Below are 224,756 nucleotides of genomic sequence, written 5' to 3'. Positions count from 1 at the left end.
TCATTGAGGGCTTATCCCCGTATACGGGGTCGTCGTACAGCGACCATGCCGGGGCGCAATCTGCCAAGAACTACCGCGAAAGCGAACCAAACGCTCACTAAGAGGTTGTCTCACGTGGCCGCTTTCGCCAGTTTCTTGTAGCAGGTGAGGGCGGCGGCGAGGCCGAGGAAGGCGAGGAAGTGATCACCCTTGCGTTCGTATCGGACGGTGAGGCGGCGGTAGCCGAAGAGCCAGCTGATCGTTCGCTCGATCCGCCAGCGGTGACGGCCGAGTCGTTCGCCGGACTCGATGCCGGGCCTGGCGATGCGCGGGGCGATGCCCCGCTCGCGGAGCCATCTGCGGTGCCCAGTGGAGTGATATGCCTTGTCGGCCGGAGCTTGACCGGCCGACGGCGGCGCGGTCCGCGCCGGGAGCGCACCGCCGGTATCCCCCGCACCAGCGGCCGCAGGGCGTGGGTGTCGTGAACGTTCGCGCCGGAGGCGCCAACGACGAGAGGAAGCCCCTGGGCGTCGGACAATACGTGCGGCTTGCTGCCCTTCTTGCCTCGGCCGACCGGGTTTGGCCCGGTCAGTGAACCCCCTTTTTCGCCCGCACGTTGGCGGCGTCCACGATGGCCGAGGTCCAGTCGATCTCACCGCGGGCCCCGAGCTCGTCCAGAACCGCCCGGTGCGGCTTTCGCCGGACTCCTGCCTTCGTCCAGGCGGTGAACCGCCGGTGCGCGGTCGCCGGCGAGACGCCGAACGTACCGGGTAGCAACCGCCATGCACACCCACTGACCAGCACGTACACCACCGCAGCGAACACCTGCCGCTCATCGACCGGGCCCGTGCCCCCGCCCTGCTTCCGAGGCGCGAACTTCGGCAGCAAGGGCTCCGTCAGAGCCCACAGACTGTCAGGACAAGACGAGAAGAAAGATCACCAGCCACGAGCAGCATCATGCCCCACACCGCTCAGGCCACGTGAGACAACCTCTTAATGGTATGCCATCAGGACTCCCTGATATTTGGAATAACCGGCTATTTCGTATGGCGGACCCGCCCGCCGGGGTGCTCCCTTCTTATGCCGCCGCCCTCGACGCGGACGCGAAGATGGGATCGAAGCTGATGGGGTGCGGATCGTCAGTGGAATCATGGGCAGCTCATGATCTTGAGTCGTTCTTCTTGATACGCGTGAAGGGCGATCGGATTGTGTTCGTAATAATCCTCCCAAAATCCGGGCCTGCTCCAAGGTTCCGGGCACAGGGACAATCCCCCTGTGTCGAACTGAAAGTAGCGCCAATTGGGCGGAATGAGAGAGGAGGTTACCGCGAAGGCCCTGCTGTCGAAAAGTCCGGAATCCTCTTTATTGCTGTACTCTAGGCGATAGAGTGCACTTTTGCCGAGGGGGACGAAAACTTCCAGTACTACATATTCCTGCCCTGCGTGAAGCGCGGTAGTGCCTTGCAGGATCTGGCGATCCGCGGACTCTGGAGGTGTTGGAGGTGTAAATCGTACGCGCAATTCAAGTCACCTTCTGTTTAGGACTGCTTTGTAGTCGTACTGTAGTATCATGCCTGTGGACGGGTTGTAATAGTAGTGAACCTGGAAGTCTCCGTAAGGGGACTGGTGGGTGCGCGTTGAATACTTCCCCCAGTCGCTCAGTTCGCTCCCGTCCGCCGTCATGAGGTTACGAACTATTGGGTTATTGATTCTATCGCCGGGGATTACGAGCACGGAATCTGCTTTTGCCTGCGGGGTGAGCCAGCCGTTCTCGTCGAAGATTGAGCTTGCCGACTCCATGCGTAGCTGGTCGGCGAGACGTTGTCCGGCAAGGGATCCGGGAATGAAATTTTCATCGGTTCCCTTGCCTTCCTTGCCTGTTATGTTCAAGCATCGGGGCGCCAACCCGTGTGGGTCGGCCCAAGTGTGAGGGTTGGTGACATAAGTCGTCGGGTTGGGCGCGGGTTCGAGTCCCAGGGGATCATGGGTGAGGTATCGAGCGGTTTCGGGATCGTAGTGCCGGAAGTAGTTGTAGTGCAGGCCGGTTTCGGGGTCATAGTATTGGCCGGGAAAGCGAAGCGGGGTGTAAGCCGTGCTGGTTGTCGACCAGGCTGTCGTGCCCCATAGGGCGGTGCGGGCGCGCCAGGCGATTGCTCCCTGTTCGTCGATCAGTTCGCTGGGAGTGCCGACCAGGTCCGTGACGATGGCGAAGAATCGGCAGTCGATCTCCTGCTGGGACGACGCAGCGGTCAGTACACGTTCGGTTTGAGTAACTGGATGCAAACCCTCGTGATCCCAGGTGAGGCTCACCAGGTGCGGCAGAGCCACAGAGGTCGTGGTCTGTTCGGCGAGGGTGGTGCCGTCCCAGGTGAAGTCGGTCTGTTCGGTGACCGTCGTGCCGTCCTCGGAGAGGCGTTGTTTCGCGATGCGGCGGCCCAGCGGGTCGTAGCGGTAGCGCCACCTCGTGCCGTCGGGGGTGGTGACGGAGGTGAGGCGGTCCTCGGCGTCCCAGGTGTAGCGCCAGGTGTCCGGTCTGCGGGACAGGCGGGTCTTCTGGCGGAGGGTGATGCGGCCGGCCTCGTCGTGTTCGTAGCGGACGGTGCCCGCGCGGGTGATGCGGGTGCCGGTGTAGGCGCGGGGGCCGGTCGCTTCCTGGCCGGGGAGGGAGGCCGGCCAGGCGGCGTGGGTCTGGTTGCCGGCCGTGTCGTAGGCGTAGGACTCCGTCCAGTTCGCGGCGTGGACGGCGGTGACGCGGCCGGTGGCGTCCAGGTCGAAGCGGCGGGTGCCGGAGAGGTGGTCGTCGACCGAGGTCAGGTTGCCGTCGGCGCGGTAGGTGTAGGCGCGGTGCTGGAGGAGCCGGTCGGCCGGGCCCGTGAGGTGCTGGGCGGTGAGGCGGCCCAGCGGGTCGAAGGTCTGGGAGAGGGTCAGGGTGTCGTCGATCCGGCGGGTCAGCTCGCGGCCCGTGGGGTCGTGGGTGAAGGCGAGGGTGTGGGCGCCGGTGGTCAGGGCGGTGCGGTTGCCGGCCGCGTCGTAGGTCCAGGTGCTGGTCGCGCCGGTGGGGGTGGTGCGGCCGGTGCGGCGGCCCAGGACGTCGTAGGTGTGGGTGAGGGTGCGGCCGTTGAGGGTCTCGGCCGTCACGCGGCCCGCCGCGTCGTACTCCCGGGTCAGGGTCGCGTCCGGGTTGCTGGCACGGGTCAGGGCGCCGGTGGCGTCGTACGCGTACGTCGTGACCGTGCCGGCGGCGTCCTTGGTGGTGACGCGGCCCAGCACGTCCCGTTCGAAGCGGATGGTCCGGCCGGCGGCGGTGGTCGTCGCGGCCAGTTGGCCGGCGGCGTCGTGCGCGTACGTCAGGGTGCGGTCGTCGAAGTCCGTCTCCGCGACCAGGCGTCCGGCGGGGTCGTAGGCGTAGGTCCAGGTCAGGCCCTGCGGGTTGGTGACCTTGGTCAGGCGCAGTTCCGTGTCGTGGTCGAACTCGTAGCGGACGCCGTCGGGGCCGGTGCGGGCGGTGAGCAGGTCGAAGTGGGTGTACTCGAAGCGGGACACGGCGCCCAGGGCGTCGGTGTGGGTGGTGCAGTTGCCCTCGCCGTCGTAGGTCCAGGACTCCGTGGTGCCGTCGGCGGCGGTACGGCGGGACAGGCGGCCCTCGACGGTCCACTCCAGGCGGGTGGTGGCGCCCAGGGGGTCGGTGACGGCGATCGGGCGGCCGAAGGCGTCGCGGGTGTAGTGGGTCACGGCGCCCAGCGGGTCGGTGATCCGCAGGGGCAGGCCCGCCGGGTCGCAGTGGACGGTGGTCGTCGCGCCCGTCGCGTCGGTGATCGACGCCAGGTTGCCGAGGCTGTCGTAGGTGAAGCGGGTCGTGGTCCCGGCGGCGTCCGTCACCGCGGTGCGGTTGCCCCACTCGTCGAAGCGCTGGGTGAGGTGGGTGCCGTCGGGGCCGGATATGGAGACCGGCAGGCCCCGGTCGTCGTAGCCGACGCTGGTGTAGCGGCCGTCGGGGCGGACGGCCATCAGGAGGCGGCCCGCCTCGTCGTAGGCGTGGCTGCGGGTGCGGCCCAGCGGGTCGGTGACGGTGGTCGGGCGGTCCTCGCGGTCGTACGTCGTACGGGTCGTCGCGCCGTCGGGGGCGGTCTCGGCCACCACCTGGAGGTCGCTGTTGACGTGGTAGCGGGTGCTGTGGCCCAGGGAGTCGGTGGCGGTGATGGTGCGCAGGCCGGTGGCCGGGTCGGGGCCGGCGTAGGTGAAGGTGTTGCGCAGGTGGCCGGCGTCGCCCGACTGGGAGGTGCAGCGGCCCTGGTCGTCGTAGACGTAGTGGTACGACGAGCCGTTCGTGTCGGTCCAGGTGGTGATGCGGCCCAGCTCGTCGTTGGTGAAGCGCAGCGGTCGGCCGGAGGAGTTCGTCACCGTCGCCAGGTGGCCGGCCGCGTCGTAACCGAAGCGGACCAGTTCGACCCGGCCGCCGTCCGCGGTGGGGTCGGCCAGGTGCAGGGCGGTGACGCGGCCGTCGGCCGTGGTGAGGGTGAGGCGGTAGCCGGCCGAGTGGGTGATCGCGGTGGGGGCGCCCTCGTCGTCGTACTCGAAGGCGGTCCACTGGCCGCAGCGGTCGCTGATCTGTTCCAGCAGGGCGATGCCGTCGCCGTCGCCGCCCGGGGACGCGAAGTACCAGGTGCGGCCGGCGGCGGGGTCGGTGACGGTGTAGTCGCCGTGGGCGTCGACGGTCAGGGGGTGGCGGACGCCCTCCAGGGGCAGGGTGGGGACGCCGGGGGCGGGGTGCGGGTAGGCCAGCAGCGCGCCGTTGTCACGGACGAGTACGACACCCTCGGCGTCGATCTCCAGCCGCTGGTCGGCGGTGGAGGCCCAGCTCGGGCCGAACCAGCGGCCCGCCCGGTAGGACGACTCGAACTGGCGGGAGAAGACCAGGGGGAACTTGGCGGGCAGGGTCACGTCGGTCGCCGGCAGTGCCATGCGGCCGGTGGCCATGTCGACCGGGTCGCCGAACCACTTGCACTTGTACTCCCGGGCGACGTCCTTGAGAGCCTGGCCGACGCTCCTGCGCGCCGCCCCCGTCGCCGCGCCCTTCGCGGCCCCGCGCGCCGCCCCGCGCACCGCCCCGCGGGCGGCTCCCCGGGCCACGCCGCCCGCGCCCTTGCCGCCGATCAGGTTCGAGACGAGATAGCCCGCCGCCTCGCCCGGGTCGCTGCGCCAGCCGCTGCCGAGGACGGCCGCGGGCAGGCGTTCGGGATGCGCGGCCGTGCCCACCAGGCCGGCCAGCAGCATGTTCGAGTTCTTCAGCCAGTCGCCGGGGTGGGTGAGGTTGTAGGAGTCCAACGGGTTGACCGTGCGGACCAGTTTCACCACGTCAGCGCCGCCCTTGAGGAGACCGCCGATGACGTGGGCCTGGTTCAGCTGCGTACCCACGAAGAGGTCCGCGGCGTTCGCGCCCAGCCGGTCGGTGAACTCCGGCTTCGGCGGGGCCGTCTCCAGGGCGGCGGCCACCCGGCGCTGCGCGTCGCGGGCGGCGTCGGTGCGCTGGCGACGCGCCTCGGCCAGGATCTCCTCGGCCTCCCGCCGGCCCGCCGCCCCCGGGTCGGTGAAGGCGCCCGGCTCGGTCGGTACCGCACCCGGGTCATGTCCCGCCGCGACGGCCGCGTTGTACCGCTCGGCGGCCTGGTTGTACGCCGTCACCCGGGCGTTGTGCGCCTCCACCGCCCGCCGGCTGGTCTCCTGCGCGGCCCGGTGGGCGTCGATCGCCGCCTGGGCCTGCCGCTGCGCCCAGCGGACCGTGTCGGCGTACGCCTCCAGGGCGCCCGCCGCGCTCTCGCAGGCGTCGGCGGCGGTCAGCCACTGCTTCGGATGCATGTCGAACTTCTGCCGGAAGACGTCCGCGGCCTCGCCCTGCCATCCGTCGGTGCCCAGCGAGCGCATCCCCTGACCGACGGTCTCGAACGCCCGTGAGAAGTCGCGCAGATGCCGGGCGCGCGCCTCCAGCGCCCCGGCGCTGCCGTGGACCAGTTCCCGGGGGTCCTCGCTCTCGCCCAGTTCCCGCTCGGCGACATCGCCGCCGAGCCGGTTGTTCACGGACTCGCCGACGTCGCGTACGCCCTCGGCCAGTCCGTCCGCGCCGACGGCGGCCAGACCGTCCGCGGCCCGGTCCGCGCCCCAGCCGACGGCGCCGCCGACGCCCTCCTTGACGCCCTCGACGGCACTCTCCAGCCCGTCCCCGAGGCCGTTCACGACGTCCCCGATGCCCATCAGTGCTCAGCCTCCCCGGACGACGCCCGGCCCGGCCCGCCCCACTGCCATTCCGTCCTCGGATCGAACAGCGCGTCGGAGGTCACCGTCGAGGTCTCCACGTCCTGCCTGGCCTGCGCCCACGCCTGCCGGGCCGCCTCCTCCCCCTCCAGGACGGACTCCGCGCTGTAGTCCGGGTTCCTGAAGTGGGAGACGGGGTTGTCCTCCAGCGTCTGCGACCAGGACCGCTGCTCGACCTGCTCCTCGGTCAGGTACGGGTTGCCGGCGGCCGCCGTCCACAGCCCCTTGAGGGTGTCCGAGGCGTACTGCTCCTGCTCGTGGTAGAGCCCGGCGTTCAGGTCCAGCCGCCGCGCGAACTCGTTGGCGTCCCCCACCAGCGAGCGCACCCCCCAGCCCCACCGCTCGCAGAAGTCGGCGAACACCTGGCGCAGCGCGGCGTCGCCCACCTCCAGGTCCGTGAGCTCCAGGTCGTCGAAGCCGCGCCCCAGACCCGCCTCGATGTCGAAGCCCAGCTCCTTCAGCTCGGCCATCGCCAGATCGATGCCCCGGGTGATCCGCTCCAGCGCCTCGGGATCGACCCGGTAACCGCCGCCGCTCACGCGTCCCGCCCTTCCGCGTCCGTTCCTTCCACGTTCGGTCCTTCCGCGCCTGGTCTTTCGGCGTCCGGTTCTCCGGCGTCCGGTGCCGCCGTGTCAGGTTCTCCGGCATCCGGTGCCGCCGTGTCAGGTTCTCCGGCGTCCGGTGCCGCCGTGTCAGGTTCTTCGGCGTCCGGTGCCGTCGCGTCCGGTTCCTCCGCGTCCAGCGCCACCGCGTCCGGGACGACGCCCCGCACCGGGGGCAGCACCATGCCCGCCGGGCTGCCCGCGTCCAGGGCGATGCCCACCGGGCCGCCCGGCTCCGCCACCCGGGGGACCACGTGGTCCAGCAACCGGGCCCCGTGGACCGGCACTTCCTCGATCCGGGACTCGCCCCGCGCCCGGGCGAAGCGGTCCAGCGCCGCCGCGTCGGTGAAGGCGAACAGCCAGCGGACACCGCCCGCCTCGGCCGACAGCACCGAGCCGTCCACCACCGGCACCAGCACCTCGGTACGCCGGAACTCGCCCACCAGCGCGCGGAGATCACCCTGTCCGGTCGCCGCCAGGTCGGCCAGCCCTGACCGCAGCCGCGAGGCGTCGGTGCTCATGTCGGCCCCTTCGTAGTGCACTTGATCGGTCATCGTCCGTGTGCACGAGCAAGGTAGCCGGTCCGCCTGAGAACGCGGAGGCGGCGCTCGCCCTCCGCGTTTCGGCCGGTGGTGACATCCGGATGCCGTGGGCCGCCGAGCCGGGCGACTCGCGTCCGGCCCCGCGGCGGATGCGGTATAACCGGATGAACGGAAGAAGAGCCGTACACGCGACCGGGAACGGGAACGGGCGGGGGAGGGGACACGGATGGGTCGTACCGGCGTGCGTCTCCGGCCCGTCGCCGTGCTGCTCGTCGCCGTGCTGTTCGTCGCGGTGCTGGCGCAGTTCGCCGTGGCCGATGCCGGGGGGTTCTCCGTCACCGTCGCGCTGGCCGCCACCGCCGCGGTCGGTTCCGCGCTCAGCCTCTGCGCCCTCGCCGCCGCGCGCCCGCCGTGCCGCCCACCCGGGTCCGTACGGCCATCCGCGACCGCGACCGGCGTACGGCCTTCCTGCCGCAACGCGACCCCGACGCCGCCGGCCGCCGCAGGCCACGAGCGCCCGGCCGCGCCCTCCCGGCGACCGCCGCGTAGGGCACACTTCCACCCTCCCTGCTCACAGGCCGCTCATCCGAGCACCCCATGAGCACCCGGTGCGCTTCTGCTCACCGTTTTCCGTGCCCCCACCCGGTCCGCCGGTCCCGCCGTACCCCTCACCCGGCACGACGAGACCCCCGGAGGGCTCCTCACCATGTCCGTTCTCGCCGATCTGGTCGACGGCCTCGCCGACCTGCTCCAGCCGCTGTTCGGCACCGGCGCCGCTGCCGCCGCCGTCGTCCTGTGCACCGCGCTCGTACGGCTCCTGCTCCATCCGCTGTCCCGGGCCGCTGCCCGCGGGCAGAAGGCGCGCACCGCGTTGCGGCCGAGGATCGCCGAACTGCGCCGCACGTACGCGGGGCGCCCCGAGAAGTTCCAGCGGGCCGTGACCGAACTGCACGCCGAGGCGAAGGTGTCACCGCTGGCGGGCTGCCTGCCCGGCCTCCTGCAGCTGCCCGCCTTCTTCCTCCTCTACCGCCTCTTCTCCAGCGCCTCCCTCGGCGGACAGGCCAACACCCTGCTCGACCACCGGCTCCTCGCCGCCCCGCTGGGCGGGAACTGGGGCGACGCGCTCGCGGGCGGCGGACCGGCCGGCGGCGCCGGACTCGTCTACGCGGCACTGTTCGCGCTCGTCACCGCCGTGGCCGTGGCCGGCTACCGGCTCACCAGGCGCACGACGGCCGACCGGCCGGTGCCGCCGGCCGCCGCGGGAGAGCAGCAGCCGGGGGCGGGGGCCGTCACCGCGCTCACCAAGGTCCTGCCGTTCACGTCCTTCCTCACCCTCGTCACCGTGGCCGTCGTCCCGCTCGCCGCCGCGCTCTACGTCGTCACCAGCGCCGCCTGGAGCGTCGTCGAACGGGCCGTGCTGTACCGGTGAGCGGCGGCGGCGCCCCGCGCGACCTGCCGGGCGGGGCGCCGGACGGCGACGGGACGCCGCCCGCCGCCCAGGGCTCCGGCCCCGGCGGCGGGGCGCGGTGACGATCGCTCGGCCGCCGCGTGCCCGCCGCGCCGTACCGGAGCCGGCCCCCGGCGGGCGGCCGGGCGGTGACCGTCATGACCGGTGACCGTCATGACCGGTGACCGCCCTGACCGGTCACCGCGCGAGGAACCGCTCCAGCGCCTCCACCACCAGCCGGTGGTCCTGGAGCTGCGGCAGCCCGGAGACCGTCACCGCGCCGACCACGCCGACGCCCTCCACGGTGACCGGGAAGGAGCCGCCGTGCGCCGCGTAGGTGTCCGGGTCCAGCCGCGAGGACTCCTCGAACGTGGTGCCCTTGGCCCGGAACCGGGCGCCGACCAGGTACGAGGCGTGGCCGTACCGTTCCACCACCCGGCGCTTGCGGGCGATCCAGGCGTCGTTGTCGGGCGTGGAGCCGGGCAGCGCGGCGTGGAAGAGCTGCTGTCCGCACCGGTGGATGTCGATGGCGACGGGCGCCTGGCGCTCGCGGGCCAGCTCCACCAGGAGCGAACCCAGCGCCCACGCGTCGTCGTGGGTGAAGGAACGGAAGACCAGCCGGCGTTCCTGCGCCGTCAGCTCCTCCAGGCTCGGCGTCAGCTCGGGCTTGGTCGTCACAGCGTCACCACCGATCCGTCGTGGGCCGAACGCCGGGCCGCCTCCAGTACGTCCAGGGCGGCCGCCGCCTCCAGGGCGCCCACCGGGTTGGGCCCGCCCTCCAGCAGGGCCTCGGCCACCGCCGCGTAGTAGGCGGGGTAGTCACCGGGCAGGGACGGCACGGCCCGGCCGCCGCCGGTCAGCGGGGACTCCCCGGAACCCACCCGGCCCCACAGCGACTCGTCCTCCTCGCCCCAGCCGCGCCCCGGCCGCTCGCCCGCGCGCAGCGCCGCCTCCTGCGGGTCCAGGCCGTACTTGACGTACCCGGCCTTCGAGCCCAGCACCCGGAAGCGGGGGCCGAGCTGGGCGGCGGTGGAGGAGACGTGGAGGTGGGAGCGGACCCCGCCGGCGTGCGTGAGCGCGAGGAACGTGTCGTCATCGGCCTCCGCGCCCGCGCGCCGCACCAGCGACTCGGCGTACACCTGGGTGACCGGGCCGAACAGCACCAGCGCCTGGTCGACGACGTGGCTGCCGAGGTCGTACAGCAGGCCCCCGATCTCCGCCGGGTCGCCGGACTCGCGCCAGCCGCCCTTGGGCCGGGGGCGCCAGCGTTCGAAACGGGACTCGAACCGCCATACGTCGCCCAGGGCGTCGTCGGCGAGGAGCCCGCGCAGGGTGAGGAAGTCGTTGTCCCAGCGCCGGTTCTGGAAGACCGACAGCAGCAGGCCGCGCTCCTCGGCCAGTGCCGCGAGCGCGCGCGCCTCGGCGGCCGTGCCCGCGAGGGGCTTGTCCACCACGACCGGCAGCCCGGCCTCGAGCGCCCGGGTGGCGAGCGGCACGTGCGTCTTGTTGGGGGAGGCGAGGACGACCAGGTCGAGTCCGTCGGCGCGCGCGAACAGTTCGTCCGGGGTGTCGACGAGCCGCACGCCGGGGTGCTCGGCGCGGGCCTGCCGCTGCCGCTCCGGGCTGGACGTGACCACCGTGTCCAGGGCGAGTCCCCCGGTGGCGGCGATCAGCGGGGCGTGGAAGACGGAGCCCGCGAGGCCGTAGCCGACGAGGCCGACGCGGAGGGGAGGAGTGCCAGTCATGCGTCCACTTTGGCAACCGTGTTGCCAAAGTGCAAGCAACGGCGACAATGGCGGGGTGAACAGGACCAACGGCCCCGGATCCGGGCCCGGACCCGAACCCGGCCCGCCGGCCTCGCGCAGCGGCGGCACCGCCCGGGTGCTGGACCTGCTGCGGGCGGCCGGGGCGGCGGGCATCAGCAGGCTGGAGCTGGCCGAGCGGACCGGGCTCACCCCACAGGCGATCAGCAAGATCACCGCACGGCTGCGGGCGGACGGCCTCGCCGCCGAGGCCGGACACCGGGCGTCCACGGGCGGCAAGCCGCGCACGGTCCTGCGGTTGCTGCCGGAGGCCGGCCACGCGGTCGGCGTCCATCTGGACCGCGACGAACTGCGGGCCGTCCTGGTCGACCTGGCGGGCACGGTGGCCGGGGAGCGGCGGGCACCGCTCGACCTGGGCGCGGGCTCCGGCGCCGTGCTGACGGAGGCGGCCCGCGTGGTGAGGGACCTGGTCACGGACGTCCTCCGGGCGCCCGTTCCCCCCACCCTCCTCGGCGTCGGCGTCGTCCTCCCCGGCCCCCTCGACCACGCCCGGGGGGTGCTGCACCGGGTCACCGGATTCCCCGAGTGGGACGGCTTCCCGCTGCGGGACGCGCTGGCCGGGCGGCTCGGCGTGCCGGTCGTCGTCGACAAGGACACCAACGCGGCGGCGCTCGGCCTCGCGGTCGGCGGCGAGCGCGGCTCCTTCGCCTACCTGCACCTGGGGACCGGGCTCGGCGCGGGGCTGGTGTTCGACGGGAGCGTGTACCGGGGGGCGCGGACCGGGGCGGGGGAGTTCGGGCACCAGGTGATCCAGCTCGACGGGCCGCCCTGCCCGTGCGGCGCCCGCGGCTGCGTCGAGGCACTCTGCCTGGCCGCCGTGGCGCGCGGCGACCTCGCCGAGGCGGCCCGGGTGCTGGGGGCGGGCGCCGCCAACCTGGCCGGGCTGCTCGACATCGACCTGGTGCTGCTCGGCGGCCGTACGGTGGCCGGCGCTCCGGACGCGTTCGTCGGCGGGGTCGGCACCGTGCTGGACGCCCGCGCCCGGCGCGAGGGCGGCCGGGGGACCGGCGTACCGGTAAGGGTCGCCCCCGGCGGACCTCGCGCGATCGCGGAGGGTGCCGCCCAGCTTGTGCTGTCCCCGTTGTTCGGCCGGGGGGACGGGTGAGGGCCGACGACGGGGTGGGGCCGGGCGTGGCCGGCGCGAGGGTGGTCGGGGGACCGGCGTACCGGTAGGGGTCGCTCCCGGCGGGCCTCGTGCGATCGCGGAGGGTGCCGCCCAGCTTGTGCTGTCCCCGTTGTTCGGCCGGGGGACGGGTGAGGGCCGGGGGTGGGGCCGGGCACGCGACGTGGGGCCCCGGGCGGTCCGCGCCGCGCCGCGGGCGACCGACCGTCGCGCGTGGCCGCCGGGTCCCGGCGCGTGACGCGTGGCGTCGGGCGCGTGACATCGGGCGTGCGGCGCCGGGCGCGTGACGCGTGGTGTCGGCGCGGGACTCCGGGCGGCCGACGCCTCACCGCTGACGCGGGACGCCGCGCGTCACACGCCCCACCGCCGGACGGCCCCCGCTGCGCCGGTCGGCGGCGCGCGGTACGCCCGTTCGGGGTGGGCGACGGAGTGGCACCCCCCGCCCGTACGTCCGCGGAACGCTCATGTGGTCATGCGACTGTGTGCACCCGTGTCAGCCTGCCTGGTGGCGGCAGCCGCCCTCCTCACCGCACCGGCGTCCGCCGCCCCGGCCCCGGGACCCGCCCCGCTCCCCGCCTGCGCCGCCCCCGACGACCACACCTTCCCGCTGACCACCCGCGTCCACGGCGGCCCCGGCGTCTACGGGGCCGGCGGCGGCCACGGCACCTGGTACCTGGACCTGACCAACACCACCGGCCGCGCCTGCGCGGGCGTCCACCCCGTCGTCGTCCTCGTCGACGAACACCGCGTACTGGAGCCCGCCCAGCCCCGGATGGAGTTCCACGACGGCGACGGCCGCCCGCACACCGTCCGGTTCGAGGCGACCGACGCGGACGAACTGGTCGGCGTCCTCGCCGCCGACGGCGACGGCTTCACCGTCGCAGCCGGGCACACGCTCACCGTGCGGCTCCGGCTCGCGTTCGCCCCCGGCACCGCGCCCGGCCGGATCACCGCCAACGCCGCCGTCGTCCAGCGCCGCGAGGGCGACGGCGACTGGATCGGCCAGTCGAACGACTACCGCTTCCACGTCGTGGCCGGGGACCGCACCGGTACCGGTACGGGTGAGGCCGGTACGGCGAGCCCGGCCCCCGCCGGCCGCCTGCCGTTCGCCGACGAACTCGCCGGTACGGGACTGGCCCGGACCTGCGCCGCGGTGGCGGTCGCCGCGCTGCTGGCCGCCGCCGGCGGCACGGCCGTCGCGCTGGTCCGCCGACGCCGCTGACGTTGCCGACGCCGCTGGGGCCGCCGGCGCCGGGAGGGACGTACCCCCGCGTCCGGGCCGGCCGGGCCCGCCCGGCGGACCCTCAGACGAGGTCCACCAGGTCCGCGATCGAGTCCACGATCTTCGTGGGCCGGTACGGGTACTGGTGGACGTCGGCCGTGGTCGTCAGCCCCGTCAGCACCAGGAAGGTCTCCATCCCGGCCTCCAGACCGGCCAGCACGTCGGTGTCCATCCGGTCACCGATCATGGCGCTGGACTCGGAGTGCGCGCCGATGACGTTCAGTCCGGTCCGCATCATCAGCGGGTTCGGCTTGCCGATGAAGTACGGGTCCTTCCCCGTGGCCTTGGTGATCAGCGCGGCGACCGAACCGGTCGCGGGCAGCGCGCCCTCCGGGGACGGGCCGGTGTTGTCGGGGTTGGTCGCGATGAACCGGGAACCGGCGTTGATCAGGCGGATCGCCTTGGTCAGCGCCTCGAAGGAGTACGTCCGCGTCTCGCCGAGCACCACGAAGTCGGGGTCGGCGTCCGTCATGACGTAGCCCGCCTCGTGCAGGGCCGTGGTCAGGCCGGCCTCGCCGATGACGTAGGCGGTGCCGCCGGGGTGCTGGGCGTCCAGGAACTTCGCCGTGGCCAGCGCGGAGGTCCAGATGTTCTCGACCGGCACCTCCAGGCCGATCCGGTTCAGCCGGGCGTGCAGGTCACGGGCGGTGTAGATCGAGTTGTTGGTGAGGACCAGGAACGGCCGCCCGGAGTCCCGCAGCTTCTTGATGAAGGCGTCGGCGCCGGGCACCGGCACGCCCTCGTGCATCAGCACCCCGTCCATGTCGGTGAGCCACGATTCGATGGGCTTGCGCTCTGTCATGCGGGCGGACTCCTGCCGTGCGTGAACCGGGACGGACCTGGGAACGGACCGGGGACAGGCCTGGGAACGGGCCTGTGGACGACCATGCTAAGCACCAAACCCGTCGGGGGCCGCCGTCCCCCGTTCGGAGCAGTACCGCGCCCGCAGCGGATGCGGCCGACCGGTGCCCGGGGGAGTCTCCGAGGTGACTGGAGGTACACGATGGGCGCACTGAAAGCCACCCTCTGCGCCGGGACCGCGCTGCTCGCCGCGCTCGCCCCGGCGACGGTGTACGCGGGGGACACCGGCCGGGTATCGGTGACCCCGGCGGCCCCCGCCCCCGGCACCGACGTCACCCTCCGCGTGCCCGGCTGCGCCGAGAGATCCGCGGTGGCCGTCTCGGCGGCCTTCGAGTCCGCCGCCCGGCTCTCCCTGACCAGCAGCGACGGCGCGCTGGTCGGCGCCGGCCGGATCCGCGCCTCGGCCGCGCCCGGCGCCTACCCGGTCAGGGTCCGCTGCGGCTCCGAACGGAGCGAGGGCCGCCTCACCGTCACCGGCCACGCCCGGCAGCCGGGGAGCGGACGCTCCGCGTCCCCGACGGCCACCGTCCACGCCTCGCCCGTCGCCCCTGTCGACGCGGGCGGCGGCGGCGCCGCGCACCTGATCGCCACCGGCGCCGGGAACGCCCGCGCCCCCCAGGACGGGAGCCGCCCGGCCGGACCCGGAGCGGCCCACGCCGTCACCGGTCTGGTGCTGGCCGGCGTCGCCGCGGTGGCCGTCGCGCTGCGCAGCGCCCGCCGGAGCCGCGGAACGGACTGACCGCCATGCCCGACCAGAACCCCGACCGGCATTCCGGCCGAACCCCCGACCGGTACTCCGGCCGAACCCACGACCAGAACCCCGACCGGCACTCTGACCGCAATCGCGGCAGCGACCGGCACTCTGACCGCAATCGCGGCAGCGACTGGCACTCCGACCGCAATCGCGGCAGTGACCGAACCCCCGACCGGAACCGCCGCAGCGACCAGCACCCCGACCGGAATCACGGCAGTGACCGGCCCCCCGACCGGAACCACCGCAGCGACCGGCCCCCCACCAGGAACCGCCGCAGCGACCAGCACCCCGACCGGAATCACGGCAGTGACCGGCCCCCCGACCGGAACCACCGCAGCGACCGGCCCCCCACCAGGAACCGCCGCAGCGACCGCCCCCCCGGCCAGGCGCACTCCACCGCCCCCGGCCGCCTGGTGACCGGCATCGCCTGGACGGTGCTGCTCCTCGGGCTGTGGCTGTGGGGCCGCGACACCACCGACGGCATGTCCGGGCCGGCCACCGGCGACATGGCGGCGGCCGGCCGGCCCCCCTACCCCTCCCTCCCGCCCGCCCGCCCCCCGCTGGGCGGCGACGCCGAGCCGCGGCGCCTGGACATACCCCGCCTCGGTGTCCGCGCCCCGGTGACCGCCCGCGGCCTCGACGCCAAGGGCGCCCTGCGACCGCCGCCGTCGGCCAGCCCCGGCACCGTCGGCTGGTGGGCCTCCGGCACCACCCCGGGCGCGGTCGGCACCGCCCTGATGGTGGGCCACGTCGACACCGAGACCCGCCCCGCCGTCTTCTACCGGCTCAGCACCCTCGAACCCGGGGACACGATCCGGGTGCTCCGCGACGGCACCGGGGCCGGCCGGGTCGCCCGGTTCACCGTGGACGACGTCCAGGTCCTCACCCGCGACGGCTTCGACGCCCGGCAGGCATACGGCCCCCGCCGCTCCGGACGGGCCGAACTGCGGCTGATCACCTGCGGCGGCACCTACGACCGGGTCAGCGGCACCTACACGGCGAACGTGGTCGTCTCGGCCTACCTCACCGGTACCGGCGGCACCTGACGGACACCTCGTGGGCGTCACCCCCGTATGTCAGGATTGGCCCCTGGAACAGTGCACCCAGGGGGGTTGGATGTACGGCAGCAGGGGGGCCGGCGGTCTCGCCGGGACTTTTGCGGCGACGCGCGTGTCCGCGGCGGTGCTGGGGGCGGCACTGCTGATCGCGGGATGTTCGTCGGGTGACGACGGAAAGGACGCAGACCGGGACAAGAACAAGGACGCCGGCGCCGGCATCACGCAGCAGCCCAAGGAGGCCGACCCGTTCTGGGTCAACCCGGACAGCACCGCGGCCCGGCAGCTCGCCGCCCTGGAGAAGGCCGGCAAGGACGCGGAGGCCGCCCGGATCCGGAAGATCGCCGAACAGCCCGTCGGCGAGTGGATCAGCCCGGAGAACCCCGAGGAACAGGCCCGCGGCTTCACCGAGGCCGCCGACGAGGCCGGCCGCACCGCCCTGCTCGTCCTCTACGACATCCCGCACCGCGACTGCGGCCAGTACTCCCAGGGCGGCGCCGCCGACGGCGACGCCTACCGCGCCTTCGTCGACGCCGTGGCCAAGGGCATCGGCGACCGCTCCGCCACGGTGATACTCGAACCGGACGCGGTCCTGCACCTGGTCGACGGCTGCACCCCCGAGGAGTTCCACGAGGAGCGCTACGACCTGCTGGCCGGCGCCGTCGACCAGCTCAAGGCGCTGAAGAACACCAAGGTCTACCTGGACGCGGGCAACGCGGGCTGGGGCGACCCCGACCAGATCCACGACCCCCTGAAGCGGGCGGGCGTCGACCGGGCGGACGGCTTCGCGGTCAACGTCTCCAACTTCTACTCCACCGAGGACTCCATCGCCTACGGCAAGCAGCTCTCCGCCAAGGTCGGCGGCAAGCACTTCGTCATCGACACCAGCCGCAACGGCAACGGCCCCTACACCGGCGGCGACGAGGCCGAACGCTGGTGCAACCCGCCGGGCCGCGCCCTCGGCGAGACCCCGACGACCCGCACGGACGACCCGCTGGTCGACGCCTACCTGTGGGTCAAGCGGCCGGGGGAGTCGGACGGCGAGTGCAAGGGCGGCCCGAAGGCCGGTCAGTGGTGGGCGGAGTACGCCCTGGAGCTGACCCGGGGCACGGACGGCTGACGCGCCGCACGTCCGCACCGGGCACCGGGTCGCCGGGCGGGTGGTGCGGGGACACCCGGAAGGCTGGTCCGGCCCGCCGCGGCGTTTGTCCTCCTCCCCAGGCCGTCATACCTGTCGATGACCCGTGTCGGAGGCTGGTGGACGGAAGAGAGTCCTGGTGCGTATCGGAGAAGTGGTGGGCAGGCGCAGGGCGGTGGTGACGGCGGCGCTGCTGCTGATCGGGGTGGCGGGCGGACAGCCCGCCGGGGCGCGGACCGCCGCCCCGTCACCGGAGGCCGGCCCGTCGGCGTCGGTGATCACGGAGTGGGCGGAGCGGGTGTCGGGGATCGTGGACCCGCAGGAAGGGCTGATCCCCCCCGAGGAGGCGGTGTGGCACGCGAGCGTCTCACTGGCCATGTACAACGCGGTGGTGGGCATCGAGGGACGCTACGAGCCGTACCGCTGGCAGGGGCAGCGTCCCGCGCCCGGCGCGTCGGCCGAAGCGGCTGCCGCGACGGCGGCGTACCGGGTGCTGCTGGCCGGGTTCCCGCAGGCCGGGCCCGCCCTGGAGGAGGCGTGGAAGGCGTCCTTGGCGAAGGTCGAGGACGGCCCCGGCGAACGGGCGGGAGTGGCGTTCGGGAAGCGGGCGGCGCAGCACGTCATGGAGTTGCGCGCCCATGACGGGCGCAACGCCTCCGTGCCGTTCGCACCGTCCCCCGCGCCCGGCGTGTGGCGGCCGACGCCCCCCGGCCACCAGGGCTTCACGACGGCGTGGATCGGCCGGCTGCGCCCGTTCCTCCTGCGCAAACCCGCCCAGTTCCGCCCCGGACCGCCGCCCGCGCTGACCTCGGCCCGGTACGCGCGGGACCTGGCGGAGGTGAAGGCCTACGGCGCGAAGACCGGCTCGCGCCGCAGCGCCCGGCAGACGGAGACGGCGCTGTTCATCGCCCGGGTGGAGGTCCAGGACGCCCTGGGCGACCACGCCGCGCGGCACGGGTTCGACATCGCCGAGACGGCCCGGCTGTACGCGGCCGTGAACACCGTCCTGACGGACGCCTCGATCACCGCCTGGGACGCCAAGCTCCACTACGGCACCTGGCGGCCGGTCACCGCCGTCCGCGAGGCGGACACCGACGGCAACCCCGCGACACAGGCCGACCCGACGTGGGAACCGCTGCTCGTCACGCCCGCGCACCCCGACTACCTCAGCGGCCACGCCACCTGGGCGGGGGCCTGGATGCGCACGCTGGAGAAGCTGTTCGGCACCTCCCGCGTCGACCTCAACATCCGCTCGGAGGACACCGGCATCGTCCGGCACTACGAACACGCCGAGGACTACGTCCGCGACGTCGTCGACGCGCGGGTGTGGTCCGGCATCCACACCAGGACCGCGGACGTCGTCGGCAGCGTCACGGGCGAGCGGATGGCGGAATGGGCCATGGAACGGAACTTCAGGGACTCCTAGGAGGGCGGGGGCGCCGTGCGCGGCGCCCCCGGGCGGCCCCCCGCGTCCCGCTCAGGGAACCTGGACCCACTGCGCCTTGCTCGGCACCCCGTCCCCGTCGGTCACGAACATCATGTACCACCCCGACTGCACGAGGTTCTTGTTCTTCGGGACGGTCACCGTGATCTCGTCCCCGTCGACCTCGTAGTCCAGCGCGATCGACCGCTGGTCGACATCCGTGACGTGCGTCGACGCGCTCGGCCGGATCAGCCGCACCTTCTCGACCGAAGCCGCCGCCTCCGAGGTGAACGTCCCCGACTCGCCCCGCGCGATGGTCTGCGGCCCGCCCGCGAGGTCGGGCCGCTCCCCGCCGTACAGGTACGGCGGCGTGTAGATCTCGATGCGCTGCTCGAACTTGCCCGGCTTGGTGTTGGCCTTGTCGCCGTAGAGCGAGTCCGACCCGAAGAACATCACCCGCCCGTCGGGCAGCAGGATCGAACCGGAGTGGTAGTTGCGCCCCACCAGCGGATCGGCGACCCGCTCGAAGGTGTTGCTCTCGGTGTCGTAGAGCCGCGCCTGCAGGATGTTGGAGTCACCGCGCCCCCGGTAGTCCTGCGAACCGCCCGACACCAGCACGCTGTCGTCGGGCAGCACCGACGCCTGCGGGTAGCGCGTCCCCTTCTCCAGCGAGGGGCCGTCCACGAACTTCGGACGGTCGGCCTTCAGGTCGACGATCCGCGTCTTCTCGCTCGACAGCCTGGACTCGCCGACCCCGCCCCCGCCGATCACCATGTACTTCTCGTCCTGCGCGGGCGGCAGCAGCACCGTGCCGGACGTCTCCATCATGTTCGGGTCGCTCAGCCCCGGGACCTCGGTGAACTCGTTGGTCTCCACGTCCCACACGCCCGGCTCCCGCCCGACGTCGTCGGGCCCGTACCCGGCGTTGGAACCCGAGTAGAAGACCTTGCCGTTCTGCATCAGGAACAGCGCCGGGTAGGTCGGGAACTGGCGGGTCTTGTCGGTGTAGGTCCACTTCTTGGTGTCCGGGTCGTAGATCTCGTTCTTGCCCGGGACGAGCTGGCCGATGTCGTCGAGGCCGGAGACGCTGAGGATCGAGCCGTCGCTCAGCGTGGTGAGCGTCGGGTACCAGCGGGCCTCGTGCATCGGGTCGACCTTGATGTACTTCTCGGCGACCGGGTCGAACTCGTAGGCGTCCCGGATGCCCTGGAAGTCCTTCTTGTCGAGGGCGAGCTTCTCCGCGATGCCGTACGTGTTGCGCGCGTCCGCCCCGGTCAGGCCCCGCACCGTGTAGTTGTCCTGGGTGCCGGTCTCGTACGCCGAGCCGCTCTTCTGCGCCTCGACGTAGATCCGGCCGAGCCCGGGGTCGTTGCGCAGGAACTCGCCGGTCTCCTCGTCGAAGACCTTCTCGGCGCGCGGCACCAGCACCGGGTCCTTGGAGACGAAGGTCTTGCCGTTCTCCTTGCCGGTGAACTTCGTGCCGGCGGGCAGGGTGATCGGCTTGTCCGGGTTCTCGTTGTGCACCACCATCAGGCCGCCGGCCTTGGTGACGTCGCCCTTCAGCTTCTCGTACCGCTTGGTGCCGCCCGCGATCAGCAGGTTGCCGTTGGCGAGCTGGGTGTGGCCGGTGCAGAACAGGTCGGTCGGGGTCGGCACCTTCTTGACCGTGCCCTTGACGGGGTCCCAGATGCGGGTGTCGAACTTCTTCGCGTCGAAGTTGTCCTGGTTGTTGCCCGACCCCGCGACCAGCAGCACCTTGCCGGTGCGCAGCAGCGCCGCGTGAATGGTGTTCTGCTTGTACTCGTCCGGGAAGTCGACGATCTCCCAGCGGCCGTTCGCGGCCTTGTACTCCGGCTGGTTGATCTTGTACTGGTGGTATTTCTCGGTGCCGAAGCGGTACAGCCACGGCCCGTTCATCCCGGCCAGCGCGAGTACCACCACCGTCCCTATGGCGAGTCGACGGGCACGACGGCGGCCGGCCTGGTGCTTCATTCCTTACGTCCCCCAAGTCCGCCCAGGGCGATCTGCATGGTCTGGTCGTCGCCGCCGCCGGAGGCGGCCCACGTGGGGCGCTGCTGCGGGGCGTGCGGCCCCGGGTGCTGGGCCGGTGTCTGCGGCTCGGGCGCCTGCGGCTCGCGCGCCTGAGCCGGTACCGGTGCCGGCACGGGCGGCTGGGGTTCGGGCGCGGCGGCGTGCCTCGCCTTCCGCATCTGGTAGCGCCACGCGAACATCGGCGACGCGGTGATCAGCAGCGCGAACGTCGCCCAGGTGATCATCGCGGGGTGCGCGTGGCCGTACCCGAACCCGGCGGCCATCGAGGCGGCGAAGACCAGGATGAAGTACCAGTGGTACCGGAAGGTGCCGAACCAGGTGTCCGGGCTGGCCGAGTCGCCCTTCGGGGTCACCACGAACTTGCTCTTGCGGCGCAGCACCGAGTCGATCAGCGCCTTGGCGTACAGCGGCGCCGACAGCGCCGACATCACCATGCCCGCGACACCGCCGGAGCCCTCGGGCTCGTGCGGGGAGATGTTGTGGCGGCGGTTCCAGACGTACAGGCCGATCTGGAGCGCGGAGGCGTTGCCGTAGAGCATCAGCCAGACCGCCGGGTCGATGTTGACGCCCGAGGCGCCCAGGCCCAGGAACAGGGCGCAGCTGAGCGCGGCCAGGATCCAGTTCATGGCCGACATCGGATAGAAGATGATCATCATCGTGTAGTTGAAGAGCTTGCTCGGCGGCAGCGAGTACCAGCCCTTCCAGTACTGTTTGAGGATCGTCTCGTACGTCCCGCGCGACCAGCGCATCTGCTGGGTGAAGAAGTCCGTCCAGGCGTTCGGGCCCTCGCCGACGGCGAGCACGTCCGGGGTGTAGACCGAGCGCCACTTCCTCCCCGTCGCGGGGTTCTTGTGGCGGTGGATCTCGAACCCGGTCGCCATGTCCTCGGTGATCGAGTCGTACAGGCCGCCGATCTGCTTGAGCGCCTTGATGCGCACCGCGTTGGAGGTGCCCACGAACATGGGGGAGCCGTAGCGGTTGCCGGCCCGCTGGATCAGCGCGTGGAAGAGGAACTGCTGCGACTCGGCGGCCTTGGTGACCGGATTGTCGTAGTTGCCGTAGACCTGCGGGCCGATGACGAAGCCGACGTCCGGGTCGCGGAAGTAACCGAGCATCCGCTCCAGGTAGTTGGGCAGCGGTACGTGGTCGGTGTCGACGGAGGCGAAGTAGTCGTAGTCGTCGCCGTGCGCGTCCAGCCAGGCGTTGTAGTTGCCGTGCTTGGTCTTGGCGCGGTGCGGGCCCTTGGCCTGGTTCCACTTGGCGACGCCTTTGCGGGAGAAGTGGCGCACGCCCAGGCGCGCGCAGACCTCCTTCACCTCCGGGTCGTCGCCCTCGTCGAGCAGCCAGACGTGCAGCACGCCCCGGTGGCGGATCCTGACGGCCGCCTCCAGGGTCTTGGTCACCATCTCCAGCGGCTCCTTGCCGGGCACGAAGGAGGTGAGGAAGGCGACCCGGGTGCCGGACTCGGGCACCACCGGGACCGGGTCGCGGGCGACCAGGGTGGCGTGCGCGTTGGACAGCACGTTCAGGCAGCGGAACAGCTCGATCAGGCCGATCGAGACGAGCATCACGACGTCGAGCGCGGGCAGCCAGTCGAACGCCGGGTAGTCCCGCTCGGTCCAGTGTCCGGGCTGGAGCAGCCAGACCAGCAGCACCACGGACAGCAGCGGCGCCGCGGCCAGCATCAGCGCGACGCGGACGCGGTGCGGCTCCTGCGACAGCAGCGAGCGGTAGCGGACCTTGTACGGCCCGTCCGCGTCGTCGGGCTGGGTGAGGGGGCCGGCCAGCCGGCTGTAGTGCTCGTAGTCGTACCTCGGCAGCGTCTTCTTTATCCGGCGGAACGTACCGGTGGTGGACATCCGGAGTGAGTCCACTCTCAGCTGGGTGGTCTCGGACGGATCGAAGTCCGGTCCGGCGCCCGGCGGCGTCGACGTCATGAGTCATCCCCCCACACGCAGGTCACGCGTGTTTCGTCGCGTACAGCGCCTGGTGCCGGTTCCCCTGGACCGTCACAGGCGTAACAGTGGTGGATCGCCGTCACCACGTGGTCCACACCTTATAGACATGGAACGGCGTCCTTCCGGTTGCATGATGCCCCTTCGGCATCCGGCCTCCTGCGGGCCCCTCACCCCGCAGTACCGCCAACCGGCTCCGTGCCCCCTCGACCGACCAGGGTTCTACGCCGTTCAGCATGATCGCAAGGCGGGAAACGAGGTGTTTACCGGCCATACGCGCCGATTGCGGCGTCTGTGGAGATCGCGCGGAGAGACCGGAAACACCGAAGGCCCCTCGCTCGCGCGAGGGGCCTTCGGTCGTCGGTGCGCCGCCAGGGACTCGAACCCCGGACCCGCTGATTAAGAGTCAGCTGCTCTAACCAACTGAGCTAGCGGCGCCTGCTGACGTCATCAACTCTACCCGACCCCGCGGGGTGCTCCCGACCACCGGGCGGCGCCCGGGGGGCGCGCGGGGGCGCCCGTACATCATTCGGACCGTCAACATGCGCACCCCGCCGACCGTTGCGAGACTGACGCACGTGTACCGCAGCGGACACGTCCGGCCGGAGTGTGAGGGAGATCGCATGGAGACGCCGGTATTCGAGGAGACCGACCCGGCGGACGACTGCGACTGCCCCGGCTGCCGTCACCGGAGCCGGGTCCTGCCGCCCTCCGCCGCGGCCCCCGCCCACCCGGCCGGCCGGCGGGCCCTCGTGGTGGCGGCCACCGCCTCCGCCGCGTTCGCCGCGGGCGCGGCGGCGGCCCTCCCGGCGTCCGCCCACGCCCCGCAGCGCCCCGGCGCCCCCGCGGACGACACCCCCGGCACCCCGGATGGTCAGGTCGCTCCGGCCCGGACTCCCGGTGCTTCGGATGGTCAGGTCGCTCCGGCCCGGACTCCCGGTGCTTCGGATGGTCAGGTCGCTCCGGCCCGGACCCCCGGTGCTCCGGATGGTCAGGTCGCTCCGGCCCGGACTCCCGGTGCTCCGGATGGTCAGGTCGCTCCGGCCCGGACTCCCGGTGCCTCGGACGGTCAGGCCACCCCCACCCGGACCCCCGGTGCTCCGGACGGTCAGGCCACCCCCACCCGGACCCCCGGCGCCCCGGACGCCCGGGACGGTCAGGACACCCCCCAAGGCGGCCGGGCCCCGCTGCACGGGCCCGGCGGCGCGCCGGTCGGCCCGGTGGCCGGCGCCCCCCTCCCCAAGACCACCCGCGCCCAGATCATCGCCCGGGCCCAGAAGTGGGTCGACGCGAAAGTGCCGTACAGCATGAGCGCCTACTGGTCCGACGGCTACCGGCAGGACTGCTCGGGCTACGTCTCGATGGCCTGGGGGCTGCCCGCCAACGAGTGGACCGGCAGCCTGGGGAAGTTCGCCGACCGCATCACCAAGGCCGAACTCCAGCCCGGCGACATCCTGCTGTTCCACAACGAGGCCGACCCCCAGAAGGGGTCCCACGTGGTGATCTTCGGCGGCTGGACCGATGCCGCGCGCACCCGGTACGTCGCCTACGAGCAGACGCCCCCGCACACCCGCCGGCAGACCACGCCGTACGCCTACTGGAACAACTCCGCCCGCTACCTGCCCTACCGCTACCAGGGCGTGGAGGCCGGCCTGACCGGCGGAGCGCCGGCCGCCGCCGGGACGGACACCCCGGCGGACGCCTACCCGGGGGCGGCGGCCTTCGGACCCGGCGCGGACAACGCCTCCGTCGCCCGGCTCGGCGAACTGCTCGCCCGGCGCGGCGGCGCCCGCTTCTACGCCGCCGGCCCCGGGCCGCGCTGGTCGGAGGCGGACCGCGGGGCCACCCGGGCGTTCCAGCTGGCCCAGGGCTGGCGGGGCGCCGACGCCGACGGACTGCCGGGCCGGCGCACCTGGGAGCTGCTGGTGTCCGGCGCGGGGCGGGACATCCCCGCCGGGGGCCGGAACCCGGCCGTGCCGCCGGCCCCGCACGCGGTGCCCGGCTACCCGGGCCGGGCCGCGTTCCGCCCGGGCGCCCACGGCGACCACGTCACCCGGCTCGGGGAGCGGCTGGTGCAGAAGGGGTACGGCCGGTTCTACCCGTCCGGCCCCGGTCCGCGCTGGGGCGCCGCGGACCGCAGGGCCGTCGAGGCGTTCCAGCGGGCCCAGGGCTGGCGCGGCGGCGCGGCGGACGGCTTCCCGGGGCCGGAGACCTGGCGGCGACTGTTCGCCTGAGCACGTCAAGTCAGCGCCCGCACGACGCGTCTGGCGCGGAGGCTGGAGCACGCATGAGTACGACCTCTTCGACCACCACCCCGCCCGGTCCCGACCCGGCCGGTCCGCCCGAGGACGCGGCCCGGCCGGTGCGGCTCATCCAGAACGAGGCCACCACCGAGATCCCCGTCCACCTGCTCTTCCGGGACGACCCCGAACCGGTGCCGGTGCCGCTGCGGCCCGCGGTCGTCGGCCGCCGGCAGGGCACCGGGGAGCAGCCGCGGGTGCGCCGCCCGGTCGCCAAGCCCCGGCCCGCGCCGCAGGTCGACCCGGCGCTGGCGGAACGCCCGGCCAGGGTGCTGCCCGGCGCCGCGGGCGTGCTGGCCGGTGTCTGCGGCGCGGCCGGCTGCGCGGTCACCTCCTGGTGGACGGGGCTCCTGCCGCCGCCGGCGCTGGAGGCGCTGCGGCTGCCGGCGTACGGCGGGGCCGGGCTCGGGCCCGCGCAGTGGGCGGCGTACGCGGGCGCCGGGGCGCTGGGGCTGTTCGGCTTCGGCGGGCTGGCCCGGGGCCGGACCGGGCGGGCCTGGGTGCTGGGCCTGTTCGGCCGCTACCGGGGGACGGTGCGGCGCACCGGCCTGATGTGGGTCAACCCGCTGCTGCTGCGCCGCCGGGTCGACGTGCGGCTGCGACACTGGCGCAGCGAGCCGATGCCCGCGGCCGACGGCAACGGGGTCGCGCTGCGGGCGGTGACGCTGGTGGTGTGGCGGGTGCGGGACACCGCGCGGGCCGTGCTCGGCGTCGAGGACCACGAGACGTATCTGCGCGAGTGCGTGGAGGCGGCGCTCGCCCGGGTGCCGGTGGAGCCGCCGGGCACCTCGCGGGCCTCGGCGGACACGGCGGGCGAGGCGCTGACCCGGCTGGTGGCGGCGGACGCGGCGGCGGTCGGCGTCGAGGTGTTCGCGGTGCGGCCGGTGCGGGTGGAGTACGCGCCGGAGGTGGCCGCCGCGATGCACCGGCGCCGGATCGCCGCGCTCGACGCGGTCCAGCGGGCGAGCCTGCTCACCTCGGTGGTGGACTCGGTGGAGGACACGGTGACCCGGCTCACCACGCGCGGGCTGGTGGACCTCGACGACTACGAGCGCAAGGCCCTGGTGAAGGACCTCACGGTGGCGTTCTGCGCGGGGCGCGGTGAGACGGGACCCTGACCGGTCCCGTTTTCGGCAGGGCATGTTTTTGGTATGGACATGTTCAATCCGCGACCATAATCTGGGACTTGGTCTAGACCTGCACGGCTCACTGAACTTCCCCCCACGTCCTCCAGGGAGCGGCAGCATGCGCAAGAAGACCAAGCGGAGCAGGATCGCGGCCTGCGCCGGGGCGGTGGGCCTGGCGACCACCGGTGCCCTCGTGCTCACCTCCGGCGGCGTCGCCAGCGGCCACGGCTACACCGACCTGCCGGTCAGCCGGCAGAAGCTCTGCCAGAACGGTTCCGTCAGCAACTGCGGCTCGATCCAGTACGAGCCGCAGAGCGTCGAGGGCCCCAAGGGCTTCCCCTCCTCCGGGCCGGCGGACGGGCAGATATGTTCCGCGAACAACACGCGGTTCGCCCAACTCGACGCCCCCAGGACGCCCGGCGGCGGCGCGTGGCCCACCACGAAGGTGACCGGCGGACAGAACTACACCTTCCGCTGGCAGTTCACGGTCGGACACCGCACCACCGACTTCCGGTACTACGTCACCAAGCAGGGCTGGAACCAGGACCACAACCTGGCCCGCTCCGACCTCAACCTCACCCCGTTCCTGACGGTGCCGTACAACAACGCCCAGCCGCCGGCCACGCTCTCGCACAGCGGGGCGCTGCCGACCGGGCTGAGCGGGCACCACGTCATCGTCGCGGTGTGGACGATCGCGGACACGGCCAACGCGTTCTACGCCTGCTCGGACGTCACGTTCTGAGGAACGCGGAAGGGTCCCCCGCCGAAGCGGGGGACCCTTCCGTCCGGTGCGCCGCCAGGGACTCGAACCCCGGACCCGCTGATTAAGAGTCAGCTGCTCTAACCAACTGAGCTAGCGGCGCATGGGTCAATAGTACCTGGTCCGAGGGGGTGCTCCGGCCCGCCTCCCGGAGTGGTGCGGGGCGCGGGCCGGAGCGGTGCGGGGCGCGGGCCGGAGTGGTGCGGGCCCTAGATGGCCAAGGACAACAGGACCGGCGCCGCCTCCCGGTTCAGCGCGTCCGCGGCCCGGCGCAGCCGGTGCGCGTGCTCCACCGGCAGCGACAGCGCCAGGCACCCCGCCGTCGCCCCGGCCGTGATCGGCACCGCCGCGCACACCGTCCCCACCGCGTACTCCTGGAGGTCGAGCACCGGAACGGTCGGCGGCTGGGCCGCCAGCCGGGACAGCAGCAGCCGGTCGCTGGTGATGGTGCGCGAGGTGAGGCGGGCCATCCGGTGCCGGGCGAGGTGGTCGCGGCGCCCGGCGTGGTCCAGCTGGGTCAGCAGGCTCTTGCCGATCGCGGTGGCGTGCGCCGAGCGGCGGAAGTCCACCCACTCGTTGACCCTGGGCGTGCCGGGACCGTCGGCGTACTGGGTGACGCTGACCTCGCCGTCGACGTACCGGCTGATGTAGACGGCGGCGCCGACCGAGTCGCGCAGCCGGTCCAGCGTCCGCTGGAGCTTCTCGCGCAGCGCCTCCTCGTGGCCGTGCGCCGAACTCAGACGGGTGAGGGCCTGCCCGGTGGTGTACGTCCCCTCGGCGGTCCGCTCGACGTACCCCTCGCGGCGCAGCATCCGCAGGAGCGGGGCCAGCCGCTCCTGCCCCAGGCCCGCGCGCCGGGCGAGCTCGGTGTCGGTGACCGGGGCGGTCAGCCGCGCCACCGTCTCCAGCACGCGCAGGGCGTCCTGGACCGAGTGGTGCGGGACGGTCGGCTCGTGTTGCAGCGCCACGGTGGTCTCCCCATGCGCTCGCTCCTGTGGCCGTGGCCCGGACGGCGGATTCCCCTCCACGATAGCGGCCGGGCGGCCGGGCGGGAGCGGTTGTCGGCCGGATCCGCCGCTCCCAACTGGGCGGCTGACCGGCGGCATATGTCAGGGGAAGGCCCCGACGCCGCGGTCCTCGGGCGTCGGGGCAGGTGACGGCGGGTGGTCACAGGACCGCGCTGAGGAACTCCCGGGTGCGGTCGTGCTCCGGCTCGCTGAAGATCTTCTCCGGGGGGCCGGCCTCGATGACCCGCCCGGAGTCGAACATCAGTACCTGGTCGGAGATGTCCCGGGCGAAGTTCATCTCGTGGGTCACGCAGAGCATCGTGATGTCCGTGGAGCGCGCGATGTCCCGCAGCACGTCCAGGACGCCCGCGACCAGCTCCGGGTCGAGCGCGGAGGTCACCTCGTCCAGCAGCAGGACCCGTGGGCGCATCGCCAGCGCGCGGGCGATCGCGACGCGCTGCTGCTGGCCGCCGGAGAGCCGGGCCGGCCGGGCGTCGCACTTGTCGGCGAGCCCCACCAGGTCCAGCAGGTCCCGGGCGCGCGCCTCGGCCTCGTCCTTGGACAGGCCGAGCACGGTGACCGGGGCCTCGGTGATGTTGCGCAGTACCGACATGTTCGGGAACAGGTTGAACTGCTGGAACACCATCCCGATCTTCTTGCGGACCTCGCGGACCTGCTTCTCGGGCGCCGGGAAGAGCCGCTGCCCGTCCACGGTGATGGTGCCCTCGTCGGGCTTGAGCAGCGTCATCAGCAGCCTGAGGATCGTGGTCTTGCCCGACCCGGACGGCCCGATCAGGGTGACGTGCCGGCCGGCGTCGACGGAGAAGTCCAGGTGGTCCAGGACGGTGGTGGTCCCGAACCGCTTGGTGACCTTCTCCAGGCGGATCAGTTCTCCCGTCGGTTTCCGGGGGTTCTTCCCGGGCTGGGGGAGGGGGTCAGTGGGCAAGGCGTCGCTCCAGGGCTCGCAGGGCAAGGGAGGCCAGGTAGGAGAGGGCGATGAAGGCGATGCCGATCACCGTCAGGGGCTCGGTGAACCGGAACGTCTCCTGGGAGAACAGCCGTGCCTCGCCGAGCATCTCCAGCACGGTGATCGCCATCAGCATCGGGGTGTCCTTCAGCATGGAGATCACGTAGTTGCCGAGGGCGGGCACCACCCGGCGCACCGCCTGCGGCAGGATCACCGCGGTCCAGGTCCGGTACGGCGGCAGGTTCAGCGCCGTCGCGGCCTCCCACTGGCCGACGGGCACCGCCTCGATGCCGGCCCGGTAGACCTGCATCGTGTACGTCGAGTAGTGCAGGCCGATGCCGATGACACCGGTGGTCATCGCCGAGGCGGTGATCCCCCACTCGGGCAGCACGTAGAAGAGGAAGAACAGCTGCACCAGCAGCGGGGTGTTGCGGACGAACTCCGTCACCACCCCCACCGGCCAGGTCACCCAGCGCGTGGGCGCCCGCGTCAGCAGCGCCCACACCAGGCCCAGGACGAACGAGATCACCGAGCCGAGGACCAGGATCCGCAGGGTGACCAGCAGACCGTCCCAGAAGTGCGGCATGAAGTCGCAGACGGCGCTCCAGTCCCAGTTCATCGAAGACCCGCCCCCGCCCCGGCCGGCCCGGGCACGGCCGTCCTCCTCCGCGGCGCCTTGCCGACACCCGCCTTCAGCTTCTTCTCCAGCCCGCGCATCCCCCGCGTCAGCAGGAACGCGATCACGAAGTAGATGAGGAGGACGTACGTGTAGATCTCCGCGCTCTCCTGGAGCGCGAGCCGCACCAGGTTGCCGCTGAACGCCAGGTCGCCCATGCCCATGACCGACACCAGGGCCGTGCCCTTGAGCAGTTCGACCAGCAGGTTGGAGAAGGGCGGGATCATCTCCGGCACCGCCTGCGGCAGCAGGATCAGCCGCATCCGCTGCCAGGGCGTGAAGCCGAGCGCGATGCCGCCCTCCCGCTGCGCCGGGTCGACGGCGCCGAGCCCGCCGCGCACGATCTCCGCCCCGTACGCCCCGTAGGTCAGGCCGAGCGCCAGCGTGCCCGCCCACAGCGGCACCAGCTGCCAGCCGAAGGCCGGGGGCAGCACGAAGAACACCCAGAAGATCATCACCAGGGCCGAGGTCCCCCGGAAGACCTCCGTGTAGAAGCCCGCCAGGAAGCGGACGATCCACAGCCGGTGGGTGCGCGCGACGCCGACCACGAAGGAGACGGCCGTCGCCAGCAGCGCCGAGCAGACGAGCAGCTGGACCGTGACCCAGACGCCCTGGAGCACCAGTTCCCACAGTCCCGTGGTCATCCGCCGCACAGCTCCTTCGCGGTCAGATCCGTCATCTCGTCCTCGGTGAACCCGAACGGCCTGAGGATGCGGAGCAGTTCGCCGCTCTCCTTGAGCCGGTGGAGCTCCTCGTTGAAGGCGTCCCGCAGGGCGGTCTCGGTGGGCCGGAAGCAGAACCCGCCGCCGTCGACGTGCGGTTCGCCGTCCACGATCGGTTTGAACGCCTCGGTCACCTCGGCCTTGCTGGACTTCTTCACCACCTCGCGGGTGGTCAGCGCGGTCCCCGCGAACACGTCCACGCGCCCGGCCTCGACGGCGTTCAGGCCGGCCACCTGGTCGGGGACGATGAGGATGTCGCTCTCCCGGTACCCGGCCTCCACCGCGTAGGCGATCTCGGCGTACCCGGTGCCGGTGGCGAACCTGGCCTTCTTCGCGACGACGTCCTGGTAGTTCCCGATCCCCAGGGGATTGCCCTTGCGCACGATGAAGGAGTCGAGCATCTGGTAGTCGGGGTCGGAGAAGATGACCTGTTCGCAGCGCTCGGGATTGATGTACATCCCGGCCGCCACGACGTCGAACTGCTGCGACGCCAGCCCCGGGATGAGCGAGCCGAACTCCGTCGGCACCGGCTGCACCCGGTCCACGCCGAGCCGCCGGAAGATGACCTTCGCCACCTCCGGCGCCTCGCCGGTCAGCTCACCGTCCTTGTCGATGTACCCGAAGGGGATCTCGCCGGCGATACCGAGCCGCGCCACGCCCTGCGCCCGGAGCCGCTCGAGGAGGTCACCGCCCTCGGCGTCCGAGGCGGTCGCCACCCGCGAGCATCCGGCCGCGCCCAGCGCGCCGAGCGCCGCGACCCCCGCGAGCAGCGTTCGGCGACTGGGCCCGGGTATCCCGGACTTGTGGTCCGTTCGTCCCCTTGACGGGGTTCTGTGTGGTGGAGCCATGGGCGCGCGCCTTCCCAACTCCGGGAAAGTCATGCCGGTCTTTTCCGGCCCTCTCGTGCCGCCGGGTCCCCTCGGCCCGGGCGGCGCCGGGCACGGCCGTGGGGCACGGCCGGTCGCGCCGGCGGGAACTCGCTGGTCGAGCGCGGGAGCCGGTGCGGCGCCCGCCTGCTCGACGACCGGGCCCCGCTCACCCGCGCGGCCGTCCGGACGTGCTTGCACTGCCCGGCGGCGCCTGCCGCACCGGACACGCCCGTAACGGGACCCATGCCGCCTTCCCGTCACTCGCGGCATCCGGGCCGTCGCCGGAGGATCCGGGGGAGACGTCCGGCTTCCGGCGGTCCTGGCCGACGTCACGGAGAAGCCCTCACCGCCGTACGACGACCTTCGCCGCCGTACGACGACCTTCGCCGCCGTACGACGACCTTCACCGCCGTACGACGACTCGTACTCGGCCTCGATGACGAGCCGCCGGCCGGTCAGGTGCCAGGGTTCCTGGAGCCGGTCGGCGTCGTCCCCGTCCGGGCTCACCAGGAACGTCTCCTGCCCGGCGAGCACGACGGAACCCGCCCGCGGGGAGTACGTCCTCGGCCACCTGCCGGGGGGCGAAGAGGATCTCCCCGACCTCCCGGTTCCCCTCCCCGGCCACCACGCCGCCCAGCAGCACCGTGCGGCGGGTGACGTGGACGGCAGCCGCGCGGCGGGCCCGGCCCCGTCCACGTACTCGACGCCCGCGCGCCCGGCCGGCCGGCCGGGGCCGGGCCGGGGCGTCGAGGACGAGCGCGGCGGGGCGGGCCGTCGGCAGCGTGCCTCCGGGACCGGGGACCGACCGGCTGCCGGCCGGGCGGTGACGCGGGTGACCCGGCGGTGACACGGGCGGTGACACGGACGGAACGATCACGCCCGCACCGGAGCCCGCCTTCGTCAACACGACCGTGCTCCCGGCCTGTTGCCCTCTTCCCGCCCGGCGCGAGACCCCTGCGGTGCGCGGCGGGCGCACCTGTCCGCCCACGACGTGACCCCGCGGCCGGAGGCCGGACCGCGCCCCCCGGCGGTCTCGGCCAACCAAGTGACGGTGTGGGCGGCGCCGCGCCGGCTGGGTACCCGTGCCGTGGGGCCGCGTCGGGCGCTGACCGATCCGGGCGCGCTCCGGCCCCGTCGAGGAGCGACAGCAGGAAGGGTGGACATGACAGCACTGGGGTTCCTGTACCCGGGCCACGCCGGCGAGGACGACTACCCACGCATCGAGCAGCTCCTGGGCAGCGACATCCGGGTCGACCTGGTGCGCACCGACGTCGGCGAGGAGGCGCACCGCGTGGACGCTCCGCTGGGGATGGGCTCGCCCGCGCGGGTCGCGGCGTGCCTGGAGGAACTGCGGCACGCCGGTGCCGAGGCCGTGGTGTGGGCCTCCACCAGCGGCAGCTTCGCGCCGGGCTGGGACGGTGCCCACGAACAGGTCCGCACCCTGGCGGCGACGGCCGGCATGCCGGCCTCCTCCACGTCCTTCGCCTTCGCCCACGCGGCACGTGAGCTGCGGGCACGCCGGGTGGCGATCGGCGCGACGTACCCGCAGGACGTGGCGGGCCGCTTCGCGGACTTCCTGCGCGCGGCCGGCCTGGAGGCCGTCGGCGTCCACGGCGCGGGCGTCACCACCGCGGCCGAGGCCGGCACGTGGGGTGAGGCCGAGGTGCTGGCGCTGGCCCGCTCGGCCGACCGTCCGGACGCGGAGGCACTGCTCCTGCCCGGTACGGCCCTGCACACGGCCGCGTACATCCCGTCGCTGGAGAAAGAGGTGGGCAAGCCGGTCCTCACCGCCAACCAGGTCACCGTCTGGGAGGCCCTGCGCCTGGCGGACCGCCGGGTGAACGCGCCGGAACTGGGAACGCTGTTCACGCGGGAGCCGCTGGTCCAGGCATGAGGACGGGCGAGACCCCTGCGGCACGACGGAACCCCGGCCCGCCGAAGCGGGGCCGGGGTTCCGTCGCCTTGCTCTGGAGCGCCGGGCAGGCCTTGCACCTGCATCTCCCCGCAGGAAGCGGGACGTCTTTCCTTGGACCACCAACGCAGTGCCGGTTGTTCGGATCCGCTCCGTCGACCAGCGCATGATGATCGTATCGCATGAACGCCGGATGCGCACACCGTGCACCCCTGAGCGAACCGTGGCGGAACCCGCGGCGAGCGCGCAGCGGCTGGTCACCCTGGAGTCCGCGGCGGCCAGGAAGGGCATGCCGTCGCTGGAGGAACTCGCGCGGATGTCCGAGGAGGAGGCCGAGGAGGCGACGATCGACTCCCTCGACATCACCAAGACGACGACCTCCCTGTGCTCCTACGACGCCGACGGCGCGGAACGGGCCCTCGCCGCGATCCGCGAGGCCGGCGAGACGTGCGCCGAGGGCTTCGCCCTGACGGACGACGGCGAGCGGGAGCAGGTCACCGGGATCGTCACCGGCGAGATCGGCGCGGGCGAGGACGCCGTCGCCTGGACGGTCCGGGAGGAGGTGGCCGGCGAGCGGACCGAGACCAGGTCGCCGTCTTCCGCCAGGGCACCACCCTCGCGGGCTTCTCGTCCTTCGGCATCGCGGCCGCCACCCGGGGCGACGCCTTCGACCAGCCGACGGCGGTCATCGAGGCGCAGGCCGCGAAGCTCGGCTGACACGACGGAACCCCGGCCCGCCGAAGCGGGGCCGGGGTTCCGTCGCCTTGCTCTGGAGCGCCGGGCAGGCCTTGCACCTGCATCTCCCCGCAGGAAGCGGGACGTCTTTCCTTGGACCACCAACGCAGTGCCGGTTGTTCGGATCCGCTCCGTCGACCAGCTCATGATGATCGTACCGGACCCTCGGCCGATCCGCACATCGGGCTGTGGCCGCCGGAGCCGGTGGGGAATAGCCGGCCACCCCCTCCCGTTGAACCCCGGGCGAGTGAACGACCCGAAAGCAGGAGGCACCCCACCATGTCCATGTCCACAGACGCCGCGGGGGAGATCCGGGGCACCACGCACGGCACCGCCCCCGTCCCCCTCTCCGTCCTGGACCTGGTCACCGTCGGCGCCGGCCGCACCGCCTCCGACGCCCTGCGCACCAGCGTGGACATCGCCCGCCTCGCGGAGGCCCGCGGTTACCACCGGTACTGGGTCGCCGAGCACCACTCCATGCCCGGCGTCGCCTCCTCCTCGCCCGCCGTGATCCTCGCCCACCTCGCCGCGCACACCGACCGCATACGGCTCGGTTCGGGCGGCGTCATGCTGCCCAACCACGCCCCGCTCGTCATCGCCGAGCAGTTCGGCACGCTGGAGGCCATGGCCCCGGGCCGGATCGACCTCGGCCTCGGCCGGGCCCCCGGCACCGACGGCGCCACCGCCGCCGCCCTGCGCCGCAGCGACCGGCTGCACGAAGGCGCCGACGACTTCCCCCAGCAGCTGATCGAGCTGACCCGGTTCCTCGACGACGACTTCCCCGACGGGCACCCCTACGGCCGTATCCACGCCGTACCCGGTCCCGTGCAGGCGACCTCACCGGGCGGGGTGCAGTCCCCGCACCGCCCCCCGGTCTGGCTCCTCGGCTCCTCCGGCTTCAGCGCCCGCCTCGCCGCCACCCTCGGCCTGCCGTTCGCCTTCGCCCACCACTTCTCCGCGCAGAACACCCTCCCCGCCCTGGACCTCTACCGGGAGAACTTCCGCCCGTCCGAGGTCCTCGACGAGCCCTACGCCCTGATCGGCGTCTCCGCCCTCGCCACCGACGACGAGCAGGAGGCCCGGCGCCAGGTGCTCGCCGCCGCGCTGAACATGGTGCGGCTGCGCACCGGCCGGCCGGGACTCGTCCCGACGCCCGAGGAGGCCGAGGCGTACGACTTCAGCCCGATGGAGGAGGAGTTCGTCACCTCCTGGAACAGCAACGTCATCCACGGCACCCCGGACGCCGTCCGCGCCGGCCTCGACGACCTGCGGAAGCGGACCGGCGCCGACGAGCTGATGATCACCGCCAACGCGCACGGCGGCGACGTACGCCTGCGCAGCTACGAGCTGATCGCCGACGCCTACGGCTTGCCCGCGACCGCCTGAACCAGCAGCTCGGAGATGCGGTCCGGTGACACGGGACGGGAGTACAGCCAGCCCTGTCCCGTGTCGCAGCCGATCCGGCGCAGCCGGGTGGCCTGGTCGGAGGTCTCCACGCACTCCGCGGTGACCGTCAGGCCGAGCCGGTGGGCGAGCTGGACCATCGCCTCGACGATGACCTCGTCCGCCGGACTCGCACCGTCCCGCTCCGGGTCCCCGTCCCGCTCGGCGCCGCGCGCGTCGTACTGGAAGCCGCGGACGAAGGAACCGTCCAGTTTCAGGACGGAGACCGGCAGGCGGCTGAGGTACGCCAGGTTGGAGTACCCCGTGCCGAAGTCGTCGATGGCGATCTGCACGCCCATGTCGCTGAGGGCCTTCAGGGTCTGCAGCGGCCGGCCGGCCGAGCCCATCACCGCCGACTCGGTCAGCTCCAGTTGCAGCAGTTCGGGGGGGAGGCCCGTGTCCGCCAGGGTGCGTGCCACGTCCGCCACCAGGTCGGAGTCCCAGACCTGGCGGACGGCCACGTTGACGCTGACGAAGATCGGCGGCTCGCCCGGGTGGTCGAGCTGCCAGCGCCGCGCCTGCTCGCACGCCGTGCGCAGCACCCAGCGGCCCAGCGGGACGATCGAGCCGTCCTCCTCCGCCAGTGCGATGAACCGATTCGGCGCCAGTACGCCGAACTGAGGATGCTTCCAGCGGATGAGCGCCTCGACGCCCCGCAGCCGTCCGTCCTCCATGCCGACCAGCGGCTGGTACTCCAGCGCGAACTCGCCGCGCTCGATCGCCGGGCGCAGCGTGGCGGCCAGGGCCTGGCGGGTCATGCGGTGGGCGTTGCGCTCGGGGTCGAAGAGGGTCCAGCGGGCCTTGCCGTCGGCCTTGGCCCAGTACAGCGTGGTGTCGGCGGCCTGCATCAGGGCGGTGGGGCTGGTGCCGGCCGCGTGGCGTTCCACGACACCGACCGACGCGGTGACCGAGACGGGACGGCCGAAGAGGTCGACGGGCTCGCGCAGCGCGGTCAGCGCCGACTCGGCGAGGTCGGCGAGCTGGTCGGTGCCCGTGGAGCCCTCCACCAGCAGCGCGAACTCGTCGCCGCCGAGCCGGGCCACCAGCGGCGCGCCGGCACCGGTCCGGGGCTGCGCGGCCTCCTCGGCGCAGCGCGTCAGGCGTTCGGCGACGGCCGCCAGCAGCCGGTCCCCGGCGCGGTGGCCGAGGGTGTCGTTGACGGCCTTGAAGCCGTCCAGGTCGAGGTAGCACAGGCCGATCCGGCCGGTGCCGCCCTCGTAGGACTCCGGTTCCAGCGCGGCGGTGAGCCGCTCGAAGAACAGGGTCCGGTTGGGCAGCCGGGTCACCGGGTCGTGCATCTGCAAGTGCCGCAGCCGGGCCTGGAGTTCGTGCCGGGCGCTGATGTCGGCGACCGACAGCAGCAGCCCGGGGGTCTCCCCGGCCAGGGGTTCCACCGTGACCTGCGCCCACAGGAACTCGCCGTCGGGGCGCTTGAGCCGTCGCGTGCAGCGCAGCCGGGGCCGGCGCCCGCACAGCACCTCGCGGTAGGCCCGCCAGGCCCGGGTGTCGCCGGCGAGGTCCACCAGGTCCGCCGCCGACCGCCCGGCCAGCGCCTGGGGCGTGGTGCCGAAGAGGGTGCCGAGGGTGTCGTTGGCGCTGACGACGATCCCCTCGGAGTCGACGACGGCCATGGCGAGCGGCGCCGCCGTGAACGCCGAGCGGTAGGCCGGGGGTTCGGCGCGGGCCGGGGACTGCGCACGGGCCGGGGGCTCCGTACGACCCGTGTGCGCAGCACGGGTCGCCACCTCGATGTCACTCTCTGTGGCGGCCGACCCGTCGAGGTCTGCCACGGGCGCCGGCCCTTCGGACGTTCCGCTCACCGCTAGCTCCCGCAGTGCCTCGATCTCTGTCCGTGCAGGAAAGTGTGCCGATCATAGAGGGTGGTTCCCGGCCCTTCCAGCCGCACGGCGGTCGCCGGCTCTCCCGCACCCTCCTGACAGATCGTTTCTGCTCGCCCCTGGCCGGGTTCTAAACACCCCCGACCAGTTGTGACGTTCCGTGAGTGGGGGGAAGCGGCCACTTTCGGCAATCCGGTGACGGCTCACCCGTCCGGCCCACACCAACAGGGCGCAGTACGACAAATACGCACAAGCTGGGTGCGGTGTTCCGAGAACCGCACCCGGAGGTCCACGTGCCGCGCCAGCTCCCCCTGAGGCGACTTCCCCGTGAGACCCTCAAGGGCCTCGGCGCGGGCGGCCGGCCGGGCGGCGGAGCCTGGCCGAGACTGCGCAGCACCGCGGCCGTGGCCACCACCCTGTCGGCGCTGGCCGCGACCTCCCTGATCACCGCCCCCTCGGTGGCCGAGCCCTTCTCGCCCGCGCCCTGCGCCCTGGAACGCACCCAGGCGCACCACTCCGAGGGCGTGGCCACCTGGAACGCCGGCTACCCGCGGCCGGTCCGCGCGCTGGACGCGGTGATGGTGTTCCTGTCCTTCCCCGACTCCCGCCCCCTGGCCGCGCCCCGGGAGCTGGCCGCCGACCACTTCCCGGCCACCACCCGGTTCTTCCAGCGCGCCTCCTACGGCAAGTTCACGCTGCGCCCGCACCCCCTGCGGAACTGGATCCGGATGCCGCGCCCGTCGACGGCGTACGCCATACAGCGCGACTGGAGCGCCGAGCACCGCGCCGCCTACCTGCGCGACGCGCTCGCCGCGGCCGACGCCCGGGTCGACTTCTCCCGCTACGACATCGTGTACTTCGTCGCCGACCCGTACGCGCCCGGCGTGGACTCCGACGCCACGAAGGTCGTCAACCTGCGGACCCCGCTGCGCGCGGACGGCACCGACATCCGGCGGGTGGTCACGGTGTTCGAGGACCATCCGCCGGACCGGCTGGTCCTCGCCCATGAGACCGGACACGTCTTCGACCTGCCGGACCTGTACAACCGGCCCGTCGACGGCAGGGGCGACTGGGACACCCACGTCGGCGACTGGGACCTGATGGGCAGCCAGTTCGGGCTGGCGCCGGACCTGTTCGGCTGGCACAAGTGGAAACTGGGATGGCTCCAGCCGAGGCAGGTGGCGTGCGTGCGGGGCGCCGGCCCGGTCCGGCTCACCCTGGAGCCGCTGGGCGCGGGGCCCGGGGTGCCGGTGACCGGGGCGGCGGGGGCCCCGGCCTTCGGTCTCGGCCGGGGCACCAAGCTCGCGGTCGTGCGCACCGGCGCCGACGAGGTCCTCGCCCTGGAGGCGCGCGGCCCGGTCGGCAACGATGTCGCCGCCTGCCGGGCGGGGGTGCTGGTGTACCGGGTGCGCAGCGGGGCGGAGTCCGGCGGGGGGCCGGTCGAGGTCGTCGACGCCCACCCGCGCACCGGGGCGTGCTGGACGGACTCGGTCTATCCGCCGCTCGCCGACGCGCCAGTCGCCCTCGGCGAGAGCTTCACGGTGCCGGGGGAGGGCGTGCGGGTGGAGGTGGAGGGGCGGACGGTGTCGGGGGCCTGGACGGTGAAGATCGCGACGGGTCGCTTCGCGGAGGCGGGCGGATGACCGGCGGAGGCGGATGACCGGCGGAGGAGGGCGGCGGGTGGAGGAGGGCGGCGGGTGGCGCCCCCGCCACGCACGGCGAGGCCGGTTCGCGTTTCCGCGAACCGGCCTCGCCGTCGATGTCGTGCGCCGCCAGGGACTCGAACCCCGGACCCGCTGATTAAGAGTCAGCTGCTCTAACCAACTGAGCTAGCGGCGCCTGCTGACGTCGTAGACATTAGCACCCACCTCGGCGGGAGGAAAAATCGATATCCGCACGGCCGCGCGGGCCGCCCGCACCGCCGCCCACAGCAGGACCTCCGGGCCGGGCAGCCAGGGCCGGCGGGTGTCCGGGGCGACCAGCCAGCGGGCGGACGACCGGGCGGAGCCGGCCGGCGCGGGGACGGTCACGGTGTCCCCGGTGCCGTGGCAGAACAGGGGCGGCACGGCACCGGTACGGCCGTCGCCGTCGGACCGGCCGCGCGTCCCCCACTCCTCCCACGCCAGCAGCGAGGGCAGCCGCTGCGCGGTGCCCGGCGCGGCGAAGAGCAGTATCCGGCCGCGGCACTCCGCCACCGGGCCGGAGCCCGGACCCTCGGTCCACATCCGGTCCAGTATCCGGCGCCCGAACAGCACCGGGGCGCTCACCACGTCGAACGCCGAGCCGCACGGCAGGACCAGCGGGGTCTGGGGCCGCTCCTTCCAGAAGTCGAGCGTGTCGTGCGGACACGCGGTGGCGGAGGCCAGCCAGGCGGCACCGGACGGGGTGACGTGGGAGACGTGCGGAGGACTGCTCATGGGGGACTTGTCTACCGTCTGTGAAGAACCTGTATCCCTGAGTCGCCGGAACGCGGGACAAGGGCCGAGCCGGACCGGTATCGTGCCCGCTTCTTTGGCATATGCCCGTCGTTCTTCGTCTCGTCAGCCGCCGGTCAGACCGACTCGGCGTGCCCGGGGCCGCTCTCCCCGCCCCGCATCAGGTCCCGGCCGAACTCCACCATCTTCTTGGCGTAGTCCTCGGTCCACTCGGCCCGCTCCGCGATGTCCGCGGTGGTCAGCCGGTCGAACCGCCGCGGGTCCGCGAGCTGCGCCGCCGCCATCGCCTGGAACTCCACCGCCCGGTCCGTCGCCGCGCGGAACGCCTGGGTCAGCTCCGTGGCCCGGTCCAGCAGGGTCCGTGGATCGTCGATCGACTCCAGATCGAAGAAGTGCTCCGGGTCGGCGGCCGCGGCCGCGGGCTCGAAGAGCAGGGGCGCGGGGCGTAGCCGCGGTTCGTGGTGACGCGGCGTGGGCTCCGCCATGTCTCTCCTCCTCGTACGTCGCACATGACCCGGTGGGAACGGGCCACCGTCCATTGTCCCGCGCCCACGCAAGAGGGCCTTCCGCCGCGGCCCGGGCGCGGGGCCGGGGGCCGTGGACCGGTGCGCCGGCCGCCTGGGCCGGCCGCCTGCGGCGGCGTGCCGGGCGGCGTCCGGCGGGTGGGGCGGTGCTGTTCTGGGTGTCTGCGGGGCGGGTGGTGGTGGGGGTTGGTCAGGGTTGCCAGGTCACCCGGTGCCTGCGCCAGTGCTCCCAGGTGGACATCACCGCCTCCCAGCCGTCCGGGCTGTATTCGTTGGCCGCCTGCGGCGGCGTGCCGGACTCCGTCCGGCGGATGGGGCGGTGCTGTTCTGAGTGTCTGCGGGGCGGGTGGTGGTGGGGGGCTGGTCAGGGCTGCCAGGTCACCCGGTGCCTGCGCCAGTGCTCCCAGGTGGACATCACCGCCTCCCAGCCGTCCGGGAACTTCACGGTCGTGCCCAGTTGGACCGGTTCCGTGGACGGATAGGCGTCCAGGAGTTCGTCGACGCCCGCCCGGGAGACGACCACGCACGCGTGCCGGTGCCGGGAGGCCAGGACGCACAGGCGGCCGGTCTCCAGGTGGAACGCCGTGGCGTCGGGGCGGCCGGAGAGGGGGTGCAGGACCACCGTCACGTCGTACTCCCGTCCCTGGAGCCGGTTGGCCGTGTCGACGGTGACGCCGGTGACGCCGAGGGCGGCCAGCGCGGCGCGCACCGCCGCCGCCTGGTCGCGGTGGGCGGTGCCGACCGCGATCCGGCCCGAGGTGAGCGGCGCCGGGTCCGGTGAGCGCTCGGAGACCGCCGCCCCCTCCCGCTCCAGGAGCCGCCCGACGACCGCCGCCACCGCCCCCACCGCCTCCGGGTCCGTGCGCGGGGTGTGCCGCGCGGGCAGCTCCAGCAGGCCCCAGCCGGAGGCGGCGGCCTCGTCGATCACCCGGTCGGGGCCGGAACCGTCCGAGGGCACGGCGAAGGCGAGCCGCCGGTCGTCGGGGCCGGTGCCGCTGCGGAACGGCGTGAAGGGGTAGAACGCGTCCGAGACCAGGGGCGCCGCCGACGCCGGGAGGCGCCAGGAGACGGGGAGGCGGTGCTGGGGGAGGTCCGGGTTGTGCGCGAGCAGCGTGCTGACGGCGGAGGCCGACGGATCGTAGGACAGGCCCGCCCACTGCTCGCCGCCCACGATCGAGAACGGGTCCAGCTGCCCGGGATCACCCACGAACAGCGCCCGTTCGAACAGGCCGGCGACGGCGAGCAGTGAGTCCGAGCGCATCTGGTACGCCTCGTCGACGATCGCGTGCCGCCACGGCTCGTCCACCTTCACGTGCGCCCACTTCGCGGCCGTCGACAGCACCACCGCCAGCCCGGTCAGGTCGGCGGCCTTCGCTGACGTCCGTACGTTGTCCAGCGCGTCCAGCGCCTTGTCGTAGGGGTCGGTGTCGCTGCTGTGCAGCCGGCCCACCGGCAGCTCGGGGTTCTTCTCGGCGAGGCGCAGGACGAGGTCGTCGACCTGGGCGTTGGTCTGCGCGACCACCATCAGCGGGCGGCCCGCCTCGGCCAGCTCCAGCGCCGCCCGCACGACCAGCGTCGACTTGCCGGCGCCCGGCGGGGAGTCGACGACCACGCCGCGGTGCGTGCCGTGCAGGGTGTCGGCGAGGATCGCGTCGGTGGCACGGGCGGCCGCGGCGCCCGGATCGAAGGGAGCGGTGGCCGGACTTCCGGTGGCCGGTCCGCCGGTGGCCGGACTTCCGGTGGTCGGTCCGCCGGTGGTCGGCAGGGCCTCGGTGGTCACAGGAGGTCCTCCTCGGTCAGCGGGTCGGGGGCTTCCGGTACGGCGGCCGTCTCGCCCGGCGGCCCGCCGTGGGTCCACGGCGTCGCCTCCGGATCGGGCAGCTTCGCGCCGCCGCGCTGCTCGTGCTCGAAGAGGGTGAAGCAGATCCGGTCGCCCTTCTCGGGCACGGACCCGGCCTCCGGTTCCTTGCCGCGGCCCATCTTGTCGACGATCCGCAGGACGAAGACGCCCTCCCCGGCCTGCTCGACGTACTCGGCCGACTGCGGTTTCCCGCCCAGCGACCGGTACACCCGCACCCGCTCGCCGAGCTGCGGCCGGTCGTCGGTGCGGACGGTGACCAGCGGGCGCGGACTCGGCCGCCTGCCCTCGCTGTACGTCATGACCACGTCTACGACCTCCCCGGTGAACGCCTCCCCGGCGAGCCGTCGGCCCGCCATCACCAGCGGGTCGTCCAGGGCCTCCTGGGCGTCCAGGCGGGCCTGCTCGCGCTCCCGGGTGGCCAGCTTGTTCGCGGCCGTCACCGCGTCGTCGCGGCGCGGCTGCGGGGGCTCGCCGGAGACGATCCGGTCGCGGTGCCCGGTGAACGACCAGCGGTCGCGGGTCCACCGCTCCTCGACGTGCGCCCCGGCGGGCAGTCGCCGCAGCAGGTCCAGGCCGTGCCACACCGCGTCCCAGGTGGGCCGCGTACGGCTGAGCACCAGGTCGCGGATCTCCCGCTCGGCGGTGCTCACCGCGCCGTACCGCTCGTCGGCCTCCAGGCCGTCCTCGGCGGCGGCCAGCGCGGTGCGGGCGCGGTCGTAGCGCTCGATGGCGGGGGCGAGCAGCTTGTTGTCGAACGCCGGGTCGGTGGCCGGACCGGCGGGCGGGCACAGCAGCTGGCCGTCCGCGTCCCGGGCCAGCTCCGCCCGCAGCGCGGCCTCGGCCCCGGTGGTGCCCTCCGGCGGGTCGATCCAGGCCAGCAGGGCGCCGAGGTGCTGGTCCTCCAGCGTGGACTGCCCCGTCGCCCAGTGCCGGCCCAGCAGATCGGTCATGGCGAGCAGGAGGGAGGAGCCGGGGACGCGGGCCCGCTCGCCGTAGTGGGTCAGCCAGCGGCCGAGCAGCGGCACCCGCGGCGGCGCGGGGTGCGGGGCCTGCGGGTCCTGGTCGGCCGTGCGCCGGAACCGCATGGAGCGGCCCAGCAGCCGCACCAGGCCGATGCCCGCACGGCTCGGCACCACCAGTTGCGCGGCGTCCGCGCAGAGCTCGACCTCCACCTTGACCCGCTTGCCGGTCTCCGGGTCGGTCTCGGTGCGCTCGGCGGCCTCGACGGCGTCGGCGTACGCCTCGATGTGCGGCAGGACGACGTCGGCCAGCTCGGCCAGGAACCCGAACCGCAGGTCGCGGTCGCGGGGCTGGGGGACGACCAGCAGGCGCGGGGCGTCGCGGTCGGTACCGACCAGGGCGCCGAGCGGGGCGCCGACCTCGCCGGCCGTGACGAGCGGGACGAGGACCAGGGGCCGGTCGGACAGGTGCCGGTGCCGGACGGTGGCGGCCGGCTGCGCACGGCCGGTGCGTACGGCCTCCAGCCGGGCGAGCGTGCCGATCAGCGCCATGCCGCCTCCACCGCCCGCGCCTCGGCGGTCTCCGCCGTCTCAGTGGTTCCGGCGGCCCTGGGGGTTTCAGGAGGCTCGGAGGTCCCGCGGGTTTCGGGGATTCCGGCAATCCCAGTGGTCCCGGCGGTCCCGAGGGTCCCGGCAGCCTCGGCAGTCCCAGTGGTCCCGGCAGTCACAGTGGTCCCGGCGGTCCCGACAGCCCCAGTGGTTCCGGCGGTCCCCGGGGTCCCGGCAGCCTCGGCAGTCCCAGTGGTCCCGGCAGTCACAGTGGTCCCGGCGGTCCCGACAGCCCCAGTGGTCCCGGCGGTCCCCGCGGTCCCGGCAGCCTCGGCAGTCCCAGTGGTCCCGGCAGTTTCGGCGGCCTCCAGAGGCTCGGCGGTTTCCGGCGGCCGCGCCGCCTCCAGTGCCTCGGCCCGCAGTTCCGCCGCCCGGCGCAGCGCCGCCACCGCCGGATCGTCCGGGTCACCGGCCGTGCCGTCGGCCGCCGCCAGCACGTCCTCGACCGTCGCCAGCCCGCCCAGCTCGGCCCGCGCCTGACGGCCGAGAGTGGTCACCGCGCCCGCCGCCCGGGACCGGGCACGGCAGTGGAAGGCCAGCTCGCAGGCGGACAGGCACTCGGGCGCGTACGCCGCCGGGACCGCCTCGACCGCCGCCGCCAGCTCCTCGGCCGGCCGGTCCGGGGCGAAACACGTGCCCTCGGGCAGGGCGTCGGCGATCTCCTCGATCCGGGTGAGCCGGGCCAGCTGCCGGCCGGTCACCGCGCGCTGCTTGCGCACGTCGACGGCGGCGGCGGTGGGCAGGTTGGAGAAGTCCTTGGGGCAGACGAGCAGGACCCGGTGGCGTACGCGCGGGACGGGCCGCAGCCGCGCGGCCAGCTCCTCCAGCGCCAGCACGTACACCGCGGCCTGCCGGGCCGCGGCACCGACCTTCGCCGGGTCCGCCGAGCCGTCCAGCACCGGGAACGACTTGATCTCCACGACCGTCCAGCTGCCGTCCGGGTGCACCACCACTGCGTCCGGCTCCAGGTAGGCGGGGGAACCGGCCACGTCCAGGGCGAGCATCGGATGGTCGAGGAGGGTCCACGCGGCGGCCCCGGTCGCCTCCCGCAGCACCAGCTCCGTGCGCGCCGTGCGCCCCCGGGGACCGTCCGCGGTCAGATCGGGCGTCTCGGCCTCGCGCGGCGGCTCGGCGCCCCGGTCCAGCTTCTCGTGCACCAGCCGCAGCAGCTCCGCGCCGCCGTCCGCCTTGACCCGGCTCTCGAACGCGTTGCCCCGTACGAAGGCGAACTGGGACTGGCCGAAGACCGACGGCGCGCCCAGCGCGCTCGCCAGGCTCGTCTTGTCCACCCCGGCGCCGTCCAGGATCGCGCGCCGTCTGCACCCGGGGTTGGCCGCGAGGGCGGCCAGGGCGCGGGCGTCCAGGGCCTTCGGGGGGACGTCGGGGCCGCGCAGCTCAGCGAGCCGGTGCCGGAGCGCCGTCTCCCGTGTCCGCGGGGGAGGCGTCCGGCCCGGCTGTGGGCCGGGGCCGCTCGTCGCGCTGGCGTGGAAATCGCTCACCCGCGGAAGTCTCGCACCCCCCACTGACAACAGGGGACTCCGAACTGACAACGGGGGGATCCGAACTGACGGCGGAGGAGTCCGGACTGGCAACGGGGAAGTCCGAGACCGCGGAGCGCCGCGCGAGGCGGACGCCCGCCGGGGCGGACCAGGCGGTGACCGCGCCCCGCGCCCGCTCCGCGCCGCGCAGCACGTACGGCGTCAGCACCAGCCCCGCGCCCATCACCACCGCGCCCGCGACCGCGTCGAGGAAGTAGTGGTTGGCGGTGCCCATCACCACGACCGTGGTCACCAGCGGGTAGACCACGCCGGCCGCCCGCTTCACGCGCGTGCCGCCGAACCGCCACAGCATCACCCCGCACCACAGCGCCCAGCCCACGTGCAGGCTCGGCATCGCGGCGTACTGGTTGGTCATCCCGCCCAGGCCGCGCGGCGCGCTCGCCTCCCCGCCCCACCAGCCGTACGAGCTGTAGTGGGCCATCGTGTCCACGAAACCGTGGGCCGGGGCGAGCAGCCGGGGCGGACAGGTCGGCAGCAGGGTGAAGCCGATCAGACCGATGAACGTGGACGTCAGCAGCCAGGTCCGGGCGGCGCGGTAGCGCACCGCCCGGGAGCGGAAGATCCACACCAGCACCAGGGGCGTCACCAGGTAGTGCAGGGACGCGTACCAGAAGTCGGCGGGCACGCCGAGCCAGGGCTCACGGGTGAAGAGACGGTTCAGCGGGTGCTCGGCGTTGAGGTGGAGCACCTTCTCGACGCGCAGGACGGCCAGGCCGTGCTCGACGGCGTCGGAGACGTCGCCCCGCACCAGCAGCCGGCCGGCCGAGTAGCAGGCGTAGACGAGGAGGATCAGCGGCAGCTCCGTCCACCAGCGCGGACGGTCCCCGGGGGCCGCCTCGGTGCCTGGTGCGTCGGCGCGCGGCATCCGATCGACCTCCCCTTCTTCCTCTTCTTCTTCCTCGCGTCCTGCCCTGGACACCCGCCGGTTCCGGGCGTGTCACTCTACGGCGGCGGAGGCCCGCGGGGCGCCTCCGGCCCTGATAGACGTCACGGCCGCCCCCCGGGTTGCCCGTACCGGGTGTACGCGATGATGGAAGGGCTGCACCCCGCATTTACCCGTCATTCACCCTGAAAGGCCGTTTTCATGGCACCGCGCATCCTGCTCGCCCGGCACGGACAGACGGAGTGGTCGCTGTCCGGCAGACACACGGGCAGGACCGACGTGCCCCTCCTGGAGGAGGGCCGGCGCGGCGCCGAACTGCTCGGCGAGCGGCTGCACCGGGCGCCCCTCGACGGCCTGCCCGCCGCCGAGGTGCGCACCAGCCCGCTGGTACGCGCGCGTGAGACGTGCGAACTGGCCGGCTTCGGCGACCGGGCGCAGACCTGGGACGCGCTCATGGAGTGGGACTACGGGGCCTACGAGGGGATGACGCCGGCCGGGATCCAGGCGGTCCGGCCGGGCTGGCTGATCTGGCGGGACGGTGTCCCCGAGGGGGAGAGCACGGCGGACGTCACCGCGCGCGCGGACGAGGTCGTCGCCTGGGCCCGGGAGGCCGACCGCGACGTCCTGGTCTTCGCCCACGGCCACATCCTGCGGTCGATCGGCGCCCGCTGGCTCGGTCTGCCGCTGGAATTCGGGGCCCGCATACGCCTGAACCCGACCTCCCTGTCGGTGCTCGGCTGGGCCTACGGCGAACCGGCCGTCGAGAACTGGAACGACATCGGTCACCTGGTGGGGTGACGGGATCTGTCGGGTCCGGTCGCCTGGTCATTTGGTGGGGTGGCGGGGTCTGTCGGGTCCGGTCGCCTGGTCACTTGGTGGGACGACGGGGGCTGTCGGCCCCCGCCACCCGGTCACCTGGTGGCGTGACGGGACCCGCCGGCCCCGTCACGCCGTACGCGGCAGCGCCCCGTGGCGCTCCAGGAACGTCGACACCCCGCGCGTTTGGCGATGCGGCGTCAGCACCCGGGCCGTGCCCGCCAGCATCGTCTGGACCCGGGTGGACTGGACCTCCCCGAGCAGGTCCAGTACCCGCAGACCGGCCGCGGCCGCCGCGTCCGGCCGGCCGCCGCGGGCGTGGTCGTCGGCGAGTTCCGCCGTGTACAGGGCGATGTTGCGGGTGAAGTGCGGGTCCTGGAGCTCGACCGCGCGGCGCGCGTGCCGGGCCGCCCGCGGCCAGTCGCCCAGCGCGGACCAGCACTGAGCCTCCAGCCCCTCCAGTTCGGCCTCGCCGTAGAAGCTCATCCAGTCGGGGTCGGCGTCGGACGGGCCCCGGCCGAACAGGGCCTGCGCCCGGGCCAGCGCCTGCTCGCAGCCGGCCCGGTCGGCCAGCCCCGCCCAGCCGCCCGCCTCCCGCAGGACCAGCAGCGACATCAGCCGGTCGGAGCCCAGTGGCCGGGCGGCGCGCTGCGCGGCCTGGGCGGCCCGGACCGCCTCCCGGGGCCGGCCCGCGTCGCGCGCGAGGAACGCCGTGTTGCAGAAGGCGTGCGCCTCCAGGGCCGCGTCCCCGGTCATCCGGGCGGTCGCCAGCGCCTCCGCGTAGTGGGAGCGCGCGTCGTCGAAACGCCCGGAGTCATGGGCCAGCCAGCCCACGGAGAGCGCCAGTTCGCCGGCGCCCGCGTAGAGCCGGTCCGCCGTCGCCTGGCGCATCGCACCGGCGTCCAGCAGCGCGTACGCGGCGCGCAGCGGGGCCGCCGCGCGCCGGTAGAGTCCGTCGGCGCCGTGCCGGTCGTCGAGCAGCCGGATCTGGCGGACGGCTTCCTCCAGGGCGCCGGCGTCGCTCGCCCCGCAGCGGCGCACCGGACGTTCGGCCGCCGGGGCGTCCAGGGCGAGTCCCAGCGGGCCCAGCGAGGCGGCGGCCATCGTGACGGTCCCGCCCCTCATGAATGCGCGACGCAGCACGTCGCTCTCCTCGTGGTCGTCGTGCGTGTACGGGTTCCCCGGGCCGTCCGGGGAGACGGGTGCCGCCGTCCCCCCGCCCGCCTCCGCCCGGTCCGCCGGGGCCTGGTCCTGGTCCGCCGCAGCCGCAGCGGTGCGCGCGTGCCGGCCGCGGACCGACGAACGGGGCGCGAACCCCAGGTCGGTGAGGGTGCGGCCGGGGAACATGTGCAGGAACACCCGCTCGTACGCGTAGTTGGGACAGCGGATCTCGCCCGTCTCCACCCGGCCGACGTACCGCGCGTCGCAGCTGACCCGCTCGCCGATCTCGCGCGCGGCCCGCCGGACCGCCGCCGCGAACTCGGCCGGCGAGCGCCGGCCGCGCAACTGGCGGAAGACCAGGTTCGGCCGCGGTGGCCGGTCGGGCTGGGGTGGGGTCACCGTCGACGACGCCATGGCCGGTCCTCCCGTACGAACCGTGGAACCCTGCCGGACCCGGGGCGACCCGTCAGGGGAGTTCCCCTTGCCCGCCCGGCGTCCGGCGAGCACGAACGTACCGTCTGTGACGGAGCCGCGACGCGCTGTTTGAGCACAAAAGCGGATAAGCCCTCCACGATCCGCCATGAAGTGCCATTCTTTGTGGCGGAATCACGCCGTAGCCGTGGCCGGGCCGACGCGTTGAACCCTGTGGATCGGGGTCTGTCCCCGGCCCGTTCGTCCGAGGAACGTCTCCGTGTCGTCCGAGGAGTGTGAGGAGTGTTTCCGTGTCGTCCGAGGAGTGTTCCGTGGCGGAGACCGGGGTGGGGGCCGGGGTGGAGACCGGCCGGGTCAGCGGCCCCCGGGGCGCGCGCGAACCCTGTGACGTCGTGACGGTGCCGACCCGGCAAGGGCTGGAGGCCGTCGACATCCTCATACGGGGAGCCGCGGAGGCGGTGGGTCCGGTCCTGCACGACGACGGCCGCGACACCCTCGGCTTCCTGGTGCCGCCGGGCACCGCCGCCGCCTGGGACGTACCGGGGAGCACGTGTACGGGGACGGGGGAGCGGGACGCGCCACCGGTCCCGCGGTCCCCGGTGCGGGGCCCCGGCTGGCTGCTGCCGCCCGAGGAGACGGATCCCGCCACCGACCCGGCCGTCCTGCGCGCCGCGCTCGACGAGGCGGCCCGGCTGATCGAGGCGGCGGACAACTGCCGTTGAGCCGCGGCGCGCGCCCGCCGGCCCCGGCACGCGGCGGCACGGGCCGGACGGCCCCCGGCACGCGGCGGCACGGGCCGGACGGCCCCCGGCGATAATGGCCCCATGGGAAAGTCCAGGAACCCCCGTCGCGGACGGGCCGGCACGGAAGCCGTCGTCGAGGAGGTCGACGGCGGACGCGCCGAACTGGTCCCCGACCGTGAGCGGCCCCGTGCCTGGACCCTGCTGATCGACGGCGCCCCGCAGTCCCACGTCGACCTGGACGACCCGGCCCGCCTCTCCTTCGAGTACCAGCGCCGCTTCGGGCACGTCATCGACCTCGCCGCACCGCCGGGACGGCCCCTGACCGCCGTGCACCTCGGCGGCGGGGCCCTCACCCTCGCCCGTTACGTCGCCGCCACCCGCCCCCGTTCCACCCAGCAGGTCGTCGAGCGGGACGCGGCCCTCGTCCAGCTGGTCCGCCGGGAACTGCCCCTGGACCCGGGCGCGCGCGTCCGCGTCCGGTCCGCCGACGCCCGCGCCGGACTGGCCAGGATGCCGCACGGCAAGGCCGACCTGGTCATCGCCGACGTCTTCAGCGGCGCCCGCACCCCCGCCCACCTGACCTCGGCCGAGTTCCTGGACGAGGTCCGCCTCGCCCTCGCGCCCGGCGGGATCTACACCGCCAACCTCGCCGACGGCCCGCCCCTGGCCCACCTGCGCGGCCAGATCGCCACCGCCGCCACCCGCTTCGCCGAACTCGCCCTCATCGCCGACCCGGCCGTCCTGCGCGGCAAGCGCTTCGGCAACGCCGTCCTCGTCGCCTCCGACCGGCCGCTGCCGCTCGCCGAGCTGACCCGCCGCGCCGCCTGTGACCCCCAGCCCGCCCGGGTCGAACACGGCCGGGCGCTCACCGACTTCGCAGGCGGCGCCGCCCCCGTCACGGACGCCGCGGCGATGCCCTCCCCGGCGCCGCCGCCCTCGGTCTTCCGCTGACCCCGGCCCGTCCGGCCGCCGTTCGGCAGGCCCGCCGAGCGGCGGCGCCAGCCGGTTCGTCGCCCGGGAGTCCTGCCGCTCAGCCGGTTCGTCGCCCGGGAGTTCCGCCGGTCGGCCGCTCGGGGGCCTGCCGCCCAGTGGTCCCGCCGTTCAGTAGTTCCCGATCTCCACCCGTGGCGGCCCGTCGTGCCAGGTGCAGAACACCGACACCCGGTCGGCGCCCGAGGAGAACTCCACCCGGATCCACGACTCCGTCTTCCACACCTGCATCGACCAGCCCGCGCCCGGTGTCGCCGACACCAGCGACGCCGAGGCCGGCCCCAGGTCGAAGACCGCCCGGCCGCCCTCGGTGTCGTAGCTCTTGACCTGCCCGGAGGCGGTGTCGGCGGACGCGGGGGGCGGGGTGGGGGACTTCGGGGCGGCGGAGGCCGGCGTCCGGGAGGGCGCCGCGCTCGGTTCCCGGGAGGCGGGGGCGGTCTCGGAGGGCGCCGGGGACGGCGACGGGCTGTCCGACGGCGCGGGCCGGCGGGTGGAGGACGCCGACGACCGCGACGCCTGCGTCTCCTCGGCCACCGTGATGGGCAGGGCGCGGGGCGGGTCGTACGCCGTGCCCGCCATGACCGTGTGCACGCCCCACCACGACAGGGTGACCGCCGCGCCCGTGGCGAGCAGCCAGGCCAGTACGTGTACGAGTCCTCTGCGCATCGCGGCCATACTGCCCCACCCGCCCCATGAGTGTCGCGCACGGAAAGTTATCCACAGGCCTGAACTCGCCCCGCCCGTATGGCGTACGGTGCCGCCCATGGCAAGTGTGCTCGTGGTCGAGGACGACCAGTTCGTACGCTCGGCGCTCATCCGGCATCTGACCGACGCCGCCCACACGGTGCGCAGCGTGGGCACCGCGCTGGAAGCGCTGCGCGAGGTCGCCCAACTCCCGTTCGACGTCGTGATACTGGACCTCGGGCTCCCCGACCTGGACGGGTCGGAGGCCCTGAAGATGCTGCGCGGCATCACGGACGTCCCGGTGATCGTCGCCACCGCCCGGGACGACGAGACGGAGATCGTCCGGCTGCTCAACGCCGGGGCGGACGACTACCTCACCAAGCCGTTCTCCGTGGAGCACCTGTCGGCCCGGATGGCCGCCGTGCTGCGCCGCGCCCGGACCGGCGCCGGGGAGGCGCCGGCGTCCACCGTGCTCCGGGTCGGCGGCCTCACCGTCGACCCGCTGCGCCGCCAGGCCGAGCTGGACGGAGTGCGGCTCGACCTGACCCGGCGCGAGTTCGACCTGCTCGCCTTCCTCGCCGCACGGCCCGGCGTGGTCGTCCCCCGCAAGGAACTCCTCGCGGAGGTCTGGCAGCAGTCCTACGGCGACGACCAGACCATCGACGTCCACCTGTCCTGGCTGCGCCGCAAGCTGGGGGAGACCGCCGCCCGGCCGCGCTACCTGCACACCCTGCGCGGGGTCGGCGTCAAGCTGGAACCGCCCGGCGGGGAGCCGCCGCGATGAGGTGGGCGCTGGTCAAGGTGTCGCTGGCGGTGACCGCGATGGTCGTGGTCGCCTTCGCCGTCCCGCTCGGACTGGTCATCCGGGAGATGGCCCGCGACCGGGCGTTCTCCAACGCCGAACGGGAGGCCGCGGCGGTCGCCCCCGCGCTGTCCATCACCACCGACCGCGAGCAACTGGAGCGCGTCGTCGCCTCCGCCGGGTCGGACGACGCGCAGATCGCCGTGCACATACCGCCGGCCGGCGACGGCACGGCCACCGAGGACGGCACGGCCACCGAGGACGGCACGGCCACCGAGGACGGCACGGGGGTGGACGGGACCGACGGGGCGACGGGCGGGGCGACGGACGGGGCGACCGGGGACGGGGCCGGAGACGACGCTGACGCTGAGGCCGGGAGCGGAACCGCAGACGCGGCTGGCGGTACGGCGGAGGCCGGGACCGGAGACGCGGCTGGCGGTACGGCCGGGGACGCGGCCGGCGGGTTCGACATCGGTCCTGAGCGGGCCGCCGCCGAGGACATCGCCGCGGTACGGAGACTGGGGCGGGCCTCCACCACCCAGGTGCCCGACGGCTCCGTGCTGCTCCAGCCGGTCGCGCTCAGCTCGGGGCAGATCGCCGTCGTCGAGGTGCACGTCCCCGAGTCCGAGGTCAGCAACGGCGTGGGCACGGCCTGGGCGGTGCTCGCCGCCGTCGGCGCCGCGCTGATCGTCGGCTCGGTCGCCGTCGCCGACCGGCTCGGCGTGCGCATGGTGCAGCCCGCGCAGCGCCTGGCCGAAGGGGCCCAGGAACTGGGCGAGGGCAAGCTCGGCGCCCGGGTGCCGGAAGAGGGCCCGCCCGAACTGCGTTCCGCCGCCGTCGCGTTCAACTCCATGGCCGACCAGGTCGTCCAGCTCCTCGCCAACGAGCGGGAGCTGGCCGCCGACCTCTCCCACCGGCTGCGCACCCCGCTGACCGTGCTCCGCCTCAACGCGGCCTCGCTCGGCGAGGGACCGGCCGCCGAGCAGACCCGGGCCGCCGTCGAGCAGTTGGAGCGCGAGGTCGACACCATCATCCGCACCGCCCGCGACGCCAGACCGCAGACGGCGGCGGCCGGGCCCGGCGCGGGGTGCGACGCCGCCGAGGTGGTGCGCGAGCGGATGGGGTTCTGGTCGGCGCTGGCCGAGGACGAGGGCCGCAAGTGGCGGGTGGCCGGCGCCGACCGGCCGGTGCGGATACCCGTGGCCCGCGCCGACCTGGCCGCCGCCCTGGACGCGCTGCTCGGCAACGTCTTCCGGCACACCCCGGAGGGCACCGCCTTCGCGGTCGACGTGCACAACGCCGAGGACGCGGTGATCGTGCTCGTCTCGGACGCGGGCCCCGGCATACCCGACCCCGACGCGGCGATGGCGCGCGGCCGGGGGTCGGGCAGCGACGGGTCGACCGGCCTGGGGCTGGACATCGTGCGCCGGCTCGCGGAGTCCACGGGCGGGGACGTACGGATCGGCTCCTCCGTGCTCGGCGGGACCGAGGTGCGGATCTGGCTCCAGCTGGACGGCCGGGCGGCGCCCGTGCGGCGCGGGCACCGGGGAGCCGTGCGCAGGCGCCGGCCGCGTGTCGGCGCCCGTACCTTTAACCGGTCCCGATCCCTTCCTTAAGCGCGCCCTAAGGTCGCCGGCTGCCGTCCGGATCAGGGCCTTTGTCCGTTCCGGCGTCGCTAGCGTGCTGCCGCACCCCACCCCCACGTGAACCACGTGAACAGTGAAGGCAGGCACGCGATGAGTACCCACCGGCGCAGGATCAGCGGCAGGAACAAGGCGATCGGCGCGGTCGTGGCAGCGGCCGTCGCGGGCGGCGGCGCGCTGCTGTTCACCAGCTCCGCCCAGGCGGCGCCGGTCGGCGCCGCGTACACCAGGACCAGCACCTGGGAGACGGGGTACACCGCCCAGTACGTCGTCACCAACGACAGCACGGAGCGGAAGACCGACTGGACGCTCGAGTTCGACCTCCCCTCGGGGACGAAGCTCGGCTCCCTGTGGAACGGCACGTCCCAGGTGAGCGGGGAGCACGTGACCGTGACCGCGCCGAAGTGGGACACCGACGGGCTCGCGGCCGGGGAGTCGGTCACCGTCGGCTTCGTCGTCCAGGGCACCGGCGACCCGCTCGGCTGCCGCGCCGACGGCGCCGCCTGTTCCACGGACACGGGCGCCACCCCCGAGCCCAGCGGCCGGCCCACCGACACCCCGACCACCGGCCCGACCGCCACGCCCACCCCCACCCCGACGGTCACCGCGACCGAGGACACCGGCAGCGGGACCACCGACAGCGCCGGGTTCGCCCCGTACGTCGACACCTCGCTCTACCCGGCCTACGACCTGCTGGCCAACGCCGAGGCGACGGGCGTCAAGGAGTACAACCTCGCCTTCGTCACCGACGGCGGGAGCTGCACCCCCAAGTGGGGCGGCGTCACCGACCTGGCGAGCGACGCCGTGGCCGCGCAGATAGGCGACCTGCGCGCGGCGGGCGGCGACGTGCGGGTCTCCTTCGGCGGCGCGGCCGGCTCCGAGCTGGCCACCACCTGCTCCTCGGCCGACGCGCTGGCGGCGGCGTACGAGAAGGTCGTGGACGCCTACGACCTCACCAAGGTCGACTTCGACGTGGAGGGCGGCGCGCTGCCCGACACGGCCGCGAACACGCGCCGCGCCCAGGCCATCGCCCGGCTCCAGGCGGACCACCCCGACCTGGACGTCTCCTTCACCCTCCCGGTGATGCCCGAGGGCCTGACCCAGTCCGGCGTCGACCTGCTCGCCGACGCCAAGGAGAACGGCGTCACGGTCGACACCGTCAACATCATGGCGATGGACTACGGCGCCTCCTACAGCGGGGACATGGGCACCTACGCCGAACAGGCCGCCACCGCCACCCAGGCCCAGCTCAAGGGCGTCCTCGGTCTCGACGACAGCGCGGCGTGGAAGGCGGTCGGGATCACGCCGATGATCGGCGTCAACGACGTCGTCACCGAGGTGTTCACCGTGGCCGACGCCACCCAGCTGGTCGAGTTCGCCGAGGCCAAGGGGGTCGGGAGCCTCTCCATGTGGTCCGCGACCCGCGACAAGGCCTGCCCCGGCGGCCCCAAGCAGCAGGCCGACGCCACGTGCAGCTCCATCGAGCAGGCCGACGGCGCCTTCGCCGAGGCGTTCGCGGCCTACCGGCGGTAGGACACCGGTGGGGCGCGGCACCCCCGTCGGACGCCGCGCCCCGTTTCCCCGCTCCCTTGGACAGGTGGTCTACCGGGCCGCCCCCACCGGCGGGAGCGTGCCCGTGCGGGCGGCCTCGCCGTACCACAGGGCGCTCGACTTCGGGATGCGCTCCAGGGTCACGTAGTCGACGTAGACCCCGCCGAACCGCTTCTCGTAGCCGTACGCCCACTCGAAGTTGTCCAGCAGGGACCACAGGTAGTAGCCGCGCACGTCGGCGCCGTCGGCGATGGCCCGGCGGACCGCCGACAGATGGCCGTTGAGGTAGGCGACGCGCTCGGGGTCGTGGATCCTGCCGTCGGAGTCGGGCTTGTCGTCGTAGGCGGCGCCGTTCTCCGTGACGAACAGCTGCAGGCCCGGCGCCTCCCGGGAGTAGCGCATGATCAGGTCGTACAGACCGGTCGGGTCGACGGTCCAGCCCATCTCCGTGCGCTCGCCCGGCGACTGGTGGAAGGCCACGTCGTCGGCGCCCGGCCACGGTGAGAAGTCGCTCTCCCCGTGCCCGTCGGAACGCGGCACGCGGGCGTCCGCGTCGGCCGCCGACACCAGGGTCGGCGTGTAGTAGTTGAGGCCCAGCGCGTCCAGCGGCTGGTGGATCAGGGCGAGGTCGCCGTCCTGGACGTGGGACCAGTCGGTCACCGACGCCGTCGCCTCGAAGAGGTGCTCGGGGTAGGCGCCGTGCAGCACCGGGCCGTGGAAGATCCCGCCGGACAGGTCGTCGATCTTCCGGGCCGCCAGCAGGTCCTCCGGGCGCTGGGAGAGCGGCCGGACGACGGAGGTGTTCAGGCTCAGCGCGATCGAGTTGCGGGCCGGCATCACCGACCGCAGGGCGGTGGTGGCCAGGCCGTGCGCCAGGTTGAGGTGGTGGGCCGCGCGCAGCGCCGCCGCCGGGTCGGTGCGGCCCGGGGCGTGCACCCCGGAGGCGTAGCCGAGGAAGGCGCTGCACCAGGGTTCGTTGAGCGTCATCCACTGCTCCACGCGGTCCCCGAGCGCCTCGCCGACGATCTGCGCGTACTCGGCGAACCGGTGGGCCGTCTCCCGCTCGGGCCAGCCGCCGGCGTCCTCCAGCTCCTGCGGCAGGTCCCAGTGGTAGAGGGTGAGGGCCGGCTTGATGCCCTTGTCCAGCAGCTCGTCGACCAGGCGCCGGTAGAAGTCCAGGCCGCGCTGGACGGCCGGGCCGCGGCCGGTGGGCTGCACGCGCGACCAGGAGACGGAGAAGCGGTAGGAGTTCAGGCCCAGGTCCGCCATCAGCGCCACGTCGTCGCGGTAGCGGTGGTAGTGGTCGACCGCGACGTCACCGGTGTCGCCGCCGGCGGTCTTGCCGGGGGTGTGGCTGAAGGTGTCCCAGATCGACGGGGTGCGGCCGTCCTCCCGCACCGCGCCCTCGATCTGGTACGCGGAGGTCGCGGCGCCCCAGATGAAGGAGGGCGGGAAGGTCACCGGGGTCTCCGGTGTGGCGGACTCAGGCATGGAAGCGCTCCCATAGAAGGTCGTGACGACCGACGGGTCGACAAAGGAGGAGGTGGAGGGACCGGAGCGGCGGTGACCCGGTCCCTCGGTGAGTGGGTGTCAGCCCTTGACCGCACCCTGCATGATGCCGCCCACGATCTGCTTGCCGAAGATCGCGAAGACGACCAGCAGCGGCAGCGTACCCAGCAGCGCGCCCGCCATGATCAGGGACTGGTCGGGGGTGAAGCCGCGGCCCAGGCCCGCCACCGCGACCTGCACGGTCGGGTTGCCGTTCTGGGTGAGCACCAGGAACGGCCACAGGAAGTCGTTCCAGGTCTGTACGAACATCAGCATGCCCAGCACGGCCATCGCGGGCCGCGCCGCCGGGAACACCACGTGCCACACCACCCGCCAGCTGCTCGCGCCGTCCACGCGGGCGGCCTCGATGATCTCGTCGGGCAGCGCCTGGAGCAGGTACTGCCGCATGAAGAACACACCGAAGGCGCTCACCAGGGACGGGAAGACGACCGCCTGGAGCTGGTCGGTCCAGTCCAGCTTCGCGACCATCATGTACAGCGGGATGATGCTGAGCTGCGGCGGCACCATCATCGTGCCGATCACGATCAGCATCATGGCGTTGCGGCCCTTGAACCTCAGCTTGGCGAAGGCGAACCCGGCGACCGTCGACAGGAACACGATGGTCGCCGCCGAGACACCCGCCACGATGGTGGTGTTGACGAACGCCTCGCCCAGATTGGCGTCGGTCCAGGCCATCTCCAGCTTGTCGAACAGGTTCGCGCCGAACCAGAACGGCGGCGGGGTCTGCGCGAGCCGCTGGTTGTCGCGGGAGGCGGCGATCGCCGTCCACACCAGAGGGGCCAGGGAGCCGAAGGTGAACAGCGCCAGGACGATGTACGCGATCGGTCCGGCGTGCATGTGCCCGCCCGCGCGGGAGGCCTTGGAGCCGCGGCCCCGCTTCGGCGGCGGGGGAGGAGCCGGCTCGGCCGGGGGTTTGGTCAGGGTCGTCGTCACGGCCGGTTCTCCTTAACTACTGGCGCGCAGCCGGCGCGAGATGACGGAGTTGACGATCCCGATCACGATCAGGATCAGGAACATCGTCCAGGCGATCGCGGAGGCGCGGCCCAGGTGCTGGTTGATCCAGCCCTGCTCGTACAGGTAGAGCCCGAGCGTCTGGAACTGGTGCTGGGAGCCGCCGGAGGCGCCCTTGTTGGCGTCGAACAGCAGCGGCTCGCCGAACAGCTGCGAGGCGCCGATGGTCGAGACGATCACCGTGAACAGGATCGTCGGCCGCAGCGCGGGCAGCGTGACGTGGATGAACTGCCGCCACCGGCTGGCCCCGTCCAGGGCCGCCGACTCGTACAGGTCCTGCGGGATCGCCTGCATCGCGGCCAGGTAGATCAGCGCGTTGTAGCCGGTCCAGCGCCAGATGACGATGGAGGAGACGGCGAGCTGGGACGCCCAGTGCTCGTTCTGCCAGTCGATGTTGTCGACGCCGACCAGACCCAGCACCCAGTTGATCATGCCGTAGTCACGGCCGAACAGCAGGACGAAGACCAGTGACGCGGCGGCGATCGACGTCGCGTACGGGGCGAGCATGGCGACCCGCCAGAACGTGGAGCCCCGCAGCTTGTAGTTGAGGAGGTGTGCCAGCCCCATCGCCATCAGCAGCTGCGGCACCGTGGAGATGACGCCGATGGTCAGCGTGTTCCGCGCCGCGTTCCAGAAGAACTCGTCGTCGAAGATGCGGGTGTAGTTCCGCAGGCCGACCCAGCTCATGTCGGTCGGCGCGGTCAGCTCCACCTGGTGCAGCGAGGCCCAGCCCGTGTAGATCAGCGGGAACAGGCCGAACGCCAGGAAGAGCAGGAAGAACGGCGAGACGAAGGCGTACGGGCTCCAGCGCATGTCCCGCTGCCAGCGGCGGGAGAGCCGCGATCGCTTCCTCTCCGCCTCGGCGGCGGACCCGGCCGGCTCACGGCCCGGGGCCGCGCCCCCCTCGACGGGGGGCGCGGCGGTTTCGTGCTCGGTCGTCATTCCGGTCACTGGTCCAGGTTGTTGTCGATGGTCTTGGTGGCGTTCTCCCACGCCTCGTCGACCGACTTGCCCTGGGTCACCAGGACGACGCCGTTGTCCGTCAGACCCTGCTGGATGATCTGGTCCTTCGGGCCGATGACCTGCGCCGGGATGTCCTTGGCGGCCTTGGCGAAGATCTCGCCGATCGGGGTGTCACCGGTCATGTCGTTCTTCGCGCCCGTCACCTGGGGCAGGTCGTAGGCGCTGGGAGCGCTCGGGAAGCTGCCCTGCACGGCGAAGAGCTTGGCCTGCTGCTCCGGTGCGGTCAGCCACGCGACCAGCTTCTGGGCCTCCTCCACGTTCTTGCCGTTCTTCGGCACGCCCAGGAAGGTGCCGCCCCAGTTGCCGGACTTCGGGGCCGCGGCCACGTCCCACTTGCCGGCCGCGTCGGCCTGGGACTTGCCCTTGATGTAGCCGAGCATCCACGGCGGGCAGACGATGGAGGCGAACTTGCTGTTGGCGATGGTGGTGTCCCAGGCCGGCTGGAACTGGGTCTGCGACTGCACCAGACCCTCCTCGGCGGCCTTCGCGGTCAGCTCGAAGGCGGACTTGACGGCCGGGCTGTCCTTGTAGATCACCTTGCCGGAGGAGTCGTAGAACTTCTCCGACTCACTGCTGAGGACGGCGTTGAGCAGACCGCCGGGGGAGTCCATGAAGGTGGTGCCCTCGGGGGCCTTCTTCTTGTAGTCCGCGCCGACGTCGACCAGCTTCTTCCAGTCGCCCGCCCACAGCTTGCCGACCTCCTCGCGGTCGGTCGGCAGGCCCGCCTTCTCGAAGAGGTCCTTGCGGTAACAGATGGCCATCGGACCGATGTCGGTGCCCAGGCCGACCGTCTGCCCGTCCTTGGTGGTGGCCTGCTTCCACTTCCAGTCCAGCCAGTTGCTGCTCTTGACCCCCTCCACCTTCGACATGTCCACGAACTTGTCCGCCTGGGTGTTCACCACCTCGGCGATGTTGCCGACTTCGATGGCCTGCACGTCCTGCAGACCGCTGTTGGTGGTGAGGTGGTTGACGAGCGCCGGGTAGTAGTTCTCGCTGCGCTCGGTGACGTTCTCCTCGATGTTGATATCGGGGTTGAGCTTCTCGTACTCCTCGTAGAGGCCGGCTTCCTTGAAGCCCTGGGTGCCGAACAGGCCGAGGGTGATCGTCGTCTTGCCGCTGCCGCCACCCGACGACGAGCTCTCCTCGTCGCCGCCGTCATCGGCACAGCCGGCCAGCAGCCCGGCGCCCAGCGCGGTCACGGCCGCGACGGCCAGCGCCCGGCGGGCGGTTGTCGTGCGTGCTGCTCGCATTGCTCCTCCTGTTGCCCTGACGTGCCGACCCCCCGGCCAACTGCATTGTTGGGCCCGTTAGTTCATCATCGTTCTACGCTGCGGCTCGGGCGGGGAACGTGCGGGATGTGTAAGTGCCAGGTACTGTGGGAGCGCTCCCACAAGTGATGAGTTGAAGAGTCGTCGGTCCGGGCGGGGGTGTCAAGGGAGCGGACACGGAGAAGTGCGTTCAGTTATCGGCCTGTTAACTGGACGGTGACCCGGAAGGTGACCGGGACGTGCGAAGGGGCCGGCGCCCCGGGCCGGTCACCGGACCGGACCGGCCTGTTAAATTCCAGGCCAGCCGCAGAGTGCGGGGTGTCGACGGGAGGCAGTGCCGATGGCGAGCCACGGAACACGTGGGCGAAGCGGTGGCCGGCCCACCCTCGAAGAGGTGGCCGCGCGCGCCGGGGTCGGCCGCGGCACCGTCTCCCGGGTGATCAACGGCTCCCCCCGGGTGAGCGACGCGACCCGCGCGGCCGTCGAGGCGGCGGTCGCCGAACTCGGCTACGTCCCGAACACGGCCGCCCGCGCCCTGGCCGCCAACCGCACCGACGCCATCGCCCTGGTCGTCCCCGAGCCGGAGACCCGGTTCTTCTCGGAACCGTACTTCTCCGCCATCCTGCGCGGCGTCGGCGCCGAGCTGTCCGACACCGAGATGCAGCTGCTGCTGATCTTCGCGGGCAGCGACCGGGAGCGGCGGCGGCTCGCCCAGTACCTCGCCGCCCACCGGGTGGACGGCGTCCTGCTGGTCTCCGTGCACGCCGACGACCCGCTGCCCGACCTGCTCGCCCAGCTGGAGATCCCCGCGGTGATCAGCGGCCCGCGCTCCGCCACCGAGTCACTGGCCTCCGTCGACTCCGACAACTACGGCGGCGCCCGCTCGGCCGTCGAGCACCTGCTCTCCCGGGGCCGGCGCCGGATCGCCCACATCACCGGCCGCCTGGACGTCTACGGCGCCCAGCGCCGCGTCGACGGCTACCGCGACGCCCTGCGCGGGGCGGGCCTGGAGGCCGACGAGCGGCTCGTCGAGCCGGGCGACTTCACCGAGGAGGGCGGGCGCCGCGCCATGGCCGAGCTGCTGCGCCGCCGCCCCGACCTGGACGCGGTGTTCTGCGGCTCCGACGTGACGGCGGCCGGCGCCCGCCAGGTCCTGCGCGAGGCCGGGCTGCGCATCCCGGAGGACGTGGCGCTGGTCGGCTACGACGACTCGGCCATCGCCCGCCACATGGACCCGCCGCTGACCAGCGTCCGCCAGCCCATCGTGGAGATGGGCCGCGCGATGATCGACCTGCTGCTGGCCGAGATCGCCGACCGCCGCCCGGCCGCGTCCCGGGGGCTGGAGCGGCAGCGGACGGTGCTGGCCACACAGCTGGTGGAGCGACGGTCGTCCTGACCCCGGCGGGGCACCCACCGCGCCGCGCCGGGGGCGTATGCCGTGGGAGGGCGGGGCGGGGCGGGGCGGAGGCCAGGGGCCGGGGAGCGGAGGCCGGGGGCCAGGGGGCGGAGGCCGGGGCTCGGGGGACGGAGGGCAGGGGGGTCAGGGAGCAGGGGCCGGGGTCACGAGAAGACCCAGCGCTGCGCGGTGTACTCGTTCTCCCCGCAGGTCATCACCTGGAGCCGGGCGTCGTCACCGGCGCTCTGACCGCCGTTCACGCCCAGGCACAGGTTGCTCACGAGGTTGCGCAGCGCGTACGTGCCGCCCGCCCTGGGTTCCAGGTACCAGAGCTGGTTGTCCGCCCGGGTGGTGTCGCAGTGGTACTCGGTGAGCTGGGTCCCCTTCCCGACGCTGCCGTAGTTGGGCAGGTCGAAGCAGAGCCCGTCCTTGACGTTCTTGACGACGAACAGGCTCGCCCCGCCGGGCCCGCCCGCCGCCGAGGTGACGATCATGTTCCACTGCTGGTTGTCGGAGTCGCCGTCCCGGCAGATGTACTGCGTCACCGGACCGTCGACGGAGCCCTTCCCGTAGGCGGGCAGGTCGGCGCACTTGCCCGTCGCGGTGTTCTTCAGCAGGACGGCCGACTGGCTGGAGGCGGCGTTGGCCAGCTCACGGGCGGTGGGCCCGGACGCCTTCTCCACCGTGGCCTTCTTCTCCGTCCGCGCGGCCTTGGTGGTCTTCTTGACGGCGGGCTCCTTCGTCTCCTCGTCCCGTGTCTTCTCCGCCGCGCCGCGCGGTGCGGCCTTCACCTCGGCGGGGGAGGCGGACTTCGCGGGGGAGGCGGACTTTGACGGGCTCGGCGAGGGCGACGGCGACTCGGCCGCGTAGTCGGCGGACGGTTCGCCGCCCGACGAGCCGGGGTCCAGCGTCGTACCGCCGACGGGCGCCGTGGTGACCGACCGGCTGTCGTCGTCCCCGAGCGCGGCCAGCGCCAGGAACGGTACGGAGATCAGCAACGCGCCCGCGATGCCGGCCGCGGCGAGCAGGGGGCCACGGGGGCGGCCCGGGGGCCGCTGCTCGGCGGCCTCGGACGCGGCGACGGCTCCAGCACCGGTGCCGGCGGTGGCTCCGGTGGCGGTGGCGGTGGCGGTGGCGGTGATTATGGCGGTGTCTGTGGTTGAGGCTGCGGCTGCGGTGAGCGGGCTCGGGGTCGCTCCGGGCTCTGCCTCGGGTTCTGCCCCGGTCTTCGTCTCGGTCTTCGTCCGGGGGGCCGCCCCGGGCTTCGTCTCGGGGCCGGCCTGGGGTTTCGCCTCGGCCCGCAGCTCCTGGTCCGCCGAGCGGAGCTTGCCGAAACGGCGCCCGGCGGGGGCGGACGTGGCGGCGGGGGCCGGTTCGGGATCCGGGGCGGAGGTGACCGGTGCCGGTGCCGCGGGGGCGGGGGCGGGTTCCGGGAGGGGGACGCGCGGATTGAGGGCGGCGCCGGGGTCCTGGGACGGCGCCGGGACGGCCACCGCCCGCCGGACGGTGACGGAGGGCGCCGTCTCCGAGGAGGGCGGTACGTTCTGACGTGGCATGAACGCTGCTCCTTGTCGAGGTGGGGGAGGTGCGGTGTCAGTGATCGCCGACGGGCCCGGCACAGCGGTCCGGCCAGTCGCCCGCACCGGGCGAGGCACGGTCCGCCAGGGCGTGTCCCAGGCGGGTCGGCGCGGTCCCGTCCGCGTCCGCCGGCGCGGTGGACGCGGACGGGACACCGGGCGGCCGGCACGGCGGGGCCAGGGGCCCGGCGGCGCCGGCCGCCCGTACGCCGAGGGCTTCGAAGGCGGTGCCCGGGGCGAGGGCGGCTCCGTCGCCGCCCGCCCCCAGCGGCTGCCGGACCCGGCGGCCGGTGATGGACGACCGGGTCTTCCCGGGGCCGACGGGGCCCCTTCCGGGGCCGGAGGGGCGCCCGGTCCGCCGGTCAGGCGCCGGCTCGGCGGACCGCCGTCGGGCCCGGCGGCCGTCGCGGAGGCTCACGGGGCCTCTTCCCTCACATCCGTCCGACGCACCCGAACCTCATTCCGTCGCCACGGGGATGGTCATCCGACTCGGCCGACTCTGGACACTACTCGTTGCGTACGGGCTTCGAACCCGTGAACTGCTGTCCTTGTTCCCGGGGTTGGCGAGAAGGGAGTGGGCGGGGGCGGGAACGAAGAGAAGCCCCCGGTGCGCGTCATCCGCGTACCAGGGGCTTCCTGTCAGGGTGAGTGACGGGACTTGAACCCGCGACTTCCTGGACCACAACCAGGTGCTCTACCAGCTGAGCTACACCCACCATGACCAGTGCTGGGATTCCGTGTGGTTTCCCCTACCGGCCGAGAAAAAGTGTACAGGGTCCGAAGGGGTGCTCGCGCCACGCTTCCGCGGCGCCCCTACCGGGCGCGCACGGTGTGCTTCGCCGCGATGGCCCGGGCGGTCTCGGAGTCGGGGCCGGGCTGCGGCACGAAGACGGCTTCGCGGTAGTAGCGCAGCTCGGCGATGGACTCGCGGATGTCGGCGAGCGCGCGGTGGTTGCCGCTCTTCTCGGGACTGCTGAAATAGGCCTTCGGGAACCAGCGGCGGGCCAGCTCCTTGATCGAGGACACGTCGACGATCCGGTAGTGGAGGTAGTCCTCCAGGGTCGGCATGTCGCGGAGCAGGAAGCCGCGGTCGGTGCCGACGGAGTTGCCGCACAGCGGAGCCTTGCCGGGCTCCTTGACGTGCTCCCGCACGTACGCCAGGACCCGCTCCTCGGCGTCGGCCAGCGTCGTGCCGCGTTCCAGCTCGGTGAGGAGGCCGGAGGCGGTGTGCATCTGGCGCACCACGTCCGGCATGGTCTCCAGGGCCCGCTCCGGCGGACGGATGACGATGTCCACGCCGTCGCCGAGGATGTTCAGCTCGGAATCGGTGACGAGGGCGGCCACCTCGATGAGCGCGTCGTCGGACAGCGAGAGGCCGGTCATCTCGCAGTCGATCCACACCATGCGATCGTTCATGCGAACACCCTACGGCTGACGTCGCCCGTCCCGGTCCCCGGCGTCGGCGTGGGCCTCTTCGGGGGCCGCCGCCCCGGGCCCCCGGCTCCGGTCCGGGCGGCCTCGTCCTCGTGTGCCGGACGGGCTGGGGCGGGGGCGGCGTCCGCCGGGCGGGTCCTGGGAGCCGCCCGGCGTGCGGTGGACGTCAGGGTGCGCTGCGCTGGCCCGGGAGGCTGGGGCGGGGACCCGCGTAGGCCTCGCGGTCGGAGTCCGCGGACGCGAGGTGCGGGGCGGGGCGGCGGGTCTGGAGCGGGACACCGCCCTCCGGGTGCGGCGGGGCCGGGTGCTGACCGGCCGCCTCGGCCGGGACCGGGGCCCGCTCACCGCTCTCCGCCGGGCGGTCGCCCTGCGGACGGCGGGCGCGGTACGCGGCGCGGTACGCGGCCGGGGAGGAGCCGAGCTGGCGGCGGAAGTGGCCGCGCAGCGCCACCGGCGAGCGGAAGCCGCAGCGGCCGGCGACCTCGTCCACCGAGTAGTCCGACGTCTCCAGCAGGCGCTGCGCCTGGAGCACCCGCTGGGTGATCAGCCACTGGAGCGGGGCCGAGCCCGTCAGCGAGCGGAAGCGCCGGTCGAAGGTCCGGCGTGACATGTACGCGCGTGCGGCGAGCGTCTCCACGTCGAACTGCTCGTGGAGGTGCTCCAGCGCCCAGGCGACGACCTCGGCGAGCGGGTCGGCACCGATCTCCTCCGGTAAAGAGCGGTCCAGGTAGCGCTCCTGGCCGCCGCTGCGGCGCGGCGGGACCACCAGGCGCCGGGCCAGCGCGCCGGCCGCCTCGTTGCCGTGGTCCGTGCGCACGATGTGCAGGCACAGGTCGATCCCGGCGGCGGTGCCCGCCGAGGTCAGCACGTCGCCGTCGTCGACGAACAGCTCGCGCGGGTCGACGTGCACCGACGGGTAGCGCTTGGCGAGCGTCGGCGCGTACATCCAGTGGGTGGTGGCCGGGCGGCCGTCCAGCAGTCCCGCCGCGGCCAGCACGAACGCGCCGGTGCACAGACCGACGATGCGCGCGCCCTCCTCGTGCGCCCGGCGCAGCGCGTCCAGCGCCTCCTCCGGGGGAGGCGAGGTGATCGACCGCCAGGCGGGCACCACCACGGTGCCGGCCCGGGAGATCGCCTCAAGCCCCTGCGGCGCGGTCAGCTCCAGACCTCCCGTGGTCCTGAGCGGGCCGTCCTCCCCGGCGCAGACCAGCAGGCGGTAGCGCGGCACGCCGGCGTCCTGCCGGTCGATCCCGAACACCGACAGTGGTATGGAACTCTCGAAGATGGGGCCGCCGCTGAACAGCAGCACCGCGACGATCTCCTTGCGGCGTCGCCCGGAAAGCTTCCGGGTCGCGGCTTCCGGCGCGGCAGTGGAGTCGTGGCTCATACTGCTAAGCCCCCCTCGGTGGTCGCGGCGCCCCTAACTTGTCGGGCCTGTCGCTCCAGCACGTTTCCCCTCGGTCCTGCACTTGTCCCCCGCCGTAGACAATCAAGATCGAATCTACTGTGTCCCGTCGTACCGGGGTGGCCGGTTCGGCACTTGGGATATTGTCGACATGGCAACTTGGCGTGAAGCATTCGATCACGAAGCGTTGCACTCCGGGGCGCCGCAGGGAAGTGCGCCTCGTGACGGTGGCCAATCCCCGTAGGGTGCGCAGGGCCCCCGAGACCCTTTCCGTGCAGGTGGAACGGGGGTTGGGAGGTGGGTTCCGGCAGGGATGCGCCATGCGTCGAAGTTGGCCGAAAAGGAACGGGCGCGTGTACGGAAACCGGTCAGGCGACCGGTGCGTCTCCTTCGGCGCCCCGCCCGCCCCCGCCGTCCGCTCCTGCCGCCGGCCCGCCCCGCCCGCCCCCGCCGCCTCCGTGCGGCCTGTCCGCCCTGTCCGCCCTGCCTGCCCTACGCGCCCCACGCGCCTCTGCCCGTCACCGGCGCCCGCGAGGGAGCCTCCGCGCGGCAGGGGTTCGGGGCGCGGAGGTACGGCCGGGGCCGGGGCCGGGGCGGCGGAGTGCCACCCGGGAGGGGGCGGGGAGAGCGGGGTCGGTGCGGGGGGAGGGGTGGGGAGGGACGGGGTCCGGTGCCGGCGTGTGTGCTCCCCGGGGTGGCACACCGGGGTTCCGGCGCCCGCTTTGCCGACCGGTGCCGCTGGTCGAGCCCGTGCTCCGGAGTCTCGTACGAGAGTCGTACGGGCGCGTGAATCCTGTGCGAACCGCCTGTACGACGCAGCAACCATTGCGTAACGGGCGCCCCCTCGTGCATGCTCCGGGGAACCCCGGTGGGAAGCCCGCCGGGAACTGGGCGAAGGAGGCGTGCCGCCGTACCCTTGGGGGTATGGGGTTGGGAAGATGATTCCCGGACACTGATTCGGACACAGCTCCGCCGCACCCTGTCGTCCCACCCATAAAGGATCAGAACGCCGAGACAGTCATGGCCGGTCACGAATTCTTCGAACCCGCGGACCGCAAGCGGCCGGTCGCCGACCCGACGGCGGCCGACCCCCTGGCGGAGCCCGAGCCGCGCCACGCGTGCGACCCCGCGTTCAAGCACGGCGTCGTCGTGGGCTTCGACGGCTCCACGTCCAGCGAGCGCGCTCTCGCGTACGCCATCGGCATGGCGCGGCGGCAGGCGCACGGCCTGATCATCGTGCATGTGGCCAACCGGCTGCCCACGACCGTGTGGGCGGGCTGCGAGCCGCCCGTCTTCGTGGATGTGCCCGACCACCGCACCGAGGTCCTCGGGCTGGAACTGGCCTGCGCGGACTACCTCACCGAGGTGCCCTGGATCCTGGTCGAGCGCGGCGGCGACATCTGCCACGAACTCGAAGAGGTGGGGCGGGAGTACGAGGCCGACGCCATCGTCGTGGGCTCCACCCACGGTCTGGTGGGACGCCTGTTCGGCTCGGTCGCCGGACGGCTGGCCAAGCGCGCCCAGCGGCCCGTGATGGTCATTCCCTGACAGACCGGCAGCCTGACAGTCCGGCAGTCCGGTGGTCTGACAGTCCGGCAGTCCGGTGGTCTGACACTCCGGCAGTCCGGTGGTCTGACACTCCGATAGCCCGATAGCCCGATAGCCCGGCGGTCCGGAAGCCGCCAGTCCGGCCGAACTCGCCTGACCTACCGGCGCGTAGAGGTGTCCGTGCTCCTGTGAAGGGCATATAGGAGGCGCCGACCGAGGAGTGACGGCCGCCGGTCGGCAGTGTCGGCCGGGAAGTCGGGCGGCCTCCCGGCGACCCCGGACGGCCCCCGCGCGCCGGTGGCGCACGTGAGGGGCCGTCCGCTGCGCGAGGGCCTTGCGAGATCCTCGTGGAAGCCTCCGGGGGAGGAGCCGCGAGAGAGGTCGCGGGAGCCTCCGCGGAAGTCCTACTCCACCGTCACCGACTTGGCCAGGTTGCGCGGCTTGTCGATGTCCCGGCCCAGGGCCAGCGCCGTGTGGTAGGCGAGGAGCTGGAGGGGGATGCCCATCAGGATGGGGTCGAGTTCGTCCTCGTTCTTCGGGACGACGATCGTGTGGTCGGCCTTCTCCTGCTCCTGGTGGGCGACGGCGAGGATCTGGCCGCTGCGGGCCTTGATCTCCTCCATCGCGGCACGGTTCTTCTCCAGCAGGTCGTCGTCGGGGACGATCGCCACCGTCGGCAGGGCCGGCTCGATCAGCGCCAGCGGGCCGTGCTTCAGCTCGGAGGCCGGGTACGCCTCGGCGTGGATGTACGAGACCTCCTTGAGCTTCAACGACGCCTCGCGGGCCACCGGGTAACCCCGCACCCGGCCGATGAAGAGCATCGAGCGGGCGTCGGCGTACTGCTCGGCCAGCTTCTTGATGTCCTCCTCCTGCTCCAGCATCTCGGAGATCTGCGCGGGCAGCTTGCGCAGGCCCTCGATGATCCGCTTGCCGTCGCGGACGGACAGGTCGCGGGTGCGGCCCAGGTGCAGGGCGAGCAGCGCGAAGGCGACCGTGGTGTTGGTGAAGCACTTGGTGGAGACGACGCAGACCTCGGGGCCCGCGTGCACGTACATGCCGCCGTCCGCCTCGCGGGCGATGGCCGAGCCGACCACGTTGACGATGCCGAGCACCCGCGCGCCCTTGCGCTTCAGCTCCTGCACGGCGGCCAGCACGTCGTACGTCTCACCGGACTGGGAGACGGCGACGTAGAGGGTGTCGGGGTCGACGACGGCGTTGCGGTAGCGGAACTCGGAGGCGGGCTCGGCGTCGGCGGGGATGCGGGCCAGCTCCTCGATCATCTGCGCGCCGATCATGCCCGCGTGGTACGAGGTGCCGCAGCCGAGGATCTTCACGCGCCGGATGCGGCGGGCCTCGCGGGCGTCCAGGTTGAGGCCGCCGAGGTGCACCGTGGAGAAGCGGTCGTCGATCCGGCCGCGCAGGACGCGGTCGACGGCCTCCGCCTGCTCGTGGATCTCCTTGTGCATGTAGGTGTCGTGGCCGCCCATGTCGTAGGAGGCCGCCTCCCACTCCACGGTGGTCGGCTCGGCGGTGGTGCGGGTGCCCTCGGTGGTGTACGTGCGGAAGTCGTCGGCCTTGAGGGTGGCCATCTCGCCGTCGTCGAGGGTGACTATCTGCCGGGTGTGGGTGACCAGCGCGGCGATGTCGGAGGCGACGAACATCTCCTTCTCACCGATGCCGAGGACGACCGGGGAGCCGTTGCGGGCGACCACGATGCGGTCGGGGAAGTCGGCGTGCATCACCGCGATGCCGTAGGTGCCCTCGATCAGGCGGAGGGTCTCGCGGACGCGGTCCTCCAGCTTCTCGGCGCCCGAACGGGCGATGAGGTGGACGAGGACCTCGGTGTCGGTCTCGGAGAGGAACGCGACGCCCTCCGCCTCCAGCTTGCGGCGCAGCTCGGCGGCGTTGTCGATGATGCCGTTGTGGACGACGGCGACCCGGTCGTCGGCCGACATGTGCGGGTGGGCGTTGACGTCGGAGGGGGCGCCGTGGGTGGCCCAGCGGGTGTGGGCGATGCCGGTGGTGCCCTTGAAGCGCGCCGGGACCTTGGCCTCCAGGTCACGGACCCGGCCCTTGGCCTTGACCATCTTCAGGCCGGCCGCCTTCGGGGAGGTCACGACGATGCCCGCCGAGTCGTAACCCCGGTACTCCAGGCGCTGCAGGCCCTCCAGGAGCAGGGGCGCCACGTCGCGCTTCCCGATGTATCCGACGATTCCGCACATAAAACGCTGTCCCTCAGCCGTAGACGATGCGGCGCAACTGGCGGAGCGTCAGCTCCGGTGGTGCGACCGCCCGGTAAGTGAGTTCCGCCCTGATCCGCTCGAAGATCGTCGCGTTCACCAGGCCCTGGGCCTGGAGTTCGCGGTGGCGGCGACGGACGAATTCCTCGGTCGTCTCGTCGAAGTAGGCGAGCACGTCCTGGACCACGCGCAGCGCCTCACCCCGGTTGAGGGGCGTGGACCGCGTCAGATGATCAACGAGTTCGTCGTGCACCCGGTAGATCCTGGGGGACGGTCGGCGTTCGCGCAAGAATCCTGCCCGATTTCGGGCACGCACCTTTGAAACTCTCATGAGAGGCTGTTCGCCGGCTGTCCATCCTGTGGCCGAAAAGTCGTTGCCTCAGGAGACGAGTTTCAGACGCCATGGATATTCCTCGTATGGGCGTCCCGGAGCGGCTGGCCGCGCGGATGAGCATGGCCGAGCAGCACGAGTACCTGCGGGCCAGGTTCTCGCGCCGCACCCTGGTGAGGGGTGGCGCGGTCACCCTCGGTGCCGTGGTCGGCGGCACCTTCGTGGCGGGCGGCACCGCGCGGGCCACCGTGCCGACGCGGAAGACGGGCGGTGTCCGGACCGTCGACGGCGCCCTGGTCGCCCCCTTCGGCCGCCACCTCGCCTACGGCGACGACCCGCGCACCGAGATGACCGTCTCCTGGCAGGTCCCGGTCGCCGTCAGAAAGCCGTTCGTCCGGATCGGCGCCCACCCCTGGGACCTCTCCCACAGGATCGACGCCGAGATCCGCACCCTCCACACCCCCGCCGGCGTCGGCGCGAGCGGCGACCACACCCAGTACTACGTGCACGCCAGGCTCAGCCGGCTCAAGCCGGGCCGGACCTACTACTACGGTGTCGGCCACGCCGGCTTCGACCCGGCCGAGGCCCACCTCGCCGGGACCCTCGGCACCTTCACCACGGCCCCCGCCAAGGCGGAGCCGTTCACCTTCACCGCCTTCGGCGACCAGGGCGTCAGCTACCACGGCCTCGCCAACGACGCCCTGATCCTCGCCCAGAACCCCGCCTTCCACCTGCACGCCGGCGACATCGCCTACGGCGACCCGGCCGGACAGGGCAAGACCTCCGACACCGGCTTCGACTCCCGGGTGTGGGACCAGTTCCTGCACCAGACCGAGTCGGTCGCCAAGTCGGTCCCGTGGATGGTCGCGTACGGCAACCACGACATGGAGGCCTGGTACTCGCCCAACGGCTACGGCGGCGAGGAGGCCCGCTGGGAACTGCCCACCGACGGCCCGGACAGGGCCAACCTCCCCGGCGTCTACTCCTTCGTGCACGGCAACACGGCGGTCATCTCGCTGGACGCCAACGACGTGTCGTTCGAGATCCCGGCCAACCTCGGCATCTCCGGCGGCACCCAGACGACCTGGCTGGAACGGAAGCTGAAGGCGTACCGGGCGGACGGGGACATCGACTTCATCGTCGTCTTCTTCCACCACTGCGCCTACTGCACCGCCACCGCCCACGCCTCCGAGGGCGGGGTGCGCGACGAGTGGGTGCCGCTGTTCGAGAAGTACACCGTCGACCTGGTGATCAACGGCCACAACCACGTCTACGAGCGCACCGACGTCCTCAAGGGCGGCGAGGTCGCCAAGGAACTGCCCATCGGCGGCACCGCCTACCCCGAGACCGAGGGCGTCGTCTACGTCACCGCGGGCGCGGCCGGCAAGAGCCTGTACGCCTTCAGCGCCGACGAGTCCTACGAGGGCAACGTCAAGGACGACGAGTCCGTCTCGTCGTTCGTCTGCGTCGACGGAGGCCGGCGGAGCGAGACCGTGGCCTGGTCCCGGGTGCGCTACCTCGACTACTCCTTCCTGCGCGTGGACGTCACCCCGGCCGCCAAGGGGCGCACGGCCACGCTGAAGGTGCGCGGCATCGCCGAGACCGGCGAGCAGGTCGACCACTTCACGGTGGCCCGCCGGTCCCGGTGAGCGCCACCCCGGGACCGTCTCCCGGCGGGGGCCGGCACGGGAGGGCGTCGGCTCACGCGGCCATCGCGGCCGTTCCGACCGGCGTTCCTTTCGCGGCGGTCGCGCCTGTCGCGGTCGTCGCGGTTGTCGTGGCCGCCACGGTCATCGCGGTCGTCCTGGCCGTCCTGGCCGTCCTGGCCGTCATGGCCGTCGTGGCGGTTCCGTCCGCCCCGCCCGCCCCTTCCGCCCCGTACGTCGCGCCTGTCGCGTGGAACTCCTCGCGGGTGCGGAAGGCGAGGGGGGCCCTGTGCTCCGCCGTCGCGCCGGCCGCGTCCGGGGAGAGGATGACGCGGCGGACGGCCGGGTCCGCGAAGAGGTGGGTCAGGGCGGCCCTGAGCAGGAGACCGGGCACGGGGTTGTAGGCCGGGGAGGCGAGGAGGTGCAGGCCGATGTCGCCGGGCTCGGACTCGTGCAGGACGGCCGGGTCGTAGGTCTCCATGAGGAAGACGGGCACGCCGCAGCGCAGGCCCAGCAGGGCGTGGTGGCGCTCGTCGGCGGCGATCCGCATGCAGGCGCGCTCGACGTCCACCAGTTTCGCGTCCCGCGCCAGCCAGAAGGCGGCCTGAGGATGCGTGACCCACCGGTGCACCAGCGCGGCGTCCTTCAGCGGGTCCAAGGGGCGGAAGGTGAACGTCACGGAACTCTCCTCGGGAGATCTAGTTAGGTAAGCCTAACCTAACTAAACCTCGGGAAAGTGGCAACAGGTGTCCGGAACGCGTCGAGCCGCCTCGTCCCAGGGCGGGACGGGCGGCTCGAACGGGGGTGAGGGAAGGTCAGCTGACCTTCTTCGCCTTCTCGATGGCTTCCGCGAGGTTCGTCAGCAGCGGCGTGCACTTGTCGTACGACAGGATCGGCTCGGGGGAACGCGCGATGACCTGGCCGGCCTTGACCGCGGGCAGCTTCTTCCAGGTGCCCTCGGTGATGTCGGCCGGCTGGATGGTCGAGGAGCGGTCGTCCATGATGATGACGTCGGCGGCGTACTTGTCGACGTTCTCCCAGCTCAGCGACTCGAACCAGCCGCCGGTCGCCTTCTTGGCGGCGGCCGGGGGCTCGACGAAGTTCACGCCGAGGGCCTTGAAGTACTCCAGGTCGACCGAGAGGTCGGTGCCGGAGACGTAGAACAGGTCGGGGCTGGCCGAGCCCGCCATCACCTTGATCTCGGGGCGGGCCTTGGCGGCCTCGCGCAGCCGCTCGGCGGCGGCCTCGAAGTCCTTCTTCGCCTGGACGGTCCTGTCCGCCTTCATGTCGGCGCCCAGCGACTCGGCCAGCTCCCACATCCGCTGGAGCGGCTTGGTGAGCTGGCGGTCGAAGACGGAGATCGCGATGCTCGGGGCCAGCTTGGCGATCTTGTCCTTGGACTCCTCCGGGACCGACCACAGGGTGCCCGCGTCGTCGAACGTCGTGGTGATCAGCACCTCGGGGGCGAGGGCGGCGTACTTCTCGACGTTGAGCTTGCCCCAGGCGTTGCCCAGGACGGTGACCTTGCTGACGTCCATGTCACCGGCCTGGACGTCGGCCTCGCCGTCCTTCGTCGTCGTGGGCCCGAAGACGCCCTTGACCTGGATGCCGTAGTCGTAGAGCGCGGCGGCCACGCCCGTGAAGGCGACGATGCCCGTGGGCACCCGGTCCAGCTCCACGGTGGTGCCGCGGTCGTCCTCGAAGGACCAGGGACCGGACGCCGCGGAGGCCTTCCCGTCCGCCGAGCCACCGCTCTTGTCGTCGTCGCCGCAGGCCGTGAGCACGGCGCCGAGGCCGAGGGCGCCGCCGGCCGCGAGGATGCCGCGACGGGTCGGATGGGGGGCTCTGGCGTTGGACATGCGTGGCTCGTTTCGAACGGGGCGGAGCGCCCACCGGACAATTCGAACGTAGGTTAGCCTAACCTCATATCTCCCTGTCCAGGGTTTCGCTCCGGGTGCGCGGTCGCCCGTCTCAGCCCGCCAGACCCAGCTCCCGCGCGATCAGCATCCGCTGCACCTCGCTGGTCCCCTCGCCGATCTCCAGGATCTTGGAATCCCGCCACATCCGGGCGACCGGGTACTCGTTCATGAACCCGTACCCGCCGTGGATCTGCGTGGCGTCCCGGGCGTTGTCCACCGCGACGGTCGACGCGTACAGCTTCGCCAGCGCCGCCTCCTTCTTGAACGGCTCGCCCGCCACCAGCCGTGAGGCCGCGTCCCGCCAGGCCAGCCGGGCGGTGTGCGCCTTCATCTCCATGTCGGCGACCTTGAACTGGACGGCCTGGTTGGCCCCGATGGGCCGGCCGAAGGCGTGCCGCTCCTTGGCGTACTTCACCGACTCGTCCACACAGCCCTGGGCCAGGCCGGTGGCCAGGGCGGCGATCGCGATCCGGCCCTCGTCGAGGACGCGCAGGAACTGGGCGTAGCCCCGGCCCTCCTCGCCCAGCAGATGGCCGGCCGGCACCCGGACGTCCTCGAAGGACAGCTCCCGGGTGTCGGAGGCGGTCCAGCCGACCTTGGAGTACGGCGGGGCGACGGTGAGGCCGGGGGTGCCCGACGGCACGATGATCGCGGAGATGCGCGGGGAGCCGTCGGCTTTGCGGCCGGTGACGGCGGTGACCGTGACCAGCCCGGTGATGTCGGTGCCGGAGTTGGTGATGAAGCATTTGGTGCCGTTGATCACCCACTCGCCGGCCGCCTCGTCCAGCCGGGCCGTCGTCCGGGTCGCCCCCGCGTCCGAGCCGCCGTCCGGCTCGGTCAGCCCGAAGGCGCCGAGGATCTCCCCGGAGCACAGCTTCGGCAGCCAGGTCCGCTTCTGCTCCTCGGTGCCGAACAGGTGGATGGGCATCGCGCCCAGCGAGACGCCCGCCTCCAGGGTGATGGCCACCGAGGAGTCCACCCGGGCCAGTTCCTCCAGGGCGACGCCGAGGGCGAGGTGGTCGCCGCCCATGCCGCCGTACTCCTCCGGGAAGGGCAGGCCGAACAGGCCCATCCGGGCCATCGCGCGGACGATCTCGTACGGGAACGCGTGCCGCTCGTAGAAGTCACCGATCTCGGGGGCCACGACGTCGTGGGCGAACTCCTCGACGGTGCGGCGCAGTTCTTCCAGTTCGGGGGAGAGCCGGTGGTCCATGGCGGTCACTGCTCCTCGGCGGAGGCGGAGGCGGAGACGGGGGAGGACAGGGCGCGTACGGTGCGCGACGGGCTGGGGCGGTCGAGGTGCGCGGCCATCCAGACGCTGGTGGCGACCAGGCGGCCGAGGTCGACGCCGGTGTCGATGCCGAGGCCGCGCAGCATCCACACCAGGTCCTCGGTGGCCAGGTTGCCGGTGGCGGACCTGGCGAACGGGCAGCCGCCGAGGCCGCCGGCGGAGGCGTCGACGGTGGTGACGCCGCACTGGAGCGCGGCCAGGGTGTTGGCCAGTGCCTGGCCGTAGGTGTCGTGGAAGTGGACGCCGACGGTGTCCACGGGGACGCCGTGGCCGGTCAGCTCGTCCAGCAGGGCGGTGACGTGTCCGGGGGTGGCGACGCCGATGGTGTCGCCGAGGCTCAGCTCGTCGCAGCCCAGGTCCAGCAGGGCGCGGCAGATGCGGACGACCCGCGGGACGGGGACCGCGCCCTCCCAGGGGTCGCCGAAGCACATCGACAGATAGCCGCGTACGTGCGCGCCGGCGGCCTTGGCCCGGGCCACCACCGGCGCGAACATGGTGAGCGACTCGTCCACCGTGCGGTTGAGGTTGGCGCGGGCGAAGGACTCGGTGGCGCTGGCGAAGACGGCGACCCGGCGGGCGCCGAGGGCGAGGGCCCGGTCCAGGCCGCGTTCGTTGGGCACCAGGACGGGGAGGGCGACCGGGAGGGCGCGGACCTGCGGGAACAGGGCCTCGGCGTCCGCCAGCTGGGGAACCCGCTTCGGGTGCACGAAGCTCGTCGCCTCGATGGTCGTCAGGCCGGTGGCGGCCAGGCGGCGCACGAACTCGGCCTTGACCTCCGTCGGGACCCTCGCCTTCTCGTTCTGGAGGCCGTCGCGGGGACCGACCTCGTGGATGCGGACCCGGGCGGGCAGGCCGGGCGCCGGGACGGCCATGGGCAGCGACGGCGTCACGGGGCCTCCTCCACCGGGGCGACGACCGCCAGGACCTGGTCCATGGCGACCGCGGTGCCGGGAGCGATGTCGAGCCGGGTGACCGTGCCGGCGTGCGGGGCGCGGATGACGTGCTCCATCTTCATCGCCTCGACGACCAGCAGGCCCTGCCCCGCGGCCACCTCGTCGCCGACGGCGGCCTTCACCACCGTCACCGTCCCCGGCATGGGCGCGGTGAGCGAGTCGGTGCCCGCGCGCGCCGCCCGGGAGAGGGAGGCGGCGACCGGGTCGTGGTCCCGTACCCGCCAGGCGTCCCCGTCGCGGCCGAGCCAGTCGCCGGCCCGGTGGAAGGTGTGCCGGACGCCGTCCAGGGTGACGGTGACGGTGTCGTCGGTGACGGTGTGGGTGCCGCGCGGGGTGTACTCGACCGGGTCGTCCACCCTCAGGTGGAAGGACGGCGGCCTCGGCTCCCCGCCCAGCCGCCACCCGCTCGGCACCGAGAAGGGGTCCGTCCAGCCGTCGCCCTTCGGTGTCAGCGCGTCCAGCCGTACGGCCGCCGCCGCCTCGTACACCTCCTCCGGTACGTCCCCGGGGACCAGGCCGGCCACCTCCCGCTCCACCAGCCCGGTGTCCAGCTCGCCCGCCACCACCGCCGGGTGGGCCAGCAGCCGCCGCAGGAACCCGGCGTTGGTCGGCACCCCCAGCGTCACCGTCTCGGCGAGGGCGGCGCGCAGCTTGCGCAGGGCCGTCTCCCGGTCCGGGCCGTGGGCGATCACCTTGGCCAGCATCGGGTCGTAGCGGCTGCCCACCTCGGTGCCCTCGCTCAGCCCGGAGTCGGTGCGGACGCCGTCGCCGCGCGGTTCGCGCAGCCGCAGCACCGTGCCGCCGGAGGGGAGGAAACCGCGGGAGCCCTCCTTCAAGGACACGGTCTCGGCGCACAGGCGGGCCTCGACCGCGTGCCCCGTGAGCCGGACGTCCGCCTGCGCGAAGCCGAGCTTCTCGCCGGCGGCGACCCTGAGCTGCCACTCCACCAGATCCACCCCCGTGATCAGTTCGGTGACCGGGTGCTCCACCTGGAGGCGGGTGTTCATCTCCATGAAGCGGTACGCGGACGGATCGGCGCCGGGGACGATGAACTCCACCGTGCCCGCGCCCCGGTAGCCGCAGGAGCGGGCCGCCCGCACGGCCGCCTCGCCCATCGCGGCCCGCGTCGCCTCGTCGAGGAGCACGCTGGGCGCCTCCTCGACGACCTTCTGGTGCCGGCGCTGGAGGGAGCACTCCCGCTCGCCGAGGTGGACCACGTTGCCGTGGCCGTCGGCCAGCACCTGGATCTCGATGTGCCGGGGCCGGTCGATCCACCGCTCCACCAGCAGCGTGTCGTCCCCGAAGGAGGCGCGGGCCTCCCGGCGGGCCGCGGCGATCTCCTCCTCCAGCACGGCCAGGTCCCGCACCAGCCGCATGCCCTTGCCGCCGCCGCCCGCCGACGGTTTGAGCAGCACGGGCGCGCCCAGCGCGCGGGCCGCCTCGGCGAGGCCGGGGTCGCGTCCGCCCGGGACGACCGGGACACCGGCCGCCGCGACCGTCTCCTTGGCCCGGATCTTGTCGCCCATCAGGGCGATCGCGTCGGCGGGCGGTCCGATGAAGACCAGCCCCGCCGTCGCGCAGGCCCGCGCGAAACCGGCGTTCTCCGCCAGGAAGCCGTAGCCCGGGTGGACGGCCTGCGCGCCCGTCCGCTCGGCGGCCTCCAGCAGCCGCTCGACGGACAGGTAGCTCTCCGCCGCCGGGGCCGGGCCGATCCGTACGGCCTCGTCGGCCTCCCGGACGTGCCGGGCGCCCGCGTCCGCGTCGGAGAAGACGGCCACCGAGCGCACCCCCAGCGCGCGCAGCGTACGGATCACGCGGACGGCGATCTCGCCCCGGTTGGCCACGAGTACGGTGTCGAACATCGTCGCTCTCCCCCTCACATCCGGAAGACGCCGAACCGGGGCTCACCCAGCGGCGCGTGGGCACACGCGGTCAGGGCCAGGCCCAGCACCTGCCGGGTCTCCAGGGGGTCGATGACCCCGTCGTCCCACAGCCGGGCGGTGGCGTAGTAGGCGTTGCCCTGCCGCTCGTACTGCTCGCGCACCGGTGCCTTGAACGCCTCTTCCTCCTTCGCCGGCCACTCCTCGCCGCGTGCCTCCCACTGGTCCCGCTTGACGGTCGCCAGCACGGAGGCGGCCTGCTCGCCGCCCATCACGGAGATCTTGGCGCCGGGCCACATCCACAGGAAGCGGGGGGAGTAGGCCCGGCCGCACATCGAGTAGTTCCCGGCGCCGTAGGAACCGCCGATCACCACCGTCAGCTTCGGCACGCGCGCGCACGCCACCGCCGTGACCATCTTGGCGCCGTGCTTGGCGATGCCGCCCGCCTCGTAGTCCTTGCCGACCATGAACCCGGAGATGTTCTGCAGGAACACCAGCGGGATGCCGCGCTGGTCGCACAGCTCGATGAAGTGGGCGCCCTTCTGGGCGGACTCGGAGAACAGGATGCCGTTGTTGGCGACGACGCCGACCGGATGGCCGTGGACGTGGGCGAACCCGGTCACCAGGGTCTGCCCGAACTCGGCCTTGAACTCCGCGAACCGCGAGCCGTCCACCACCCGCGCGATGACCTCGCGCACGTCGTAGGGCGTGCGCGCGTCAACCGGGACGACGCCGTACAGCCCGTACGGGTCCACCTTCGGCTCCGCCGCCGGCCGCACCTCCCAGGGCGGCGCCCCGCGCGCGGGCAGCGTGTCCACGATGGTCCGCACGATCCGCAGCGCGTGCGCGTCGTCCTGCGCGAGGTGGTCGGCGACGCCCGACACCCGCGCGTGCACCTCGCCGCCGCCCAGCTCCTCCGCCGTCACCACCTCACCGGTGGCCGCCCTCACCAGCGGCGGACCGCCCAGGAAGATCGTGCCCTGGCCGCGCACGATGACCGCCTCGTCGCTCATCGCCGGGACGTACGCCCCGCCCGCCGTGCAGGACCCGAGGACGGCGGCGACCTGCGGGATGCCCGCGCCGGACATCCGGGCCTGGTTGTAGAAGATCCGCCCGAAGTGGTCCCGGTCCGGGAAGACCTCGTCCTGCATCGGCAGGAAGGCGCCGCCCGAGTCGACCAGGTACAGGCACGGCAGCCGGTTCTCCAGGGCCACCTCCTGGGCGCGCAGGTGCTTCTTCACGGTCATCGGGTAGTACGTGCCGCCCTTGACCGTGGCGTCGTTGGCCACGATCACGCACTCCCGGCCGCTGACCCGGCCGATCCCGGCGATCACCCCGGCGGCCGGGGCCTGCCCGTCGTACATCCCCTCGGCCGCCAGCGGCGCCAGCTCCAGGAACGGGGAGCCGGGGTCGAGGAGGCGGTCCACGCGCTCGCGGGGGAGCAGCTTGCCGCGCGCGGTGTGCCGGGCGCGGGCCCGCTCACCGCCGCCGAGACGGGCCGCCGCCAGCCTGCCGCGCAGCTCCTCGACGAGGGCGCGCTGCGCCCGGTCGTTGGCCCGAAAGGCCTCCGACGCGGGGTCGGCCGCGCTGGACAGCTCCGGCGCCTCGTGCATCTCGCGCTCCTCTTGTTAGTGAGCGTTAACACGTGTGCCCCACAGGTTAACGCCCGCTAACCTCCCTGTCTAGAATCGGTCCCATGGCCACCAGAACCGACGCCCCCACCCGCCGCGAGCAGATCCTCAAGGAGGCCGCGCGGCTCTTCGCCGAGCGCGGGTTCCACGGGGTGGGCGTGGACGAGATAGGGGCGGCGGTCGGCATCAGCGGTCCGGGTCTGTACCGCCACTTCGCCGGCAAGGACGCGATGCTCGCGGAACTGCTGGTCGGCATCAGCGGTCAGCTCCTGACGGGTGCGAAGCGGCGGCTCGCCGAGGCCGGTGACGGCGCCCCGGAGGCGGTCCTCGACTCGCTCATCGAGGGGCACATCGACTTCGCGCTCGACGACCGCCCGCTCATCACCCTGCACGACCGCGAGCTGGACCGCCTCCGGGACAGCGACCGGAAGCTGGTGCGGCAGTTGCAGCGGCAGTACGTGGAGCTGTGGGTGGGGGTGGTGCGCGAGGTGTACCCGGCGGTCACCGAGCCCACCGCCCGTTCGGCGGTGCACGCGGTGTTCGGGTTGCTCAACTCGACGCCGCATCTGGGGAGGGCCTCGCGGGCGGTGGCGGCGGGGCTGCTGCACCGGATGGCGCGGGGGGCGTTCGCGGCGGCGGAGGGCTCCTGAGGGCTCGGGAGGGTTCTGCCGGGGGTGGACGCGGGGCCGTCGGCCGGCCGCGTCCACGCCGCGGAGCCGCGCACCGGCGCGGCCCCGCGCTCCTGGGGTGCCTCCGCGTGACGCGCGTTACCCGCCGCCCGCTCTGGACGCCCGTCCCTACTCGCCGGTACCGTGAGGTCTGAGCAAGCGCTTAGATACGTACCCGTGGAGGTGGGCGCCCGTGCGCCGTACGGTGTTCAACGAGGATCACGAGGCGTTCCGGGAGACCCTGCGCGCCTTCATCGAGGCCGAGGTCGTGCCGGAGTACGACACGTGGTTCACCGAGGGCATCGTGCCCCGCGAGTTCTACTACAAGCTCGCCGAGCTGGGCCTGTTCGGCATCAACGTCCCGGAGGAGTTCGGCGGCGCCGGGCTGGAGAGCCACAAGTTCGAGGCGGTCCAGTACGAGGAGACCGCCCGCGCGGGCGTCACCTTCGGCGGCTCCGGCGTGCACGTCCTGCTCGCCCTGCCGTACATCAAGATGCTCGCCACCGAGGAGCAGAAGAAGCGGTTCCTGCCCAAGTTCGTCTCCGCCGAGGAGATGTGGGCGATAGCGATGACCGAGCCCGGCACCGGCTCCGACCTCGCGGGCATGAAGTCCACCGCCAGGCTGAGCGACGACGGCACGCACTACGTCCTCAACGGCGCCAAGACCTTCATCACCGGCGGCGTCCACGCCGACCGCGTCATCGTCTGCGCCCGCACCGCCGCCCCCACGCCCGAGGACCGCCGCCACGGCATCTCCCTCTTCGCCGTCGACACCAAGTCCGAGGGCTACTCGGTCGGCCGCAAGCTGGACAAGCTGGGCCTGCGCACCTCCGACACCGCCGAGCTGGCCTTCGTCGACGTCAAGGTGCCGGTCGAGGACCTCCTCGGCGAGGAGAACAAGGGGTTCTATTACCTCGGCGCCAACCTCCCCTCCGAGCGCTGGGGCATCGCCTACGGCGCGTACGCGCAGGCCAAGGCGGCGGTGCGGTTCGCCAAGGAGTACGTCCAGGACCGCACCGTCTTCGGCAAGACCGTCGCGTCCTTCCAGAACACCAAGTTCGAACTGGCCGCCTGCCAGGCCGAGGTGGACGCCGCCGAGGCGGTCGCCGACCGGGCCCTGGAGGCCCTGGACGCCGGCGAGCTGACCGCCGCCGAGGCCGCCGGCGCCAAGCTGTTCTGCACCGAGGTCGCCCACCGCGTCATCGACCGCTGCCTCCAACTGCACGGCGGCTACGGCTACATGAACGAGTACCCGATCGCCCGCCTGTACGCCGACAACCGCGTCAACCGCATCTACGGCGGCACCAGCGAGGTCATGAAGATGATCATCGCCAAGGACATGGGCCTGTAGCAGCCACCGGCATGAGCGAAGCACTCCAGAACCTGCTCGATCTGCTCGACCTGGAGCGGATCGAGCGGGACATCTTCCGCGGCCGGTCCCGGTCCGCCGTGATCCCCCGGGTCTTCGGCGGGCAGGTGGCCGCCCAGGCGATGGTCGCCGCCGGGCGCACGGTCCCCGCCGACCGGCACGCGCACTCCCTGCACGCGTACTTCCTGCGCCCCGGCGACCCGGGCGCCCCCATCGTCTACGAGGTCGACCGGCTCCGCGACGGCCGCTCCTTCACCACCCGCCGGGTGGTCGCCGTCCAGCACGGCAAGCCGGTCTTCACCCTGTCGGCGTCCTTCCAGACGCACGAGGAGGGCCTCGACCACCAGGCGCCGATGCCGCCCGCCCCCGACCCGGCGACGCTGCCCACCTACGCCGACCGGCTGCGCTCCTACCCCCACCTGCCCGCCGAGACGGTGGAACGGTTCCTCGAGGCCCGCGCCGCCGTCGACCTGCGCTACGTCGACGACCCGCCCTACGGCGCCTACGGCACCCCGCGCGAGCCGCGCTCCCAGGTCTGGTTCCGCACCGACGGCAAACTCGCCGACGACCCCCTCCTGCACGTCGTCCTCGCCACCTACGTCTCCGACATGACCCTGCTCGACTCCGTGCTCCTCGCGCACGGCCGGGGCGGCTGGGCCGTCGGTGACGTCGTCGGCGCCTCGCTGGACCACGCCATGTGGTTCCACCGCCCGTTCCGCGCCGACGAGTGGCTCCTCTACGACCAGCAGTCGCCGTCGGCCTTCGGCGGCCGGGGTCTGGGCCAGGCCCGGATCCACACCCAGGACGGGCACCTCGCCCTGACGGTCATCCAGGAAGGCGTGCTCCGCGTCCCACGGGAGCACTGAGGGGCACGGCGCGGACGGAACGGGACGGGGCCGCGGGCGGCGGCGAGAGCGCCTTCACGGGGGGCGTCGCCGCCTTCGCCGAGGCGGGCGTCGTCCTCGTCGAGGCGGCGGCCGGCGTGATCGGCGACTGGCGTGATCGGCGGCCGACGTGATCGGCGGCTGGCTCCGGCGCGCTGCTGCCGGAGGCCGCGCACCCGGTCGCCGGCACCGTCACCGGGGTGCCGTGGCCGGCCGCGCCGAAGCGCGGCGTCCGCCCCGCCGGCGAGGACCGCGCCCCTCGGCCCCGGTTCCCGGGAGGCCCTGGCCGCCGCCGAGGCCGGCCTCCGGGACGGGACGGCCGCCAGCCGGGCCGGGCGGCGGCTGCGGGCCGGGCGGCGGCCGTGAACAGACCGGGCGGCGGCAGCGGGCCGGGCCGGGCCGGGCCGGGCCGCCGATGGTGCGCCGGGTCTGTCCGGACCCGGCGCCCGGCACGCGGGGCCGCGGGGCCGCGGGGGGCCTCAGGCCAGCCCCGCCTCCGCCAGCAGGTACGCCGTCATCGGGTCGTAGTGGCGCGGGCTGAGGACGTGGTCGTCGAGCGGGACGGTCACCTGCACCGTTCCCTCCGCCTCGGCGAGGAACAGCGCCGGGTCGTTGCAGTCGGCGTACCCGCAGGAGTCGACGCCGTGCTGACCGGCGTAGCCCGCCCAGCCGTGGTCGGCGACGACCAGGTCGGGCAGCGGGCGGCCGGCGCGCTCCAGGCCGGTGAGGATCGCCTTCATCGGTTCGCCCGAGTGGGTGTGCCACAGCGTGGCACCGTGCTCCAGCACCGCCACGTCCGCGAACTGCACGACGTACCCCTCGTCCGTCTGCAGCCCCTCCGGGATGACGACGATCTCGCAGCCGGCGGCGCGCAGCGCGGCGGCCGTCGCCCGGTGCACGTCCAGCAGGCCGCCGGGGTGGCCGGTGGCGAACAGCACCCGCTGCGCGCTGTCGGCGGCCTTGCGCAGCCGCTCGGCCAGCCGCTCCAGCGCGGCCACGGTCAGCTCGGGGTCGATGGTGTCCTGGCCGTGGCGGAACTCGGCGTCGTCGACGACACCGACCCGCTCCGCCATCACCGCGAGCACGTCCTGCTCGTCGCTCCAGCGGTCGCCCAGCTCCAGGCCGAGCCAGTAGTTGCGGTCGCCGTTCGCGAGCTTCCGGTAGTGCGAGAGGTTGTTCTCGCGGGGAGTGGCGACGTCGCCCGCGATACGGGTACGGACGAGGTGTTCGACGAGTTCGGCACGGCTGGGTGTCCCGGGTATCGGCATGCCTCCCATTGTGGGGCAGCGGCCGGCGGGCGTCCCCGGTGTACCGCTCCTCGGACGCGGCTCACCCCCGGCGCAGCGCGAACCACAGCTCCATCCGCACGTCCGGGTCGTCGAGGTCGGCGTCGAGCAGCGCCGCGCACCGGGCGATGCGCTGGCGCACGGTGTTGCGGTGCACCGACAGGGCGACGGCCGTGCGGTCCCAGCTCCCGTGCAGCGACAGCCACGTCCGCAGCGTCTCGGCCAGCGCCGCCGACCCCGCCAGCGGCGCGAGCAGCGCCCGCGCGTGCGCCGCCGCCTCCGCCTCCGGGACCAGGCCGGCGAGGGCGCCCCGGCCGCCGTGCCGGACCAGCGGGGCCCGGGTGGCGCGGGCCCGCGCCAGCGCCCGCGCGGCCTGCGCGTCGGCGGCCGGCCACTCGGCGGCCGGCACCGCGGCGCTCACCCCGAGCGTCCACCCGGGCCGCGGCCCCGGCTCCCGGCCCGCCGGGAGCAGCACCCGCACCCGGTCCCCGGCCGGATCCACCAGCGGCGACCCCAGGGCCGCGCCCAGCGCGAGTGCCGCGGCCGTGTCCGGCGCCGCCCCGCCCGGCCGGTCGCGCCGGGCGTGCACCACCAGCCACCGCCCGTCGTCCTCCGGCCCCGCCGCCAGCAGCGGCGCCACCTCCTCGGGCGCCGCGCCCAGCACCACCCGCACCAGGGCCGTCGTCCGGGCGGCGTCCGCGCCGTCGGGGCGCTCTCCGGCCAGCAGGGAGAGCAGCACCGCCGCCAGGGAGGCGATCGTGTGGTCACCCGGCTCCCGCCGCCCGGCCGCCACCCCGAGCACCGGCCCCCGGTCCCCGGCGCCCAGCGCGTACGCCGCCAGGTGCGCACCCGCGACGGCGTCCGTCGCGGTGCTCGCGGCACCGGAGGTCCGTCCGCCGACGAACCGGGCCAGCGAGGCGAGCGCCTCGCCCGCCCCCTCCGCCGGCTCCCGGCCCTGGGCGGCGAGCGGCTCCCCGTCCGGCCCGAACAGCACCGCCCGGCCGCCCAGCAGCACCGCGAGCCGCCGCAGCACCGAGGCCACCGGATCCGGCCGGGACGCCGCCGCGGCCAGCCCCCGCTGCGCCTCGGCCACCCGCCGCAGCTCCGCCAGCCGGACCTGCGCCACCAGCTGCCACACCGCCCGCGCCACCGCCGCGAACGTCGTGTGCGGCGGCACCTCGAGCAGCGGCAGCCCGTACGCCTCGCAGGCCGCCACCAGCGCCCGCGGCACCGTGTCGTGCACCGGCGCCACCCCGAAGCCCAGCGCCGCGCCGCCGCCCGCCACGATCCGCGCCACGTAGTCGTCGAAGTACGTCCCCGACCCCGCCGCCTGCGGGATGTGCACCCCCGCCGTCAGCAGCAGCTCACCGCCGAGCAGGTACGGGTACGGGTCGGACATCTCCGAGGTCTGCGCCCAGTGCACCGCCGTTTCGGACGCCACCGGGCCGGCGATCTGCCGCAGCGCCAGGTCCTCCCGGGCGAGCAGCGCCGCCAGCGGCACGGGCGGCGTCGGCGGGACCGCCGGCTCCTGGACCATGTGGACGTTTCCTCCCGGGAGCCCCTGCTGAATGGAGGAAACGTACACTTCGCAGTCGCTTTTCGGCCACCTAGTGTCAGTGCGGAACTGAGCGAAGGAGGGTCCCATGGCCATCGACTACCTGGTGATCGTCGCCTATCTGGCTGGCATGCTGGCCATGGGCTGGTGGGGCATGCGCCGCGCCAAGTCCAAGAGCGAGTTCCTCGTCGCCGGGCGCCGGCTCGGACCGGCGATGTACTCCGGCACCATGGCCGCGATCGTCCTCGGCGGCGCGTCCACCATCGGCGGCGTCGGCCTCGGCTACCAGTACGGCCTCTCCGGCGCCTGGATGGTCGTCACCATCGGCCTGGGCATCCTCGCCCTGTCGGTGTTCTTCTCCGCCCGCATCGCCCGGCTGAAGGTCTACACCGTCTCCGAGATGCTCGACCTGCGCTACGGCGGCAGGGCCGGCGTCATCTCCGGCGTCGTCATGTGGGCGTACACCCTGATGCTCGCGGTGACCTCGACCATCGCCTACGCCACCATCTTCGACGTCCTCTTCGACGTGAACCGCACCCTCGCCATCGTCCTCGGCGGCTCGATCGTCGTCGCCTACTCCACCCTCGGCGGCATGTGGTCGATCACCCTCACCGACATGGTGCAGTTCGTCGTCAAGACCATCGGCGTGCTGCTCCTGCTGCTGCCCATCGCGGTGGTGAAGGCCGGCGGCTTCGGCGCGATGAAGGACCAGCTGCCCACCTCGTACTTCGACCCGCTGGGCATCGGCGGCGAGACCATCTTCACGTACGTGCTGATCTACACCTTCGGCATGCTCATCGGCCAGGACATCTGGCAGCGGGTGTTCACCGCGCGCGGCGACCGCACCGCCAAGTGGGGCGGCACCGTCGCCGGCACCTACTGCCTCGCCTACGCCGTCGCCGGCGCCGTCATCGGCACCGCCGCGAAGGTCATGTACCCCGACCTCGCCAACCCCGACGACGCCTTCGCCACCATCGTCAAGGACGAACTCCCCGTCGGCCTGCGCGGACTGGTCCTCGCCGCCGCCCTCGCCGCCGTGATGTCCACCTCCTCCGGCGCGCTGATCGCCTGCGCCACCGTCGCCAACAACGACATCTGGTCCCGGCTGCGCGGCCGGAGCACCGCCGCCGACGGCGCGGAGCACGACGGCGCGGAGCACGACGAGGTGAAGGGCAACCGCGTCTTCATCCTCCTCATGGGCGTCGCCGTCATCTGCGCGGCCATCGTCCTCAACGACGTCGTCGAGGCCCTCACCGTCGCCTACAACCTCCTCGTCGGCGGACTCCTCGTCCCGATCCTCGGCGGCCTGCTGTGGAAGCGCGGCACCGCCCAGGGCGCGCTCGCCGCCGTCGCCGTCGGCGGCCTGGCGGTGACCGGCCTCATGGCGGGCTACGGCATCCTCGCCAACGAGCCCGTCTACTACGGCCTGCTCGCCTCCCTCGCCGCCTACCTGGTGGTCTCCCTCGCCACCCGCCCGACCGACGCCGCCGTCCTCGCCGCCTGGCGCGAACGCCTCGCCGGCCGCGCCCCCGAAACCGTGTCCGAACCGGCCCCCGCACACCAGTAGGGCCGGAAGCAAGCAGTACATGCGCGACGAAGCGTACGAAGGAAGAAGGCAGTTCATGAGCAGCAACGAGACGCCCCGCGGCCCCGTCGACTCCTCCCGGGTCCCGCGCTACGCCGGCCCGGCGACCTTCGCCCGGCTGCCCCGGCTCGACGAGGTCGGCCGCGCCGACGTCGCCGTCGTGGGCGTCCCGTTCGACTCGGGCGTCTCCTACCGGCCCGGCGCCCGCTTCGGCGGCAACGCCATCCGCGAGGCGTCCCGGCTGCTGCGCCCCTACAACCCCGCGCAGGACGCCTCCCCCTTCGCCCTCGCCCAGGTCGCCGACGGCGGCGACATCGCCGTCAACCCCTTCCACATCGACGAGGCCGTGGAGACCCTCGAGGCCGTCGCCGACGACCTGCTCGGCACCGGCGCCCGCCTGATGACCCTCGGCGGCGACCACACCATCGCCCTGCCGCTGCTGCGCTCGGTCGCCAAGAAGCACGGCCCCGTCGCGCTGCTCCACTTCGACGCCCACCTCGACACCTGGGACACCTACTTCGGCGCCGAGTACACCCACGGCACCCCGTTCCGCCGTGCCGTCGAGGAGGGCGTCCTCGACACCTCCGCCCTCTCCCACGTCGGCACCCGCGGCCCCCTGTACGGCAAGCAGGACCTCACCGACGACGCCAAGATGGGCTTCGGCATCGTCACCTCCGCCGACGTCTACCGGCGCGGCGCCGACGAGGTCGCCGACCAGCTCCGCCAGCGCATCGGCGACCGCCCGCTGTACATCTCCATCGACATCGACTGCCTCGACCCCGCCCACGCCCCCGGCACCGGCACCCCCGAGGCCGGCGGCATGACCTCCCGCGAGCTGCTGGAGATCCTCCGCGGCCTGGCGTCGTGCAACCTTGTCTCCGCGGACGTCGTCGAGGTGGCGCCCGCCTACGACCACGCCGAGATCACGTCGGTGGCCGCCTCCCACACGGCCTACGAACTGACCACGATCATGGCCCGACAGATTGCCGAGGCACGCGCGAAGTGACGCACGACCACGACCTGGAGCTCCGTCCGACGCCCGCCCAGACCGAGGCGGCGCTGAACCCGCCTCCCGGCCGCACCGGCGGAGACCTGGTCGTGGAGAGTCTCGCCGGGCTCGGCGCGACCACCGTCTTCGGCCTGCCCGGCCAGCACGCCCTCGGCGTGTTCGACGCGCTGCGCCGCTCCGGCCTGCGCTACCTGGGCCTGCGGGTGGAGAACAACGCGGGGTTCGCCGCCGACGCCTACGGCCGGATCACCGGCGAGGCGGCCCCGCTGCTGCTCTCCACCGGCCCCGGCGCGCTCACCTCGCTCGCCGCCCTCCAGGAGGCCCGCGCCGCCTCCGCGCCCGTCCTCGCCATCAGCAGCCAGGTCCCCACCGCCGGGCTCGGCGGCGGCCGCCACGGCTACCTGCACGAACTCCCCGACCAGGCGGCGTCCTTCCGCGGCGTCGTCAAGTCCGTGCACACCGTCCGCACCCAGTCGCAGATCCCCTCCGCGATCGCCGAGGCGTGGACGTCGGCGCTGACCGTCCCGCACGGCCCGGTGTGGGTGGAGATCCCGCAGGACGTGCTGCTCGCCGAGACCGCGATCCCCGTGGTGACCGGCGGCGACACCTTCCCCGAGGAACTCCCCCCGCGCCCCGAGCTGACCGCGGTCGCCGCCGACCTGCTCTCCCGCGCCGCGCGCCCCGCGATCGTCGCGGGCGGCGGCGTGGTCCGCGCGGACGCCGCCAAGAAGCTCCGGCAGCTCGCCGAACGCCTCCAGGCCCCCGTCGTCACGACCTTCGGCGGCAAGGGCGCCTTCCCCTGGGAGCACCCGCTCTCCCTCCAGTCCTGGCTGGAGGACCGGCACACCACCGACTTCCTGGAGGACGCCGACGTCCTCCTCGTCGTCGGCTCCGGCCTCGGTGAACTCTCCTCCAACTACCACACGTTCCGGCCCCGCGGCCGGGTGATCCAGATCGAGGCCGACCTCGGCAAGCTGGAGTCCAACCACCCCGCCCTCGGCATCCACGCCGACGCCCGCCTCGCCCTGCAGGCGCTCCTGGAGACGGTGGACGCCCGCACCGACCCGGCCGCCCCCGACCGCGTCCGCACGGTGCTGGACCGGGTCCGCGCCCGCCTTGCCGCCCAGGACCTCACCCTGGAGCAGGACGTCCTGGCGGCCGTCCGCGCGGCCCTCCCGGCCGGCTCCCCGTCCTTCTGGGACATGACCATCCTGGCCTACTGGGCGTGGTCGGCCTTCGACCCCGAGGGTCCCAACACCATGCACTCCGCCCAGGGCGCCGGCGGCCTCGGCTACGGCTTCCCGGCGGCCCTGGGAGCCGCCGCCGCCGACCCCACCCACCCGGTCCTCGCGGTCTCCGGGGACGGCGGCGCACTCTACTCGATCGCCGAACTCGCCACCGCCCGCCAGTACGACCTGGACGTCACCTGGCTGATCGTCGACGACGGCGGCTACGGCATCCTGCGCGAGTACATGACCGACGCCTTCGGCCAGGCCACGGCGACCGAGCTGACCCGCCCGGACTACGTGGCGCTGGCCGAGTCCTTCGGCGTCCCCGGTGTGCGCACCTGCCCGGAGACCCTCCGGGCCGACCTCGCGGAGGCCCTCGCGACGCCGGGCCCCTCGGTGGTCGTCCTCCCGGCGGTGCTGCGCATGTTCGCGCCGACGCACCTGTAGCGGGCGGCGGTTACCAGATCGCCTCGACCCACTCCGGGTGGTCGATGAACGGGTTGCGGTTGTGCTGGTAGCTGTCGTAGATGACCTGGTTGCGGTTCTCCTCGAAGGCGCTGGGCGGGTCCTGCTCGTTCCACGCCTTGAGGACGGAGAGCTTGCCGATGTACGGGTTGCTGCCGTTGTTGACCTTCTCGTTGGGCTCCAGGTCGGCCCAGCCGTCGTCGCCCTCGTAGCGCACGGCCATGTACAGGATCATGCGGGCCACGTCGCCCTTGTCGGCGTCGCGCGGCTCGAAGGAGTCGGAGTCGACCAGGCTGCCGCCGCCGCCCGACACCGTGGAGCCGCCGTTGTCGAAGTCCAGGTTGCCGCGGACGCTGTTGACCTGGACGTCGGCCGGGCGCAGGTGGTGCAGGTCGGTGCCCGGGCCGGTGGCCTCGCCGAAGTCGCCGTGCGACTTGGCCCAGGTGTGCTCGCGGTTCCAGTCGCCGACGTCACCGCCGTTGAGGGACTTGCTGCGGGAGACGCCGCTGTACAGCAGGATCACGTTGCTGCTGTTGTTCGGGTCCTCGTCGGTCTCCTTGAGCGCGTTCCAGACGGCGGAGTAGGAGATCTTCGTCTGGCTGCTGATGATCGTGTGCAGCGAGGACTTCAGGCTCGTGCCGGTCTTGCCGATCGCGTTCTTGTAGTACGTCGTGTCGTAGTCGGTCGTGGTGGCGGTGGCGTCGGCCGCCGTCAGGGCGGGGGCGGTGAGGGCGGTCAGCACGGCCGCCGTGGCGAGGGCCAGGGCGCGGTGGCGGGGTCTGGGGATGCGGATCGCGAGCATGTGGGGTGTCCGATCTACGCGGGTTGCACGGACGGGATACCCGGAGGGTGGCATGGACATGTAGAGCATGTGGTGTACATGACGTGTCGATCGTGTGACGACGGCCCCTCGATCCGGTGGTCGAGGGGCCGTCGTGCCAGGCGTGGTGCGGTACCGGTCAGTTCACGTCGGAGGCGTCCAGTCGGTAGAGGCCCGAAGCACCGTCGACGTCCGTGACCTCGGTGCCGTTCTTCTGCACCCACTCGGTGACCTCGGTGCTGAGCGTGCTGCCGCCGCCCATGCCCCCGCCGCCCATGCCGCCGCTGGAGACCTGGATGTAGTGCAACTGCCCGCTCTTGACCAGCTCCTTGAGCTTGGCGAGGGTCATCGCCTTGTCGCTGCCGGACCAGCCCCACATGGAGATGACCGGCTCACCGCTGCTGAGGACGAGCTGCGCGGCGCTCTGCGAGCTGGAGACGGCGAGCAGCCAAGTGGCGCCGTCCTGGTGCTTCTTGAGGTAGGAGATCAGCTCGGTACTGGCACTGCCGCCCATGCCGCCGCCCATGCCTCCGCCGCCTGTCTGACCGCCCGTCTGACCGCCCGTCTGGCCGTCGGCGCCGCTCGGGGGCGTGCCGCCCGCCTCCGCCGTACCACTGGGAGCCGTACCGCCGGGAGCCGTACCGCCGCCCTGCGGCATCTCCCCACCGCCCGGCACCTCGCCGCCGCCGGGGAAACCGCCGGCCGCCTGGCCGCCCTGCTCGGAGCCGCCCGGCAGCTGGCCGCCGGGGCCGCCGCCCTGGCCGCCGCCGCCCGGACCGCCCATGCCGCTGCCCGTCGTCGGACCGGCGGTCGGGTTGGTGCCGCCCATGCCGCCGCCCGAGCCGGACGGCACCGACCAGGCGTACGCCGCCGGACCCGCCACCGAGGCGACCACGGCCGCGGCGACGGAGACCGCCAGCAGCCGGATGCGCCGGCCGGAGCGGAAGACCAGCAGGCCGGCGATGGCCAGCGCCATCACCACCGCGATGGCCGGCCACAGCCAGCTGTTCCACCCCGAGGCCCGGCGCAGCAGCACGACCGCCCACACCCCGGTGACCGCGAGGGCCAGCGGCAGCACCCACGCCCACCGCCGGCCGGCGCGGAAGACGCGCAGCAGCATCACGCCGCCGCCTCCGCACAGCGCCGCGATGCCGGGGGCGAGGGCGGTGGTGTAGTACGGGTGCATGGTGCCCTCGGCCATGCTGAAGGTCAGGAAGTGCAGGACCGTCCAGCCGCCCCACAGCACCAGCGCGGCCCGGGTGAGGTCGGTGCGCGGGGCCCGCCCGCACAGCACCAGGCCGGCGACGAGCGCGATGCCCGCGAAGGGCAGCAGCCAGGAGATCTGGCCGCCGAGCACGTCGTTGAACATCCGGCCGATCCCGGCGGTCCCGGCGAAGCTGCCGCCGCCGCCCCCGCCGTTGCCCTCGCCGCCGAAGACCCGGCCGAGGCCGTTGTACCCCATGATCAGGTCCCAGGCCGTGCCGTCCGTCGAACCGCCGATGTACGGCCGGTCGTCGGCGGGCACCAGCGAGACGGCCGCCGCCCACCAGAAACTGGCGACGGCCAGCACGACCGCGGCCAGCACCAGGTTCCGCACCCGCTGCGCCCAGCCGAGCCGGGAGGCGTACACGTACACCAGGAACACGGCGGGCAGGGCGATGTAGCCCTGGAGCATCTTGGTGTTGAAGGCGAGCCCGAAGCAGACCGCGGCGCCCAGCAGGGGCTGCAGCCGGTCGGTGCGCGTCGCCCGCAGCCCGAGGGCCGCGCCGCTCACCATCAGGAACACCAGCAGGGTGTCGGGGTTGTTGTCCCGGTTGATGGCGACGGTGATCGGGGTGAGGGCGAGCACCAGCGCGGCGACCGTCGCCGCGCCGTGGCCCCACACCCGCTTGACGGACGCGTGCAGGATCCAGATCGTCGCCAGCGCGGCCACGATCATCGGCGCCATCATCTGCCAGGTGCCGTATCCGAGGACGCGGCACGACAGGCCCATGACCATCAGCGCCAGCGGCGGCTTGTCGACGGTGAGGAAGTTCCCCGCGTCCAGCGAACCGAAGAACCACGCCTTCCAGCTCTCCGTGCCGCTGAGCACGGCGGCGCTGTAGAAGCTGTTCAGGCCGGAGGAGGACAGGTTCCAGGAGTACAGCGCCGCCGCCAGGACGAGGATCGCCACAAGGGCGGGCGACGACCAGCGGGGCGCGGCGGACCCGTCACCGGGCCGCGCGGCGGGTGTCGCGGCGGGCGCGGACGCGGGGGCGGGCGCGGGGGCCGGGGGAAGTGGATCGGTGGCAGAGGTCACCAGAACACCCTCCACACGCGCGATGAGCGCGGACTGTCCCCCGCCTGGGAGCAGTCTGTGAATCGGCCGGTCAGGGGGCGGTGGCGCCCCACGGTGCGAGCAGATCACCCAGCAACGCGCCGAAGGCCCGGTCCAGGGCGCCCTCCGCCTCCTCGTCACCGGCGGCCTCGGGGCTGAGGGCGGCCGGCCGCGCGACCCAGAGGATCTTCCAGGCCCGGGATGCCAGCGCGGGATCGCCCCCCACCCCGCCGTACGGGACCAGCGGATACAGCAGGTCGTGGACCAGTTCCGTCGCCGCGTGGACCAGCGGGCCGTCGGTCGCGGTGTGCGCCCGCGCGAACGCGGCGGGGGAGGACCGGGCGACCGCCGCCGTCGTCGGGTGCCGGCGGACGAGCCGTACGGCCTGGGACAACTGTCCGCCGATACCCGCGACGGTGCCGTCGCTGGGGTGGGTGCGGTCCGCCACGGTGAAGACGTGCGCCAGCTCGGCCCGCAGCGCGAGCAGGTGCAGCGCGGAGGCGGAACGCCAGTTGTCGTAGAGGAAGTTGCGCGAGGTTCCGCACGCGCGGGCGATGGCGGCGAGGGACACGTCCAGGCCGTCGGACCGCATGAGCGCGCGTACGGCGTCGATCACGTGCCGGGTGCTGTGGGGGTTGCTTCCCCAGGTGGCTGCCGCAGTCATGCACCCATCGTCGGAAAAGCGTGAGCAGGTGGGAGGTGAATGCCAGGAAGGCGCTCAAATGAGTGAGGGGAGGACAGCAGGGAGGGACTTGTTCGCGTTTTTCCTGACCAGGCCATGGTGCCGTCGGAGTCCGCAGCCGAACTCCCCTCCGCGTTCGGCCACACTCACCGCCTCCACCGCGGTGACGTCTCGCGTCGGCGATCACGGCGAGCGTGTCGTCGGCGAGCCGGCGGAGGGTGCAGGGGCCGGCCAGATGGCGCGGGCGGCTCCACCCGCGGAAGCCGACAGGGAGCGTGTCGCGTTCCGCGAGGCGGCCGACGACGAGGTCCCAGGTGCGGGCGGAGCCACCCCAGTAGTGCGGGAAGACCAGGGTCGGTCCGGTTCCCGGCCGGTGGTCGTGAGCGGGCAGCGGCGACTGCCGCGTCGTGGTCGTCGTGACTCTCCCGATCAGGGTTATGGGGCGGTTGTCCTGTGCGTTCGTCGAACCCCTTCCGCTGTGCCGGGGCATTGGCGCGACGGGGCGCCCGATGGCGGAAAACGGACAGGCGACCGTGATCCGGCACATGGCCTACCAGCCCGTCGAGCGCGGTGCCGCCACTGTCGAGACCATGACGTTCGGCCGCCTTCGCGAGCTGAACGACGGCGGGACACCGCGCGCCGACTTCCACGTCCTCGCCGTCGTCGATGCCGGGCACGGAGCCGTCACCGTGGACCTCCTCCGGTACCGGCTCCAGGAGCGGTCCGCGGTGCGGGTCGCTCCCGGAGCCGGGCACCGATGGGACGACATCGCCGGCGTGACCGGGCACGTCGTGCTGTTCGTGCCGACCGCGCCGGTCACCCACGCCACCCGGGAGCTGGCCGCCTCCCCGGACCTGGTCGCACACTGGCGCGTTCCCGACGCCGACTGGCCGTTCGTCGACACCGCGCGCGGCCCTCTTCTCCTCGAAGCATCCGCCCGGGGACATCCCGACGGAGCTGCCCGGGATCCTGGTCCCCGCGCTCATCACCCGGCTCCGGCCTCCCCACGCCGGGACACGGCCGGTCAATCCGGTGTTCCGGTTGTTCCGGTTGTTCCGGCTGTTCCGGCTGTTCCGGTCCAGCGTCGAAGCGCACTTCCGGGGACACCACGACGCCGGCTACTACGCCGGGCACTGGGACACGCGCCCCGCACCCCCTCAAGAGCGGTGCGGCAGGCCACGGGCCGCACCGCGAAGGCGTACATCGTCGACCGGACCGGATCGTCCTGAAGGCCAGACGGCTCCTCGCGCACGACCGCCTCACCGCGGCCACCTGCGCCCACGCGCTCGGCTTCCCCGACGCCTCCGACTTCTCGCTGTTCTTCCAGGGAACGGCAGGCGTGCGCCCGGGGGCGTGGCAGGCGACGGTGACCGTCGGGTGAGGGGGTGTGCGAGGTGGCTGCCGCAGTCAGGCACCCGCCGCCGGGAAAACGTGAGCAGGCGGGGGGTGAGTGTCAGGGAGGCGCTCGGATGAGCGGGGGAAGGACGATGGGGCGCGAATTGCTCACGTTCCTTGTGAGCGGTGTGGTGACGGGGCGGGGTGGTCGCTGGGCCGCCTCGAAATCGCTGGACGGCCCACGGGCCGGTCGGCGAGCATCCGCAGGTGACAGATGACGCTGATCGCCGTGTCCCGTCCGTGCGGAGCCCGAAGCGTGTCCGCTTCGCGGAGTTGTCCGGCGAGGCGATGTCCGCCCTGCTCGACGGCGACCTGTCCGAGGCGGGCAGGCTGGCCGGGGTCCCGCTGACGGACTACTTCCTGACCGACAGGGCGCGGTGGCTGTGGCGGTACCGGCTCGGCCAGATGGCCGCCGATCCGCGCGGTGCGCGGTGGATGGTGCGGCAGGCGGTCATCGGCGACGGGGGCCTCGTCGTCGGACACGCCGGGTTCCACGGACCGCCCGACGAGGCCGGCATGGTCGAGATCGGCTACTCCGTCGCCCCTGGCTTCCGCCGCCGGGGATACGCCCGTTCCACGCTGGTCGAGCTGCTGCGCAGGGCGGCGGCCGAGACGACGGTGACGACCGTACGGGCGACGATCAGCCCCGACAACACGGCCTCCCTGGCCACGATCGCGGGCTTCGGCTTCGTCGAAACCGGAGAACAGTGGGACGAGGAGGACGGCCGCGAACTCGTCTTCGAGGTCCCTGCCCGCCGGTTCCGATCCACGTGACGCCGGTGCCTGCGGCGCTACTGGGGCTCGGGCAACCGCCCGCCTGTCACGGCCCCGACGAACGCCGTCCATTCCGACGGCCGGAACACCAGGGCGGGGCCGTCAGCCACCTTGGAGTCCCGCACGGGGACGCCGCCGTCCCAGCCGTCCAGTACTTCCAGGCAACTCCCGGCGGTGGAATCGCTGTAGGAGGACTTCCGCCACCCCTTCAGTGCCGTTGCGTTCCGCGTCGTCTTGTCAGTCATGGCGCGCATGCTCCTTTGCGGTCGACCGGGCCTACCTGTGCCTGGGCGGGCATCAACTGCTGACTCGCCTTTACTGCTGAGAGGGCAGCCCTCCGTCCCTCACGGCCCCGACGAACGCCGCCCACTGCGACGGCCGGAAGACCAGGGCGGGCCCGTCAGGCACCTTGGAGTCCCGCACGGGGACGCCGCCGTCCCAGCCGTCCAGTACTTCGAGGCAACTCCCGGCCTGATCATTGCTGTAGGAGGACTTGCGCCAGCCCTCCAGTCTCCCGGCCGCGCGTACGGTTACGTCAGTCATGGCGTCCATAATCCCTTGCGGTCGCCCTAAGTAAAGCGAGCGTCTCCCTGAGCGGCAGCGCGTTGCCCAGTGTGAAGTCGAAGCGGTGCTGTAGTTCCTGCACCACCGACGGGGCATCGTGCAGCTTGCCCATATACAGGCCCTCCCCGTAGGCCACCGGTGGCTGGTCTTTGAACCACATCAGCGTGAGCATGTTGTTGAGAAGGGGATGTCCGCCTGTGGTGAACGGCACGACATGCAGCTGAATTCGTCCGGCCTCCGCGAGTTGAACCAGATGGCCGATCTGTTCCGCCATGACGTCCGGCCCACCGATGCGACGGTGGAGGACCGACTCGTCGAGCAGCGCCCACACTGCGGGCGTGAGGGGGTCGTGAAGGATCTTCGCGCGCTGAAGGCGAGTGACAACGCGCTTGTCACACTCTTCCGCGCTCACTCGGGGGAAGGACCTGTCCAGAACCGCACGCGCGTACCTCTCGGTCTGGAGAATGCCCGGGACGAACGACAGGGCGAACTCCCGAATCATCACCGCCTGTTGTTCGAGCAGCCGCACCGCCTCGAAGTAGTCGGCGACCGCCGGTTCCTCGCCCGGCAGAAAGGTGCTCAGCACGTTCCCCGTGTTGAGGACCGCGTCGAGGCGCCGCGCGTCCTCCAGCGACGGCATGCGACGACCCGCCTCGATATGCGCGATGTGCGACCGCGTCATCAGGGCCAGGTCGGCCAGTTGCTGCTGCGTCAGCCCGGCCGCCTCCCGCTGCTGCCTGAGCCAGTTGCCGTAGGTGTTGCTCATCCGTGCGACCCCCGCGTGACAAAGGAACCGGCACATCCGTCCCTCTGGCGAGCCTAGCCGCGACCACTCCACCCTGTGAGGGCTTCGCTACACAAAGCGAACCCCCGCGACCGTCGCACCGGCCCGGGGGCATGGCCACCGACCGACCTCACGGAGCCGATGAACGTGCGTCACCGTACCGCCCGCCGGGCCTGGCTGCCCCTGCTTCTGTTGCTCGACCTCCTCCTCCCCGCCACCGGACGGCGCCGCCGCCGACGGCGCCCCGCACCCGCGACGTACGCCCCCGCCCCCGTCCCACCCCGGCCCCGCCCCGCGGAACCGCTCCTGCGCGGCGAGGACAACGCCCTGGTCCGCCCCTACCTGAAGGCCCTGGAGGCGGTCCGATGACCGACAGCCCCGGTACGCCCCGCCGCCTGCCCTGGACCGGCCCCGACGGCAAGCCCGCCTACCTGCTGACCGACGGGACCGGGCCCCTGTCCCGGCTCGTCGACGCCGTCGACGCGCAGCAACTGGAGATGGCGGGGCGGTTGCTCGACCACGCCGCCGACATGCTGAACGACGACAGCGCGACCTCCGACCAGCTCCGCCACCTGCTGACGTGCATGTACGACGCGCTGACCGACGTACACCGCATCGCGGAGCACCGGCGCGCAGCGGACCGCTGACCTCACCTCCGCCAGAACAGGTGGTGCGTCACGCCGCTCGGACTCGGCACCACCTCCAGGTGGTACCGGTCGAGCAGGTCCTCGGGGGAGTCCCACAGGCGCAGGCCGGAGCCGAGTTCCACCGGTGAGACGGCCACGTGCAGCGTGTCGACGAGACCGGCCGCCAGGAACTCCCGCACGGTGGTGACCCCGCCGCCGAGCCGGACGTCCCGGCCCCGCGCGGCCTGCCGGGCCCGTTCCAGGACGGCGGCCGGGTCGCCGGCCACGAAGTGGAACGTGGTGTCGGAGAGGGTGATCGAGGGGCGTTCGTGGTGGGTCAGGACGAACACCGGGGTGTGGAACGGCGGCTCGTCGCCCCACCACCCCTGCCAGTCCAGGTCGGTCCACGGCCCGCGCTGGGGGCCGAACTTGTTGCGGCCCATGATCTCCGCGCCGATGTTCCGCGCGAAGTCCCGGGTGAAACAGTCGTCCAGGCCGCGGCTGCCCCCGGGATCGGTACGCATCGGCCAGCTCGCCGTGGCACCGGCCCAGGAGAACAGCCGCTCGGCCCCGGGCAGCCCGAACGGGTTCTCCAGGCTCTGCCGTTCCCCGGCGGCGATCCCGTCGGCCGAGACGTTGAAGTTCATGACTCTGAGCAGCTGGCTCATCTGTTCCTCCGGTTCCGCGCGCCCGTGCGCGCTCCTGGTGCCGCCACCCGTACGTCGAACGGCGGCGCACCGGATCGACAACGGCCCGCGAGTTTCTCTTCGCGCCCACCCGACGTCACCCGACCGCCGTACCGTGCCGCCATGCACCCGAAGACTCTGCGCACCGCGCTCGCCACCGTCACCGCCGGCCTGGCCGCCGCCACCTGCCTCACGACCGCCGGACCCGCCGCCGCGTCACCCGCGGCGGCGCCCGCGGCGTCCGGCATCGCGGCGCGGAACGCCTGCTCGTCCTCCGTGGCCATCGAAGGCTTCTCCGACGCCCTCGACAAGACGACCTACGAGGGCACCTACGTCGGCAACTTCTCCGCGCTGGCCACCGACCGCCACGGCACGATCGCCGCGCTGTCCGACCGGTCCTCCCTCTTCCGGCTGGACGAGGACACCCTCCGGCCGACGTCCGTCGTCGCGCTCGCCGACGAGAGCGGTGCCGCGCTGGACAGCGAGGGACTCGTCGTCGACAAGGACGGCACGTACCTCGTCTCCTCCGAGACGGAGCCGTCGATCCGCCGCTACTCCCGTACCGGCGAGATCCTCGACACCCTCCCCGTACCGGACGCGCTGCGCACCACGCCCGCGGGCCGGGGGCAGTCCAACGGGACGTTCGAGGCGCTCACCCTGCTGCCCGACGGCCGGACCCTGGTCGCGTCGATGGAGTACGCCCTCTCCGGCGACGACACGAACCTGGTCCGGGTCCAGACCTGGCAGCGGAAGAAGGACGGCGGTTTCCGGCTGGGCGCGCAGTACGCCTACCAGGTCGACGCCGGTCTCGGCGTGCCCGAGGTCACCGCGGTGCCGGACGGGCGGCTGCTGGTGCTGGAGCGCGGCTTCACCTCCGGCGTCGGCAACACCGTCCGCCTCTACCTGGCCGACGCGCGCCGGGCCACGGACGTCGGCGGGACCGAGACCCTGACCGCCGGGCGGCACGGCCTGCGGACGGTGAAGAAGACCCTGCTGGCCGACATCGCCGCCTGCCCCTCCCTCGGCGCCACCGCCAAGCAGCCCCAGCCCAACCCGCTCCTCGACAACATCGAGGGCATGGCGGTCACCGGCCGCGCCAAGGGCCGCCTCGACGTGCTCCTGGTCAGCGACGACAACCAGAACGCCACCCAGACCACCCGCTTCTACCGGCTGCGCGTGCGGGTCTGACCGGCACGGGACGACCGGCACGGAATTGTTGCGGCGGGATGAAATCCCGCCCGGTCCGCGTTGGTGCCTTCCGGCAGATCAGCACAACCGGAAGGCACGGCGTGGACGCGCGACGGGGATGGGCACGACGACTGGCGGGCTACGCCTGGCGCTACCCGAAGGACGTCGTGCTGGCCCTGGGCGCCTCGCTGGGCGGCATGGCCGTCATGGCGCTGGTCCCGCTGATCACCAAGGTGATCATCGACGACGTCATCGGGGACAAGAGCAGGTCCATGGCCACCTGGGCCGGGCTGCTGGTCGGCGCGGCGGTCGTCGTCTACGGGCTGGCCTTCCTGCGGCGCTACTACGGCGGGCGGCTCGCCCTGGACGTCCAGCACGACCTGCGGACCGACATGTACGACGCCATCACGCGGCTGGACGGGCGGCGGCAGGACGAGCTGTCCACCGGGCAGGTGGTCGGGCGGGCGACCAGCGACCTCCAGCTGATCCAGAGCCTGCTGTTCATGCTGCCGATGACCATCGGCAACGTGCTGCTGTTCCTGATCTCCCTGGTGGTCATGGCGTGGCTGTCGCCGCCGCTCACCCTGGTCGCGCTCGCGGTCGCGCCGGCGCTGTGGTTCATCGCCCGCCGCAGCCGCTCCCGGCTGCACCCGGCCACCTGGTACGCGCAGGCCCAGGCGGCGGCCGTCGCGGGCGTGGTCGACGGCGCCGTCAGCGGCGTACGGGTGGTGAAGGGGTTCGGGCAGGAGGAGCAGGAGACCGGGAAGCTGCGGCGGATCGGACGGAAGCTGTTCGCGGCGCGGCTGCGGACCATCCGGCTGAACGCCGCCTACACCCCGGCCCTCCAGGCGGTGCCCGCCCTCGGCCAGGTGGCCATGCTGGCCCTCGGCGGCTGGCTGGCCGTGCACGGGCACATCACGCTGGGCACCTTCGTCGCCTTCTCCACCTACCTCGCCCAGCTCGTCGGCCCGGTCCGGATGCTCGCCATGGTCCTCACCGTCGCCCAGCAGGCCCGCGCCGGCACCGAACGCGTCCTGGAGCTGATCGACACCGAGCCGGTGATCGAGGACGGCACCCTGGAACTGCCGGCCGACGCGCCGGCGACCGTCGAGTTCGACGGCGTGTCCTTCGGGTACGACCCCGAGCGGCCTGTTCTCGACGGGCTCTCCTTCGAGATCCGGGCCGGCGAGACCCTCGCCGTCGTCGGCGCCTCCGGCTCCGGCAAGTCCACCGTCTCCCTCCTCCTGCCGCGCTTCTACGACGTGGACCGCGGCGCCGTCCTCGTCGGCGGGCACGACGTGCGCGAGCTGACCCTGCGGTCGCTGCGGGCCGCGATCGCGCCGGTCCCGGAGGACTCGTTCCTCTTCTCCGACACCGTCCGCGCCAACATCGCCTACGGCCGCCCCGACGCGAGCGACGAGGAGGTCGAGGCCGCCGCCCGTGCCGCGCAGGCCGACGGGTTCATCCGGGAGCTGCCCGACGGGTACGACACCACCGTCGGCGAACACGGCCTGACCCTCTCCGGCGGCCAGCGCCAGCGCGTCGCGCTCGCCCGCGCGCTGCTCGCGAACCCCCGGCTGCTGGTCCTGGACGACGCCACCTCCGCCGTCGACGCCCGCGTGGAGCACGAGATCCACGAGGCGCTGCGGGAGGCCATGCGCGGCCGCACCACGCTGCTGATCGCGCACCGCCGCTCCACCCTGAACCTCGCCGACCGCATCGCCGTCCTCGACGCCGGCCGCCTCGCCGACATCGGCACCCACGAGGAACTCCAGGAGCGCTGCGCCCTCTACCGTCGGCTGCTGACCGACCCCGGCGAGCTGGGCGCCGTGTCCCCCGGTCACACCGTCCGCTCCACCGAACCGGCCGAGGACACCTCCGTACGGGACGAACTGGACGCCGAGTTCGACGCCGGACGCGGCATCACCCCCCGCCTGTGGACCGGGGAGCGCGAGCCGCGCGACGCCGCCCTCGCGGGCACCCCGGCCACCCCCGAACTGCTCGCCCGGGTCGCGGCGCTCCCGCCCGCCACCGGCACCCCGGACATCGACGAGGAGCAGGCGGTGCGGCCCGAGGACTCCTACGGGCTGCGCCGCCTGCTGCGCGGCTTCGGCCGCCCCCTCCTGCTCAGCCTCGCCCTGGTCGCCGTCGACGCCGGCATGGGCCTGCTGCTGCCGGTCCTCATCCGGCACGGCATCGACGACGGCGTCACCCGGCTCGCCCTCGGCGCGGTCTGGACCGCCTCGCTGCTCGGCCTGCTCGCCGTGCTGGCGCAGTGGTGCGCGCAGAGCGGCGAGATCCGGATGACCGGACGGACGGGGGAGCGGGTCCTGTACGCGCTGCGCCTGAAGATCTTCGCCCAGCTCCAGCGCCTCGGCCTCGACTACTACGAGCGTGAGCTGACCGGGCGGATCATGACCCGGATGACGACGGACGTGGACGCGCTGTCGACGTTCCTGCAGACGGGGCTGGTCACGGCGTTCGTGTCCGTGGTCACCTTCTTCGGCATCATGGCCGTGCTGCTGGCGCTCGACCTCCAGCTCGCCCTCGTCGTCTTCGCCACCCTGCCCCCGCTGGTCATCGGCACGTACTTCTTCCGCCGGGCGAGCGTGAAGGCGTACGAGCTGGCCCGCGAGCGGGTCTCCGTGGTCAACGCCGACCTCCAGGAGACGGTGGCGGGGCTGCGGATCGTGCAGGCGTTCGGGCGGGAGCGGGACGGCGGGCGGCGGTTCGCCGAGCGCAGCCGCGGCTACCGTCAGGCGCGGGTGCGGGGGCAGCTGCTGATCTCCGTCTACTTCCCGTTCGTCCAGCTGCTGGCGTCCCTCGCCGCGGCGGCCGTGCTCGTCGTCGGCGGCGGACGGATCGACGACGCGACCCTGACCACCGGCGCGCTGGTGGCGTACCTGCTCTACATCGACCTGTTCTTCGCCCCCGTGCAGCAGCTCTCCCAGGTCTTCGACGGCTACCAGCAGGCGTCCGTCTCGCTCGGCCGCATCCAGGAGCTGCTGCGCGTGCCGACCTCGACGAAGGCCGCCGAGCATCCCCTCGACGTGCCGTCGCTGCGGGGCGAGATCGCCTTCGAGGGCGTGCGCTTCGCGTACGGGGCGGAGGAGGAGGCCATCGGCGGCGTGGACCTGCGCATCCCGGCCGGGCAGACCGTCGCCTTCGTCGGCGAGACCGGCGCCGGCAAGTCGACACTGGTCAAGCTGGTCGCCCGGTTCTACGACCCGACCGAGGGACGGGTCACCGTCGACGGGCACGACCTGCGCGACCTCGACCTGGCCGCCTACCGGCACCGCCTCGGCGTCGTCCCGCAGGAGGCGTACCTCTTCCCCGGCACCGTCCGGGACGCCATCGCCTACGGCCGCCCCGACGCCACCGACGCCGAGGTGGAGGCGGCGGCCCGCGCGGTCGGCGCCCACGAGATGATCGCCACCCTGGACGGCGGCTACCTGCACGAGGTCGCCGAACGCGGCCGCAACCTCTCCGCCGGGCAGCGCCAGCTGATCGCGCTGGCCCGCGCCGAACTCGTCGACCCCGACATCCTGCTCCTCGACGAGGCGACCGCCGCCCTCGACCTGGCCACCGAGGCCCAGGTCGACCAGGCCGCCGACCGAATCGCCGGACGGCGCACGACCCTCGTCGTCGCGCACCGGCTGACCACGGCCGCCCGTGCCGACCGGGTCGTGGTGATGGACGGCGGGCGGGTCGCCGAGGACGGCACCCACGAGGAACTGCTGGCCCGCGGCGGGCTGTACGCCCGGCTGTGGCACGCCTTCCTCGGCGTCCCCGAACCGGAGGAACCGGTCGGGGTCGCCTGAGCGTCGTACACCTGTACGTCAGTGGGCGCCGTACGCGGCAGTACGCATCCGCACAGGCGGTACGCACCCGCACGCGGTAGTACGCGCCCGCACGCAGTAGTACACACCCGTACGCATCCGCGCGCGTCCGTACGCGGTCACGCGCAGTCGTACGGGTGCGTGGGCAGCCGTACTCGGCCGTGGGCGGCCGTACGCAGTCCTGCCGGTTCGTACACGGAGTCCTACGGAGGGGACGGCGATGGGTGAGCGCCCTGGTGCACGCAGACGGCTGGCGCTCGGCGCGGCGGTCCTGACCGCGGCCGGACTGCTCACCGTCGCCGCGCCGCAGGAGGCCCGGGCGGCGGCCCCCTGCCCGGGCCGCAAGGTCCGCACGCTCCCGTTCGCCACCGGCTCGGCCGTCGTCTACAGACGCGACGGGTACGTCTGCGCCGTCACCCTCCCGAAGAACCCCGGTACCAAGCGGAAGATGTCGGTCAGTCTGCGGGCGCGCGGCGGCCGGCCGGTCGTCGACGAGGGGCGGTACGCCTACCGGGCCGGGCCCGTGACGGTGTACGCCGGGCAGCGCTGCGTGTGGGTGAAGGGCAAGGTGGGGTCCGAATCGGTCAGCTCCGGCTGGATCCTGTGCTGAGGCACAGGCTTCTGCTAGCTTCCGGCGGACGTCAGTTACCCAGGGAGGGTGCATGCGCAAGGCGCTCAGATGGCTGCTGGCGCTGGCGGTGCTCATAGGCACCGCCGGCACGGCCCAGGCGGCCACCGCCTCCCCCACGCTCGACTTCGCTCGCGCGGGGGGACCCCCATCGCCGGAAGCCGTCGACATCAAGGACCGGCTGCTCGCCGTACCGGGAATGAGCCTGATCGAGGAGAAGCCGTACCCCGGTTACCGCTTCTTCGTCCTGAACTACACCCAGCCGATCGACCACCGGCACCCGTCCGAGGGCACCTTCCAGCAGCGGATCACCGTGCTGCACAAGGACACCGCCCGCCCGACGGTCTTCTACACCAGCGGCTACAGCGTCCTCACCACGCCCAGCCGCCGCGAGCCCACCCAGATCGTGGACGGCAACCAGGTCTCCATGGAGTACCGCTACTTCACCCCGTCCCGGCCCGAGCCGGCCGACTGGTCCAAGCTGGACATCTGGCAGGCCGCCAGCGACCAGCACCGCGTCTTCAAGGCCCTGAAGAAGATCTACTCCGAGAACTGGATCTCCACGGGCGGCTCCAAGGGCGGCATGACCGCCACCTACTACGAGCGCTTCTACCCGCGCGACATGGACGGCGTCGTCGCCTACGTCGCCCCCAACGACGTGGTGAACAGCGAGGACTCGGCCTACGACCGGTTCTTCGAGACGGTCGGCACGGCCGAGTGCCGGGCCCGGCTGAACGGCGTACAGCGCGAGGCACTGGTGCGCCGGGCCCCGCTGGAGGAGAAGTACGCCGCGTACGCGGCCGAGAACGGCTACACCTTCGACACCATCGGCGGCCTGGACCGGGCCTACGAGGCGGTCGTCCTGGACTACGTCTGGGGCTTCTGGCAGTACAGCACCCTGGCGGACTGCGCCGGCATCCCGGCGGACGCGGGGAACGCCACCGACGACGAGCTCTGGACCTCCGTCGACACGATCTCCGGCTTCTCCTTCTACACCGACCAGGGGCTGGCCCCGTACACGCCGTACTACTACCAGGCGGGCACCCAACTGGGCGCGCCCACCATCCACTTCCCGCACATCGAGAAGGAGTACATCCGCTACGGCTACCAGCCGCCGCGCAACTTCGTGCCCCGGGACATCCCGATGCGGTTCCAGCCGTTCGTGATGGACGACGTGGACGCGTGGGTCAAGCGCAACGCCGACCGGATGCTCTTCGTCTACGGCGAGAACGACCCGTGGGGTGCCGAGCCGTTCCGGCTGGGCCGCGGCGCGCGTGACTCGTACGTCTACACCGCTCCCGGCATGAACCACGGCGCCAACGTCGCCGGACTGGTCGCCGAGGAGAAGGCCGCGGCCACGGCCCGCATCCTCGACTGGGCCGGCGTCACCCCGGCGGCCGTCCAGGCCGACCCGTCGACGGCGAAGCCGCTGGCGAAGTACGACACCCGCCTCGACCGCCGGGACGTCGAGCGCGAGCCCGCACTGCGACCGTGACCCACCCGGTGATCCGGTGACCGGGTGAGCCGGCCAGGTGATCCGGTGACCTGGCTGTACCGCCCGGTGAGCCGGCCCGGTGACTCGGCAAGTGATCTGGTGCCCCGGCCCGGTGAGCCTGCGGGCCGGGTCACCGCGTCCGGCCGCTCACAGTGGCCGGGCGCAGCCCACCGGGCGCTCCCCGCCGAGACGGACGTACAGAGCCGTCGCGGCGGGGCAGCGGGCCCGCTCGGTCACCGCGTCGATCACCTCGTACTGCGGCGCCCGCTCGCCCGTGCCCGTGCAGGGCGTCTCCCGGACCTCGTCTCCGCCGGCCTCGTACACGCAGTCCCCGACGATGGTGCGCGGCCCGCCCCCGCCGCCGGGGTCGCCGGGGTGCGGCGGCTGGAGGTTGCGCATGCAGGCGTACCCCCGGGGCACCGCCCCGTCGCCGTCCTCGTCGGCCGAGGGGCGCTGTTCGCTGATGTGCAGTACGAAGTCGGTGGTCGCCGGGCACGGCGGACCGCCCTCCTCCCGGCCGTCGTACCGGGCCACCACCCGCGCCGCCGCCCGCTCGCTGGCGCACGCCACCTCGGTGAAGCTGGTGATGCCGAACGAACTGCACTCGTCGACGCCGAGGAAGACCGCCCCGTACCCGGACGGCCGCACCGCCGTCGGGGAACCCGCCGTCCCGCCGCCCAGCCGCCCGTCCGCCGCGGGCGTCGCCCCGGGCGTGCCCTGGCACGACGTGAGGGCGGCGGTGAGTACGCCGGCCGTCAACACGCCGGTCAGCGCCTTCGTGAGCGCTCGCGTCAGTTCTTCCGCCAGCGCTCTCGTCGGCTCTCTGGTCGGCACTCCTGTCAGCGCCGCGGAGCGTAACGCGGGGCACGCGCCGTGCGCCCTCGCGGACCGTTCCCGCCGCATAGCCGCCCCCGAATCCCCGCACCCCGGATCCCCCGCACCCCGGACCACCGTCCAGCGTGACCCGCCGCGGTGGGGGCACGCCAGACGCGCGGGGGTGTATTGCGCAGCGCGCGGGGCCCGCCACCGGCGCGTGTCGTACGCGCGCTACGCCCGGTACGACAGCCCGTGCCCGACCGGCAGGAGCACCGCCGCCGGGTCGTCGGCCCGCGGCACCGGCACCGGCAGCCTGCCCCGGGGCCGTACCCGCCCGGCGAGGACCCGGGCCGCCGCGCGCACCTCGACGTCGGTCCAGCCGTAGGCGGCCAGCACGGCCGCCGCGCCGGGCAGATGGGCGACGTCGTACGGATTGCGGACGGCGACCACCGCCACCGGCTTCCCGGTCGCCGCCAGCTCCCCTACCAGGACGGCCTGCGGGCTGTCCGCGGTGACGTTGCAGGTGGCGGCCACCACCGCGTCGGCGTCCCTCGCCGCCGCGACCGCCCGCGTGACGACGGCCGGGGCGGGGGAGGTGCCGGTGGACAGGGCGGTGACGGTGAAGCCCAGCTCGGTGAGCGCGTCCGCGAGCACATCGGCGGGCGGACCGGTGGTGCCCGTGGGAGAGGCCGGGTCCGCGCCCACGACCAGCAGTTTCGGGGTGCGGCGCCGGTCCAGCGGCAGCAGCTCCCCCTCGTTGACGAGCAGGGTCGTCGTCCGCTCGGCGATCCGGTCGGCCGCGGCGAGGTGCGCGCGGGACCCGACCGTGCGGTCCACCTCCCGCCGCGAGGTGTACGGGTCCCGGAACAGTCCGAGCCTCCGCTTCAGCCGCAGCACGCGCAGGACCGATTCATCGAGCCGCGCCTCGGTGATTTCCCCCTCCCGTACGGCGGTCAGCACCGCGTTCCAGGCCAGGTCCAGGTCGGGCGGGTTGAGGAGCAGGTCGGCGCCCGCCTTCAGCGCCAGCACCGGCACCCGCTCGTCGCCGTACCCGGTGCGCACGCCCTCCATGACGAGCGAGTCGGTGATCACGACCCCGTCGTAGCCCAGCTCGCCGCGGAGCAGACCGGTGAGGATCGGGCGGGAGAGGGTCGCCGGGTCACCGGAGGCGTCGAGCGCCGGGACCTTGAGGTGGGCGGTCATGATCGCGTCGACGCCGGCCTCGATCGCGGCCCGGAACGGCGGCGCGTCCAGCTCCTCCCACTCCTCGCGGCTGTGCGTGATGACCGGCAGGCCGGTGTGGCTGTCGACGGAGGTGTCCCCGTGCCCGGGGAAGTGCTTGGCGCAGGCGGCGACGCCCGCCCCCTGGTACCCGGCGACCTCGGCGGCCACCAGGGAGGCCACCGCCCGCGGCCGGGAGCCGAAGGAACGGACGCCGATCACCGGGTTGGCCGGGTCGACGTTGACGTCGGCGACCGGCGCGTAGTCCTGCCGGACGCCCATCGCGCGCAGCTCGGCGCCGGCGATCCGGCCGAGGGCGCGGGCGTCGGACCGCGAACCGCCGGCCCCGATCGCCATCGCCCCCGGGAGCAGCGTGGCCGGCGCGCCCACCCGGGCCACCGCGCCGTGCTCCTGGTCGGTGGAGATGAGCACGGGCAGCCCGCGCTCCAGCTCCAGGGAGGCCCGCTGGATGCCGTCGGACAGCTCGGCGATCTGGTGCGGGTCGCGGGTGTTGTGCGCCCAGGTGAAGTAGATGACGCCGCCGACCCGGTACTTGGCGACCAGCTCGGCGGCGGTGCGCACGCCCAGCTCCCTCAGGTTGGCGTCGGCGTCGGCCTGGTCGGGGGCGGTGGCGGAGTGGCCGTAGACCCGGGTGACGAACAGCTGGCCGACCTTCTCCTGGAGGGACATCCGGGCGACGAGGGCACGCGGCCCGTCACCGTCCGGTGCGCCGCCCCGCGCGGACGCGGTGCCGCCGGCCGCGAGGGCCGCGGTGACGCCGGCGCCGGCGGCGAGGAGGGCGCGTCTGGAGGGCTCTGCGGCGGACGGTGCGGCGCTTTCCGTGCTGCTGTCGGGCACGTGCGCTCCTTTGCGGGGCCGGGGCGGCTGACGGGAACTTCCGGGAAGTCAGCAATATCCGGGATGTTTCCGCCGGTCAAGGGAGCGCACGGAGGCGGCGGGGCGGAGCCGCCGCCGGCGCCGGGAGGGAGGGCGCCGACGGCGGCGCGGTGCCGGCCGGGGTGCGGCGGAGAGGGTCGGTCAGCGATCGCAGCCAGCAGCGAGGGCCGACACCGCACCACGGAGACTCGTCCGGCACCGCGGGCGTTGGACGGGCGGACCCGGGTCCGGGTTCCCGGCCCCGCCGAGCCGGCGCGGGCGCGCGCGGCGGGGCTGACGGGGCGTGGACCGTTCCCGCGGCTCAGGGGTGCGTGCGGGAGACGGACGACACCTCGGGCCCGGGGCGCCGTCCGCTTCCGGGGCGTCCGTCCGGCGGCCGGCGCCCTGGGGTCGGTTCCGTGTGCGTGGTCGGGGTGGCCGGAGGCTTGGGGACAGTCCCGTGCGTGGTCGGGGTGGTCGGTGTCTTGGGGTCGGTTCCGTGTGCGTGGTCGGGGTGGTCGGAGGCTCGGGGACAGTCCCGTGCGTGGTCGGGGTGGTCGGTGTCCCGGGATCGGTCCCGCGCGTGGGTCGGGGTGGCCGGCGCCCCGGGGTCAGTCCCGGGCGTGGGCCGAGACGGCCGGCCAGTGCGCGCGCAGCGCCCGTACCGTCTCCGCGATCGCCGGTCGCCGGGCCGCCCCCGTCCGCCACAGCGCGTACAGCCGCCGTACCGGCATCGGGTCGAGCGGCACCTCCACCACCCCGGCGGGCAGCGGCCCGCGCCCGAGGCGGGGGATGAGCGCGACGCCGAGCCCGGCGGCGACCAGCGCGACCAGCGTCGGGTTCTCGTCGGCCTGGTGCACGATGTCGGGCTCGTGCCCGGCGGCCCGCAGCGTCCGCACCAGCCAGTCGTGGCAGACCCGGCCCGGCGGCTGGCAGATCCACCGCTCGCCGCCCAGCTCCTCCCGCCGTACCGCGTCCCGCCCGGCGAAGGGGTGTCCCTCGGGGACGAGCAGGTCGCACAGGTCGTGCCCGATGAGCGCCTGCTCCACCCCGGCCGGCGCGGGCAGCGGCGCGATGTCCCAGTCGTGCGCCACCACCAGGTCGACCGCCCCCTTGGCCACCAGCCCCACCGACAGGTGCGGGTCGACCTCGGTCAGGCGCGCGTCCAGCGCGGGGTGCTCCCGGGCCAGTTCCGCCAGTACGCCGGGCAGCAGCCCGCGCGCCGCCGACGCGAACGCGGCGATGGCCAGCCGCCCGGCCGGCCGCCCCCGCCGCTCCTCCAGTTCCGTCTCGGCCCGCTCCACGATGCTCATCAACTCGCGCGCCGTTTCGGCGAGTCGACGCGCCTCGGCGGTGAGCCGTACGCCCCGCCCCTCCCGTTCGAGGAGCACCGTCCGGGTCTCCCGCTCCAGCTTGGCGATCTGCTGGGAGACGGCGGACGGCGTGTAGCCCAGCGCGGTGGCGGCGGCGCCGACCGTGCCGTGCACCGAGACGGCGTGCAGAGCGCGCAGTCGCTGGAGATCGAGCACCGGTCCTCCCGCGGTCATCGGTCGTGATGCGTCAGTGACCCGTCAGTGATCCGTCACTGACGCGCCAGCGATCCAGCGGTCCAGCAGTGGTCCAGCGCTCCATCGCTGGCGCGTCAGTCGTCCGTTCAGCGGCCCACCAGTGACCCGCCGGTATCATTTCAGCGTTGCTTCATCCAATCATGCAGTATTCATCGCTGGTGCTTCACGGTCCTCACCGGTCATCCTCGGCGTATGCGACCGTCCCACCTCGTCCTCGCCGTCCTCGTCGCCGCCGTATGGGGCGTCAACTTCACCGTCATAGAGATCGGCCTCGACCGCTTCCCGCCGTTGCTCTTCTCCGCCCTGCGCTTCCTGGCCGCCGCGCTCCCCGCGGTGTTCCTGGTGGGCCGCCCGAAGGTGGCGTGGAAGTGGACCGTGTCGGTGGGGCTGGTGCTCGGGGTGGCCAAGTTCGGCCTGCTGTTCGTGGGCATGGACGCGGGCATGCCGGCCGGGCTGTCCTCCCTGGTGCTCCAGATCCAGGCGGTGTTCACGGCCGTGATCGCCGGGGCGGTCCTGGGGGAGCGGCCCACGCGCGTGCGGGTGGCGGGCATGGCGGTGGCCCTGTCCGGCATCGGTGTCGCGGCCTGGGACGAGGGCGCCTCCGGCCCGCTGGGCGCCTTCGCCCTGGTGGTCGCGGCGGCGGCCTGCTGGGGCGTCTCCAACGTCCTGACCCGCAAGGCGTCCCCGCCCGACTCGCTGAACTTCATGGTGTGGGTGAGCACCGTCCCGGTGCTGCCCCTGCTCGCCCTGTCCCTGCTCGTCGAGGGTCCCTCCGCCGACTGGGCGGCCCTACGCGCGCTGGACTGGCAGGGCGCGGGCACGGTGGTCTACGTCGCCTGGGTCACGACCGTCTTCGGCTTCGGCGCCTGGGGCTGGCTGCTGCGCCGTCACCCGGCCTCGGCGGTCGCGCCGTTCTCGCTGCTGGTGCCGGTGTTCGGGATGTCGTCGGCGGCGCTGTTCCTGGGCGAGTCGGTCTCCCCGGCCCGCTGGTGCGCGGCGGCGCTGCTGGTGGGCGGGGTGGCGTTGACCTCCCTGCCGTCCCGGCACCGGCGGACCGGAAAACCGTTCGACGGCCCCGTCGGCGGCGGGAACGACGCGGCCGGTGCCGTTCACGATGAAGGCCCCGGCCCGCGACGGCACGCCGGTGCGGCTGGAGCCGCCGGCCCGGCGGCACGCGGCTGACCTCGCCGAGGTGGCCGAGGAGGACCGCGCCACCTGTGTCCACACCTGGGTGCCGAGGGCCGGCGAGGCCGACGCCTGCCTCGACGCGCGGCTCGCCGGGGCGGACTCCGGGCGCCTCGCCCCCTGCGCCCGAATCCCCCTCGCCACCGGCCGGACCGTCGGCGCCACGGCCTGCTGGGAGCCCCGGTCCCGGCGGACGGACGACGCCCTGGACGCCGTGGAGGGGCCGGCTTCACCCGGCTCGTCCGCTCGGCCCAGGGCACCGGGCTGACCACCGAGGCCGAACTGCTCCTCCTCCGGCACGCCTTCGAGGTCTGGGGAGTGGCCCGCGCCGACCTGAGGACGGACGCCCGCGACAGCCGCTCCCGCGCCGCCGTCGAGTCGGCGGGCGCCCGCTTCGAGGGCGTCCCGCGCAACCGGTCCCGCTCCTGGGTCCTCGGCGAGGAGGACCGGTCGCGGGACTCCGCCGGCCGCTCGATCACTGCGGCGGAGCGACCCGGGTGCCACGAGCGGCCGGCCCGGAAGGTCGCGGCCGGCGCGGCGTGAGGAGCCGCGGGGTACTGCCGGTACGACTATGGAACAAAGCCTCTTTTCGTCCCGTCGGCGCGCTTCTAATAAATGACTTGTCCGGCTAATTGTTCACCCGTGTGCCGCGCATCCGGTGGAGTGACCCGGCGTTAGTCGGAACATGAGCGAGGTGACTGGGTGCACGGCCGCGTCGAACGTGCTCTCGTTGGGTTCTTATACGTATGTCCACGCGCCGGTGTACTCGGCGACCCCGGTGAACGGAACTCTGTCGAAAGGTGGACTCCCCGTGACCCTCAGAGTGACGGAACCGATTCTGCGGGATTTCCTGGACGTGCTGGGTGAGCTGCAGGACGATTTCACCCGCCGCTTGGGCGCGATCAAAGAATGGTCAGTACTGTCGCGAGCTGAATGATCGGGCCCTATTTAACGTGTATGACGACGAACCCGTTTACGGCCGCGAATTCACGGGACCTTACGCGGCTTCTTACCCGAATTCCCACCCGAACCGCACCACCGGCGTGTACGACGAGGCGGGCCGCGGCCGGCACCGCGCTCCCGCCGACGACGCGGAACCCTTCCTGCCGGACATGTCCTGGGACGAGGAACTGGCCGTCATGCTCCAGGACGCGCTGGAGGAGCAGCGCCCCGGAGGGCCACCGCCGCCGGTCCGGTGGGGGGACGGCGCGGACGGCCGCGACGAGACACCGGCCGCCGCCCCGGCGCCGGGCAGCCCCCTGGGGAACCCGCGGGACAGCACGGAGGAACTGCCCCCGCTGAAGGGGCCCCGGACCGGCCGCGGCCACCGCCGGGCCCGTCCGCCCCGCCCGCCGCGCGGCCCCCGCGGCATCGAGGCCGTCAGTTACGCCACCGCGGCGCTCGCCACCGTCATCGCCTCCGGAGTGAGCCTGCTGAGCGGCATCGTGGCCTACGACCCGCTCCGCGTCGTCGCCGTCACGCGGCTGGAGCCCGATGTGGTCGCCTGGTGGCCCCTGCTGGTCTTCGGCCCCTGGCTCGTGGCGTCGCTCTCCGTCCTGCGGGCGGCGCTGCACCAGCGCCGTGCCCTGCACGCCTGGTGCGTCGTCCTGGGCTTCTCGCTGATCGCGGTCTTCCTGTGCGTGCTCCAGGCGCCCGGCACCGTCGTCGACGTGGCCGCCGCGGCCCTGCCCGGCCTGGCCTCCCTCGCCTGCTTCCAGCAACTGGTACGGCAGATCACCCTGACCCGGCCGCCCAGGCGCCGCGCCCCGCGCCACCGCGTACGCCCCGAGCCCCGGCAGCCGGCCGAACCGGACCGCAAGACCGGGACGGGCGGGCCGCCTGACACGACGTCTCACGCGGCACCTGCTGTGACGTCTCACGCGACATCTGACACGACGACGGACGCGGACGCCCCGAATCCGACGGCCCCCGCCCCCGCCGTCCCGGCCACCACCTCCGGCGTCCGGTACGACGCCCGCCGTGAACCCCGCGGTCCCGCGCCCGCGCCCACGCCGCCGGCCCGGACGCCGGAGCAGCCCGTCATGACGTACGTGATCAGCAACGGCCGCCCGCTGCGGACCCGGCCGACCGGTCGGTCCCGGTCCTTCCCGGCCCCCCGGACCGGCTGACCGCCGGGTCCGCCCGGCTCAGGCCGACTCGTTGAGCAGCCGGGCCAGGTGCCGCCGTCCCGCGTCCAGGACATCGGGCAGCGGGGCGGCGTCCTCGTACCACCGCTTCTCGTACTCCCAGCACAGCCAGCCGTCCCAGCCGTGCCGGGAGAGCAGGTCCACGCACTCGGTGAGCGGCAGCACGCCCTGACCGAGCGGCAGCGGCGTGGTGTCGTCCGCGGAGGCGATGTCCTTGACCTGCACATAGCCGAGGTGCGGGGAGAGCGCGGCGAAGGACTCCGCCGGCTGCTCGCCGCCCAGCCAGGTGTGCATCACGTCCCACAGCGCACCGGCCTGGCGGTGCCCGACCAGGCCGAGGACGCGGATCGCGTCGGCGCCCGTGCGGTGTGAGTCATGGGTCTCCAGGAGGATCCGCACCCCCGCCTCGGTGGCGTACTCGGCGGCCGTGCCCAGCCGCCGGGCGGCCGTCGCGTCCGCCTCCTCGGGGCTCTGCTCGGTGCCGCCGCCGGGGAAGACCCGCACGTACGGGGCGCCCAGGTCGCGGGCGAGGCCGAGCAGGTCCCGGATCTCCGCGAGGACGGGGGCGTCGTCGCCGGGGGCCGCGACCCGCACGTAGCCCGCGACACACAGGACCGCGACGCCGGCCGCCTCGAACTCGGCGGCCACCGCGGCCCGTTCGGCGGAGGACAGGCCGGGGTGCACCGGTTCCTCGGGGTGGGCGCGCAGTTCGATCCCGTGCCAGCCGTGCTCGGTCGCGAGCCGCAGCACGTCGGTCACGGGCATTCCGGGGACGCCGAGGGTGGAGAACGCGAGCTTCATGTTTCCGGACAGTACCCGCCGCGCCGTTCCTCACTCCCCGCGCACGCCTGACGCGCGGTGGACGCGGACCCGCGCACCGGTCGGCGCGGAGGCCGGGGGACCGGCTCGAAGCCGCGCGGTGGCCGGGGGACTGGTTCGAAGCCCACGGGGGCCGGGGACTGGTTCGAAGCCGCGTGGGGGTCGGGGGACTGGTTCGAAGCCCGCGGGGGCCCGGGGACTGGTTCGAAGCCGCGCGGGGGCTGGGAGGACCGGCTGAGAGCCGCGAGGAAGTCCTCGTCCGGGGAAATCGTCCTGCCGCCACCGGGGGACACCGGCATCACGACGAGCCGCCGCTCATCGCCCGGGCCCTCGCCCGGCAGCAACCGCACCGGCATGGGGCTGCCCACCACCAGCAGCCCACCACCACCAGCCCGCCGCCTTCGCACTCCCCGCCTACGCCCTCGCCCTCCCAGCCCTCCTCACGCTTCCCCACCCTCCCCGCGCAGCTCGCGCGGGCCCGCTGCGGGGACGGGCGGCCGGCGCACGACGCCGAGCCGTGGGCGGAGCGCGAGCCGACGGCTGAGCCCGCACCGACGGGCCCCACCGGCCGCCCCTTGAACCCCACCGACCGCCCCCTCACCCCCGCGGCTGGCCGGAGGACCCCCGCACCATCAGCTCCCCCCGCACCGTGGCGATCCCCCCGGGCGGCGCCTCCTCCCGCCCCATCGCGATCCGCCCGGCCCGCGCCCCCGCCTCCGCCAGCGGCAGCCGCACCGTCGTCAGCGCCGGTACCGCGTCGACGCTGAACGGCAGGTCGTCGAAGCCCGCCACCGACACGTCCGCCGGGATCCGCAGCCCCGACTCCCGCAGCGCCGCGCACGCCCCCAGCGCGACGGAGTCGTTCGCGGCGACCACCGCCGTCAGGGACGGGTCCCTGCGCAGCAGCTCCAGCGTCGCCTCGTAACCGGACCGGCGGTCATAGCGCCCGTGCACCGTCCACCGCGGGTCCTCCGCGATGCCGTGCGCGGCGAGCGCGGCCCGGTGGCCCTCCAGCCGGTGCCGGGTGGTCGTCCGTTCCACGGGCCCCGCGATGTAGCCGACGCGCCGGTGCCCGAGCCCGATCAGATGCTCGGTCAGCTCCCGCCCGCCGCCCCGGTTGTCGAAGGTGAGCGCGATCGCCCCGGTCTGCGGCGCCGGCGGTCTCCCGCACAGCACCACCCGCGTCCCCGCCTCCGCGAGCCTGCGCAGCTTCGCCGCCACGGCCGTCTGGTGCGGCGCGTCCTCCACCGCCCCGCCGGTCAGCACCACGGCCGCCGCCCGCTGCCGTTGCAGCAGCGTGAGGTAGGTCAGCTCGCGCTCCGGGGAGCCGCCGGTGTTGCAGACCACGGCGAGCCGCTCGCCGCCCGCCCGGCCGCCCGGCCCGCCGATCTCGGACTGGATCGCGCCCGCCATGATCCCGAAGAACGGGTCGGCGATGTCGTTCACCAGGATGCCGACCAGGTCGGAGGTGGCGGCGGCGAGGGCGCTCGCGGGTCCGTTCAGCACGTAGTCCAGCTCGTCGACCGCCTTGAGCACCCGTTCCCGGGTGGACGCGGCGACGGGGTAGTTCCCGTTCAGCACGCGCGACACCGTCGCGGGGGAGACCTGCGCGCGGGCCGCCACGTCCGCCAGGGTCACCGTCATGTCCTCGTCCTCCGCATCGTCGCGCCCCGAAGGCGCGTCGCCCGACCCGCCCCGGCCGTGGTCTTGTCCGGACCACCGTCCACAGGCTAGCTTCGTATCAGATAGAAAGCGCTTGCTATCACGCCCGTCCCGGCGGAAGCGGCGCGCGGACCGTGTACGAAGGGAATGACGTGACACGCAAGACGGTGCGTATCGCCATGAACGGCGTGACCGGGCGCATGGGCTACCGCCAGCACCTCGTCCGCTCCATCCTGGCCCTGCGCGAGCAGGGCGGACTCGACCTGGGCGACGGCACCACGCTGTGGCCGGAGCCGGTCCTGGTCGGCCGCCGTGAGCACGCGCTCAGGGCGCTGGCCGAACGGCACGGCCTGGAGCACGTCTCCACGGACCTGGACGCGGTCCTCGCCGACGACGGCGTCGACATCTACTTCGACGCGCAGGTGACCTCGGCCCGCGAGGAGGCGATCAGGAAGGCGATCGCCGCCGGCAAGCACGTCTACACCGAGAAACCCACCGCCACCGACCTCGACGGCGCCCTGGAACTGGCCCGCCTGGCCCAGGCGGCGGGCATCAGACACGGCGTCGTCCAGGACAAGCTGTTCCTCCCGGGCCTGCTCAAGCTCAAACGCCTCGTCGACGGCGGCTTCTTCGGCCGGATCCTGTCGGTGCGCGGCGAGTTCGGCTACTGGGTCTTCGAGGGCGACTGGCAGTCGGCCCAGCGCCCCTCCTGGAACTACCGGGCCGAGGACGGCGGCGGCATCGTCGTCGACATGTTCCCGCACTGGGAGTACGTGCTGCACGAGCTGTTCGGCCGGGTGACGTCCGTGCAGGCCCTCACCGCCACCCACATCCCGCAGCGCTGGGACGAGAACGGCAAGCCCTACGGCGCCACCGCCGACGACGCCGCGTACGGGATCTTCGAGCTGGACGGCGGCGCGATCGCGCAGATCAACTCCTCCTGGGCGGTCCGCGTCAACCGCGACGAGCTGGTGGAGTTCCAGGTCGACGGCACCGAGGGCTCGGCCGTCGCCGGCCTGCGCGACTGCCGCGTCCAGCACCGCTCCGCCACCCCCAAGCCGGTCTGGAACCCCGACGTCCCCGCCACCTACGCCTTCCGCGACCAGTGGCAGGAGGTCCCCGACAACGGCGAGTTCGACAACGGTTTCAAGGCCCAGTGGGAGCTGTTCCTGCGTCACGTCTACGCCGACGCCCCCTACCACTGGGACCTGCTGGCCGGCGCCCGCGGCGTCCAGCTCGCCGAGCTGGGCCTGAGGTCCTCGGCCGAGGGCCGCCGTCTGGACGTGCCGGAGATCGCGCTGTGACCCTCCGCCTCCCGGGCCCCGACGGCACCCTGCGCGCCTACGAGCCCCGCACCGAGCCCCTCGCCTTCTCCACGGGAAGCGCTTTCACCTCCCGTACGGTCTTCTCGGCCGCGCACGTCGTCGCCGACCCGTACGCCGACACCACCCCCGACGGCCCCGCCGCCGTCGACTGGGACGCCACCCTCGCCTTCCGCCGCCACCTGTGGTCCCACGGGCTCGGCGTCGCCGAGGCGATGGACACCGCCCAGCGCGGCATGGGCCTGGACTGGGCCGGCGCCGCCGAACTGATCCGCCGTTCGTCCGCCGAGGCGAAGGCGGCCGGCGGCCGGATCGCCTGCGGCGTCGGCACCGACCAGCTCACCGCCGGCACCCTCGCCGGCATCCGGGCCGCCTACGAGGAGCAGCTCGCCGTCACCGAGGAGGCGGGCGCCCAGGCCATCCTGATGGCCTCCCGCGCCCTGGCCGCGACGGCCGAGGGCCCGGAGGACTACCTGGAGGTCTACGGCCACCTGCTGCGCCAGGCCGCCGAACCGGTGATCCTGCACTGGCTCGGCCCGATGTTCGACCCGGCCCTGGAGGGCTACTGGGGCTCGTCCGACCTCGACGCGGCGACCGACACCTTCCTGGAGGTCATCGCCGCCCACCCCGACAAGGTCGACGGCATCAAGGTCTCCCTCCTCGACGCCCGGCGCGAGGTCGCCCTGCGCCGCCGCCTGCCGCAGGGCGTGCGCTGCTACACCGGCGACGACTTCCACTACCCCGAGCTGATCGCCGGCGACGACCAGGGCTTCAGCCACGCCCTGCTCGGCATCTTCGACCCGCTGGGACCGCTGGCGGCCGAGGCGGTCCGCGTCCTGGACACCGGTGACACGGACGGGTTCCGCGCCCTCCTCGACCCGACCGTCGCCCTCTCCCGCCACCTCTTCCGGGCCCCGACCCGCTACTACAAGACGGGTGTGGTGTTCCTGGCCTGGCTGGCCGGCCACCAGAGCCACTTCACCATGGTCGGCGGCCTCCAGTCGGCCCGCTCCCTGCCCCACCTGGCCCACGCCTACGAACTCGCCGACACCCTCGGCCTGTTCCCCGACCCGAAACTCGCCGAGGAGCGGATGCGGACCCTGCTCTCCCTGTACGGAGTCACCCAGTGAGCGACCTCTCCCGTTTCTCCGTCAACCAGATGACGGTCAAGCAGCTCACGCTGCCAGAACTGACCGCCGCCTGCCGCGACCTGGGCGTCGGCAACGTCGGCCTGTGGCGCGAACCGGTCCAGGAGTACGGCGTCGAGGCCGCCGCGAAACTGGTCCGCGAGGCGGGCCTGCGCGTCACCACCCTGTGCCGCGGCGGCTTCCTCACCGCCACCGACCCGGACGCCCGCGAGGCCGCCCTGGCCGACAACCGCCGCGCCGTCGACGAGGCCGCCGCCCTCGGCACCGACACCCTGGTGCTGGTCTCCGGCGGTCTGCCGCCCGGCGACAAGGACCTCGCCGCCGCCCGCGAACGCATCGCGGACGCCCTCGCCGAACTCGGCCCCTACGCCGAGGAGCGCGGCGTCCGCCTCGCCATCGAGCCGCTGCACCCGATGTACGCGGCCGACCGCTGCGTGGTCTCCACCCTCGCCCAGGCCCTGGACCTCGCCGAACGGTTCCCCGCCCAGCAGGTCGGCGTCACGGTGGACACGTACCACGTCTGGTGGGACGACCGGGCGCCCGAGCAGATCGCGCGGGCGGGCGCGGGCGGCCGTATCCACACCTTCCAGCTCGCCGACTGGACCACCCCCCTGCCCGAGGGCGTCCTCAACGGCCGCGGCCAGATCGGGGACGGCTCGATCGACATGCGGCAGTGGAGGGGGTACGTCGAGGCGGCCGGGTACACCGGCCCCATCGAGGTGGAACTCTTCAACGAGGGGCTGTGGGCCCGCGACGGCCGGGAGGTACTGGCACAGACGGCCCGGCGGTTCATGGAGCACGCGCTCTGACGCCTGCCCGGCACGCGCTCCGGCGTCTCCCCACGCGCGCCCCGGCGTCTCCCCGGCACCCTCTGACGTCCCGGGGAAAAATTCTCCGCGTCCTCGTGCAACCCTCCGCGCGTCCGGTGTGTCGTACATGGCGCCAGGACACCCGCAGGGGGAGATCCGGGGGGATCGCGGGTCCTGAGGGAGGGGAAACGCGAGGGGGCCCGGTCGGTGAACCGGGCCCCCGGAGTGTCACCCGGCGCGGGCGGGCCGGAAGAGGGCCCCGGCCTCCCTCACAGCGCCGCCACCTCCTCGGCGGTCGGGTACGACTCCTGCGCCCCCGCCTTGGTCACGGCCGCCGCGCCGACCCGGGCCGCGTACGCCGCCGCCTCGGCGAGCGGGGCGCCCGCGCCGAGCCGGTAGGCGAGCGCCGCGGTGAACGCGTCGCCCGCGCCCGTGGTGTCCACGACGTCCACCGCCACCGACGCCACCCGCGCCACGCCCTCCCTCGAGGCCACCAGCGCGCCCTCGGCCCCCAGGGTCACCACCACCGAACGCGGCCCCTTCGCCAGCAGGATCCGCGCCCAGTCCTCGGGGTCGTCGCTCACACGGGCGGTCCCGAGGATCACCTTGGCCTCGTGCTCGTTGACGATCAGCGGGTCGCAGGCGTCCAGCACCTCGCGCGGCAGCGGACGCGGCGGCGAGGGATTGAGGACGAAACGGCTGTCCGGCGGCAGGCTCCGCACCACCTCCACCACCGTCTCCAGCGGGATCTCCAGCATCGCGGAGACCACCCGGGAGGCGTGGAAGAGGCTGCTCGCGGCCCGGACGTCACCCGGGGCGAGCCGGCCGTTGGCGCCCGGCGAGACGACGATGCTGTTGTCCCCGGACGGGTCCACGGTGATCAGCGCGACGCCGGTCGGCACGTCGCCCACCAGGATCCCCACCGTGTCGACGCCGGCCGCCCGCTGCGCGTCCAGCAGCAGCCGGCCGTGCCCGTCGTCGCCGACCCTGGCCAGCAGGGCCGTACGGGCCCCGAGCCGGGCTGCGGCCACCGCCTGGTTGGCGCCCTTGCCGCCCGGATGGACGGCCAGGTCGGAGCCGAGCACCGTCTCCCCGGGCCCCGGCCGCCGCTCGACGCCGATCACCAGGTCGGCGTTGGCCGACCCCACGACCAGCAGGTCGTAGTCGTACATGGTCCCTCTCCCCGCATCCGAGTGCCGCGCCTGTGCCGCTGTGCCGCCGGTCAGCCGTCGAAGCCGGCCACATTCTCCTCGGTGACCACCTTCACCGGCACCCTGACCGTCTCCTCGGTCTTCTTCCCCGCGGCCGCCGCCGACGCGTACAGCGTGCCGTCCTGGACCGCCTTCAGCCCGTCCGGCGTGCCGTCGGACCCGACGGCCCGCACGGACGTCCCGGCCTTCGCGCCCAGCACCGTGATCGCGCCGAGTGCCGTCTCGCCGTTCTCCACGAAGACGCCCTTGGTGCTTGGTGCTCGGTGCTCGATGCCGGGGCGGGCCCGGAGCGGGTTCGTCGTCACGTCCAGCCCCTTGGCGCGGTCGGAGCCGGCGGGCTGCTCGGTGCCGTTGCCGGCGGCGGTGGACACGCCCGGCCCGGCCGCCTCGGTCGCGGGGCGTAGGTCCCGCGCCCCGGACACGCCGCGCCCCGCCGGGCTAAGCTCGTTCCTCATGGACGCCACGCCGGTCGCCGGCCGCCGGACGCTGTTGGACCGTACGCGCGACACTCTGCGGCGGCTCACCACCGAGCGGGACGTATGGGTGTCGACGGCTCACCCGGACCACGGTCCGCACCAGGTGCCGCTGTGGTTCCGGTGGGACGGGCGAGCCGTGTGGCTGTGCACCGGCGCCACGTCCGTGACCGCGCGCAACGTCCGCGTGGAGCCGCGGGTGCGCCTGTCGCTGCCGGACACCTTCGACGTCGTGCTCCTCCAGGGCGAGACGGAGTGCTTCACCGAACAAGAGGTGCCCAAACCCGCCGCGGAGGCGTTCGCCGACAAGTTCGGGTGGGACCCGCGCGGGGAGGAGGGCTCCTTCCTGTATCTGCGCGTGACCCCGAGGACCGTGCGCGCCTGGCGCGGCGAACCGGAGCTGCGCGGAAGGGTCGTCATGCGGGACGGGACGTGGCTGGAACAGCGGCCGTCCTCGACGAGCACGCCCCGGACACCGGACGGCCGGTGACAGGATCGCCGGACGCACAGCGAACTCATCCGCACCCCCTGCGTGGCCATGGAATCCGCCGGGCTGTCCACGATCGTGGGCGCGGTGCGCACGCTCCCGGGGATGGCGGTCGGTGCCCTGGCCGCCGCCCGGGTGCGGTCGCGCGGGGCGATCGCGCAGGCGGACGCGGTGCCGGCGCAGGCCGACATGACCTGCCGGGCGGTTCTCGACCAGACGCGCGTCGCGCGACGCGCCGCGCATGAGCAGCGGCGCCGGGAGATCAGACGGGACGCCTCCGCGGTGTTCGTCACCGCGCTCGACGAGGTGAAGGAACTGGCCGCCCGGCCCGAACTCCTCGACGCCGCCGCCCTGTCGGCCGCCTCCCGCGCGGTGACGGCGGCCTTCGCGGTGGTGGAGCCGGAGGGCCCGGCCCCTCTCACGGCCCTCGCGCGGACGGCACAGCGGCGTTGCCTCGTGGCCGACGAGCACGCCCGACGGCCGGCACCCCGCGCCACCGCCATGCGCGCGCTGACTACGGCAACCGGCGCCGCGACGGACCAGGCCGACAGCGGGCCCCCGTCCGCCCTCGCCCGCGCGGCCCACCGGGCACTGACCCGACTGCGCGAAGCCGCCTGCCGCCACGACACCGGCCGAGCGGACCGGTCCGCCTCCGCATCCGCGTGCCACCGCGCGGCCGAGGTCCTGGACGCGTGCGGCCTGTTCACGGCCGAACAGCGGCACGCCCTGCTCGGCGGCCCCTCATGGGAGGCGGCCTGCGCATGGTCGGCGAACACGCCCAATTCCTCCGGCAGTTCGACGCGGCACGCACCGACTTCGTCCCCGCGGCCCGCGAACTCCTCGACACCGCCACCGACCGCCGATGAGACGGCGGTGCCGTGCGGGGCCGGAGCGCCGGCCGCCCGCACGGCACCGCCCACCGCCCTTACCGCACGAGCACGACCGAGTTGATCGGCGTGAAGTCGTACGGCGCGTAGGCGCCCGTGGCGCGCTGCACGGGGTAGCAGTTGGTCCCGTTGTACCCCTTGCAGATCTGGAAGCCGGCGCCTCCCGTCTGGTTGTTCACGATCACCCGGGTACCGGTCACGTTGGACAGGTTGTGGGCGCCGTAGCTGTAGAAGATGTTCTTGTTCAGGATGGTGCCGTTCGTCTCGCGGATGCAGACCGCGCCGGACGGACAGGGCGTCGCGGCCGTGGCGCTCGGCGCCAGGGTGACCCCGAGGGCACCCAGGGCGAGAGTCATGCCGGCGACCGTTGCAGCGAGCTTGCGCAATGTTCCCCCTATGCAGGGATGCCCCGGTTTGGGCATCTCGTACGTCGAAAGTAGCCGGGCCGATGAGGGCACGCCAGGGCACCGGGACAACTCGCGCGTTGTGGTGTGAGTGGGATTCAGGAGGCGGACGCGTCATCGGCGTTGCGACAGATGTCCGGATCGCTCCCCTTGTGCGACGCGTGTCCCGAAAAGGGATGGCGCTTCGGTCCGAAGTGCCATCCCTTCTCAGGCGGGGACACCGCCACCCCCGACCGCCCCCCGCTCCCCCTGCTGCCCCCACCCACCGTCACCCGCTTGTCCGGCCCGGTGTGTCCCGGGCCGCGACGGCGCTCCGCGGCTCCGAGACCCCCCACGCGCCCGTCCGCACCTTCCCGGCGCCCTCCTTCACCGCCTTCGTCGAGTCCTTCGGGCAGACGGCGAGCGAGGCGGAGGCGCAGGTGCTCCCGACGCCACCCCCACCCGACCGCTCAGGACTTCCGCGCCTTCCGCAGCGCCGCGCCGACAGCCTCCTCGTCCCGGCCGAAGACCGCCTTCTCCAGGCTGTCGTCGTCCTTCCGGGAGAACCGCTCCCCGAGCGACACGTCCTCCTTGCTCAGCACCCGCCCGCACCACTCGCCCTGCCCGGCGACATGGTCGTCGAACGGCACGGCCGCGCCCTCCCCGAGCACCACCCAGCCGTCGTCGACCCAGCGCAGCGCGAGCAGGTAGGTGTGCCCGGTCTCCAGCCGGGGCGCCGCCGCGGCCGTCCGCTTGACGCGCGTACCGCTCTCGTAGACCCGCCACCCGGGGGCGACCATGTCGAATCCGTCGCCCAGTTCGTGCCGGGGCGACCCGGCGGACCACAGGACATCGTCCGCGCGGAAGGTCACCTCCCGGTCCGCCGTGTACTTCACCGATCCCTCGGTGTAGTCCTCCCGGTTGATCTCCTTCTCGCCGGTGGGCGTCGCCACGACGACGTGGTCGGCGCCAGTGACCCAGTCCGACGCGGTCTGCGACGCGTAGGCGTCCTGCGGGATGCCGCACCCGACCACGGTGTCCAGACCTCCTCGGCCGACCAGTACGCCGGCGAGCACCCCGGCGGCGGCCAGGGCCGCGGCGATGGGCCGGCCGGGCAGACGGTCGAACAGGGCGGGACGCGCGGATCTCATGAGGGGACACCGTTCCAGGAGCGACTTGGTGCAAGACAAGACGATCAACGGGCCTGAACGGTTACCGCGAAGATCGACATCCGTGTAACAGCCGCCCCGCACCCTGCCCCAGGGCCTCCCTAGGGCCTGCCGTCCTTCCCGTACCGCCGGAACTCCGACGTCTCCACGGTCCACAGCCCGAACGGCACCGAGTCGCCGAAGACGTACGGCTCCTTGCTGAGGTAACGGCCCTTGCAGGGCTCGGAGTGCACCTCGATCGTGCCGGTGCGCGGGTCGACGATCAGGTGGAGCGGGATGCCCATGGCCGGACAGTCGGCCAGCTTCGCGTCGTAGTCGTTGCTCGGGTCGGACGGAGAGACGATCTCGATGACGGCCAGCACCTGCGCAGCGTCGACGGCGAGCCCCTCCTCGTCCAGGGCGGTCTCGGGATGACCACGGCGCCGGGCCGGCGCATGCGGCCGATCGCCGGGTGCTCGATCTCGGGGCCGTTCTCGCAGACGTGGCCCGGGCGGGTGGCAGGAAGCTGCGTGTTGAGCTGATTGCGGATGCGTCGGATCGTGCCCTTGTGCCGCTTCGAGGGACACATCATGGCCAGTATCGGACCGGACGGCCCGATCTCAACGCTCCAAGCTCCTTCGAGCTGCTCGGCGTAGGACCCGAGATCCGCAGCGATGGCGCGCATCTCGGCGTAGTCCATGCGTCAGGACTACTGAGCGACTCCCTGCCGGACCGTCCGCTGTCACAGCCCCCCGGTACCGTCGAACCATGAACGACCAGTCCGCGGCGGCCCCCGGCGAACGGCGGCTCGCCGTGCTCGAAGGCGTCCTGGAGCGCATCACGTACGCCAACGAGGAGAACGGCTACACGGTCGCCCGCGTCGACACCGGCAGGGGCGCCGGCGACCTGCTCACGGTGGTCGGCGCGCTGCTCGGCGCGCAGGTGGGGGAGTCGCTGCGGATGGAGGGCCGCTGGGGGTCGCATCCCCAGTACGGCAAGCAGTTCCACGTCGAGAACTACACCACCGTCCTGCCCGCCACCGTCCAGGGCATCCGCCGCTACCTCGGTTCCGGTCTGGTCAAGGGCATCGGGCCGGTCTTCGCCGACCGCATCACCCAGCACTTCGGCCTCGACACGCTCACCGTCATCGAGGAGGAGCCCAAGCGGCTGATCGAGGTCCCGGGCCTGGGGCCCAAACGCACCAAGAAGATCGCCGACGCCTGGGAGGAGCAGAAGGCGATCAAGGAGGTCATGCTCTTCCTCCAGACGGTGGAGGTGTCCACCTCCATCGCCGTGCGGATCTACAAGAAGTACGGCGACGCCTCGATCTCCGTCGTGAAGAACCAGCCCTACCGGCTCGCCGCCGACGTCTGGGGCATCGGGTTCCTCACCGCCGACAAGATCGCCCGGTCCGTCGGCATCCCGCACGACAGCCCGGACCGGGTGAAGGCCGGGCTCCAGTACGCGCTGAGCCAGGCCACCGACCAGGGGCACTGCTACCTTCCCGAGGAGCGGCTGATCGCCGACGCGGTCAAACTGCTCCAGGTCGACACCGGGCTCGTCATCGAGTGCCTCGGCGAACTGGCCGCCGAGCCGGAGGAGGAGGGCGCGGACCCCGGCGTCGTACGGGAGAAGGTGCCCGGCCCGGAGGGCGGGGAGCCCGTCACCGCCGTGTACCTGGTGCCCTTCCACCGGGCCGAGCTGTCGCTGGCGGGGCAGCTGCGGCGGCTGCTGCGGGCCGAGGAGGACCGGATGCCGGGCTTCCAGGACGTCCGGTGGGACAAGGCGCTCGGGTGGCTGAAGGGGCGCACGGGCACGGATCTGGCGCCCGAGCAGGAGGCCGCCGTGAAGCTGGCGCTCACCGAGAAGGTCGCCGTGCTCACCGGCGGGCCGGGCTGCGGCAAGTCGTTCACGGTCCGCTCGGTGGTGGAGCTGGCCCGCGCGAAGAAGGCCAAGGTCGTGCTCGCCGCGCCCACCGGGCGGGCCGCCAAGCGGCTGGCGGAGCTGACCGGTGCCGAGGCGTCCACCGTCCACCGGCTGCTGGAGCTGAAGCCGGGCGGCGACGCCGCCTACGACCGGGACCGGCCGCTCGACGCCGACCTGGTGGTGGTCGACGAGGCGTCGATGCTGGACCTGCTGCTCGCCAACAAGCTGGTGAAGGCCGTTCCGCCGGGAGCGCATCTGCTGTTCGTCGGGGACGTGGACCAGTTGCCGTCCGTCGGCGCCGGCGAGGTCCTGCGCGACCTCCTCGCCGACGGCGGCCCCGTCCCCGCCGTCCGCCTCACCCGCGTCTTCCGCCAGGCCCAGCAGTCGGGCGTGGTGACCAACGCGCACCGGATCAACTCCGGTCAGCACCCGGTCACCGACGGCATGAAGGACTTCTTCCTCTTCGTCGAGGACGACACCGAGGAGGCGGGCCGGCTCACCGTCGACGTGGCGGCCCGGCGCATCCCGGCCAGGTTCGGGCTCGACCCGCGCCGGGACGTGCAGGTACTGGCGCCGATGCACCGGGGACCGGCCGGCGCGGGCACGCTCAACGGGCTCCTCCAGCAGGCCGTCACCCCGGGCCGCCCCGACCTCCCCGAGAAGCGGTTCGGCGGACGTGTTTTCAGAGTCGGCGACAAGGTCACACAGATCAGGAACAACTACGAGAAAGGGGAGAACGGCGTCTTCAACGGCACGGTGGGCGTCGTCACCTCCCTCGACCCGGTGGAACAGCGGCTGACCGTGCTGACCGACGAGGACGAGGAGGTCCCGTACGACTTCGACGAACTGGACGAGCTGGCGCACGCCTACGCGGTGACCATCCACCGCTCGCAGGGCAGCGAGTACCCGGCGGTGGTGATCCCGGTGACCACGGGGGCCTGGATGATGCTCCAGCGCAACCTGCTGTATACGGCGGTCACCCGGGCGAAGAAGCTGGTCGTCCTCGTCGGTTCGCGCAAGGCCATCGGGCAGGCGGTCCGCACGGTCTCCGCCGGACGGCGCTGCACGGCGCTGGATTTCCGGCTCGGGACCCCCACCGCGTAACAAATGATCGATCAAATGAGTCGCGAAGGTCACAGACCACTTCCCGAAGGGGGGCGCAGGGGGCAGTATGAGCAAGTTGGCGGCACTCAGTGCCGCCGATAGGCCCGATGGTCGACCCCGAGTGCACTCTCCTGAGCCAAGTGGGGGATGGTAGAGACAGTCAGGGCACCTCGAAGATGAGGCACTACGTCGGTGAGGGAAGACGTGAGCGACAACTCTGTAGTACTGCGGTACGGCGACGGCGAGTACACCTACCCGGTGATCGACAGCACCGTCGGCGACAAGGGCTTCGACATCGGGAAGCTCCGCGCCCAGACCGGTCTGGTCACGCTGGACAGCGGTTACGGCAACACCGCCGCCTACAAATCCGCCATCACCTATCTGGACGGCGAAGCCGGCATCCTCCGCTACCGCGGTTACCCGATCGAGCAGCTGGCCGAGCGCTCCACCTTCCTGGAGGTCGCCTACCTGCTGATCAACGGCGAGCTGCCGACGGTCGACCAGCTCACGGCGTTCCAGAACGAGATCACGCAGCACACCCTGCTGCACGAGGACGTCAAGAACTTCTACAAGGGCTTCCCGCGCGACGCCCACCCGATGGCCATGCTGTCGTCGGTGGTCTCGGCGCTGTCCACGTTCTACCAGGACAGCCACAACCCGTTCGACGAGCAGCAGCGCAACCTCTCCACGATCCGCCTGCTCGCCAAGCTCCCGACGATCGCGGCGTACGCGTACAAGAAGTCGGTCGGCCACCCCTTCGTCTACCCGCGCAACGACCTCGGCTACGTCGAGAACTTCCTGCGCATGACGTTCTCGGTGCCGGCTCAGGAGTACGACCTCGACCCGACGGTCGTCGCGGCCCTGGACAAGCTGCTGATCCTGCACGCGGACCACGAGCAGAACTGTTCGACCTCCACGGTCCGCCTGGTGGGTTCGTCCCAGGCCAACATGTTCGCGTCGATCTCGGCCGGCATCAACGCGCTGTGGGGCCCGCTGCACGGCGGTGCCAACCAGTCGGTGCTGGAGATGCTGGAAGGCATCCGCGACGCCGGCGGCGACGTCGACTCCTTCATCCGCAAGGTGAAGAACAAGGAGGACGGCGTCCGCCTGATGGGCTTCGGCCACCGGGTCTACAAGAACTTCGACCCGCGCGCCAAGATCATCAAGGCCGCCGCGCACGACGTCCTCTCCGCCCTCGGCAAGTCCGACGAGCTGCTGGACATCGCCCTGAAGCTGGAGGAGCACGCGCTCTCCGACGACTACTTCGTCTCGCGCAGCCTCTACCCGAACGTCGACTTCTACACCGGTCTGATCTACCGGGCCATGGGCTTCCCGACCGAGATGTTCACGGTCCTGTTCGCCCTGGGCCGGCTGCCGGGCTGGATCGCCCAGTGGCACGAGATGATCAAGGAACCGGGTTCCCGCATCGGCCGCCCGCGCCAGATCTACACCGGCGTGGTCGAGCGCGACTTCGTCCCCGTCGAGGAGCGCTGAGCCCCGGGGAACCGTCCAGGGTCCCGTACCGCCTCGCGGCGGTGCGGGACTCCTTCGTTTCGTTTGCGGGTGCGCCCGGTGGTGTTCACGTCCGCTCGCGGACGCGCCCGGCGGCGTTCCCGGACAAGCGGAAGGCGCCCTGGCGCCGGTCCCCCCACGGGCCGGCGACCAGGGCGCCTTCCCATGTCCCGGTGCGGATTCCCCCCACGGGATCCGGCCGGGCGTCTGAGAGAACAGCGCCTGAATCGCTGTACTGCTGTGCCATCTCCGTACTGCTGCGGTCTGCCGGGACAGCGCACCTCGGGAGGGCCGCTCAAAGCTTCCCGGTGTACGTACTGCCCCGGCAACGCTCCCCCGGCTCTCAACTGCGTTCGAGCCGGGAGGTGCCCCCATCCGGGAAAGTCCCCCAAGACATCCCCGGACGCCAGTTCGCGCCCCCCAAGACGCTCCCTGACATTGTCAACTTAGACCTTCGAACCCCTCCGTTGGTTACGTTCGGGCCACTGTGAGCTGCGTCTCCCACCCATGTCCGTCAGATGGACGGGAGACCGGTATGCCGAACGAGACCCCAGCGTAAGGAAGATGCGCGAGCCTTGTGAAGAGCTTATGGGAGACGGGTGCCGGACTCCAGGGGTACCGGTGGTTCGAGACCTCAGTGAAATGTGCGCAGCCGGAGGCTGTTGGTGACGACGAAGACGGAGGAGAAGGCCATCGCCGCCCCCGCGATCATCGGGTTGAGCAGTCCGGCGGCGGCCAGGGGGAGGGCGGCGACGTTGTAGCCGAAGGCCCACACGAGGTTTCCCTTGATCGTCGCGAGGGTGCGGCGGGAGAGCCGGATGGCGTCGGCGGCGACCCGCAGGTCACCCCGGACCAGGGTCAGGTCGCTCGCCTCGATGGCGGCGTCGGTGCCGGTCCCCATCGCCAGGCCGAGGTCGGCGGTGGCGAGCGCGGCGGCGTCGTTGACCCCGTCGCCGACCATGGCGACCGTACGGCCCTCGGCACGGAGGCGTTCGACGACGGCGACCTTGTCCTCGGGCAGCACCTCGGCGATCACCTCGTCGATGCCGACCTCGCGGGCGACGGACTCGGCGACGGCACGGTTGTCGCCGGTGAGCAGGACGGGGCGCAGACCGAGCGCGCGCAGCCGGGCCACCGCTTCGGCGCTGGTGTCCTTCACCGCGTCGGCCACGGCGACCATCCCGCGCGCCGTGCCGTCCCAGCCGACCAGGACGGCCGTACGTCCGGCCCGCTCGGCCGCCCCGGCGGCTTCCGCGATCTCCTCCGGGACCCGCTCGAAGAGGCGCCCCACGGAGACCTCGCGGCCCTCCACGCGCCCGCGCACGCCCCGTCCGGGCACGTTCGCGAACTCCTCGACCGGGGGGAGCGCGCCGACGCGCTCTTCGGCGCCGGCGGCGACGGCCCGGCCGACGGGGTGCTCCGAGGCGTGCTCGACGGCACCGGCCAGGCGCAGCAGCTCGCGCTCGTCGGTGCCCCGGGCGGCGTACACCGTGTGCAGGGTCATGCGGCCGGTGGTGACGGTGCCGGTCTTGTCGAGGACGACGGTGTCGACGCGACGGGTGGACTCCAGGACCTCGGGGCCCTTGATGAGGATGCCGAGCTGGGCGCCGCGCCCGGTGCCGACCAGGAGGGCGGTGGGGGTGGCCAGGCCCAGCGCGCAGGGGCAGGCGATGATCAGGACCGCGACGGCCGCGGTGAACGCGGCCACCGTGTCGCCGGTGGTGCCCAGCCAGACCCCGAAGGTGCCCGCCGCGATCAGCAGCACCACCGGGACGAATATCCCGGAGACGCGGTCGGCGAGGCGCTGGACGCGGGCCTTGCCGTTCTGGGCGTCCTCCACCATGCGGGCCATGCGGGCGAGCCGGGTGCCGGCGCCGATCCGGGTGGCCTCCACCACCAGCCGGCCGCCGGCGTTGACCGTGGCGCCGGTGACGGTGTCCCCGGGCGCGACGTCCACCGGCAGGGACTCGCCGGTCAGCAGTGAGGCGTCCACCGCCGAGGTGCCCTCGACGACCGTGCCGTCGGTGGCGATCTTCTCGCCGGGGCGTACGACGAACAGGTCGCCGACCGCCAGCCGGTCCGCCGGGACGCGCACCTCGCGGCCGTCGCGCAGCACGGTCACGTCCTTGGCGCCCAGCTCCATCAGGGCCTTCAGCGCGGCGCCCGCGCGCCGCTTGGAGCGGGCCTCCAGGTAGCGGCCGAGCAGGAGGAAGGCGGTGACGCCGGCGGCCACCTCCAGGTAGATCGCCGAGGAGCCGTCGGCGGGGGAGACGGTCAGCTCGAAGGGGTGGCGCATGCCCGGCATGCCGGCGTCACCGAGGAACAGCGCCCACAGCGACCAGCCGAACGCCGCGAGGGTGCCGAGCGTCACCAGGGTGTCCATGGTGGCGGCGCCGTGGCGCAGGTTGGTCCAGGTGGCGCGGTGGAAGGGGAGGCCGCCCCAGACGACGACGGGCGCGGCCAGGGTGAGCGAGAGCCACTGCCAGTTGTCGAACTGCGCGGCCGGGATCATGGCCAGCAGCACGACGGGCAGGGCGAGCAGCGCGGAGACGGCCAGCCGGCGGCCCAGCTCCGACAGCTCCGGGTCGTGCTCGGCCGGCCGGGCCGCCGTGCCGGCGGCGGGCTCGGGCTCGGGTGCGGGCGGGGGCGGTTCCTCCGCCGTGTACCCGGTGCGCTCCACGGTGGCGACCAGGTCGGCGATCCGCGTGCCCGGCGGGTGGGAGACCAGGGCCTTGCCGGTCGCGTAGTTCACCGTGGCGGTGACGCCGTCCATGCGGTTGAGCTTCTTCTCGACGCGGGCCGCGCAGGAGGCACAGGTCATGCCCCCGATGCGCAGTTCGGTCCGCGAGCGGCCGTCCGCGTCGTCCACCGGGGACGGCGCGGACGGGGGCGGCGCGGACGGGGGCGGCGCGGACGGGGTGCGGGCGGTGGTGGTCATGCTCCGGCTCCAGACGGCCGACCGGGCGCACGCGACGCGGCCCGGCCGCGAGGGGGTGGGGTTGTCCAGTGCGCGAGCGCGCGGCGGCGCGCGTGCGGGCGGCGTGCGGGCGAGGGGCGGGCCGGGCCGCTCAGGCGCGGCCGGCCAGCTCGAAGCCCGCCTCGTCCACGGCGGCGCGCACCGCCTCCTCGTCCAGCGGCGTCTTTGAGGTGACGGTGACCTCGCCGGTGGAGGCGACGGCCTTCACGGAACGGACACCGGGGATCCCGCCGATCTCGCCGGCGACGGCGCCCTCGCAGTGTCCGCAGCTCATCCCGCTCACCTTGTAGACGGTGGTGACGGAATCCGAGGTGCCGGTAGGGGCGGTCATGTCTACTCCTCGTCGGGGTGTGTGGGTGGGGTACCCGTGACCCGTGGTGGGATCACTCACTCTCCAGCATACCCCTAGGGGGTACGGGTGTGGGGTACCGGGAGCCGGCCGTCCGGGGTCAGTGCTTGCGGCGTCCCCCTCTGCCCGGCCGGGACGCCACCCACGCGCGCACCGTGTCGGCGTACCAGTAGGGCTTGCCGTCCTCGACGTGGTCGGGCGGGGGCAGCAGGCCGTGCTTGCGGTACGACCGCACGGTGTCCGGCTGCACCCGGATGTGGGCCGCGATGTCCTTGTAGGACCAGAGGGTTCGGTCGGTCATGTGTCGCGCCTCCCCGCGCGCGCCACGGGGCGGCCGGGAACGGCCGTCGGGGAACCGGGCGCCGCGCTGGCGATCGTCGGGAGCTGTGACCGGTCAACGACTCCGCGTGACCGGCGGACGGGGACCGTGCGCGGCTGTGACGGAGGACCGGCGGACCCGCGACAGCCGTGACACGGCCGGGGCGTTCGTGACAGAAGTGCCGCACGGCGGTGCGCCGTACGGCGGGCGTGGCGCGTTGACACCGAGGGAAGGGTTCGGGTACGGCAGGGCCGGGACCGACCGACACCGAGGGGCCGCGTATGGCGTACGACGTGATCACCATGGGACGGATCGGGGTCGACCTCTACCCGTTGCAGACGGGCGTCCCGCTGGCGCGGGTCACGTCCTTCGGGAAGTTCCTCGGCGGCTCGGCCGCCAACGTGGCGGTCGCCGCCGCCCGCCTCGGCCGCCGTACGGCGGTGATCACCCGCACCGGCGACGACCCCTTCGGCGCCTACCTCCACCAGGCCCTGCGCGACTTCGGCGTCGACGACCGCTGGGTCACCCCGGTGCCCGGACTGCCCACCCCCGTCACCTTCTGCGAGGTCTTCCCGCCGGACCACTTCCCGCTCTACTTCTACCGGCAGCCCAAGGCCCCCGACCTGGAGCTGGACGCCGACGGCCTCGACCTGGACGCCGTGCGCGCCGCCCGGATCCTCTGGGTCACCGGCACCGGCCTGTGCGCGGAGCCCAGCCGCACGGCGACCCTCGCCGCCCTCGCGCACCGCGCCGGGACCGGCACGACCGTCTTCGACCTGGACTGGCGCCCCATGTTCTGGGACGCGCCGGACGCGGCCCGCCCCTTCTACCGGGAGGCCCTGCGGCACACCACCGTCGCCGTCGGCAACCTCGACGAGGTGGAGGTCGCCACCGGCCTGCGCGAACCGCGCGCCGCCGCCCGCGTCCTCCTCGACGCGGGCGTGCGGCTCGCGGTCGTCAAACAGGGCCCCGAGGGCGTCCTCGCCGTCGACGACCGGGGCGCCGCCGTCCGGGTCCCGCCGCTGCCGGTCGACGTCCTCAACGGCCTCGGCGCGGGCGACGCCTTCGGCGGCTCCCTCTGCCACGGTCTGCTGGCCGGCTGGGAGCTGGAGCGGACCATGCGGTACGCCAACGCCGCCGGCGCCCTCGTCGCCTCCCGCCTGGAGTGCTCCTCCGCCATGCCGACCGCCGACGAGGTGGCGGCGGCGCTCGCGGCGGGGGCCGTGCGGTGACCGGGCCGCGCCGGCCCGGGAGCGCCCCCGGCGCGGCGGCACCCCCGCACCTGTCTACGCCAGGTCCGCAACCGCAGACACTGTGTCGGGCCCGGCGCCGGGTCCCCGCCTGATGGGATGTCCTCCGTACCGACCCCCTGACCCCGGCCCCTGGTCCGCGAAGGAGTTCACTGCCATGACGGACATCGTCAACCACTGGATCGGCGGCAGGACCGTCGAAGGCACCTCCGGCAGGTTTGGACCGGTGACGAACCCGGCCACCGGCGCGGTCACCGCCCACGTCGCCTTCGCCTCGGCCGAGGAGGTGGACGCCGCCGTCGCCGCCGCCCGGGAGGCGTACGCGACCTGGGGACAGTCCTCGCTCGCCCGGCGCACGGAGATCCTCTTCCGCTTCCGCGCCCTGCTGGACGCCCACCGCGACGAACTGGCCGAGCTGATCACCGCCGAGCACGGCAAGGTGCGCTCCGACGCCCTCGGCGAGGTCGCCCGCGGCCTGGAGGTCGTCGACCTGGCCTGCGGCATCACCGTGCAGCTGAAGGGCGAGCTGTCCACCCAGGTCGCCACCCGCGTCGACGTGGCCGCCATCCGGCAGCCGCTGGGCGTGGTCGCGGGCATCACGCCGTTCAACTTCCCGGCGATGGTGCCGATGTGGATGTTCCCCCTCGCCATCGCCTGCGGCAACACCTTCGTGCTCAAGCCGAGCGAGAAGGACCCCTCGGCCTCGCTCAGGCTCGCCGAGCTGCTCACCGAGGCCGGCCTGCCCGACGGCGTCCTCAACGTCGTCCACGGCGACCGCACGGCCGTCGACCGGCTGCTGGAGCACCCCGACGTCAAGGCGGTGTCGTTCGTCGGCTCGACGCCCATCGCCCGCCACGTCCACGCCACCGCCTCCGCCCACGGCAAGCGCGTGCAGGCGCTCGGCGGCGCCAAGAACCACATGCTCGTGCTGCCCGACGCCGACCTGGACGCGGCGGCCGACGCGGCGGTGAGCGCCGCCTACGGCTCCGCCGGCGAGCGTTGCATGGCCGTCTCCGCGGTCGTCGCCGTCGGCGCCGCCGGCGACGTACTCGTCGACAAGATCCGCGAACGCGCCGAGAAGATCGAGATCGGCCCCGGCGACGACCCGGCCAGCGAGATGGGCCCGCTCATCACCAGGGCCCACCGCGACAAGGTCGCCTCCTACGTGGCGGGCGCGGCGGCCGAGGGCTGCGAGGTCGTCCTCGACGGCACCGGCTTCACCGTCGACGGCCACGAGGACGGCCACTGGATCGGCATCTCCCTGCTCGACAAGGTGCCCACCTCGGCGAAGGCGTACCGGGACGAGATCTTCGGCCCGGTGCTGTGCGTCCTGCGCGCCGAGACGTACGAGGAGGGCCTCGCCCTCATCAACGCCTCCCCGTTCGGCAACGGCAGCGCGATCTTCACCCGGGACGGCGGCGCCGCCCGCCGCTTCCAGCTGGAGGTGGAGGCCGGCATGGTCGGCGTCAACGTGCCGATCCCGGTCCCCGTCGGTTACCACTCCTTCGGCGGCTGGAAGGACTCCCTCTTCGGCGACCACCACGTCTACGGCAACGACGGCACCCACTTCTACACCCGCGGCAAGGTCGTCACCACCCGCTGGCCGGACCCCTCCGAGGCCCCCTCCGGCGTCGACCTGGGCTTCCCGCGCCACCACTGACAGCGCGCCCCGGGGTCCGTCCGCACCGCGGACGGGCCCGTTTTTTTACGCCCGGCCGCTGCGGTTCCCGCAGTACGGCAATGCGCGCTCCCCACGGCCCTGTTGTGTCCTGATGGCCATCCTGTGCCCCCATGAGCTGCGGATTCCGTAGGTGATCACCCATTGACGGCACGCTTTTCGTCGGGGTTAATGCTGCGCAACCGGGAGCGGACCACGAGGAGTACCAGTACCGCCTGAGCCGCCGGAGGCGATAGCGCTCCCGTCCGTCACCCTCTGCCGCACGAGTCGATCGGACCGCCGCATGACCGACACGCTCCGCCCTGCCGAACCCCTCGTCCCCCCGGCGCCGGACGCCGGCACCGGCGGCCCCCGGACCCTGAAGCGTTCCATAGGCGTCGTCGGCGGCACCCTGCTGACGCTCTCCTGCGTGACCCCCGCCTCCACCCTCTTCGTCGTCGTCCCCGACCTGTTCGGCTCCCTGGGCACCGCCACCGCCCTCACCATCGCCGTCGGCTCGCTGCTCTGTGTCGCCGTGGCGTTCTGCTACTCGGAGCTGGGCACCCTCGTCCCCAGCGCGGGCGGCGAGTACGCCATGGTCTCGACGATGGCCGGCCGGCTGGCCGGCTGGCTGGTGTTCGTCCTCTCCCTGCTGGTCGTCATGATCGTGCCGCCGGTCATCGCGATGGGCACCGCCGACTACCTCGCCCCGCTCGTCGACCTCGACCCGTCGGCCGCGGGCGCCGGCGTCATGCTGCTCGCCACCCTGGCCGGCCTGCTCGACCTGCGCGCCAACGCCTGGATCACCGGCGTCTTCCTGGTCCTGGAGGTCATCGCGGCGGCCCTGGTCGCGGTGCTGGGCTTCGCCCACGCCGAGCGCGGCCCCGGCAGCCTCGCCTCGATGGAGGTGGCCGGCGCGGACGGCCACGCCGGCCCCGTCACCGCCATGCTGGTCGTCTCGGGGCTGGCCATCGCCCTCTTCATCACCCAGGGCTTCTCCACGGCCGTCTACCTCTCCGAGGAACTGGAGGACCCGCGCCGCAACGTCGCCCGTACGGTCCTGGCCACCCTCGCCATCTCCACCGCGATCATCCTGGTCCCGGTCGTCGCCGTCACCCTGGGCGCCGCCGACCTGGCCGAGCTGACCGGCGGCGACCTCGGCGCCATGGTCACCGCCTGGTCCAACTCCGCCACCGGCACCTTCGTCAGCCTCTGCGTCGCCCTCGCGATCATCAACGCCGGCATCGTGATGGTCATCCAGAACTCCCGCGTCCTGTTCGCCTCCGCCCGCGACAAGGCGTGGCCCGGCCCGGTCAACGCCGTCTTCACCAAGCTCGGCCGCTTCGGCTCCCCCTGGGTCGCCACCCTCGCCGTCGGCATCCCCGGCGCGGCCCTGTGCTTCGTCGACCTGGACACCCTGTACGGCGTCACCGGCGTGTCCGTCACCGGCATGTACCTGCTGGTCGCGATCGCCGCCCTGCTGTCCCGCCGCGGCGACCACCGCCACACCGCCGCCTGGCGCATGCCCCTGTGGCCGGCGGTCCCGGTCCTGCTGATCGTCGTCCTGGCGTACATCCTGACCCAGCAGGAGACGGAGTACCTCCTGTGGACGGGCGGCACCGCGGCGGCGGCAACCCTCTACTGGGCCTGCTACCTGCGCCCGCGACGCGAGACCCGCTGGCTGGTTTCCATCCCCGAGGACGCGGAGACGGGCGTCCAGGGGAGCGGGGAACCGCGCGACTAGCCACGACGCGACGCGCCCCGCACCCGCCTGCCCCACCCGCGGTACCCCACCCGCGGTACCCACCCCCTGCGCGTACCTCCAGCGGAGGGGGCTTTTCTCACCCCCCGGTCGATAACATTCCGACAGGTGGACCCCGTACGGTTACCGCATGGATCTTCGACTGCACGGACCCCGCCGATGGCTGGCCGTCACAGCCGTCACCGTGCTGGCCGCCGCGGGCGTCGGCACCTGGGCCGCCGCGGCCGACGACGACCCCCCGCGGGTGACCCGCGCCGACAGAACCCTCACCACCGCCCCCGGCGTCCGCATCGACACCTCGTACTTCACCACCGCCGGCGACGGCGACCGCCCCGCCGTCCTCCTCGGCCACGGCTTCGGCGGTTCCAAGGACGACGTACGCGCCCAGGCCGAGGAGCTGGCCGCCGACGGCTACGCGGTCCTCACCTGGTCCGCCCGCGGCTTCGGCGAGTCCACCGGGAAGATCGCCCTGAACGCCCCCGACGCCGAGGTCGCCGACGTCTCCCGGCTCATCGACTGGCTGGCGAAGCAGCCCCAGGTCCAGCTGGACGAGGCGGGCGACCCCCGCGTCGGCATGGCCGGCGCCTCCTACGGCGGCGCGATCGCCCTGCTGACCGCCGGGCACGACGACCGCGTCGACGCCATCGCGCCCTCCATCACCTACTGGAACCTCGCCGACGCCCTCTTCCCGGACGGCGTCTTCAAGAAGCTGTGGGCCGGCGTCTTCGTCAACACCGGCGGTGGCTGCGCCCGTTTCGAGGACACCCTCTGCGCGATGTACGAGCGCGTCGCCGAGTCCGGACAGCCCGACGCCGCCGCCCAGAAGCTCCTCGAAGAGCGCAGCCCGCAGGCGGTCGGCGACCGCATCGACGTGCCGACCCTGTTGATGCAGGGCCAGACCGACTCGCTCTTCCCGCTCGGCCAGGCCGACGCCGCCGCCAAGGCGATCAAGGCGAACGGCGCCCCCGTCGACGTCGACTGGATCTCCGGCGGACACGACGGCGGCGACCTGGAGGGCGACCGCCTCCAGACCCGTACGAAGGCGTGGTTCGACCGCTACCTGAAGGACGACGGGAGCGCCGCCACCGGCCCCGCCTTCCGGGTCACCCGCACCCTCGGCACCGGCAGCGGCGACGGCGAACCCCGCCTCAGCGGCGCCGGCTCCGACAGCTACCCCGGCCTGACCGCCGACCAGCGCGCCATCGAACTCTCCGGCCGCGAGCAGTCCTTCGAGAACCCGGCCGGCGCCAGCCCGTCCTCCGTCTCCGCCCTGCCCGGCCTCGGCGCCTTTGGCGGCCTCTCCCAGCTCTCCTCCCTCGGCATCGGCGTCTCCCTGGACTTCCCCGGCCAGTACGCGGCGTTCGAGTCGCGGCCGGTGCGCGGCGGCCTCCAGATCACCGGCTCGCCCACCGTCACGGTCCACGTGGAGTCCACCTCCGACGAGGCCGTCCTCTTCGCCAAGCTGTACGACGTCGCCCCCGGCGGCGGCTCACAGGTCCTCCCCTCCCAACTGGTCACACCGCTGAAGGCCGAGGACGGCGAGGACGTCACGGTCACCCTCCCGGCCATCGACCACGACCTTCAGGACGGCCACCGCCTCCGCCTCGTCCTCTCCTCCACCGACCTCGGCTACGCCTCCCCGGCGTCCCCCGCGACGTACACGGTCTCCGTCAAGAGCGCCCTGAAGGTGCCGGCCCCCCTCGGCGCCACCGGCCAGGCGGCCGGGCTGCCCGCCTGGGTCTGGTGGGCGCCGCTCGCCGGCGCGGCCGTCGCCGCCGGACTGCTGCTGACCGCCCGCCGCCGCACCACCGCCCCGCCGCCCGACCCCGCCCTCGCCGAGGTCCCCCTCCAGATCACGGACCTGACCAAGAAGTACGCCAGGAACAGCGACCGGTACGCGGTCCGCGACCTCTCCTTCCGCGTGGAGAAGGGCCAGGTCCTCGGCCTGCTCGGCCCCAACGGCGCCGGCAAGACCACCACCCTGCGCATGCTGATGGGCCTGATCACCCCCGACGGCGGCGAGATCCGGGTCTTCGGGCACGCCATCGCGCCCGGCGCCTCCGTCCTCTCCCGGGTCGGCGCGTTCGTCGAGGGCGCGGGCTTCCTGCCGCACCTGACCGGCCGGGAGAACCTGGAGCTGTACTGGAAGGCCACCGGCCGCCCGCCCGAGGACGCCCACCTGGACGAGGCCCTGGAGATCGCCGGCCTCGGCGAGGCGCTCGCCCGCGCGGTGCGCACGTACTCCCAGGGCATGCGCCAGCGCCTGGCCATCGCCCAGGCCATGCTGGGCCTGCCGGACCTGCTCATCCTGGACGAGCCGACCAACGGCCTGGACCCGCCGCAGATCCGCGAGATGCGCGAGGTGATGATCCGCTACGCGGCGGCCGGCCGTACGGTCATCGTCTCCAGCCACCTCCTCGCCGAGGTCGAGCAGTCCTGCACCCACCTGGTGGTGATGGACCACGGCCGCCTCGTCCAGGCCGGCCCGGTCCGGGAGATCATCGGCTCCGGCGACACCCTGCTGGTGGGCACCGAGGAGCCGCTGGACGCCCCGGCCGTCGAGAAGGTCGCCGCCCTGCCCGGCGTGGCCTCCGCCGTGCCCGTCGACGACGGCCTGCTGGTCCGCCTGGACTCCGGCGCCACCGCCCGCCGGCTCGTCGCCGACCTGGTGCGCCTGGACGTCCCCGTCGCGTCGGTCGGCCCGCACCGCCGCCTCGAAGACGCCTTCCTCACCCTGATCGGAGACTGACGCATGCCCACGCCGATGGAGCGGGCCGAGGTCGCCGAGGGCTACCGCCCGGGCCGCACCCTGCCCGTACGGGTCGAACTGGTCCGCCAGCTCAAGCGGCGCCGCACGATGGTGATGGGCGGCATCATGTTCGCCCTGCCCTTCGTGCTGCTGGTCGCCTTCGCGGTCGGCGGCGCACCGGAAGGGCGGGCCGGCCAGGTCTCCCTGATGGACTCGGCCACCGCCTCCGGCGCCAACTTCGCCGCCGTCACCCTGTTCGCGTCCGCGGGCTTCCTCCTCGTCGTCCCCGTCGCCCTGTTCTGCGGCGACACGGTCGCCTCGGAGGCGAGTTGGTCCTCCCTGCGCTACCTGCTGGCGGCACCCGTCCCGCGCGCCCGGCTGCTGCTGTCCAAGCTGACCGTGGGCCTGGCCCTCTCCCTCGCCGCGATCGTGCTGCTGCCCCTGGTCGCCCTCGCCGTCGGCACGGCCGCCTACGGCTGGGGCCCGCTCCAGCTCCCCACCGGCTCCGCCCTGCCCACGGACACCGCCGCGGCCCGCCTCGCCCTGACGGTGGCGTACGTCTTCGTCTCCCAACTGGTCACCGCCGCCCTGGCGTTCTGGCTCTCCACCAGGACCGACGCCCCGCTCGGCGCGGTCGGCGGCGCGGTGGGGCTGACCATCATCGGCAACGTCCTGGACGAGGTGACGGCCCTCGGCGACTGGCGCTCCTTCCTGCCCGCGCACTGGCAGTACGCCTGGCTGGACGCCGTCCAGCCGCAGCTGGACCTCACCCGCATGGCGCAGGGCGCCTCGCTGTCGGTGACGTGCGCGCTGGTCCTGTTCGCCCTGGCCTTCCGGGGCTTCGCCCGCAAGGACGTCGTGTCCTAGTCGTGTCCCAGGGGAAGCGCCGAACCCTCCGCCCCGCCCCGCGCCACCGCCGCCTGGTTCCCGCGGTTTCGCCCCGGCTCCTATGCCGGGGCGAAACCGCGTCCCGCGCCGGTGACGCGGAGCGCCGCCGCGCCCGGACTTCCGGGACCCGAGCGCCCGCGGCCCCCGGCGCACCGGGAAGCGGGTGACCGCGCCCGCGTGGCCGGGGAGGGCCCGTCGGCCGTCCAGCAGCAGGCCGCCCGCGCCTTCACCAAGGCGCGGGCGGCGGCACCCGCGCCGGCGGCGGGGGCGTACGGGAACCCGCCCAGGCGACCGGGACGACGGCCCGGCCGGCCCGCCCCGAGCGGACCCGGCCCGGACCCGCCCGCCCTCTTGACTTTCTTACGCACCAGTAAGTTGACTCGTCGGTAAGTAAGCGACCGCCACGAGCAGGAGCCGCCATGGGCGTACGCAAGGATCTGAAACGGGCCGCACGCCACGCCGACCTGACCGCCCGCGCCCGGGCCGAGCTGGTCAGGGACGCCTCCGGCGCGGTGCGCGAGGTCCGCACCGCGCCCCTGGTGACACCCCCGGTCACCGGCTCCACCGCCGACATCCCGTTCACCAACGCCGCCGAGGCGCCCGACGCGGTCGTCCTGCGCCGCCAGGTGGACGGCGAGTGGCGGCCGGTGACCGCGGCGGCCTTCGCCGGTGAGGTGACCGCCGTGGCCAAGGGCCTGATCGCGGGCGGCCTGGAACCCGGCGGCCGGGTCGCCGTGATGGCGCGCACCCGCTACGAGTGGACGGTGCTGGACTTCGCGGTCTGGGCGGCCGGCGGACAGACCGTCCCCGTCTACCCCACCTCCTCCGCCGGCCAGGTCGAGTGGATCGTCCGCGACTCCGGCGCCCGGCACGTGGTCACCGAGACCGCCGAGCACACCGCCACGGTCCGCGCCGCCACCGCGGACCACCCCGCACCCCCGCGCGTGTGGGAACTGGACGCCGGCGCCCTTTCCGGCCTCACCGCCCTCGGCGCCGCCGTCCCCGACGAGGAGGTCACCAAGCGCCGCACCGCCCTGACCCCGGACGCGGTGGCGACCCTCTGCTACACCTCCGGCACCACCGGACGCCCCAAGGGCTGCGTCCTCACCCACGCCAACCTGCACGCCGAGGCCGCCAACACGGTCGAACTGCTCCACCCGATCTTCAAGGCGGCCACCGGCCAGGCGGCCTCCACCCTCCTCTTCCTGCCCCTCGCCCACATCCTGGGCCGCACCATCCAGATCGCCTGCCTGCTGGCCCGCATCGAGATCGGCCACTTCCCGAGCATCAAGCCGGCCGAACTCCGCCCCGCCCTCAAGTCCTTCCGCCCGACCTTCCTGGTCGGCGTCCCGTACCTGTTCGAGAAGATCCACGACACCGGCCGCGCCACCGCCGAGAAACTCGGCCGCGGCGCCTCCTTCGACCGCGCCCACCGCGTCGCCGTCCGCTTCGGCGAGGCCCACCTGGACCGGTTCCTCGGCCGGGGCAAGGGGCCCGGCCCCGGCCTGTGGGCCGCCTGGGCCCTGTACGACCTGCTGGTCTACCGCCGGGTCCGCAAGGAACTGGGCGGCCGCACCCGCTACGCCATCAGCGGCGGCTCCCCGCTGGAGCGCGACCTCAACCTCTTCTTCTACGCCGCCGGCATCATGATCTACGAGGGCTACGGCCTGACCGAGACCACCGCCGCCGCCACCGTCGTCCCGCCCCTGGAGCCCCGCCCCGGCACCGTGGGCAGGCCGGTCCCCGGCACCGCCGTCCGCGTCGCCGACGACGGGGAGGTGCAGGTCAAGGGCGACATCGTCTTCGGCGGGTACCGCGGCGACCCGGCGGCCACCGCGCGGGCCCTCACCGACGGCTGGTTCACCACCGGCGACCTCGGCGCCCTGGACGCCGACGGCTACCTCACCATCACCGGCCGCAAGAAGGACCTGCTGGTCACCTCCGGCGGCAAGAACGTCTCCCCGGCCGTCCTGGAGGACCGTCTGCGCAGCCGTCCCCCGGTCGGCCAGTGCCTGGTCGTCGGCGACAACCGGCCCTACGTCGGCGCCCTGATCGCCCTGGACCCGGACGCCGTCGCCCACTGGCTGTCGGTCCGGGGGCTGCCCCCCGGCACCCCGCTGTCGGAGCTGGCGCGCGACGAACGGCTGCGCGCCGACGTCCAGCGCGCCGTCGACCACGCCAACCAGGCCGTCTCCCGCGCCGAGTCCATCCGCGCCTGGCGCCTGATCGACGGCGGGTTCACCGAGGAGAACGGGCTGCTCACCCCGTCGCTGAAGGTGAGACGGCAGGCGGCGACGGCCGCGTACGCCCACGAGATAGAGGCGCTGTACGCACCTCGCCCCTGACCCGCGAGGGGACGGGACCCGGGCGGACGCCGTCTCCCGCCTCCCGGGCGCGCTCCTGGCCCCCTTCGCCGGCCGGCGGGACCGGCACGTCCGCCGGCCGGCGGGCCGGCACGCCGTCGCACCCGGCCCGCGTGGAACTCCCGCGCCGCCGGCCGGTGTCGTCGCCCGGGACGTCCGGGCCCCGGACCGGGTCCATGCCGACGACGCCGGCCGGGAGGCCGTCCGGACGGTGCGGGCTGGCCGAAGGAGCCCTGTGCGACGGCCGCCCGCGGGCTCGTGCCGCCGTGGGACGTCCACTCCTACGGCCGACATCCGGCGGTTCATGTGATCATCTCCCGCCCGCCGTCCGCCAAGGAATCCGGGAACGCCGTGCGGGCCGACCGGGTGAACGCCCGCAACCATTCATGTCCCGTCGGGTTGATGAGGCAGTAGGGCATGCGACGCCACGAGAAGGGAACGCGCAGTGCTCCAGACGGCAATGGCTGCCGAAGCGACCGCAGCTCCTGTCGGCGGTGTGCCGGTGGCGGCCGCCTTCACAGCGCTTGCACTGTCGCCTGCTCCGTCCGCGGTACCGGCCCTTCCCGCGGGAATTGCCGCCTGTGCACCCAGGCCGGACACGCGGTGACGCGAAACGGACGGACGACTCACGTTCCGCGGTGTTCCGCAGGGCATGAGCCCGGAGCGAGGGGGCATCGCCGACGCCGAAGCGGCGGCCGTCGAATCCGTACGTGTTCTTCTCGACGGGCGGTGCTCCGTGGCGTCCGGCACGTCGGTCTCCCGGCCGTGTCAGGGCCGACCGTGAAAGTCGATGTCCGTGCCGAGGCCGGCTCTCCCAGTCCTTCTAGCAGGAAGACAACCACATTGCGACAGACCCTGAGCAGGGGAGTGTTCGCGGCGGCCGCCGCCACGGGCATTCTGACCCTGTCCGCTACCCCCGTCCTCGCCGACGCCACCGCGGTGGGACACACCGAGGACGCTTCCGGGCTGCTGTCCGGGAACAACGTGCAGGTGCCGGTCGACGTGCCGGTGAACGTGTGCGGCAACACCGTGGGTGTGGTCGCGGCGTTCAGCGGCGCGTCCGGCAACTCGTGCGGCAACGTCTCGCACGGCGAGCGGTCGTCCAAGTCCTCGTACGGCGAGCGGTCGTCCAAGTCCTCGTACGGTGAGCGGTCGTCCAGGTCCTCGTACGGTGACTCCGCCGGTGGGGCCCGCGCGGTGGGGCGCACCGAGGACGCTTCCGGGCTGCTGTCCGGGAACAACGTGCAGGTGCCGGTCCACGCGCCGGTGAACGTGTGCGGCAACACCGTGGGTGTGGTCGCGGCGTTCACTGCCGCGTCCGGCAACTCGTGCGGCAACGTCTCGTACGGTGAGCGGTCGTCCAAGTCCTCGTACGGTGAGCGGTCGTCCAGGTCCTCGTACGGTGACTCCGCCGGTGGGGCCCGCGCGGTGGGGCGCACCGAGGACGCTTCCGGGCTGCTGTCCGGGAACAACGTGCAGCTGCCGGTCGGTGTGCCGGTGAACGTGTGCGGCAACACCGTGGGTGTGGTCGCGGCGTTCAGCCGCGGGTACGGCAACTCCTGTGCCGACACGGTGGACCGGTCACCCGAGCCGGGCTACGGCACCACCGACGACACGCCTCCGCCGGCCTCTCCTCCCGCGCGCGGCACCAAGACGCCGCCCGGGACCGACCGCGGGACGCCGCCTTCCACCGACCGCGGGACGCCTCCTCGGACCGACCGCGGCACGCCGCCCCGGGCCGGCGGTGAGGCGCCTCGCATGGCCGAGACCGGCAGTGAGGGCATGCTGGCGGTCTCGGCCGCCGGTGCCGTACTGCTCATGGGCGGGGCGGTGCTGTACCGCCGCGGCCGCGCCGCCCGCCGGTAGCCGTCCCCGGGTGCCGGTCGCGACCCGCCCGGCACCCACCGCCCCCTCCTGGCGCTGCGCCCCCGACCGACGCGAGCCACCACATCAGGTGGCCGAGCCGGGCCGGGGGCGCAGTGCTGTGCCGGTGCCGCGGTGACGGCGGCGGACGGTGCCGACGGCGGCGGGGGCCGCCGCCGGCTCACTCGGCGCCGGACGGTGCCACCCGTCAGTGGCTCACCGGCGTCGGCGACGTGCTTCGGCTGCCCGCTCCCGGCACCGGAACCGTTCCGTGGGCCGGAGCCGTCCTGAGCCGGCGGCGCACCCCGCGGACGAGTGTCCTCGCCGTGAACGTCGCACCGTGCACGAAACGCATGGCCGGACCGAAACCGGAGGCCGTCACCAGGCCCGCGAGGAACAGGCCGGGGTGGGAGGACTCGAAGTCGTGCCCGGTCGCCGGGGAGCCGTCGGGCAGGACCGCCAGCGTGTCGCACAGCTCGGCGGAGAGGATCCCCATCCGGTCACAGCGCGGGCGGAACCCGGTGGCGGCGATGACGTGCTCGGTCTCCAGCGTGCGCACGACGTCCTCGCGGTCCACCATGTCCAGCCGCACACCGCCCGGCACCGCACAGGCCGCGGTGACCTGGTGGCCCGGCAGCAGCTCCACCGCGCGCTCCACCCGGTCGCGCACCCACCACGCGCCGGCGGGCCCCAGGGCCGTGGCCGTGATCCGTGACCGGGACGACCGCGGCAGGCACCGGAAGAGGCCGGGGCGCTCGGAGTAGAACCAGTTCCGCCAGCCGGGGCCGAGCCCGCTGTGCGGGGAGCGGACCGACTGCGGCCAGGGGCGCTCCTGAGGCGGCGGCACATCGTTCCACCGCAGCCGCTCCGCCCGCGCCAGCACCCGCACCCGCGTGCCCTGCTCGGCGAGGAGCGCCGCGGTCTCCAGGGCCGCCTGGCCACCGCCGATCACCGTCACGTCCTTGCCGCGGAAGGGGGTGAGGTCCTTGTGGTGGCTGCTGTGCGTCACCAGGGCGGGGTGCAGCCCGCGCAACGCGGGCGGTACCTCGATGAACGGCATCACCCCCACCGCCAGCGCCACCGTACGCGCGTGCAGCACCTCTCCGTCCTCGGTGGCCACCGAGAAACCCCCGGGGGCCGACGCCACCCGGGTCACCGTGCGCTCGTCCACGGCCGGCACGGCGTGACGCGCGAACCACAGGCCGTACGCCGCGAACGCCTCGACCGGGATCGGCTGCGCGTGGCGTGCCGTCAGTCCGTGCTCCGCGCAGTAGACGTCCAGGCGCCAGCGCCCCTGCGGGTCGGAGAGGTTGGAGGCCCAGGGCTCCGATTTCAGGAACATGCCGCCGGGCATGTGATCCCGCCAGGAAGCCATGGGCCGGCCGAGCACGCGCACGTCCAGCCCGGCGGCCGCGGCGTGGGACGCGATCGACAGGCCGTACGGGCCCGCGCCCACCACCAGAAGGTCGTACATCATCACTTGCTCGCTTTCTCGTCGTCGGTCAGGGAGGGGGAAGACGCCCTGGGGATCAGCGGTGCCGCCGGGCGGGCCTGTGCCGCCGTCCTCCCGCTCAGCCGCTCCCGCAGCCGGCCAAAGACGTGACGGCACCACAGGGACCACACCGCCCGTCCGGGACCGCGGTCGTCCCGGGCGTACCAGGCCAGTTCGCGGCCGCCCGGCGCCGGGCGCAGCGCGGCCAGCGGGGCGTAGTTCTCCACCACGAACATCCGTCCGGCCAACGGGGTTCCGCCGGAGAGCGGGCGGCCCGTCAGGTCCAGGTGCAGAGCGCGTACGACGTCCAGTCCCGCGCTGTCCGCGAAGAGCCGGAACTGGGCGCCGGGGCGCGGATTGAAGTCGAGCAGGTGGTAACGGCCCGTGCTGCCGCAGCGGCGGAAGTCGAGGTCGAGGACACCCCGGTAGCCCAGCTCGCCCGTGAGCCGCTCGGCCAGTGCCCGGACCTGGGGGTTGGGTACCCAGCGGCCCACCGCCGTCAGACCCGCTCCGCGCGGCCAAGCCAGTTCCTTGCGACCCGTTCCGCCCGCGCTCACGGTGCCCGAGCCGTCGGCGTAGCCGTGGAAGAACCAGTCCCTCTCCGGCCCCGGCGCCAGGTACGCCTGCAGCAGCAGCGGGCTGCCCGCCTCCGCGGTGCGCAGGTACAGCTCCCGGGCCTGCCGCGCGGACCGCACCAGCAGCGTGCTGCGCAGCCCGCTGCCGGCCGGCAGCAGCCAGGGCCGGCTCCACTTCGCCACCACGGGCACTCCGAGCCGCCGCACGGCGTCGGTGGCCCGCCCCGGGCTGTCCGGGACCAGCGTCACCGGGTGCGGAACGTCCGCGGAGGCACACACGGTGGCCAGTTCCGCCTTGTCGGCGACGCGTTCGGCGAGTGCGCCCGGCATGGCCGGCAGCAGGTAGGAAGGGGCCAGCGCGTCCCGCGCACGCGCCACGGCGATCGCGCTCGCGTCGTCCAGCGGGATGAGGACGGCGGGAGACGCGATCTCGTCGGCCACACGGCGCAGCACGGCGAGGACGTCGTCCGCGGAGGCTCCCGGAGGGGGTGCGGGATGCAGGCGACGTACGTAGCGCGACCTGCCGACGGGACTTCCCGCGCAGTCGGCGACGACATGCACCTCCACTCCCGCCCTGCCGAGCGAACGCACGGCGCCCAGCGTTCCGTGGTGAAAAGGATTCCGGTCGATCCGCAGCAGTACGGCGGGGACGCGGGTGTCGAGCAGCGGCACGAATTCTCTCTCTCTTGGGAAACGGCTCACTCGCACGGGTGAGCACAGCACTCGAAAGCCCTACGGGCGGTGGCGTCATGCCCTTTTCCATGCCTGACTTCATATGACTGTCCGTCAATATGTGAAATGGCGGCAGGAATGTCGGACGAGGGTCAAGGGAAGGAGCGGGCATGGCTCCACAACTCAGGCGGACCGGAATCCGCGGGCTGGTCGCGGGTGTGGTGGCGGTCGCCGCGTCGGTCACTCTGGCGTCCGGTCCCGCGGTGGGGGCGGGGACGGTACGAGCCGCGGATCCACGGGCTTTGGCGCCGCCCGCGACAGCGCCCGCCGGCTCGCCCCCGGCCGCCCCCGTACCGTCGGCGTCGCCCTCGGCGGCCACCGCGGTGCCGGGTCCGCGGGCGCCGGCCTTCGGCGCCTTCCTCGCTTCCGATGCCCGCGGTGTGGCCCGTATGGCGCAGTTCAGCCACTGGCTCGGCGGCGCCGAGCTCCGTGTCGGTCACACCTACCTGCCCGGCGACCGGTGGCGGGACATCGAGGGGGACGTCCACCTCCTCGCGCCGTGGGCGCGCTGGCGCAACGGGAAGGACGACCGGATGCTCGTCCTGAACGTGCCCCTGCAGGAGCGCAACGAGGAGGGCGTCTCCGACGGCGAGGTCCGGCAGCTGCTGCGGCGGGGCGCGGCCGGGGAGTTCGACCACCACTTCCGGGTCCTGGCCGAGCGGTTGGTCCGGCTGAAGGCGCCGGACACGATCCTGGTGCTCGGCTGGGAGATGAACGGCACGACGTACACCCACCGGTGCGGGCCGGACCCCGGGTCCTGGAAGAAGTACTGGAACAGGGTCGTCGCCGTCATGCGTTCGGTGCCGGGCCAGGAGTTCCGGTTCGACTTCACGCCGAGCCGCGGCCGGGACGCCGTTCCCTGGACCGAGTGCTACCCGGGGGACGACACGGTCGACGTCATCGGTATGGACTCCTACGACCAGCCGGCCGGCATGTCGTTCGATCAGCAGGTGGAGGAGCCGTACGGGCTCCAGGCGCATGTGGATTTCGCCAAGGCGCACGGCAAACCCATTTCCTATCCCGAGTGGGGCCTCTTCCGCAACGGCGACAATTCCGCCTACGTGCGGCGCATGCTCGCGTGGATCGACGAGCACAAGCCGCTCTACAACACGCTGACCGACTACTGTCCGCACGGCGTGTGGCAGTGCCGGTCCAACCCGGACTCGTCCCGCGTCTACCGGTCCGCCCTCTCCGGCCGCGCCGACGAGGCGACCCCCGCACCCATCCCCACGCCCACACCCACCCCCACGCCCACACCGACGGAGCCCGGCACGCCGCCGCCCCCGGACCAGTGCTCGCGGCTGGACCTGGGCAAATGGGTGGAGTACTGGCTCGGAGAGAGGCTCTGCCTGCGCTTCGGATGGTGGTCGCGCACCGGCTAGCGCACCCGTCCTCCCGGCCGGCGGCGGGTGGGCCAGGCCCCGCTCCCCGGCGCCGCGTTCCGCCGGACCCGCCGCCCTCACCGCGGCCCGTGCGCATCGGCGGACACCGCCGGACCGGGCACCGAGGGGGCGCCGGGGGAGTCCTCGCCCCGGCCGCTCCGCCCCGGTCGGACCAGCAGGGCCAGGCCACCCAGCAGCCCGCCCGCGCTCGCACCCACCGACGTGGTCACCACCGACGACGCTGACGTCGGCTCGCTCGGCTCGACCGCGCGTGAGAACTGCACGAGCCGGACCTGGGTGCTGCCCCTGGCGTGGTCGGCGTGGCGCGTCAGCGCGCGGGAGACCGCGTTGGCCATGTCGACGGCGAGGCCGGGCCGCGAGGAGGTGGCCGAGACGGCGACCATCGGCGCGTCCGGCGAGGTCGCCGTGCGGACCCTGTCCCGCAGCGTCCGCGCCGGCACGCCCGCCCACACCTGCGCGTCCCCGAGCACCGCGAGCTGTGTGGCCACGCGGCCGTACGCCTGCGCGAAACCGCGGGCGGCCTCCGGGGTGGACCCCTCGACGGGTACGGCGACGACATAGCTGGTGGCCGTGTAGTCAGCGGGAGTGAACAGGCCGTACGCGCCGCCGAACAGGGCGCCGGCGAGGGTGCCGGCCGCGAGCACGGACCACGACGGCGGCCTTCTGACCTGAGCCGGGGAAAGCCGGAACCGACGGGTCGGAGTGTGGGTCATGACGGGTTCGCTCCGAGGGGGGAGGACGATGACGAACGGGAGACCGCCGCCGCGTACACGTCGACGAGGCGGGCCGTGCTGCGGGTGATGCAGTAGCGGTGCGCGGCCTCGGGGACCGGGTTGCGCCGGGCGCCTCCCGTGCGCACCGCGGCGATCGAGCGGGCGTACGCCTCGGGGCCGCCACGCACCCGCCGGGCGCCGGCGGTGGCCGGCGGCGGCAGGTCCTCGATCGCGGGGCAGGAGGCGTACAGGACGGGCAGCCCCGACGCCAGCGCCTCGACGGCCGCCAGGCCGAAGGACTCCTCCGCGGAGGGGGACGCGAACAGGTCCATCGCGGAGGTGAGCGAGGGGAGGTCGGGGCCCGGGGAGCCGTCCGGGGCGTAGGGGCGTTCGCCGGTGAACAGGACACGGCCGGACACACCGGCCTCGTGGGCCGTGCGGCGCAGGACGTGTTCCTCGGGACCGCCGCCCACCAGCAGCAGCCAGTGGTTCTCCGGGAGCCGGGTGAGCGCGTGGATGAGGACGTCGAACCGCTTCCCCCGGGCGAGCCGGCCGACACCGCCGATGACGAACGCCCCCTCCGGCAGGCCGAGACGTCGTCGACAGCGCGCCCGCCGTTCGGGGTCGAAGCGGAAGCGTTCCAGCTCGATGCCGTTGGGGACGACCTCGATGCGGGGCGCGGGCACGCCCCAGTGCATCAGGCGGCGGGCCACCGCCGAGGAGACGGCGACCGTCGTCGAGCCGAGCCGCTCGCTGGCGAGGTACAGCGCGCGTACCCCCGCTGTCAGCCCGCGGCCCTCCATCTGGGAGTCGCCCAGGGAGTGCTCGGTGGCGACGACGGCGCGGACCCCGGCGACGCGCGCGGCCAGCCTGCCGTAGACGCAGGCCCGGTACAGGTGCGTGTGCACCAGGTCGTACCCGCCGGCGCGGATCAGCCGGACCAGGCGGGGCAGGGCGGTCAGGTCACGGTTGCCGGCCATGCCGAGATGCACGACGCGGACACCGTCGGCGGTGAGGCCCTCGGCGACCGCGCCGGGGTTGGTGAGGGTGACGACCTCGCAGTCGACGGGCAGATGGCGCAACAGCAGGCGCAGTTGCTGCTCGGCCCCGCCGACGCCGAGGCCGGTGATGATGTGCAGGACCCTCATCTCACCGGCCTTCCACGGGGCGACGGCGCAGCCGGTGCAGCCGGTGCTTGAGGTACAGCCGCCAGGCCCCGTCGTTCTGGCCGACGTGGACGCGGGGCAGGGCGTGCGGACCGGTCAGCGGGCCGGGGTCGATGGCGCAGGCGTAGGCGTACCCCGCTTCCCGTACGGCCTCGACCGCGCGAGCGTCGACCGTGCCGTACGGGTAGCAGAAGCCGTCGGCCCGGAGGCCGGTCAGCTCCGCCAGGCGCGCGCGGCTCTCGGCGACCTCGGCCTTGAGGGTGAGGTCGTCCACCCGGGTGAGGTCGACGTGGGTCAGTCCGTGCGAGCCGATCTCCACGCCCTCGGCGGCCGCCTGGCGGACGCCGTCCGCGGTCAGCAGCGGCTTGCGGGGGCCGAGCGGGTCCCAGGCGTTGTCGCCGCCGAACCGCCCTGGCAGCACGAAGAGGGTGGCGCCGTGGTTCCACCGGCGCAGCAGCGGCAGGGCGGCGGTGACGAAGTCGGCGTACCCGTCGTCGAAGGTGAGCCCGACCAGGTCCCGTCCCCCGCCCCGGGCGCGGGCGGCCAGCAGGTCGGCCACGGACACGCCCCGCAGCCCCCGGCGGCGCAGCCAGGCCAGCTGCTCGCCGAGCCGTTCGGGCGTGACCGTGATGCGGTACGGGTCGTCCGAGCAGTCGCCCACGGAGTGGTACATCGCCACCCAGGGCAGAGGGCCGGGGCGCGGGGCGGGGAGTGCGGCGGTCCTGAGGGAATCAATGGGAGCGGCCATGGGTCAGCCTTCGTGTGACGGTGCGTACGGAACGCACTGCGGACGGGAAACCCCGGGCACCGGAGGCCCAGGTGAGCGGGACGAAGACGGCGGTCGCGGTCAGAGCGCCGGCCGCGAGGCCCCCCGCCGCGGACGGGACCTGGCTCGCGGCCAGCGTCCCGGTGACGGTGGCGGCTGCCGCCGCGAGCAGGGGTCTGCCCAGCTCGGCCAGGACCCGCCGGACGCGGATCGAGACACCGCGGGGGCTGCCGCGCCGGGCCGTTCGCACGCCGGCGAGCAGCAGGGCGGCCGTGACGGTGATGCCGAAGGCGTTGGCGGCGGCGATCCCCGCCACACCCCAGGTGCGCACCGTGGCGGCACCGGTCAAGGAGGTCACCGCGATGCCCGCGGCCATCATGCCGACGGGATACCAACTGGGCCGGCCCGCCGAGAAGTACGAGCGGACCAGGGCGCCCACCAGGGTCTGGCCCAGCAGCCCGAGGGCGTACACGCGCATGACGCCCGCCGTCGCCACGGTGTCCGCCGCGGTGAAGGCACCCCGCTGGAAGAGCAGCTCGATCATCTGCGGGGCACAGGCGATCACCACGCACATGCCCAGCAGCACCACGCACGAGGCCAGCACCAGGTCCCGCTCCACCCGGCCGCGGGCGCGCTCGGTGTCCCCGTCCGCGAGCGCCCGCGCCACCACGGGGAAGGTGACCGTGCACGCCATCAACGACAGCGTCATCGGGATCTGGGCCACCTTCTGCGCGTAGTTCAGATGGGAGATGGCCCCGGCGGGCAGCGACGAGGCGAGGAAGCGTTCGACGAGGACCTGGGACTGGCGGCACAGGGCGAACAGGAGTACGGCGGAGATCAGGACGAGACCCATCGGCCGTTCCCCGGCCGCCGTCCCGGTTCCAGGTCCGGCGGCGGTGCGTGACGTCAACTGCCGCCACAGAGAGGGCAGTTGCACTGCCACCATCAGGAAGCCGCCCACCGCGACCCCGACCGCCGCGGAACGTACGCCCCACCGGCCGCCGAGCAGGAACATCGCGGCGATGATGCCGGTGTTGTGAGCGACGTAGATCGCTGCGGGCGCCAGGAAACGGTGGTGTGCCCGCAGAGCGGCACTGCAGTACCCGGCGAGCCCGAAGGCCAGCAGACTGAGCGCCGTGAGCCGGGTGCAGTCGACGGCCAGGCCGGGGCCGGCCAGGCCGGGCGCCAGGGCCTGGACCAGGTAGGGAGCCGTACCGGCGACCAGCGCGGCCACCGCGGCGAGGGCGAGGCACAGGCGGGGCAGGGTGGCGGCGACCAGGGCACGGACCGGGTCGCCCGGGGCGCCCCGGGCGCGCCGGGCCAGCGCCAGGCTGAACGCCGGGACCAGCACCAGCGCCAGCCCGTCCTCGATCAGCAGCGTGGCGGCCAGCTCCGGCACGGTCCACGCGACGAGGAAGGCGTCCGTGTCGCTCCCGGCACCGAACAGCCGTGCCAGTGACTGGTCGCGCACCAGGCCGAGCAGGGAGCCGGCGATGGACAGCGACGCCGTGACGAGCGTGGCCCGGGCGAGCGTCTTGCGGGAGGCCGCGGCCGGGCCGGCCCCGGCCGGGCTCGCCGCACGCGCCGCGGGCACGGTCGCCGCTCCGCCGGCCTCGGGCCCAGGGGTCTGCGAGGGCACCACCGTCATCGGGTCACGGCCTCCTCGACGCGTCCCCGTGCCCCGCCCCGCGGCACGACCTCCCGCCGTCCGCCCTCGGCCAGCGCCCACCACGACGCGAGCCCCAGGGCCATGGCGGTCAGCACGGTCGAGGGACCGCCGATGTCCCCGTACACGAAGTCGGTCAGCAGCCAGACCAGCAGTCCGCAGGCGACGAGCGCGCAGTCGAGTCCCGGTCCGCGGCGGCGGACGCGCAGCAGCTCCCGCACCCCGCACACCAGCAGCGCCAGCCAGCCCCCGGCGAGGGCGAGCAGCCCGATCACCCCCTGCTCGCTCAGCACCAGCAGGTACATGCTGTGCGGCGACAGCAGGGCCTGCCTCTGGAACGCCACTCCGGCGCCCTCGATGTCACTGCCCGACGACAACGCCAGGGTGGCGTACCCGTCGCGGTGCTCGGGAAAGCCCTTCAGGCCCACACCGGTCACCGGGTTCTCGTGCCACATTCCGACGGCGGACGCCCACAGCGCGTACCGGTCGATGACGGACTGGTCGGGCGCGTCGGCGACCTGCGTGATGCTGTCGATCCGCTGCCGCAGCTGCGTTTCACCGCCGCCTGACGCGCCCATCAGGAGGAGCACTCCCGCGGCGACCACGGCCGCACCGGCCTTCAGCGCGCGCCGCAGCCCCGCCAGCGCCGACTGCGCGGCGAACGTCAGCACGGTCGCGATCCAGGCGCCCCGGCTGAAGGAGAGCGCGAGAGGGACCAGCAGCGCCAGCGCGCAGCCCGCGGCGGCCACCCGCTGCGCCGCCGGGGCCCGGCCCAGCACGATCCCGGTCGCGCACACCACGCCGAGGGCGACCACCGACGCCATGCCCATCACGTCCTGGGCCCCGAAGGTGCCGACCGCCCGGACGGGGTCGCCCTGGTAGGAGGCGCCGGTCCGGGTGACGTACTGGTGGACGCCGATGGCCCCCTGGTACAGCGCGAGCACCACGAACGACCAGGCCAGGACCCGGAAGTCGCGGTGGTGCCGGAGCAACAGCAGCACGGCCGCCGGGACCAGCACGAAGACCTGCAGGTAGCGGCCCATGCCGACGAGCCCGGCCGCGGGCGAGGGCGCCCCCAGGGCGGCGAGCGCGATCCCCACGACCGGCAGGCCCAGGACCAGGGCGGCGGTGGCCGACAGCGGGCGCCGGCCCCCCCGCCACAGACGGATCACGCAGTACCCCACCGCCAGCCCGGAGCCCAGGTCGGCGGGTTCCACGCCGCTCCCGGTCGGCGGCAGTGCCAGCAGGGCGAGCACTCCGGCCAGGGGCAGGACCGGTCCGAGCGCGGCGGCCCGGCGGGGGAGCGGTGCGAGGACGTGGGTCACGTCGGTCAGCTCCCCGTCGGACGTACCAGCGTGGCCGCGGTGCGCAGCAGGATGCAGACGTCCTGCCACAGGGACCAGTCGTCGATGTAGGCGTTGTCGAACCGGCAGCGGTCCTCGATCGAGGTGTCGCCGCGCAGCCCGTGGATCTGGGCGAGGCCCGTGATGCCGGTCCGCATGCGGTGACGGGCCGCGTAACCGGGATGGGTCTGGCTGAACTGCGTGACGAAGTAGCCGCGTTCGGGACGCGGGCCGACCAGGCTCATGTCGCCCCGGAGCACGTTCCACAGCTGGAGCAGCTCGTCGAGCGAGGTGCGCCGCAGCATGCGGCAGAAGCGGCCCATCTCGTTCTCGCCGGCCACGCTCCACCGGGTCGCCGACTCGTGCTCGTCGGCCGGGCGGTGGGTACGGAACTTCAGCAGCGTGAACGGCTTGCCGTCCCTGCCGATCCGCTGCTGCCGGAACACCACGCCCGGACCGCCGCTGAGACGCAGTGTCACCGCACACACCAGCAGCAACGGACTGACCAGCAGCAGCAGCGTCGCCGACAGGAGGATGTCGAGCGTCCGCTTGCCCACGCCGCCGCGGCGCACCGGGGACAGGTCCAGCCGGCGGCAGGAGAACCCGGCCAGCCGTTCCCCCGCGGCGTACGACGGGGAACCGGTGTCGAGCTCCCAGATCACGCAGCCCGAGTCGGCCAGCGTGCGCAGCAGCGGCGCCTGTTCGGCGCGTACCGAGGGGTGGACGGCCAGCACCGCCCGCACCCCGTTCTGGATGACCGCTCGCTCGACCTCCTCGCCGGTCCGCAGCACCGGGATCCCCTCGGTGCCGTCCGGCTGCTCGGCGACGATGCCGACCGGCCGCACGCCGCACCGCGGGTGGCGCAGGACGGCGGCGGCCACGCGCCGCGCGGTCGCCGGCGGGCCCACGACGAGCGCGGCGTGCGGCAGGCGCAGCAGTGCGGCACGCCGCTGTCCGTACACGGCCGCGCGCAGCGCGCAGCCCGCCACCGCCTGCAGGGCGAGACCCGTCAGCACGGTGCGGGCGGACAACGCGTGTTCCGGCCGGTACGCGGCCCAGAGCGCCGCGGGCGCCAGCCAGGCGGCGGCGACGCGGCCGCACACGGCGGGCAGTTCCTCCAGCAGGGCCGGTACCGGCGCCCGGCTGCCGCGGGGGCGCAGCAGGAGCGACGCGACGACGAGCAGGGTGATGAGCAGTGGCTGGCGCTGGGCGCCGGTGAGCGCCAGCGTGCCCAGCACGGCGGCGCCGGCGTCCGCGGCGACCAGCGGCAGCGGGGAGGCCGGCCGCGCCGGGGACCGCGTGAGGGGGAACCGGGAACCGGTCCCGAGCGGCGGCATGACGGAGACGGGTGAGAAGACGCCCTCCCGTGGCGCTGCGCTGGGGGAGGACACGGTACGTTCGGTGGTCACGAGTGGATGGACTCCCTGTCCTGGGTGGGCTCGACGTGCTGTGTCGTCCGGTTCGCCCCGGTGCCCGCGCCGGTGCCGAGCGGCTGTCCCGGCTCGGTGCCGTGGGCCGCGGCGTGTCCGCTCACGTCGAGCGGGCGCGCCCGTGGCGCGGCGGGCCAGGTGCCGAGCAGCTCGCGGTAGACGTCCGCGACCCGCGCGGCGGTGCGTCGTACGTCGTGGAGGCGCAGCACGTGCCGGCGGCCCTGTTCGCCGAGGGACTCACGCAGCGCCGGGTCGAGCAGCAGCCGGGTGACGGCCTCGGCCAGTGCCGCCGGGTCCTCCGGCGGGACCAGGCACCGGGCGGCGAGGGCGGACGGCAGGCTTTCGCGGGCGCCGTCGACGTTCGTGACCAGCACCGGCCGTCCGCAGGCCATCGCCTCCAGCGGGGCCAGCGCCATGCCCTCCCAGCGGGAGGGCAGGACGACGAGATCGGCGGCCTGGTACCAGCGGGAGACGTCGGCGACTTCTCCGGTGAACAGCACGGACCCGGGGGCCTCCCCGCGCAGCCGGTCACGGGCCGGTCCGTCGCCGACCAGGACGAGGCGGGCGCCGGGCACCCGCCGCGCGACGGTGTCCCACGCCCGCAGCAGGACGTCCTGCCCCTTCTGCCGGCACAGCCGCCCCACACAGACCGCGAGCGGCGCCGCCGGGTGGACGCCGGCGAGCGGCGCGAGCCCGGCTCGGGCGGTGCCGGCCACCGCTGGGCGGTAGTGCTCGGGGTCGATTCCGTTGGGGACGACGGCCCATCTGCCGGCGATCCCGGCGCGGACGCCGGTCGCGCGTTCCGCCTCGCTCACGCACACCACCCGTGCGGCCCAGCGCGCCCCCCATCGTTCCCACCGCAGGGCGAGGGCCGCGGTGCCCCCGCCGACCGCCTCGAACGACCAGGCGTGCGGCTGGAAGACGGTCGGAGTCCGCCCACGCACGGCGAGCCGGCCGGCGAGCCCGGCCTTGGCGCTGTGCGCGTGCACGAGGTCGGGGCGTACTTCGTCGACCAACCGCGCGAGGTCCCGTACCTCCCGCGTGAGCGAAGGGCCCGGCGATCGCGTCGCCCGCCAGTGCCGGACGTGTGCGCCGACCGCCCGCAGCCGGTCGGTGAGCGCGCTGTCGGGGCAGGCCGCGGTGACGTCCAGGCCGTCCGCCACCTGTGCTCGGACCAGGTCCGTCACGACGCGCGCGACGCCGCCGTCCACCGGCTGGGTGAGGTGCAGGATCCGCGGCGGACGGCTGAGGGGGACGGGGACACGGGCCCGGTCTCCCCGCTCGCGGAACCGCTCGGGCCGCGGGGGCGGCGTTCTCATCACCGGGCGTCGACCGTGGCGAAGAGCACGCCGGCCCACGCCGCGCCGTCCCGGGAGGCGAGCCGGATGGTCGCCTGGTCACCGGCGTGCGGCAGGCCTCCCGGGAGGTCGAACACGTCGGAGTCGTAGCCGAGGGCGCCCGCGTACTCCGGCACCCTCGCCGGGGCAGCCGCACCGGGTCCGCTGATGGTGGAGTTCAGGACGTCGCCGGGCGGGTCGGCGGGGCCGGAGAGCGGGGTGGAGCCGGATCCGGGCCGGCCGGTGGTCACGGTGAGCGAGTCGCCGGTGACGCCGCGGTCGCCGTCGTACGCCACCAGGCCCACGCTGCTCCCGGCGCCCGCGGCGAAGTCCAGGCCGCGCAGCCGGAGTTCCGCCGCGCGGGACCGCAGCGGCGCGAAACCGTCCCAGAGCGCGAGGTACCGCAGGGGTTCCGCCGGGTTCTCGTACGCCACCACCAGCGTCCAGCCGCCCCACGCTCCGGCCGCTGATCCGCCGGCGGCCACGTTGACCTGCGCCACGGTGTACGGACCCGGCCCGCTGTCCCGCACCAGCCGCGTCACGTCCGCCGATGCCTGGAAGGCGTCCGCGCTGTCGGTCACGCGGTGTCCGACGACCGTGTCCGCGAGGAGCTCCTTGTACTCTCCGCCCGGCTCGGCGATCAGCACCCGGCCGTTGTCCTGCGACGGCTTCTGTTCGCCGACGCGCAGGTTGCCGCCCCAGTACAGGCGCGCGTACGTCACCCGGGAGCCGGCGGGCAGACGGACCTCCGCGCGGGAGGAGTTGTAGGTGTTCGGGTCGCGGTCGACATCGACGTAGAACATGTCGAAGTCCCCGTTCACCCCGGCTCCGCCGGCCCGCGCGCCCGGGCACGAAGGGGCCTGGGCGCGGCAGCTGATGGAGACGTTGGCCGCGCGCACGATGCCGCCGTGCTGGAGCGCGGCGTGACGCTGGGCGAACGCGATGTCGTCCGCCTCGGGCGCGGGCGGCGCGGCCGGGGCGGACGCCGAGGAGCCGCCGAGAGCCCACACCGCGGCGAGGGCGAGCACGCCCACCGCCGCACGGCGGAACAACTGGTCCGGGGAATTGCGCATGGCCGGCGGTGCCCTTTCGGAACAGGGGATGGCGGGCAGCGGCACGAGTGCGACGCATCCGCCTGGAGGGATGATTCGGACGGTTCGCAACTCTAGTCACCAACAGGTCGAAACCACCGAAATCAGTGACATACCTAAATGTGTGTTGGATCCGTGAAGGAGGTTTCCGCCGGTCAGCGCGATCGAGCCGCCGCCCCCGGCGCCGACGGCGTCGAGGACGCCGTGCCCCTTTCGGCCGGTCCGCGTCCCCGACCGTCCGTGGCGACGGTGGCGCCGCCGAACGGGGACGGCGGCGCCACCCGCCCGGTGCGGTGCCCCATCAGGTACGTCGCGGCAGCGGGGTGAAAGGCGGGGCGGGCAGGAGCGCATGGCCGGTTGCGGGGCGGCACGGGCGCGTCCACGGTGGGCTGAGGCTCCCGCCCTCCCCGAAAGGACCCTCATGCGCGCTCTGCCTGCGCGGCCCGTCGCACTCAGTGCGCTGTGCGCCGCTCTCCTGACCGGGGTCACCGGCCCCACCGCCGTGGCGGCCGACTCGGCCTCCGGGCCGGCCCGGGCGGTGTCGCCCGGCACCTCGCTCTCCGCCGAGGACACGCTGCTCGCGCTGGTCGGGCACCTCACCGTGTGCGGAGTCGGCCTGGCCCCGGTCGCCGACCTGCTGACCGCCGTGATCGAGGCGGACGGCGGCGAACTCCCGCCGGACCGGGCCGAGGAGCTGGGCGAGGCCGCCGAGGAGGCCTTGGACGAGGCGGCCGCCAAGACCGCGACGGCCACGGTCGACGCACCGGCTCCGGTGCCAAACCCGCTGCTTGCCGCCACCGGGGCCGATCTCGCGGACGAGGCCCTGGACGGCGTGCGGGAGGCCGTCGACGGCCTCGTGGAGTCGCTCCTCTCCGACGACGACCAGGTGCCTTCCTTGGTCGACGACCTGCTGACCGAGGTGGACGAGCTCGTCGACGCGCTCACCCTCGGCGACTCGCAGGTGCCGATCCCGCCCGCTCCGCCGACGCCGTCCGGAACGTCGCCGTCGGCGTGGGCGCCTTCGGCGCCGGTCCTCACCCTTCCCGCTTTCACGCCGCTGGTACCGGTGATGCCGCCGGCCTCGTGAGGACCGGCGAGCGCCGTGCCGCGCGGCGCTCGCCGGTTCGGTCGCGGTACCGGTCTGCGGTCCGGGGGCGGTGGCACGGCCGTCGTCCGCCGGTCGTTCCCCCCGTGCGGGCGTCCCCGTCCCGTGGTCGCGTCCCGCGGAGTTCTCATATGAGGACTTGGCATTCGGCGGCATCCCCGATTCCGCTTTGCCCCGGACTCGTTGGGCACGGCGACAGCACTTCCCTCCGGCGACCCGCGTTGCCGAAGAAAGGAGCACGATGAAGCCTCTGAAGGCCGCCGCCGCCATGGCCGGATCGCTGATCATCGCCGGTGTCGCCACGCCCGCGTTCGCCGGCGACGCCGCCGAGCAGGCGCCCGTCGGCATCGGTACGGCGATCCCGGTCCGGAGCGTCAACGTCCTCGGCCTGCCGCTGCACGACCTGCGGGGCGCGCTCGACGCCGAAAGCGCGCAGTCACCGCTGCACAGGGTGCAGGACGTCAGGAGCGCGTTGGACAACACCGGGGTACTGCACCGCGGACTGCCGCTGCGGGGCTGAGCGCGCGCTTACGGAAGGGACGGTTCCGGCGGAGTCCGGGCCGTCCCTTCCCGCGTCCACGGGTGACGCCGTGTCGCCCGGCTGGAGATCCCGGCGCGCGGCCCCGCCCCGTGGACGTCCCGCAGCGCCTGCGCGAGTCCGCCGTCGGCCGACGCGGCCGGCCGGTGTCCAGTAGCCCGTTCCGCTTCACCCGCTCGGCGGGGCCCGCGCGTCGATGACCGGCGTGGCCGTCCACGGCCGTCCGGCACCCGCGTCGGTGCCGACGGCCGAAGCGGTGAACGCCCGGCCCACCCGCCGCGCCGCGCCCGCCTCCGGCCGGAACCGCCCCCTGGACTCCGGGTCCCCGGCGAACCCGGCGCGCACCACCTTCACCGCGAGCCGCGTCCCGGGGGGACCCCCCTGCCCGGGCCGCGTTCCGGACGGCGCCCGCGGGTGATCACCGGTCCGGCCGTGCGGCGGTGACCACGGGGGGCGCCCGGCGGTTACGGCTGCCGACAGCCGAACGGACAAGGAGCGGACCATGGGCATCGGCATCAGCGGCATCCCGGCGGACACCGGGGACGGACCACCCCGGCCGACGGGCGGAACACGGCGGGACCTCGCCCGCGGTCTGCTCGCCGCCGCGCTCGCCGCCGCATCGGCGACGGTGGCCGCCACCACCCGGCCGCCCCGCCCCCGGTCCACGCCCGGGGACGGGGGCGGGGCGGAGGGAGCCGGCTTCGCCCGGACCTATCGCGGTCGCCGCATCCAGGGGGTGTGGATCCCCGCGCGCGGCGCAGCCGTGGACGGCCGGTGGCACGTCACCGTGGACGGCCGCCCGCTCCATCTGATGCGACGGGCCGACGGCACCTGGCTGAGCATGGTCGACCACTACTGCTCGTACCCGACACCGCTCGGTGCCGCCCGCGCCGCCGTCGACGCCCTGGGCCCCGGCCGGCGGCTGCGCGCGCGGACCGCGACGCCGGCGGATGAGGGACACCCGCACCGGGGAGGCCGGCATGGCGTACGTGCGTAAGGACGCCGGCACGCTCTCGCGGGCGGAGAAGCGCCGGTTCGTCACGGCGCTGCTGGAACTCAAGCGGCGCGGCGAGTACGACGAGTTCGTGCGTATGCACATCGAGTACTTCTCGCCCGACGGCGAGCGCGGGCTGCGGGTCGCCCACATGGCGCCTTCCTTCCTGCCCTGGCACCGCCGGTTCCTGCTCGAACTGGAAGGCGCCCTGCGCCGGGTGGACTCCTCGGTGACCCTCCCCTACTGGGACTGGTCCCGCGACCGCACGGCCACCTCGGCACCGTGGACGGCCGACTTCCTCGGCGGCGACGGGCGTCGCTCCGACCAACAGGTGATGACGGGTCCGTTCGCCCATCGGACGGGCAACTGGACCCTCACGGAGGGCGCGACCGAAGAGGCCTTCCTCACCCGGGACCTCGGCCGCCGCCACGGCCCGATCGACCTGCCCACGAAGACCGAGCTGGAGTGGGCGCTGAAGGACGCCGTCTACGACGTGGCTCCTTGGGACTCGACGGTCACGCGGGGCTTCCGCAACAAGCTGGAGGGCTGGGGCACCGGCCGGGGAAGCGGCTCCTGGCGCAACCACAACAGGGTGCACCGCTGGGTCGGCGGGACCATGCTCGGCGACGCCTCCGTCAACGACCCCGTCTTCTGGCTGCACCACGCCTTCATCGACCTGCAGTGGCACCGCTGGCAGCGCAGGCACGGCCAGGCCCGCTATCTCCCGGCGGCACCACCGGGTCCCGGTGACGCGCAGCACGGCCGGATCGTGGCCCGACACCAGAAGCTGCCGCCCTGGGACGTGTCGCCCGACGAGTTGGAGGACGTCGGCCGGATCTACCGGTACGCGTAGCCGGCGCGACGCGGGGGAGCCCCGGTGTCCGGGCGTGCCGGGGCACTCGGTCCTGGACGGCAGCGCTCAGGCGCCGCGGCCCCCGGGCGGGCGTTCACCGGCGGCCGGTTCGGCGACGCCGGCCACGCCGACGGTGCCTTTCCGCACGTCGGCACGCCACGCCGACAGCCCGTCCCCGCGCGGGCGGAGGCCGCCGCGACGACGGACGACCTGGCCCGGCAGGCCGAAACCACTTGTCCGTTTCATGTGAACTTATGCAGCCAAAAGTGGTGACAGGAGATTTCTTCAGACACGGGCGTTTCATTCGTCAAAAGCGGCAAACGCCCTCTAGGGTAGGTACTAACAGTGACCGGTCCAACACGGACCGTGTCGTCTGACGAAACGGAGAAGTAATGCGCAAGATCCAGAAGGCTGCCGTCGTCGTCGCGATGCTCGGCAGTGTCGGCACTCTCGGCGCGGGGACCGCGATGGCCGGCGAGGCTGACACGAGCTTCGAGGTCAAGGGTGGCGGCTGCTCGGTGTCGGGCGACTCGAACCAGCTCATCGGCAACGTCGGTGTCCTGAACAGCGTGCTGTCCAACATCCTCACCTTCGGCAACGACGGTGACCAGGGCTCCCAGGCCAACGAGCTCGGCCACAAGGTGGACTGCTCCACCCGCGGCTTCACGGGCTGACTTCGAGTAGACGGTTGAGGGCAGGTCCCGGGACAGGAGTCCCGGGGCCTGCCCTGACACCCACATGAACCCGAGCGTTGATCTCACGCCATCTCTATCCAGGGGTACACGGGCAGTGGCCGAATGGTTCGAGACGTACAGCGCCGGGGGTACTACCGCAAAGGACAGAGCGGATGCAGAAGTTCAAGAAGATTGCAGTGGTGGCGGGATTCCTGGGGGGCTCCGTTCTGATGGGGCTCGGCACCGCACAGGCCCAGATGGGCGGTCTTCCCGCCTGTGACGAGAAGGCCGGCGACAGCCACTGCGGGCAGAAGCGCGAATACCAGTACACGACGGAGAACGGCAAGCACGTCCACGTCGTTGTCACGCGAGAAGGCTGCGCGATCAAGGGCAACAACACTGTGGACTGCTCCATTCACCACCCCTGACTCGGCTGGGGCGACGACGCCCGCTCGACGCAGCCGTCATCCCTTCTGACCTGCACCTGGCTCCCGCCGCAGTGTCATGGGCAGCGGCTGCCCGTATGCCAGATGGCCGGACCCGCCTATTCGGGACCGGCCATCCGGCGTTGTGCGGCGGGACCGCGTCCGGGTGAACCGATCCGGCGGGTTCCCGAGCGGGAGAACCGCGCACCGCGCGGATCGGCGGGATGACGTGGGGGCCCGGTCCCCGGGGCCGGGCCGTGATCCGGGCGGGCGCGGACCGAGACGGGAGCGCTCCGGCCGCGCGGCCGTCTCCCGACGTCTCCCGACGTCTTCGCGATCGTCGACCGGACGGCGTACCGGGCGTGTCCATGGAGAACGCGTCGGCGTTCGCGGTCGGCCACGCGTCGTGCGGTGGGGGCCCGCGCCGGGCGCCCGGGGGGGGGCGCCCCGGCGCCCGCGGGGGGGCCCGCCCCCGGCACCCGGGGCCCGCCCCCAACGCCCCCACGCGGCGGCTCAGCGGCGCTCCGCGCCCGCGGCACATCCGGTACGCGGTGATTCCACGGGAGTGCAGTACGGCAGACCCTCCAGGGGGCGGTCGGTGCAGAACCGGCCGATCAGGTCCGCCGATTCCTCCCTGCGCTCGACGGTGACCAAGTGGTCGGCCTCCCTGATGGTGGTGAACCGTGCCGCGGGCATGGTCGCGGCGAGCTCGCGGCCCATCTGTGGAGTGCACAGGGTGTCGTACTCTCCGGTGAACACCAGGGACGGCACCTCGGGGACGGGCAGAGGCTCGTAGCAGCCGTGCGTCAGCAGCCTCGTGTTGTGCTCGACCGCCTTCTTGACCTCGCCCGGGGTCTGGTTCAGGAACTGCCGGCGGAGAAGACGCGCGACGGCCGCGTGCTTGCGGACCCGGCCGGCGCCCGGGTTCGACATGAACAGCCGCACGAGTCCCTCGGCGGCGTCTTCGATCTCCCCGCGTTCGAGCGCGCTCGACAGGCGCGGTACGGCATCGGTGTAGATCCGGGGAAGGCGCTTGGCCGCACCGCAGAAAACGATCCGGCTGACGGACTCGGGATAGAGCTGCGCGAAGCGGAGGCCGACGACCTCACCGAAGCAGCCGCCGAAGAGATTCACTCGCGGCATCCCGATCTCCATCAGCATGTGTCTCACCGCGGTGGCAAGGAAGTCGATGCCGTATCGGGCGGGCAAGAAGTCCGAGGCGCCGTAACCGGGAAGATCCACTGTGATCAACGTGCACAGTGACGCGAGCCACTTCTCGTGTCCCTGCCACGAGTACCGGTCCTGGGACGAGCCCCCGAGAAGCAGCAACGGCGCTGTCTTTGGCGCGCGTTGGTAGACGATGCGGCATCCGTAAGCGAACCCGTCGAAAACGAGACCCCGTTCCTCCACCGGACCCGATGCCGTAGCGACGGGTCCGGAACACCCCGCTGTGATTTTCTGGGCGTTGATGACGGCAGTGCGCATGGACGGCTCCGGGAAAGACGGAAGGGCAGCGAACCGCCCCATCATTACCAGTAAGCCCCCCATGCCGATGTAATCACTCAATTGTGGGCGATCCTGGTTGAGCCGCTTGCCGATCCGGCGTGGTTGCCGTGGATCAGGCTCAGCCGTCGCCGGGCGATGGCCACACGGAATGCGCGGGACCGCGGCCGCCCGGTGCCCCGGCCCTCCGGGAGAACCGCGTCGGCGGGTCCGCGGAAGAGGGGAACCGCGTGCGCTCCACCGATCCGCTGGACGCGGTCCGGTCCCGGCGTCGGCCCGGTGGGCGGACGCCGGGGCTCGGAGGAGGAAGACGGCCGCCACGGTGCGGGGCGGCAGGGTTCAGGTGCCCGGTGCGGCGTCGCGCGGCAACGGACCGTGAGGTCCTCGAACCGGCCCGGACCCGGGCGGGACGCGGGTGCCCCTGCTTCCCCTGTTGGGCGCCCCCGGCAGGACTCGAACCTGCGGCCAAGCGCTTAGAAGGCGCCTGCTCTATCCACTGAGCTACGGGGGCCTGGTGTGGTGGCCTGACGTCGTGGAGCCCGCCGGGCGGACTGGTTCAAGACGTTGCCGGGGACAAGGATAGGGCTCCCGGCTCCTCGTCCCTGCTGCTTCCCCTCCGTGGCTCGATGTGGAGGTTCGGTGAAGCAGCATCGATAATCGCAGGCGAGTGCGAATCGCGCATCGCTTTCGGTGCCTCACGCGTCGAGTGTTGTCCACTCGTTATGCCTGGACCGTGTTCTCTCCCCACTCGCCCCTTCCGTCCCAAGTGTCAGATCGGCGCGCAGGCATACTCATATGCTTCAGAATTCCCCTAAAATTGGGCATTCTTCCCATGTGGTGACCTTGGACGTACGGCCTCAGCTGCTCGACGCACTCTCCGCCCTGCGCGACCGTGTCGCGGCCGCACGCTTCCCGCTGCCCCTGGCGGGGGCGCCACGCGCGCGTGCCAACCGCGACGAACTACTCGCCCAGCTCGACGACTACTTGATGCCCCGTCTGAGAGATCCGGAGTCACCGCTGCTGGCCGTCGTCGGGGGCTCCACCGGGGCGGGGAAGTCCACCCTGGTGAACTCACTCGTCGGCCGGCGGGTCAGCGAGGCCGGCGTGCTCCGGCCGACGACACGCACCCCGGTCCTGGTCTGCCATCCGGAGGACCACCACTGGTTCAGCGGCATGCGCGTGCTGCCCGACCTCACCCGCGTGTGGGTGCCCCACCAGGACCCCGGCGAGGACCTGCTGTTCCCCGGCGAGAACCCGGCGCGCGTCCTGCGCATCGAGACCGCCGACACCCTGCCGCCCGGCCTCGCCCTCCTCGACGCGCCCGACATCGACTCCCTGGTCGCCGACAACCGCACGCTGGCCGCCGAGCTGATCTGCGCCGCCGACATCTGGGTGATGGTCACCACGGCCGCCCGCTACGCCGACGCCGTCCCCTGGCACCTGCTGCGCACCGCCAAGGAGTACGACGCCACCCTGGTCACCGTTCTGGACCGGGTGCCCCACCAGGTGGTCTCCGAGGTGTCCCGGCAGTACGCGGCCCTGCTCACCAAGGCCGGCCTCGGCGACGTACCCCGGTTCACGGTGCCCGAGCTGCCCGAGTCCGCGTGGGGCGGCGGACTGCTGCCGGCCACCGCCGTGGCCGCGCTGCGCACCTGGCTCGTGCACCGGGCGCAGGACCCCGCCGCCCGCCAGCAGGTGATGGGCCGGACGGCGTACGGCCTCCTGGACTCCCTGAAGTTCCGGATGCCGGAGCTGGCCGGCGCCGCCGCCGCCCAGTACGCCGCCGCCCTGCGGCTCACCTCCGCCGTCGACACGGCGTACGACAGCGAGCACGCGCGCGTACGGGGCCGTCTCCAGTCGGGCGCCGTGCTCGCCGGGGACGCGTTGAAGCGCTGGCGGGCCTTCCCCCTCGACTGCGCCCCGGGGGAACTCCTCGACTCCCTGGTGGAGAGTCTCAGCGCGCTCCTGCTGTGTGCCGTCACCGCCGCCGACGAGCGGGTCGACGACGCGTGGCGGCGCGAACCGGCCGCCGCCCCCGCCCTGACGGCCGGTGCTCCCGCGCCGGACGACGCCGAGCACCGCATCGGGCTGGCCGTACGGCGGTGGCGGCGCGAGCTGGAGGAGTACGTCGAGGAGGAGGTCCGCGAACTCGACCGGAGCCTCGCGCCGGACCCCGAGGCGGTCGCCGCCCTGGTCGCCACCGTGCTGCTCGGGGGGCGCCGGGGGCGGGCGGCCGGGGAGTCGCTCGCCGAGCGGATCGGCGTCCACGGGGCGCTGCGGCTGCGGGACCGGGGCGGGAGCCTGCTCACCGAGCACGTGAACCGGATCATGCACGTGGAACGCGAGCGCCGGCTCGCCCCGCTGGACGCGCTGGACGTCCATCCCGAACCGCAGGCCGAACTCATCGCCGCGCTGTCCCTACTGCAGAAGGAGAGGTGACCGGTGACCGCCGTCACTGACCAGGACCCCACCAGGAACACCGACCACGCGGGCCCCAGAAGGAGGGAGGCCGGACGCGCGGGGACAGCCGGACCGGCGGGGGAGACCGCGCCCGCCGGGGAGCCGGGGGACGGCCCGGACGGTCCGGACGGCTCGGACGGTCCGGACGGCTCGGACGGTCCAGCCGGTTCGCCGGACGCCCACGGTGACCACGGCGGGCGCCAGGAGCGTGAGGGCCGTCCGCAGGGCCGGTCCGGGGACCGGGGGAGGATCCGGGGTCTGCTGCGCAGGGACGGCTCCGGCGGCGGTACCAGGAACCGCGCCACCACCGCACGGCGTACGGAGGGGCGGGAGAGACCGGACGGGCAGGACGCGCAGGACAGGCAGGACAGGCAGGGCAGGCAGGACAGGCGGAAGGGACGAGAAGGGCGGGAGGGACTGGTGAGGTCCAACGGACGGGAGGGACAGGAGGGATTGGAAAAGCCGGACGGACGGAGAAGGCATGAGAGGCCGGAGAGGTCAGACAGACGGGAGGGACGGGAGGGACGAGAGAAACGGGAAGGACGGGAAGGGAGGCAAGAGCGGGAAGAGTCGCGTGCCGCGCGGGTGCGGCGCCGTGCCGATGGTGACCGCCCGGCACCCGGGACCCCCGGCGGGGCCGGCCGGGACGACCGCCCCGCGCGCACGGGCGGCGCGGAGGACGGCGAGGGTGCCTGGGACGACGGACTGATCGCGCGGCGGATGAACGAGACCACCGGTGCCGTCGGCCACTTCTCCACCGGTCCCTTCGCCACCGGTTCCGTCGGGCCCGTCGGTTCCGTCGGTCCGTCCGCCGCCGCCGGATCCGTCGCCGAGGGCCGGACCTGCGGCGGTGCTCCGGCCGTGGTCCCGCTCGCCTACGACGGCCCGCTCCGCTCGCGGCTCGACGCGCTGCGCGAACTGGTCGGCCTGTCGCGCACCCGGCTGGACAGCCGGACCCTCGCCGAGGCGGGCCGGGTCCTCGACGAGGCCGCCGCGCGGCGCCGGCTCTCCGGACAGCACACCGTCGTCGCCCTCGCGGGCGCGACCGGCAGCGGCAAGTCACAGCTGTTCAACACGCTCGCCGGGGTGAACATCTCGGAGACGGGGGTGCGCCGCCCGACCACCTCCGCGCCCATCGCGTGCAGTTGGAGCGACGGCGCGGCCACCCTGCTGGACCGGCTCGGCATCCCGGGCCGGCTGCGCCGGCGGCCGGTGCAGCAGCCGGGCGCCGACGAGCGGCTGCGCGGACTCGTCCTGGTGGACCTGCCCGACCACGACTCCGCGGCCGTACAGCACCGCGAACAGGTCGACCGCGTCCTGGCACTGGTCGACGCCGTCGTCTGGGTCGTCGACCCGGAGAAGTACGCCGACGCGGTCCTCCACGAGCGCTATCTGCGCCCGCTGGCGGGCCACGCGGAGGTCACCTTCGTCGTCCTCAACCAGATCGACCGGCTGCCCGGCGAGGCGGCCGAGCAGGTCCTCGACGATCTGCGGCGGCTGCTCGACGAGGACGGCATCGCGCTGGGGGAGTACGGCGAGCCGGGCGCGACCGTGCTGGCCCTGTCCGCGCTCACCGGGGACGGCGTGGGCGAACTGCGGGAGCTGCTCTGTCAGTTCGTCGCGGCACGGCAGGCGCCGGCCCGCCGTATCTCCGCCGACGTGGACGCCGCCGCGCGGCGGCTGCGGTCCGTCTACGTCACCGGGCGGCGCACGGGGCTGAGCGAGGAGGCGCGGGAGGAGTTCGCCGACCGGCTCGCGGACGCGGTGGGCGCCACGGCGGCGGGCGAGGCCGCCGAACGCGCCTGGCTGCGCAACGCCAACCGGGCGTGCGGCACGCCCTGGCTGCGGCTGTGGCGCTGGTGCCACGACCGGCGGGAACCTCCCACCGGCCGGTTCTCGCCGCGGGCCCAGGCCGACGAGGAGACCACGGCCCGCCAGCGCGTCGAACAGGCGGTGCGTACGGTGGCCGACCGGGCGTCCACCGGGCTGCCCGCGCCCTGGGCACAGGCGGTGCGCGAGGCGGCGGTGCGCGGGGCGCAGGGGCTGCCGGAGGCGCTCGACGAGCTGGCCGCCCGTTCGGGGCTGCCGCCGGGGAAGCCGCCGCGGCCGGGCTGGTGGCCGATGGCCGTCCTGTCCCAGGCCGCCATGACGCTGCTGCAAGTGGTGGGCGGCCTGTGGCTGCTGGGGCAGATCGCCGGCGTCATGTCCCCCAACCTGGGAGTGCCGGTGCTGCTGATGCTGTCCGGGATCATCGGCGGCCCCCTCATCGAGTGGAGCTGCCGCATGGCGGCCCGCGGCCCGGCCAGACGGTACGGCCAGGAGGCGGAACGGCGGCTGCGGGAGACGGCCGCCGGGTGCGGCCGGGCACGGGTACTGGACCCGGTGGCGGCGGAGCTGCTGCGGTACCGGGAGGTGCGGGAGCAGTACGGGCGGGTGACGGGGGCGGGGGTCTCGGTGGGCCGGTAGCGGGGGCGGGGTCTGGGTGGGCCGGTGTTTCGGCGGGGCGGCGTTTCGGGGTGGGCCGGCGGCCCGGCGGGATGGCGGCTCGGGGTGGACCGGCGGCTCGGTGGGGTGGCATTTCGGGGTGGACCGGCGGCCCGGCGGGATGGCGGCTCGGGGTGGGCCGGCGGCTCGGCGGGGCGGCGTTTCGGGGTGGGCCGGCGGCTCGGTGGGCCGGCGTCCCGTCGGGCCGGTGGCGGGGGCGGGTTCACCCGTCCGGGTGGCGGAGTTCTCCACAGCCGGCGGGTGGTCCACAGGCCCCGGCGGACCAGGCCCGGTCCGGGCAGTCTGGCCGTGCGGCGATCGTGACGGACGCGGTCGCCCCGGCCGTACGGGACCGCCCCGACGGCAGGGAGGGGTTGGCGAAGATGAACGAGACGATGGTCTGCGTGGTGGGCAACGTGGCGACCCGGCCGGTCTTCCGGGAGCTGGCGAACGGCCCGTCGGCACGGTTCCGGCTGGCGGTCACCTCCCGCTACTGGGACCGGGAGAAGAACACGTGGACGGACGGCCACACCAACTTCTTCACGGTGTGGGCCAACCGCCAGCTCGCCGCCAACGTGTCGGGGTCGCTGGAAGTGGGGGAACCGGTCATCGTCCAGGGCAGGCTGAAGGTGCGGACCGACGTGCGCGAGGGACAGAGCTGGACCTCGGCGGACATCGACGCGGTGGCCGTCGGCCACGACATGGCGCGCGGGACGTCGGCCTTCCGGCGGGTGACCCGGCCGGAGGCGGCGGCCTCCCCGGGGCGTCCCGAGCCCGACTGGGAGACACCGGCGGGCACCTCCGAGGACCAGGACAGCGCACGGCGTCCGGAGCCCGCGGCGGTGACGTGAGGGGCACGGGAGCACCGGGACGCGCACCGGATCCCACCGATTGACCGGATCCACCGAGTTGGTGGTCTATCGACGGATCCATGCCGGTCGAACCAGGGCGGATTTGTCGATAAGCCCTGCTCATCAGCGGTGTGGCGATAACGATTCCGAGTCGGATCGGTGCTCGGACGACCCCACCGGAGGGCGCGGTGCGCCAGATCTTTAGGATGCCGAACGGGCCCTGTGGGGCCGCTGATTCTGCTGGTGGGACCGTGCCCCCACGCCAACCGGTCCTGCTCGAAGGGGAATTTGGTGCTTGCTTCGCTCACTGACCTGTCCGCGCACCGGCGCGGCGCGGCGCGTCTCGCCGCCTCGGCCCTGATGTCCGCGCTGGCCGCCGCCACCACCGTGGTGGCGGGCGCCGGCCAAGCCGCCGCCCAGCAGACGGCACGGGGGCAGGGCGGCGCGACGGCGACCATGGACGGCCTGAAGACGTACGGCAGCGCCGTCATCCACGACGAGGCCGGCGACCAGGAGGTCTCGGCCGGCCTGTTCGAGATGTCCGTCGAGGGCGGCGGCATGCTGCAGACCTACTGCGTCGACCTGCTCAACCCGACGCAGAAGGACGCCAAGTACCAGGAGACGCCCTGGAGCGGTACCTCGCTGGGCACCAACAAGGACGCGGGCCGCGTCCGCTGGATCCTGCAGAACTCCTACCCGCAGGTCAACGATCTCGCCGCGCTCGCGAAGAAGGCGGGCGTCGCGAGCGGCCTCTCCGAGGAGGACGCGGCGGCCGGGACCCAGGTGGCGATCTGGCGGTACTCGGACCGGGCGGACGTGGAGGCCGTCGACCCCGAGGCCGAGCGGCTCGCGGACTACCTGGAGAAGAACGCCCGCGACGTGGCCGAACCCGCGGCGTCCCTCACGGTCGACCCGCCCGCCGTCTCGGGCCGGCCCGGTGAGCGGCTCGGCCCGGTGACGGTGCACACCGACGCGGGCGGCGCGACGGTGTCCCCGCCCGCCGACGCGGCCACCAGCGGCGTACGGATCGTCGACGGCGACGGCGTAGCGGTCACCACCGTCACCGACGGCGCCGAGATCTACTTCGACGTTCCCGACGACGCGGCGGCCGGCACGGCCGAGCTGACCGTGCACGCCTCGACCACCGTGCCGGTCGGCCGCGCCTTCGCCTCCGAGAGCCGCAGCCAGACCCAGATCCTGGCGGGTTCCAGCGAGTCGGCGGTCACGGCGACGGCGTCCGCGAACTGGGCGGAGCGAGGCGCGATACCCGCGCTGTCCGCGGCGGAGAACTGCGCGGAGAACGGCCTGGACGTCACGACGGCCAACGAGGGCGACAGGGCGTTCACCTTCCAGCTCCTGGACGGCGAGTACACCATCGCCCCCGGCGAGACCCGCACGGTCACCGCCGCCCTCCAGGAGGACCAGCCCTACGACTTCACCATCACCGCGCCCGGCGGCCTGGAACAGCGCTTCACCGGCGTGCTCGACTGCCAAAACCAGAGCGGCACGGCCGGCGACTCCACCCAGATCCTGACCGAGCCCAGCCCCGTCACGACGGACGTCACCACCCCGGACGTCAACCTCGCCGACACCGGCGGCTCCGAGGTCACCCCCCTGATCGGCGGCATGGCCCTCGTCCTGATGACGGCCGGCGGCGTGACCCTGTCCGTCATCCGCCGGAAGAACACGGCCGCATGACAGCGCCGGACCGCCCGGCACGCCCCGCGGAGTCCGACGGCGTCCACGACTTCCTCCGGGAGGTACGGCACCGCCCCTCCATGTGGGTGGCCGGCGGACCGAGGCCGCCGGCCCCCTGCCGCTCCTGACCCGCCGGTCGCGCCGCGCACCCGTCGGCCGCCTCCGCCACGGCGGCCCGCCACCACAGCCCGGAAACCACCCGCCTCCCGCGGACCGGGTCATGAAGACAGCAGGCGGCGATGATCGAACCGGTGCGTCGTTCCTTCGAGTCCCACCCCGAAGCCGTGCGGTCCCGTTCCAGGAGCGCGGGGAGTACGGGAGCCGTCAGGCTCCCCGCACGCGCGTCGACCTCCACCACGCCGTGACGCGGTCCGCCGTCCCCGGGCCGTCCGAGGACGCCCGGCATCGGCCCACAGCGGCAGCGGGGCCTCAGGTGCCACCCGTGAAAGGCCAGGTCACAGCCCCCGCCCGGAACAGGTTTCCGCCCAGGGCTAGCCGTGCGGCAAGATGGGGTGTATCTGCCCACTGCCTGATTAAGCTGCCGGACGGTTTCTCTTGGCTGAGTACATTTACACCATGCGCAAGGCGCGCAAAGCGCACGGCGACAAGGTGATCCTCGACGACGTCACCCTCAGCTTCCTGCCGGGGGCGAAGATCGGTGTCGTCGGCCCGAACGGGGCCGGCAAGTCGACCGTACTGAAGATCATGGCGGGTCTTGAGCAGCCGTCGAACGGGGACGCGTTCCTGTCGCCGGGGTACACGGTCGGCATCCTGCTGCAGGAGCCCCCGCTCAACGAGGAGAAGACCGTCCTGGAGAACGTCCAGGAGGGCGTCGCCGAGGTCAAGGGCAAGCTCGACCGGTTCAACGAGATCGCCGAGCAGATGGCGACCGACTACTCGGACGCGCTGCTGGAGGAGATGGGCAAGCTCCAGGAGGAGCTGGACCACGCCAACGCGTGGGATCTGGACGCCCAGCTGGAGCAGGCCATGGACGCGCTGGGCTGCCCGCCCGGGGACTGGCCCGTGAGCAACCTCTCCGGTGGTGAGAAGCGTCGGGTGGCACTGTGCAAGCTGCTGCTGGAGGCGCCCGACCTGCTGCTGCTCGACGAGCCCACCAACCACCTCGACGCCGAGTCGGTCAACTGGCTGGAGCAGCACCTCGCCAAGTACGAGGGCACCGTCGTGGCCGTGACCCACGACCGGTACTTCCTGGACAACGTGGCCGGCTGGATCTGCGAGGTCGACCGCGGCCGGCTGCACGGCTACGAGGGCAACTACTCCAAGTACCTGGAGACCAAGGCCACCCGCCTCAAGGTCGAGGGCCAGAAGGACGCCAAGCGGCAGAAGCGCCTCAAGGACGAGCTGGAGTGGGTGCGCTCCAACGCCAAGGGGCGGCAGGCCAAGTCCAAGGCCCGCCTCGCGCGGTACGAGGAGATGGCCGCCGAGGCCGACAAGATGCGGAAGCTGGACTTCGAGGAGATCCAGATCCCGCCGGGCCCGCGGCTCGGCAACGTCGTCGTCGAGGTGAACAACCTCAGCAAGGCGTTCGGCGAGAAGGTGCTCATCGACGACCTCAGCTTCACGCTGCCGCGCAACGGGATCGTCGGGGTCATCGGGCCCAACGGCGCCGGTAAGACGACGCTGTTCAAGATGATCCAGGGGCTCGAGGAGCCGGACTCCGGCTCCATCAAGGTCGGCGAGACCGTCAAGATCTCCTACGTCGACCAGAGCCGCGAGAACATCGACCCCAAGAAGACGCTCTGGGCCGTCGTCAGCGACGAGCTGGACTACATCAACGTCGGGCAGGTGGAGATGCCGAGCCGGGCGTACGTCTCCGCCTTCGGCTTCAAGGGCCCCGACCAGCAGAAGCCGGCCGGCGTGCTCTCCGGCGGCGAGCGCAACCGCCTCAACCTCGCGCTCACCCTCAAGCAGGGCGGCAACCTGCTGCTCCTCGACGAGCCCACCAACGACCTGGACGTCGAGACGCTCAGCAGCCTGGAGAACGCGCTGCTCGAGTTCCCCGGGTGCGCCGTGGTCGTCTCCCACGACCGGTGGTTCCTGGACCGGGTCGCCACGCACATCCTCGCCTACGAGGGCGAGTCCAAGTGGTTCTGGTTCGAGGGCAACTTCGAGTCCTACGAGAAGAACAAGATCGAGCGGCTGGGCGCCGACGCCGCGCGTCCGCACCGCGCCACCTACAAGAAGCTGACCCGGGGCTGATCGGTCTTGCGGCACATCTACCGCTGCCCGCTGCGCTGGGCGGACATGGACGCGTACGGTCACGTCAACAACGTGGTCTTCCTGCGCTACCTGGAGGAAGCCAGGATCGACTTCCTGTTCCGCCCGGACAAGGAGTTCAAGCAGGGGTCGGTGGTGGCCCGCCACGAGATCGACTACAAGCGGCAGCTCGTCCACCGGCACGCCCCCGTGGACATCGAGCTGTGGGTCACCCAGATCAGGGCCGCGTCCTTCACCATCGCCTACGAGGTGAAGGACGGGGACCAGGTCTACGTCCGCGCCTCCACGGTGATAGTGCCGTTCGACTTCGAGGCGCAGCGGCCCCGCCGGATCACCGCCGAGGAACGGGAGTTCCTGGAGGAGTACCGGGACGGCGAGAAGGAGGAGGCCGTCGCCGCATGACGGTGCTCCACCTGGCCGACGAGGGGGAGGCGGCGGACCTCGCCGCCTTCCTTGCCCGGCTGCTCCACTACGACCGCGGTGCCGCGGTGCGCCTCCAGGCGTCCGGCACCGCGCTCGCCGTCTTCGGCCGGCCGCCGTCCTTCGAGGTGCTCGCGATCCGCGCGGTGCGGCTCGCGAAGCCGTACGGGGACGGATCCGACGACGCGCTGGACGCGACCGTCTCGGCCGGTGAGCTGCTGGAGGCGGTGGAGGAGGAGGCCGCCACGGCCGCCGTGCCCCGTGCGGTGACCGGGCCGCCGTGGGCCGGGGTGCTGCCGCCGCGCGGGGGCTGGCGGGCCGAGCCGGGACTGCCCGCCCTGGACGCCCTGCGGGCCCTGGTCACCGCCGGGATCGCGGAGTTCCGGGCGCGGACCGGCGAACTGGCCGCCGAGCGGCGTACCAGGACCGAGTTCGACCGGATCGGGCGGGACATCTGGTCCCGCACGGTGGCCGGGACCCGGCTGCCGGTCCGGGCCGTGCACGCCGCCCAGTCGCTGGGCTTCCTGCGTGGGGAAGGCGGCCTCGGACTGGTCTCCTCGGGCGCGTGGCTGCGGCTGCGCACGCCCTACGGGTCCGTCGCCGTACGGCGGACCGGCGGCGGAGCGCTGGGGCTGGGGATCAGCCCGGCGCGTTGACCATCGACGCCGCCGCGTACGTCAGGTACTTCCACAGGGTCTGCTCGTGCTCCGCCGGCAGGCCCAGCTCGTCCACGGCGTCCCGCATGTGCTTCAGCCAGGCGTCGTGCGCCGCGCGGTCCACGGTGAAGGGGGCGTGGCGCATCCGCAGCCGGGGATGGCCCCGGTTGTCGCTGTACGTCGTCGGGCCGCCCCAGTACTGCATCAGGAACAGCGCCAGCCGTTCCTCGGCCGGTCCGAGGTCCTCCTCGGGGTACATCGGCCGCAGCAGCGGGTCGTCGGCCACCCCCTGGTAGAAGCGGTGGACCAGTCGGCGGAAGGTCTCCTCCCCGCCGACCTGTTCGTAGAAGGTCTGCTCCTGAAGCGTGCCGCGCCGAATCTCATTCACGTCCTCCATGGTCTCAGACGGCCGGAACCAGGACGTGGGTCCTACGGCCTCCTGTGAGGAGACCTACTGTGGAGACATGGGCAACGGCGGCATGGACGAGCTCGCCGCCTCGGCGCGGGCCGCGCTGGTGCGGGAGATCGAGCTGAGCGGCGCCTGGGCCCGCGACCCGGTGTGGCGAGCGGCCTTCGAGGCGGTCCCGCGCCACCTCTTCGTGCCGTACTACTACGTCGGGGCCGTCGGCGGCTACGAGCGCCGCTGGAGCGGGCACCCCGACCCGGCGGCGCGCGAGCGCTGGCTGCGCGGCGCCTACGTCGACACCCCGCTGGCCACCCGGCTGCGCGACGGCGAGCTGCTGTCCTCCAGCAGCCAGCCGTCGCTGATGGCGCTGATGCTGGCCGAGCTCAAGGTGGCGGACGGCGACCGGGTGCTGGAGATCGGCGCCGGTACGGGGTACAACGCGGCGCTGCTGTGCCACCGGCTCGGCGACGACGGCCTGGTGACCACCGTCGACCTGGACCCGGAGATCACCGAGTCCGCCCGCCGGCACCTGGACGCCGCCGGGTACCACCCGGCCGTGGTCACCGGCGACGGGGCGCGCGGCGTGCCCGAGCGCGCTCCCTACGACCGGATCATCGCGACCTGCGCGCTGCCCGCGGTACCGCGGGCCTGGGTCGCGCAGTGCCGGCCCGGCGGACGCGTCCTGACGCCGCTGGCCACCGGGCTGGTGGCGCTCACCGTGCGGGACGCCGGGCACGCCGAGGGGCGGTTCCTGAGCACGCCCGCCTACTTCGTGCCGCTGCGCGGCGGCGAGTGGGCCGCGGAGCTGCCGGCGCCGGGCCTGAGCGGCATACCGCGCCGGGCCCGGGACGACGACCGGTTCCGCTTCCTGCTGGCGCTGACCCGGGGCGGCCTCGACCCGCAGGAGGCGTACGCGCTGTGGGAGCGCGAGGGCGCACCGCCCCGCGAGCGCTACGGCGTCACCGTGGGCGGGGGCGGCGCGTGGGCGTGGCTGGACGATCCGGAGGGGCCGTACGTCTGGCCCCTGCCGGTCTGATCCGGGTCCCGTCAGCCCCGGCGGATGGTGATCGTCGTCCAGGCGCCGACGTGCACCCGGTCGCCGTCCTGGAGCGGCACCGGCACGTACGGCTGGATGGGCTCCTCGCCGCCATTGACCGTCGTGCCGTTGGTCGAGTTCTGGTCGATCACCGCCCAGCCGCCGTCCGGCTGCTGCACCAGGACCGCGTGCTGGTGCGAGACGCCCGGGTCCTCCGGCGGCACCGACAGGTCGATGTCGGGGGTGTCGCCGGTGGAGTGCCGGCGGCGGCCGATCGTCAGCTGGTTGCCGGTGAGCGGGCGCTGCTGCTCGGGCGAGTACGCGGGCAGGTTCAGACCGGCGGCCTCCGGGCCGGAGCGCTGCATCATCGCCATGAAGTAGTCGCGGTCCGGGCCGATGGTCACCGTCCAGGGGCCCTGCGGCTGGGGCGGCTGGGGCTGCTGCGGCTGTTGCTGAGCCTGGTGCGGCTGCTGCGGGTAGCCGTAGCCGGGCGGCGGGGGCGGGGCCTGCCGGCCGCCGGGCCGCGGGTAGCCGTAGCCGTTCTGGCCGCCGGGGCCGCCGGGGCCGCCCGGACCCCCCGTGCCGTCGGGGCCGCCCTGGGGGCCCGGGCCGTTCTGGCCGCCGCCGGGCGGGGCGATGCGCCAGTCGTCGTCACCGCCGCCGAAGGAGGGACCGCCCTGCTGGGGCGGGCCGCTCGGCTGCTGCCGGCTGCCCTCCTGCGGGAACGCGGGCGCGGGCGGCGGCGGTGGGGGCGGGGTGGACGGCCCGGCCTGCTGCTGCCACGGCGCCGGGGGGCCGCCCGGGCCGGGCCGGCCCGGCGTGCCGGGGCCGTTCGGACCACCGGGATCACCTGGGCCGTTCGGACCGCCGAAGCCGTTGGCGCCACCGGGGCCACCGGAAGCGTCAGGCCCGCCGGACCCGCCCGGACCGCCCGGCCCTCCGGGGGCGCCGGGCGGTGGGCCCGGCGGGGGCGGGACCGGACGGGACGGGTCGGAGCCGAAACCGGGCGGGCCCTGCGGGATCGGCTCGGCGGGCCGGTTGATCTGCGAGGGGCGGGAGCCCTGGTACTCCGGCGGACGCGCACCCGAGTAGGAGTCGCCGCCGCCGTAGGACGGGGGCGGCGGGGGCGGGCCCGGACGCTGCTGGAAGTGGGGCGGCGGACCGGCGGCGGGACGCGGGGCGGCCGGGGTGTACGAGGTGGCCGTGTTGGTGAGGAAGTTCCACCGGCACTCCTCGCAGAACGGGGCGCCGCCCTCCCGGGGCGTACGGCACTGCGGGCACAGCTCGGGACCGGCTCCGGGCCCGCCGGGCGCCGGCGGAGGGAATCCGTAGCCGCCGGCCGGGGGCGGCGGGGGCGGCGGCGGCACGGCACCGGTCATGCGGTGACCGCAGACCTCGCACCAGTCGTCGGAACCCGACTGGTGTCCGTTCGGGCAGGTCGGCATGTCGGCGCGTCCCCCTCTCCTCACAGGTCCCGCTACAGCGGTACGTACGGCACGGCGTCTTTACTTCTTGCTTCTTACTTCTTTACACGAACAGTCTTTGTGGACCGGGTCTCGAGAGTCATCTCGTCGGCCTCCTCGACCTTCGCCTTCAGTCGCACAGTACCTGCCGAGGCGTCGACCACGTCCACCACCTTCGCAAGCAGTTTCGCGGTATCGGCGTTCCCGGAGGAGCCCGCGAGCTGGACCGCGCGGCCCAGTTTGGCCGTCGCTCCGTCCACATCCCCCGCTTTGCGCAGTTCCAGCCCCTGCTGGATGGCCTGGGCCAGTTCCGCCTGCCCGGTGTAGTGGGCCACCTGGGGGTTGATCGAGGTGGAGGCGGCCAGGTCGTCCGTCCACACGGCCCGTACCAGACCCTGGGCGCCCAGGTCGCGGACGCCGCCGTCGGGCCGGGGGACGACCAGGGACACCCGCGCGGCCAGCATCTCCTGGCCCAGGCCGGCGGGGGGCACCTCCACGCGGACGTGGTAGTCGCGGGACTCGTCGCCCCAGGAGCCCGTGGGGTAGTCGCCCGCCCGCGCCGTCGCCCCGGTGCGCCGGCCGGTCAGGTCCTCGACGGCCGGCGCGACCTGTTTGACGAACTTCACCGTGGCACCGGCCGGGGTCCACAGCCGCAGGGCGACGTCCGCGACCTCCTTGCCCATGGCCGTCTCCATCATGCGCGTGAAGTCGGCGGCGAGGCCGGCCGGGTCGGCGACGATGTCGGCGGTGCCGAGCAGCGCGGAGGAGACCGCTGTGAGTTCCTTCACTTCCCAGTCGGTGCCCACGCCCCGGGCGTCACAGGTGAACCGCCCGGCGCAGGCGTCCAGCGTGGCCCTCAGCTCCTGGGACGACTCGTGCTCGTTGCGCCCGTCGGTCAGCAGGATGCCGTGCCGGATGGCCACGTCGGCCGAGGACAGCAGCCGGTCGGCCAGCCGCAGCCAGGTGCCGATGGCGGTGCCGCCGCCCGCGCGGAGCTTGCGCAGGGCGAGCTTCGCCTGCTCACGGGTGGCGGCGTCGGCGACCGCGAGGCGCCCGCCGCCCGGGTAGACCTCCTTGGCCACGTGCGTGCCGCCGATCACACAGAAGTGGACGCCGTCGCGCAGGGTGTCGATCGCGGCGGACGTGGCGTCCCGGGCGTTGCGCAGCTTGGCGGGCGGGTGGTCCATCGAACCCGAGCAGTCCACCATGAGCGCCACGGCCGCGGCCGGGCCCCGGCCGGGCGCGTACAGGTGGGGCGCCGTGACCGCGCCGCCGACGGTGCCGCCGCCGGTCGCGGTCACCGTGACGATCGCGTCGACCTCGCGTCCGCTCTCGGGCAGGTACTCGTTCTGGTACACGTCCACCGAGAAACGCGGTGCGTCCGGCTTCGAGAAATTGGCCATGCGCGTCCCCCTCGACAGCGCCCCCGCCGGGGCGGGGACGTGGCGGTGAGCGGACCACCCCCTGCGGTCCGCGAGGCCCCCGTGCGCGTACTTTGTCCGGCCTCAGGCCGATCCTGCCCCCTGCGGCGGGGCGGGGAACGGCACCACCGCCACTGTTACGTTGTCGTGGCCCCCGCCGTCCAGGGCGTGGCCGACCAGGACCCGGGCGCTGTGCAGCGGGCGGGCGGCGGCGTCCGGCGGGACGACCTCGGCCATCTCCTGCGCCGACTCCGCGTAGTTCCACAGGCCGTCCGTGCAGACCACGACCACGCCGGGGCGGTCCGGTTTGAACGAGGCGGTGTGCGGCTCCAGTTCGTAGGCGTCCGCGCCGAGCCAGCCGGTGATCGCGTGGGCGCGCTCGTCGGCGTACGCCTCGGCCTCGCTCATCAGGCCCGCGGCGACCATCTGGGCGGCCCAGGAGTCGTCCTCGGTCAGCCGGGCGGCCGGTGCGGAGCGGTCGGACGGCACCCAGTAGACGCGGCTGTCGCCGACCCAGCCGACGACCAGCAGTCCGGCGGTGACGACGGCGCCGACCAGGGTGCAGGCCGGGGCGTTGTGGTGCGGGCTGTGTTCCCGGGCGGCGGCGAGGTCGCCGGCCAGGGCGTCGACCGCGTGCGAGGCGGCGACGATCGCGTCGTGCATCGCCTGCTGCGGGTGGGTGCCGCGCGGCAGGGCGGCGAGCAGGGCCTCGCTCGCCGCGCGGGAGGCGGCGAGCGACGCCTCGTCCGGGCGGGTCGCGGAGGAGACGCCGTCGCAGACGATCGCCACGGAGGCCGGGGTGCCGTCGGGCAGCGCGGTGTGGCCGACGCCGAAGGCGTCCTCGTTGCGGTGGTGGCGCAGGCCGCGGTCGCTGACGGCGGCCAGCGGACCGCACTCCTGCTCCATGTGGTCGCGTTCACGGGGCTGGGCGTGGCCGCAGTTCTCGCAGTACCCGTCGTCGTCGACCCGGCCGGCCCGGCAGGCGACGCACACGGTCCCCTCCGGGGCGGGGGCGGGCACCGGTGCGGGCGCGGGGGCCGGCACGGGTGCGCTCATGCGCGGGTCCGGTGCCTGGAGGAGGTATTCGTCGGGCTCCTGGGGCCGGGGCGGCGGTGATGCCGGGGCCTGGGGCGGCAGTGGTGGCGGAGTCCGCGGCGGCGGTGGCGGTGTCGGTGCCTGCGACGGCAGCGGTGGGGGAGCCTGGGGCGGCGGTGGTGGTGGCGGTGCCTGGGGCGGCAGCGCCGGTCCGCCCTGCTCCGCGCCGTTCATGACGATGGTCCGACTGTCCGCCCTGTGCGCCGTGCCGGGCACGTCAGTCACTCCAGTCACCCCAGTCACATCATGTGCGTCGGTCACGCCAGCCGCGTCGGTCACATCCGTACTGTGCGCCGTGTGCGCCGCGTCCGCGCCGTGCGCGCCGTCCGGTGCCCGCGCGGGCACCGCGGACAGGTCCAGCCCGCACGCACCGCAGAAACGGTCCCCCGTCTCGAAGGGTTCCGCACAGTCGGGACACAGCGGCCGAGCGGCCTGCCGGGGCTTCTGCGACATCAACTACACCCACGTCCGGGGGCGGTAACGATTGGCACGTTCCACCAGGTCGATCCTCTCCTCGCCGCTTCGGGCCAGCCGGGCCAGCGTGCGGTACGAGCGCTCCAGCCCGAAGCGCAGGCCCCGTTCGTCCAGACCGCTGCCGAGCAGCGTCCGGGTCCCGGCGGCCGTGGGGGTCCCCTCGCCCGGACCCCCGCCTCCGGAGAGTACCCAGTCCAGTGCCGAGCCGAGGACTTCGGCCGACAACCGCTCACGGCGTGCCGGGTCCAGACCGTACACGTCCAGCGCCTCCACCTGCCGCGCGGCGGCGGTCAGCTCGTCCAGGAACGGTACGGCGCAGGCGGTCGCCGTGCGTTGACGCAGCCGTGCCCGCACGGCCGCCATGCGCGCCGCCGTGTAGTGGATGGACGACTCCGGGACCGACTCCAGCACGCGTACGGCGCCCTGCCGGTCGCCGGTGGCCAGGCGGACCCGGGCCAGGCCGAAGGCGGCGCTCACGAAGCTCGGGTCGGTCGACCAGACCAGGCGGTAGTACTCGGCCGCGTTGTCGAGCTGGCCCAGGACCTCCGCGCACAGCCCGAGCCCCAGCTTGGGCGCGGTCTCGCCGGGGAAGGCGTCGTAGACCGCGTCGAAGGAGAGCGCGGCCCCCTCGTGGTCACCGGTGACCAGCGCGGCCACGCCCCGGTGCCACACCACCCGCCAGTCGTCGGGCCGTTCCGCCTCCAGGGCGCGCAGCGTCTCCAGCGCGGGCGCGGCCTCGCCCTGCTCCAGCCGGGCCCGGATCTGCCGCAGCCGGGTCTCGACCGACGCGGTCGGCGCGGCGGCCAGCGCCCCCAGCAGCTCACCCGGCGCGGACGCCATCAGCCCGGCCAGGAAACCGGCGTTGGGGTCGGTGGGGTCGACCCGCGGCACCGGCAGCGCGAGGGCGGCCCGCGGTCCGTCGACGGCCTTGACCAGGCGTTCGGGGGCGGCCGACGCGCCCGGCGTGGAAAGGGCGGCCGACGCGCCCGGTGCGGGAAGGGCGGCTGGTGTGCCGTTCCGGCCGCGGGGGGCCCGTCCCCGGGGGCGGGGCGGCCGGGCGCCCAGCCGGGACACCTCGCCGTGCGACTGCGGGAACAGCTCCGTGTCGGGGACCCGCACCTCGGGCCCGAACAGCGTGGACAGCGCGGGCCGGGCCCGTCCCGACTGGAGCGAGACGACCTCGCGCAGCACCCCGGTCAGCTGCTCGGCCATCTCCTGCGCGGTGGCGAACCGGCGGTGCGGGTCGGGGTCGGTGGCGCGGACCAGCAGCCGGTAGAACGACTCGTACCTCCGGAAGACCTCGATGGTGTCGGGGTCCGGCAGGGAGTCGGCGTAGACGTTGGTGTAGCCCTGGAAGTCGAAGGTCAGCACCGCCAGCGTCCGGCCCACCGTGTACAGGTCGGAGGCGACCGACGGGCCGACGTCCGCGACCTCGGGCGCCTGGTAGCCCACCGTGCCGTAGATCGCCGACTCGGTGTCGTCCATCCGGCGCACCGCGCCCATGTCGATCAGCTTGAGCTGGTCCTCGGTCTGGATGGCGTTGTCGACCTTGAAGTCGCAGTACAGCAGGTGCCGGCTGTGCAGGTGGTCCAGCGCCTCCAGCGCCTCGATGCCGTACGCGCACGCCTGCTCCACCGGCAGCGGGTCGCGCCGGCCCTGAGGGGTGCGCCGGGCGTTGGCGATCTCCTTGAGCGACTTGCCGCCGACGTACTCCATGACGATGTAGCCGTCGAGGGAGCCGGTGCGCGGGTCGAGGTGTTCGACGAAGTTGTAGATCCGCACGATGTTGGCGTGCTCGATCTCCGCGAGGAAGCGCCGCTCCGAGATGGCCGCGGCCATCGCGTCCTGGTCGCCGGTGTCCAGCAGGCCCTTGAGGACCACCCAGCGGTCGGAGACGGCCCGGTCGACGGCGAGGTAGATCCAGCCGAGCCCGCCGTGCGCCAGGCAGCCCGCCACCTCGTACTGGCCGTGCACCACGTCCCCGGCGCGCAGTTTCGGCACGAAGGAGTACGGGTGGCCGCACTTGGTGCAGAAGCCCTCCGTGCGCCCCGGCCGCCCGGCGCGGGCCCGGCCCACCGGCGCCCCGCACTCGCCCCGCGAGCAGAACCGCTTGCGCTCGGGCACCTCGGGGTTGCCCAGCACCATCGACCGCGGGTCCGGCCGGGGCACCGCCGGGACCTGCACCAGCCCCGCGCCCAGCCGGCCCCGCCCGGAGGAGGAGGTGGAGCCGGAGCTGCGCACCGACACCGAACGGCTCGTGGCCCGGCCCGACAGCGAGCGGGAGAGCCGTCCCGACACCGAGCGCCGGGACTTGGCGGACCGCGAGGACGTACGGCCGCTGCCGCTGCCGCTCGACGGGCCGCTCTCCTCGGCGCCCGCGGTGACGCCGGTGGGCGGTGAGCCGAGCAGGCCGGACGGTGACACCACCGGGGCCAGTCCGCAGGTGCCGCAGTAGAGTTCGCCGCCGCCGACGTCCTCGTAGGCGCCGTCGCAGCCGGGGCGCTGGCAGGTGCGGGGGGCCGCCGCCGGCTCCGCGGGGGAGGAGGCGGTGCCGGCCAGTCCGCAGGTGTCGCAGTAGAGTCCGCCGCCGACGTCCTCGTAGACGCCGTCGCAGCCGGGACGGCGGCAGGCGCGCGCCGCCCGGTCCGGGGCGTTCGCCCGCTGTCCCCCCGACTCGCTCATCTCCCCGCAGCCCCCTCGTCCTCGTCGTCCCGGTGCCGGTCCGGACCGCTCACGCGCCCGGCCCCGCGCCGTGCGTCCGGCCCGTCCCGTGCGTCCGGCCCGTCCCGTCCGCCCGGGCCGGCGGGCCGCCCTGGCCGGGCACCCGCTCCCCACCGGTCAGCAGCTCCCCACCGGTCAGCAGCTCCCCACCGGTCAGCAGCTCCCCACCGGTCAGCAGCTCCGCCGCCGCCCGCTGGTAGCGCAGTACCGCCTGCTCGGCGACGCGCAGGTCGCAGGGGGCGCTCCACAGCATGCGGCGGGCCTTCTCGTACTTCTCCACCAGCTCGGGATCCTCGGCCAGGCCGTGCCGGGCGACCTTGGCCTTGTAGGCGTCGAGCCGGCCGCGCAGCTCGGCCCGGACCGCGAGCGGCGCGGTCACCGCGGTCAACGACTCGCGGGCCCGGATCAGTTCGTCCTCCGCCTTCTGCTCCAGGGACTCCAGGAGCGGGGAGAGCCGGTGCCACTGGGCGTGCCGGCGGTACTCGGCCGCCGCCGCGAGCTGCTCCTGGAGCGCGGTCGGCGGGCCGCTGACCACCGGCACCTCCGTCGCGGCGATCTTGGCGAGCACCTCGCCGCGCGCGGTGCGGGCCTCGGCGAGGGTGCGGTCGGCGCGGGAGAGCACGTCCCGCAGCCGCACGATCCGCTGCTCGGCGTCCTGGCGGACCGTCAGCACGGCGTCGATCTCCCGGCGCACGTCCTCCAGGGCGCGGGCCTCCCGGTCGTACACTGTGGTGTCCGGCCGGCCGCCGCCGGGCGCCGAACTGCCCTCGGCGGGCACCCAGTACGCCAGCGGGTCGGAGATCACTTCCTCGCGCAGCCGGGTCAGGGTGCGGGTGATCCGCTCCAGGTCGTCGCCGGCCGGGTGCTCGCCGGGCCGGACGCCGACCGAGTGGGCGAGGCGGCGGGTGCGCCGCAGCTCGGCGGAGAGCAGGTCGATCCGGGCGGGCAGCGCGGACCACACCGCGTCGGCGGCGACCACCGTGTCCAGCGAGGACGCGTACAGCTCGTTCATCCGGTCCACCAGCGCGGCCAGCGAGAAGCGCTCGCTGAGCGGGCGCCCCGCGCCAGGGCCGCCCGCGGCGCCGGACAGGGTGACGCACTCGCCGCGCAGCAGCTCCGTCAGCTCCACCAGGTCCTCGCGGCTGGACCAGCGGCGCCGGGCGCGTACCTGCCGGGCGGCGCGCAGGGCGTCCGCGTAGGCGTCGAAGTACGTCCACAGCAGGGTGATCCGCGCCTCGGTGTTTGCCCAGCGGTCCTTGGTGACGCCGGTCAGCTCGGCGCCTTCGAGGAGTCTGCGGCCCGCGTGGTCCTGGAGGGCGAGGAGCGAGGTCTCGATCGCCTCGTGCTCCGCGCCGAGCCGGGCCAGCGCACGGTCCACCTCGTCCCGGTCCATCACCGGCCCGGTGGGTCCCGTGTCGCCCATCGGTCACCTCTCGCTGCGGTCGGGTCGGTCGGCGGTTGACGAATCGGACGGCTGGTTCAGCTCTCGCGGAGGTACCGCGGGGCCGGGGGCTCCGACTTCGCCGGGTCGTCCCCCAGTGTCGCCGACAGCCACTTCTCGTACGACCTCCGCCAGCCGTCGGGGTCCTGGCGGAAGTCCACCAGGATCTTGTTCACCCGGCGTACCAGGTCGTCGGCGTCCTTCCGCATCGCCACGCCGTAGTACTCGGTGGTGAACGCGTCACCCTTGAGGGCGACCGTGGGGTCCTGCGCGGCCTGGCTGGCCGCGAGCGCGCCGTCGGTGACCACCGCGTCGACCTGGCCGAGCTGGAGCCGCACCAGGCAGTCGAGCTGGTTGGGGACGGTGACGCTCAGGTCGGCGGTGGCGGCCAGCCTGCCCGTCGCCCGGTGCTCCGCCAGGGTGCTGAGCGCGGTCGAACCCGCCGCCGTGCAGATCTTCTTGCCGGCGAGCGTCCCGTCGTACCCGGTGATCGTCGAGGACTTGGGGGCGAGGAGCTGCTGGCCGGTCCTGAAGTAGGGGGCGGAGAAGGCGACGTCCGCCAGCCGCGCGCAGTTGATGGTCATCGTGCGGACCACCATGTCGACCCGGCCCTCCTGGATCGCCGGTATCCGCTGGTCGGTCGGGATCGCCTTGAACAGCACCGCGTCCCGGTCGCCGAGGATGTCCTCGGCGATGCGGTGCACCAGGTCGATGTCGAAGCCCTCGAGTTCGGCCGTGCCGCCGCTGTTGGGGTCGCGGTAGCCCCAGCGGTAGCTGTTCTGGTCGACGCCGACGACCAGTTTGCGCCGCTTCGCGGGGCGGTTGCGGATCTCCTCGATGGTGGGGCCGTCGGCACCGGCCGGGGACAGCGTCTGCTGCTCCGGGTCGGCGCACTCCTCCTGGGCGCGCGCCTGGCCGCCGTGGGCGACGGCCCGGCCGCCGCCTGCCCCGCCCGCGCCGCCCGCGCCGTCCGCGCGGCCGGTCCCCGGCCGGAACGCGGGCAGCAGACACGCGACGAAGAGCAGCGCGAGGACACAGCCGACCGCCATCGCGCCCACCCCGCCCCAGCCCTTCGGCCGGATCCGCCGACGTCGTGCTCGCCGCATCCTCGTGCCCCCTTCCCCGGGTCGGCCGCTCACCGGTCCGTAGCCGTTCGTCCGTACGGTGTCGCCGCTCACCGGTCCGTAGCCGTTCGTCCGTACGGTGTCGCCGCTCACCGGTCCGCAGCCGCCCGTCCGTACGGTGTCGCCGCTCACCGGTCCGCAGCCGCCCGTCCGTACGGTGTCGCCGCTCACCGGTCCGTAGCCGTTCGTCCGTACGGCGTCGTCGCTCATCGGTCCGTCGTCGCTCATCGGTACTCCGACAGCCTCCGGGCGACGCCCAGCACCGCGCCGGTCGCGCCCAGCGCGGTCAGGGCGCCGGCGCCCGCGGGCAGGCCCGTCATCGCGTCCCGGCCGGCACCCGCCGCCCGCTCGAACTCCTCCTCCTCGTGCGTGAGGGCGACGGCGAGGCGGCTGTCGACGCCGTCGAAGTACTCGGCCGTGGCGCCGTCGTCGCCGATCACCATCTCCAGCGCCCGCTGGTAGTTGCCGTTCTCGTCCTCGGCGCGGGCCGCCTTGTGGCGGGCCCGCCACCGCTCCACGTCCTCGGCCGCCGCGGTCACCGGGTCGGCGCCCGCGGCGTCGTCGGCGAGCCGCCGGGCCTCGGCCAGGCTCCTGCCGAGGACCTTCATCTCCGCCTGGTACGCGAAGTCGTAGCTGTCGTACTGCGTGCCGTCCACCGTCCTGCTCTCGGCGCCCCGCGCCACCAGGGTGAGGTTCTCGTTGCCGCGGGCCTTCAGGGAGGCCAGGCGGGCCTCGGTCAGCACGTTCAGCGAGCGGACGCCGTGGTCGTGGGAGGCGCCGAGGTGGGAGCGGGCGACGCCGTGGCCGACGACCAGCCAGAGCAGGACGGCGGCGGCGGCGGCCGTGGCCGCGACCAGGCCCGGGTTCAGTACGCGGTTGGTGCGCCGGTAGGTGCGGTACTGCGCCCAGACCAGGGCGGCCAGCGCCAGTACGCCGAGGGCGGTCGCGGCCCAGGGGTAGCTCTCGGCGGCGTCGTAGTCGCCGCTCAGGCGCCGGTTCTGTGAGGTGTGGAGGGCCTCCGCCCGCGGGAGCATCCGCTTCTGCATCATGTCGTTGGCGTAGCGCAGGTAGGCGCCGCCGACCGGGAAGCCCTGGCGGTTGTAGACGCGGGCCCGCTCGACCAGGCCCTTGTACTGGGGCAGCAGGCGGTTGAGCTCGGTGACGGTCCGGGCGGCGGCGGAGCCGGGCTCGGAGTTGGCGGCGGCCGTCACCAGGCCCTCGGCGGCGGTGCGGATGCCCCGCTCGTAGCGCTCGCGGGAGTCCTGCGTCTCCTGCCCGCCCGCCAGGAACCCGGTGGAGGCCGCGGTGTTCGCCTCGGCGAGGGAGCGGTAGATGGCGGCGGCCTCGGAACTGAGCGGCCGGCTGCGGTGGAGCACGTCGTCGGCGGCGGCGGCCCGGTCGCTGGTCTGCCAGGCGGTGACGGCGCCGAAGCCCACGACGAGCAGGGCGAGCAGGGCGCCGATGGCGCGCAGCCGGCCGGGCTCGGTGACGGCGGCGGCGCGCAGCCGCTCCACGCCCTCGGCGAAGGCGGTGCGGCGCGGCGGGACGGGGCCGGGAGGAGCCTGCGGGACCCAGGGGGTCCGCGCGGGAGGGGCCTGGGACGGTACGGCGGGCAGGACGGGCGTGGCCGGCCCCGGCGGTGCGCTGCCGTTCGGCGGTCGAGTCACCCGGACCTCCCCCATGGTCATCCGTCACCGCAAGTATCGCTGCCCGGGACCGGACGCGCACCGGCCTTCACGCACGCACCCGCGTACCGGTCCACGCACCCGCGTACCGGTCCACGCGACCTCGTACCGGTCCACGCACCCGCGTACCGGTCCCCCGCACCACCCTGCCCATCAACACGCCCGGGGAACCGGACCGGTTCCCCGGGCGCGGGTCACTTGGTGATGTTGGGCGGTGTCAGCGGGGAGGCCGCGGCGGACTGCGGGGAGGAGGTGCTGGCGTAGGCGGAGGGGGCCGCGACGTTGGCCGTCGGGTCGGGGGCGGCCTGCTCGGACTCCTCCAGCGGGGCGGTGGCGCCGCCGACGATGGGGATGTCGGCCGCGTCGAAGGCCCGCTTGATCCGCCAGCGCAGCTCGCGCTCGACGGTGAGGGACTTGCCGGGCATGGTCTTCGCCGAGACGCGCACCACCATGGAGTCCAGCAGCACGGAGTCCAGGCCGAGCACCTCGATGGGGCCCCAGAGCAGCTCGTTCCAGGGCTCCTCCCTGCTCATCCGCTCGGCGACGGCGTCGAGGGTCCGCTTCACCCGGTCCAGGTCCTCGTCGGCGCGGACCGTCACGTCCACCCCGGCCGTCGACCAGCCCTGGGAGAGGTTGCCGATCCGCTTGACCTCGCCGTTGCGGACGTACCAGATCTCGCCCTTGTCGCCGCGCAGCTTGGTCACCCGCAGCCCGACCTCGATGACCTCGCCGGAGGCGACGCCCGCGTCGACGGTGTCGCCGACGCCGTACTGGTCCTCCAGGATCATGAAGACGCCGGAGAGGAAGTCGGTGACCAGGTTGCGGGCGCCGAAACCGATGGCCACGCCCGCGACGCCGGCGGAGGCCAGCAGCGGGGCCAGGTTGATCTGGAACGCGGAGAGCACCATCAGGGCCGCCGTGCCCAGGATCACGAAGCTCGCGACCGAACGCAGTACGGACCCGATGGCCTGCGAGCGCTGCCGGCGGCGCTCGGCGTTGACCAGCAGCCCGCCCAGGGCGGTGCCGTCCATGGTCTGGACGGTGCGGTTCATCCGGTCTATCAGCTTGGTGATCGCCCGCCGCACGACTCCCCGCAGCACCGCGGCTATCACCACGATCAGCAGCACCCGCAGCCCGATCGCCAGCCAGGTCGACCAGTTCTCCTCGATCCACCCGGCGGCGTTCGACGCGCTCTCCTGGGCGTCCTGGAACGAGGGCACCGAGGGGGCCGACTCCGAGGGCGAGGGCGAGGGGGCGGACGACGACGGCGAGGGGCCGGCCGCCGCGAGGACGGCGGCGTAGGCGACGGACGGGGACACGGCGGAACCTCCAGAAAGCAGCGGTCCACGCGTCCGGCGGCCCGGGAGGGCCGGTCCAAGGTCACGAACAGGTCACCGGACGGGCGGAACAACCACACTAACGGGGCATGATGTGCGCACCCTCCGAATACGGGAAGGAGAGACGGTGTTCACTCGCGCTTGAACTGGTCAGGGTCCGGGGGATGTATCGGGTGTGGTCGAAAACACTCCCAGCCCGTTACCGGGACATGGTGGCGCTTCCACCAGGCATGAGGGGACACTGACCACGGATCGTCCCGGCGCGAGCCACGCGCCGCCGGCGTACAAGGAGGCCATCCGTGCCGCATGTCCTGGTCCTCAACGCGTCGTACGAGCCCCTCGGCGTCGTACCGCTCCGCCGCGCGCTCGTCCTCGTCCTGGAGAACAAGGCGGTCTGCCTCGAGGAGTCCGGCGCCTTCCTGCACAGCGCGACCGTCACCGTCCCCGCGCCCAGCGTGGTCCGGCTCAAGCGGTTCGTGCGGGTCCCCTACCGGGGGCCCGTCCCCCTCACCCGCCGCGCCCTCTTCGCCCGTGACGGGGGCCGGTGCATGTACTGCGGCGGTGTCGCGACCAGCGTCGACCACGTCGTTCCGCGCAGCCGCGGGGGCAAGCACGCCTGGGACAACGTGGTGGCGTCCTGCCGCCGCTGCAACCACACCAAGGCCGACCGGCACCTCACCGAGATCGGCTGGCGGCTGCGCCACAAACCCGCCCCGCCCACCGGCCTGGCCTGGCGCATCATCGGCACCGGCCACAGGGACCCGCGCTGGCTGCCCTACTTGCAGCCGTACGGCGCGGACGACGCCCTGGCCCGGATCGACGGCATCTCCGCCTGACCGCGATCCGGGCCTTCGTGTGCCGGGGGCGGGGTGTCGGGGCGGGGTGTCGGGGCGGGGTCCGGAAAAGCGTGAGCACTTCGGCGTCAAGTGTTCACGCTTTTCGAGGAGGGGGCGGCGGCTCAGCGCACCCAGTTCTTCAGCGGCTCGGTGTCCAGCGTGATCCCGACCGGCTCGGGCAGCACGACCTCCTTGCCGAAGGGCAGCGTCCGCACGGTCTCGTACCGCCCGCCGTCGGGGGCGCTGTACACCTTGACCTCGCAGGTGTCCCGGGCGATCAGCAGATACACCGGGATGCCGGTGGCGGCGTACGCCCGGGGCTTGTCGACCCGGTCGCGCCGGTCGGTGTCGGAGTCGTACGAGGTGACCTCGACGACCATGAGGACGGGGGCCGGGTCGGCCCACTCGCCATGCCCGACGAAGGCTTCCGCCGGGGCGAGGGAGCCGTCGGGGCGGGCGCGGCCCTCGCGGCAGGCGTCGACCATCAGGCCCTGTGTGGGGTCGAGCCACAGGTCGGGCCGGTGCTGCATGCAGATGCGTGTCAGCCACTGGATGACGCGTCCATGATCGCCGTCCGGCACGGCCTTCCCCCCGAGATGACCGTTGATGAACTCCAGCCGTGCGCCTTCTATGCTCCGGGCGGCATGGCGGGCGAGTTCCTCGAACTCGGTGACGAGCATCTGGGGCCTGCCGGCGGTCACGGTCGCAGGGCTCCTCCGGGATCGCAGGGGTCCACGTGCTCAGGGTAAGGGAGACGGGCCGGCCGGGGCGGGGTGTCCCACTCGGCGTAGACGGTCTTGCCCACGCTCCGGGGCTCACAGCCCCACCGCGTGGCGAGCGCTCCCACCAGCAGAAGCCCCCGCCCGAACTGATCCTCGGTGTCTGCCGCCGTGCGTGCGCCGGGCAGCCGCTCACCGCGCGGATCGCTGACCTCGACCCGCAGAACGCGGTGGTCGAGTGTGACGCCCACGCGGATGAGCCGCCCCCGGAGGCTGCCGTGCAGCAGCGCGTTGGTCATCAACTCCGAGACCACGAGGGCGACGTCCCCGGCGAGGTCCGGCCGCCCCCACTCGCCGACGAGCCGTGCGGTTCTGCGCCGGGCGAGGGGGACGCTGCGCTGGGTGGGGGTGTAGTCGAGGCGGTCCTCGTGGAGGGGCGGGACGGGCAAGGGCACAGGTTCTGTCATGGAGACGTGCCTCCTGGTGCGGGACGGTGGCTTCGCCGGACCCGCGTGGGGCTTGTGGGGCAGGGCGGTGCGCTTCCGTCGCGACGGCAGTCGGCTGTGTAGCCGATCGGATGCACAACGTAACGGAAGCGGGCGTCCGGGAGCAATCTGGACGGGGAATAAATTCCCTGGAATTCGACGCGGTCATGGATCACCGTCAGACTGTGGCCGTGACGCGATCGACTCAAGCCGCAGGGAACCGGATCTCGACGGTTCTGGGCCGCAAGCTGGGCGCCGAATTGCTGCGCCTGCGTGATGCGGCGGGCAGCACCCAGCAACAGGCCGCCGCCGCCATCTCCGCGACCGCGACGAAGGTCGTCAAGATGGAGCGCGGCTGGGTCCCCATGAGGGACCCCGACATCAGGGCGCTTTGCGACTTCTACGGGGTGCGTGACGAGCGGGCGGTGACTCGTCTCCTCGCTCTCGCCCGGTTGGACCGGGAGCGCCGCAGGGCGAAGGGGTGGTGGAAACAGTCCCCGCAGGCCGAGGCGTTGGCGGAGTACATTTCCATGGAGGATGTGGCCAGCCGTATCCGCACGTGGCAACAGGCGTTCGTGCCCGGCCTCCTCCAGACTCCCGAGTACACCAGGGCCTTGGTGGTCAGCGAAGGCGTGTGGACGGACCCGGACGAGATCGAGGGTGTCGTCGAGGTGCGGATGAAGCGGCAGGAGCGCCTGGCGGACAGCGAGCCGCTCCAGTTGTACGCGGTCGTCTGGGAGGCCGCCCTGCGACAGCAGGTCGGTGGGCCCGACGTGATGCGCGCGCAGCTCCACCGCATCCTGGAACTGGCTCAGCTTCCCAACGTGCGCCTTCAGGTGCTGCCTTTCCGCGCGGGCGGGCACGCCTGTATGGCTGGAGCCTTCAGCATCGTCTCGTTCGCCGAGCCCGAGGCCACCGACGTGATCCACGTTGACACCATCGCCACTACCGTGTGGGTCGAGGACGAGGTCGAGAGCGGCACGTACAGCTCGTTCTTCGACCGCACCGCACGGCTGAGCCTGGCCCCCAAGGACTCGCTCAGGCTGATCGAGAGCGTCAGTGAGGACATGCGTTGATGAACGGCTTCGACTTCGTCGCGTCCAGCTACAGCAGCGGCAGCGGCGAGTGCGTGGAAGTAGCCCGCAACGTCCCCGGGGTCGTCGCCGTCCGGGACTCCAAGGATTCCGGCGGGCCGATACTTCGCCTCGGGACGGAGGCTTGGGGGCGATTCGCGGGTTCGTTCCGACTCGTCGAGGCGATCCGGCAGGGGATATGACCGGCGCCTGAGGCCGACGGCGATCTGATGGTCCGGGTCGGGCCGGAGGACTGTGAGGTGATTCACGGCGCTGGGATGGAAGGGGCGCCGGACTCGTTGCGCGTGTGACCAACGCCACGCCCCTCGTCCTGGGGCGTCTGTCCTCGCGTGGGCTGGGTAGGGCTGCCGTAACCGCGTTGTCGTGCTCGACAAGGAGAAGCCCGTGACCGTGGCTGCCCACCTCACCTTCCCCACCCCCTCCAAACCCTCGGCGGAGCAGTCCGCCGAGACCGAGGACGTGTTCGGGACGCCGGACGCCTACGCCGAACCGCCGCTCACCAGCGAGCCGCCGCTGCCCGACGCCGAGCCGCTCACCAGTGAGTCCCCCTCTCCCGACGTCGTGCCGCTGACCAGCGAGTCCTCGCCCGAGTTGACCGCGGTCGTACCGGAACAGGGCACCGCCCCGTTCGCCGTCCCGGAACCCGCGAGGCCGTAGGTGGCGGCTCCTTCGCCGCCGGACGGGCCGCCCCCGTCCGAGGAACTGACCCGGCTCGCCGAGCTGTACGGCGTCGCCGCCTCCTACCGGCCGTCCCCGGACCGCACGGTCACGGCCTCCGCCGCCGCCCTCACCCGTGCCCTGGCCGCCCTCGGCGTCGACGCCGGCGGCCCGTCGGGTGTGCGGGCCGCGCTCGCCGCCCGCACGGAGGAACTGCGCGCCGCCCTGCTGCCGCCGGCCGTCGTGCGGTGGACCGACGGTCCCGTGCCCGAGGCGCTGGCCGCGCTGGAACCGGGGACCCGGACCGTCGTCGACACCGAGCAGGGGGAAACCCGTACGGACCTCGACGGTCTGCCGCCCGGCGTGCACCGCCTCACCGCCACCGCGCCCGACGGACGCGTCGCCCGCTGTCACCTGATCGTCGCCCCGCCCCGGCTGCCCGCCCCGCCCGGCCGCTCCTACGGGCTCCTGGTCCAGCTCTACTCCCTGCTCTCCCGGCGCTCCTGGGGCATGGGCGACCTCGGTGACCTCACCGAACTGGCCGCCTGGGCCGGGCGTGCCCTCGGGGCGGGGTTCGTGCAGGTCAACCCGTTGCACGCCGCGGTGCCCGGCGGGCCGGGCGAGCCCACCGACCCCTCGCCGTACCGGCCCTCCTCGCGCCGCTTCCCCGACCCGGTGCACCTGCGGATCGAGGACGTCCCCGAGTACCGGTACGCCGGCGACCGCGCCCGGCTCGACGGGCTGCTGGAGCGGGCCGGGCGGCTGCGCGCGGAGGTGCTCGGCGGCCCCGGCTCGCTGATCGACCGGGACGCGGTGTGGGCACTGAAGAAGGAGGCGCTGGAGCTGCTGCGCCAGGTGCCGCCCGGGCCCGGCCGCCGGGCCGCCCACCGCGACTACCTCGCCGCCCAGGGGCAGGCCCTGGAGGACCACGCCACCTGGTGCGCGCTGGCCGAGGCGCACGGCCCCGACTGGCGGCGCTGGCCGGCCGGGCTGCGCGACCCCCGGTCCGCCGAGACCGCCCGCGCCCGCGCCGCGCTGCTGGACCGCGTCGACTTCCACGCCTGGCTCACCTGGCTCACCGAGACCCAGCTCGTCGACGCCCAGCGCACCGCCCGCGAGGCCGGCATGCCGGTCGGCATCGTGCACGACCTCGCGGTGGGCGTGCATCCGGTGGGCGCCGACGCCTGGGCCCAGCGGGAGTACTTCGCCGAGGGCATGTCGGTGGGCGCCCCGCCGGACGCCTTCAACGCCCGCGGCCAGGACTGGGGCCTGCCGCCCTGGCGCCCGGACCGGCTCGCGGAGTCCGGTTACGCGCCCTTCCGCGACCTGCTGCGCGCCCTGTTCCGCTACGCCGGCGCCCTGCGCATCGACCACGTGATGGGCCTGTTCCGGCTCTGGTGGGTGCCCCAGGGGCTGCCGCCCACCGAGGGCGCCTACGTCCGCTACGACGCCGAGGCCATGCTCGCCGTACTGGTCCTGGAGGCGTCCCGGGCCGGGGCCGTGGTGATCGGCGAGGACCTGGGCACCGTCGAGCCGGGGGTGCGGGAGGCGCTGCGCGAGCGAGGGGTGCTCGGCACCTCCGTGCTGTGGTTCGAGCGGGACTGGGAGGGGGACGGCCGCCCCCTGCCCGCCGACCGGTGGCGGGCCGACTGCCTGGCCACCGCCACCACCCACGACCTGCCGCCCACCGCGGCCCGCCTCACCGGCGAGTACGTCGGCCTGCGCGACCGGCTCGGCCTGCTGACCCGGCCGGTGCAGGAGGAACGGGCCGAGGCGGCGGCCGACGTGGGGGAGTGGCTGGAGCTGCTGGCCCGGCTGGGGCTGCTGGACGGCTCCGGCGGCGGCACCGGCTCCGCCGCCGAGGAGGCCGGCGTCCAGGCGCTGTACCGCTTCCTGCGCGCCACCCCGGCCCGCATGGTGGGCCTCTGGCTGCCGGACACGGTCGGCGACCGACGCCCCCAGAACCTCCCCGGCACCTGGGACCAGTACCCGAACTGGCGGCTGCCGATCGCCGACGCCGAGGGCCGCCCCGTGACACTGGAGGAGCTGGCGGCCTCGCCCCGGCTGCACACGCTGATCGACGCCGTACGGCACCCCGGGCGCGCGGGGCCGGGCGGCGTTCGCTAACTTGGGGACGTGGACAAGAAGAACGCCCTGCGCGCCGGCACCCTGGCGGCCGGTACGACGCTGATGATGCTGCTCATGTCGTCCCCCGCGCTCGCGCTGACCCGCGACGACGGTGACGACCCCGGTACGGGCCTGAGCGTCATCGAGACGCTGGGCCTCTATGTCTTCGCCCCGATCGTGCTCTTCGCGGTCATCGCGGGGCTGGTCATGGTCCTGGACCGCTCCCACGAGAAGCACCGGGTGACCAGCCGCAACGTGCAGACCCGGGAGACCGCGGACAAGGCCGGCGCCAAGGCCTGACACCGCTTCCTCCCTGTCGAGGGCGCCTGCCGCGGGCAGGCGCCCTCGACGCGTGTCCGGGGCGTGGGGCCGTGCCCCTCACGCTCACGGGCTCGGCGCGGTGAGGTAGCGCTGCACGGTGGGGCCCAGCCACGCCACGATCTCCCCCTCGGAGAGGTCCACGGCCGGCGGGATGCGCAGCACGTACCGGGCGAGCGCCATCCCGAGGAGCTGTGAGGCGATCAGCGCGGCCCGGGTCGGGGCCTGTTCGGGGTCCGGGCAGACCCGCTGGGCGACCGGCAGCACCTGGTCGCGGAAGACGCCCCGGGTGCGCTCGGCCCCGTCGGCGCTCAGGGCGCCGGCCCTGAGGACGGCCGTCAGCACCTCGTTCTTCTCCCAGAGGGAGAGGAAGTGCCGGACCAGGGCCGCGCCCACGGTGTCCTGGGGCAGGGCGGAGACGTCGGGCAGTCTCAGGTCCACGGAGACGGCCGCCGTGAAGAGGCCCTCCTTGCTGCCGTAGTACCGCATCACCATCGAGGGGTCGATCCGCGCGTCGCGCGCGATGGCGCGGATGGTGGCGCGGTCGTAGCCGTCGACGGCGAAACGCTCGCGGGCGGCTTCGAGGATCGCGGCGCGGGTGGCGTCGGAGCGGCGGGCCGACGGGCGACCGGCAGGGGTCGGGGGGGTGGTGGGGGCCGGGAGGTCGGTGGGGTTCTGGGGGTCGTTGGGCGGCGGGGGGCTGGTGGGTGGCGGGGGAGTGGCCGGCATGCCCTCCAGCGTAGGCCAACACGCGTAGGCCAACAACCGTTGACGGCGGCTTTGGGTGGCCCTACAGTGACAACAAGCGTTGGCGAACGGTGGTTGGCGAACAGGCATTGGCAAACAGTCGTTGGCGAACAGCCGTCGGCGCATGGCCGCCGGCTCCAGGAGGCTCACCATGAACGGCACGCCCCACACCACGCCCGGCACCACGCCCCGAACCGCGCCCCGTACCGTGATCGTCGTAGGGGCCGGCCCCACCGGCCTGCTCCTGGCCGGGGACCTGGCCGCCGCCGGCGTCCCCGTCACCCTCGTCGAGAAGCGCCCCCCGCAGATCAGCAACCTCTCCCGCGCCTTCGGGCTGCACGCCCGCAGCCTGGAGCAGCTCGACACCCGTGGCCTCGCCGAGCCGCTGGAGGCGATCGGCCGCCGTCTCGAACGCATCCGCTTCTTCGACCTCGGCCTGGACTTCGCGACCCTCCCCTCCCGCTTCAACCACGTCCTGATGGTTCCGCAGTACGAGGTGGAGAAGGTCCTGCGGCGGCGCGCGGTGGAGGCGGGGGCGGAACTCCGGTACGAGACGGAGGTGACCGGGCTGCGCCAGGACCCGTCGGGGGTCACCATCGCCGTACGCGGTCCGGACGGGGCCCCCGGCGAACTGCGCGCCCAGTACGCCGTCGGCGCCGACGGCGTGCGCAGCGCCGTGCGGCACGCGGTCGGGCTGCCCTTCCCCGGCCGCGCGGTGATCCGCTCGATGGTCATCGCCGACGTGCGGTTCGCCGAGGAGTACGGCGCCCAGCTCACCGGGGACTCCGTCCCGGGCGCCTTCGTCGTCATCGCACCCTTCGGCGACGGCTACCACCGGGTCGTCGGCTGGCAGCGCGAGCGCGACCTCCCCGACAGCGAACCCGTCGGCCTGACCGAGGTCAAGGAGCTGGTGCGCCGGGTGACGGGCCGGGACTACGGCATGTACGACCCCCGCTGGCTCTCCCGTTTCCACAGCGAGGAGCGCCAGGTGCCCGCCTACCGGGTCGGCCGGGTCTTCCTGGCCGGTGACGCGGCGCACGTGCACAGCCCGGCCGGCGGCCAGGGCATGAACACCGGCCTCCAGGACGCGGCCAACCTGAGCTGGAAACTGGCGGCCGTCCTGCACGGCCGGCGCTCCGAGGAACTGCTGGACAGCTACCACGCCGAACGCCACCCCGTCGGCAGGGCGGTACTGCGCAGCAGCGGCGGCATGATCCGCCTCGCCGCGGCCTCCCGCCCCTGGGCGCGGGCGCTGCGCTCGGCGGCCGTCACCGCGCTGGACCACGCGGGCCCCGTCCAGCGCCGGATGGCCGGTCTGATCTCCGCCGTCGGCTACCGGTACGACGCTCCCCGCGGTGCCCACCGCCTCACCGGGACCCGGGCCCCCGACGTGGCCCTCGCGGGTGGCGGCCGGCTGTACGAGGCGCTGCGCGGTGGACGGTTCGCGCTGATCACGCCGGGCGAGTACCGGGACGGGGGAGGCCGTGCCGACCGGCTGTCGGTGGCGCGCTGGGCGAGTGGACGCCGTACGACGGTGCTGGTGCGGCCCGACGGATACGTGGCCTGGGCGGCGGACGGCGCCGACGGGGCGGCCACCGGGGCGGCGCTCGCCGCGCACGTGGGCTGAGGCGGCGCCCGCGTCTCCCGGGCCGGGCGGTCCCGGAAGACGCGGGCACCGGTGTGCCCCGGCGGACGGGTCAGCCCACCGCGTCCGCCCGCTCCTGCGCGGTCAGCTCGGAGATCGGACGAGCCGCGTCCTGGGCGCGGTCGATCGGGGTCGCCGCGTCCTGGGCGCGGTCGATCGGCGTGGCCGCGTCCTGCTCGGTGACCGGATCGGCCGCGTCCTGGTGGACCGGCGTCGCGGCGTCGGCCTGCCGTTCCGCCGTGCCGACGGAGTGCGACACCGGGGTCGCCGCGTCGGCGTCGTGACCCGTGGCCGCCGAGGCGATGCCGGCCGCGCTCCACACCGCCGCGTCCGCCGCCACCGCGCCCTACGCCGCCGCGTCCGCCGCCGCCACCGCGCCCTACGCCGCCGCGTCCGCCGCCTGCGCCCGCAGCGCCCGCTCCACGCCCGCGCGGGACTCCGAGACCAGCCGCCGCAGGGCCGCGTTCGGCCGGGCCGACGCCAGCCACGCGTCGGTCTTGCGCAGCGTCTCCTGCGTCACCTGCACCGCCGGGTACAGGCCGACGGCGATCTGCTGGGCCATCTCGTGCGAACGGGACTCCCAGACACCCTCCAGCACCTCGAAGTACCGGTCCGCGTACGGCGCCAGCAGCTCCCGCTGGTCGGTCTGGACGAAGCCGGAGATCACCGCCTCCTGCACGGCGTTCGGCAGCGTGTCGGAGTCGATCACCGACGCCCACGCCTCCGCCTTGGCCTGCTCGGTCGGCCGGGCCGCCCGAGCGGTGGCCGCGTGCCGCTCGCCGGCGGCGGTGCGGTCCCGCTCGTACTCGGCGGCGATCTCCGTCTCGTCGAACCGCCCGACCGCCGCCAGCCGCTGCACGAACGCCCAGCGCAGCTCGGTGTCGACGGCCAGCCCCTCCACCGTCTGCGCGCCGTCGAGCAACGCCTCCAGCAGGTCGAGCTGCTCCGGCGTACGAGCCGTCGCCGCGAACGCCCGCGCCCACGCCAGCTGGTGGTCACTGCCCGGCGCCGCCGCGCGCAGGTGGGCCAGCGTCGCCTCGGTCCAGCGGGCGAGCAGCGTCTCGCGGGCCGCCGGGTCGGAGTACTGGTCGACGGCCAGCTTCACCTGGCGGTGCAGGGACTGCACCACCCCGATGTCGGACTCCTTGCCGATGCCGGACAGCACCAGGGAGAGGTAGTCGCGGGTGGCGAGTTCGGCGTCCCGCGTCATGTCCCAGGCCGACGCCCAGCACAGGGCGCGCGGCAGGGACTCGGCGAAGTCGCCGAGGTGCTCGGTGACGAACGCCAGCGACTGCTCGTCGAGGCGGACCTTGGCGTAGGACAGGTCGTCGTCGTTGAGGAGGACCACCGCCGGGCGGCGCGTGCCGACCAGCCGCGGCACGTCGGTCAGCTCGCCGTCCACGTCCAGTTCCACGCGCTCACCGCGCACCAGCTTGCCGCTGGCGTCGAGGTCGTAGCAGCCGACGGCGATGCGGTGCGGGCGCAGCGTCCCCCGCGGCGGAGCCGCATCATCGGACGCAGCGCCCTTGGCGCCGGCCGGGAGCGCGGGCGCCTCCTGCCGGATGGCGAACGACGTGATGACGCCGTCGGCGTCGGTCTCGACCACCGGGCGCAGCACGTTGATGCCGGCCGTCTCCAGCCACGCCTTCGACCAGGACCTCAGGTCCCGTCCGGAGGTCTCCTCCAGCGCGCCCAGCAGGTCGGACAGGCGCGTGTTGCCGTACGCGTGACGCTTGAAGTACGCCTGCACGCCCCGGAAGAACGCGTCCTCACCGACGTACGCCACGAGCTGCTTCAGTACGCTCGCCCCCTTGGCGTACGTGATGCCGTCGAAGTTGACGAGCACGTCGTCGAGGTCGGTGATGTCCGCCATGATCGGGTGCGTGGACGGCAGCTGGTCCTGCCGGTAGGCCCAGGTCTTCATGGAGTTGGCGAACGTCGTCCACGAGTGCGGCCAGCGCGAGCCGGGCGCCGCCGCCTGGCAGGCGATGGAGGTGTACGTGGCGAACGACTCGTTCAGCCACAGGTCGTTCCACCACTCCATGGTGACCAGGTCGCCGAACCACATGTGGGCCAGCTCGTGCAGGATGGTCTCGGCACGCGTCTCGTACGCCGCGTCGGTCACCTTCGACCGGAAGACGTACTGGTCGCGGATGGTGACCGCGCCCGCGTTCTCCATCGCGCCCGCGTTGAACTCCGGCACGAAGAGCTGGTCGTACTTCTCGAACGGGTACGCGTAGTCGAACTTCTCCTGGAACCACTCGAAGCCCTGCCGCGTCACCTCGAAGATCGCGTCCGAGTCGAGGTGCTCGGCCAGCGACGGACGGCAGTAGATGCCCAGCGGCACGCTCTGCCCGTCCTTCTCGTACACGCTGTGCACCGAGTGGTACGGGCCGGCGATCAGGGCGGTGATGTACGACGAGATGCGCGGCGTCGGCGCGAAGACCCAGACGTTGTCCTGGGGCTCGGGGGTGGGGGAGTTGGAGATGACGGTCCAGCCCTCGGGCGCCCGCACGGTGAACTGGAAGGTCGCCTTCAGGTCCGGCTGCTCGAAGCTGGCGAAGACCCGCCGGGCGTCCGGCACCTCGAACTGGGTGTAGAGGTACGCCTGCTCGTCGACCGGGTCGACGAACCGGTGCAGGCCCTCACCGGTGTTGGTGTACGCGCAGTCGGCCACGACCCGCAGGATGTTGCGCCCCTCCAGCAGACCCGGCAGCGTGATCCGGGAGTCCGCGAAGACGGCGTCCACGTCGAGCCGGTCGCCGTTGAGGACGACCTCGTGGACGGTCGGGGCCACCAGGTCGATGAAGGACGTGGCGTTGTTCTCGGCGACGTCGAAGCGCACCGTCGTCACGGACCGGTAGGTGCCGCCCTCCTGCGCGCCGGAGAGGTCGAGATCGATCTCGTACGCGTCCACGGAGAGCAGCTTCGCCCGCTGCTGCGCCTCTTCGCGGGTCAGGTTTGTGCCAGGCACGCGGTCATCTCCTCGTATGGGTCGTTTCCGCCATCCTTCCACGCGGGCCGGGCCGGATGCGATGTCCTTGCCCCGCTGGTGTACGGCGTCGCCGCGCCGCTCGGCGGGCGGCTGGCGGGGGCGGACGCCGAGGGGCCCCGCGGAACGCGTTCGACGGCCCGGACGTGGCGTTCGTCCACGTCCGGGCCGTCGAGTACGGCTGTTTCCTCTACGAGGTCAGGCGCCTCAGTCCGTCAGCTCGGCCGCGACCAGCTCCGCGATCTGGACGGCGTTGAGCGCGGCGCCCTTGCGCAGGTTGTCGTTGGAGACGAACAGGGCGAGGCCGTGCTCGACGGTCTCGTCCTGGCGGATGCGGCCGACGTAGGACGGGTCCTGACCGGCGGCCTGGAGCGGGGTCGGGACCTCCGCGAGGGCCACGCCGGGGGCGCCGCCGAGCAGCTCCTTGGCGCGCTCCACGCTGATCGGACGGGCGAAGCGGGCGTTGATCTGGAGGGAGTGGCCGGTGAAGACCGGGACCCGGACGCAGGTGCCGGAGACCTTCAGCTCCGGGATCTCCAGGATCTTGCGGGACTCGTGGCGGAGCTTCTGCTCCTCGTCGGTCTCGTACCGGCCGTCGTCGACGATCGACCCGGCCAGCGGCAGCACGTTGTACGCGATCGGCGCGACGTACTTCTCCGGCTCGCCGAACTCGGCCGCGCCGCCGTCGTGGGTGAGCTTCGGCGCGTCCTCGCCGACCTTCTTGACCTGCTCGAACAGCTCGTCCACACCGGCCAGCCCGGAACCGGACACCGCCTGGTACGTGGCGACGACCAGCGCTTCGAGGCCCGCCTCGGCGTGCAGCGGACGCAGCACCGGCATCGCGGCCATCGTGGTGCAGTTCGGGTTGGCGATGATGCCCTTGGGGCGGGTGGCGATCGCGTGCGGGTTGACCTCGGAGACCACCAGCGGCACGTCGGGGTCGCGGCGCCACGCCGAGGAGTTGTCGATCACGACCGGGCCCTGCGAGGCGACCTTCTCGGCCAGCGCCTTGGAGGTGGCGCCGCCCGCCGAGAAGAGCACGATGTCCAGCCCGGAGTAGTCGGCGGTGGCCGCGTCCTCCACCGTCACCCCGTCCAGCTCCTTGCCCGCGCTACGGGCCGAGGCGAACAGGCGCAGCTCGGTGACCGGAAAGTTCCGTTCGCTGAGGATCCTGCGCATGACCGTGCCGACCTGTCCGGTGGCTCCGACGATTCCGACCCTCACGGCGACTCCCTTGCGTGACCTGCGTGCGCCCGGCCTGTGTGGCCGGGACTTTTCCATCGTGCGAACTTTTCCATCATGCGGTCATCCCCGGCCCACCTGTCCACCGCATTCACCGGCGACCTGGCCGAAGGGGCCGCTGCGGCGCGGGGCGCGACCGCCGTCCCTGCGGCCACACCCCTGCCGAGCTGCAGGAATTCATCTGCCGAGGCCCCGGCGCCGCAAGCTGTGCTGCCTCGCCCCTGCCCCTTTCGTCCCGGCCCACACCGGGTGTGACGTACGCCTCGGTGCGGGCCGGCGGTGTCGGAGCGAACGTTTCCGCCCGCTGCGGCGTCGTAGGGGAAACGCGGCGAGGGGAGGGGTGGCCGGTGCTGCGCAGAAAGGTCCGCCGGGGGGCGGGGGCGGCGGGGGAGGCCGTCGGCGGCGATCCGCTGGACGCGGCCCAGGAGCGCCGGGTGCGGGCGGTGCTCGCGCTCGGCGGGGTACCGCAGGCGGACCTGCCGGACGGGGTGCAGCAGGTCCGCCTGCGGCTGCTGGAGCGTGCCGCCGGCGGCCGTGAGGCGCCCCGGGACGTCTCGGCGTGGGCGGCGGTGGTCGCCTCCAACCTCGCCATGGACTGGCACCGGGCCAGACGCCGCCAGGAGCGGATCGGCGAGCGCCTCGCCGCGCTGCGCCAGGGCGACCACCCCTCCGGCGAGGACACCAGCCTGCTCTCGCTCGCCGTCGCCCGGGGCCTGGACGCGCTGCCCGACGCCCAGCGCCAGGTCGTCGTGCTGCGCTTCTACGCCGACCTGCCGGTGCGCGGCATCGCCGAGGAGCTGGGCGTCCCTGAGGGCACGGTCAAGAGCAGGCTGCACACGGCGGTCCGGGCCCTGCGCGCCCGGCTGCACGAGGACGAGGTGGTGTGACGTGGCCGCCGAGCACGACGGGTACGAGGGGCGCGACGTGTACGACGGGTACGGCGGGCGTGACGCGTACGACGGGCGCGACGCGTACGGCAGGTACGGCGGGCGTGACGGGCGTGACGGGCGTGACGGGCGCGACGCTCGTGATGGGCGTGACGCGCGTGACGCGTACGACGGGACCGACGGGACCGACGCGTACGAGGGTGCCGCTCCCGACGACGCGCTGATGGCCGCGATCCTGGGCGAGCCGCTGCCGCCGGGGTCCGCCGAGGCCGCCGACGTGGCGGTGCTGCGGGAACGGCTGGGGGTCCTCGGGCGGGTCCTGGGCGAGCCCCCGCCCCCGCCGGAGCCGGCCCCGGCCGCACCCCGCCCCCTCCTCCGTCCCCGGCCGCACCCCCGCCCCCGGCGCCACCGCCGCGGCCTGGCCCTCGGCGCGCTCGCCGTCGCCTGCGCGGGCGCCTTCCTCTCCGGCACGGCGTGGCTGGTGACCCAGGCCGGGGACGGCGGCGCCGAGGACGCGGGGACCTCCAGCGCCCAGGCGGACTCCGGCGGCAAGGAGGCAACCGCCGCCTTCGGCAGCCCCGCCTACCTGGCCTGCGCCCGGCTGGTCGCCGAGGGCACGGTGACCGGGGCCGGCCCGGCGCCCGGGGAAGCGGGCCGGCGGATCACGGTGGAGATCACCCGGCAGTACGCGCCCCGGAAGGCGTCGCGCGAGGTCACCTTCCTGACGCGGGAGGGCACCGGCGCCCCCGGCGTGGGCGAGCGGGTGCTGTTCGGGCTCCCGGCGCACGGCGTCCACCCGGACGCCCTCTTCACCGGCGAGGCCGAGATCGCCCCCGAACGCGCCCGCGTCACCGCCGCCCTCCCGGACGCCCGCACCCTCACCTGCGAGTGACGCGCGGAGCAGAAGGGGGCGGGCGCCGAAGCACCCGCCCCCTCCTCACGTGCCGTACCGGACTACGGCACGACCTTCTCGATCGCCACGCTGCCGGTGCCCGCGACCGTGCCGCGGGCGTCGACGAGCTGGACCCGACCGAAGAACTCCCGGCCCTCGGGCGCGGCGGCCAGCGCCGTCACACTCCCGGAGACGGTGGCCGACGCGCCCGTGCCCAGCGACACCGGCGCCCCGTCGACGCCGACCGTGCCGAGGCTGGCGGCGAAGTACACGTCCCGGTAGTCGTACTCCGTGGAGCCGGACGGGACCGCGTAGCCGTAGACCTCGACGGTGTACGTGCCGGCGGCCGGATCGGGCACGGAGACGGACTCCTCGGAGTCGCCGTCGGCGCTCTGCCCGACCAGGGCGCCGTCCGCGTCGTAGACCGCCAGGTCCAGGTCGGCGGAGGCGTCCGAGACGCCGCCGATGGCCACGTCCAGCGAGGTCGCGCCCTCGGGGACGTCGACCGTGGTGGTCCGCGTGTCGCCCTCGGCGAGGGCGGGACGGTCGGTGAGGGAGGAGCCCAGCGGGCCGCCCGTCAGCCTGCCGCCGTCGATCGCGGCGTACCGGTTGGTCACCGTCCAGGAGGCGGTGACCGGGGTGCCGGCCTCGGCCTCGGGCACGGTCACGACCTCGGGGTCGAAGTCCGCGCCGAGCAGGGCGACGTCCAGCGTGTACGGGTTGTCCAGCAGCGGAGAGGTGCGCCGCGACTCGACCTCGATCTCCCACACGCCCGGCTGCGGGTCGGCGTACGCGCGCACGTCGGGCTTGCAGCCGTTGCCGTCGAGGTAGTTGTTGTAGCAGTACGGCGTGGAGGTGTTGTCCAGCGGTACGCCGTACGGGTGGACGGCGATGAACCGGGTCTGGCTCTGGCCCTTCAGCCCGCCGATGGCGACCTCCAGGGACTTGGCGCCCTCGGGGACCGTCACGAAGTAGGAGGCGGTGCTGTTGCGCTGCACCGAACCGGACACGGAGTAGCTGAACTCCTGCTCCGCCGCGAGCGGGGCCGCGACCACGACCGTGGTCATGACCTGCTGGTCGACGCCCTCCGTCCTCGGGTCGTCGACCTCCAGGATCGCGCTCTTGAGCCCCTCGGAGCGCGGCGCGGCCCGCACCTTCACGGTGACCGGCTGGTTCAGCGGCAGCTTCACCGTGTCGGAGCCGACGACCTCGAAGGTGTTGCCCGCGTTGTTGGCGAGGCGCAGCTCGTGCCGGAGTGCCTGGTCGGCGCCGGTGGTGCGGGTGAGCGTGATCTCGTACGTCTTCTTCTGGCCCGCCCGCAGACCGCCCTCGCGGTCGTAGAGGCCGGTGCCGAAGCCCGGGGTCTCCAAGGCGTAGTCGATCGCGGTGTCGACCGGGGCCTTGACCGTGTACTCGTGCGCCGAGGCGCCGCGCCGGATCGACTTCCAGGCGTCCACGACGTCGATCAGGCCCGCGCCCTCCTCGTACGCCTGCACGCCCTTGATGTGGTCGGCGGTCGAGGTCAGCGCGGTGCGCAGGATGGCCGGGGTGAGGTCGAGGTGCTGCTGCTTCGCCGCCGACAGCAGCAGCGCGGAGGCGCCCGCGGCCTGCGGGGAGGCCATCGAGGTGCCCTGGAGCATGCCGTAGCCGGCGGGGAGCGCGTAGCCGGCCTCGGTGACCGGGGCGCCCGGCAGCCAGGTCTGGATGGTGTTGATCGCCGCGCCCGGCGCGGTCAGCGTCGGCGTGAAGCCGCCGTCCTCACGCGGGCCGCGCGAGGAGAACGGCATCATGGCGTACTTCTTCTCCACCGCCGAGCCGTAGTTGACCGCCCAGGTCTCCTTGGAGATGGACGCGCCGACCGAGATGACCTTGTCGGCCAGGCCGGGGTCGCCGATGGTGTTGGCGCCGGGGCCGGAGTTGCCGGCGGAGATCACCAGCTGGACGCCGTACTCGTCGATGAGCCGGGTGTACAGCTCGGCGCGGGCGTTGTTGCCGTCGTTGAGGGACGGCAGGCCGCCGATCGACATGTTGACGATGTCGACGCCCCGGTTGACGACGAGGTCGATCATGCCCTCGGTGAGGGCGACGTTGGTGCAGCCGCCGGTCCAGGTGCAGGCGCGCGAGGAGACGATCTGCGCGCCGGGGGCGGCGCCGTCCATCTGCCCGCCGAACAGGCCGTTGGCGGCCGTGATGCCCGCGACGTGGGTGCCGTGCTCGGACTCGATGACGCCGATGTTGACGAAGTCGGCCTTCGAACCGGCGCTGTCGTAGACGACGTCCTCGCGGATCTCGACGACGAACGGCTGGCGCTCGGCGACGTCCGTGGTCGGGTCGTCGGTGCCGAAGTAGCCGACCTGGTGGCCGTCCTTGTACGGCTTCATCGCGGTGTCGTCGGAGAAGTCGCGGTTGTTGTTCAGGTCGACGCGGACCGTGCCGGCCGCCGCGTCGTACAGCACGCCCCAGGAGTCGGTGGTGTCGCCGTCCCGGTTGGCGTCGCCGGCCGCGTCGCCGCCGGTGGTGTACGACTCCAGGAAGGTGCTCACCTTGTAGGAGCCGGCGGGGGCGGTCCAGGTCTGCCCGCCGTAGGTGAACGTGGGGCCGGAGACGGAGGAGGTCATCGGCCGCCAGGTGCGGTCGCCGTCGACGACCGGGTCGGTCGCGGTGACCCAGTCGACGATCTTCCGCTGGCCGGTGGTGGTCCTCTGGAGCGCCGGGTGGGCCAGGTCCACCCCGGAGTCCAGGATGCCGATGGTGATGCCGCGGCCGTCCGCCTTCGGGTTCTGCTTCACGAAGTCGACGGCGCCCGTCTCGAAGGACGGGTTGTACGGGTTCTTCGCGGGGGTGCTCTTGCCGGGGGCCTCGGCGGCGGTGGCCGTCGCCGAGGCCGCGGCGCCCTTCGCGGTGTCCGCGCTGGGCGTCGGGTCGTCCAGCGCGATCTCCTCGCGTAGATCGATGCCGTGCACGGAGGAGAGCTTCGCGGCGGCGGCGATCGCGGCGTCCGCCTCGGCGGTGGGGACGGTGGCGCGGACGTAGCCCAGCTCGTCGTAGGCGCGGCCCACGGTGCCGCCCCGGACCGCGTCCAGCTTCTTCGCGACCTCGGCGGTGTCGCCGGGGGCGGTCGCGACCATCATCGTGACGTTCTTCTCGCCGTCGGCCTTGGCCTCGGCGAGCCGGTCGGCGTCGTCCGGACCGAGCTTGTCGTGCGCGGACTTGACGGAGGGATCGGCGGCCGGGGCGGTGGTGGCCGGGCCGTCGGCGGCGAGGGCCGCGGGTACCGGCCCGGCCGCGGCGAGTGCGGCGACGAGACCGGCGGCCACGGCGATACGGGCCGCGCGTCTGCCACCCGGTATCGGGTCGCGCTGGGGGGTGTGGGTCATCGGCATCCCTTGCAGGTAATCGGCATCCCTTGTGGGCTGTGGTCTACGGGCACAGGCACGGAAACGATCGAAGCCGCTCTGCTCTGATCGCCGTCGTCCGGAATGTGATCTCGGATGACCGCTCAGCTTTACGTAAGGGGCCGCTGTTTGGGGAGTGTTCACCAGGGCGGGCGGGAGTCATGGCGTACTTCCGCCATGCGCCACCGGGGACATAAGGTGCGGTACATGACAATCGAGTGCGGGGCTCTGCCGGTGGCCCGTCCGGCGGGTTAGCGTCCCGGAGTGCGACGGAAGCTGCGGGTGGCGGCCTACGCCATATGCGTACGGGACGGGCAGGTGCTGCTGGCCCGGTCGCCGGGGCCCGGCGGGGTGCCCGAGTGGGTGCTGCCGGGCGGCGGCACGGAGCACGGCGAGGACCCGTACGACACCGTCCGGCGGGAGGTCGCCGAGGAGACCGGCCACCGCGTCGAGGTCACCGCCCTGCTCGGGGTGGACTCGCTCCGCCTCACCCGCCCCGGCCGGTTCCGCCGCCCCGTCGACCACCACGGCGTACGGCTCGTCTACGAGGCCCGCGTCACCGGCGGCACGCTGCGGCCCGAGGTCGGCGGCTCCACCGACCTGGCCGCCTGGCAGGACCTCGACGCGGTGCCCGGCCTGACCCGGGTGCCGCTGGTCGACACCGGGCTGCGGCTGTGGCGGGAGCGGCCGGCGGCGGGACGGCTGCCCGGGGCGTAGCGCCGGTCCGGTACTGCGTGCGTCGGCCCGGTACTCCGTGCACGGCCCCGGTACTCCGTGCACGGCCCCGGTACTCCGTGCACGGCCCCCCGGTACTCCATGCGCGGTCCCGGCGCCCTGCGCCGCTCCGGCCCTGCGCCGCTCCGGTCCTGCGGTCCTCCGGTCCTCCGGCACTCCGGCACTCCGGCACTCCGCGCACCGCCCCGTTACCCCGTCAGATGAACACCCGGCGACCGTTTCCCGGCCGTGCGCGGACCGGTCGCGGACACGCGGGGTGGCGCGTGATCCACGTACCGTGATCGGTGTTGCCCGTTGCGGCCCCGTTCACGCACAGGCCATTCCCGGTGCCAAGCATCCGGTGGAGCGGACGTTCGCGGTTGCGACCGTCCGCGGTCACCGCCGACGCGTTCGCACTCGGGGAGAGAAGCGCATGTCGCGCACACGCTCAACCACCGGCTCCGGGCCGGGCGTCCACCGCCGCTCCGTCCTCGCCGCCACCGCCGCGGTGGCCGTCGCCGGGGGCGCCGGCTACGCCCTGCGGCCCGACGACGCCGCCGCGACGGCCACCACGGGCACCGACGAGGCCGCGGCCCTCGCCTCCTCCCGCCGGGCCCCGGCCGCCCCCCTCGCCCCCTACACCCGCGGCACCACCCTCGCCGCCCTCGCCACCCCGCGCTCCGGCTCGGGCTCCGGTTACCGGCGCCTGGCCGACGGCCCCGGCTGGGACCGCGTCGTCCGCGACGGGCTGGCCGCCGCCCAGTCCGGCCGGGCGGGGCGGCGCACCGCCCTCGCCGCGTTCGTGCAGCTCACCGACCTGCACCTGATCGACACCCAGCACCCGCTGCGCCTCGAATACCTGCGCTCCACCGACGTGCACGCCTGGCGGCCCCAGGAGGCGCTGACCGTACAGGGCGCGATCGCGCTGGTCGAGCGGGTCAACGCGCTGCGCGGCGCCCCCGTCACCGGGTCCCCGCTGCACTTCGCGATGACCACCGGCGACAACACCGACAACAACGCCCGCACCGAACTGGAGTGGTTCCTCACCGTCATGAGCGGCGGGCGCGTCACCCCGAACTCCGGTGACCTCCGGCACTACGAGGGCGTCCAGAACAGCGGCATCACCCAGTACTGGCAGCCCGACGCGGCCGTCCGCGACGCCGACAAGAAGCGCGGCTTCCCGCACCTGGACGGCTTCCTGACCGCCGCGACCCGCGAGGTCCGCAGCCCCGGCCTCAACCTGCCCTGGTACTCCACCGTCGGCAACCACGACGCCATGCCGCTGGGCTGCTACGCCTCCCACGGCGACTCCTACCTCACCGAACTGGCCGTCGGCGGCCGCAAACTGATGGAACTGCCCGCCGCCGAGGCCGCCAGGCTCCAGACCGCCCTGAAGAAGGCCGACGACCCCCAGGGCGCCCTGTACCGCGAGTTCCTCAAGGCGCACGCCCGCTCCATGCGCTCCGTCACGCCGGACGAGAAGCGCGCCCCCTTCACCCCGGCCGACTACCTCAAGGCCCACCTGGACACCGCGTACCTCGGCCCCGGCCCGCACGGCCACGGCTACACCACCGCCAACGTCGACGCCGGCACCCAGTACTACAGCTTCCGCATCTCCGACGACGTCATCGGCATCAGCCTCGACACCACCGACCCCGGCGGCCACTACGAGGGCTCCATCGGCGCGGCGCAACTGCGCTGGCTGGAGCGGACCCTGAAGGACAACGCCGACTCCTACGCCGTCGTCTTCAGCCACCACACCAGCAAGACCATGGACAACACCCGCCCCGACCCGGCCCGCCCCGACGACCGGCGCCACACCGGCGCCGACGTCGTCGCCCTGCTGGGCCGCCACCGCAACGTGCTGGCCTGGGTCAACGGGCACATCCACCGCAACGACATCACCCCGCACGAGGGTGCCGACGGCGGCGCCTTCTGGGAGATCTCCACCGCCTCCCACGTCGACTTCCCCCAGCTCGCCCGCGTCATCGAGGTGGTGGACAACAAGGACGGCACGCTGTCCCTGTTCACCACCCTCGTCGAGTCCGCCGCCCCGTCCGGCACCGACTTCACCGACCTGTCCCAGACCGGCCTGGCGGCCCTCTACCGCGAACTGTCCCTCAACGCCCCGGGCGCCCGCACCGACCTGGCGGGCGACGCGGACGACCGGAACACGGAGCTGCTGCTCAGGAAGAGGTAGAGCCGCGCCGGGTGAGGTGGGTGAGGTCCTCGGGGCGTTGAGGGACAGTTCGCGGTAGAAGGCCGGCAACGCCGTACGGCACGGGCGGCTGCCCGGACACGAGCCGTGGCTGCGCCTGAGAAAACCGGAGAGCGGCGTGCTGGGCGCGGCGCTGGAGTGGTTCCCGCGCCCGGACGTCGGTAAGACGGTGCGCGCGGCCGGCACCGGTGCGGCCCCCTTGTGGATGACACAGATCGTCAACTGATCGATCCGCACGGGACTGGCCGCCGTCCCGGCCCTGCGTGAGGGTGGTCCCGAGCCGAGTGTTCCGGCGTTGTCCCGAGAGAAGGAAGCACCCCCTATGCGCGCCCTCGTGGTCGCTCACGGCGAGGCCGGACCCGTCCGGTTCGCCGATGTCGACGAACCCGTACCGTCCGCCGGCGAGGCGTTGGTGGAGGTACGGCACATCGCCCTCAACTTCGGAGAGCTGAACTACGTGGACCAGTGGCCGGCCGGCGCTGTGCACGGGCACGACGCGGCCGGCGTCGTGATCCGCGCCGCGTCCGACGGCTCGGGGCCGGCCGAAGGGACGCGCGTCGCGGTGGGGATGGCCCCGCACGCGTGGGCGGAGCGGGTGGCGGTCGGCCCCGCCTCGCTCGGCACCGTCCCCGAGGGCGTGGAACTCGCCGACGCCGCCGCGCTGGGGATCGCCGGGGTCACCGCGCTGCGGGTGCTGCGCACGCGTTCCCTGCTGGCCCGGGACGTCCTGGTCACCGGCGCCAGCGGGGGCGTGGGGCACTTCGCCGTCCAGTTGGCGGCGCTGGCGGGCGCCCGGGTGACGGCGCTGGTCGGCTCGCCGGAGCGGGCCGCCGGACTGCGCGAGCTGGGCGCCGACGAGGTCCTGACCGACCTGGCCGGGACCGGGCGCCGGTTCGCCCTCGTCCTGGACACGGTCGGCGGGCCGCTGGTCGCCCAGGCGTGGGATTCCCTCGCCGAGGGCGGCACCGTCCACCTGGTCGGCTACTCCTCCGGGCAGGACACCACGTTCCCGGCGGGGACCCTGTTCGGCTTCGGCGAACCCCGCCGTATCGCCACCTACGGCGACATGACGCCGACCGGCGGAGAACTGACGGACCTGCTGGGCCTCATGGCCGCCGGCAGGCTCTCGGCACCGGTCGGACGGCGCGGCGACTGGCGGGACGTGGACGACGCCGTACGGGCGCTGTTCGCTCGGAAGGTGCACGGCAAGGTCGTCCTCGACGTGACGTCCTCGACATGACCTGAAGCTCCACTGCGGCGGCGGACGAGAATGGGCGCATGGACGTGCTGGCGGAGGTCTTGCGGGTCTCGGGGGCGCGAGGGGCGCTCGGGGTCGTGCTGAAGGCCGGGGGCAACTGGGGCATGTGGCTGGACTCCTACCCGGGAGCGGCACTGCACGTGGTCGCCCGCGGCACGATGTGGCTCCACACCGGCGGCGAGAAACCGCTCCAGGTGCGGGCCGGGGACGCCGTCCTGGTGGAGCCGGGCACCGCCCACGGTCTGGCGGGCGCCGCCGGCGTGACGATGGGATCCTGCGACCGTGCGGCGGCGGCCCGGGCGTTCGGCGACGGCCGGGCCCTGCGGCTGGGCTCGGGGCCGGCGGAAACGGAAGTGATCGTCCTGCACTACGAGCAGGACCCCGAGGTGAGCACCCCCGTGCTGACCTCCCTCACCCGGTCGATGCACGTCACAGCCGACCAGAACGCGCAGTTCGGCAGGACCGTCGAACTGCTCACGGCGGAACTCGCGCAGCCCCAGATCGGCACCACCGCCGCCGTCAACAGCATCGTCGACCTGCTGCTCGTCCAGTTCGTACGCGCCTGGCTGGCCCGCCACCCGCAGGAGCGGCCCGGCTCGTGGCTGGGCGCGATGCGCGACCCGGTCGTGCGCGACGCCCTGGCACAGGTCCACGCCCGGCCGGAACACCCCTGGACGACGGAGACCCTGGCCGCCGCGACGAACGTCTCCCGGGCGACGCTGACCCGGCGGTTCCGGGCCGCCCTCGGACAGACGCCGGGCGCGTACGTGACGCAGTGGCGCGTCGACCTGGCCTCCGTCCGGCTCCGCGACACCGACGAGCCGGTCGAGTCGATCTCCGGCGCCGTCGGCTACGCCTCCCCGCACGCCTTCAGCCGAGCCTTCCGACGCGCCCGGGGCATGCCCCCGGGCGCGTACCGCTCCCGCCTCCGCCGCCACCGCACCGACAGGCCCCCCGGAAACGGATGACACTTCACCCCGCAGTGTCATCCGCAGCGCCATCCGAAGTGTCCCCCGTTCCCGGAGCCCAGTGCGCGTGCTGCGTACCCTGCTGCACGGCGAACACCGCCGCGCCGTCCCGCGCCGTGTTCGTCTGCCGCAGCACGGACGCGCCCGGACCGACCAGGCTCGCGGGCGTGTGGCGGATCAGCGACGGAAGCACGGTTCAGTTCACGGAGCCGGAGCCGGGAAGCCGCACGAGCATGTGGCTGGACAACTGCGGCGAGACGCACACCACGGAGTACACCGGTGGCGGCAGCACCTACAGCGCCACGCAACCGGTCCACGACGACAACGACACCACCTGCGACGCGGCCCCTCTCGGGAAGGCGTCTCTGACGGTCACGCTCGGCTCGGACGCGGACACCGCGGACTACTCGATCGAGATGACGTCCATCTACCGAGAAGGCGCGCAGTGCTACAGCTGCGGGTCGTACACCCTGACGCGACGGTCCTGAGGAGCCCACCTGTCTCCGCCGGGTTTTTCAGGCCCCACCCCGCCGGGTTGTTTTGGCTCCGCCAGATGTTCGACCGGCGGGCCGTCGGTGGTCCGCGCACAAGCGCAGCCAGCGAGAAGAGGCCGTCCGAGGCCCGGGTGAACGGTCGTCTGACCGTTCGATAGGGTGGGGCCACTCGGTCCGTTCCCCCGGGGCCAACGAACCCCGTTCAAGACATCCACCGATGTCCCGCAAGAAGCCCCCTCCCACAACTCCGTCCACATCGGTGGCGACGCCCACGCCCCCGTCGTCACCGGCGACGGCAACCGCGTCGACGTCCGCACGCCCGAGCCGACCGCACAGCCTCCCGGCCCGGCCATGCACAACACGGCGGACTGGGGAGCCACCGTCTACGCCGTGAGGAGCGGCAACCAGTACCTCGACCGGCCCGCCCCCGAGGCGGCGGACGGCTAACGGGGCAGCACCACGAGATACGCGGCGGGCTCCCGGTCGCCCGCCGCCATCAGCGCCGTACGCACCACCACCGCCTGCTGCTCCGGAAAGTCCCGCAGCTCCCGCGGGGCGAGGTGGATGACGGTGACGCCCAGCCGCGCCAGGCGTTCGCGCTTGCGGGCGGCGCGGGACGCCTGCGCGTCGTCGTTCCGCCGGTGGCCCCGCGTGTCCAGTTCCACCGCGACCGCGTGGTCCGGCCAGTAGGCGTCCAGCCCGCCCAGGCGGGGGCCGCCGGGCAGGCGCAGCTCGACGTTCCAGACCGGGTCCGGCAGCCCGTACTCGCGCACCATCCGGTACAGCCGGTCCTCCGTGATCGCCCGTCCCTCGGCCACCAGCGACTCCACCGCGTCCACCACGTGCGGCCGGCTCAGCAGCCGGGCCCGACGCAACTCCCGTACCACCGACGCCGGTTCGCAGTGGCCGCCGCGCACCGCCTCGGTCAGCAGGCGGTGCACGGCGCCCGCGTCGGTCAGCACCGTCACCGCGTCGGCCAGGGCACGGGCGACCGGCACCACGGGAACGCCGGTGACGGTCTGCGGCTCCGGCGGCGCGGTCGCCCGCACGATCCGCACCCAGCCGGCCGGCCGCAGCCGCCGCTGCCGGGGCACCAGGACGTCGATGGTGTCCAGGGACGGCAGCGGGGGAGCGCCGGCGACCCCGTGCAGGGTCAGCGCGGCCAGTCCCGTGATCATCGCCCCGGACCGCCCGGCACCGGCCTCCCCGCCCGGACCGGGCTGCGCCGGCACACCGCCCGCGGTCCGCTGCGGCACCGTGTACAGCAGCGCGGCCCGCAGCCGTTCCTCACCGGTCGGCGGGCCGGGGTGGAGCAGGACGACGCCGGGCAGCAGCCGCTGCCAGGGCCCGCCGGGCCGGCACCGCTCGTCGGTCTCGGCGGCCGTGACGCCGTGCGCGCGGAGCTGGGCGGCGGTCAGGACACGCCCCGAGTCGGCGGCCAGGTGGTGCGAGGGACGGGGCGAGAGCGGGGTGTTGTGCGTCATGACCGGAAATTTCCCGTATCCCGGCTCTCTTTTAACCCCTGTGACGAGACCGCCACCGAATCCGGACAAGACCGTCTTTCCGGACGTCAGTTCGGAGACCGGAAACCCCTGGCCCGCGAGGTGCGGGCCAGGGGTTACGGGGCGGATCGCGCCGATTGTGCAACAGGGCCGATGACGCAACGGAAGGGCGCGGCGGTGTGCCTCAGCCGGCGGCGGCCCCGTCGCACGCCTGCCCGCGCAGCGCCCTGTCCAGGTCGTCCCGCGCCTCCAGCACCAGCCGCCGCAGCGCGGGCGCGGCGTCCTGGTGGGCCGCCAGCCACGCGTCGGTCGCCGTCAGCGTCTGCGGCGAGTCCTGGAGCCCCGGGAACAGCCCCCGGACCACGTCCATGCCGATCTGGATCGACCGCTCGCTCCACACCCGCTCGATCACCGCGAAGTACTTCTCCGCGTACGGTGCGATCAGCTCCCGCTGGGAGGGCTGCGCGAAGCCCGCGATGGTCGCCTCGACGAGGGCGTTGGACAGCGCGTCCGACTCCACCACCTGCGCCCACGCCCGCGCCTTCACCGCCGCCGAGGGCCGGGCGGCCAGGCAGCGCACCTGGTGGCGCTTGCCGGAGGCGGTGTCGTCGCGGGCCAGCTCGGCGGCGAGCACCGCCTCGTCCGCCGCGCCGTGCGCCGCCAGCGGCTCCAGGAACGCCCAGCGCAGCTCCTGGTCCACGTCCAGGCCGTCGATCTTCTCGGTGCCCTCCAGCAGCCCGCGCAGCAGCGCGAGGTCCGCCTCCTCGGCGGCCACCGCCGCGAAGAAGCGCGCCCACGCCAGCTGGGGCTCGCCGCCCGGGGCCGCCGCCCGCAGCTCCCGCAGCGCGCCCTCGGCCAGCAGCCGCGCGCCGGTCCGCCGCCAGGCGGGGGCGGCGTAGTGGGTCAGCGCCGACTCGGCCCAGGCGTGCAGCATCTGGAGCACGCCGATGTCCGACTCGCGCCCCGCGAACCGCAGCACCAGGCCGACGAAGTCCCGCGCGGGCAGCAGCGCGTCCCGCGTCATGTTCCACAGCGCCGACCAGCACAGCGCGCGGGCCAGCGGGTCGGTCATGTCACCGAGCCCGTCGCGCAGCGCGGCCAGCGAGGTCGCGTCGAACCGGATCTTGCAGTACGTCAGGTCGTCGTCGTTGACCAGCACCAGTTCCGGCGCCTGCTGACCGGCCAGCTCCGTGACGACCGTCCGCGGCCCGTCGACGTCCGCCTCGGCCCGCGCGTACCGCTCCAGCGAACCGTCCCCGCCCCGCCGGTACAGTCCGATCGCCACCCGGTGCGGACGCAGTTCGGGGTGCGACTCGGCGGCCTCCTGCACCACCGCCAGCTCGTCGATCCGCCCGTCGGTGGTGAGCAGCACCTGCGGGGTCAGCGCGTTGACCCCGGCCGTCTGGAGCCAGGACCGCGCCCACGCCGCCATGTCCCGTCCGCTGGTCTCCTCCAGCACCGACAGCAGGTCGCCCAGGCGTGTGTTGCCGTACGCGTGCCGCTTGAAGTAGCGCCGCGCGCCCTCCAGGAACGCGTCCTGGCCGACGTACGCCACGAGCTGCTTGAGCACGGAGGCGCCCTTGGCGTACGTGATGCCGTCGAAGTTGAGCTTGGCGTCCTCCAGGTCACGGATGTCGGCCGTGATCGGGTGGGTGGAGGGCAGCTGGTCGGCACGGTACGCCCACGCCTTGCGGCGGTTGGCGAAGGTGATCCAGGCGTCCTTGAAGCGGGTCGCGCCGACATTGGCGAAGGTGCCCATGAAGTCCGCGAAGGACTCCTTCAGCCACAGGTCGTCCCACCACTCCATGGTGACCAGGTCGCCGAACCACATGTGCGCCATCTCGTGCAGGATCGTGTTGGCGCGGCCCTCGTAGGACGCCCGCGTCACCTTCCCGCGGAAGATGTACTCCTCCCGGAAGGTCACCAGCCCCGGGTTCTCCATCGCCCCGAGGTTGTACTCGGGCACGAACGCCTGGTCGTACTTGCCGAACGGGTACGGGTAGTCGAAGTGGTCGTGGAAGAAGTCCAGCCCCTGCTTGGTCACCAGGAACACGTCGTCGGCGTCGAAGTGGGGCGCCAGCCCCCTGCGGCACAGCGCGCCCAGCGGGATCTCCAGCCGCGACCCGTCCGCGAGGGTCCGCTCGTAGGTGTCCGTCACGTAGTGGTACGGCCCCGCGACGACGCAGGTGATGTACGTCGAGATGGGCTTCGTCTCCGCGAACCGCCACACCCCGTCCACGCGCTCCCCGGCGCCGCCCGACCACACCGTCCACTCCTCGGGCGCCCGCACCTCGAACCGGAAGGGCGCCTTCAGGTCCGGCTGCTCGAAGCCCGCGAACACCCGGCGCGAGTCGGCCGGCTCGTACTGGGTGTAGAGGTAGACCTCGCCGTCCTCCGGGTCGACGAAGCGGTGCAGTCCCTCGCCGGTACGGGAGTAGGCGCACTGGGCGTCGACCACCAGCTCGTTGTCGGCGGCCAGGTCCTCCAGGGTGATCCGAAAACCGTCGAAGACCTCGCTGGGGTCGAGGTCGCGGCCGTTGAGGGAGACGGCGGTCACGCTCGGCGCGACGAGGTCGGCGAAGCTGGCGGCGCCCGGCTCGTTGCAGCGGAAGCGGACCGTGGTGACGGACCGGAAGGTGCGCGGCCCCGCGCCGTCCGCGTCACCGACCGCCGACCGCACGTCGAGGGACACCTCGTACCCGTCGACGGACAGCAGGGCGGCCCGCTCCCGGGCCTCGTCACGGGACAGATTCTCACCGGGCACGGGCGGCACTCCCTCGGCTCGTCTTCAGGATGTCGTGTTCAGGATCTCGTGTTCAGGATGTGGACAGCACCGATCCTCCCACGCGCCCCTGACGGCGGACAGCCGGGGAATGAGCGGGACGGGAGGCGGTGTTGCACGATGGGATCACCCGCCGCTCACGCGCCCCACGAGGAGAGACATGCCGGAGAAGACCCCCGTCGACTTCTGGTTCGACCCGCTGTGCCCCTGGGCCTGGATGACCTCCCGCTGGGTGCTGGAGGTCGAGAAGGTCCGCGACATCCAGGTGCGCTGGCACGTGATGAGCCTGGCCGTCCTCAACGAGGACAAGCTCGACGACCTCCCCGAGGAGTACCGGGAGATGCTGGCGACCAAGGCGTGGGGCCCGGTCCGTGTCGTCATCGCCGCCCAGGAGGAGCACGGACCCGAGGTCCTCGGCGCCCTCTACACCGCGCTCGGCACCCGCATCCACAACCAGGGCGAGGGCCCGACCAGGGAGGCGACCGCCGCCGCCCTGGAGGACGCCGGCCTGCCCGGGTCCCTCATGGACCACTGGGACGGCACACCGTACGAGCCGCAGCTGCGCGCCTCCCACAAGGAGGGCATCGACAAGGTCGGCCAGGAGGTCGGCACCCCGGTCATCGCCGTCCCCGGCGCCGACGGCGAGCAGCTCGCCTTCTTCGGCCCGGTCGTCACCCCCGCCCCCAAGGGCGAGGAGGCCGCCCGCCTCTGGGACGGCACCCTCGCGGTCGCCTCGGTCCCCGGCTTCTACGAGATCAAGCGCACCCGCACCAAGGGCCCGGACTTCAGCAACCTGTAGCCGCTGCCGGGACGTGCGCCGGCGATCAGCGCCGGCGGGACGACACCGTCCCCGGCGGCCAGGACACGCGACGGATCCGGATCGCCCACTTCGCGGACCTCGCGCGCGTCCCGGTCCGCCGTCGGTCCCCCGCACCGGACGGAGATGCGGACAGGGAGCCCCCGTGAGTCAGGTCCTCACGGGGGCTCCCCTTCTTCCGCCTGCCGTCGCGAAGGGTGAGAAGACGATCACGGGGCAGGACGTCTCGGCGGCGCCTCAGGGCGCCGGCAGCAGCACGTCGGCGCGGGACCTGGCCGCCTCGTGACGCCGGGCCACGTCCTGCCAGTTCACGACCGCCCACATGGCGTCGATGAAGTCCACCTTCTGGTTCCTGTACTGGAGGTAGAAGGCGTGCTCCCAGGCGTCGAAGACCAGGATCGGGACCGAACCCTGGCCGACGTTGCCCTGGTGGTCGTAGACCTGCTCGACGATCAGCCGGCCGCTCAGCGGCTCGTGGGCGAGCACGCCCCAGCCGGAGCCCTGCGTCGTCGCGGCGGCCTTCGTGAGCTGCGCCTTGAAACCGGCGAAGGAGCCGAAGGACTCGGCGATCGCGTCCGCGAGGTCCCCGACGCCGTCGGCGGCCAGCGGTTCGCCGCCGCCGTCGCCGGTCATGTTGTGCCAGTAGATCGAGTGCAGGATGTGCCCGGAGAGGTGGAAGGCGAGGTTCTTCTCCAGACCGGTGACCGATCCCCACCGCTCCTTGTCCCGCGCCTCGGCGAGCTGCTCCAGGGTGTCGTTGGCGCCCTTCACATAGGCCGCGTGGTGCTTGTCGTGGTGCAGTTCGATGATCTCGGGACTGATCACGGGGGCCAGCGCGGAGTAGTCGTACGGCAGTTCAGGAAGCGTGTACACGGGCATGACGGACCGATCCCCTTCGACCTCTTATTGCAAAAAGCTTGCAAGTGCACGCTAGCAGCAAGAGTCCGGGAAGGGGGGCCGGAGAGCGATTCCCCGGGCGTGCCGCCGGAACGCGCGAGGGCCCCCGCACGGCGCGCTGTCCGTGCGGGGGCCCTCGCGGAAGCCCTCGCGGAGGCCGGGCGGCGGCTAGCCGCGCGCCCGCCGCCGCTGCCGGGCACAGCCGATGGCCGCCAGGGCCAGCGTCATCGCGCCCGTCGAGTACAGCTGCACCCGGGTGTCCGGCTCGCGGGCCATCAGGACGAAGACCGCGGCCATGCCCGCCAGCGCCACCCAGGTCAGCCACGGGTACGCCCACATGCGCACCACCAGCCGCTGCGGCGCCTCCCGCTCCAGGCGCCGCCGCAGCCGCAGCTGGGAGACGGCGATGAAGACCCAGACGACCAGGATCACCGCGCCGATCATGTTCAGCAGCCAGGCGAAGACGTCGTCCGGCCGCCAGTAGCTGAGCAGCACGCAGACGAAGCCGAAGAGGGAGGAGACCAGCACCGCGACCCGCGGCACCCCGCCCGACACCCGGCCCAGCGCCGTGGGCCCCTGCCCGCGCTCGACCAGCGAGTAGCCGATGCGGGAGGCGCCGTAGATGTTGGCGTTCATCGCGCTCAGCAGCGCGACCAGCACGACGACGTTCATGAGCTGTCCGGCGCCGGGGATGCCGAGTTCGTCGAGGGCGGCGACGTAGGGGCCCTTCTCCACGACCTCCGGGGAGTCCCAGGGGACCAGGGTGACGATGACCGCCATCGAGCCGATGTAGAAGAGCGCGATCCGCCACATCGCCGTCCGCACGGCGCTCGCCACGCCCCTGACCGGGTTCTCCGACTCGGCCGCCGCGATGGTCACCGTCTCCAGACCGCCGTAGGCGAAGACCGAGGCGAGCAGGCCGATGATCAGACCGTTGCCGCCGTTGGGCAGGAAGTCGCCCAGGTGGGAGGCGCCGGGGGAGTCGGTGCCCGGCAGGACGCCGGCCACCGCCAGCACGCCCAGCACCAGGAACAGCGAGATCGCGCCGACCTTCAGCGCGGCGAACCAGAACTCGAACTCGCCGAAGTTCCGCACGGCGGCCAGGTTGGTCCCGCAGAACACCACCATGAACAGCGCCACCCAGGCCCACTCGGGCGTACCGGGCAGCCAGCCGTGGACGATCTGCGCGGCGCCGATGCCCTCGATCCCGACGGCCGTGCACAGCAGCACCCAGAACGCCCACCCCGCCGTGAACCCGGCCCACGGGCCGATCGCCCGCTCGGCGTGCGCGGAGAAGGAGCCCGACGAGGGGTACGCGGCGGACATCTCGCCGAGCATCCGCATCACCAGCGTCACGAGCAGGCCGGAGACGGCGTAGGCGATGACGATCGACGGCCCGGCGGCGGCGATCCCGGCCCCGGACCCGACGAACAGCCCGGCCCCGATCACCCCGCCGAGGGCGATCATCGACAGGTGGCGCTGCTTGAGGCCGTGGGAGAGCGAGGCGCCGTCGGCGGTCCCCGGGAGCGGATCGGTGGTGGTGCTGGGCATGGGCGCGGCTCGTCCCTTGCTGGGAGGGGGCAAAACGACAACAGTCTGGGCGTGCGCCGGACCGGGCGGAATGACCGACCAGTATCCGGAATGACGCGTTCCGGAGCGTGGCGTTCCGGTCACCCGGCGGCGGTGCGGCCGGACACGTCATGGCACCCCGGTGACCGGTGTCACCTCCTGTGCCGGTGTGGGGCGTCCCCGTTGTCCGAAGCCGACCAACCGCGCGGCGCCGCCTTTGTCGGGCGCCGACGGTGATCCGTGTCGGTGCGGCGGTATAGCGTCGCGGTGTCCCGAACCGTCCCTCACCGCCCAGCGGAGGCCCCATGAGCACCGCCACCGTCCTCGCCCGTCCCGGCCGGGTACTCGCCGACCTGCTCCCTGCCTCACGGGTCAGGGACGCCGCGCTGGTGGCCGGCGGCGCCGCGCTCACCGGCCTCGCGGCCCAGATCGCCGTGCCCGTCCCCGGCTCCCCGGTGCCGGTGACCGGCCAGACCTTCGCCGCGCTGCTCGTCGGCACCGCCCTCGGCGCCGGGCGCGGCGTCCTCTCGCTCGCGCTGTACGCGCTGGTGGGCATGGCGGGCGTGCCGTGGTTCGCGGGCGGCGGCTCGGGCGTGTCCATGCCGTCCCTGGGCTATGTCCTCGGCATGGTCCTGGCCGCCTCGGTCATGGGTGCCCTCGCCCGCCGCGGCGCCGACCGCTCCGTCTGGCGGACGGCCGGCGCGATGCTCCTGGGCGAGGCGGTCATCTACGCCGTCGGCGTCCCCTACCTGGCCCTGTCCACCGGCATGTCGGCCGGCGCCGCGATCGCCGCGGGCCTCACCCCGTTCCTCATCGGCGACGCCGTGAAGGCGGCCCTGGCGATGGGCGTGCTGCCCGCCGCCTGGAAGCTGGCCGGCCGGCGCTGACGCCGGCCCCCTCGCACGCAGGAGGCCCGGCCCGGGCGCCGGGCCCGGCCGGGGCGCGGGCGGGGCGCGCGGCTGCCCCCCGCCCCCGCCCCCGCCGGCGGCCCGCCGCCCCGCGGCCCCCGGGCGGCCGCCGCCCCGGCGCGCCTCTCGCACGCGGGGGCGCGGCCCGGCGGCCCCTCGCGCACCGGGACGCGCCGCCCGGTCACCGCGCCGGCCGCCGCCGCGACCACCAGATCCCGGCCGACCCCGCGGCCACCAGCGCCGCGCCGGCCGCGCCCAGCGGCAGCATGTCGTCGAGCCCGGCACCGGTCCGGGGCAACTGGTCCCGGCCGTCCTCGCCGCCGTCGCCGTCCGGCGCCACCGGCTGGTTGTCGGTGCCCAGCAGCAGCGGGGTGGCCGGGGCGTCCGGTGACGGGTCCGCCGTCCCGAACGGCACCGGGCCCTGCTGCCAGAACGTCTTCCTCCCGTCGGCGCTCAGCACCGGCAGGCAGATCTCCCCCCGGTCGTCCAGGTCGTACGTCGCGTCGACCGCGTACGCCTTCGTCGCACCCGCCGCCAGGTTGTCGAGTTCGCAGTCGTACCCGCTGTTCGCCCCCTGCGGAAGATTGTCCTTTGCGATCGGGGAACAGCCTTCCACGCCATTGACGGTGAGTCCGCCGAAACCGACCACCCACAGCTTGATCTTTCCGCTGTCCGCGTTTCCCCCGTTCTTCACCGTGGCGGTGATCTCCGTTTTTCCCGAGCTGTTGTCGACCGATATCTTCTCGGACAGGGTCGTGCGCGGTTCCACCCCCGCCGGTGCCGCGTCGACCGCCTTTCCCCCCGCACCGCTCCCGGGCCCGTCGTCCTCGGCGACGGCGGTGCCGGACAGCATCAGCACCGCCGAGAAAGATGCCGTGACCAGCGACCCCGCGACGGCCCTCGCGCGTAGCGCACTCATGTTCGCCCCCCTTTGCCGCACCTGAATCCGCAATACTCGAAGAGGTACCACAAGATATGCGCGCACTATGCTGGTACGCCTCGAAGTGTGACCGTTGTGTTTCAGTCCAGGGGGTGCGGCGGATTGCCGGGAAACAAGCGCAGCGGCGGTGTTCCAGGGTTATTGGTGACGGGGCGCTACCGGTTGGCCGAGAGTATCGGCCAGGGTGGGATGGGGCGGGTGTGGCGGGCCGCCGACGAAATTCTGGACCGTCCGGTCGCGGTCAAGGAAATGCGGATGGACGGCATCGACGCGGAGGACGCCCTGACCCGCCGGGAGCGCGTCCTGCGCGAGGCCCGGGCCACCGCGCGGATCGACCACCCCCACGTCGTTCGGGTCTACGACGTCGTGGAGGAGGCCGACCGGCTGTGGATCGTCATGGAACTGGTCGTCGGCCGCTCCCTGGAGCAGATCATGGCCGAGGAGGGCCCGCTGAGCCCCCGGGAGACCGCCCGGATCGGGCTCGGCCTGGTCGCGGCCCTGCGCCAGGTGCACGCGCGGGGCGTGCTGCACCGCGACATCAAGCCGGGCAACGTCCTGGTGGAGTCGGCCGGAGGGCGGGTCGTCCTCACCGACTTCGGGATCGCCGCGATCCAGGACGCCAAGGCGCTCACCATGGTCGGCATGCTGGTCGGCTCGCCCGACTACATGGCTCCCGAGCGGGTCTCCGGCCGGCCGCAGGGCCCGCCCTCCGACCTCTGGTCGCTCGGCGCCACGCTCTGCGCGGCCCTGGCCGGCCGTTCCCCGTTCGCCCGCGGCACGACGCTCGCGACCCTGCACGCGGTGCTTTACGAGGAACCGGAGCTGCCGCCCGCCGCGGGGCCGCTGACCCCCGTCCTGGCCGCCCTCCTGGAGAAGGAGCCGCCCGCCCGGCCGGGCCTGGAGGAGATCGAGTCGGCCCTGCGTCCCGTGGCGTCCCCGCCGCACACCCCGACCCTCAAGGTCACGGAGACGGAAACGGCGACGGCCCCGCCGGCGGCGGAAGACGCGACGGCGAGGGAAGACGCGACGGCGGGGGAGGACGCGACGGCGGGGGAGGACGCGGATGCACAGGGCGCACCGGCCGCGCCGTCAGCCGCCCCGCCGGCCTCCCCGACAGCCGCCGCCACCGGCAGGCCACCGCGCTCCCCGGAGCCCCCCGGCCCCACGGCTCCGGCCACCACCCCGGGCCGTCACCCTGCCCCCGGCCCCACGGCTCCGGCCACCACCCCGGGCCGTCACCCTGCCCCCGGCCCCACGGCTCCGGCCACCACCCCGGGCCGTCACCCTGCCCCCGGCCCCACGGCTCCGGCCACCACCCCGGGCCGTCACCCTGCCCCCGACCCCCGCGCCCGCCTCCGCCCACGCCGCCGTACCGCCCTCCTCATCGCCGCCGCGGCCGCGGTCACCGCCGGGGCCGTCATGGCGGCCGTCCTGATGACCGACACCGGCGGCCGGGGCGACGACGGCGACCACGCGGGAGCCTCCGCGCCCGCCTCCGCCTCTGCCTCCGCCTCTGCCTCCGCCTCTGCCTCCGCCCCCACCGTCGAAGGCACCTCCCGCCCGCCCGGCCTGCCGCCCGGCGCGCGACCGGAGGCCGGCGGCTTCGCCTGGGCGCCCCCCGACGGCTGGCGCCGGGACGTGAAGACGGGCGCGGAGGTGCACTACACCGCGCCGGACGGACGGCAGGAACTGGTCGCCAAGTCCGCCCTCGCCCGCGGCGACCTGCTGGAGACCTGGCGGACCTCCGAACGCAACGCCCACCAGGGCGAGGACTACCGCAAGATCAGGCTGGCCGAGACGACGTTCCGCGGACACCCGGCGGTGGTCTGGGAGTACACCTTCACCCTCAAGGGCGTCCCCTGGCACGCCCGGCTGCTCGGCTTCACCGCCGGCGGCACGTCGTACCAGGTCAACACCTGGTACCGGCCGGAGACCGAGGAGGACGCCCTGCAGACCTACGAGAAGGTCAAGAAGAGCTTCACCCTGCTCTGACCCCCGGCCCGCTCCCACCCCCGGACCCGTCCCCGGACCCGGACCCGCGCCCACCCCCGGACCCGCGCCCGCCCCCGACCCGTTCCCGGACCAGCGCGATCACCAGTACCACCGCCGCCACCAGCAGCGACAGCAGGACCGTCGTCCGTCCGTCGTGCTCGGTGTCGGTCAGCATGTAACCCAGCACGAAGACGATCAGCGCCGCCGTCGCCCAGGTCAGATACGGGTACAGCCACATCCGCACGACCAGCTTCCGCGGCGCCTGCGCCTCGATGATCCGCCGCATCCGCAGCTGCGAGAAGCAGATCACCAGCCAGACGAACAGGGCGACCGCGCCCGAGGAGTTGACCAGGAAGAGGAAGACGGAGTCGGGCCACTCGTAGTTGAAGAAGACGGCGAGGAAGCCGAACGCCACCGAGGTCAGGATCGCCGTCCGCGGCACCCCGCCCCGGGTGGTCCGCGCGAACGACCGCGGCGCGTCCCCGCGCTCGCCCAGCGAGAAGGCCATCCGGGACGCGGTGTAGAGCCCCGAGTTGAGACAGGACAGTACGGCGGACAGCACGATGACGTTCATGATCTGCCCGGCGTGCGGGATGCCCAGCGAGTCCAGCGCGGCGACGTAGGAGCCGTCCTCGGTGACCGACGCGCTGTTCCAGGGCAGCAGGCACACCACGACGAGGACCGACCCCAGGTAGAAGACGGCGATGCGCCAGATGACGCTGTTGGTCGCCTTGGCCACCGCCCGCTGCGGGTCGTCGGACTCGCCGGCCGCCAGCGTCGGGATCTCACTGCCCATGAAGGAGAAGACGACGAGCAGGACGCCGGTGAGGATGGCGCCGGGCCCGTTGGGCAGGAAACCGCCGTGCTCCGTCAGGTTGGACAGCCCCGCCTGGTCGGTGTCGGCCCCGGGCAGCACACCGAACACGGCCAGCCCGCCGACGACGATGAACACCGCGATGGCGACGACCTTGATCCCGGCGAACCAGAACTCGAACTCCCCGTAGGAGCCGACGGAGACGAGGTTGGTGGCGGTCAGCACCACCATCACGATCAGCGCCCACCCCCACTGGGGCACGGCCGGCACCCACTGCTCCAGGATCGTCGCCCCGGCGGTCGCCTCGACCGCCAGCACCACCACCCAGAAGAACCAGTACAGCCAGCCGATCGAGAAACCGGCCCACCGCCCCAGCGCCCGGTCGGCGTGCGCGGAGAACGAACCGGACGTCGGATTGGCCACGGACATCTCGCCCAGCATCCGCATCACCAGCACCACCAGCGTGCCGACGAGCGCGTAGGACAGCAGGATGCCGGGGCCGGCGGCGGCGATACCGGTCCCCGAGCCCACGAACAGGCCGGCGCCGATGACACCACCGATGGCGATCATGGTCAGGTGACGGTTCTTGAGGCCGGGCTTGAGCCCGGTGCCGGATGCGGCGCCGGCGTCGGGGCCGGGCGCGGCTTCGGTGCGAGGCGGCTGAGAGGTCATGGTCGGACCAGTGAAACCGAGGCTGTCAATTTCCTGAACCTTTGATTCCGATACGTTATGCAAAGATTCTCTGTTTCTTCTGTGGTGCTGTTCGTTCCCCGCACGGCCCACCCGGCACCGCCGCTCCCCGCCCCGCGTGTCACACTCGACGCATGC

General features: G+C 73.5%; 179 protein-coding genes, 5 tRNA genes and 8 pseudogenes (1 of these 192 cut by a window edge). 91 read left to right on the top strand and 101 right to left on the bottom strand.

Annotated features, from left to right (window positions below; translation table 11 throughout):
* Positions 1–110: 110 nt before the first annotated feature.
* The 4 genes and pseudogenes from ACY1JF_RS03660 to ACY1JF_RS03645 all read right to left on the bottom strand — a co-directional run bounded on the left by ACY1JF_RS03660 (position 111) and on the right by ACY1JF_RS03645 (position 7,410).
* Positions 111–888 (bottom strand): annotated as a pseudogene (locus ACY1JF_RS03660) (IS5 family transposase).
* Positions 889–1,505: 617 nt separating this feature from the next.
* Complete coding sequence (locus tag ACY1JF_RS03655; RefSeq protein WP_462703475.1) at positions 1,506–6,227, bottom strand: putative T7SS-secreted protein; 4,722 nt, start codon at positions 6,225–6,227, stop codon at positions 1,506–1,508.
* Complete coding sequence (locus ACY1JF_RS03650) at positions 6,227–6,826, bottom strand: hypothetical protein (protein WP_462703474.1); 600 nt, start codon at positions 6,824–6,826, stop codon at positions 6,227–6,229. The genes ACY1JF_RS03655 and ACY1JF_RS03650 overlap by 1 nt, the downstream gene beginning before the upstream one ends.
* Positions 6,823–7,410 carry an SseB family protein gene (locus ACY1JF_RS03645; protein WP_462703473.1) on the bottom strand — a complete coding sequence of 196 codons (588 nt, stop codon included), beginning with the start codon at positions 7,408–7,410 and terminating at the stop codon, positions 6,823–6,825. The genes ACY1JF_RS03650 and ACY1JF_RS03645 overlap by 4 nt, the downstream gene beginning before the upstream one ends.
* Positions 7,411–7,657: 247 nt before the next feature.
* On the opposite strand from ACY1JF_RS03645, the pseudogene ACY1JF_RS03640 reads away from it, so the two are divergent.
* Together ACY1JF_RS03640 and ACY1JF_RS03635 are read left to right on the top strand one after the other, a co-directional pair.
* A pseudogene (locus tag ACY1JF_RS03640) lies at positions 7,658–7,980 on the top strand (DUF6412 domain-containing protein).
* A 157-nt stretch (positions 7,981–8,137) separates the two neighbouring features.
* Positions 8,138–8,860, top strand: a complete 723-nt coding sequence (locus ACY1JF_RS03635) for a YidC/Oxa1 family membrane protein insertase (RefSeq protein ID WP_462703472.1) — start codon at positions 8,138–8,140, stop codon at positions 8,858–8,860.
* Between the two features lie 216 nt (positions 8,861–9,076).
* Here the strand turns inward: ACY1JF_RS03635 and ACY1JF_RS03630 are convergent, their stop codons facing one another.
* Together ACY1JF_RS03630 and ACY1JF_RS03625 are read right to left on the bottom strand one after the other, a co-directional pair.
* Positions 9,077–9,556, bottom strand: coding sequence for a heme-degrading domain-containing protein (locus tag ACY1JF_RS03630; RefSeq protein ID WP_462703471.1), 480 nt, complete (start codon positions 9,554–9,556; stop codon positions 9,077–9,079).
* Entirely contained in the window at positions 9,553–10,623 is a 1,071-nt protein-coding gene (locus tag ACY1JF_RS03625) for a Gfo/Idh/MocA family oxidoreductase (protein WP_462703470.1), read from the bottom strand. The genes ACY1JF_RS03630 and ACY1JF_RS03625 overlap by 4 nt, the downstream gene beginning before the upstream one ends.
* Before the next feature lie 55 nt (positions 10,624–10,678).
* Here ACY1JF_RS03625 and ACY1JF_RS03620 point away from each other — a divergent pair, with 55 nt between their 5' ends.
* Both ACY1JF_RS03620 and ACY1JF_RS03615 read left to right on the top strand, forming a co-directional pair.
* On the top strand, positions 10,679–11,806 hold the full coding sequence (locus ACY1JF_RS03620; RefSeq protein ID WP_462703469.1) for an ROK family transcriptional regulator: 1,128 nt from the start codon (positions 10,679–10,681) through the stop codon (positions 11,804–11,806).
* 490 nt (positions 11,807–12,296) lie between these two features.
* Positions 12,297–13,046 (top strand): hypothetical protein, encoded by a 750-nt coding sequence (locus tag ACY1JF_RS03615; RefSeq protein ID WP_462703468.1) that lies wholly within the window; start codon positions 12,297–12,299, stop codon positions 13,044–13,046.
* Between the two features lie 82 nt (positions 13,047–13,128).
* Here ACY1JF_RS03615 and ACY1JF_RS03610 read toward each other — a convergent pair whose 3' ends face one another.
* Positions 13,129–13,908: an HAD-IIA family hydrolase gene (locus ACY1JF_RS03610; protein ID WP_462703467.1), complete on the bottom strand. Its 780-nt coding sequence runs from the start codon at positions 13,906–13,908 to the stop codon at positions 13,129–13,131.
* A gap of 201 nt (positions 13,909–14,109) precedes the next feature.
* Here ACY1JF_RS03610 and ACY1JF_RS03605 point away from each other — a divergent pair, with 201 nt between their 5' ends.
* The 4 genes from ACY1JF_RS03605 (at position 14,110) to ACY1JF_RS03590 (ending at position 18,340) form a co-directional block, all read left to right on the top strand.
* Positions 14,110–14,706, top strand: coding sequence for a hypothetical protein (locus tag ACY1JF_RS03605; protein ID WP_462703466.1), 597 nt, complete (start codon positions 14,110–14,112; stop codon positions 14,704–14,706).
* A gap of 428 nt (positions 14,707–15,134) precedes the next feature.
* Positions 15,135–15,767, top strand: a complete 633-nt coding sequence (locus tag ACY1JF_RS03600) for a class F sortase (RefSeq protein WP_462703465.1) — start codon at positions 15,135–15,137, stop codon at positions 15,765–15,767.
* 70 nt (positions 15,768–15,837) lie between these two features.
* Positions 15,838–16,896, top strand: a complete 1,059-nt coding sequence (locus ACY1JF_RS03595) for a glycoside hydrolase family 6 protein (protein ID WP_462703464.1) — start codon at positions 15,838–15,840, stop codon at positions 16,894–16,896.
* Positions 16,897–17,053: 157 nt separating this feature from the next.
* Complete coding sequence (locus tag ACY1JF_RS03590; protein ID WP_462703463.1) at positions 17,054–18,340, top strand: vanadium-dependent haloperoxidase; 1,287 nt, start codon at positions 17,054–17,056, stop codon at positions 18,338–18,340.
* 51 nt (positions 18,341–18,391) lie between these two features.
* Here ACY1JF_RS03590 and glxA read toward each other — a convergent pair whose 3' ends face one another.
* The 3 genes from glxA to ACY1JF_RS03575 all read right to left on the bottom strand — a co-directional run bounded on the left by glxA (position 18,392) and on the right by ACY1JF_RS03575 (position 22,782).
* On the bottom strand, positions 18,392–20,329 hold the full coding sequence (gene glxA / locus ACY1JF_RS03585; protein ID WP_462703462.1) for a radical copper oxidase GlxA: 1,938 nt from the start codon (positions 20,327–20,329) through the stop codon (positions 18,392–18,394).
* A complete protein-coding gene (locus ACY1JF_RS03580) occupies positions 20,326–22,326 on the bottom strand; it encodes a glycosyltransferase family 2 protein (protein ID WP_462703461.1) in 2,001 nt (666 codons plus the stop codon). The genes glxA and ACY1JF_RS03580 overlap by 4 nt, the downstream gene beginning before the upstream one ends.
* A 382-nt stretch (positions 22,327–22,708) precedes the next feature.
* Positions 22,709–22,782: transfer RNA gene (locus ACY1JF_RS03575), tRNA-Lys, on the bottom strand.
* Between the two features lie 536 nt (positions 22,783–23,318).
* On the opposite strand from ACY1JF_RS03575, the pseudogene ACY1JF_RS03570 reads away from it, so the two are divergent.
* The 3 genes and pseudogenes from ACY1JF_RS03570 to ACY1JF_RS03560 form a co-directional block, all read left to right on the top strand.
* Positions 23,319–24,578, top strand: a pseudogene (locus tag ACY1JF_RS03570) (peptidoglycan-binding protein); the annotation flags it as partial.
* 53 nt (positions 24,579–24,631) lie between these two features.
* Positions 24,632–25,762, top strand: coding sequence for an SPFH domain-containing protein (locus ACY1JF_RS03565; protein WP_462703460.1), 1,131 nt, complete (start codon positions 24,632–24,634; stop codon positions 25,760–25,762).
* Between the two features lie 127 nt (positions 25,763–25,889).
* Entirely contained in the window at positions 25,890–26,513 is a 624-nt protein-coding gene (locus ACY1JF_RS03560) for a lytic polysaccharide monooxygenase auxiliary activity family 9 protein (RefSeq protein WP_462703459.1), read from the top strand.
* 47 nt (positions 26,514–26,560) lie between these two features.
* Here the strand turns inward: ACY1JF_RS03560 and ACY1JF_RS03555 are convergent.
* From ACY1JF_RS03555 to ehuB, 6 genes are all read right to left on the bottom strand, one after another.
* Positions 26,561–26,634: transfer RNA gene (locus ACY1JF_RS03555), tRNA-Lys, on the bottom strand.
* Positions 26,635–26,740: 106 nt separating this feature from the next.
* Positions 26,741–27,499 (bottom strand): IclR family transcriptional regulator, encoded by a 759-nt coding sequence (locus ACY1JF_RS03550; RefSeq protein ID WP_462703458.1) that lies wholly within the window; start codon positions 27,497–27,499, stop codon positions 26,741–26,743.
* Between the two features lie 199 nt (positions 27,500–27,698).
* Complete coding sequence (gene ehuA, locus ACY1JF_RS03545) at positions 27,699–28,484, bottom strand: ectoine/hydroxyectoine ABC transporter ATP-binding protein EhuA (RefSeq protein WP_462703457.1); 786 nt, start codon at positions 28,482–28,484, stop codon at positions 27,699–27,701.
* Positions 28,474–29,124: an ectoine/hydroxyectoine ABC transporter permease subunit EhuD gene (gene ehuD / locus ACY1JF_RS03540; RefSeq protein ID WP_462703456.1), complete on the bottom strand. Its 651-nt coding sequence runs from the start codon at positions 29,122–29,124 to the stop codon at positions 28,474–28,476. Before ehuD ends, ehuA begins: the two co-directional genes overlap by 11 nt.
* The gene (gene ehuC, locus ACY1JF_RS03535; RefSeq protein WP_462703455.1) at positions 29,121–29,825 is read right to left on the bottom strand and encodes an ectoine/hydroxyectoine ABC transporter permease subunit EhuC; all 705 of its coding nucleotides are present in this window, start codon (positions 29,823–29,825) and stop codon (positions 29,121–29,123) included. The genes ehuD and ehuC overlap by 4 nt, the downstream gene beginning before the upstream one ends.
* Positions 29,822–30,751 (bottom strand): ectoine/hydroxyectoine ABC transporter substrate-binding protein EhuB, encoded by a 930-nt coding sequence (ehuB, locus tag ACY1JF_RS03530; protein WP_462703454.1) that lies wholly within the window; start codon positions 30,749–30,751, stop codon positions 29,822–29,824. The genes ehuC and ehuB overlap by 4 nt, the downstream gene beginning before the upstream one ends.
* Positions 30,752–31,934: 1,183 nt before the next feature.
* Here ehuB and ACY1JF_RS03525 point away from each other — a divergent pair.
* The gene (locus ACY1JF_RS03525; RefSeq protein ID WP_462703453.1) at positions 31,935–32,666 is read left to right on the top strand and encodes a maleate cis-trans isomerase family protein; all 732 of its coding nucleotides are present in this window, start codon (positions 31,935–31,937) and stop codon (positions 32,664–32,666) included.
* Positions 32,667–33,074: 408 nt separating this feature from the next.
* Here the strand turns inward: ACY1JF_RS03525 and ACY1JF_RS03520 are convergent, their stop codons facing one another.
* On the bottom strand, positions 33,075–33,404 hold the full coding sequence (locus ACY1JF_RS03520) for a hypothetical protein (RefSeq protein WP_462703452.1): 330 nt from the start codon (positions 33,402–33,404) through the stop codon (positions 33,075–33,077).
* Positions 33,405–33,704: 300 nt separating this feature from the next.
* Between ACY1JF_RS03520 and ACY1JF_RS03515 the strand changes: the two genes are divergently transcribed.
* Complete coding sequence (locus ACY1JF_RS03515; protein ID WP_462703495.1) at positions 33,705–34,805, top strand: LLM class flavin-dependent oxidoreductase; 1,101 nt, start codon at positions 33,705–33,707, stop codon at positions 34,803–34,805.
* On the opposite strand, the gene ACY1JF_RS03510 is transcribed toward ACY1JF_RS03515, so the two are convergent.
* The gene (locus tag ACY1JF_RS03510; protein ID WP_462703451.1) at positions 34,781–36,682 is read right to left on the bottom strand and encodes a putative bifunctional diguanylate cyclase/phosphodiesterase; all 1,902 of its coding nucleotides are present in this window, start codon (positions 36,680–36,682) and stop codon (positions 34,781–34,783) included. The genes ACY1JF_RS03515 and ACY1JF_RS03510 overlap by 25 nt on opposite strands.
* A gap of 281 nt (positions 36,683–36,963) precedes the next feature.
* Between ACY1JF_RS03510 and ACY1JF_RS03505 the strand changes: the two genes are divergently transcribed.
* Positions 36,964–38,343, top strand: a complete 1,380-nt coding sequence (locus ACY1JF_RS03505) for a M6 family metalloprotease domain-containing protein (RefSeq protein ID WP_462703450.1) — start codon at positions 36,964–36,966, stop codon at positions 38,341–38,343.
* A gap of 122 nt (positions 38,344–38,465) precedes the next feature.
* Here the strand turns inward: ACY1JF_RS03505 and ACY1JF_RS03500 are convergent.
* The 7 genes and pseudogenes from ACY1JF_RS03500 to ACY1JF_RS03470 all read right to left on the bottom strand — a co-directional run bounded on the left by ACY1JF_RS03500 (position 38,466) and on the right by ACY1JF_RS03470 (position 45,512).
* A tRNA-Lys gene (locus ACY1JF_RS03500) sits at positions 38,466–38,539 on the bottom strand.
* Positions 38,530–39,117, bottom strand: a complete 588-nt coding sequence (locus tag ACY1JF_RS03495) for a bifunctional DNA primase/polymerase (RefSeq protein ID WP_462703449.1) — start codon at positions 39,115–39,117, stop codon at positions 38,530–38,532. Before ACY1JF_RS03495 ends, ACY1JF_RS03500 begins: the two co-directional genes overlap by 10 nt.
* A gap of 134 nt (positions 39,118–39,251) precedes the next feature.
* Positions 39,252–39,620: a hypothetical protein gene (locus ACY1JF_RS03490; protein WP_462703448.1), complete on the bottom strand. Its 369-nt coding sequence runs from the start codon at positions 39,618–39,620 to the stop codon at positions 39,252–39,254.
* Positions 39,621–40,023: 403 nt separating this feature from the next.
* Positions 40,024–41,307 carry an AAA family ATPase gene (locus ACY1JF_RS03485; protein WP_462703494.1) on the bottom strand — a complete coding sequence of 428 codons (1,284 nt, stop codon included), beginning with the start codon at positions 41,305–41,307 and terminating at the stop codon, positions 40,024–40,026.
* Between the two features lie 128 nt (positions 41,308–41,435).
* Positions 41,436–43,031: a hypothetical protein gene (locus ACY1JF_RS03480; RefSeq protein WP_462703447.1), complete on the bottom strand. Its 1,596-nt coding sequence runs from the start codon at positions 43,029–43,031 to the stop codon at positions 41,436–41,438.
* A gap of 392 nt (positions 43,032–43,423) precedes the next feature.
* Positions 43,424–44,587: pseudogene (locus tag ACY1JF_RS03475) on the bottom strand (hypothetical protein); the annotation flags it as partial.
* Positions 44,484–45,512 (bottom strand): phosphatase PAP2 family protein, encoded by a 1,029-nt coding sequence (locus ACY1JF_RS03470; protein ID WP_462703493.1) that lies wholly within the window; start codon positions 45,510–45,512, stop codon positions 44,484–44,486. The pseudogene ACY1JF_RS03475 and the gene ACY1JF_RS03470, both read right to left, overlap by 104 nt.
* 219 nt (positions 45,513–45,731) lie before the next feature.
* On the opposite strand from ACY1JF_RS03470, the gene ACY1JF_RS03465 reads away from it, so the two are divergent.
* The gene (locus ACY1JF_RS03465) at positions 45,732–46,328 is read left to right on the top strand and encodes a histidine phosphatase family protein (RefSeq protein WP_462703446.1); all 597 of its coding nucleotides are present in this window, start codon (positions 45,732–45,734) and stop codon (positions 46,326–46,328) included.
* A gap of 147 nt (positions 46,329–46,475) precedes the next feature.
* On the opposite strand, the gene ACY1JF_RS03460 is transcribed toward ACY1JF_RS03465, so the two are convergent.
* On the bottom strand, positions 46,476–47,921 hold the full coding sequence (locus ACY1JF_RS03460) for a hypothetical protein (RefSeq protein WP_462703445.1): 1,446 nt from the start codon (positions 47,919–47,921) through the stop codon (positions 46,476–46,478).
* Positions 47,922–48,265: 344 nt separating this feature from the next.
* On the opposite strand from ACY1JF_RS03460, the gene ACY1JF_RS03455 reads away from it, so the two are divergent.
* Together ACY1JF_RS03455 and ACY1JF_RS03450 are read left to right on the top strand one after the other, a co-directional pair.
* Positions 48,266–48,661 carry a hypothetical protein gene (locus ACY1JF_RS03455; protein WP_462703492.1) on the top strand — a complete coding sequence of 132 codons (396 nt, stop codon included), beginning with the start codon at positions 48,266–48,268 and terminating at the stop codon, positions 48,659–48,661.
* Positions 48,662–48,763: 102 nt separating this feature from the next.
* Positions 48,764–49,633: a spermidine synthase gene (locus ACY1JF_RS03450; protein ID WP_462703444.1), complete on the top strand. Its 870-nt coding sequence runs from the start codon at positions 48,764–48,766 to the stop codon at positions 49,631–49,633.
* Positions 49,634–49,783: 150 nt separating this feature from the next.
* Here ACY1JF_RS03450 and ACY1JF_RS03445 read toward each other — a convergent pair whose 3' ends face one another.
* Complete coding sequence (locus tag ACY1JF_RS03445) at positions 49,784–50,338, bottom strand: hypothetical protein (RefSeq protein ID WP_462703443.1); 555 nt, start codon at positions 50,336–50,338, stop codon at positions 49,784–49,786.
* A 97-nt stretch (positions 50,339–50,435) separates the two neighbouring features.
* Between ACY1JF_RS03445 and ACY1JF_RS03440 the strand changes: the two genes are divergently transcribed.
* From ACY1JF_RS03440 to ACY1JF_RS03430, 3 genes are all read left to right on the top strand, one after another.
* Positions 50,436–51,140 carry a response regulator transcription factor gene (locus ACY1JF_RS03440; protein ID WP_462703442.1) on the top strand — a complete coding sequence of 235 codons (705 nt, stop codon included), beginning with the start codon at positions 50,436–50,438 and terminating at the stop codon, positions 51,138–51,140.
* A complete protein-coding gene (locus ACY1JF_RS03435) occupies positions 51,137–52,774 on the top strand; it encodes a HAMP domain-containing sensor histidine kinase (protein WP_462703441.1) in 1,638 nt (545 codons plus the stop codon). Before ACY1JF_RS03440 ends, ACY1JF_RS03435 begins: the two co-directional genes overlap by 4 nt.
* Before the next feature lie 120 nt (positions 52,775–52,894).
* Entirely contained in the window at positions 52,895–54,334 is a 1,440-nt protein-coding gene (locus ACY1JF_RS03430; protein WP_462703440.1) for a glycoside hydrolase family 18 protein, read from the top strand.
* 69 nt (positions 54,335–54,403) lie between these two features.
* On the opposite strand, the gene ACY1JF_RS03425 is transcribed toward ACY1JF_RS03430, so the two are convergent.
* From ACY1JF_RS03425 to ACY1JF_RS03410, 4 genes are all read right to left on the bottom strand, one after another.
* The gene (locus ACY1JF_RS03425; protein ID WP_462703439.1) at positions 54,404–55,843 is read right to left on the bottom strand and encodes a GH1 family beta-glucosidase; all 1,440 of its coding nucleotides are present in this window, start codon (positions 55,841–55,843) and stop codon (positions 54,404–54,406) included.
* A gap of 99 nt (positions 55,844–55,942) precedes the next feature.
* Positions 55,943–56,854 (bottom strand): carbohydrate ABC transporter permease, encoded by a 912-nt coding sequence (locus tag ACY1JF_RS03420; protein WP_462703438.1) that lies wholly within the window; start codon positions 56,852–56,854, stop codon positions 55,943–55,945.
* A 12-nt stretch (positions 56,855–56,866) separates the two neighbouring features.
* Positions 56,867–57,874, bottom strand: a complete 1,008-nt coding sequence (locus tag ACY1JF_RS03415) for a carbohydrate ABC transporter permease (RefSeq protein ID WP_462703437.1) — start codon at positions 57,872–57,874, stop codon at positions 56,867–56,869.
* Positions 57,875–57,879: 5 nt separating this feature from the next.
* A complete protein-coding gene (locus ACY1JF_RS03410; protein ID WP_462703436.1) occupies positions 57,880–59,205 on the bottom strand; it encodes an ABC transporter substrate-binding protein in 1,326 nt (441 codons plus the stop codon).
* Positions 59,206–59,563: 358 nt separating this feature from the next.
* Between ACY1JF_RS03410 and ACY1JF_RS03405 the strand changes: the two genes are divergently transcribed.
* Complete coding sequence (locus ACY1JF_RS03405) at positions 59,564–60,619, top strand: LacI family DNA-binding transcriptional regulator (protein ID WP_462703435.1); 1,056 nt, start codon at positions 59,564–59,566, stop codon at positions 60,617–60,619.
* Positions 60,620–60,783: 164 nt separating this feature from the next.
* On the opposite strand, the gene ACY1JF_RS03400 is transcribed toward ACY1JF_RS03405, so the two are convergent.
* From ACY1JF_RS03400 to ACY1JF_RS03385, 4 genes are all read right to left on the bottom strand, one after another.
* Positions 60,784–62,175: an RICIN domain-containing protein gene (locus tag ACY1JF_RS03400; protein WP_462703434.1), complete on the bottom strand. Its 1,392-nt coding sequence runs from the start codon at positions 62,173–62,175 to the stop codon at positions 60,784–60,786.
* A gap of 664 nt (positions 62,176–62,839) precedes the next feature.
* A tRNA-His gene (locus tag ACY1JF_RS03395) sits at positions 62,840–62,912 on the bottom strand.
* Positions 62,913–63,009: 97 nt separating this feature from the next.
* The gene (gene orn / locus ACY1JF_RS03390) at positions 63,010–63,612 is read right to left on the bottom strand and encodes an oligoribonuclease (protein ID WP_462703433.1); all 603 of its coding nucleotides are present in this window, start codon (positions 63,610–63,612) and stop codon (positions 63,010–63,012) included.
* Between the two features lie 184 nt (positions 63,613–63,796).
* Entirely contained in the window at positions 63,797–65,017 is a 1,221-nt protein-coding gene (locus tag ACY1JF_RS03385) for a helix-turn-helix domain-containing protein (protein WP_462703432.1), read from the bottom strand.
* A gap of 1,038 nt (positions 65,018–66,055) precedes the next feature.
* Here ACY1JF_RS03385 and ACY1JF_RS03380 point away from each other — a divergent pair.
* Positions 66,056–66,583: a universal stress protein gene (locus ACY1JF_RS03380; protein ID WP_462703431.1), complete on the top strand. Its 528-nt coding sequence runs from the start codon at positions 66,056–66,058 to the stop codon at positions 66,581–66,583.
* A gap of 404 nt (positions 66,584–66,987) precedes the next feature.
* Here ACY1JF_RS03380 and glmS read toward each other — a convergent pair whose 3' ends face one another.
* Together glmS and ACY1JF_RS03370 are read right to left on the bottom strand one after the other, a co-directional pair.
* Positions 66,988–68,805 carry a glutamine--fructose-6-phosphate transaminase (isomerizing) gene (gene glmS / locus ACY1JF_RS03375; protein WP_462703430.1) on the bottom strand — a complete coding sequence of 606 codons (1,818 nt, stop codon included), beginning with the start codon at positions 68,803–68,805 and terminating at the stop codon, positions 66,988–66,990.
* A gap of 13 nt (positions 68,806–68,818) precedes the next feature.
* Complete coding sequence (locus ACY1JF_RS03370; RefSeq protein WP_462703491.1) at positions 68,819–69,076, bottom strand: hypothetical protein; 258 nt, start codon at positions 69,074–69,076, stop codon at positions 68,819–68,821.
* A gap of 164 nt (positions 69,077–69,240) precedes the next feature.
* Between ACY1JF_RS03370 and ACY1JF_RS03365 the strand changes: the two genes are divergently transcribed.
* Positions 69,241–70,803, top strand: coding sequence for a purple acid phosphatase family protein (locus ACY1JF_RS03365; protein WP_462703490.1), 1,563 nt, complete (start codon positions 69,241–69,243; stop codon positions 70,801–70,803).
* A 52-nt stretch (positions 70,804–70,855) separates the two neighbouring features.
* Here the strand turns inward: ACY1JF_RS03365 and ACY1JF_RS03360 are convergent, their stop codons facing one another.
* The 6 genes from ACY1JF_RS03360 to ACY1JF_RS03335 form a co-directional block, all read right to left on the bottom strand.
* Positions 70,856–71,479 (bottom strand): GNAT family N-acetyltransferase, encoded by a 624-nt coding sequence (locus tag ACY1JF_RS03360; RefSeq protein WP_462703429.1) that lies wholly within the window; start codon positions 71,477–71,479, stop codon positions 70,856–70,858.
* Positions 71,480–71,615: 136 nt separating this feature from the next.
* Positions 71,616–72,659, bottom strand: coding sequence for an ABC transporter substrate-binding protein (locus ACY1JF_RS03355; RefSeq protein ID WP_462703428.1), 1,044 nt, complete (start codon positions 72,657–72,659; stop codon positions 71,616–71,618).
* A gap of 112 nt (positions 72,660–72,771) precedes the next feature.
* Positions 72,772–73,932 (bottom strand): acyl-CoA dehydrogenase family protein, encoded by a 1,161-nt coding sequence (locus tag ACY1JF_RS03350; RefSeq protein WP_462703489.1) that lies wholly within the window; start codon positions 73,930–73,932, stop codon positions 72,772–72,774.
* Between the two features lie 5 nt (positions 73,933–73,937).
* Positions 73,938–74,882: a hydroxymethylglutaryl-CoA lyase gene (locus ACY1JF_RS03345; protein ID WP_462703488.1), complete on the bottom strand. Its 945-nt coding sequence runs from the start codon at positions 74,880–74,882 to the stop codon at positions 73,938–73,940.
* 14 nt (positions 74,883–74,896) lie between these two features.
* Entirely contained in the window at positions 74,897–76,825 is a 1,929-nt protein-coding gene (locus tag ACY1JF_RS03340; protein ID WP_462703427.1) for an acetyl/propionyl/methylcrotonyl-CoA carboxylase subunit alpha, read from the bottom strand.
* Between the two features lie 14 nt (positions 76,826–76,839).
* Positions 76,840–78,456, bottom strand: coding sequence for a carboxyl transferase domain-containing protein (locus ACY1JF_RS03335; protein WP_462703426.1), 1,617 nt, complete (start codon positions 78,454–78,456; stop codon positions 76,840–76,842).
* 83 nt (positions 78,457–78,539) lie between these two features.
* On the opposite strand from ACY1JF_RS03335, the gene ACY1JF_RS03330 reads away from it, so the two are divergent.
* The 3 genes from ACY1JF_RS03330 (at position 78,540) to ACY1JF_RS03320 (ending at position 81,377) form a co-directional block, all read left to right on the top strand.
* Complete coding sequence (locus tag ACY1JF_RS03330; protein ID WP_462703425.1) at positions 78,540–79,124, top strand: SACE_7040 family transcriptional regulator; 585 nt, start codon at positions 78,540–78,542, stop codon at positions 79,122–79,124.
* A gap of 211 nt (positions 79,125–79,335) precedes the next feature.
* Positions 79,336–80,493: an acyl-CoA dehydrogenase family protein gene (locus ACY1JF_RS03325; RefSeq protein WP_462703424.1), complete on the top strand. Its 1,158-nt coding sequence runs from the start codon at positions 79,336–79,338 to the stop codon at positions 80,491–80,493.
* Positions 80,494–80,504: 11 nt separating this feature from the next.
* A complete protein-coding gene (locus ACY1JF_RS03320) occupies positions 80,505–81,377 on the top strand; it encodes an acyl-CoA thioesterase (protein WP_462703423.1) in 873 nt (290 codons plus the stop codon).
* A gap of 497 nt (positions 81,378–81,874) precedes the next feature.
* On the opposite strand, the gene ACY1JF_RS03315 is transcribed toward ACY1JF_RS03320, so the two are convergent.
* Together ACY1JF_RS03315 and ACY1JF_RS03310 are read right to left on the bottom strand one after the other, a co-directional pair.
* Complete coding sequence (locus ACY1JF_RS03315) at positions 81,875–82,663, bottom strand: phosphatase (RefSeq protein ID WP_462703422.1); 789 nt, start codon at positions 82,661–82,663, stop codon at positions 81,875–81,877.
* Positions 82,664–82,724: 61 nt separating this feature from the next.
* Positions 82,725–84,218, bottom strand: coding sequence for a PucR family transcriptional regulator (locus tag ACY1JF_RS03310; protein ID WP_462703421.1), 1,494 nt, complete (start codon positions 84,216–84,218; stop codon positions 82,725–82,727).
* Positions 84,219–84,324: 106 nt separating this feature from the next.
* Between ACY1JF_RS03310 and ACY1JF_RS03305 the strand changes: the two genes are divergently transcribed.
* From ACY1JF_RS03305 to ACY1JF_RS03295, 3 genes are read left to right on the top strand one after another with little or no spacing between them, the layout of a single operon-like run.
* A complete protein-coding gene (locus ACY1JF_RS03305) occupies positions 84,325–85,803 on the top strand; it encodes a sodium:solute symporter family protein (protein ID WP_462703420.1) in 1,479 nt (492 codons plus the stop codon).
* Between the two features lie 55 nt (positions 85,804–85,858).
* The gene (gene speB / locus ACY1JF_RS03300) at positions 85,859–86,827 is read left to right on the top strand and encodes an agmatinase (RefSeq protein WP_462703419.1); all 969 of its coding nucleotides are present in this window, start codon (positions 85,859–85,861) and stop codon (positions 86,825–86,827) included.
* The gene (locus tag ACY1JF_RS03295) at positions 86,824–88,506 is read left to right on the top strand and encodes a thiamine pyrophosphate-binding protein (protein ID WP_462703418.1); all 1,683 of its coding nucleotides are present in this window, start codon (positions 86,824–86,826) and stop codon (positions 88,504–88,506) included. Before speB ends, ACY1JF_RS03295 begins: the two co-directional genes overlap by 4 nt.
* A 10-nt stretch (positions 88,507–88,516) precedes the next feature.
* Here ACY1JF_RS03295 and ACY1JF_RS03290 read toward each other — a convergent pair whose 3' ends face one another.
* From ACY1JF_RS03290 to ACY1JF_RS03275, 4 genes and pseudogenes are all read right to left on the bottom strand, one after another.
* Complete coding sequence (locus ACY1JF_RS03290; RefSeq protein ID WP_462703417.1) at positions 88,517–89,326, bottom strand: endonuclease I family protein; 810 nt, start codon at positions 89,324–89,326, stop codon at positions 88,517–88,519.
* Positions 89,327–89,483: 157 nt separating this feature from the next.
* Positions 89,484–91,643, bottom strand: a complete 2,160-nt coding sequence (locus tag ACY1JF_RS03285) for an ArnT family glycosyltransferase (RefSeq protein WP_462703416.1) — start codon at positions 91,641–91,643, stop codon at positions 89,484–89,486.
* A 70-nt stretch (positions 91,644–91,713) separates the two neighbouring features.
* On the bottom strand, positions 91,714–92,325 hold the full coding sequence (locus tag ACY1JF_RS03280) for a hypothetical protein (RefSeq protein WP_462703415.1): 612 nt from the start codon (positions 92,323–92,325) through the stop codon (positions 91,714–91,716).
* 190 nt (positions 92,326–92,515) lie between these two features.
* Positions 92,516–92,833: pseudogene (locus ACY1JF_RS03275) on the bottom strand (alpha/beta fold hydrolase); the annotation flags it as partial.
* Between the two features lie 19 nt (positions 92,834–92,852).
* Between ACY1JF_RS03275 and ACY1JF_RS03270 the strand changes: the two are divergent.
* Both ACY1JF_RS03270 and ACY1JF_RS03265 read left to right on the top strand, forming a co-directional pair.
* Positions 92,853–93,724: pseudogene (locus ACY1JF_RS03270) on the top strand (AraC family transcriptional regulator).
* 302 nt (positions 93,725–94,026) lie between these two features.
* Positions 94,027–94,512: a GNAT family N-acetyltransferase gene (locus tag ACY1JF_RS03265; RefSeq protein ID WP_462703487.1), complete on the top strand. Its 486-nt coding sequence runs from the start codon at positions 94,027–94,029 to the stop codon at positions 94,510–94,512.
* Positions 94,513–94,529: 17 nt separating this feature from the next.
* On the opposite strand, the gene ACY1JF_RS03260 is transcribed toward ACY1JF_RS03265, so the two are convergent.
* The 3 genes from ACY1JF_RS03260 to ACY1JF_RS03250 form a co-directional block, all read right to left on the bottom strand.
* On the bottom strand, positions 94,530–94,757 hold the full coding sequence (locus tag ACY1JF_RS03260) for a DUF397 domain-containing protein (RefSeq protein WP_462703414.1): 228 nt from the start codon (positions 94,755–94,757) through the stop codon (positions 94,530–94,532).
* 70 nt (positions 94,758–94,827) lie between these two features.
* Positions 94,828–95,055 carry a DUF397 domain-containing protein gene (locus tag ACY1JF_RS03255; protein WP_462703413.1) on the bottom strand — a complete coding sequence of 76 codons (228 nt, stop codon included), beginning with the start codon at positions 95,053–95,055 and terminating at the stop codon, positions 94,828–94,830.
* Positions 95,048–95,842, bottom strand: coding sequence for a helix-turn-helix domain-containing protein (locus tag ACY1JF_RS03250; RefSeq protein WP_462703412.1), 795 nt, complete (start codon positions 95,840–95,842; stop codon positions 95,048–95,050). The genes ACY1JF_RS03255 and ACY1JF_RS03250 overlap by 8 nt, the downstream gene beginning before the upstream one ends.
* 159 nt (positions 95,843–96,001) lie before the next feature.
* Here ACY1JF_RS03250 and ACY1JF_RS03245 point away from each other — a divergent pair, with 159 nt between their 5' ends.
* Entirely contained in the window at positions 96,002–96,229 is a 228-nt protein-coding gene (locus ACY1JF_RS03245) for a hypothetical protein (protein ID WP_403538053.1), read from the top strand.
* On the top strand, positions 96,226–96,507 hold the full coding sequence (locus ACY1JF_RS03240; protein WP_462703411.1) for a hypothetical protein: 282 nt from the start codon (positions 96,226–96,228) through the stop codon (positions 96,505–96,507). Before ACY1JF_RS03245 ends, ACY1JF_RS03240 begins: the two co-directional genes overlap by 4 nt.
* Before the next feature lie 2 nt (positions 96,508–96,509).
* Here the strand turns inward: ACY1JF_RS03240 and ACY1JF_RS03235 are convergent, their stop codons facing one another.
* Positions 96,510–97,154, bottom strand: a complete 645-nt coding sequence (locus ACY1JF_RS03235; RefSeq protein WP_462703410.1) for a dihydrofolate reductase family protein — start codon at positions 97,152–97,154, stop codon at positions 96,510–96,512.
* A gap of 141 nt (positions 97,155–97,295) precedes the next feature.
* On the opposite strand from ACY1JF_RS03235, the gene ACY1JF_RS03230 reads away from it, so the two are divergent.
* The 4 genes from ACY1JF_RS03230 (at position 97,296) to ACY1JF_RS03215 (ending at position 104,322) form a co-directional block, all read left to right on the top strand.
* The gene (locus tag ACY1JF_RS03230; RefSeq protein WP_462703409.1) at positions 97,296–98,360 is read left to right on the top strand and encodes an esterase-like activity of phytase family protein; all 1,065 of its coding nucleotides are present in this window, start codon (positions 97,296–97,298) and stop codon (positions 98,358–98,360) included.
* Positions 98,361–98,461: 101 nt separating this feature from the next.
* Positions 98,462–102,181 (top strand): ABC transporter ATP-binding protein, encoded by a 3,720-nt coding sequence (locus ACY1JF_RS03225; protein ID WP_462703408.1) that lies wholly within the window; start codon positions 98,462–98,464, stop codon positions 102,179–102,181.
* 238 nt (positions 102,182–102,419) lie between these two features.
* On the top strand, positions 102,420–102,809 hold the full coding sequence (locus ACY1JF_RS03220) for a hypothetical protein (protein WP_462703407.1): 390 nt from the start codon (positions 102,420–102,422) through the stop codon (positions 102,807–102,809).
* Between the two features lie 52 nt (positions 102,810–102,861).
* Entirely contained in the window at positions 102,862–104,322 is a 1,461-nt protein-coding gene (locus tag ACY1JF_RS03215; protein WP_462703406.1) for a S28 family serine protease, read from the top strand.
* A gap of 147 nt (positions 104,323–104,469) precedes the next feature.
* Here ACY1JF_RS03215 and ACY1JF_RS03210 read toward each other — a convergent pair whose 3' ends face one another.
* The 3 genes from ACY1JF_RS03210 to ACY1JF_RS03200 all read right to left on the bottom strand — a co-directional run bounded on the left by ACY1JF_RS03210 (position 104,470) and on the right by ACY1JF_RS03200 (position 108,764).
* A complete protein-coding gene (locus ACY1JF_RS03210) occupies positions 104,470–105,156 on the bottom strand; it encodes a hypothetical protein (protein WP_462703405.1) in 687 nt (228 codons plus the stop codon).
* Between the two features lie 213 nt (positions 105,157–105,369).
* Positions 105,370–107,217: a glycoside hydrolase family 3 protein gene (locus ACY1JF_RS03205; protein ID WP_462703404.1), complete on the bottom strand. Its 1,848-nt coding sequence runs from the start codon at positions 107,215–107,217 to the stop codon at positions 105,370–105,372.
* Between the two features lie 629 nt (positions 107,218–107,846).
* Positions 107,847–108,764, bottom strand: a complete 918-nt coding sequence (locus ACY1JF_RS03200) for a LysR family transcriptional regulator (protein ID WP_462703403.1) — start codon at positions 108,762–108,764, stop codon at positions 107,847–107,849.
* A 231-nt stretch (positions 108,765–108,995) separates the two neighbouring features.
* Between ACY1JF_RS03200 and ACY1JF_RS03195 the strand changes: the two genes are divergently transcribed.
* The 5 genes from ACY1JF_RS03195 (at position 108,996) to ACY1JF_RS03175 (ending at position 112,117) form a co-directional block, all read left to right on the top strand.
* Positions 108,996–109,985 (top strand): EamA family transporter, encoded by a 990-nt coding sequence (locus tag ACY1JF_RS03195; RefSeq protein WP_462703402.1) that lies wholly within the window; start codon positions 108,996–108,998, stop codon positions 109,983–109,985.
* A complete protein-coding gene (locus ACY1JF_RS03190) occupies positions 109,948–110,256 on the top strand; it encodes a hypothetical protein (protein ID WP_462703401.1) in 309 nt (102 codons plus the stop codon). The genes ACY1JF_RS03195 and ACY1JF_RS03190 overlap by 38 nt, the downstream gene beginning before the upstream one ends.
* Positions 110,257–110,306: 50 nt before the next feature.
* Entirely contained in the window at positions 110,307–110,531 is a 225-nt protein-coding gene (locus ACY1JF_RS03185; protein ID WP_462703400.1) for a hypothetical protein, read from the top strand.
* A gap of 268 nt (positions 110,532–110,799) precedes the next feature.
* Positions 110,800–110,925 (top strand): hypothetical protein, encoded by a 126-nt coding sequence (locus ACY1JF_RS03180; RefSeq protein ID WP_462703399.1) that lies wholly within the window; start codon positions 110,800–110,802, stop codon positions 110,923–110,925.
* Positions 110,926–111,031: 106 nt separating this feature from the next.
* Entirely contained in the window at positions 111,032–112,117 is a 1,086-nt protein-coding gene (locus ACY1JF_RS03175) for a DUF2637 domain-containing protein (protein WP_462703398.1), read from the top strand.
* An 18-nt stretch (positions 112,118–112,135) separates the two neighbouring features.
* Here the strand turns inward: ACY1JF_RS03175 and ACY1JF_RS03170 are convergent, their stop codons facing one another.
* On the bottom strand, positions 112,136–112,936 hold the full coding sequence (locus ACY1JF_RS03170) for a sugar phosphate isomerase/epimerase family protein (RefSeq protein WP_462703397.1): 801 nt from the start codon (positions 112,934–112,936) through the stop codon (positions 112,136–112,138).
* Positions 112,937–113,551: 615 nt separating this feature from the next.
* Positions 113,552–114,598: a LacI family DNA-binding transcriptional regulator gene (locus ACY1JF_RS03165; protein WP_462703396.1), complete on the bottom strand. Its 1,047-nt coding sequence runs from the start codon at positions 114,596–114,598 to the stop codon at positions 113,552–113,554.
* Positions 114,599–114,768: 170 nt separating this feature from the next.
* On the opposite strand from ACY1JF_RS03165, the gene ACY1JF_RS03160 reads away from it, so the two are divergent.
* The 3 genes from ACY1JF_RS03160 to ACY1JF_RS03150 are packed head-to-tail and all read left to right on the top strand — an operon-like array spanning position 114,769 to position 117,895.
* Complete coding sequence (locus tag ACY1JF_RS03160) at positions 114,769–115,920, top strand: Gfo/Idh/MocA family protein (RefSeq protein WP_462703395.1); 1,152 nt, start codon at positions 114,769–114,771, stop codon at positions 115,918–115,920.
* On the top strand, positions 115,917–117,068 hold the full coding sequence (locus tag ACY1JF_RS03155) for a dihydrodipicolinate synthase family protein (protein ID WP_462703394.1): 1,152 nt from the start codon (positions 115,917–115,919) through the stop codon (positions 117,066–117,068). The genes ACY1JF_RS03160 and ACY1JF_RS03155 overlap by 4 nt, the downstream gene beginning before the upstream one ends.
* Positions 117,065–117,895, top strand: coding sequence for a sugar phosphate isomerase/epimerase family protein (locus ACY1JF_RS03150; RefSeq protein ID WP_462703393.1), 831 nt, complete (start codon positions 117,065–117,067; stop codon positions 117,893–117,895). Before ACY1JF_RS03155 ends, ACY1JF_RS03150 begins: the two co-directional genes overlap by 4 nt.
* A gap of 269 nt (positions 117,896–118,164) precedes the next feature.
* On the opposite strand, the gene ACY1JF_RS03145 is transcribed toward ACY1JF_RS03150, so the two are convergent.
* On the bottom strand, positions 118,165–119,067 hold the full coding sequence (locus ACY1JF_RS03145; RefSeq protein WP_462703392.1) for a ribokinase: 903 nt from the start codon (positions 119,065–119,067) through the stop codon (positions 118,165–118,167).
* A 50-nt stretch (positions 119,068–119,117) separates the two neighbouring features.
* Positions 119,118–119,531, bottom strand: a pseudogene (locus ACY1JF_RS03140) (type 1 periplasmic-binding domain-containing protein); the annotation flags it as partial.
* A 28-nt stretch (positions 119,532–119,559) separates the two neighbouring features.
* On the opposite strand from ACY1JF_RS03140, the gene ACY1JF_RS03135 reads away from it, so the two are divergent.
* Entirely contained in the window at positions 119,560–120,069 is a 510-nt protein-coding gene (locus tag ACY1JF_RS03135; protein ID WP_462703391.1) for a pyridoxamine 5'-phosphate oxidase family protein, read from the top strand.
* Positions 120,070–120,111: 42 nt separating this feature from the next.
* Complete coding sequence (locus ACY1JF_RS03130) at positions 120,112–121,017, top strand: hypothetical protein (RefSeq protein ID WP_462703390.1); 906 nt, start codon at positions 120,112–120,114, stop codon at positions 121,015–121,017.
* On the opposite strand, the gene ACY1JF_RS03125 is transcribed toward ACY1JF_RS03130, so the two are convergent.
* The 3 genes and pseudogenes from ACY1JF_RS03125 to ACY1JF_RS03115 form a co-directional block, all read right to left on the bottom strand.
* Positions 120,992–121,309 (bottom strand): hypothetical protein, encoded by a 318-nt coding sequence (locus ACY1JF_RS03125; RefSeq protein WP_462703389.1) that lies wholly within the window; start codon positions 121,307–121,309, stop codon positions 120,992–120,994. The two genes, ACY1JF_RS03130 and ACY1JF_RS03125, sit on opposite strands and share 26 nt — an antisense overlap.
* A 497-nt stretch (positions 121,310–121,806) precedes the next feature.
* Positions 121,807–122,487: a hypothetical protein gene (locus ACY1JF_RS03120; protein ID WP_462703388.1), complete on the bottom strand. Its 681-nt coding sequence runs from the start codon at positions 122,485–122,487 to the stop codon at positions 121,807–121,809.
* Between the two features lie 119 nt (positions 122,488–122,606).
* A pseudogene (locus tag ACY1JF_RS03115) lies at positions 122,607–123,184 on the bottom strand (Uma2 family endonuclease).
* 68 nt (positions 123,185–123,252) lie between these two features.
* Here ACY1JF_RS03115 and recD2 point away from each other — a divergent pair.
* Both recD2 and ACY1JF_RS03105 read left to right on the top strand, forming a co-directional pair.
* Positions 123,253–125,514: an SF1B family DNA helicase RecD2 gene (gene recD2 / locus ACY1JF_RS03110; RefSeq protein ID WP_462703387.1), complete on the top strand. Its 2,262-nt coding sequence runs from the start codon at positions 123,253–123,255 to the stop codon at positions 125,512–125,514.
* Positions 125,515–125,718: 204 nt separating this feature from the next.
* Positions 125,719–127,008: a citrate synthase gene (locus ACY1JF_RS03105; protein WP_462703386.1), complete on the top strand. Its 1,290-nt coding sequence runs from the start codon at positions 125,719–125,721 to the stop codon at positions 127,006–127,008.
* 652 nt (positions 127,009–127,660) lie between these two features.
* Here the strand turns inward: ACY1JF_RS03105 and ACY1JF_RS03100 are convergent.
* The 3 genes from ACY1JF_RS03100 to ACY1JF_RS03090 form a co-directional block, all read right to left on the bottom strand.
* A complete protein-coding gene (locus ACY1JF_RS03100; protein ID WP_462703385.1) occupies positions 127,661–129,964 on the bottom strand; it encodes a heavy metal translocating P-type ATPase in 2,304 nt (767 codons plus the stop codon).
* Positions 129,965–130,094: 130 nt separating this feature from the next.
* The gene (locus ACY1JF_RS03095; RefSeq protein WP_462703384.1) at positions 130,095–130,334 is read right to left on the bottom strand and encodes a heavy-metal-associated domain-containing protein; all 240 of its coding nucleotides are present in this window, start codon (positions 130,332–130,334) and stop codon (positions 130,095–130,097) included.
* A gap of 118 nt (positions 130,335–130,452) precedes the next feature.
* Positions 130,453–130,653, bottom strand: coding sequence for a helix-turn-helix transcriptional regulator (locus ACY1JF_RS03090; RefSeq protein WP_462703383.1), 201 nt, complete (start codon positions 130,651–130,653; stop codon positions 130,453–130,455).
* 299 nt (positions 130,654–130,952) lie between these two features.
* On the opposite strand from ACY1JF_RS03090, the gene iolC reads away from it, so the two are divergent.
* The 7 genes from iolC (at position 130,953) to ACY1JF_RS03055 (ending at position 143,206) form a co-directional block, all read left to right on the top strand.
* Positions 130,953–131,903: a 5-dehydro-2-deoxygluconokinase gene (gene iolC / locus ACY1JF_RS03085; RefSeq protein WP_462703382.1), complete on the top strand. Its 951-nt coding sequence runs from the start codon at positions 130,953–130,955 to the stop codon at positions 131,901–131,903.
* A 175-nt stretch (positions 131,904–132,078) separates the two neighbouring features.
* Entirely contained in the window at positions 132,079–133,581 is a 1,503-nt protein-coding gene (gene mmsA, locus ACY1JF_RS03080; protein WP_462703381.1) for a CoA-acylating methylmalonate-semialdehyde dehydrogenase, read from the top strand.
* Between the two features lie 301 nt (positions 133,582–133,882).
* The gene (locus tag ACY1JF_RS03075) at positions 133,883–135,322 is read left to right on the top strand and encodes an APC family permease (protein WP_462703380.1); all 1,440 of its coding nucleotides are present in this window, start codon (positions 133,883–133,885) and stop codon (positions 135,320–135,322) included.
* A 148-nt stretch (positions 135,323–135,470) separates the two neighbouring features.
* Positions 135,471–138,089 carry a CocE/NonD family hydrolase gene (locus ACY1JF_RS03070; RefSeq protein WP_462703379.1) on the top strand — a complete coding sequence of 873 codons (2,619 nt, stop codon included), beginning with the start codon at positions 135,471–135,473 and terminating at the stop codon, positions 138,087–138,089.
* Positions 138,090–138,092: 3 nt separating this feature from the next.
* Positions 138,093–138,956, top strand: a complete 864-nt coding sequence (locus ACY1JF_RS03065; protein WP_462703378.1) for an ABC transporter permease — start codon at positions 138,093–138,095, stop codon at positions 138,954–138,956.
* Positions 138,957–139,396: 440 nt separating this feature from the next.
* Positions 139,397–141,322, top strand: coding sequence for an AMP-dependent synthetase/ligase (locus ACY1JF_RS03060; protein ID WP_462703377.1), 1,926 nt, complete (start codon positions 139,397–139,399; stop codon positions 141,320–141,322).
* Positions 141,323–142,183: 861 nt separating this feature from the next.
* The gene (locus ACY1JF_RS03055; RefSeq protein ID WP_462703376.1) at positions 142,184–143,206 is read left to right on the top strand and encodes a chaplin; all 1,023 of its coding nucleotides are present in this window, start codon (positions 142,184–142,186) and stop codon (positions 143,204–143,206) included.
* 205 nt (positions 143,207–143,411) lie between these two features.
* Here ACY1JF_RS03055 and ACY1JF_RS03050 read toward each other — a convergent pair whose 3' ends face one another.
* Complete coding sequence (locus ACY1JF_RS03050; RefSeq protein WP_462703486.1) at positions 143,412–144,677, bottom strand: NAD(P)-binding domain-containing protein; 1,266 nt, start codon at positions 144,675–144,677, stop codon at positions 143,412–143,414.
* Positions 144,678–144,679: 2 nt separating this feature from the next.
* A complete protein-coding gene (locus ACY1JF_RS03045; protein WP_462703375.1) occupies positions 144,680–145,942 on the bottom strand; it encodes a carboxylate--amine ligase in 1,263 nt (420 codons plus the stop codon).
* Between the two features lie 170 nt (positions 145,943–146,112).
* Here ACY1JF_RS03045 and ACY1JF_RS03040 point away from each other — a divergent pair, with 170 nt between their 5' ends.
* Positions 146,113–147,384, top strand: a complete 1,272-nt coding sequence (locus ACY1JF_RS03040; RefSeq protein WP_462703374.1) for a glycoside hydrolase family 26 protein — start codon at positions 146,113–146,115, stop codon at positions 147,382–147,384.
* Between the two features lie 77 nt (positions 147,385–147,461).
* Here ACY1JF_RS03040 and ACY1JF_RS03035 read toward each other — a convergent pair whose 3' ends face one another.
* The 8 genes from ACY1JF_RS03035 to ACY1JF_RS03000 are packed head-to-tail and all read right to left on the bottom strand — an operon-like array spanning position 147,462 to position 156,899.
* The gene (locus tag ACY1JF_RS03035; protein ID WP_462703373.1) at positions 147,462–148,118 is read right to left on the bottom strand and encodes a YveK family protein; all 657 of its coding nucleotides are present in this window, start codon (positions 148,116–148,118) and stop codon (positions 147,462–147,464) included.
* Positions 148,115–149,266 (bottom strand): glycosyltransferase, encoded by a 1,152-nt coding sequence (locus ACY1JF_RS03030; protein WP_462703372.1) that lies wholly within the window; start codon positions 149,264–149,266, stop codon positions 148,115–148,117. The genes ACY1JF_RS03035 and ACY1JF_RS03030 overlap by 4 nt, the downstream gene beginning before the upstream one ends.
* 1 nt (position 149,267) lies before the next feature.
* On the bottom strand, positions 149,268–150,032 hold the full coding sequence (locus tag ACY1JF_RS03025; RefSeq protein WP_462703371.1) for a polysaccharide deacetylase family protein: 765 nt from the start codon (positions 150,030–150,032) through the stop codon (positions 149,268–149,270).
* Entirely contained in the window at positions 150,016–151,698 is a 1,683-nt protein-coding gene (locus tag ACY1JF_RS03020) for a lipid II flippase MurJ (RefSeq protein WP_462703370.1), read from the bottom strand. Before ACY1JF_RS03020 ends, ACY1JF_RS03025 begins: the two co-directional genes overlap by 17 nt.
* The gene (locus ACY1JF_RS03015; protein WP_462703369.1) at positions 151,695–153,041 is read right to left on the bottom strand and encodes an O-antigen ligase family protein; all 1,347 of its coding nucleotides are present in this window, start codon (positions 153,039–153,041) and stop codon (positions 151,695–151,697) included. The genes ACY1JF_RS03020 and ACY1JF_RS03015 overlap by 4 nt, the downstream gene beginning before the upstream one ends.
* A gap of 5 nt (positions 153,042–153,046) precedes the next feature.
* Positions 153,047–154,468: an exopolysaccharide biosynthesis polyprenyl glycosylphosphotransferase gene (locus ACY1JF_RS03010; RefSeq protein ID WP_462703368.1), complete on the bottom strand. Its 1,422-nt coding sequence runs from the start codon at positions 154,466–154,468 to the stop codon at positions 153,047–153,049.
* Positions 154,465–155,808, bottom strand: coding sequence for a glycosyltransferase family 4 protein (locus ACY1JF_RS03005; protein ID WP_462703367.1), 1,344 nt, complete (start codon positions 155,806–155,808; stop codon positions 154,465–154,467). Before ACY1JF_RS03005 ends, ACY1JF_RS03010 begins: the two co-directional genes overlap by 4 nt.
* A complete protein-coding gene (locus ACY1JF_RS03000; protein WP_462703366.1) occupies positions 155,808–156,899 on the bottom strand; it encodes a DUF3344 domain-containing protein in 1,092 nt (363 codons plus the stop codon). The genes ACY1JF_RS03005 and ACY1JF_RS03000 overlap by 1 nt, the downstream gene beginning before the upstream one ends.
* Before the next feature lie 439 nt (positions 156,900–157,338).
* Here ACY1JF_RS03000 and ACY1JF_RS02995 point away from each other — a divergent pair, with 439 nt between their 5' ends.
* Both ACY1JF_RS02995 and ACY1JF_RS02990 read left to right on the top strand, forming a co-directional pair.
* Positions 157,339–158,004, top strand: coding sequence for a hypothetical protein (locus ACY1JF_RS02995; protein WP_462703365.1), 666 nt, complete (start codon positions 157,339–157,341; stop codon positions 158,002–158,004).
* Positions 158,005–158,263: 259 nt separating this feature from the next.
* Positions 158,264–158,542, top strand: a complete 279-nt coding sequence (locus ACY1JF_RS02990; protein WP_462703364.1) for a hypothetical protein — start codon at positions 158,264–158,266, stop codon at positions 158,540–158,542.
* 186 nt (positions 158,543–158,728) lie between these two features.
* Here the strand turns inward: ACY1JF_RS02990 and ACY1JF_RS02985 are convergent, their stop codons facing one another.
* Positions 158,729–158,914 carry a hypothetical protein gene (locus ACY1JF_RS02985; RefSeq protein WP_462703363.1) on the bottom strand — a complete coding sequence of 62 codons (186 nt, stop codon included), beginning with the start codon at positions 158,912–158,914 and terminating at the stop codon, positions 158,729–158,731.
* A gap of 148 nt (positions 158,915–159,062) precedes the next feature.
* Here ACY1JF_RS02985 and ACY1JF_RS02980 point away from each other — a divergent pair, with 148 nt between their 5' ends.
* From ACY1JF_RS02980 to ACY1JF_RS02965, 4 genes are all read left to right on the top strand, one after another.
* Positions 159,063–159,557, top strand: coding sequence for a tyrosinase family oxidase copper chaperone (locus tag ACY1JF_RS02980; protein ID WP_462703362.1), 495 nt, complete (start codon positions 159,063–159,065; stop codon positions 159,555–159,557).
* Positions 159,541–160,407, top strand: a complete 867-nt coding sequence (locus tag ACY1JF_RS02975; protein WP_462703361.1) for a tyrosinase family protein — start codon at positions 159,541–159,543, stop codon at positions 160,405–160,407. The genes ACY1JF_RS02980 and ACY1JF_RS02975 overlap by 17 nt, the downstream gene beginning before the upstream one ends.
* 392 nt (positions 160,408–160,799) lie before the next feature.
* The gene (locus ACY1JF_RS02970; protein WP_462703360.1) at positions 160,800–161,081 is read left to right on the top strand and encodes a hypothetical protein; all 282 of its coding nucleotides are present in this window, start codon (positions 160,800–160,802) and stop codon (positions 161,079–161,081) included.
* A gap of 173 nt (positions 161,082–161,254) precedes the next feature.
* On the top strand, positions 161,255–161,509 hold the full coding sequence (locus ACY1JF_RS02965) for a hypothetical protein (protein WP_462703359.1): 255 nt from the start codon (positions 161,255–161,257) through the stop codon (positions 161,507–161,509).
* A gap of 510 nt (positions 161,510–162,019) precedes the next feature.
* Here the strand turns inward: ACY1JF_RS02965 and ACY1JF_RS02960 are convergent.
* Together ACY1JF_RS02960 and ACY1JF_RS02955 are read right to left on the bottom strand one after the other, a co-directional pair.
* Entirely contained in the window at positions 162,020–162,991 is a 972-nt protein-coding gene (locus tag ACY1JF_RS02960) for an alpha/beta fold hydrolase (protein ID WP_462703358.1), read from the bottom strand.
* A 456-nt stretch (positions 162,992–163,447) separates the two neighbouring features.
* A tRNA-Arg gene (locus tag ACY1JF_RS02955) sits at positions 163,448–163,520 on the bottom strand.
* Positions 163,521–163,843: 323 nt separating this feature from the next.
* Here ACY1JF_RS02955 and ACY1JF_RS02950 point away from each other — a divergent pair.
* The 7 genes from ACY1JF_RS02950 to ACY1JF_RS02920 all read left to right on the top strand — a co-directional run bounded on the left by ACY1JF_RS02950 (position 163,844) and on the right by ACY1JF_RS02920 (position 173,816).
* Entirely contained in the window at positions 163,844–165,448 is a 1,605-nt protein-coding gene (locus ACY1JF_RS02950; RefSeq protein WP_462703357.1) for a dynamin family protein, read from the top strand.
* Positions 165,449–166,189: 741 nt separating this feature from the next.
* On the top strand, positions 166,190–167,935 hold the full coding sequence (locus ACY1JF_RS02945) for a YfjP family GTPase (RefSeq protein ID WP_462703356.1): 1,746 nt from the start codon (positions 166,190–166,192) through the stop codon (positions 167,933–167,935).
* Between the two features lie 401 nt (positions 167,936–168,336).
* The gene (locus ACY1JF_RS02940; protein WP_462703355.1) at positions 168,337–168,804 is read left to right on the top strand and encodes a single-stranded DNA-binding protein; all 468 of its coding nucleotides are present in this window, start codon (positions 168,337–168,339) and stop codon (positions 168,802–168,804) included.
* A 291-nt stretch (positions 168,805–169,095) separates the two neighbouring features.
* Positions 169,096–170,502 carry a Cys-Gln thioester bond-forming surface protein gene (locus ACY1JF_RS02935; RefSeq protein WP_462703354.1) on the top strand — a complete coding sequence of 469 codons (1,407 nt, stop codon included), beginning with the start codon at positions 169,096–169,098 and terminating at the stop codon, positions 170,500–170,502.
* A gap of 555 nt (positions 170,503–171,057) precedes the next feature.
* Positions 171,058–172,722, top strand: coding sequence for an energy-dependent translational throttle protein EttA (ettA, locus tag ACY1JF_RS02930; protein ID WP_462703353.1), 1,665 nt, complete (start codon positions 171,058–171,060; stop codon positions 172,720–172,722).
* 6 nt (positions 172,723–172,728) lie between these two features.
* Complete coding sequence (locus ACY1JF_RS02925; protein WP_462703352.1) at positions 172,729–173,142, top strand: acyl-CoA thioesterase; 414 nt, start codon at positions 172,729–172,731, stop codon at positions 173,140–173,142.
* Positions 173,139–173,816 (top strand): hypothetical protein, encoded by a 678-nt coding sequence (locus tag ACY1JF_RS02920; RefSeq protein ID WP_462703351.1) that lies wholly within the window; start codon positions 173,139–173,141, stop codon positions 173,814–173,816. The genes ACY1JF_RS02925 and ACY1JF_RS02920 overlap by 4 nt, the downstream gene beginning before the upstream one ends.
* On the opposite strand, the gene ACY1JF_RS02915 is transcribed toward ACY1JF_RS02920, so the two are convergent.
* Positions 173,800–174,213 carry a globin gene (locus tag ACY1JF_RS02915; RefSeq protein WP_462703350.1) on the bottom strand — a complete coding sequence of 138 codons (414 nt, stop codon included), beginning with the start codon at positions 174,211–174,213 and terminating at the stop codon, positions 173,800–173,802. The genes ACY1JF_RS02920 and ACY1JF_RS02915 overlap by 17 nt on opposite strands.
* A 67-nt stretch (positions 174,214–174,280) precedes the next feature.
* Between ACY1JF_RS02915 and ACY1JF_RS02910 the strand changes: the two genes are divergently transcribed.
* On the top strand, positions 174,281–175,258 hold the full coding sequence (locus tag ACY1JF_RS02910; protein ID WP_462703349.1) for a methyltransferase domain-containing protein: 978 nt from the start codon (positions 174,281–174,283) through the stop codon (positions 175,256–175,258).
* An 11-nt stretch (positions 175,259–175,269) separates the two neighbouring features.
* Here ACY1JF_RS02910 and ACY1JF_RS02905 read toward each other — a convergent pair whose 3' ends face one another.
* From ACY1JF_RS02905 to ACY1JF_RS02870, 8 genes are all read right to left on the bottom strand, one after another.
* Complete coding sequence (locus tag ACY1JF_RS02905) at positions 175,270–176,703, bottom strand: FHA domain-containing protein (RefSeq protein WP_462703348.1); 1,434 nt, start codon at positions 176,701–176,703, stop codon at positions 175,270–175,272.
* A 74-nt stretch (positions 176,704–176,777) separates the two neighbouring features.
* The gene (locus tag ACY1JF_RS02900) at positions 176,778–178,124 is read right to left on the bottom strand and encodes a vWA domain-containing protein (RefSeq protein WP_462703347.1); all 1,347 of its coding nucleotides are present in this window, start codon (positions 178,122–178,124) and stop codon (positions 176,778–176,780) included.
* Positions 178,125–178,226: 102 nt separating this feature from the next.
* Positions 178,227–179,690: a PP2C family protein-serine/threonine phosphatase gene (locus tag ACY1JF_RS02895; RefSeq protein WP_462703346.1), complete on the bottom strand. Its 1,464-nt coding sequence runs from the start codon at positions 179,688–179,690 to the stop codon at positions 178,227–178,229.
* A 3-nt stretch (positions 179,691–179,693) separates the two neighbouring features.
* Positions 179,694–182,393 carry a serine/threonine-protein kinase gene (locus tag ACY1JF_RS02890; protein ID WP_462703345.1) on the bottom strand — a complete coding sequence of 900 codons (2,700 nt, stop codon included), beginning with the start codon at positions 182,391–182,393 and terminating at the stop codon, positions 179,694–179,696.
* Positions 182,394–182,442: 49 nt separating this feature from the next.
* Entirely contained in the window at positions 182,443–183,855 is a 1,413-nt protein-coding gene (locus ACY1JF_RS02885) for a hypothetical protein (RefSeq protein ID WP_462703344.1), read from the bottom strand.
* 56 nt (positions 183,856–183,911) lie between these two features.
* Complete coding sequence (locus tag ACY1JF_RS02880; RefSeq protein ID WP_462703485.1) at positions 183,912–184,979, bottom strand: glutamate ABC transporter substrate-binding protein; 1,068 nt, start codon at positions 184,977–184,979, stop codon at positions 183,912–183,914.
* 242 nt (positions 184,980–185,221) lie between these two features.
* Positions 185,222–186,664 (bottom strand): hypothetical protein, encoded by a 1,443-nt coding sequence (locus ACY1JF_RS02875; protein WP_462703343.1) that lies wholly within the window; start codon positions 186,662–186,664, stop codon positions 185,222–185,224.
* A 212-nt stretch (positions 186,665–186,876) separates the two neighbouring features.
* A complete protein-coding gene (locus ACY1JF_RS02870) occupies positions 186,877–188,001 on the bottom strand; it encodes a mechanosensitive ion channel family protein (RefSeq protein WP_462703342.1) in 1,125 nt (374 codons plus the stop codon).
* 317 nt (positions 188,002–188,318) lie between these two features.
* Between ACY1JF_RS02870 and ACY1JF_RS02865 the strand changes: the two genes are divergently transcribed.
* Positions 188,319–188,855: an HNH endonuclease gene (locus ACY1JF_RS02865; RefSeq protein WP_189412569.1), complete on the top strand. Its 537-nt coding sequence runs from the start codon at positions 188,319–188,321 to the stop codon at positions 188,853–188,855.
* A gap of 122 nt (positions 188,856–188,977) precedes the next feature.
* Here ACY1JF_RS02865 and ACY1JF_RS02860 read toward each other — a convergent pair whose 3' ends face one another.
* The gene (locus ACY1JF_RS02860) at positions 188,978–189,535 is read right to left on the bottom strand and encodes a Uma2 family endonuclease (RefSeq protein WP_462703484.1); all 558 of its coding nucleotides are present in this window, start codon (positions 189,533–189,535) and stop codon (positions 188,978–188,980) included.
* Positions 189,536–189,552: 17 nt separating this feature from the next.
* Positions 189,553–190,041 (bottom strand): ATP-binding protein, encoded by a 489-nt coding sequence (locus tag ACY1JF_RS02855; RefSeq protein ID WP_462703341.1) that lies wholly within the window; start codon positions 190,039–190,041, stop codon positions 189,553–189,555.
* Between the two features lie 209 nt (positions 190,042–190,250).
* Between ACY1JF_RS02855 and ACY1JF_RS02850 the strand changes: the two genes are divergently transcribed.
* The 5 genes from ACY1JF_RS02850 (at position 190,251) to ACY1JF_RS02830 (ending at position 194,237) form a co-directional block, all read left to right on the top strand.
* On the top strand, positions 190,251–191,135 hold the full coding sequence (locus ACY1JF_RS02850) for a DUF5753 domain-containing protein (RefSeq protein ID WP_462703340.1): 885 nt from the start codon (positions 190,251–190,253) through the stop codon (positions 191,133–191,135).
* Positions 191,135–191,335 (top strand): DUF397 domain-containing protein, encoded by a 201-nt coding sequence (locus ACY1JF_RS02845; RefSeq protein ID WP_462703339.1) that lies wholly within the window; start codon positions 191,135–191,137, stop codon positions 191,333–191,335. Before ACY1JF_RS02850 ends, ACY1JF_RS02845 begins: the two co-directional genes overlap by 1 nt.
* 202 nt (positions 191,336–191,537) lie before the next feature.
* Positions 191,538–191,810: a hypothetical protein gene (locus ACY1JF_RS02840; RefSeq protein ID WP_462703338.1), complete on the top strand. Its 273-nt coding sequence runs from the start codon at positions 191,538–191,540 to the stop codon at positions 191,808–191,810.
* Positions 191,811–193,937 carry a 4-alpha-glucanotransferase gene (gene malQ, locus ACY1JF_RS02835; protein WP_462703337.1) on the top strand — a complete coding sequence of 709 codons (2,127 nt, stop codon included), beginning with the start codon at positions 191,811–191,813 and terminating at the stop codon, positions 193,935–193,937. It abuts the gene before it with no gap.
* A gap of 9 nt (positions 193,938–193,946) precedes the next feature.
* Complete coding sequence (locus ACY1JF_RS02830; protein WP_462703336.1) at positions 193,947–194,237, top strand: hypothetical protein; 291 nt, start codon at positions 193,947–193,949, stop codon at positions 194,235–194,237.
* A gap of 84 nt (positions 194,238–194,321) precedes the next feature.
* On the opposite strand, the gene ACY1JF_RS02825 is transcribed toward ACY1JF_RS02830, so the two are convergent.
* The gene (locus ACY1JF_RS02825) at positions 194,322–194,984 is read right to left on the bottom strand and encodes a TetR/AcrR family transcriptional regulator (RefSeq protein WP_462703335.1); all 663 of its coding nucleotides are present in this window, start codon (positions 194,982–194,984) and stop codon (positions 194,322–194,324) included.
* A 169-nt stretch (positions 194,985–195,153) separates the two neighbouring features.
* On the opposite strand from ACY1JF_RS02825, the gene ACY1JF_RS02820 reads away from it, so the two are divergent.
* A complete protein-coding gene (locus ACY1JF_RS02820; RefSeq protein ID WP_462703334.1) occupies positions 195,154–196,629 on the top strand; it encodes an FAD-dependent monooxygenase in 1,476 nt (491 codons plus the stop codon).
* Between the two features lie 70 nt (positions 196,630–196,699).
* Here ACY1JF_RS02820 and ACY1JF_RS02815 read toward each other — a convergent pair whose 3' ends face one another.
* Together ACY1JF_RS02815 and pepN (ACY1JF_RS02810) are read right to left on the bottom strand one after the other, a co-directional pair.
* Positions 196,700–196,987, bottom strand: coding sequence for a hypothetical protein (locus ACY1JF_RS02815; RefSeq protein WP_462703333.1), 288 nt, complete (start codon positions 196,985–196,987; stop codon positions 196,700–196,702).
* A 39-nt stretch (positions 196,988–197,026) separates the two neighbouring features.
* Entirely contained in the window at positions 197,027–199,621 is a 2,595-nt protein-coding gene (gene pepN / locus ACY1JF_RS02810) for an aminopeptidase N (RefSeq protein WP_462703332.1), read from the bottom strand.
* A gap of 56 nt (positions 199,622–199,677) precedes the next feature.
* Here pepN (ACY1JF_RS02810) and ACY1JF_RS02805 point away from each other — a divergent pair, with 56 nt between their 5' ends.
* Positions 199,678–199,896, top strand: a complete 219-nt coding sequence (locus ACY1JF_RS02805; protein WP_462703331.1) for a DUF1203 domain-containing protein — start codon at positions 199,678–199,680, stop codon at positions 199,894–199,896.
* Here ACY1JF_RS02805 and ACY1JF_RS02800 read toward each other — a convergent pair.
* Positions 199,847–200,863, bottom strand: a complete 1,017-nt coding sequence (locus tag ACY1JF_RS02800) for an aspartate-semialdehyde dehydrogenase (RefSeq protein ID WP_462703330.1) — start codon at positions 200,861–200,863, stop codon at positions 199,847–199,849. The genes ACY1JF_RS02805 and ACY1JF_RS02800 overlap by 50 nt on opposite strands.
* Positions 200,864–201,228: 365 nt before the next feature.
* Here ACY1JF_RS02800 and ACY1JF_RS02795 point away from each other — a divergent pair, with 365 nt between their 5' ends.
* Positions 201,229–201,768, top strand: coding sequence for an RNA polymerase sigma factor (locus tag ACY1JF_RS02795; protein WP_462703329.1), 540 nt, complete (start codon positions 201,229–201,231; stop codon positions 201,766–201,768).
* Position 201,769: 1 nt separating this feature from the next.
* Positions 201,770–202,660 (top strand): hypothetical protein, encoded by an 891-nt coding sequence (locus tag ACY1JF_RS02790; RefSeq protein ID WP_462703328.1) that lies wholly within the window; start codon positions 201,770–201,772, stop codon positions 202,658–202,660.
* 62 nt (positions 202,661–202,722) lie between these two features.
* Here ACY1JF_RS02790 and ACY1JF_RS02785 read toward each other — a convergent pair whose 3' ends face one another.
* Positions 202,723–206,037 (bottom strand): S8 family serine peptidase, encoded by a 3,315-nt coding sequence (locus ACY1JF_RS02785; protein WP_462703327.1) that lies wholly within the window; start codon positions 206,035–206,037, stop codon positions 202,723–202,725.
* A 300-nt stretch (positions 206,038–206,337) separates the two neighbouring features.
* Here ACY1JF_RS02785 and ACY1JF_RS02780 point away from each other — a divergent pair, with 300 nt between their 5' ends.
* The 6 genes from ACY1JF_RS02780 to ACY1JF_RS02755 all read left to right on the top strand — a co-directional run bounded on the left by ACY1JF_RS02780 (position 206,338) and on the right by ACY1JF_RS02755 (position 212,154).
* Positions 206,338–206,772 (top strand): NUDIX hydrolase, encoded by a 435-nt coding sequence (locus ACY1JF_RS02780; RefSeq protein WP_462703483.1) that lies wholly within the window; start codon positions 206,338–206,340, stop codon positions 206,770–206,772.
* A 430-nt stretch (positions 206,773–207,202) separates the two neighbouring features.
* Positions 207,203–208,969 (top strand): TIGR03767 family metallophosphoesterase, encoded by a 1,767-nt coding sequence (locus tag ACY1JF_RS02775; RefSeq protein ID WP_462703326.1) that lies wholly within the window; start codon positions 207,203–207,205, stop codon positions 208,967–208,969.
* A gap of 340 nt (positions 208,970–209,309) precedes the next feature.
* Positions 209,310–210,227, top strand: a complete 918-nt coding sequence (locus tag ACY1JF_RS02770) for a zinc-binding dehydrogenase (RefSeq protein ID WP_462703325.1) — start codon at positions 209,310–209,312, stop codon at positions 210,225–210,227.
* 38 nt (positions 210,228–210,265) lie between these two features.
* Positions 210,266–211,213, top strand: a complete 948-nt coding sequence (locus ACY1JF_RS02765) for an AraC family transcriptional regulator (protein ID WP_462703324.1) — start codon at positions 210,266–210,268, stop codon at positions 211,211–211,213.
* Positions 211,214–211,446: 233 nt separating this feature from the next.
* Positions 211,447–211,701, top strand: coding sequence for a hypothetical protein (locus tag ACY1JF_RS02760; protein WP_462703323.1), 255 nt, complete (start codon positions 211,447–211,449; stop codon positions 211,699–211,701).
* Between the two features lie 165 nt (positions 211,702–211,866).
* Entirely contained in the window at positions 211,867–212,154 is a 288-nt protein-coding gene (locus tag ACY1JF_RS02755; protein ID WP_462703322.1) for a hypothetical protein, read from the top strand.
* On the opposite strand, the gene ACY1JF_RS02750 is transcribed toward ACY1JF_RS02755, so the two are convergent.
* On the bottom strand, positions 212,151–213,191 hold the full coding sequence (locus ACY1JF_RS02750; RefSeq protein WP_462703321.1) for a hypothetical protein: 1,041 nt from the start codon (positions 213,189–213,191) through the stop codon (positions 212,151–212,153). The genes ACY1JF_RS02755 and ACY1JF_RS02750 overlap by 4 nt on opposite strands.
* A gap of 202 nt (positions 213,192–213,393) precedes the next feature.
* Positions 213,394–215,973 (bottom strand): aminopeptidase N, encoded by a 2,580-nt coding sequence (gene pepN / locus ACY1JF_RS02745; protein WP_462703320.1) that lies wholly within the window; start codon positions 215,971–215,973, stop codon positions 213,394–213,396.
* Between the two features lie 178 nt (positions 215,974–216,151).
* On the opposite strand from pepN (ACY1JF_RS02745), the gene ACY1JF_RS02740 reads away from it, so the two are divergent.
* A complete protein-coding gene (locus ACY1JF_RS02740) occupies positions 216,152–216,790 on the top strand; it encodes a mycothiol-dependent nitroreductase Rv2466c family protein (protein WP_462703319.1) in 639 nt (212 codons plus the stop codon).
* Positions 216,791–217,045: 255 nt separating this feature from the next.
* Here the strand turns inward: ACY1JF_RS02740 and ACY1JF_RS02735 are convergent, their stop codons facing one another.
* Both ACY1JF_RS02735 and ACY1JF_RS02730 read right to left on the bottom strand, forming a co-directional pair.
* Positions 217,046–217,687, bottom strand: a complete 642-nt coding sequence (locus ACY1JF_RS02735) for a superoxide dismutase (protein WP_462703318.1) — start codon at positions 217,685–217,687, stop codon at positions 217,046–217,048.
* A gap of 186 nt (positions 217,688–217,873) precedes the next feature.
* Positions 217,874–219,256, bottom strand: coding sequence for an amino acid permease (locus tag ACY1JF_RS02730; RefSeq protein WP_462703317.1), 1,383 nt, complete (start codon positions 219,254–219,256; stop codon positions 217,874–217,876).
* 323 nt (positions 219,257–219,579) lie between these two features.
* Here ACY1JF_RS02730 and ACY1JF_RS02725 point away from each other — a divergent pair, with 323 nt between their 5' ends.
* Positions 219,580–220,161, top strand: a complete 582-nt coding sequence (locus tag ACY1JF_RS02725; RefSeq protein WP_462703316.1) for a biotin transporter BioY — start codon at positions 219,580–219,582, stop codon at positions 220,159–220,161.
* A 202-nt stretch (positions 220,162–220,363) separates the two neighbouring features.
* On the opposite strand, the gene ACY1JF_RS02720 is transcribed toward ACY1JF_RS02725, so the two are convergent.
* Complete coding sequence (locus ACY1JF_RS02720) at positions 220,364–221,101, bottom strand: hypothetical protein (protein WP_462703315.1); 738 nt, start codon at positions 221,099–221,101, stop codon at positions 220,364–220,366.
* A 210-nt stretch (positions 221,102–221,311) separates the two neighbouring features.
* Here ACY1JF_RS02720 and ACY1JF_RS02715 point away from each other — a divergent pair, with 210 nt between their 5' ends.
* A complete protein-coding gene (locus tag ACY1JF_RS02715; RefSeq protein ID WP_462703482.1) occupies positions 221,312–223,114 on the top strand; it encodes a protein kinase domain-containing protein in 1,803 nt (600 codons plus the stop codon).
* Here ACY1JF_RS02715 and ACY1JF_RS02710 read toward each other — a convergent pair.
* Positions 223,101–224,600 (bottom strand): amino acid permease, encoded by a 1,500-nt coding sequence (locus ACY1JF_RS02710; RefSeq protein ID WP_462703314.1) that lies wholly within the window; start codon positions 224,598–224,600, stop codon positions 223,101–223,103. The two genes, ACY1JF_RS02715 and ACY1JF_RS02710, sit on opposite strands and share 14 nt — an antisense overlap.
* A gap of 152 nt (positions 224,601–224,752) precedes the next feature.
* Here ACY1JF_RS02710 and ACY1JF_RS02705 point away from each other — a divergent pair, with 152 nt between their 5' ends.
* Positions 224,753–224,756, top strand: the start of a protein-coding gene (locus ACY1JF_RS02705; protein ID WP_462703313.1) for a ribose-5-phosphate isomerase. The gene runs 482 nt beyond the window's last position; only the first 4 of its 486 coding nucleotides appear in the window; the start codon lies at positions 224,753–224,755; its stop codon lies off the right edge, out of view.

Source organism: Streptomyces sp. SYSU D01066-1 (assembly GCF_054956795.1).
This window is presented reverse-complemented; position numbering and strand designations above follow the sequence as displayed.

Coding starts and splice junctions, on each gene's coding strand:
- ACY1JF_RS02965 (WP_462703359.1), top strand. CDS start 161,255: ATGCAGAAGTTCAAGAAGATTGCAGTGGTGGCGGGATTCCTGGGGGGC.
- ACY1JF_RS02765 (WP_462703324.1), top strand. CDS start 210,266: ATGGACGTGCTGGCGGAGGTCTTGCGGGTCTCGGGGGCGCGAGGGGCG.
- ehuB (WP_462703454.1), bottom strand. CDS start 30,751: ATGGCTCCACCACACAGAACCCCGTCAAGGGGACGAACGGACCACAAG.
- ACY1JF_RS03135 (WP_462703391.1), top strand. CDS start 119,560: ATGGACGCCACGCCGGTCGCCGGCCGCCGGACGCTGTTGGACCGTACG.
- ACY1JF_RS03355 (WP_462703428.1), bottom strand. CDS start 72,659: ATGTCCAACGCCAGAGCCCCCCATCCGACCCGTCGCGGCATCCTCGCG.
- iolC (WP_462703382.1), top strand. CDS start 130,953: ATGGCGTACGACGTGATCACCATGGGACGGATCGGGGTCGACCTCTAC.
- ACY1JF_RS02720 (WP_462703315.1), bottom strand. CDS start 221,101: ATGAGTGCGCTACGCGCGAGGGCCGTCGCGGGGTCGCTGGTCACGGCA.
- ACY1JF_RS03345 (WP_462703488.1), bottom strand. CDS start 74,882: ATGGCCGTCCCGGCGCCCGGCCTGCCCGCCCGGGTCCGCATCCACGAG.
- ACY1JF_RS03460 (WP_462703445.1), bottom strand. CDS start 47,921: ATGGCGTCGTCGACGGTGACCCCACCCCAGCCCGACCGGCCACCGCGG.
- ACY1JF_RS02710 (WP_462703314.1), bottom strand. CDS start 224,600: ATGACCTCTCAGCCGCCTCGCACCGAAGCCGCGCCCGGCCCCGACGCC.
- ACY1JF_RS02740 (WP_462703319.1), top strand. CDS start 216,152: ATGCCGGAGAAGACCCCCGTCGACTTCTGGTTCGACCCGCTGTGCCCC.
- ACY1JF_RS03625 (WP_462703470.1), bottom strand. CDS start 10,623: ATGACTGGCACTCCTCCCCTCCGCGTCGGCCTCGTCGGCTACGGCCTC.
- ACY1JF_RS02725 (WP_462703316.1), top strand. CDS start 219,580: ATGAGCACCGCCACCGTCCTCGCCCGTCCCGGCCGGGTACTCGCCGAC.
- ACY1JF_RS02970 (WP_462703360.1), top strand. CDS start 160,800: ATGCGCAAGATCCAGAAGGCTGCCGTCGTCGTCGCGATGCTCGGCAGT.
- ACY1JF_RS03525 (WP_462703453.1), top strand. CDS start 31,935: ATGACAGCACTGGGGTTCCTGTACCCGGGCCACGCCGGCGAGGACGAC.
- ACY1JF_RS03280 (WP_462703415.1), bottom strand. CDS start 92,325: ATGACTGCGGCAGCCACCTGGGGAAGCAACCCCCACAGCACCCGGCAC.
- ACY1JF_RS03450 (WP_462703444.1), top strand. CDS start 48,764: ATGGGAAAGTCCAGGAACCCCCGTCGCGGACGGGCCGGCACGGAAGCC.
- ACY1JF_RS02980 (WP_462703362.1), top strand. CDS start 159,063: ATGGGCATCGGCATCAGCGGCATCCCGGCGGACACCGGGGACGGACCA.
- ACY1JF_RS02880 (WP_462703485.1), bottom strand. CDS start 184,979: ATGCGGCGAGCACGACGTCGGCGGATCCGGCCGAAGGGCTGGGGCGGG.
- ehuD (WP_462703456.1), bottom strand. CDS start 29,124: ATGAACTGGGACTGGAGCGCCGTCTGCGACTTCATGCCGCACTTCTGG.
- ACY1JF_RS03515 (WP_462703495.1), top strand. CDS start 33,705: ATGTCCACAGACGCCGCGGGGGAGATCCGGGGCACCACGCACGGCACC.
- ACY1JF_RS02770 (WP_462703325.1), top strand. CDS start 209,310: ATGCGCGCCCTCGTGGTCGCTCACGGCGAGGCCGGACCCGTCCGGTTC.
- orn (WP_462703433.1), bottom strand. CDS start 63,612: ATGAACGATCGCATGGTGTGGATCGACTGCGAGATGACCGGCCTCTCG.
- ACY1JF_RS02715 (WP_462703482.1), top strand. CDS start 221,312: ATGGGGCGGGTGTGGCGGGCCGCCGACGAAATTCTGGACCGTCCGGTC.
- ACY1JF_RS03335 (WP_462703426.1), bottom strand. CDS start 78,456: ATGCACGAGGCGCCGGAGCTGTCCAGCGCGGCCGACCCCGCGTCGGAG.
- ACY1JF_RS02735 (WP_462703318.1), bottom strand. CDS start 217,687: ATGCCCGTGTACACGCTTCCTGAACTGCCGTACGACTACTCCGCGCTG.
- ACY1JF_RS03025 (WP_462703371.1), bottom strand. CDS start 150,032: ATGGCCGCTCCCATTGATTCCCTCAGGACCGCCGCACTCCCCGCCCCG.
- ACY1JF_RS03120 (WP_462703388.1), bottom strand. CDS start 122,487: ATGAGATCCGCGCGTCCCGCCCTGTTCGACCGTCTGCCCGGCCGGCCC.
- ACY1JF_RS03090 (WP_462703383.1), bottom strand. CDS start 130,653: ATGACCGACCGAACCCTCTGGTCCTACAAGGACATCGCGGCCCACATC.
- glmS (WP_462703430.1), bottom strand. CDS start 68,805: ATGTGCGGAATCGTCGGATACATCGGGAAGCGCGACGTGGCGCCCCTG.
- ACY1JF_RS02845 (WP_462703339.1), top strand. CDS start 191,135: ATGAACGGCTTCGACTTCGTCGCGTCCAGCTACAGCAGCGGCAGCGGC.
- ACY1JF_RS02805 (WP_462703331.1), top strand. CDS start 199,678: ATGCGATGTCCTTGCCCCGCTGGTGTACGGCGTCGCCGCGCCGCTCGG.
- ACY1JF_RS03415 (WP_462703437.1), bottom strand. CDS start 57,874: ATGACGACCGAGCACGAAACCGCCGCGCCCCCCGTCGAGGGGGGCGCG.
- mmsA (WP_462703381.1), top strand. CDS start 132,079: ATGACGGACATCGTCAACCACTGGATCGGCGGCAGGACCGTCGAAGGC.
- ACY1JF_RS02825 (WP_462703335.1), bottom strand. CDS start 194,984: ATGCCGGCCACTCCCCCGCCACCCACCAGCCCCCCGCCGCCCAACGAC.
- ACY1JF_RS02820 (WP_462703334.1), top strand. CDS start 195,154: ATGAACGGCACGCCCCACACCACGCCCGGCACCACGCCCCGAACCGCG.
- ACY1JF_RS03195 (WP_462703402.1), top strand. CDS start 108,996: ATGCGACCGTCCCACCTCGTCCTCGCCGTCCTCGTCGCCGCCGTATGG.
- ACY1JF_RS02920 (WP_462703351.1), top strand. CDS start 173,139: ATGACGGTGCTCCACCTGGCCGACGAGGGGGAGGCGGCGGACCTCGCC.
- ACY1JF_RS03380 (WP_462703431.1), top strand. CDS start 66,056: ATGGCCGGTCACGAATTCTTCGAACCCGCGGACCGCAAGCGGCCGGTC.
- ACY1JF_RS03030 (WP_462703372.1), bottom strand. CDS start 149,266: ATGAGGGTCCTGCACATCATCACCGGCCTCGGCGTCGGCGGGGCCGAG.
- ACY1JF_RS02895 (WP_462703346.1), bottom strand. CDS start 179,690: ATGTCGCAGAAGCCCCGGCAGGCCGCTCGGCCGCTGTGTCCCGACTGT.
- ACY1JF_RS03405 (WP_462703435.1), top strand. CDS start 59,564: ATGGCGAGCCACGGAACACGTGGGCGAAGCGGTGGCCGGCCCACCCTC.
- ACY1JF_RS02860 (WP_462703484.1), bottom strand. CDS start 189,535: ATGCTCGTCACCGAGTTCGAGGAACTCGCCCGCCATGCCGCCCGGAGC.
- ACY1JF_RS02890 (WP_462703345.1), bottom strand. CDS start 182,393: ATGAGCGAGTCGGGGGGACAGCGGGCGAACGCCCCGGACCGGGCGGCG.
- ACY1JF_RS02995 (WP_462703365.1), top strand. CDS start 157,339: ATGCGCGCTCTGCCTGCGCGGCCCGTCGCACTCAGTGCGCTGTGCGCC.
- ACY1JF_RS02975 (WP_462703361.1), top strand. CDS start 159,541: ATGGCGTACGTGCGTAAGGACGCCGGCACGCTCTCGCGGGCGGAGAAG.
- ACY1JF_RS03605 (WP_462703466.1), top strand. CDS start 14,110: ATGGGCGCACTGAAAGCCACCCTCTGCGCCGGGACCGCGCTGCTCGCC.
- ACY1JF_RS03490 (WP_462703448.1), bottom strand. CDS start 39,620: ATGGCGGAGCCCACGCCGCGTCACCACGAACCGCGGCTACGCCCCGCG.
- ACY1JF_RS03235 (WP_462703410.1), bottom strand. CDS start 97,154: ATGAGCCAGCTGCTCAGAGTCATGAACTTCAACGTCTCGGCCGACGGG.
- ACY1JF_RS03020 (WP_462703370.1), bottom strand. CDS start 151,698: ATGACGGTGGTGCCCTCGCAGACCCCTGGGCCCGAGGCCGGCGGAGCG.
- ACY1JF_RS03430 (WP_462703440.1), top strand. CDS start 52,895: ATGAGTACCCACCGGCGCAGGATCAGCGGCAGGAACAAGGCGATCGGC.
- ACY1JF_RS03315 (WP_462703422.1), bottom strand. CDS start 82,663: ATGCCGATACCCGGGACACCCAGCCGTGCCGAACTCGTCGAACACCTC.
- ACY1JF_RS03250 (WP_462703412.1), bottom strand. CDS start 95,842: ATGAGCAACACCTACGGCAACTGGCTCAGGCAGCAGCGGGAGGCGGCC.
- ACY1JF_RS03445 (WP_462703443.1), bottom strand. CDS start 50,338: ATGCGCAGAGGACTCGTACACGTACTGGCCTGGCTGCTCGCCACGGGC.
- recD2 (WP_462703387.1), top strand. CDS start 123,253: ATGAACGACCAGTCCGCGGCGGCCCCCGGCGAACGGCGGCTCGCCGTG.
- ACY1JF_RS03095 (WP_462703384.1), bottom strand. CDS start 130,334: ATGACCGCCCCTACCGGCACCTCGGATTCCGTCACCACCGTCTACAAG.
- ACY1JF_RS03410 (WP_462703436.1), bottom strand. CDS start 59,205: ATGCGAGCAGCACGCACGACAACCGCCCGCCGGGCGCTGGCCGTCGCG.
- ACY1JF_RS03035 (WP_462703373.1), bottom strand. CDS start 148,118: ATGACCCACACTCCGACCCGTCGGTTCCGGCTTTCCCCGGCTCAGGTC.
- ACY1JF_RS02855 (WP_462703341.1), bottom strand. CDS start 190,041: ATGACAGAACCTGTGCCCTTGCCCGTCCCGCCCCTCCACGAGGACCGC.
- ACY1JF_RS02785 (WP_462703327.1), bottom strand. CDS start 206,037: ATGACCCACACCCCCCAGCGCGACCCGATACCGGGTGGCAGACGCGCG.
- ACY1JF_RS03005 (WP_462703367.1), bottom strand. CDS start 155,808: ATGAGAACGCCGCCCCCGCGGCCCGAGCGGTTCCGCGAGCGGGGAGAC.
- ACY1JF_RS03170 (WP_462703397.1), bottom strand. CDS start 112,936: ATGAAGCTCGCGTTCTCCACCCTCGGCGTCCCCGGAATGCCCGTGACC.
- ACY1JF_RS03610 (WP_462703467.1), bottom strand. CDS start 13,908: ATGACAGAGCGCAAGCCCATCGAATCGTGGCTCACCGACATGGACGGG.
- ACY1JF_RS03040 (WP_462703374.1), top strand. CDS start 146,113: ATGGCTCCACAACTCAGGCGGACCGGAATCCGCGGGCTGGTCGCGGGT.
- ACY1JF_RS03350 (WP_462703489.1), bottom strand. CDS start 73,932: ATGGACCACCGGCTCTCCCCCGAACTGGAAGAACTGCGCCGCACCGTC.
- ACY1JF_RS02940 (WP_462703355.1), top strand. CDS start 168,337: ATGAACGAGACGATGGTCTGCGTGGTGGGCAACGTGGCGACCCGGCCG.
- ACY1JF_RS03385 (WP_462703432.1), bottom strand. CDS start 65,017: ATGAGCCACGACTCCACTGCCGCGCCGGAAGCCGCGACCCGGAAGCTT.
- ACY1JF_RS02900 (WP_462703347.1), bottom strand. CDS start 178,124: ATGGCCAATTTCTCGAAGCCGGACGCACCGCGTTTCTCGGTGGACGTG.
- ACY1JF_RS03645 (WP_462703473.1), bottom strand. CDS start 7,410: ATGAGCACCGACGCCTCGCGGCTGCGGTCAGGGCTGGCCGACCTGGCG.
- ACY1JF_RS02960 (WP_462703358.1), bottom strand. CDS start 162,991: ATGCGCACTGCCGTCATCAACGCCCAGAAAATCACAGCGGGGTGTTCC.
- ACY1JF_RS02905 (WP_462703348.1), bottom strand. CDS start 176,703: ATGCCGACCTGCCCGAACGGACACCAGTCGGGTTCCGACGACTGGTGC.
- ACY1JF_RS02760 (WP_462703323.1), top strand. CDS start 211,447: ATGTGGCTGGACAACTGCGGCGAGACGCACACCACGGAGTACACCGGT.
- ACY1JF_RS02945 (WP_462703356.1), top strand. CDS start 166,190: ATGAACGAGACCACCGGTGCCGTCGGCCACTTCTCCACCGGTCCCTTC.
- ACY1JF_RS03050 (WP_462703486.1), bottom strand. CDS start 144,677: ATGTACGACCTTCTGGTGGTGGGCGCGGGCCCGTACGGCCTGTCGATC.
- ACY1JF_RS03615 (WP_462703468.1), top strand. CDS start 12,297: ATGCGACTGTGTGCACCCGTGTCAGCCTGCCTGGTGGCGGCAGCCGCC.
- ACY1JF_RS03655 (WP_462703475.1), bottom strand. CDS start 6,227: ATGGGCATCGGGGACGTCGTGAACGGCCTCGGGGACGGGCTGGAGAGT.
- ACY1JF_RS03425 (WP_462703439.1), bottom strand. CDS start 55,843: ATGCCTGAGTCCGCCACACCGGAGACCCCGGTGACCTTCCCGCCCTCC.
- ACY1JF_RS03100 (WP_462703385.1), bottom strand. CDS start 129,964: ATGACCACCACCGCCCGCACCCCGTCCGCGCCGCCCCCGTCCGCGCCG.
- ACY1JF_RS03065 (WP_462703378.1), top strand. CDS start 138,093: ATGCCCACGCCGATGGAGCGGGCCGAGGTCGCCGAGGGCTACCGCCCG.
- ACY1JF_RS03145 (WP_462703392.1), bottom strand. CDS start 119,067: ATGTACGACTACGACCTGCTGGTCGTGGGGTCGGCCAACGCCGACCTG.
- ACY1JF_RS03220 (WP_462703407.1), top strand. CDS start 102,420: ATGGGTGAGCGCCCTGGTGCACGCAGACGGCTGGCGCTCGGCGCGGCG.
- ACY1JF_RS03470 (WP_462703493.1), bottom strand. CDS start 45,512: ATGCCGCGCGCCGACGCACCAGGCACCGAGGCGGCCCCCGGGGACCGT.
- ACY1JF_RS03230 (WP_462703409.1), top strand. CDS start 97,296: ATGCACCCGAAGACTCTGCGCACCGCGCTCGCCACCGTCACCGCCGGC.
- ACY1JF_RS03365 (WP_462703490.1), top strand. CDS start 69,241: ATGGGCGTCCCGGAGCGGCTGGCCGCGCGGATGAGCATGGCCGAGCAG.
- ACY1JF_RS03400 (WP_462703434.1), bottom strand. CDS start 62,175: ATGCCACGTCAGAACGTACCGCCCTCCTCGGAGACGGCGCCCTCCGTC.
- ACY1JF_RS03240 (WP_462703411.1), top strand. CDS start 96,226: ATGACCGACAGCCCCGGTACGCCCCGCCGCCTGCCCTGGACCGGCCCC.
- ACY1JF_RS03215 (WP_462703406.1), top strand. CDS start 102,862: ATGCGCAAGGCGCTCAGATGGCTGCTGGCGCTGGCGGTGCTCATAGGC.
- ACY1JF_RS03265 (WP_462703487.1), top strand. CDS start 94,027: ATGTCCGCCCTGCTCGACGGCGACCTGTCCGAGGCGGGCAGGCTGGCC.
- ACY1JF_RS02730 (WP_462703317.1), bottom strand. CDS start 219,256: ATGCCCAGCACCACCACCGATCCGCTCCCGGGGACCGCCGACGGCGCC.
- ACY1JF_RS03495 (WP_462703449.1), bottom strand. CDS start 39,117: ATGAGCAGTCCTCCGCACGTCTCCCACGTCACCCCGTCCGGTGCCGCC.
- ACY1JF_RS02885 (WP_462703344.1), bottom strand. CDS start 183,855: ATGGGCGACACGGGACCCACCGGGCCGGTGATGGACCGGGACGAGGTG.
- ACY1JF_RS02910 (WP_462703349.1), top strand. CDS start 174,281: ATGGGCAACGGCGGCATGGACGAGCTCGCCGCCTCGGCGCGGGCCGCG.
- ACY1JF_RS03465 (WP_462703446.1), top strand. CDS start 45,732: ATGGCACCGCGCATCCTGCTCGCCCGGCACGGACAGACGGAGTGGTCG.
- ACY1JF_RS03125 (WP_462703389.1), bottom strand. CDS start 121,309: ATGACTCTCGCCCTGGGTGCCCTCGGGGTCACCCTGGCGCCGAGCGCC.
- ACY1JF_RS02990 (WP_462703364.1), top strand. CDS start 158,264: ATGAAGCCTCTGAAGGCCGCCGCCGCCATGGCCGGATCGCTGATCATC.
- ACY1JF_RS03580 (WP_462703461.1), bottom strand. CDS start 22,326: ATGACGTCGACGCCGCCGGGCGCCGGACCGGACTTCGATCCGTCCGAG.
- ACY1JF_RS02915 (WP_462703350.1), bottom strand. CDS start 174,213: ATGGAGGACGTGAATGAGATTCGGCGCGGCACGCTTCAGGAGCAGACC.
- ACY1JF_RS03060 (WP_462703377.1), top strand. CDS start 139,397: ATGGGCGTACGCAAGGATCTGAAACGGGCCGCACGCCACGCCGACCTG.
- ACY1JF_RS03290 (WP_462703417.1), bottom strand. CDS start 89,326: ATGCTCGCGATCCGCATCCCCAGACCCCGCCACCGCGCCCTGGCCCTC.
- ACY1JF_RS02775 (WP_462703326.1), top strand. CDS start 207,203: ATGTCGCGCACACGCTCAACCACCGGCTCCGGGCCGGGCGTCCACCGC.
- ACY1JF_RS02750 (WP_462703321.1), bottom strand. CDS start 213,191: ATGACGCACAACACCCCGCTCTCGCCCCGTCCCTCGCACCACCTGGCC.
- ACY1JF_RS03075 (WP_462703380.1), top strand. CDS start 133,883: ATGACCGACACGCTCCGCCCTGCCGAACCCCTCGTCCCCCCGGCGCCG.
- ACY1JF_RS03340 (WP_462703427.1), bottom strand. CDS start 76,825: ATGTTCGACACCGTACTCGTGGCCAACCGGGGCGAGATCGCCGTCCGC.
- glxA (WP_462703462.1), bottom strand. CDS start 20,329: ATGAAGCACCAGGCCGGCCGCCGTCGTGCCCGTCGACTCGCCATAGGG.
- ACY1JF_RS03000 (WP_462703366.1), bottom strand. CDS start 156,899: ATGCGCAATTCCCCGGACCAGTTGTTCCGCCGTGCGGCGGTGGGCGTG.
- ACY1JF_RS03635 (WP_462703472.1), top strand. CDS start 8,138: ATGTCCGTTCTCGCCGATCTGGTCGACGGCCTCGCCGACCTGCTCCAG.
- ACY1JF_RS03255 (WP_462703413.1), bottom strand. CDS start 95,055: ATGACTGACGTAACCGTACGCGCGGCCGGGAGACTGGAGGGCTGGCGC.
- ACY1JF_RS03165 (WP_462703396.1), bottom strand. CDS start 114,598: ATGACGGTGACCCTGGCGGACGTGGCGGCCCGCGCGCAGGTCTCCCCC.
- ehuC (WP_462703455.1), bottom strand. CDS start 29,825: ATGACCACGGGACTGTGGGAACTGGTGCTCCAGGGCGTCTGGGTCACG.
- ACY1JF_RS03330 (WP_462703425.1), top strand. CDS start 78,540: ATGGCCACCAGAACCGACGCCCCCACCCGCCGCGAGCAGATCCTCAAG.
- speB (WP_462703419.1), top strand. CDS start 85,859: ATGAGCAGCAACGAGACGCCCCGCGGCCCCGTCGACTCCTCCCGGGTC.
- ACY1JF_RS03565 (WP_462703460.1), top strand. CDS start 24,632: ATGAGTACGACCTCTTCGACCACCACCCCGCCCGGTCCCGACCCGGCC.
- ACY1JF_RS03260 (WP_462703414.1), bottom strand. CDS start 94,757: ATGACTGACAAGACGACGCGGAACGCAACGGCACTGAAGGGGTGGCGG.
- ACY1JF_RS03310 (WP_462703421.1), bottom strand. CDS start 84,218: ATGGTCCAGGAGCCGGCGGTCCCGCCGACGCCGCCCGTGCCGCTGGCG.
- ACY1JF_RS03480 (WP_462703447.1), bottom strand. CDS start 43,031: ATGGCGCTGATCGGCACGCTCGCCCGGCTGGAGGCCGTACGCACCGGC.
- ACY1JF_RS03435 (WP_462703441.1), top strand. CDS start 51,137: ATGAGGTGGGCGCTGGTCAAGGTGTCGCTGGCGGTGACCGCGATGGTC.
- ACY1JF_RS03560 (WP_462703459.1), top strand. CDS start 25,890: ATGCGCAAGAAGACCAAGCGGAGCAGGATCGCGGCCTGCGCCGGGGCG.
- ACY1JF_RS03305 (WP_462703420.1), top strand. CDS start 84,325: ATGGCCATCGACTACCTGGTGATCGTCGCCTATCTGGCTGGCATGCTG.
- ACY1JF_RS03070 (WP_462703379.1), top strand. CDS start 135,471: ATGGATCTTCGACTGCACGGACCCCGCCGATGGCTGGCCGTCACAGCC.
- ACY1JF_RS03595 (WP_462703464.1), top strand. CDS start 15,838: ATGTACGGCAGCAGGGGGGCCGGCGGTCTCGCCGGGACTTTTGCGGCG.
- ACY1JF_RS03440 (WP_462703442.1), top strand. CDS start 50,436: ATGGCAAGTGTGCTCGTGGTCGAGGACGACCAGTTCGTACGCTCGGCG.
- ACY1JF_RS03245 (WP_403538053.1), top strand. CDS start 96,002: ATGAACGTGCGTCACCGTACCGCCCGCCGGGCCTGGCTGCCCCTGCTT.
- ACY1JF_RS03320 (WP_462703423.1), top strand. CDS start 80,505: ATGAGCGAAGCACTCCAGAACCTGCTCGATCTGCTCGACCTGGAGCGG.